Here is a 226,053-nt window from a genome sequence, read left to right as displayed (position 1 = left end):
TTGGGCGGTTGGTGCGTCGCCACAAACTCGGGGACTTGATCATTCTTACGGATGATGCTTCGCAGGGATTCGTGGCGGAGCTGCATCTCAATACAAGTGTCATTCAGCGCCTCGATATTTAAATCCCCCGAGATAAGCATTGACTGACCGCCGAAATGACCAAACCCAAAAGTGAAGTATGTCTCCAGGCGGCTAAGTGGACGAATTGGCTCGCCAGGCGCGTCCACCGTGTCCTGATGCGGTCGCGTGTCTGTCACGTTGCCTCCTTTCTTGGCTATTCGCCCTGTTACGCATAGTGTTCGCACGGAACTTGGCTAATCAATCGCAAACTCGCCGGAAAGCAGCTCCACGTCCCCTGGCTCGCGGATGGCGACAGTCTGAAATTTTGCGTCCAAACGTTCCGCCAGACGGGTCAACGGTCCGCTCGGTGCTAGTTCGATGAACAGGGTGTCGGCGGTTCCTGCCGCGGCGATCGCGGCAGCGCAGAGGTCCCAACGGACCACCGAGTTGATCTGGGCGATCAACCGCTTCTTGAAGTCCGATGGACCTGCGATGATCGCTCCGTCGCTATTGCCGATCATGGGAGATGACGGAGCCGAAACCGGACAGCTATTCACTGCGTCCGCAAACGGTGATATCGCGGAATCCATCGCCGATGTGTGAAAGGCGCCCGCCACATCCAGTTTCATGACGCGCATGCCCTCGGGTGGCGCATCCGCAAAATGCTCGACAGCGTCGAGGGGTCCGGCGACGACGAACTGGTTGCAGCCATTACGGTTGGCCGTTGAGAGGCCATGTTCATGCGTCTTCGCCACAATCTCGTCATCTGACGCGCCGCCCCTTTTCGTCGGCATCACCGCGGCCATACCGGTAGCGGCGAGGGCGCATGCCGATGACATCGCACCGCCCCTCACGCCGGCCAACGTCAGGGCGGCCTCATCAGTCAGATAGCCCGCGCCCACCCCAGCAGCGAGCTCGCCCACCGAGTGGCCGGCGAACAGCGCGCTGTCTCCGGAGATATCGACTTTCTCGCGCAGCAAGCTCAGTGACAGCAGCGCCGCCGCGATGATGACAGGCTGAGCGACGGCGGTATCCCGCAAAGAGTTCTCATCTCTGCTGGCGGTCACCAAGTCGAACTTGACCGCGTCAGACCAGATAGCGATGCGATCGCGCGCAGCGGACAGGGTTAGCCAAGGATCGAGCATGCCCGGCTTCTGCACACCTTGCCCGGGGGACGTGACGATGTAGTTGTACACATTTCCTCGCTTTCCCAGTGGGGTCAGAAATTCTCCGGCAGTAGCTTTTAGCATCGTCGCCTAAATGATTGGGCTGACGTTGAACGCCCGAACGAGGCAGGCGCTTACTTCGTCGATGTGGTCTTCCAAGTAGAAATGCCCGCCGCCGCGGAATACCTGCAGATCGAAATTGCCACGTGTGTGTTCGCGCCACGAACTCACCCGCTCCTGTGGGGCCAAGACGTCGTGGTCACCGATGAGCGCGGTGATATCGCAACCGACGGTCGCGTCGGGCGGTGGGGTGTATGTCTCGCCGGCCGTGAAATCGCTTCGCAGCACCGGTAAAAGAGCGCTGAGGGCCGAGGGGTCGTTGAGGATCTCGGGCGGCAGGCCACCCAGAGCCGCTATTCTTTCGATTCCTTCGGCCTCGTTGAGTAGGCGATAACCGAGATCGACCACCTTGGACGGTGCCACTATCCCGGACACCACAAGTTTGCGAACAGGCAGCCTCTGCGCCACCTCGAACGCTATATGGCCACCGAGGCTGTGACCGAACAGTACGTCTTGCTTATCGCTAGCGGGTAGGGCCGATGCGATGCCTTCTGCGAGCAGGGGCACTGACTCTATCGGCCGCTCGCGCAATCTATTTCCCCGTCCCGGGTATTGCACGGCGAGCACTTCGGTGTCGACGGGCAGCATCTTCGCCAAACGCCTGAAGTAACTGGCGGAACCGCCTGCATGGGGGAAACAGATCACCCGCGTCGCACCGCTCCCGTCGCGGAGCCTGCGCAGCCAAGGATTGCCAGGCAGTAACTCATCGGTCCTGCGCACCTGTCCTCCTTAGTCTGTCGAGGCGTCCGTCTGTGATGAAACCCAGCGGATGCTGTGTGAGAAATTGTGATGCGTTCGCGCTCTTCGGCTTTGATCGCTATTTCATCTTGTATCCGCCGTCGATATGCAGAACCTCGCCCGTGATGTAGGTGTTGTGGGGGCTCGCGAGGTACAAGACGGCGTTGGCAACTACTTCCGGCTTTGCAAAGTCTTTGGCCAGTATCTGGGCCTTCAAGCGTTCGAAGGTGGCAGGGACATGAGTACGCGTAATCTCCGCCATGTCGGTGTAGATGACACCTGGCGCCACCGCGTTCGAGATGATGTTTCGCGACGCGAACTCAACGGCTATGGCTTTGGTGAACGACTCCAAGCCACCTTTGGTTGCGGCATAACTAGATTGGCCGCTATCGGGCTTGCCGGCGGCCACGGATGAAATATTGATGATTCGTCCGTATCGCTGGCCCAGCATGTGCGCGACGACAGCTTTCGTCATCCGGATGGGGCCCAGGAGGTTGGTCGCCACCGTCTCCTCGAGATAATCCGGGGCGATGTCAAGGAGCAGTCCGGCTCCGTGGGTGCCCGCGTTGTTCACAAGGACGTCGATCCGGCCGAATTCGGCGTGCACGGTATCCGCTAGCAGCTCGGGTACTGCCGGATCGGCTATGTCGCCCTGGCAGAGGAGGACCCTTCTACCCAACGCGGATATTTTTTCGGCGACCTCTTCTGCTGCCGGTTTCGAGTTTCCGTAGTGCACTGCGATATCCGCCCCATGTTCGGCAAGCGCCAATGCGATGGAACGTCCGATTCCGCGTGAGGCCCCGGTGACAAGTGCAACCTGACCTTCAAACTCTTTGCCGCTCAAAGACACGTTTCTCCCTGTTTGTGATGCTCAAGTGGTCCTGATGTTCACGCCGCGCCCGCTGTGTCTGGACGTTTGGCCAGTACCGCACTGGAGATTCCGTTGAAGTTGGTATAGGTGCCCAGAACTGAGTCGATCCGCTGCTTTCGGGGTCCGCCCCGTACGAACTCGAGCTGATCAGACAGCGGATCTCCGAGATGGGCGATTGCCGGCAGAGTATTTTCGGTGAAAATTTGCCCAGCGAGTGCCAGATCGACCAGCGGGCCGGCCGCACCTGGTGTACCGGTTATCGGCCGAACGGTCGATACGGGTATGCCACTGCCCTTGAACAAGGTGGTGAGCAGTTCGATCTCGGTGGTGTCGTAGCCGGGGGCCGCCTTGCCGTCGGCCAGCACCGCACCGAGTTGCTCTGTGCCAATCCCGTTCTGGTGCAGCATGCCTTCATAACGGCCAGCGACGTGTGCAGGCCCGGCGCCGCGGCTGCCCGAAACGACAACCGTGTCACATAATTCGACCAGCGGTGTGGCACCGCGCGCGGTCGCGTCTCGCGAGCGTTCCAACACCAGCGCTACCGCGCCCTCACTCAGGATCGTTCCGTCTTGCGCACTATCGAAACTCCGCAGCTGGCCGTCGCCGCCAGCGTCTTTACTGAGATGGCCCAGGCGGTAATGCCCGGCCAGCGTGAGTGGTTCGTTGTAGCTGCCTGCACCCACCACCAACGCGATATCGCAATGCCCGTTACGCAGACTGAACTTGGCTCGTTGCAGCGCGGTGACTGCCGCAGATTCGCCCTGGACCAGCGCTGCGCAATCCCCGCGGAGCTCATGGACGATGCTTACCAGCGCGAGCGTGTTGTTGTTAAGGGCATGAATGATGGTGAACGGATCAAGCCCTCCGTTCATGAGTAGCTCGTTTGTCACTGCGCCGAAATCGATTTCGCGGCCCTCACCCAGTTGTGTCAGTCCTCGCGCGAAGGTTCCGATGCTAGGTGTAGTGGAATTGTCTTGTGCGACAAATAGTCCGCGTCGATGATCATCGATGGTCGCCCAGCCTGGTCCAGCCTCGGTGATCGCATCTTGAGCTGCCAATACCGCGTTGAAGGTGTACGGGGTGCCGTACTTCCGCTGTCTGTGTGGCACCGCTTCCCGGCTTTGCTCCACGACCTCGGCCGGTACATGGCCGAAATGCGTGATCCGGCGCGTGGAGACCAGCGGATCGAGGTACGGCGAAATAGCCGGTTTTCCGTCAGTCCAGGCATCCCACAGGGGCGTGATGTGACGACCCGTCGGCAGTACCACGCCGGTTCCCGTCACGACTATTGATTGATCTGAATGTTCAGTTGTCATAACGGCGTACCACCAGAGCAGCGTTGAGCCCACCGAACCCGAGCGAGTTGTTGATTGCCACCTCGACATCGGCCTTGCGGGCCTGACCCGGCACATAATCAAGGTCACAGGCCGGGTCGGGGTTCTCCAGGTTGAGCGTCGGCGGGATGATTCCGTCGCGCAGCGACAGCACCGTCGATATCAGCTGCTGGGCGCCCGCCGCGGCGAGCATGTGGCCCAGCATCGTCTTGATAGAGCTGACCATGAGCGAGCGGTAATGCTCACCGGAGCGGAACACTTCCTTGATCGCCGCCGTCTCGGCCGCGTCGCTCAGCGGAGTGGATGTACCGTGTGCACTTACATAACCCACCTCGGACGGGGCGACTCCAGCATCGGCGAGGGCACGCTGCATCGCCAAAACCGACCCGCCTCCTTGCGGGTGCGGTGCGGTGACCTGATATGCGTCCAGCGAGCTGCCGAACCCCGCCACCTCGCCGTACACGTGCGCACCGCGCGCCAGTGCCGACGACTCGCTCTCCAAGAGCACCATTGCTGCCCCCTCGGCGGTGACCATCCCACTGCGGTCGCGGTCAAACGCCCGACATAGCCGGTCGCCGTAGAGTTTTGATGTTGATGGGGCGCCGAGCAGGTACAGACTCGTCATTATCGGCAGATTCAGTGGGCTAACCGCTCCCCCGGCGATAACGGCATCCGTTTCCCCGCGCCGGATCATCCGGAAGCCGTGCCCGAGTGCGTGTGTTGCTCCGGCGCACGCCGTATTGAGGTTCAGCGTGGGACCAGCTAGGCCAGAGCGCGTGGCGATTTCGGTCGCCAAGGCATCGCCGGTGGCCAACGGCGCGTGCGACCGGTCAAGGCCGATCTGTTGTTCGTGTACGCGTTTCCAGTCCACGACGCCATCGACATACGCACTCAACAACTCTCCCGATTCACGTTCTGGCATCTCCGAGGCGATCGAAACACCGACGCGGCCCAGTGCCTCAGCGTTCGTCACACCGGCGTCCTCCAGTGCTTGCTGCGCGGCCGCGAGGCCAAACCGGGTGCGCCTCTCCATCGGCGCACCGAAATCGGGAAACAACGCGGTAAACGCTTGGTCGTCTACCGGTGCCGCATAGCCGACGGGGAAGTTCGGAACATCGGGCGGCGACCATGCCTGTATTGCCGAACGCCCGTTTACCAATCCATCCCACATGGACTGCCAGTTCATGCCAAGGCCACAGACCACGCCAAGGCCCGTCACCAATACACGATTGCCGTGCCGGGGCCGGTTCACATCGCTCATCGCGCCACCTTCTCCACTACGACAGCGCAAACCTGTCCTTGGACACCGCAACTGAGCACCACAACCGCCTGATTGTTCGACAGTGATTCTTCGGCCACGGCATCGTCGCCGTTTCCGTTCGCCGGGAGCAGCCGCAACCCGCGAAGCAGTCCGTGCCGGGCCAACAACACGTGCACCAAGGGCTGTGCCGGTCCGGTAACTCCGATAGCCTGCTCCGCGGAGAACACCGGCGCCTGATCGTTGAACACGCCACTAATCGCGGCATGCTGAGCGTGAGCCACCTCGTCTGTCCATGGGCTGTCGGCCAGTATCCAGCCCACGTCCTCAACCGATAATTCGGCCATGCGCAACGCATTTCGCAGCGTCTCCGCAAGCACCTCGGGGCGATTCTGACTGGTAGCGAACCCGCGGCTGTAGCCCGTAAGTACAACATCGCTGGACTGCCCGACGCTAAAGAATGCCGCCGCTTCGCCGGGGATCGCTCCGTTCCAGTCCAGATCGTCGTATTGCAATGCCAACCAAGGGGATATAGACGGGCTTACCGCGCCGACCAACGCAGTCTCACAGTCGCCTTCCGCAACTGCGAGTGCACCTTCGATCAGCGCCTGCATGCCTGCGTCGGAGAAGGGCGAATACACCGACGTGGGGCCGGTCAACCCAAACAGGATTGCGATATGGCCAGCCACCGTGTTGTTCGAATCTGTTAGCGCGAAGAACGGTGGAATATCTCGAAGATACAGCTCGGCGATCTTCTCGGGGTCTTGCGCCACCTCGCCAAGGTCAGGCGTATCACATTGCGGCAGTAGCGGACTGAGAACCATAGGTAGGCCGAGATAGGCGCCCCACTCAGGGCGGCCAACATCCGAGATGCCCTTCAGTGACAGTTGGGCCCCATACATCGCCAAGCGAGTTTGTTTCACCGTCGTGCGCAGTGCTTTTCGGTGGATACCAAGCGTGGATGCATCTGGATCGGGAACGGCGAAGACTTCAGGAATCTCGGACCACGGTCCGAACATGAATTCGTTTGGGACAGTGCTCTTTTTTCCTATTCGCAGTGCTTCCCATACGGCCTCCACGCCGAGCCCGGTTGCGGAATACAAGCCTGGATTACACAGTCCTACCGCCAACCGCTGATTCATCGAGTGTCACGCTTCCTTTGCCAGGATTAGTGTGCAGTTCATGCCGCCAAAGCCGAAGGAGTTGGAGAGCACGGTGTCGAATTCACAGTGCCGGGCCTTGGTGACTACGTCGAGCCCTTTGGTGACATCGTCCGGCTCACTGAAATTCAGCGTGGGCGGAATAACCTGTTCACGCAAGCTCATCGCAGACAGCACGGCTTCGATCGCGCCGCTTGCCGCAAATCCATGACCGAGCGAGGACTTGGTGCTGGTCAACGGAATTGAGGCTGCGTCGGCACCGAACACCAAGTGCAGAGCTGCAGCTTCGCACTCGTCGTTGGCTTGCGTACCCGTCCCGTGAGCGTTCACATGATGTATGTCTGACGGACTCAGACCGGCATCAGCGATCGCGGCACGCATACATGCCGCGTATGTCGCACCGTCCCGCTCGCTTGAGGTTATCCGTACTGCTTCGGCGGTGCCCGTGTAGCCGGCGACTCTTGCCAGCGCCTGTGCACCACGCGCTTCGGCGTGCGAGCGTCGTTCCAGCACAAGGAATGCGGCGCCGTCGGCGATGACGAAACCGTTGCGAGCCTTATCGAATGGCCTGCTTATCTCGGCGCTTGGTTTGTCACCAGTGGGGGCGAGCGCGCCGAGCGCAGCGAAAGCCGTGACGATGCTGTAGGTAGTCAGTCGCTCTGCGCCACCGACCAGCGCCACATCCAATTCGCCGGAGCGAATATGCCGGTAGCCGCTGCCGATCGCCACACCGCCCGCAGCACACGCCTCCGCATGAGTCACCAGTGGTCCACCGAGGCCGAAATACTCGGCCAGAGAGGCGGTCAGCGTATCCGGAAGAAACTGCAGAAGATCATCCGGAAGATCCGATACGGCCTCGCGATGGTCCAGGTAGGCGTCGAGGTCGAACGTGCCGGCTTGCCGGTCATAGAGCCGAGACAGATCCGCGAGTGTGTCCGGCGCGAACGCGAGCTTGTTGCACGCGGCAAACACACCGACCCGGTCGCTGCCCGCAAGGTTAGGCAGGCCACTGCGCTTCCAAGCCTCCACTGCCGCATGCCATCCGATTACACCAGCTGCACCAACCCGAGCCGCCTGCTCCGGCAAGGCACTCGCCAGCTTGCGCACGGTTTCCTCATCTACGTGCCCGGAAACCGACGCGGGCAACTCAGCATCGCGATGGTCCTGGTGCTGCCGGATGAAGGAGGCACCGTCGTTCAACTGCCAAAATAGCTCCTCGGGATCGGTAACCGTACCCGCGACAAGTCCAATCCCTGTGATGACTACATCGTCGTCATCAGGTGACTGTTTCTGTAGCTCCATCTGCGAAGATGCTTTAGCTAAAGGCGCTATGCGACAGCCGAATTGGCCTGAGTAAGTGCTTCCCGCACATCGGCGACCAGAAGTTCATCGCCGGTGACCGGACCAGCCGAAGGGTTGAGGAGGCGATGCGCAATCGACGCCCAATGGGCGGTCGTTGTCGCCCCCGAAACCTCGTGCGGCCAAGCACCGGCCTGGAAGTCGTCGCCCGTGTAGCCGAACGCCGATTGATACAACGCGCCTTCAGCCAGTTTGGTGATCCGACCTTCTGCGTCGTAGACGCGGTCCTTGCCTCCAAGCTCATCAGCGAGAGCGCTGAGAACATTGCTGCGCGGGAAGGTAACGCGGAACTTCGACTCCAGATTGCGCCGGAGTTCTACGATGTCGAGTGACTCTACGCCCTGGTCAGCCATCGGCGCCGTCGTGACTTCCTCGGTCTCGATGCCGAGCACCTCGGCCAATTCCTCACGCACAATGGTGTGAACCTGGTCGTAGCTAAGCAGATTGCTCATGGGTATCAGAGTGCCTTTCATCTTTGCCGTCTGGTTCGCTCAAGGCGAGCCGAAAATGGCTCTGCCAGTTGGCGATAGATTCGAACTTCGATCAGGTGACAACGTTGGCACTTGGCGATCACTCGCCGTGAACCTGATAGCAGAAACGATAAGACTGGGCGATAGGGTTCGCAACTGGTAGACGAAGTCTGTCATCTATAAGTTGATTATCCAGGCGCGATCAGACGCGCGACGGTCAGGCGGACTTGGCCCACCGCCCGAATGGGACACTCCCGCAATAGGATTATGGCGCCGAAGTCGTCTGTGAGCGCGCCGAGCACCGGAAAATTACGTCCGGGAGTGAGGTGGCGCACAGCTAAACCACGGATGCGCGCCCGGTCACAGAAGGCATCAAGGCCGCCTCCAACACCCCAATACCGACTCCCGCCGACAAATCGCACCACCTGGTGACAGGAGGAACCACGGCAGTACAAGGGATGGGAGAGCCAATGGCCCCTACTAGCGTCAGACGACGGCTAGCCAGGCGGCCAATGCCTCGCCCATGGCGTGCGGGTCGGCGAGCGCGGCGGCTTACTTGCGTCGAGCGGCGACGCACTCGGCGCGGGCCTGTTGGTGGCTTTCGTGATCGGGGGCGGGCGTCCCGGCAGCCTGGGCAACGGGGGCTGCCGCACGATCCGCACGTGCTCGCCCCCGATCTCACCCCGCTGAAAGGCCGCAGCGGTGCGGGGCAACACGGGCGCCAACACCTCACCGGTCACCGCCCGTCGGGTTGCCAACCGATCAGCATCAGCGATCCGGCGCCGCCCCCTTACTGACATGCAACCGCCCAGACAAAACATCGGCATGCGAGGTACCACCGAGTTCAACCGGCGAGGCTTGGGTGATCACCGCGGGCGCCAACCCCAGCCCAGCAGCGCAAAGCCGACGCTGCACCACTCTGACCGGGCCAACACCGCCAACGCCTCGGAAGCGCTCAACGCATCGATCGCATCAGCACAGAAGGCATCAACCGCAGCCCCCAACACCCCAATCGAATACATGTTCGGACGCTAATCCCGCCCATCGGCACCCAGCCATGCCCTGAAACAGCTGTGACAGAAGTGAATTGATCTGCCGACCCGCTACGGTGTGCTCATGTCGTGTGTCTTCTGCGCCATTGTCGCCGGCGAGTCGCCATCATTCCGTGTGTACGAGGACGAGACGACGCTCGCCTTCCTCGATATCCGCCCCATCACCCGCGGACACACCCTGGTGATCCCGAAGGCCCACGCACAGGACCTCACGGATCTGAAGCCCGATGACGCCGCCGCCATCATGACGGTGGCCCAGCGCATCGCCAACGCCATGCGCGATTCGGAGCTGCAGAGCGATGGCACCAACCTGGTGCTCAACGACGGCCGCGTCGCATTCCAGACGGTCATGCACGCGCACCTACACGTGGTGCCGCGACGCGGAGGCGACAAACTTGCCTTCGCAAAGGGATTCATGGTTCGTCGCGATCCCAACCTGGAAGCGACCGCCCAGATCATCCGCGCAGCGGTGCAGGCCAACTAGCCAAGAAATTCGCTCGACCGCCCGCACAGCTCGCTGCTACGTTTTTCCGCGACATGTCCTCTCCGACGGCGGATTCGCCGACAATCGATCAGGTGAATCGCCGGCCGGTACTCCTGCTGCTCTTCGCATCCGTTGTGGCCGCCATCGGCAACGGTGTGTCGATCGTGGCGATCCCCTGGCTGGTGCTGCAGCGCACCGGCTCGGCCGCGGATGCCGCGATCGTCGCCGCCGCCGGCACCCTGCCCCTGGTCTTCTCCACCCTGATCTCGGGGACCGCGGTCGACTTCTTCGGGCGCCGCAAGATGTCGATCATCTCCGACGTTCTCTCGCTGTTATCCGTCTCTGCCATACCGATTCTGGCGATGACGACCGGGCTGAGCGTGCCGCTGCTCGCGGGCCTCGCCGCACTCGGCGCCATCTTCGACCCCGCCGGGATCACCGCACGCGAATCAATGCTGCCTGCGGCGGCGAAGGCTGCCGGCTGGTCCCTCGACCGGATGAACAGCATGTACGAAGCGGTGTTCAACGTCGCCTACATCGTGGGACCAGGTCTAGGAGGTCTGCTGATCGCCTCCATCGGCGGTGTCAACACCATGTGGGCCACCGCTGCGACGTTCGTCGTGTCGGTAGTGGCCATCACCTTCCTCAAGGTCGACGGCAGCGGGAAACCGGCCGCCGAAACCAAGCCCACCGGTGTCGTCAGCGGTGTCGTCGAGGGATTGAAGTTCGTCTGGAATGTCAAGATCCTGCGCACCCTGGCGCTCATCGACATGGCCATCACGGCGCTGTACCTGCCGATCGAAAGTGTATTGCTGCCCAAGCACTTCAGCGACGCCGGAACACCTCAGCAGCTCGGCTGGATACTCATGGCCATCTCGGTCGGCGGACTGCTCGGCGCCCTCGGGTACGCCACCATGGTGCGCTACGTCCAACGCCGCACCATCATGCTGTGCGCCACCTTCACCGCCGGCATCACCACGCTGGGTATGTCGCTCCTGCCGCCCATCGCGGTGCTGCTGGTACTGGGCGCATGCCTGGGCTTCATCTACGGACCGGTGGCGCCGATCGCCAACTACGTGATGCAGACCCGCTCCCCCGAACACTTGCGCGGCCGGGTGGTGGGCGTCATGACCTCCACCGCGTACTGCGCCGGGCCGCTCGGATTCATGCTCGCCGGCCCGATCGCCGACAAGTTCGGCGTCGCCTCGACCTTGACGATCATCGGCATACCCATGATCCTCATCGCCGTCGCCAGCACGCAAATGCCCGTCTTGCGGGAGTTGGACCGGGGCGAACAGCGGCCCCACAACGATCCCACTCGGTAGGGTCGGCTTCGTGGCTGATTTCGAGAGAAGAACTGCACTGATCACCGGCGGCGCACGCGGCATGGGGCGTTCGCACGCACTGGCGCTGGCCGAGGCGGGCGCTGATATCGCGATCTGTGACCGCTGCGAGAACAGCGACGTCGTGGGGTATCCGCTGGCAACCGAGGACGACCTGGCCGAGACGGTCGCGATGGTCGAAAAGACCGGGCGGCAGTGCATCTCAGCCAAACTTGATGTGAAGGACCGAGCGGCGCTGGAGGCGTTCGTCACCGAGACCGAGGAGTCACTCGGCGGAATCGATATCGCGATCACCAACGCTGGTATCAGCACCATCGCACTGCTGCCCGACGTCGAGTCGGCCCAATGGGACGAGGTTATCGGCACCAATCTCACCGGAACCTTTAACACCATCGCGGCCGTGGCACCCGGCATGATCAAGCGGAACTACGGCCGGATCGTCACGGTCTCCTCGATGCTCGGCCACAGCGCAACGTGGGCGCAGGCCTCGTACGTGTCGTCGAAGTGGGGCGTCATCGGACTGACCAAGGTCGCCGCGCATGACCTCGTCGGCTACGGCATCACCGTCAACGCCGTCGCACCGGGCAACATCGAAACCCCGATGACACAAAACGATTTCGTCTTCGGCATGATGCGGCCCGATCTTGAGAAGCCGACCCTCAAGGACGTCGAGTCCGTCTTCGCATCGCTGCACCTGCAGTACGCCCCCTTCCTCAAAGCCGAGGAAGTCACCCGCGCCGTGTTGTTCCTGGCTCACGAAGCCAGCTCGCACATCACCGGGACGGTGCTGCCGATCGACGCCGGCGCGACAGCGCGAATGATATGAGCCAGACCGCCCTCGACGAGCTCGCAACCACCCTCGGCGAGGGTGCGGTCATCACCGATCCGGATATCACCGCCTCCTATCGACAGGACCGCGCCTTCGATCCTGACGCCGGAACGCCCTTGGCGGTGGTACGTCCCAGCAGCACTGAGCAGGTCTCCGCGACCCTGAAATGGGCCAGCACCCATCACATCCCCGTCGTGCCCCGCGGTGCGGGCACTGGACTATCCGGGGGGTCGACCGCCCAGGACGGCGCTATCGTGCTGTCGACCGAACGGATGCGCGCCATCACGATCGACACCACCACGCGTGTCGCGATCGCCCAGCCCGGCGCCCTCAACGCGGAAGTAAAGGCCAGCGCCGCCGAACACGGTCTCTGGTACCCGCCGGACCCATCGTCGTTCGAGATCTGCAGCATCGGCGGCAACATCGCGACCAACGCCGGTGGGCTGTGCTGCGTCAAGTACGGCGTCACCACCGACTACGTGCTGGGCATGCACGTCGTCCTGGCCGACGGCACAATCCTGAGACTGGGCGGGCCGCGACTGAAAGATGTTGCTGGACTGAGCCTTACAAAGCTCTTCGTGGGCAGCGAGGGGTCCCTGGGGGTCATCACCGAGGTCACGCTGCGGCTACTGCCCCCACAACCGCCGCCGTGCACCGTGGTGGCGACGTTCAATTCGGTAACCGAGGCGGCCGATGCGGTACTGGCCATTACCGCACAGATCCGGCCTTCAATGCTGGAGTTCATGGACTCGGTGGCGATCAACGCGGTTGAGGACAAATTGAAGATGGGGCTGGACCGCGAGGCCGCCGCCATGCTCGTCGCCCGCTCGGATGAACGCGGTCGAACGTCGGCAGAGGATGCGGACCTTATCGCACGGATCTTTACCGATCATCATGCTGCCGAGGTCTTTTCCACCGATGACCAGGAGGAGGGCGAGGCCTTCGTCGCGGCACGAAGGTTCGCGATCCCTGCGGTGGAAGCAAAGGGGCCGCTGCTACTGGAAGACGTGGGCGTTCCACTCCCCAAGCTCGCCGAGCTGGTGAAAGGAGTGGAAGCCATCGCGACACAACACCGGTTGCTCATCTCGGTGATCGCACACGCCGGTGACGGCAACACCCATCCACTGATCGTGCACAACCCCAACGACCCCGATGAGTCGCAGCGCGCCCATGCCGCGTTCGGCGCGATCATGAATCTGGCGATCTCTTTGGGAGGCACCATCACCGGCGAGCACGGGGTGGGCCGCCTCAAGAAGCCATGGTTGGGCGGCCAGGTCGGCCCGGAGGTGCTGGAGGTCAATCGCCGAATCAAACAGGCTCTCGACCCGGCGGGCATCCTCAACCCAGGGACGCTCGTCTAGCTTCGCCAAAGAGCCTTGACACCCTGGGCCATATGCCTTACACATAAGACATGTCACTTGATGTGTCTCACGCAGTTGTGCCGCGCTACATCCCCGGAGCCTCCGACAACTGGACCGATCCCTGGCCGATGTACGAAGCCCTGCGCGACCACGATCCGGTACACCACGTGGTGCCCGAGCATGCCCCCGCCGATGACTATTACGTGCTCACCCGGCATGCCGATGTCTACGAGGCCGCTCGCGATTGGGAGACGTTCTCCTCGGCACGGGGTCTGACCGTCATGTACGGCGACCTGGAGAAGACCGGCATGGGCGATAACCCGCCCATGGTCATGCAGGACCCGCCCACGCATACCACTTTCCGCAAGCTCGTCTCCCGCGGATTCACACCGCGCCAAGTCGTCGCCGTGGAACCCAAGGTGCGCGAGTTCGTGGTGGAATGCCTTGAGCGCCTCAAGGAACGCGGCGAGGGCGATATCGTCGTAGAGCTGTTCAAACCGTTGCCCTCGATGGTTGTCGCGCACTACCTCGGGGTGCCCGAAGAGGACCGCGCACAGTTCGACGCCTGGACCGATGGCATCGTCGCGGCGGCATCCGGCGGCGCCATCGACATCGAGGCCATGCAGGGCGAGGTCGCTCAGACCATCGGTGAACTGATGATGTACTTCACCGGGCTGATTGAACGACGACGTGCCGAACCCGAGGACGACACCGTGTCGCACCTGGTCGCGGCGGGCGTCGGTGCGGACGGAGATATCAGCGGGACGCTCCAGATCCTCGGTTTCGCATTCACCATGGTGACGGGCGGTAACGATACGACCACCGGAATGCTGGGCGGTGCAATACAACTGCTGCATAAATATCCCGAACAGCGGCGAATGCTGATCGAGGATCCATCGCGCATTCCGGGAGCGGTCGAGGAATTCCTGCGCCTGACATCTCCGGTGCAGGGGCTCGCGCGCACCGCGACCCGCGATGTCACCATCGGTGATACCACCATTCCGGCGGGGCGGCGTGCGCTGCTGCTCTACGGCAGCGCCAATCGCGATGAGCGCGAATACGGAGATGATGCAGGCGAACTGAATGTCCTGCGGAACCCGGGCAAGCTACTTACCTTCAGTCACGGGAATCACCACTGCCTGGGAGCCGCCGCGGCGCGCATGCAATCGCGGGTGGCTCTTGAGGAACTACTCACCCGCATACCGGATTTCGAGGTCGACATGGACGGAGTCACCTGGGCGGACGGCTCGTATGTGCGAAGGCCCCTGACGGTCCCCATCCGCGTGCGATGATCTTGCGATGAGCCGCGTGCGCGAAGAGCGTGAACCAGCGTGAGCTGGTTGGCCGACACCCGAACATCGGTAGCCGCGGAGAAGATTCTCGACGCAGCTGCCGAGCTGTTCGTGCGCGACGGGGTCGCCGCCGTCGGCATGAATGAAATCGCCAAGGCCGCCGGCTGTTCCCGCGCGACGCTGTACCGGTACTTCGAGAACCGCGAGGCGCTGCACATCGCCTACGTGCACCGCGAGGCACGAACCATCACCGGACAGGTCACCACAGCGGTCGCCGGAATCGACGATCCGACGGAACGTCTGGTGAGTGCCGTACTCACCAGCCTGCGAGTGGTGCGCGAAAACCCGGCGCTATCGGCCTGGTTCCGTCCCGGCGAGTATGTCGGCGGATCACTCGCCTTACATTCGGAAGTTCTGAACGCCATGGTGTCGGCGTTCGTCGACGGCACAGTCGCGGACCCCGAATCCCACCTGCGGGCAAAATGGTATGTCCGGGTGATCATCTCGCTGCTGTCCTACCCGGAGGACAACCCCGACGACGAGCGCACTCTGATCACGGAGTTCGTTGCACCAATGATCTCCGCAGACGTGAACCCCACGCCAGCAGCATCTGCGCAGCCCGGTGAATCAGCCACGACGCAGGCACGCTGAACACCATCGTCACCAAGAAAACGATGACCACCGACCCGGTGTAGACGTGGTAGTGCAGTAGGTCGACCATCACGATCTCCATCAGGATCATGTGGATCAGGAACAGCTCGTAAGAGATCTCCCCCAGCCACACCATGGGCCGCGACGAGAGAAACCTGACATACCAGCCGTTGTCACCCAACCCGGCGGGCGCGACCAGCAATGTGGCAATCACCACGTAGAAGATCGATTTGGTCAGCGCTTGCGGCAGTGCCCACGGCGAGGTGGTCGGGTCTCCGGCTATCCGCGTGGACACGATGAGGTAGCAGATGATCGCGAGCGGCACAGTCACCAACGCGTAGCACCGCACACCCATCACGGCGAGAACGGACAGAATCATGCCGCCCACGAACCATGAAAGGTAGGCCGGAAGCCATAGCTTCGCACCGTCCGGAAGGGCACTGACTGTGTACACCAGCGTCATCCATGCCGGTGTCACCAGGACCAGACCACCCAGACCGACCAGCAGGCGCACCGGATGCCACTGGCCCCCACAGAGTCTCTTGATCAGCAGCCACGCCAAGAAGGGCAACGCGACGTAGAACGCCGCCTCGACGGCAAGGCTCCAGATCTGGGTCATGCCTTGATGGATATAGCGATACCCGTAATTGGAGGTGTAAATCTGGGTGAGCGTGAGGTTTCGCAGTAAGCCCAGCCAGGTGTGTCCGGGGTTCGGATACTGATCCCGGATGTGATACCAGGTATACGCGATCGCCACCAGAATCCAGTACGCCGGCATGATGCGCCGAAACCTGTGCCAGGCATAGCGTTTCACCGAAGGTGAGGCAGTACCGTCAGCAGCGGCCCGCACCCAGGGCAGGAACAGCAAGAACCCGGACAGAACGAAGAAAATCGGGACACCGATCTCCAAACGAGCCTGCATCAGGTGCAGATAGGCCCGCCATGGAGAGACGCCGTCGACGACGTAGTTCCCGGTGCTGTAGGCCGCGTGGGTGGCCACCACGAGGGTCGCGGCCACCGCCCGGATACCCGTGAGCGCAGCGACGCGTCCGGGACCATGGACGACGGGGGCACTGTCAGTCGCGGGGACCGCCGTCATGGTTTCTTGGGGGACCGCTTGGGACGCTTCGCCTCCGACCGTTTGTGGTCCGTGTGCTTGTGGTCTGGGCGCTTGCGATCCGCGAACTTGCGCGCCGGGCGCGCACCATCGGGCCCACCCGCGGGGCGCAGTTCGATGAGTACACCGGAGATCCGGGTGTTCTCCAGCGCTTTCAATGTCTTGGGCGACAGCTTGGCGGGCAGCTCCACAAGTGAGTGATCCGGGCGGATGGTGATGTGCCCGAAGTCGCTGCGATGCAGACCGCCTTCGTTCGCGATCGCGCCCACGATGGCGCCCGGCATCACCTTGTGCCGCTTGCCGACAGCAATGCGATACGTCGCCAAGCCGGGAGTCTGCGTGCGCGGTTCGCGGGGCCCGCGCTCGGGGCGTTCCCCACGCTCGTGGCGAGGATCGCGAGGCGGATCGGGCTTCAGCAGGAACTGCTCGCCGTCGCGCGACAGTACCGCCAGCGCTGCCGCGATATCGGCCACCGGCACATTGTTATCGCGTTCGTAGTCCTCGACGAGCCGGCGGAACAGTTCGATTTCCGGTGCCGCGAGCGCAGCGGTGATGGCATCGCGGAACTTCGTCACTCGCTGGGCATTGACATCGTCGACCGACGGCAGCGGCTCCTCGGCAAGCCGGGCACCGGTGGCCTTCTCGATGGCCTTGAGTAGGTGCCGCTCACGCGGAGAGACGAACAACACCGCGGTACCCGAGCGGCCCGCGCGACCCGTGCGGCCGATGCGGTGCACATACGACTCCGTGTCGTGCGGAATGTCGTAGTTGAGGACGTGGGAGATGCGTTCGACGTCCAGACCGCGGGCGGCAACATCGGTGGCCACGAGGATGTCGATGGTCCCGCTCTTGAGCGCGTTGATGGTCCGCTCACGTTGCGACTGGTTGATATCGCCGTTGATCGCCGCCGCGGCGAATCCGCGTGCCTTGAGCTTTTCGGCCACCTCCTCGGTGGCCTGTTTGGTCCTGACGAACACGATCATCGCCTCGAACGTCTCGACCTCGAGGATCCGGGTGAGCGCGTCCATCTTGCGGGGGCCGGCCACCTGGATGAAGCGCTGAGTGATGTTCTCGGCCGTGGACGTCTTTGCCTCGACCTTGATCTCCACCGGGTCGTGCAGGTACTTCTTGGTGAGCCGGCGGATGGTGGTGGGCATGGTGGCCGAGAACAGCGCCACCTGCTTGTACTCGGGAGTATCGGCCAGGATGCGTTCGACATCCTCGGCGAAGCCCATGGTGAGCATCTCGTCGGCCTCGTCCAGCACCAGATAGTCCAGATGCGACAGATCCAACGTGCCGCGCTCGAGGTGATCGATGACACGCCCCGGTGTCCCGACCACAACCTGAGCCCCCCGCTTGAGGCCCGACAGCTGCACCACATACGACTGACCGCCATAGATCGGCAGCACATTCAGCTTGGGCATATGGGCGCCGTACCGGCCGAACGCCTCGGCGACCTGCAACGCCAGCTCACGTGTGGGCGCCAGCACCAAGGCCTGGGTGTTCTTCGAGGTCAGATCGATTTTAGAGAGGATGGGGATGGCGAACGCCGCCGTCTTCCCCGTACCGGTCTGCGCCAGGCCCACCACATCCGAACCTGCCAACAACGGCGGGATGGTGGCGGCCTGAATCGCCGACGGTGTTTCGTACCCCACGTCGGACACCGCACGCAGCACCTCGGGGGCGATCTGTAGGTCCGCGAAGGTGACGGCGTCATCCGCGCGTGGTGCACTCGATTCGCCGGTGTCGGGCGTGGGGATATCTGTAGAGGTCATGGCGTCAAGAAGTCTAGGCGCTATAGCGCTCAACTCCCGCCTCCGTGGCATCTTCGGTAAATGTCGGTAGTGTGCGGGGCCGTGCGAAGGATGGATTTGGTGGCCGCGCTGACCGTGCTGCCGGCTGTGCTCGCCCTTGCCTGCGCGTGCACCGGCGGCGACAGCACGGTATCCAAGACGCCAACCAACACCATTGCCTCACCGTCGCCGACACCCTCTTCTCCCGGCACCGCGGGCCCCACGTCCAAGCCCAAACCCCCGCCGTCGACCAACGACGACTGCACGGTGAACCTGAAGGACCCGGCCATCGCGGCGGCTATCGCACTCTTACCCCCGGGACCCAATAGCGCCGCCACGTGGAATCCGGTACCGGTAGCGGGCAACTACAGCAAGTGCGCTCCCCTGTCGGCGATCATCGTCACCACCGACAGCGGAGCCACCCACGCTGCCGATTCCGCCACCCGTGCAGTGTTCTTCCATCTGGGTGGTGTGATCTCCCATGGTGTCCCCGACACCTACGGTTACAACGCCATCGACCTGTCGGCGAGCACCCTGGACACGGTGGTGCTCAATTTCTCCAACGGCATTCCCGGTCTCGAAAGTGTGGTGTCGTTCCGCTGGAATGGATCTGGCGTGGAAAAGGTGCAACAGGCCGGACAGTAGCCGCGATCCGTCGGTGCCAGCACCTACAGTGATCGGGTGTTCGTCCTCGACGGCCGGGTCGTCTACAGCGCTTCGGATCTTGCCTCCGCCGCCCGCTGTGAATACGCCCTGCTGCGGGTGTTCGATGCCAAACTCGGATGGGGCCCTACGCCCCCACGTGACGATGAACTACTGGCGCGCACCGCGACTTTGGGCGACGCTCACGAAGCCCACCACCTTGCCGAATTGCAGAAACGCTTCGGCTCCGGGGTGGCCAGCATTCCCTTTCCTCCCACATTCACACTCGACGGGCTGAATGCTGCGGCGGCTGCGACCAAACGGGCCTTCGACGACGGGCACCCGGTGGTGTACCAGGCCGCCATGTTCGACGGCCGGTTCCTCGGGTTCGCGGACTTCGTGGTTCGGGAGAGTCAGACATACCGTGTCTGCGATACCAAACTTGCCCGCAGCGCCAAGGTGACGGCATTGCTGCAGTTGGCGGCCTACGCCGACAGCCTGATGGCGACGGATGTGCCGGTGTCGCCGGAGGTACGGTTGATTTTGGGTGATCGTTCGACCGTCGACTATCCAGTCGCCGATCTGGTTGGCGTGTATCGCCAACGACGAATCCAGTTGCAGGACTTGCTTGATCGCCATTTGGCGGGAGGCGCTGCGGTGCAGTGGTCAGATGCGCACGTGCGCGCCTGCTTCCGTTGTCCCGCGTGCGAGCCGGAAGTCGATCGCACCGACGACTTGTTACTTGTCGCGGGCATGCGGATCAGTCAGCGTGCCGCACTGTTGGAGGCCGGAGTCGGCACCGTCGCAGAACTGTCCGCACGTGTCGAGCCGGTACCCGATCTGTCGGCGCGCAGTCTGCAACAGTTGGTGGCACAGTCTCAGTTGCAGGTGCGCCAACGCGAGAGTGGTACACCACAATTCGAGGTGGCCGACCCGATTCCGCTGGGTACGATGCCGGCACCCAACCCTGGCGACATCTTTTTCGACTTCGAGGGCGATCCACTCTGGACGGCAGACGGCGTGCAATGGGGGCTGGAATACCTCTTTGGCGTGCTTGAGTACGACCGATCCGGAAATGAGAAGTTCCGGCCTATTTGGGCCCACGATCGCCACAGCGAGCGCAAAGCCCTGACCACCTTCCTGGACCTGGTAGCCAAACGTCGCCGCCGATATCCAGGCATGCACGTCTACCACTACGCGGCGTATGAGAAGACCGCGCTGCTGCGCCTTGCGGGGCGGTACGGCGTCGGCGAGGAGCAGATCGACGATCTCCTGCGCGACAACGTGTTGGTCGACCTCTATCCCGTGGTGCGCAAAAGCATTCGCTCCGGATCCAGCGGTTATGGGCTCAAGGCGCTGGAGCCGCTGTTCATCGAATCCGGAAAACGCTCCGGTGATGTCACCACCGCAGTCGACTCGATCAACGAATACGCACGCTACTGCGCGCTGCGCGACAGCGGCGACCCCGCGGCGCAAGAGGTGTTGGATTCCATCGCCGAGTACAACCGGTATGACTGCGCCTCCACGCGCAAGCTCCGAGACTGGCTACTGGTACGAGCATTCGAGCACGGCATTACCCACTTGTCGTCTCCTGCCGCTATCGGCGAAAAGGATGAGCCGCAGCCCGATGAGGTCGGCGGGGCGTTGGCCGCGTTCGTCGGCGATGCCGACCCCACCGACCGGCGCGCCGATCAAACGGCGGCGGCCATGCTTTCGGCGGCGCGCGGATATCACACCCGTGAGCGAAAACCATTCTGGTGGAGCCACTTCGATAGGTTGAACAACCCCGTCGACGAATGGGCCGACACGGCGGGAGTCTTCATCGTCGAGGGCGCGGAGCTGATCGAGGACTGGCATAAATCAGGTAGCCAGCGCAAGCTCCGGCGACACGTGAGGCTGACGGGCGACCTCGCTGGCGGCGTCCTCGACGACAGCGTCTACGCGCTTTACGAGCCGCCCGCTCCCGCGGGGCTCGGCGACGGGGACCCCGACCGCCGGGCATCTGGTTCGGCCACCGTAGTGGAGATCACCGAATCCGGCGGCGTACCCGTGGATGTGACGATCCAGGAGCTCACGCCGAAGAACGGCGAGGTATTCGCGGAGATGCCGATGGCCCTCGCACCCGGCGCACCGGTGATGACCAAGGCACTGGAGTCCGCCATCGAGCACGTCGCTGCGGATGTTGCCCATGGCCTTCCCGATATGCCCAGCACCGCATCCATCGATATTTTGTTGCGCCGCAACCCTCGTGGTGCCCCATTGCCACCTGTCGGCAACGGCGGATACGCCGAAGCCATCGCTTCCGCGTTGCGGAATCTGGACTCGTCCTACCTTGCCGTGCACGGCCCACCGGGAACCGGTAAGACCTTCACGGCGGCGCGCGTCATCGCCGAACTAGTGACGCGGGAAGCGTGGCTTGTCGGTGTGGTGGCCCAATCCCACGCCGTTGTAGAGCACCTCCTCGATCAGATAGTCGCGGCGGGTGTGCCCCCGGAACGGGTGGCCAAGAAGGCCTCGCCCTACAGCGGCGATGCCGCGTGGACCCAGATTCGGGACAGCGACTATGCGGGGTTCATCGCATCCCACGCCGGTGAGGGCGCCGTCATCGGTGGCACCGCATGGGATTTCGCGAACACCACCCGCGTGGCCGATGGCGTGCTGCGGCTGCTGGTCATTGACGAGGCGGGCCAGTTCAGTTTGGCGAACACGCTGGCAGTCGCACGGGGAGCACAGAACCTGCTGCTGCTCGGTGATCCGCAGCAGCTGCCGCAGGTGTCGCAGGGTGTGCACCCCGAGCCGGTGGACTGCTCCGCGCTGGGCTGGCTGGTCGAGGGCCATGGCGCGCTACCCGCCGAGCGGGGGTACTTCTTGGAGCGCTCGTACCGGATGCATCCAGCACTCTGCCAACAGGTTTCACAGCTTTCGTACGATGGTGAGCTCGAGTCCGCCGCCCCGACACGCAGTTTGGCCGGGCAGCTGCCCGGGGTGCGGACGCGGCTGGTGGATCATCACGGAAACGCGACCAGCAGCCCGCAGGAAGCCGAGGCGATCGCTTCGGAGATCACTGGGCTCATCGGTTCGGAGTGGACCGATGAATCCGGGACCCGGCCATTGGCGCAGTCCGATGTGCTGGTGGTGGCTCCGTACAACGCGCAGGTGTTGACGGTGCGAGCCGCGCTGGCCGCTGCCGGATTGGACGAGGTGTTGGTGGGGACCGTGGACAAGTTCCAGGGCCGCCAAGCACCGGTGGTTTTCGTATCGATGACGGCCTCGGCCGTAGATGACGTACCGCGTGGGATGTCGTTCCTGCTGAACAGAAACCGCTTGAACGTGGCGATCAGCCGCGCGAAGTTCCAGGCGGTGATCGTCCGATCGCCGGCATTGACCGAGTATCTGCCGGCCACACCCGACGGACTGGTGGAGCTGGGGGCGTTCTTGGCGCTAAGTCCGGACCTGGCGCAGTAGCCCATGCCAGACTGAGGTCTATGTCCGCGCTCGTCGATGCCCTTGTCCAGATCGTTGGCGATCGGTATGTCAGCACCGACGCTGACGTGCTGGCGGGACGGACCATCGATCACACCGGACGCTATCGTGGTGCCGCGAGCCTGCTGATCCGCCCGGGATCCGCCACGGAAACCGGCGCAATCCTGAAGGCCTGCAAGGAGCACGGGAACCCCGTCACCACCCAGGGCGGCCGCACGTCGATGGTCGCCGGGACAGTTCCCGAGCATGACGATGTACTGCTGTCCACCGAGCGACTCACCGAGATCGGCCCCATCGACACGATCGATCGACGCGTACGCGTAGGTTCCGGCGTCACCCTGGCCGCACTGCAACAGGCCGCCGCCAAGGAGAACCTGCAATTCGGCGTCGACATCGGCTCCCGCGACTCGGCCACCCTGGGCGGCATGGCATCCACCAACGCCGGCGGCCTGCGCACGGTGCGCTATGGCAACATGCGCGAGCAAGTCATCGGCCTACAAGTTGTCCTGCCCGACGGATCAATCATGGAGCGCCACAGCGATGTTCGCGCCGACAACACCGGCTACGACCTCACCAGCCTGTTCGTCGGAGCCGAGGGCACCCTCGGCGTCATCACCGCGCTCGAACTGCGCCTGCACCCGGTACCGAAACACAGCGTTGCCGCGATCACCGGGTTCGACGATCTGGATCAGCTGGTCGAGGCGAGCCGGATTTTCCGCGACCTCAGCGGAATCGCGGCTCTGGAACTCATGGACGCCAGGTTGGGCATACCAAGCCCCGTCGCCAACCCATGGCTGCTGCTCATCGAGCTCGCCCGCGACAGCGATCCCACCGAAGACCTCGCCGAGGCGCTCGATGCCGCCGGAGTGGCGGATCAGGCCGCCGTCGGTTTGGATGCCACCTCCCGCGAACGGCTTTGGCAGGTGCGCGAATCCATCGCCGAGGAGCTCGGCGTGTACGGCCCACCCCTGAAATTCGATGTCGCGCTGCCCTTGACACATATCGGTGAGTTCGAGCAGCGCGCTACCGCTCTCATCGCCGCGACCGTACCCGATGCGATACCCGTGCTGTTCGGCCATGTCGGCGAGGGCAACTTGCACTTAAATGTGTTGCGCTGCCCCGACTCCACCGCGTTGTATCAGCCCATGATGACGCTCATCGCCGACCTGGGCGGCAATGTCAGCTCTGAGCATGGCGTCGGGACGATCAAACGTGACTATCTCGGCATGGCGCGCACACCGGGCGACATCGCCGCCATGCGCGCCGTCAAAGCAGCCTTCGATCCCACCGGATACCTGAACCCGGCGGTGCTGTTCGCCGCGCGAGCATGACACTCACCGTCGATCCCCACAGGTTCAGTCGGGACTGGTTCGCGGCGTGGAACGCGCACGACATCGACGCGGTACTCGCGCATTTCCACGACAAGGCCGTCTTTACCTCCGCCTATGGTGCCGAAATCGCCCCGGAAACCGGGGGTGTCTTTCGGGGCAAGGACGCCATTCGCGCCTACTGGGCCGATGCCCTCACCCGCAACCCTGACCTACATTTCGAACCGATCGGCACGTACGTGGGCGCGAAGGCCCTTGTTATCAACTACCGAAACCACCGGGGCGGCCTCGTCAACGAGGTCCTAATCTTCGACGGGGACAATGTGATCGAGGGGCACGGCACCTACCTTTAGGGCAACCGGCCTCATGAACAACGCCGCCAGCAGGCCGACGGCCAACGCGACGATACCCAACAGCATGGATTGCGCCATCGCCGCCGAGAACGGCGCGCGTAGCCCCGGCGGCAGCACCCCACTGGAAGCGGAATCGGCTGGCATTGAAGGGATTTCAGCAGCCAAACGTGCCGTCATCAATGCCCCCATTGCCGAACTGCCCAGCACGCCTCCGACCTGGCGCAGCGTGTTGTAGACACCGGAACCGGCCCCGGCCACCTCGGAGGGCAGATTCCGCGTCGCGGTGGTCGCCAATGGCCCCCAAATGCATGCCATGGCAGCACCGATACCCGCCGCAGGCAACATCAACTGCCACATCTGCGTCTCGGGCCGCATTAATGCCGTCCACCACAACGTGGACGCGATCATCAGCATGACACCGCCGCCGATCAGCATCGAGGGACGCACCCGGTCGACAAGCCAGCCGGTCACCGGCGCCAAGATCCCACTCACGATCGCGGTCGGTGCCTGCGTCAACGCCGCCTTAGTCGGCGAGAAACCCAGCGCCAATTGCGTGTAGAACATCATGGGCAAACCGGTGGAGATCACACAAAAGCCCATCGACGCGATACCGACACCGGCGAGCGAGAAGTTGCGGTCCGTGAACAACCGCAACGGAATCAGTGGCTCACCCCGATTCACCGACTGCCACCACACGAATACGCCCAGGACCGCCAGACCGGCGGCCATCATCCCCCACACCCCGGGCGCCCAGTGAAAGCTCTCCCCCTCCTGCAGCGCGAACACGAACGCGAACATACCCACAGCCGAGAGCGCCATGCCCAGTAGATCCAGCCGATGCGGATGCGTCGCCATGCGCGGAATGTAGATGGCGCCCAGGATCATTCCCAGCACACCCACCGGAACGTTGACATAGAAGATCCACTGCCAACCCCACCCGTCGACCAACAGGCCACCGGCAACCGGGCCCACCAGAGTCGCGATCCCGGCCACCGCCCCCCACACCCCCATTGCGGTTCCGCGCCGCTGTGGGGGAAACACTCGCTGCACCACCGTCAGTGTCTGCGGCGTCAACATCGCCGCGCCGAACCCCTGCACTACCCGGGCAGCGATAAGCCATCCGATCGATCCGGCGAGCCCGCACCACAAGGAGGCGGCGGTGAAAACCGCCAACCCCGCCAAGTACATGGACTTCGGGCCGAACTGATCCCCGAGCCGCCCGGTGATCAGCAGCGGCACCGCGTAACCCAGCAGATAGGCACTGGTGACCCACACCGTTGCCGAGTAGTCGGCACTGAAAGCGGCCTTGATGGCGGGATTGGCGACCGACACGATGGTCGAGTCGAGCAGGATCATGAACAGTCCGAAAAGCACCACCCACAACGTCGTCCACGGTCGCGGATAGTCCTGGCGTACAGCTCCGGAATCCAGTTGCCGCTCAGGTGGTGGCACGGCTTCTCACGGCGGCCAACCCCGCCAGGGCCAGCACAACGCCGACCATCATGACAACGGCCACCGCGAGTGCGTTATTGCCCAACGCGCCAACCAGCGGTGCGATCACGGCTCCGACACCGAACTGCGCGGCGCCCAGCACCGCCGCCGAGGTACCGGCCGCCTCACCGTGGCGAGACAACGCCAGGGCAGGCGCGTTGGGAATGACGAATCCCATGAACGCCATCAATGTCCACACCGGAGCCACGAAGCCGACGAGCCCACCGACCCCGAGCCCAGCCAGCACCAGCAGTACCGCGGCCGGAATCAGAGCCAGCGACAGGCACCACTGCACGATCTGCTGGGGTTCGAACCGTTTGAGCAACACCACATTCAGCTGTGAGGCCGCGACAAACGCAACGGCGCCGGCACCGAACGCGATCGCGAACACCTGCTGATTCATGCCGTACTGGCCCTGCAGCACAAACGATGCACCCGAGATGTAAGCGAACAGGCCTGATAGCGACAGTCCGGCGACGAGCGCCAGAACCACGAACACCTTGTCACGCAGAAGATCGCGATAGGTCCGCAAGATTGCCTTCACCTGCAATGGACGCCGGGCGGCCGGCGGCAGCGTCTCGGGCAGCGCCAGGACCGCGAGGATCAGCAGCAGCACTCCCAGAAATGACAGTGCCGCGAACACGTGCTGCCATGACCCGTGCACCAGCACTGCCGCCCCCAGCGATGGGGCGAGGATCGGCGCGATACCGATCACCAGCGTGAGTCGGGAGATCACGGTGGCGGCCGCCTTGTCGGTGTAGAGGTCGCGCACCACGGCCATCGCCACGACCATCGCCGCCGCGGCACCCACGCCCTCGATCGCCCGCAGCACACCCAGCACCACGATGTTCGGAGCCACCGTGATAGCCAGCGACGCCAAGATATGCAGGGTCGCCCCGGCGATCAGCGGCAGACGCCGCCCCAGCGAATCCGATAACGGACCCACGAGGAGCTGTCCCAGTCCCAATCCCAGCAGCGTCCCCGTCAGGGTCAGCTGCGTCAGGGTCGAGTTGACGTGCAGATCCGTCCCGATGTCGGGCAGTGCCGGGAGGTACATGTCGATGGTGAGCGGCCCCAGTGCAACCATCGCACCCAACACGGTGATAAGCCACGCCCTGCCCAACCGGGTGGTGGGGGGCGATACGGAATCGACCGGTGTCGGAGCGTCCGTGGTCGTCTCACTCCGGGCAGCTGTCATCTCAGTGGTCAGCGCTCGCACGCCGCAAAACCTTCCGTTTCCTCAACAAATGTGAGTTGCATCTCACCGATTCCATGCCCAGGGACAGTGTGGTGAGTCGCCCCCGGTACCAGTCCTGCACCATATCCCCATCGACGTCGCCGAACCTCTGGCGCGACCCGAATAAGTCAATCAACGCCGCCGACTTTGCTCGCCGCTATCCGAATCCGTCTCGCGACCTACCGATCCACTACCGCACCCTCGGTGGGCAAAAGCGCTGGATGAGGTCAAGCAGTCATCTGAAACACACCCGATGAACCCCGGAGTAGGAACGAAAAGCACTCGCCATTCGTCTTCATTACTGTGAAGACAAAATCTTCGCTCACAATCAGTGGACCCATCCAGCCCACCGCACTGAAGGAACACACGCCGATGAGCACTCGCTTCACCGAACCGCAGCGGCAGCTCGCCCTGGGAGGCAAGGGTAAAGAAACCAAAGTCGGAGCCTCCGGCAAGGTGCTCTCGCTGATCCTGGACCAGAGCACCAAAGTTCAGGAACCCGCGGTCCGCGCGTATGTCCAGAAACTACGAGCCTCCCACCCGGGCGCAGCACCCGGCGACGTCATCACCATGTTGGAGAAGCGCTATCTGGCGACGGTGATGGGCAGTGGCGCAGCAGTCGGCGCCGCCGCCGCCTTCCCCGGAGTAGGCACTCTGGCGGCGTTGTCGGCCACCGCCGGAGAGGCAGTGCTGTTCCTGGAGGCGACGTCCCTGTTCACCCTCGCACTGGCGGCGGTCCACGACATCGAGGTCGCCAAGATCGAACATCGGCACACGCTGGTGCTCGCTGTCCTGCTCGGCGAGGACGGTGAGACGACCGTCTCGGACGTGCTGGGCAAGGAACGCACCGTCGGCGGCGGCTGGCTGGCCGAGGCGACCTCGACGCTGCCGGTACCCGCGCTCAGTCATCTCAACGCCACCCTGCTCAAGCGGTTCACCAAGAAATTCGCGGTGAAACGCGGGGCCATGGCGTTCGGCAAGCTGTTGCCGGCCGGAATCGGCGCCGTCATCGGCGCTGGTGGCAACCGGTTCATCGGCAAGCGGATCATTACCAACGCACGTAATGCCTTTGGTCCGCCACCGACCGTGTGGCCGGTGCAACTGCGTCTGGTCGCGCCCAAGACCTAGTAACCGGAAGGGTTGGCTGTTCACGGTCCAGCCACCCTTCGGCCATCAGCGGCGCCGATGATGTCGCCTCTGTCATATCACCGTGACACCTCACCCCTTTTGGCGACGCGTTAGCCTGGTAGCGGTCGCTGAACGGACTGAATATCGAACGAGACGGAGCGAGGCGAAGACTGCCGTGAACGGTTCAAATCCCCAATTCGGGCAGAACGAATGGCTGGTCGAAGAGATGTACCAGCGATTCAAGGAAGACCCGTCCTCGGTGGACTCCAGCTGGCACGAGTTTCTTGCCGACTATGTGGCCGAGCCCGCCACCGATGTCTCCAACGGCCAATCCGCCGCACCCGCACCCGCCCCCGCACCACCGGCGACCCCCGCGCCCGCGGCACCGGCCGCGCCCGCACCGAAGCCGGCCGCTTCCCCAGCCGCACCCAAGCCGGCCGCAGCTGCCGCCCCGGCGCCGAAGCCTGCCGCCGCTCCTATCCCGTCCGCCGAAGGTGACGAGACGCAGGTGCTGCGCGGTGCCGCCGCAGCCGTCGTGAAAAACATGTCGGCCTCCCTGGAGATCCCGACCGCCACGAGCGTCCGGGCCGTCCCGGCCAAGCTGATGATCGACAACCGCATCGTCATCAACAATCACCTCAAGCGCACCCGCGGCGGCAAGATCTCCTTCACCCATCTGCTGGGTTACGCCATCGTCCAGGCCGTCAAGGACTTCCCGAACATGAACCGGCATTTCGCCGAAGTGGACGGTAAGCCGGTCGCCATCACCCCCGCACACGTGAACCTGGGCCTGGCCATCGACCTACCCGGCAAGGACGGCAACCGCACCCTGGTGGTGGCGGCCATCAAGGGTTGCGAGGAAATGGCTTTCGGCCAGTTCATCAACGCCTACGAGGACATCGTGCGTCGGGCCAGGGACGGCAAGCTCACCGCCGAGGACTTCTCCGGGGTCACCATCTCGCTGACCAATCCGGGCACTATTGGCACCGTGCACTCGGTGCCGCGGCTCATGCGCGGACAGGGCGCCATCATCGGCGCCGGTGCGCTCGAATACCCCGCGGAGTTCCAAGGCACCAGCGAGGAGCGCATCTCCGATCTGGGCATCGGCAAGCACATGACGCTGACGTCCACCTACGATCACCGCATCATCCAGGGCGCCGAGTCCGGCGACTTCCTGCGCACGGTGCACCAGCTACTGCTGTCCGACGACTTCTTCGATGACATCTTCCGTGAGTTGGGCATCCCGTACGAGCCGGTGCGCTGGCGCGTCGACAACCCCGACTCCGTCGTCGACAAGAACGCCCGAGTCCTGGAACTGATTGCGGCATACCGCAACCGGGGCCACCTGATGGCAGATACCGATCCGCTGCGTCTGGACAAGACCCGTTTCCGCAGCCACCCCGATTTGGACGTGCTCAGCCACGGGCTGACCCTGTGGGACCTGGACCGCGAGTTCAAGGTCTCGGGATTCAAGGGCCAGGAGTACATGAAGCTGCGCGACGTGCTGTCGGTGCTGCGCGACGCGTACTGCCGGCACGCCGCGGTGGAGTACACCCACATCCTGGAGCCCGAGCAGCAGAAGTGGCTGCAGGAGCGCATCGAGGTCAAGCACGACAAGCCGACCGTCGCCGAGCAGAAGTACATCCTCTCCAAGCTCAACGCGGCCGAGGCATTCGAGACCTTCCTGGCCACCAAATACGTTGGGCAGAAGCGTTTCTCACTGGAAGGCGCTGAGGGCGTCATCCCCATGATGGACGCCGTCATCGATCAAAGCGCCGAACACAGCCTCGACGAAGTGGTCATCGGTATGCCGCACCGCGGCAGGCTGAACGTGCTGGCCAACATCGTCGGGAAGCCGTACTCGCAGATCTTCACCGAGTTCGAGGGCAACCTGAACCCGGCGTTGGCCCACGGCTCCGGTGACGTCAAGTACCACCTGGGCGCCTCCGGCACCTACATCCAGATGTTCGGTGACAACGACATCGAGGTGTCACTGACGGCCAATCCCTCGCACCTTGAGGCGGTCGACCCGGTACTGGAGGGCCTGGTTCGCGCCAAGCAGGATCTCCTCGACGTCGGCACCGATGGTGGCCGCTTCACCGTGGTGCCGTTGATGTTGCACGGTGACGCCGCATTCGCCGGACAGGGTGTGGTCGCGGAAACCCTGAACCTGGCCAACCTGCCCGGCTACCGCACCGGCGGCACCATTCACATCGTGGTGAACAACCAGATCGGTTTCACCACCGCGCCGGAGCATTCCCGCTCCACCGAGTACTGCACCGATATCGCGAAGATGATCGGCGCCCCGATCTTCCACGTGAACGGGGACGACCCCGAGGCCTGCGTCTGGGTCTCACGCCTGGCCGTCGACTTCCGGCAGAAGTTCAACAAGGACGTCGTCATCGACCTCGTCTGCTACCGCCGGCGCGGTCACAACGAGGGCGACGATCCCTCGATGACCAACCCGCAGATGTACGAGGTCATCGACACCAAGCGCGGTGTGCGTAAGACCTACACCGAATCCCTCATCGGCCGCGGCGACATCTCGATGAAGGAGGCCGAGGACGCCCTCCGGGACTACCAAGGTCAGCTTGAGCGGGTGTTCAACGAAGTCCGCGACCTGGAGAAGTACCAGCAGCGGCCCAGCGAGTCCGTGGAAGAAGACCAGCAGCTCCCGCAGAAGCTGGTCACCGCCGTCGACAAGGCACTGCTGCAACGCATCGGTGACGCCTTCCTGGCGGTACCCGAGGACTTCAGCGTGCACCCGCGCGTCAAGCCCGTGCTGGAAAAGCGTCGCGAGATGGCCTACGAAGGCAAGGTCGACTGGGCCTTCGGCGAGCTCCTCGCATTCGGCACCCTGGTCGCCGAGGGCAAGGTAGTGCGGTTGTCCGGCCAGGACTCCAAGCGCGGCACCTTTACCCAGCGCCACGCGGTGATCATCGACCGGCACAACGGCGATGAGTTCAGCCCCTTGCAGCTGGTCAGTGTCGACGCCGAAGGTAACCCCACCGGCGGCCATCTCGTGGTGCACGACTCATCACTGTCCGAGTACGCGGCCGTCGGCTTCGAATACGGCTACTCGGTGGGCAACCCCGACGCAATGGTGTTGTGGGAAGCCCAGTTCGGCGACTTCGTCAACGGCGCGCAGTCCATCATCGACGAGTTCATCTCCTCCGGCGAGGCCAAGTGGGGACAGCTCTCCGAAGTGGTGCTGCTGCTCCCCCACGGCCACGAAGGGCAGGGTCCCGACCACACCTCGGGCCGGATCGAACGGTTCCTGCAGCTGTGCGCCGAGGGTTCGATGACGGTCGCGATGCCCTCGACACCCGCGAACTACTTCCACCTGTTGCGCCGGCACGCGCTGGACGGCATCACCCGCCCGATGGTGGTTTTCACACCGAAGTCCATGCTGCGCAACAAGGCTGCGGTCAGCGATATCAAGGACTTCACCGATCGCAAGTTCCGCTCTGTCCTCGAAGAAGCCAATTACGAGGACGGGGTCGGCGATCGGAGCAAGGTCCGCAGAATTCTGCTGACCAGCGGAAAGCTGTACTACGACCTGCTGGCACGCAAGACTGCCGACAAGCGTGACGACGTTGCGATCGTGCGCATCGAGCAGCTGTACCCCATCCCGCGTTATCGCCTGGAGGAGACTCTCAGCCGTTATCCCGATGGTGCACAGTACATCTGGGTGCAGGAAGAGCCTGCCAACCAGGGTGCGTGGCCGACCTTCGGTCTGAACCTGCCCGAGGTGGTGCCACGCCTGGCCGGTCTGACCAAGATCTCCCGCCGCGCCATGTCGGCGCCGTCGTCCGGCTCCTCGAAGGTGCACGCCGTCGAGCAGCAGGAGATCATCGACGAGGCCTTCGCCCCCACATCTGCGCAGGAGTGATTGAGCCCAAGGTCAGGCCCGCCCCTTAGGGGGCGGGCCTGATTCATTCTTGGACCTCTGTCCCGTTGCGCGCGTGTTCAATACGCTGCGCCAATGACGGCCAAGACCGCACCCGCAATCGAACCCATAACACTGCCGGTGGAGGAATGGCCACCGCTTAGCGGTAAGCCCAGGCCCTCACCCGAGGACCCGTTCTATCGCCCTCCGTCCGGCTGGGAAAACACACTGCCCGGAAGTCTGTTGCGGCGCAGGAGAGTTCGGATTGCACTGTTCGGCGTCATCCCGTTACGCCTGCAGGCCTGGCACCTGCTCTACCGCACCACAGATCTCCACGGCGCGCCCGAGACCACCGTGACGACGGTATTGGTTCCCCGCGACGCACATGAGACGTCACCGGTTCTGGCCTACCAATGCGCCATCGATGCGGTATCCCCGCGCGCATTCCCCTCCTATGGCCTGCTTCCGCATACGTTCGGGCTCAACCAGACCCAGAACGAACTGCTGTTGATGGTGGCCGCACTCGCCCGCGGCTGGGTCGTTTCGGTGAGTGATCACGAAGGGCCACAAGGACTATGGATGGTGGCCCGACAACCGGGGTATCACGTGCTGGACGGTGTGCGAGCTACCTTGAACGCCAGCGGCACACACGGCATACCGCAGCTCCCCGCCGATGCCCCCGTCGGATTCTGGGGATACTCCGGAGGCGGGACGGCAAGCACCTGGGCGGCCGAAATGGCGCCTGTCTACGCACCAGAACTCAATGTCGTCGGCGCTCTGCTCGGCGCTCCCGCCGCCCAGCCGGGCGCGCTGGTGCGCAAACACAGCGGCAGATTTGCCTCGGGACTCATCCCACCGGTGCTGGCCGCGATGATGCGGGCACACCCGGGTGCTCGCGAATTCCTCGGTGGGCATCTGAACCCGCGTGGTCGTCAGATCATCGCCAAAGCGGCCGAGGTGGGCCTGGTCGAATCGACGCTACGGTGGCCGTTCAAGAACTTCGACACGCTCGTCGATCGGCCCGTCGAGGAATTGATGAACGCCCCCGAAATCAGCACCGTCACCGAGGAAATGCGCCTGGGGCAACACACACCCAGCGCGCCGGTCTACCTGTACCACGCCGTCCGTGACCAGCTACTGCCGATCACGGCCTCCGACAAGCTGGCACAGGACTACATCGCGGGTGGCACGCATGTCACCTACCGGCGCGACCGGACCACCGAGCACATCCTGCTCGCCATACTCGGCAGCAGTGACGCCCTCGGGTGGTTGGCTGCGCGGTTAGCGGGCAGCCCCCTGCCGCCGGAATCTGACGTCCGGACCGTGCTTTCGACCTCCTTGACCCTCCGGGCCATGGGGAGCCAGCTGCGCGGGCAGTGGGGAATTCTCAAGCTTTTCCTCGGGCGCCTGTAGACGCCGCATCAGTGGCCCACCCTTTGCGGCAAGAAATTAACCAGTATGTTCATTTTAGGCAACGACATTCGCCGCCAGCAACCCTCTGGGCAGCGGTGATAGCGGTCCGTGTATCCTGAAAATGGTCTCGAGGTTGACTTCGGCCGTTTGCCTAATCGGTGATGAACCACAAGGTCAAACTGGCACCTTGGTGGGTAACCCCGATTCAATGTCGATTCGTTGCCACGAATCATTCTTGTTGAATACGCTGCGCAAATCCCCTGATTCTTCTTCGGCATCAGCACAGCCCATCGATTCACCCGGGATGACAAGAGCTAGGACAGGAGCCAGATGACAGCCGGCACTGCGCCCACGTCGGCCCCGGCGACCCAGCCCATCGAGGCCTGGCCGATGCAACTTGGCAAGCCATTACCGTCGCCGCAGGACCCGTTCTTCCGTCCGGCTGACGGCTGGGAGAAGGCCGCACCCGGAACACCCCTGCGACGCCGGCGAGTTCAGATCGGCTTCTTCGGGATCTTCCCGCTGAAGCTGCATGCCTGGCAGGTGCTCTATCGCAGCACCGACCTGCACGGTGCGCCGGAGACCACGGTGACCACGGTGCTCGTCCCCAAGAACGCGACATCGGAATCTCCGCTGCTGGCCTTTCAGAGTGCGATCGACGCCGTCACCCCCAAGAGGTTCCCCTCCTATTACCTGCAGCACCGCACCTTCGGTATCAACCAGTCGCAGAACGAGTTTCTGCTGGCGGTTGCCGCGCTACAGCGGGGGTGGATCGTCACCATCAGCGACCATGAGGGCCCGAAGGGGCTCTGGATGGCGCCCAAACAACCCGGCTACCACGTGCTGGACGCGCTGCGCGCCACCATTGCCGCATCCGGCGAGGACGGCATACCGCGCCTGACCAACCAAACACCGACCGCGGTGTGGGGGTACTCGGCCGGCGGCAACGCCACCGCGTGGGCCGCCGAACTCGCCGGTGAGTACGCGCCCGAACTCAACCTGGTCGGGGCGTTGATCGGTGCGCCCGCACCCCAACCCGGCCCCCTCATGCATCAGCTCAGCGGCCAGTACGCGTCGGGCCTCATCATCATCGTGCTGGCGGCCATGATGCGGGTAAGCCCCTCCATCCAGGAGTTTCTGCAGAAGCACCTCACCAAGAGAGGCCGCCGGATGGTCGAGAAGGCCGAGCGCCTCACCGTCATCCAGGCCCTGCTGTACTGGCCATTTCTCAACTTCAACAGGATCTTCGATCGCCCGCTCGAGGAAGTGATGGACACCCCGGAAATCGCCGCCCTCACCGACGCGATGACGCTGGGGCTGCGCACCCCCACCGCACCGATTTATCTCTATCACTCGATCCACGATGTCTTGTTGCCGGTTTCTAGCACGGACCAGCTCGCCGAGGACTACATCGCCGGTGGCGCACAGGTCACCTATCGGCGCGACCGTGCCAGCGACCGTGTCTTCCTGTTACTGTCCGGCGGCCATGACGCGCTTGGCTGGCTTGATGAACGCATGCGCGGCAAGACATTACCCACACGACCCGACGTCCGGACCGTATTGTCGACGGTCCTGTCGCCTCGCGCGGTGATCATGTACCTCCGGCAGATCGTGGCAGTCGTGAAGCTACTTGCCGGACGACTGTGACGGCATACCGCCGGCGGTTCTGACCGCCAGCAGGGCCGCCGCCAATGTCCGTGCGGCCGAGGGCTGCGCGGGGTCCAGGCCGGTGAGTTCGGCGACCCGGCGCAATCGGTAGTCGAGGGTATTCGGATGCACGTGCAGCGATTTGGCCGCGAGCTGCCGTCCATGCTCGTGTTGCAGATACGCACTGAGTGCTTGCTGTAAATGTGGGTGGGACGCGAGTGGCTGGATGGTGGCGGCAAGTAGGTCTCGGGCTCTACCCGGGCGGGTGATCTGGTACTCCAGCAGCAGATCGGAGAGCCGGTACGCACTCGGTGCTCGGCCGAGCCGTAATGCGAGTAAAGCCAATTCGCGTGCTTCATCCGCGGCGGCGGCAATCTCACCGGGCTCGGTCGCATGGGAAACTCCGAGCGTGACCGGTCCCCCGGCCACCTCGGAGAACAACGGCAGCAGTGACTCCACCGCGCCCACCGCAGGCAGCAAGATGGTGCCGCCGCGGCCGTCTAAGGAGGTAAGCACGGGCTCGCGTGCGTGCTCGTCGACGATGTCCTGCACCAAATGCGCCCGTCTGCGCGCCACGACGGTGTTGGCTGCGGGTTCGGGCATGTACAGGAACAGCACGTTGTACGACAGTGCGAGCGTGACACTGGCGCGTTCGGCGGCATCGGTCCACGGCGCCCCCTTGACCAAAGCATCGAAGAGATCGCGCCGGGCCTCGGTCGTCGCACTGTAAAGACCTTGGCGCTCTTCGAGGTACGCGGCGGTGACGGCTGGAAGCATCAACTGCAGATATCGCTGCACCTGCATGCTGATGGCCAGCACCTGGTCGAACTCGTCAGGGGTTGCCAACTCCCGGAGTGTCTCTATGCCGACCCGAGCGGCGACGTTGTAGACGGCCAGGATCGCCGGTAGCGGTATGTCCTCCTGCGCGCGCCGGGACGCAGCCAGGATCGACACCGCGAATTCGTCTTCGGTGGGCGCCCGTGATTCCAGCATCACCCGGGAGAAGATTCGGAAGTGCTGCTTGGTGAACTCGGTGATCTCACCGTCGAGAACCTCGCGCGGCAGCATTCCGTAGTACGGCACCTCGGAAGCGAAGCAGTCCACCGCGCGGCGCGCCGTTTCCGGCAGCCGACGCATGAACCGATCACTGAGTGACGCCGTCATCAGCGGACTCCAACCTTCTCCCACTGCATCGTGGAATACCCGTATCCCTCACCGATCACATCCGTGAGACCCTTGCGCACCCTACCGTCCTGTACCCAAGTTGGGAGGTTTGCTCGAAGGTTCATCGCACCGGTTCGCCGGTTATTGGGGCCGGTCATAGCTTTCGGGCGTGGGCCTCGTATCTTTCACAAAGATCAGGACGAGTCCACGACTTTCCCGGGGCGCCGATCCTACGTTTCAACGATGACTGCCATCGCCCCACGGCGTTCGCTTAACAATCTGGTTACGCGGTACTGGACCCTGATGTCGAAGGTGTACAACTTCCCGCTTGTGCAACGCCACATCTACAGCCCGGCACAAAACGACACCATTAAGCAATTACGCGCGCACGACGCTCGGCGAATCGCCGATATTGCCTGTGGTACTGGCATATTGGCGTCGCGGATTCAGTCCGAGCTGCGTCAGCCCTCTGTTTTCGGGGTCGATATGTCCGACGGCATGCTCGCCAAGGCGAGAGCACGGTCCGCCGAGGTCCAGTGGAGGAAGGCCCCCGCGGAACAACTCCCGTTCGAGGACGGCATTCTCGACGCGGTCGTCACAACGTCGGCATTCCATTTCTTCGATTAGCCCGCCGCGCTGGCGGAGTTCCATCGCGTACTCGCCCCCGGCGGCATGGTCTCGGTCGCCACGATCTGCCCGAGGGAGCGCCGCTGGATGCGGCGCGGAACCGGAGAACGTGGACCTGCGCACTTCCCCACGGCCGGGGAAATGGAGCGGCTGTTCTCGCGTGCCGGGTTCGATGTCGTCGTGCATCGCCCGGTGGAGCGCCCGTTCACGCCACCGCTGGTGTCGGTCGACTGGATCTGCGTTGGCCTCAAGGCCTGAGCCTCACCTACCCGGCACCCGACCGCGCCGCGCCACCATCCATTACCCTCACTGATTGACGTCAGCGTCACAACGTAAATCTGTCAGGAGTAATCATGGATGGCTTCAGCGGCAAGGTGGCCGTGGTGACCGGTGCGGGTTCGGGAATCGGACGTGCACTGGCGGTGGAACTCGCGCGCTCGGGCGCCAAGGTAGCCATCAGCGATATCGACAACGAGGGCCTCGCCGAGACCGAACGTCAGATCAAGGCCCTGGGCGCGGAGGTTCGCGCTGATCGGCTGAACGTCGCCGAGCGCGAAGCCTTCCTGCTCTACGCCGACGTCGTCAAGGAGCACTTCGGCAAGGTCAACCAGATCTACAACAACGCCGGCATCGACTTCCACGGGGACCTGGAAGTCAGCGAATTCAAGGACATCGAGCGAATCATCGACGTCGACTACTGGGGCGTGGTCAACGGCACCAAGGCCTTCCTGCCACACCTGATCGCCTCCGGCGACGGCCATGTCGTCAACGTCTCCAGCATCTTCGGCATCATGGGGGCTCCCGGCCAAAGCGCTTACAACGCAGCCAAATTCGCGGTGCGCGGCTTCACCGAATCACTGCGCCAGGAGATGATCACCGGCAAGAAGCCGGTCGCGGTCACCTGCGTACACCCCGGCGGCGTCAAGACCAACGTGGCCCGCAACGCCACAATGGCCGAGGGCTATGACCACGCGCAGTTCGCGAAGTTGTTCGATCGGGTCGCACGCACCAGTCCGCAGGCCGCGGCCCGCATCATCCTCACCGCAGTCCGTAAAAAGAAGCCGCGCGTACTCGTTGGCCCCGACGCCAAGGTGATCGACTTCCTGGTTCGGCTGACCGGCGCGCGCTACCAGGATCTGTTCGTTCTCGTCGAGCGATTCCTGATGCCCAAACGTTCCCACTGACCCATTACCCTGACTATTTGACAGTCGTCTAACAAGGAGACATCTATGGAAGGCTTCAGCGGCAAGGTGGCCGTGGTGACCGGTGCGGGTTCGGGAATCGGACGTGCACTGGCGGTGGAACTCGCGCGCTCGGGCGCCAAGGTGGCCATCAGCGATGTCGATGCCGAAGGCCTCGCAGAGACCGAACGCCAGGTCAAGGCCCTGGGCGCGGAGGTTCGCGCCGATCGCCTCAATGTCGTTGAGCGCGAAGCCTTCCTGCTCTACGCCGACGCCATCAAGGAGCACTTCGGCAAGGTCAACCAGATCTACAACAACGCCGGCATCGCCTACCAGGGCGAGGTGGAAGAAAGCCAGTTCAAAGACATCGAGCGGATCATCGACGTCGACTTCTGGGGCGTGGTCAACGGCACCAAGGCCTTCCTGCCACACCTGATCGCCTCCGGCGACGGTCACGTCGTCAACGTCTCCAGCCTGTTCGGCGTGCTGTCCATGCCAGGCCAAAGTGCTTACAACTCAGCCAAGTTCGCGGTGCGCGGCTTCACCGAATCACTGCGCCAGGAGATGATCATCGGCAAGAAGCCGGTCGCGGTCACCTGTGTGCACCCCGGTGGCATCAAGACCGCCATCGCACGCAACTCCACCACCGCGGAGGGTTACGACCAGCAGGCGATGGCCGCGATGTTCGACAAGTACCTCGCGAACACCAGCCCCGAGGCCGCGGCCCGCATCATCCTGACCGCCGTCCGCAAGAAGAAGCCACGGGTGCTCGTCGGGCCCGATGCCAAGATCCTTGACCTGGTCGTTCGCGTGACCGGCTCCCGCTACCAGGACATCTTCTCGCTGGTGACGGGCTTCATCATGCCCAAGCCCGGGAAGTAACGACCCGAGTCGATCATCCGTGTCGCGCTAGCGCGCCGCGCGGATGATCGACGGCAAGAAGGTGCCGATGATGGTCTGGTCAAAGACCATCGTCGTCGGCAGCCTGTTGTGCACGATGGCAACCGAGATCTTGCGCTTCTGATCGGCCCAGCCGAAGGAGCCACCCGCGCCAATATGCCCGAAGCCGCCACCTATCACCGGCGCCACCAGGGAGTGATACCCGCGGTGCCAGCCCATCGGTATCCCGAGCGTGTGGTCTATCTGGTAGCTGTTCTTACGTCCGAGACCCTTGGTGACATCGGGCGAGAGCAATCGCGTTCCGTCAACGCTGCCGTCGCCCGCCAGGGCCGCGTAAAGCTTGGCCAACGCGGGTGCGGTACAGCAGGCACTGCCGGCACCGCACCGCAGATCCATCACGGGAGCACTCGCATGCCCGTCGTCGGCAAGCAGCATCTCGGCGCCCGGCTGGTACAGCGTGGAGGCCGCGCCCTTGGCCCCGGGCATCCTGTCGAGCATCCCCATGACCGGCGGAGCCGTCCGACGGATAAAGCCGGACCGCGCGACCCTGTCCAAATGCGGTGTGAGCGCAGCTGATTCGGAGGGCGCACCTTTGGGCGGCCTACCCATGTGGATACCGTCGACCCCTAGCGGCTCGGCCAGTTCGGTGCGGTACAGCTCCTCGAGGTCCTTACCGGTGACGGCCTTGGCGAGCCGTCCCATGAGCCAGCCGATGGACAACGCATGGTAGGCGGGCTTGCCGAAATATCTGTCGACGGGCGCTGCGGCCAACCGGTCGGCCATCAGATCCGGGTCGAACATCTCCTCGTAGTTGTGCGCAATACCCGTCAGCCGCGACAACCCTGCCGTATGCGACAGGATTTCGTCGACCGTGATCACACCCTTACCGTGGGCGGCGAACTCGGGCCAGTACCGGGCGACCGGGGCGTTGTACTCAAGCAGTCCGCGGTCCACCAGCTTGTGGATGATCGTGGCGGTAACCCCCTTGGACGCCGAGAAGATCACCGGCGCCGTATCACGCGTCCAGACCTGCCCCTTCTGCGCCTGACCGGCCCACAGATCCAGTACGGGCTCGCCGTCCACGTACACACAGATCGCGCCACCGCCCACGCGGTACCGGGTGAAGGCAAGCGAGAAAACGCGCACCACCCCTCGGAACTCGGGGCGCGCCCAGCCGTTCACCCCCGGCGGCAGCTCCACACCGCGTTCCAGCGGCGGATAGGCGAAGGGGGCGGGTAGCGGTGATTCCGGGACCGCGTCATCGAGGCCGTGAGGTTGTGCCATAAGTAACAGTGAGTACCAGGTACTTGGCGTCAAGACAAGGGTGATGAATCAGATGTCAGGACAGATACCCAATCGACCCGCGACGATTGGGGGCACTTCACGATGTCAGCCGACGGCCTTGACGATCTGCGGCCACAAGAACGCAAACGAGATCTGGTCGAGAGCCATGGTCAGCGGCAGCCGGTTATGCGCAAGGCCCACAGCGATCTTGCGCTTAGGGTCGGCCCATCCCATCGAGCCGCCGAGCCCGATGTGGCCGAAGCCGCCGCGGAATCCATTCATAGGCAGCGACATGTATCCCAGGTGCATGCCCATGGGGAACACGATGGTGCGGTCGATGCTCAGATTGATCCTACGAGCAAGCCCGGCAACAGTTTCCGGGGAAAGGAAATCGCGGCCCTCGACAGTGCCACCGCCCGCCAGGGCGGCGTACATCTTGGCGAGCGCCGGTGCCGTCGCGACCGCGTTGGCCGCCGGTGCCTGCATGTCGTACAGCGCTGAACTCAGGGTGCCGTCATCGGCGAGGATCCGCTCCATTCCGGGCTCGTACATCGTGCCGATCGCACCCTCGAAACCGGGAAGACGATCGATGGCACGGATGACTGTCGGCAGCACCCGGCCCACCACGGGCCGGGTCGCCACCGGATCCAGGAATGGGTACATCGAGGCGGCCTTGGTCGACGAGGTCCGTGGCGGACGTCCGAGGTGTATCCCCTCGACTCCGAGCGGCTCGGCGATCTCGGTACGAAACAGCTCACGCATGTCCTTGCCGGTGACCGACCGGGCCAGGCCCGCAAGCAGCCACCCGAAGGTGAGTGCGTGATACGCGCGTTTGCCGTAGAACTTGTCGACCGGCGCCGCGGCCAGACGCTGTTCCATGAGCTCGTGGTCGGTGACTTCCTCTGCATGGCGCGCGATCCCGTCCAACCGGGACAGTCCGGCGCGGTGATCGAGAACCTGACGCACGGTGATCGACGACTTACCGTTGGCTCCGAACTCCGGCCAGTAACGCGCAACCGGGGCGTCATAGGCGAGTAGGCCCCGGTCGACCAGACGGTGAATGACGGTGGCCGCGATACCCTTCGACGCCGAGAACACGAGCGCTCCGGTGTCACGTGTCCAGCCCTGCCCGGCAGCAGCCGCACCGGCCCAGATGTCCAATGCCGGTTCACCGTCGACGTAGACGCAGAGGCCACCGCCGCCGAGGCGATACTTGGTGAACATCCACTCGAAGGTTCGGACCACGGAGGCCAGCTCGGGCCGCGCCCAGCCCTCCACGCCGTTCGGGAGCCGCAATCCGGGCAGGTCGCCCGGGTACAGCTCAGTGCCACGTACGGGTGCTGTGGCCGCAACATTGGGGCCCAGAGGGATCGCCATAATGAACATTTAGGTACCACGTGTCAAATAACCGGGTCAAGTCACAATCTGATTGCCGACGGCGTCACCCCAGGTCAGCGAGCTTGGGCTGCGGGCCCCTCACTGACAGCAATTCTCAGCCTTCCGCAACCGCCGGGGCCGCGGACTCGAATCGATAGTCGTCGAGGTTGAATGTGCGACTGCGCCAGGCGGATTCCAACGTCGTGGTCGGACGCAACGGCGCATCGCCATTTTTGTCGAAGTAGTAACTGTTGGAATGCGCGCAGCTGTCTTGCCAAAAGATCTGACGGCGTCTGCGCCTGAGCATTTCCGCGAAGAAACGGTCATTGGCGCGTTGGGTGACTTCGACATAGTTCGCGTCGAGCTTGCGTGCGCGCAACAGACAGCGAGCGATATGGGTGGATTGTGCTTCGATCAGCGCGAAATACGATGACCCGTTGTAGCCGTACGGCCCCATGATCGAGAAATGGTTGGGGAATCCGGGCACACTCACCCCCTCATAGGCATGGAGGCGGTGCGTATCCCAGTAGGCCTGCTGGGTAATACCGTCACGTCCGGTCAGGTCGTAGGTCGGCATATTGCCCGGGTCCATCACCTTGAAACCGGTCGCGAGGATGAGCACATCCAGTTCATGCTCTGCACCACCGGATACATGGACCGTGTGGGCGCCGACCCGGACAATGGGGCCAGTTTCGAGCGTGACGTTGTCGCGGTTGAAAGTCGCGAGATACCCGTTGTGAAAACTTGGCCGCTTGCAACCCAATCCATACCGCGGCGTGAGCTTGTCACGGGTTTCCGGGTCCCGAACCTGGCTATGCAGAAACCTGCGCGCTAGGGATTCCACGACGGGCGACATACCGGGTATTGCCCCGTGATAGTGCGCTGGGATCGGAAAAGTGGCTTCCACGAATGCCTGACTCGCCAGCCTGGTGGCTTGTAAGCCGCCGGGTAGACGGGTGATCAATCGAGATATGCTGCCGCGCAACGAGAAATCGGGCTTGGGCAGGCACCAAATGGGGGTTCTCTGAAACACGGTGAGATGCTCTACTTCGGGAGCGATAGCGGGGATTATCTGAACCGCCGAGGCACCGGTTCCTATGATGCCCACCCGCTTTCCGGCCAGGTTCTGGGTGTGGTCCCAACGGGCGGTATGCATTGTCTGGCCCTCGAAGTCCTCGATGCCGTCGATCTCCGGATACACCGGGCGAGTGAGTACGCCGCACGCGTTGATGAGAAACCGTGCAGTCAACTGTTCTCCTGTGGCGGTGCTGACAGTCCACAGGCACTCCTGTTCGTCGAACACCGCGCCGGTGACCGTGGTGTTGAACCGAATCTTTTCGGCCAGTACGTATTTCTTGACACAGTGCTCGGCATACGCCTTCAGCTCGCGGCCGGGCGCGTAGCTACGTGACCAATCACGTTGCTTCTCGAAGGAGAACTGGTAGCTGAACGACGGGATGTCGACCGCGATGCCCGGGTAGGTGTTCCAATGCCATGTTCCACCGACGCCGTCGGCCTCATCGATCAGTAGAACATCTCGGAACCCGTTGTTTTGCAGTGCTATTGCTGTTCCTATACCCGAGAAACCGGCACCGATGATGATAATGAGGTGATCGGGTCGCGGGCGCTTTGCCGCCGGCTGAGCCGATGACCGGGTGGTGGTGGCCAAACCATCGTTGTCGACAGCGGTTGTCATGAAGGCTCCAGTTCTCGAGTGAGTCATACGCGGGCAAGTAGGTTGCCGACCGAAGCCGGCAGAGCACGGAGTGCGTGGTAGGCGAGCCGTGATTCCACGCCCACGGGAACAAGTGCCAAGTTGTGCCGGGCGGCACGAGCAATGGCTTTGGCCACCGCATCTGGGGGGTGCCCGAGTTTGAATCCCTTTTCCATCAGCTCCTTTTCAGCACCGATGGCGCCGCGTAGGCGGGTGTGCTCCAGAATGGGCGTTTTGATTACGCCCGGACAGATAACGCTGACTCCCACACCACGCCCCGCCCAGTCCGCCCGCAGGCATCGGGAAAACATGATGACCGCAGCCTTGGACGCGCAATACGACGCCATCCGCCGCGTCGGGATATAGCCGGCCCCGGAGGCCACATTGACCACGTGACCGCTCCCACGCGCCACCATGTCGGGTCCAAACGCCCTACAGCCATGCGCAACCCCGTCGTAATTGATGGACCGTAGCCAGATCCAGTCTTCATGTGTGGTTTCCAGAAAGTCACCCCCCACACCCACGCCCGCGTTGTTAACGAGGATGTCAACGGGACCGTGTTCGGCCTTGATACGGGCGGAGGCTTCCTCGACCGACGCCAAATCCGCCACATCGCAGGCATATCCGAATACCCGGCCACCACCATGCCGAGCGGCGCCCGCGGCAGCCTGCAGGGCGTCCTCGTTGATATCCAGGCCGATCACCTCGGTGCCCGCGCGTGCGTAATGTTGCACGGTGGCAGTGCCGATACCACTAGCGGCACCGGTTATCACGACGCGTTGCGGAATCTTCATGCCACGTGTCTCCGCCGGGCGATGGCCTGTAGGCCATGGCGCGGGCGCAACGTCAGGGTGCCTTCCGGATCGACGGGATGGCCCGGCTTCAGATCAAACACGAAGTGCTGACTCAAGATCGCCGTCACCAACACCGACTCCATCGTTGCGAAACTCTGGCCGATGCATATGCGTTTACCGCCCCCAAAGGGCATATACGCACTACGGGGCCGATCCTTGCCCTCACCTGGCAAGAATCGCGACGGGTCGAACTCGTCTGGGTCGGCCCACCACCGCTCGTCATGGTGCACCAGATGCCCGGGCATAATTATTGTGGTGCCCTTTCGAATTCGATGACCACCGATAACGTCGTCCTTCACTGCCACCCGCGGAACAATCCACGCCGGACTGTAGTAACGCATCGCCTCCAAGAAACATGCAGTCGTCCACGGCAACTTCGACAGGTCATCTGCTCCCGGAGTTCGCCCCTGCAGAACCTGATCGATCTCGGCAAGCATCCGATCGCGGGCGTTGGTATTCAATGCCAGCAAGTACCACATCCAAGACAGCGCATTGGCCGTCGTCTCGTGTCCCGCCAACATGAACGTTATTGACTCATCACGGACTCGCTTGTCCGACAAAGGCTTACCGTCCTCAGCCTCAGTCGTGAGCATGTAATTCAAAAGGTCAACCCCATCGATGGGATTAGCCTTGCGATCGCGCACCAAGTCCCAGACCGCCTTGTCCAGTGTTTTCGCGACCACCTGCACGTGCCTGAACGGCCAAGGGAGCGGTACCGGCAAGAACGCTCCCCGCATCACCGTACGGAACAACCATCGAGGCGGCTCTGCAATGAGGAACAGCCGCAAAAACTTGACACCGAACCGCAGACCTGCGGTCACTTTGTCTGACATCGCATCGGAGATAGCACCGAATTGCCTACCGAATAAAGCGTTTCCCACGATGTTGAGCGTGAGTCGCACCATTGCATCCGATAGGCTCATTTCGATGGGTCCGTCACCCTGCGAATCAATTTCAGCCACCATCTCCTCGATCGGCTCAATCATCAGGTCGACCAGACCATTTAGCCTGCGTTTAGCGAACATCGGATTAAGCAGCGTTCGATGCCACTGCCAGGACTCTTCCTCGTCTGTAAAAAGATTCAGGCCGAGCAGGGCACGCAGTAACTCAAACTCGAACGACTTGTGGTAGTTAAGCCTCCCGGCGTGAAAGACGTGATCGATGTAGTCGGGATGGGTTAGGCCGACGAAGTTCCTATTTCCGCAACGCCATCGGGTGATGTCACGTCCCGCGATCCGACGAACCAAGCCTTGGTCGGGATCCAGTCCATACCGCGCCACCTCGAATGTCATCAGCAGACCGTTGAGTCGGGTTGCCGGCGCGCCCGAGACAAGCAGTGGCTTGTCGCCCTTCACCACCCCGGTCTCCACAGTGCGAACCGCTGCAGACGTCATTGTCTCCACCTCTCCGATATGCCAGACCCGAGATCCCAGATCATCTGATCTCACATGAGATCATTTACATTAGAGCGTCTATCGTCAAAGTTTTCAAGGAATCGCCGAGATTTGCGATCATCGACAGATGCGCCGCACGTCCGACCTCTACGGCGGTCAAACGCACGCCGAACGACGCCAAGAGCGCCGTTCACGGTTCGTCCGCGCCGCCTTGGACATCTGGCGCGAGTCCGGCTGGGCAGCGGTGACGATGCGCAAAGTCTGTGCGCACACCACCCTGAACACCCGATATTTCTACGAGGACTTCTCCGATAGAGACGAGCTGCTGGTCGCGGTGTGGGAGGGCATCCGATCCGAACTGCTCGCCGCCGTTGTGGAGGTTCTTGTTGGAGATCCCGCTCGTCCACCCCTGGAGACCCTCAATCGGGCGCTGCACGTTCTCGTCACATGGGTCGCGGATGACTTCCCCCGTGCACAAGTACTGCTGGGCAACCACACGGGATGTCCCGCACTCGAGAAGAAGAGACAAGCATCGCAGCGGGAGCTGGTTGAACTCATGATCGACACCGGCCGTCCATATCTGCGCCCAGACGCCGACGCCGACGCATTCCGCGTCGACGTCACCATCGGCCTCAACGGTTTCACCGGCATGATGAGCGAATGGCACTCGGGTGCAATCATTCTCACCGAAACACAGGTCATAGATCACGTAACGAGGCTCGCCACTGTTATCGCGAGCCAGCACATCACCGCCAGCTAGCGCAGCAGAATCTGGTGATCGTTAAGCCAGGTGTCCACTACTCGCTGTGGATCCGCACCGCCGGATACCTCGCGGGTCATCGCCGCCAGGTCACCGGTGGTCAGCTCGCCGGCGACCTTATTGAGCGACAAAACCTGCGGTTCGGACAGTTCATTGCGCCGGTACAGCGGAACGACGTTGTTGGCCGGCAGCCAGTTTTTTTCGTCGTCCACCAGGGTGACCCCATTGACCGGAAGGGCCGGGCTGGCGGTGGATGTCCAGGCCACCGCCACCTCTGTACGCTTGAGCGCCGCGAAAAGCTCACCAGTACTGGGGAATTGACGCGGATAACCCGTCGAGCAAGAACCTATGCGCGCGACGGGAACGGGCCCCGGCCCCACCTGCCCGGCACGCGCCAGTTCATCGCAATGCCGCGCGAGCCCGGCAAGCGTGGGTTTAGCCGACACACTCGTTGTACCGGACGGAACCGCAATGGCCGGGCGATCCTCTGCCGTCCCATAGTCGGCGGCCGCGACACCTGCGGGCAGCGCGGCGATCATGGCCTTATACGTGACTTCCTCGTCTCCGCTGGCCCGCTGCTGTGGCGCGAACTGCAGCAGCAGCCGCCCAGTGAACCCGGGTGCGACGCTCGCGATACCGGTATCCAGTTCGGCTACCGGATCGGGACTCTCACGCACCTTGGTATCGATACCGGTCGCCTTCACCACTGCGGCATAGATGTGCGCAAGCACCCGATACTGCGGGTCATTCGTGGTCACCACCGTCAAATACGGTGCGGGACCATGATTGTCCGAACACGCGGCGAGTACGGACACTGCAGCCAGCAGCCCCGCTATGCACGCGCGAACCTTGAACATCGACGACTAGAGGGCTAGTCGCTCTCGTGCGCGACAGCCTGAACCGCGGCCGCCACGGCGGGTCCGACACGCGGATCGAGCGGACTCGGCACAATCTTGTTCGGCGCCAGGTCAGGTTCGACGACCGAGAAGATTGCCTCGGCCGCAGCCACTTTCATCCGCTCGGTGATCTTGGTGGCCTCGGCGTCCAATGCCCCACGGAACACACCGGGGAAGGCCAGCACGTTGTTGATCTGGTTCGGGAAGTCGCTGCGCCCGGTCGCGACAATCGCGGCGTACTTGGCGGCCACATGCGGGTGAATCTCGGGGTCGGGATTGGAGCACGCGAAGACGATGCTCTCGTCTGCCATGGTCGCGATCAGCGACTCGTCGACCTTTCCTGCCGAAACACCCAGAAACACATCGGCACCCGCGAGCGCCTCGGCCTGTCCGCCGGTGAGACCGCGCGGGTTGGTGCGTGCGGCAAGGTCTGCCTTGAACTCGTTGAGGTCATCGCGGCTGGAATGCACAATGCCCTTCGAGTCCAGCACCGTCACGTCGGTAATGCCGTCGGCCAGCAGGATGTTGGCGCATGCGACGCCGGCCGCGCCCGCACCGGAGATCACCACCTTGAGCGACTTCTGATCGCGGCCCAACACCCGCGATGCTCCCATGAGCGCCGCCAACACCACGATGGCTGTGCCGTGCTGGTCATCGTGCATCACCGGACAGTCCAGCGCCTCGATCACGCGACGCTCGATTTCAAAACAGCGGGGCGCCGAGATGTCCTCCAGATTGACCGCACCAAAGGTGGGGCGCAGCCTGATCAGCGTCTCGACGATCTCGTCGGGATCCTTGGTGTCGAGCACGATCGGGATGGAGTTGAGCCCGGCGAAGGTCTTGAACAACGCGCTCTTGCCCTCCATGACGGGCAGCGACGCCGAAGGACCAATATCACCGAGGCCGAGCACCGCGCTGCCGTCGCTGACCACCGCGACCAGGCGATGGGCCCAGGTGTACTTCTTGGCCAGGCTGGCGTCGGCGGCAATGGCCCGCGATACCTGCGCAACACCCGGGGTGTAGGCGATCGACAGTGCGCGCTGTGTGTCCAGCGGCGACTTGAGCTCTACCGACAGCTTCCCGTCGATATGTGCTTCGAAAATCTCTTCATCTGTCACGACAACGTCGGATGCGGTCACAGCGGTGAGACTACTGGCCCCCTCGAAAGTCACTCCTGGCGACTCTGGAACTGTGAGCGGCCCGTTACGCGCCTGCCACGAATCCGCGCACCGACTCGGCGATCATCTGCACCGCGATGGCAGCCAGTAACAAGCCTGCGACCCGGGCCAAGAGCATGATCCCGCCCTCCCGCAGCACCCTGATCAGCACCGTCGAGAACCTCAGCGTCAGATACAGCACCACGTGCACGCACAGGATCGCGGCGGCGATAGCCAGATAGGTGCCCACCTGCCCCTGCGCCTGACGGACCGCGATGATGGTCGCCGCGATGGCTCCCGGCCCCGCCATCAGCGGGGTGCCCAGCGGGACAAGCGCCACGTTGACCCCGCTGTCTGCGTTCTGGCTGGTGGCGCCGCCCATCAACAGAGATAGGCCCGTGATGAGCAGCAGCAGGCCGCCGGCGCCCTGCAGCGCGGGCACACCTATATGTAGATAGGTCAGGATCGCCTGGCCGCCGATCGCGAACATCGAGATGACGGTCAACGAGACCGCCGGCGCCTGCCAGGCGGCACGATGTCGTTCGGCGGCGGGCTGTCGGCCCGTCAGCGACAAAAACACCGGTACCGCACCCGGGGGATCCATGATGACGACCAGGGTGATGAACACTGAGGTGAACACCGCAATATCGAATGTCACGATTTCAGTGTCCCAGGCGGTCCCACAGGCTCGCGGGTTACCATCTCGCGGAACGGTTCCGCAGAACGATTGGTTGCGAGCAGGGAGCCCACATCATGGCGCGATTTCCGTCGGTCAATCCGTCGTCGTTGCGTTCACCTATCCGCGGCCGTGAACCCGAGACCGATGCCAAACGCATCCCGGTCCCTCTCGCCCGCGCCATTGTCGACTGTGGCGTATACGTCGACGGGGTCCGGCTGCCGGGCAAGTACACGCCCACCGCCGCGCTGGAGAAGGTGCGCTCGCTGGACCGCGGGTTCGTGTGGGTGGGGCTGCACGAACCCGACGAACATCAGATGGAGGCGGTCGCCCAGCCGTTCGGACTACACCGGCTGGCCGTCGAGGATGCCGTGCACGCGCACAACCGTCCGAAGCTCGAGCGGTACGACGACACCTTGTTCTTGATTCTCAAGACCGTGAATTACGTTGAACACGAATCTATCTCCTCGGCCCGCGAGATCGTGGAGACCGGCGAGATCATGATTTTCGTCGGCGGCGACTTCGTGGTGACGGTGCGCCACGGCGACCACAGCGGGTTGGCGAAGGTGCGCGCCCAGATGGATTCCGATCCCGACCACATGCGGTTGGGCCCGTATGCCGTCATGCACGCCATCGCCGATCGCGTGGTCGACTCGTACATGGAGGTCTCCGACCTTGTCGAGACCGATATCGATGCGATGGAGCAGAACGTCTTCTCGCCCCGATCGAGCACCGATATCGAGCACATCTACATGCTCAAGCGTGAAGTGGTGGAGTTGCGCCGCGCGATCAGCCCGCTGACGGGAGCACTCAGCAAGCTCACCCAAGACCACAACGACCTGATCACCAAGGAAGTCCGGCGGTACCTGCGTGACGTGCTCGATCATCAGAGCCACGCCGCCGATCAGATCGGGAGCTACGACGAGATGCTCACCTCCCTGGTGAATGCGGCCCTGGGCAAGGTGGCCATGCAACAGAACACCGACATGCGCAAGATCAGCGCGTGGGTGGGCATCGCCGCGTTTCCGACCATGCTCGCCGGCATCTACGGCATGAACTTCGAGCACATGCCCGAACTGGCCGAGCCGGCCGCCTACCCAATCGTGCTGCTCGTCATGGTCGTCGTGTGCACGCTGCTGTACCGGAACTTCCGAAAGAACGGGTGGCTGTAGCGCGCTAGCTCGGCTGCGCGTGGGCGCGCGACGGGTCCTTCACATCGATATCGGCCTGCAGCCAGGCGTCCCTCAGCGCATCGGCTCCCTTGAGCCGTACCCAAGCCGCTTCGCTGGCCGTGATGGGCACCGCCACCAGAAAACGCACCGGCGAGAGCGGTTCGGGCAACAGCAGATCCGGGATATCGCCGGTCTGCAGCAATACCGCCGTGTACGCCTGCCGTGCCGGATCGTCCCAGAGTGGCTGGCCCAGATCGACGAGCGCGTCCTCGGTAAGCACCAGCCCCTCCACCGCCGGCGAGGCGGCCAGCACCGCAAGAGATCGAGCCAGGCCGGGAAAGACGTTGCCGCGCAGACTGATCAGCACTTCGGCGCGCGGACCCAGCTCCTCTGAAGTCAGCATCTCCCCCGGGTCGGCCATGGGATAGCGCGAAGCTCCCACCGAGACGAAATGCGATACCTCGGCGTTATCGGGACCATAGCGCAGCAGCTCATAGGGCTCAGCTCCGAGAAAGGTCACCGAGGCCGAATCCGGCTCGCCCGCACCGATACCCGTGAAGTGATCGGCCAGATGGGCGCGTACGTGACGGACGATCTCGTCCGAACTCATCCCCGGGCCGGTCACTGCCTGGCAGTGTCATTGCCGGGCAGTGAAAGGTTCTCCCCGGATGCGGCATCGAATATCACCAGCTTGCCGGTGTCGATGATCAGCTCGACGGGCTGACCCTCCACAACCTTGGATGCCGCGGAAAGCCTTGCCACAAATTCGTTTTCGTCTGCCCCAGCCACCCCGGCCTCCTGCGCGAGTTCGGCCAGCTCGTCCGAATGAGCCGCACCGCCTTCGGTGGTGAAGTGCACGTACTTGTCCGAGCCCAGCGACTCCACCATGTCGGCATTCACCGTGAGCGTCAGTCCGGTGATCCGCTTGTAGGTGTCGACCAACGCGGCGTCCTCGAACTGCTCGGGCCGAATCCCCACGATCACGTCGCTGCCCAAAACACCGGCCTTCTTGGCAGAAACGTTGGCGTAGACGCTCGCCTCGAGTGTCACCTCGCCGAACGGCAGCTGCACTCCGATATCGGTAAGCCTCGCCGGGAAGAAGTTCATGGCCGGGGATCCGATGAAACCGGCGACGAACAGGTTGGCCGGGGTGTCGTAAAGCTCCTGGGGAGCACCGACCTGCTGCACCTTTCCGGCGCGCAGGACCACCACCCGATCACCGAGCGTCATCGCCTCAGTCTGGTCATGCGTGACGTAGACGGTGGTGGTGCCCAACCGCTTTTGCAGCCGCGCTATCTCGGTACGCATCTGCACCCGCAGCTTGGCATCCAGATTGGACAACGGCTCGTCCATGAGAAATGCCTTCGGACTGCGAACGATCGCCCGGCCCATCGCCACTCGTTGCCGCTGTCCGCCGGAGAGGTTGGCGGGCTTGCGATCCAGATAGTCGGTCAGATCCAGGATCTTCGCGGCCTCTTCGACCTTTGCGTTCACGTCGGCCTTGCTCATCTTGGTCAGGGTCAACGGGAAGGCAATGTTCTGGCGCACAGTCATATGCGGATACAACGCGTACGACTGAAACACCATGGCGATATCGCGATCCTTGGGCGCCTTCTCGTTGACCCGCTCACCGGCAATCGTGAGCTCGCCCGAGGAGATGTCCTCGAGTCCGGCGATCATGTTCAACGTCGTGGACTTACCGCACCCCGAGGGCCCGACCAGGATGATGAACTCGCCGTCGGCGATATTCAGGCTGACGTCCTGTACCGCCGCGGAGCCGTCCGCGTACGTCTTGGACACCTGGTCCAGCACAATCTCAGCCATCGCTAACCCTTCACTGCACCGGAGGTCAGTCCGGCAACGATCCGTCGTTGGAATATGAGCACGAAGATGATGATCGGCACCGTGATGACGATGGCACCCGCGGCAATCGATCCGGTGGGCTCCTCGAATTGCGAACTACCGGTGAAGTTCGCGATGGCGACCGGGGCCGTGATGGATCGGTCCGTGGCTGTCAGCGAGATCGCCAGCAGTAGGTCGTTCCAGGCGAAGATGAACACCAGGATCGCGGACGTGACAATGCCCGGCGTGGCCAACGGTGCGATGACCTTCCAGAAAGCCTGTGCCGGTGTGGCCCCATCCATCTTGGCGGCCTTCTCCAATTCCCAAGGGATCTCGCGGAAGAACGCCGACAGTGTGTAGATGGCCAGGGGTAACGCGAAGGTGATGTACGGGATGATCAGTCCCGGCCAGGTGTCGAACAGGCCGACCGAGCGCTCGATGTTGAAGATCGGCGTCACCAGCGAGATCTGCGGGAACATCGCGATGAGCAGGGCCGCGCCGACGAGGGCCTTCTTCCCTGGAAAGTCCAGTCGCGCCACCGCGTACGCGGCCATGGTGCCCACGCTGACGGCGATCAGTGTCGCGATGAGCCCAATGCCGATGGAGTTCACCAGTGCCGAGGTGAACACGTTTCCGCTGAAGATGCTGCGGTAGTTATCAAGCGTCACAGGCCATGGGAAGAACTTGCCATCCTTGACCGTCGCGGTGGGTTTGAGTGACAGGCTCAGCACCCACAGCACCGGTACCAGCGCGTAGCACAGCACCAACACATCGGCGATCACCCAACCCGCGGCGCGCGAGGGCGCGGTGCGGCTCATCGTCTTGCCCCTTCGTCATCGGCCGTCGGGGCCGCGGCACCGAAAACCTTGATGAAGATGAACGCGATGATGGCCACACACAGGAAGATCAGGACACTGATCGCCGAACCAAGACCGACGTTGAAGGCCTTGAACAAGTTGTCGTACCCCAGGATCGACACCGACCCCGTGTTGTTGCTGCCGCCGGTGAGCACGTAGATGTTGTCGAAAATCCGGAAGGCATCCAAAGTTCGGAACAGCAACGCCACGAGAATCGCTGGTTTCATGATCGGGATGGTGACGCGGATCAGTCTGCTCCAGCCGTTGGCACCGTCAACCTGAGCGGCCTTCAACAAGTCGTCGGGGACTAGCGCCAGGCCGGCCAGCAACAGCAGAGCCATGAACGGCGTGGTCTTCCACACCTCCGCCAAGATCACCACCGCCAGCGATGGAATCTGTTGTGTCAGTGGCGCACTACCCGACGGAAGAAGATTCGCCAGATATCCCGTACCCGGAGTCCACGCGTAGTACCAGCTGTAAGACGCTGCGACGGTGACGATTCCGTAGGGAATCAGCACGGCAGTGCGCACCAGGCCCTTCCCGAAGATCGTTCGATGCATCACCAGCGCGAGGGTCAGGCCGAGTACTAGCTCGATGACCACCGAAATCACCGTGATCGCAAGCGTGACCACCAGGGCGCTCCACCAATATCTGTCGGTCAGCACCGTGACGTAGTTGTCGAACCACACCAATTTGCGGTCCTGCGGGCTGGCCAGGCTGTACTTCTGCAGGCTGAGCCAGATGGCATAGCAGATGGGGTATGCGGTAACCGCGAGCATGAGAAGCGCTGCCGGTGCGATGAGTAGGAGACCGAGACGCCGCTCGGCCTTCTTCCCCGCCGAGGCCCCTTTGACACCCGAACTGGTCATGGGATCAGCCCCCGTCCGTCCACGGCCTTCTGTACCTGATCGGTGAGCAGATCGGCGGTGCGCTCGGGATCGATTCCGGTGATCGGCGCCAGCGCAGCCGAGACTCGCGTCGAGATGGCTTGGTAGTACGGGGAGGCCGGACGCACCGCGGCATTGGCGAGCTGCTCTCGGATGATCGCGTACGCGGGGTACTTGGCCTGGAATTCGGGATCGTCATAGAGAGAGGCGTCCACCGCGGGCAGGCCGCCCTCGATTGCCGTCGCCTTCTGGTTCTCGCGGCTTCGCAGGCAGTTCAACGCCTCGAAGGCCTGTGCCTTGTAGCGCGTTGTTTTGGCAACCGCGATGTTCAGCCCACCGATGGTGACCCTGGCGGGCTGCCCCGCGACCGCCGACGGGAAGGGTGCGAAACCAAGTGCCGCACTGGCTGCCTCGTACGCGGCCGTGAACTGCTCGTCGTTCGGTTCGAAGCGTCCCGCACCGGCGATCGCACTGGTCAGGTCAGGGCGCCGATCCAGACGGAGGAACGGAACTCCACCCTTGATCGCGTTCTCCATCATGCTGGCCATCACGAACGGCCAATTGATCTCAAAGGCGGCCTTACCTTGCTCAAAGGCCAAACGCGCTGTGCCCTCATCGGTCTGGGTAATCGAGGGGTCGGCACCGTCGGCCGTCGCGATCGATTTGATGATCCGCAGGGCGGTGACCGTGGCGGCGCGATGCTCCGGGGTATCGGTCAAGGTGACTCGCTTGCCGTCATCGCCCAGCACCGAGCCGCCGGCACTGACCAGCAGGGTGTTGAACAACACCACCAGGCCCTCGTACTGCTTGCCCTGCAACGCAATCCAGCTAGGTCCGCCAGATCGCGCGAAGCCCTCGGCTTCCTGCACCGTCTGATCCCACGTCTCGGGTGGTTCCGGAACCAAGTCCTTGCGGTACCAGAGCAGTTGAGTGTTGGTACTCAACGGGGCGGCGTACAGCTTGTCCTTCCAGCGGGCGCTGGCCAGCGGACCTGCGAGAGTGTCGCGCTGGGCGTTGGCATCGGTGACACCCGCCGGATCGTCCGAAAGCGGTAGCGCCCAACCCGCTTCGGCGAACTCCGCGGTCCACACCACGTCCATGCCCATCAGGTCGAGGGTGCGGTCGTTACCGGTCAATCGGCGAGCCAGCTGCAGCCGTTGCTCATCGGCGCGCTTCGGAAGGCTCACCTGCCGGATGGTGAACCGCCCACCCAGTTCCTTATTGCATCGTTGCGCAGCAGCCGTGAAGGTCGCGGCCTCACTGGCCGGGGTGTAGAAGCGGATGACGATGCCGTCGTCGGAGCGGGCGCATCCCGTCAGCGAAGCCAGCGTCAGGCACGTGACGCCCAGCGCCACACCCTTCCGTCGGAACCATCCGGCCGACGACTCCAACACGACCGCCTCCTGGTCCGTTGACGCGTCTCGGCACCTCCGTGTGCCGGTACGGCGGGCACACCCGTCCCGCGCGGCAACCGTAGAGCTAAAACCAGGTGACATGCAACATGTTCGGTGCGCGCGTCCCACTATCGGGGGCGCGGGCAACGCCGCAGGCCAACGCCATACGGCTCACAGCCGAGCAGGCTCAGATAGCTAGTTTGGCCAACATGTCACGCGCGGCTTCTGCCTGCGCCGGCTCACACAGCACGTCATAGCGACCCGCGACAAGCTGCATGGTTGATGCGAAATCCCTTGTGCCCCTCGTCATCGCATAGGGCACCGCGGCGGTGACCAATCCGAACACCAATCCAACGGTAAGTCCCACGACGAGTGAGCCGGCCAGATTGGTGCTGAACATCCCCAGCACCAGGCCGATGAACAGGCCCAGCCACGCTCCGCTGAGCATGCCCCCGCCGAGCACCTTGGGCCATGACAATCGGCCGGTCACCCGTTCGACCTGCATCAAGTTCACGCCGACGATGGTGACGTTCTCGACCGGGAATTGCTGATCGGACAAGTAGTCAACAGCGCGCTGAGCCTCCGCGTACGTCGGGTACGAACCGATGGGCCAACCTTGCGGTGGCGTCGGCAAAGACAGGGACGAAGACAACGGGGAACGCGGTGACGTCGAGCGCTGTGGCTGCCCGGGTGTGAGCGGTTGTCCCACGAGTTCGATCCTCCTGCAGAAGTCGGTGATGCACGGTAGCGCGCTAGCTAGCACCCATTTAACGCCCGACCGCACCAGATGGTGCCCCTTTGACCGCGACCTGCGACTTTCCGCCCGCAGCGCGGCCAGAAACGCCCTCGATACGCTAGGTTTGCGCCATGACTACCCCGGGCAACGAACCCTCCGGCACCGGCCCCGACGCCTCGTCCGGATACGAGTATCCGTCCCTGGAACAGTCCGCGCCGCCGGCCGATGCCGCTTCATCGGCCAGCCAGGTGCCTCCGAGCATTCCCCCGGCGTGGGAGACGCCCGGACCTCCCCCGTCCTACCCCGCCTATCCGACCACTCCTCCCGCCTATCCCACGGGTGTCCCGCCGTATCCGACGGCACCGCCGGCCTATCCGCAATATGGCCAGACGTATCCGCCGTATCAGTCGGGACAGCCGGGCCCATACCCGCCGCCGGGCTATCCCACTGCCGGTGGTTATCCCGGGTATCCGGCACCCGGATACGCCGACCCGTACGGATACGGTGCCTACGGGCAGACCGGTGGCGGCACCAACCCGCTGGCCATCGGTTCGTTGATCGCGTCGATCGTCGGCGTCTTCTGCGGCATCGGATCGATTGCCGGAGTCATCATGGGCTTCATCGCGCTCAACCAGCTCAAGACCTCGCCGCAGGACGGCAAGGGCGTCGCCATCGCCGGGATCATCATCGGTGCTGCGGTGATCGTGTTCTGGGTGCTGATCATGATCATCGGCGTCGCTTCGGGCGGCAGTTCCAGTTCGTACTAGCCCGCCGGGGGCTCGAACGGGGGCGCCTGCCGCGCCATACCCGCGGCGCGTCCTTTGCCGGCGATCACCAGGGCCATCTTGCGGCTGGCCTCGTCGATCATCTCGTCCCCGAGCATCACCGCGCCACGTGCGCCGCCTGCCACCGAGGTGTGCCACTCGTAGGCGTCCAGGATGAGTTCGGCCCTGTCGTAGTCCTCCTGGCGCGGGCTGAAGATCTCGTTGCCGGCCTCGACCTGCGCGGGGTGCAGCACCCACTTCCCGTCAAAGCCCAGCGCGGCCGAACGACCGGCCGCAACCCGGAAGGCATCGACGTCGCGCACCTTGAGATAGGGGCCGTCAATGGCGTCGATGCCATGGGTGCGCGCGGCAACCAGGATGGTCATCAGCACATGGTGATAGGCCTCGCCGTCATAGCCCGGAGGCTGCTCCCCGACAACCAGAGTGCGCATGCCGAGACTGGCCATGAAGTCCGCGGGGCCGAAGACCAACGACTGCACCCGCGGGCTCGCCGATGCGATCGCATCGATGTTGGTGAGGCCTTCGGCATTCTCGATTTGCGCCTGGATCCCGATCGCACCCACCTCAAGACCCCGTGAACGCTCAACCTGGGTCAGCAGCAGATCCAGCGCCGTCACATGCGATGCGTCCACCACCTTGGGCAGCAGAATGTTGTCGATGTTGCCGCCGGCTCGCGTGACAACCTCCACCACATCCGCATAGGTCCACTCGGTGGTCCAGTCATTGACGCGCACCGATCGCAGCTGGCCGGACCATCCCGGCGCATTGAGGGCATCGACAATGCGCTGACGCGCCTCCACCTTGGCCGGTGCCGCGACGGCATCCTCAAGGTCGAGGAAAACCTCATCTGCGGGAAGGGTTTTCGCCTTGTCGATCATCTTCTGGCTGCTGCCCGGAACGGCCAGAGTGGTGCGGCGCGGACGGTAGGTGGGAGCTGTCACAACTAGCCAGCGTAAAGCGCCGCATTATGCGGTGGCGCGCCTCCCGTACCGCTCCTTGGCTTCGGCGGGAGTGACGGTGACCGCACGCGCGGGTGTCTTGCCCGCGTGGAAGTCCCGCAGGGTCGTTGCCGTCATCGGCAGCTTGGCGAATCGCGCGATGGAGTCTTCCACCGCGGGAACGCTGGCGATCGACATGGCTGCCGATACCAACGGCCGGTACGCGGCGTCAACGATTCCCGGCTGATCAAATTGCCCCAGCTCCCGCATCCACCGTGGCAGGGTCGCGATGGTCGCCGGGGCCATCATCCGACTGACTGCCCAGAACCGCAGATTGCTGCCCGACCGCGGGGTGCGCAGCAGGTAGTGCATCGCGTGCTGTGCCCGCTCAGAGGTACACAGGGCGGGACGCATCTGGGCGAAGTACTGACGCACCTCGTCACGGGACCGGGGAACGTCGGCCGGATTGACGGTCTGCAGCTCGGCGGCGATCACGCACTCGGACCAGTAGCGGTCCTCCTCGGCCTGGCTCAGCGGCCCGGGACCGAACATCTCGTAGCACTTGAGCACCGAATGCCAGCCGGTGACGTGGATCCAGAGCTGCGAGGCCGGATCATTGGCGCTGTATCGCTTGCCGGTCACCGGGTCGGTGCCTTTGGAGCGAGCGTGAACCTTCTGCAGGTGCTCAGAGGCCTCAACCGCGGTACGCGAATCGGCGGTCGCGACGATGAGGAAGTAGGCGAGGGTTCCATCCATCCGCCCTCGCGGATCCCGATAAATGCCCGCCGAATCGGCCACGGCGGCAGCCAGATGGGGCTCGAAGTGCTCGAGCACCACCGAGCGCTGAAACCCGATAAGTGCGGTGGGGCTGGTCCACACCTTCCACGTCGGTGAGTCCGGTCCGAAGAATCCGTAATCCTCGCGGGGACGATCGGAGCCAAGCTCCCAGCGGACGGCGACATCTGGTGAAGCGGTCATACTGCAACGCTATCAATTGATTACTTTTACGTCCAGACACTGACTGTAAGTCAGATAAACCGCGGTCTATGCGGCCCGAGATAGCCACTCGCCCATTTTTGCTTCGGGCGCCCGCCGAACTCGCCATGGCCAGGGGAGATTCGTCGAGGATCCGAAATTCGCTGGGGTTTGCCCATTTTGCAACCGGACCGACATCTCGCCGGTATGGTTGCTCCGGTTCACATCGGTCACATCCGTCACGACTGCATACGTCAGAATGGGTGCCGGCAGATTGGGACCACAGCGAATAAGCAAGGGCCCGAGAGATAGGGGCGCAGTGGAGCTTCCGGGTTGGGTTGCGTCGTCGGTCAAGCATGCCCGTGATGCGGTGCTCCGCGTCGCAGGCGCCCCAGTGCCCTGGCTCCGAGTGGGCGGACTGAGCGCCCTGGTGGTCGTTGGCTCTGCCGTGGCGGCCAGTGGTGCGCAAGTCAGCGGGCAGGCCGTCGTACCCGTTCCGGTCCCACTGGCCTCCGCCGTCGCCGAGCAGGCGGAAATGGGCCCGCTGAATCTGGTGACCGTGATGCGCCCACCGACGCAGTACCGTGTCGCGCCGAGCGCCGCGATCGCGCCGCCGCCACCGGGAATCGTGATGGCCCCCGGGGGACTTGGTATCCCGAAGATCGCATTGGACGCCTACCAAAACGCCGAACGGATGATGGCCAAGGCCGCGCCCGGTTGCGGCGTCAGCTGGAACCTGCTGGCGGGCATCGGCCGCATCGAATCAGGGCATGCCAACAACGGCGCCACCGATATCAAAGGCCGTGTGGTGCGTCCCATCTATGGCCCGAGCCTGGATGGCAGTCTTCCGGGCAACGAAGTCATCGTCGACCATGAGCAGAGCCGCACCCAAGGTGCACAGGTGTACGTCCGGGCCATGGGCCCCATGCAGTTCCTGCCGAGCACATGGAACCACTACGCCTCCGACGGTGACGGCGACGGAAAGGCCGATCCACAGAACGTCTTCGACGCGAGCCTGGCCGCCGCCCGCTATTTATGCAGCGGCGGATTGAATTTGCGGGATCGCTCGCAGGTGATGTCGTCCATCCTGCGCTACAACAATTCGGTGGCCTATGCACAGAACGTGCTCGCCTGGGCCGCTGGTTACGCCACCGGGGTCATTCCGCTCAACCTGCCACCGCTGACCGCCGCCGATGTCGCACCCGAGCGCAAGGCTCACCTGGGCGGCGGCGAGTCACGTGGGCTTGGGCCCGGCTCGGCGACCGACGTCGCCGGACTCTCCCCCAATGACCCGCTGGCCCAGCTGCCGATCCTCACCCCGCTGACACCGGACCGGGTCGGCGTCGTGGGCCCACCCGCCGCCGGCACGCCGGCGCCCGAGGCCCCGCAGGCACCGTGCGTGTTCTTCTGCGCACCACCGCCGCCGGCCGAGCCCTTCAACCCGTTCGCACCGCCGCCGGCTGAACCCTTCAACCCGTTCGCACCGGCCCCACAGCCGTTCAACCCGTTCGCTCCACCTCCGCCGCCAGTGGAGCTCGGGCCGGCCCCCGGACCAGCACCGGGACCGGCAGCGCCAAAGCCGTAAACCGCACGCCCTAGACTCGGGTAGTGACATCCGAGCTCACCACGGCCGTGCGCAGTGCACTCGCCGGGGTTATCGATCCCGAACTTCGCCGCCCCATCACTGAATTGGGGATGGTCAAGGACATCACCTTCGACGACGCCCACAACGTCGAGATCGGGATCTACCTCACCACCTCCGGATGCCCGAAGAAGGCGGAGATCGCCGAACGAGTAACCCAGGCCGCCGCCGACGTCGAAGGCGTAGGCACCGTGCGCGTGCTGCTGGATGTGATGAACGACGAGCAGCGCACCGAGTTGCGCAAGCAGTTGCGTGGCGATAGCGCCGAGCCCGTCATTCCCTTCGCCCAGCCCGGATCGCTTACCCGGGTGTACGCGGTGGCATCGGGAAAGGGCGGCGTCGGAAAGTCCAGTGTGACCGTCAACCTCGCGGCGGCAATGGCAGCCAAGGGGCTCTCGGTCGGGCTGCTCGACGCCGATATCTATGGCCATTCGGTACCGCGCATGATGGGCACCTCGGATCGCCCCACTCAGGTCGAACGGATGATCCTGCCGCCGGTCGCCCACGACGTGAAGGTCATCTCCATCGCCCAGTTCACTCAGGGCAACACCCCGGTGGTGTGGCGCGGGCCGATGCTGCATCGTGCCCTGCAGCAGTTCCTGGCCGACGTCTTCTGGGGAGACCTTGACGTGCTGCTGCTGGATCTGCCGCCGGGTACCGGCGACGTGGCGATCTCGGTGGCGCAGCTCATTCCCGGTGCCGAGATTCTGGTGGTCACCACGCCGCAGCAGGCCGCCGCCGAGGTGGCCGAGCGCGCGGGAGCGATCGCGACCCAGACGCGTCAGCGCATCGTCGGCGTCGTGGAGAACATGTCCTGGCTGGTGCTGCCCGACGGCACCCGTATGGAGGTGTTCGGATCCGGCGGCGGCGACACCGTCGCCGAAAGCCTGACCAGGGTGGTCGGCACGAAAGTGCCACTGCTCGGCCAGATTCCGCTCGACCCAGCGGTACGTGAGGGCGGCGACGACGGGCTGCCCATCGTGCTCAGTCAGCCGGATTCGGCAGCGGGCCAGGCACTTCGGGCGGTCGCCGACAAGCTCTCGACACGTAGCCGCGGACTGGCGGGCATGTCGCTGAACATCGACACCGCCCGCCGCAACTAGGTCGCGTCGGCGTCGTAGCGGGTAGGGCCGGGCTCCCCGGGCTTGGTGAGATCAGGGTTGGCCACGGGCGTCGGGGCCGGCTCCGAGACCGCCTTCTTCACGTCTTCAAGCGGCTTGGTCAACGAATCGAGCACCGAATCATCGCCGTCCAGAAGATGTTTGGTAATGACGGCACGTGGCGTCATACCGCGCAGCTTCTGCAGCTCGGCGAGCGGCTTGCGCACGTCATCGAACTCCGGCCCAAGCTCCTCACGCAGCGAGGCCGTCGCGCCACTGGCGTAGTCACGGACCTTGCGCAGCGACTCGGTGGTCCACTGGATCGCCCCCGGCAACCGCTCGGGACCAAGCACCACGAGCCCCACGACCAGCAGGACTAACAGCTCCCCCCAGCCGACACTGCCGAACATCAGGAACCGTCGGGGCCGGGAGTAACTTTGAGCTCGACGGGACGGCCCTGACGCAGCACCGTAATGGTGGCTTCCTGTCCAATCTTCAGCTGCCGCACCGCGACCACGAACTCATCGGCGTCGGCCACCGTCCGGTCACCCACCTTGACCACGACATCGTTCTCCAGCATGCCGCCCTTTTCGGCGGGGCTGCCGGCCTTGACGTTGGCCACCTCGGCGCCGGTAGCCGTCGCATTGCTCACCGTGCGGCTGCTGATGCCCAGCGTCGCGTGCACGATCTTGCCGTCGCGGATAAGCGACTGCGCGACCTCGGCAGCCTCGTTGATCGGGATGGCGAATCCGAGACCACTCGAGCTGTCGCTCAACGACTTTCCGGCCGTGTTGATCCCGATCACCTGGGACTTCATGTCAATGAGCGGACCACCGGAGTTTCCGTGGTTGATAGCGGCATCGGTCTGAAGCGCATCGATCACCGTGTCGGTATCGCTTCCCTCACCCGAGAGCGGCACCGGACGGTGCAGCGCGCTGATGATGCCGCTGGTGACCGTGCTGCGCAGACCCAGCGGTGAACCGAAGGCAATGACCTCGGCACCGACGGCGACCTTGTCCGAGTCGCCCAGGCGCGCCACGGTCAGGTTGTCGACGTTGTCCACCTTCAGCACCGCAATGTCGGTCTTGGGGTCACGACCCACAAGGTTGGCGGGCACCTTCTTGCTGTCGTTGAAGATGACTTCGATCTTGAACTTGCCGGGATTCTTCGCGGCATCGGAGATCACGTGATTGTTGGTGATGACATAGCCCTTGGGATCGATGACGACCCCCGAACCCTGCGCTACCTCATCGTCAGAGCTGGCCTCAATGGTCACCACCGCGCTTTTGACGGCGTTGGCGACCGCCGTGAAGCGTGACTCATCGGGCTGGGTGCTGTCGTCGGTGGTCAAGGTGACCTTCGAGGTGGTGAAAGCCTGCACCACCTCGGCCGTCTTGCGGCCCACAATGCCGCCGACCAGGCCGATCAGCAGCGCGATCGCCGCAAGGACGGCGAGCGCCGGGATGGAAACCCGGCCGCCGAAAAGGACCTCACGGACGCCCAGCTTCGGGGCGGGCGTGCCGTCGAGCGCGACGGGTGCCTTGGTGACCGCGGGCCTGCCCAACTGCACCTGCGCGGTCGGGTCGCGCCACGGATCCTCCGCGGCATCCGGACCCTCGTCGACGGCGTTGAGCTTGCCGGCATCGGCGGGATGACGTTGCAAGGAAGTCGTGGCGTTATCGGGCCGTCCGAAAGCCTGAGCCAGCACGGGGTCGGGCGGACCCACGCGCGGTGTGTACTCCCCCTGGTCTCGGTACTTGTCCGCCCCCTGGAACGAACCGGATACCCCCGAAGGACGGCCGAAAGCCCGCTGCGAAGCCGGATCGACGGGCGGCCGGTCAACCGGGCGCGGCGCCAACCGGGGGGCGGTGTCCTGATGTGCGGTCACCGGCCCACCCTACCGGCGCTTACGACGACGACGCACCTCATCACTGGCTAACGCGGGCGGCAAGTCGCCCTCATGTGAAGACGGTGAAGGCGGTGCGGCCTCATGCGGGATGTGCGGAATCTGACTGAGCAACCCGAGCAACGAAACCGGCACCCGGATGCCCCCGGAATCACGCAGTGCGCTGCGCGCTTGGCGCTGTGCGTCGATCTCCAGCGCGCATTCGGCGCACATCGACAGGTGGTGCGCCGCTCGCAGGTGCGCGCTCATCCGGAGCTCGCCATCCACGAACGCGGCTATCGCCTCTGTGGACAGATGCTCGGTCGATCCGAACTGGCGCGGGGCACCCACCGGCGCCTCGCTCTGCGAGGCGAATGGGGACGGCAGCCGGGAGAACGACGAGAAACTCGAGAACGCTCGCCGGAACGAGCCGCTATCCACCACGGCGACGCTCCCTTCGGTCCGGTAGGGCCGGCGGACTCGTGCCGACCTAACTCGAAGATAGCGCGCGAATGTACTCATTGCGTACCAACCTGCACCAATGGTGTTGCGCGCTACTCGGCAGCCGCGAGCGCGGACGCCGACGAGTGCGCAGCCAGATACTCGCGGATGGCCTGGCGACCGCGGTGGATGCGGCTGCGGACGGTGCCGAGTTTCACATCCAGGGTGGCGCCGATTTCCTCGTAGGACAGACCTTCGATGTCACACAGCACCACGGCGGCACGGAACTCCGGTGCCAGCGAGTCCAGCGCGGCTTGCAGATCGGCGCCCAGCTGGGCGTCGTGGTAGATCTGCTCGGGATCTGGGTCGGTCGCCGGGACGCGGTCGTAATCCTCGGGCAGCGCCTCCATGCGAATGCGGCCACGGCGGCGGACCATGTCGAGGAACAGGTTGGTGGTGATGCGGTGCAGCCAGCCCTCGAAGGTGCCGGGCTGGTAGTTCTGCAGCGAGCGGAAGACCCTGATGAAGGTTTCCTGAGTCAGGTCCTCAGCGTCTTGCGGGTTGCCCGACAGGCGGTAGGCCAGGCGGTACACGCGGTCGGCATGCTCACGAACCAGCTCGTCCCAAGACGGCATGGCTGCCTGGTCTCCGGTGGCATCGAACACTGCGGTCCCGGATAGTTCGGCGGGATCGATGGCCTCGACGAAGTCGGTGTATTCGGCCGACTCGCTGATACGCGTAAGCGAAATCGCGTGTTCCTCCTGTTCGGTTGTGGCGGCCTCACCCCCAATGGGGAAGCTGTCAGCCTGCTCAACCCGGATGCCACGGGTGTTATTCCCAGATAGGCGGGGGGCACTCGGGCTCTCGTTCAGGATGGATCGCGACATGTGAATGACCTTCTATCACCGAGGTGTGGGCCACTTATGAGCTAACTTAACTCTTCCTGAGAATGCGGTCTCGATCCGATCTCGCCGGGGGATCCGGGACAAGAAACCCGTCACATCCTCGATGAGTTCGGCGTGTCGCGGGACAGATCCCCTCCCGCTCGACAGGATCGAATCGTGACCAGCAGCGCAGATCGATCCCGCGTCGAGGCGATGGTCAGCCACGCCGAGGGCGCCATCTCCGAAGACGACATTGTCGCCGCCGCCCGGGAACGCGCCGTCGACCTGGGCGCGGGCCCGGTAACGCCCGCTGTCGGCGCCCTTCTCAGTGTCTTCGCACGCCTTTCCGGCGGCAAGGCCGTCGTCGAGGTCGGCACGGGTGCGGGCGTCAGCGGCCTGTGGCTGCTCTCCGGAATGCGCGAGGACGGCGTGCTGACCACCATCGATCTGGAGCCCGAGCACCAGCGCAGTGCCAAACAGGCGTTTTCCGAGGCGGCCATCGCTCCGTCGCGCACCCGGCTGATCGGTGGGCGCGCCCAGGAGGTCTTGCCACGGCTGGCCGACGAGTCGTACGACCTGCTTGTCATTGATGCCGCACCGGCCGATCAACCCGAGTTCCTGGCCGGTGGGATTCGACTGCTGCGCCCGGGCGGCGCAGTAGTGATCCACGGGGTATCCGCCGGCGGACGCGCGGGTGACCCCGCCGCCAACGATCCCGATGTGGTCGGAGTTCGCGAGGCCGCGCGCATCATCGCCGATGATGGCCGGTTCACCGCGGTGCTGATCCCGCTGGGAGACGGCCTGCTCGCCGCCACTCGCGACTGACGCGGAAACCGTAGTTTCGGCGACACCTTTCGCCTCGTTTTCGTCAAAACCTTCATCTGACGCGGGCCGGATCCTTGACGTCAGACTGAACGTGTGTTTAACGTACTAAACATGCGTTCAGCCGATGACCTCACCGCAGCCGCCCGCATCCGGGATGCCGCCATCAAGTTGTGGGGCGAGCAGGGACTGAACACCAGCGTGCGAGCGATCGCCGAAGCCGCGGGAGTGAGCCCCGCACTGGTTATCCATCACTACGGATCCAAGGACGGGCTCCGCCAGGCGGTAGACGAATACCTGTTGGAGTACATCCGCTCGGAGAAATCGCGCACGCTGACCTCCAACGACCCCAAGGTCTGGCTCGACGCCATCGACGAGATCGAGACGTTCGCTCCGATGGTCAGGTACCTGCTGCTCAGTGTGCAATCGGGTGGAGAGCCCGGCCGCGCATTTCTTCAGCACTCCATCGAGAACGCCGAGGCATATCTGGACGACGGAGTCCGCGCGGGCACGGTCAAGCCGAGCCGTAATCCCAAGGGCAGGGCGCTGTGGCTCTCCCTGAACGGCGTGGGCGCGCTATCGATCTACGTACAGATGTACCCCGAGGACGACCTGGGCACGATCTTGCGCCGCTACTCCGATGAGCTGATCTTCCCTGCCATCGAGGTCTACACCGAAGGCCTGATGACCGACTCCACCATGCTCGATGCGTTTGCAGCACAACAGGAAAACTCTCGCAACGGAGGAGACTCGAAGTGATGTATACCAACCTCGCGGTCGAAATACGCGGCCTCTCGAAGTCATTCGGGAAGACCAAGGCGCTCGACGGGCTCGATCTTTCGGTCGCCCACGGCGAGGTGGCGGGCTTCCTCGGCCCCAACGGCGCGGGAAAGTCCACCACCATTCGGGTACTTCTGGGCCTGCTGCGCGCCGACTCCGGCACGGTGCAGCTCCTTGACGGCGACCCGTGGGTCAACGCCGTCGATCTCCATCGGCTCATCGCCTACGTGCCCGGGGACGTCACGCTGTGGCCCAACCTCACCGGCGGGCAGGCAATTGACTTCCTCACCAGAATGCGTGGCACCGAACATATTTCACTACCGAGGCGCAACGAGCTCATCGAGCGTTTCGAACTCGACCCCACCAAGAAGGCACGCACCTATTCCAAGGGCAACCGTCAGAAGGTGGCGCTCATCGCGGCGTTCTGCTCCGACGCCGAACTGTTCATACTCGACGAGCCGACGTCCGGCCTGGATCCGCTGATGGAGACGGTCTTCCAGGAGTGCGTGGCCGAAGTGGCCACGCGAGGCTGTGCGGTGTTGCTGTCGAGCCACATCCTGGCCGAGGTGGAGAAGCTGTGCCACCGCGTGACCATTGTCCGCGCCGGACGCGCGGTCCTATCCGGCTCCCTGGCCGAGCTGCGCCATGTCATGCGGACCTCCGTGACGGTACGCACACTGGCGAATCCCTCTGGACTCAAATCGATTCCACAGCTGCGCGACCTCACGATCGGCGGCAACCGGGCCTCCTTCACGGTGGATCGCAGCGATCTGGACCGCACCATGGAACAGCTGGCAAGCCTCGGGATCGTCGACCTCACCGTGACACCGGCATCACTTGAAGAGCTCTTCATGCGCGAGTATCAGGGCGTACCGCGATGACCACCGACTTCGCAACGCTCCCCATGCGCCAGCCGATTTCGGGCGGCACCCCGAAACAGCCGTTGACCGGAACAGGCACCCTGATCCTGTTGGCGCTACGCCGCGACAGGTTCCGGATCTGCATGTGGGTCGGCTGGCTGACGCTGCTGATGACCTATACCCCACTGGCGTTCGCGTCGATGTATCCGACGTCCGCCGACCGCATGGCCCGGGTCACCATGATGAAGACCCCTGCCGGAATCATCATGGGCGGGCCAAACTTTGGCATCAACGAAACCGATATCGGCGTCATGGTGGCGAACGAACTGATGACCGTCATGATCGCCGCCGCCGCCATCATGTCCATCCTGACGGTCATCCGGCATACCCGCGCCGAAGAGGAATCCGGTGGTGCTGAACTGGTCATGTCGGCGGTCGTCGGCCACCAGGCACGCACCTACGCGGCGCTCATCGTGGTGGGGCTGATGAACGCCGTTCTGGCCCTGGCCATGACGATCGCGTTGTCCGCCGCGGGATTCGATGTCGCCGACAGTCTCGGAATCAGTCTCGGAATCACCGGAGCCTCCATGGTTTTCGCCGGTATCGCGGCGGTCACCTCCCAACTGTGGCGCACCTCCCGAGCCGCCACCGGTGTCGCGATGGCCTCCCTGGCGGCAGCCGTCGTGATCCGCGGACTCGGCGACATCATCGACAACAAGGGCAGCGCACTGAGTTGGTTCTCGCCCCTGGCGTGGGCCCAGCAGATGCGACCATTCGTCGATCTGCGTTGGTGGCCCCTCCTCCTGCTGATCGGCACCACCGTGGCCCTGATGCTCGCCGCGCACGCGCTCGAAGGACACCGCCAATACGACGCGGGGGTGCTGCCCTCGCGTGGCGAGGACGCCAATGCCCCCGAGATCAGGTCGGTCTTCGGGCTTAACCTGCAGCTGCAACGCGGGCTGCTCACCGGATGGGGAGCCGGAATCTTCCTGAGCGGTATGGCCTTCGGGTCGATGGCCAAGAGCCTGCGGGATTCGATCGACACCAACCCACTGTTGAGCCGGGCATTCCAGGCCCACGGCCTGGACAGCATCTTCGCCACCTTCAATCAGGTGCTCGCCATCGCGGTCACCGCGTACGTGGTGTCGGCGATCATAAGGCTCGCCAAGGATGAACAGAGCGGCATCGCCGAAGCCGTACTGGCGCGTGCCGTATCGCGCTGGAACTGGCTGCTGTCCGCGGTCGCGGTGACGCTGGTGGGCAGTGCGATTCTGATGCTGATCGCCGGCCTGGGCAGTGGACTGGGCGCGGCGAGCACGTTGCACAATCCGGATTTGGTGTGGCGTCTCACGCTCGCCGCATTGGCACAGATTCCCGCCCTGCTGGTGATCGCCGGAATCGCCGCCCTATCAGTTACACTGCGGCACAGCTGGATTGGCTGGCTCGTGGTGGCATTTTCCGTGGGCATGCTGTACGCAGGCATCTTGCAGCTGCCGTCCTGGATCGTGAAGTTCTCACCGGTGATGCGGGTCAGCGCGCCGGTGGAGTATCCGTGGTTGACCATGTTCGTCCTCATTGTCATCGGCGCCGGGCTCACCGCAGCCGCGGGCGAGTTCTACCGCCGTCGTGACGCCCTCTGAGAAAGGAAGATCATGAAAACTGGTGTACAAGCTCTTGTCTCGGGAATCATCGCCCTCGCAGTCTTCGGCGCGGCACTGTTCTGGCCCGCGGGAACGTTCGACTACTGGCAGGCCTGGGTGTTTCTGGCGATCTTCGCGATCAGCTCCACGATTTCCTCGGTCTACTTGGCCAGGACGAATCCCGAGGTGCTGCGACGTCGTATGCGCGGTGGACCCATCGCGGAGACACGCTTGATACAGAAGCTCGCGGTCACGGTGCTGTTGAGTTCCTTCCTGGCCCTCGTCGTCGTCAGCGCCTTCGATCACCGGTTCGGCTGGTCTCATGTACCGACCTGGCTGGTCATCGTCGGAGAGGCACTGGTCATCGTCGGCTTGGGTGCCGCCACGCTGGTCGTGGCCCAGAACCACTATGCGGGAGCGAGTATCACCGTCGAGTCCGGGCAGACCGTCACCTCAACCGGTCTGTACGGACTGGTGCGCCACCCGATGTACACGGGCTCACTGGTGATGATGGTGGGCATACCGTTGGCGCTGGGTTCGTTCTGGGGCCTGCTCGCGGCGATCCCCGCATTCGGCTCACTGGTGGTGCGGATTATCGACGAAGAGAAGATGCTGCGCCACGACCTCCCCGGCTACGACGAATACACCGAGAAGGTCCGCAGCCGTCTTGTGCCCCTGGTGTGGTGAGTGGCTAGATCCAGACGCCCTTGCCGACCGCGACCACGCCGCCCGCGCTGACGTTGAAACGCTCGCGATCGCGCTCGATATCGACACCAACCTGTTCTCCGACACCGACAACCACGTTCTTGTCCAGAATCGCGTGCCGCACCACCGCTCCACGGCCCACCCGCACACCGGGCATCAGCACGCTACCCTCCACCACTGCGCCGTCGTCGACGACGACATTCGAGGACAGCACCGAGTTACGCACGGAACCCGCCGAGATGATGCTGCCGGCACCCACCACCGATTCCTGCGCGGAACCGCCGTTGACGAACTTGGCAGGCGCGAGGTTCTCCGACTCGCCACGGATGGGCCAGCGCCGGTTGTACAGATTGAACACCGGGTGCACCGAAACCAGATCCATGTGCGCGTCATAGAACGCGTCGAGGGTTCCGACGTCGCGCCAGTACGCGTGATCGCGCTCGGTGGCGCCGGGCACCAGGTTGGTGTTGAAGTCATAGACAGCGGCCCGCCCGTCGGCCACCAGCCGGGGAATGATGTCACCGCCCATGTCGTGGTCGGAATGGTCGTCATCGGCGTCGGCACGAATGACGTCGATCAATTCCTTGGTGGTGAAGATGTAGTTGCCCATCGAGAAGAATGCCGCGTCGGGATCATCCGGTGTGCCCGGAGGATCCGCGGGCTTCTCGACGAACTCACGGATACGGCCGGTGTCGTCGGCGTCGATACAACCGAAGGCGCTCGCCTCGCTGCGGGGCACCCGGATACCCGCCACGGTCACTCCGGCACCGCTGTCGATGTGGAAGTCGAGCATCTGCTCGGGATCCATTCGGTACACGTGGTCGGCGCCGAACACCACGATGTACTCGGGATCCTCGTCGAAGATCAGGTTGAGTGACTGATGGATGGCATCGGCGCTCCCGGTGTACCAGCGCGGACCGAGGCGCTGCTGGGCAGGGACAGGGGTGATGTACTCCCCGGCCAGGCCCGAGAGCCGCCAGTTCTGCGAGATGTGCCGGTCCAGCGAGTGCGATTTGTATTGGGTCAGAACGCAAATACGCAAGAACCGCGCGTTGACCAGGTTGCTCAGCACGAAATCGATGAGGCGATAGGCACCGCCGAAGGGCACCGCCGGTTTCGCGCGGTCGGCGGTCAGTGGGTAGAGCCGCTTGCCCTCACCGCCGGCAAGCACGATCCCCAGAACGTGTGGCGATGCCCTCATAGCAATCAACCTATCGGCACTCGGCAGAAGCGGCCAGCTGTACACCCCCGGCGGGCCTGCGGTCGTCGGGGCCACCTACTACGGTCGTGGCTATGACGGAGGGTCTTCACGCGCGCGGCTCATCCCCGACGCGGGTGGCAATGATGACGCGGGAGTACCCACCCGAGGTCTACGGCGGTGCCGGTGTCCACGTCACTGAACTGGTGGCTCAGCTGCGCACTCTGTGCGATGTCGAGGTGCACTGCATGGGCGCACCCCGCGACGGTGCCTTCGTGCACCGGCCCGACCCCGCACTGGACGGCGCCAACCCCACCTTGACCACGTTGTCGGCCGATCTGGTGATGGCCGCCGCGGTGGCCGGTGCGTCGGTGGCTCATTCACACACCTGGTACACGGGCCTGGCCGGACACCTGGCCAAGCTGCTGCATGGCATCCCACACGTTTTGACCGCACATTCCCTGGAGCCCCGTCGCCCGTGGAAGGCCGAACAGCTCGGCGGCGGGTACCGGGTGTCCTCGTGGGTGGAACACACGGCGATACACGCCGCTGACGCCGTCATCGCGGTCAGCAGCGGGATGCGCGAAGACATCATGGCGACCTACCCCGATTTGGACCCGAGCCGGATCCATGTGGTGCGCAACGGAATCGACACCACCACGTGGCATCCGGTTGATCCAGTCGAGGCGATCACCCGACCGGGGTCGGTCCTCGCCGAGCTGGGCGTGGATCTGGATCGCCCGATTGCCGTGTTCGTCGGGCGGATCACCCGGCAAAAAGGTCTCGCGCACCTGGTGGCCGCGGCACACCATTTCTCCCCCGAGGTGCAGCTGATCTTGTGTGCCGGCGAGCCGGACACTCCCGAGATCGCCGAGCAGATCACCGGTGCCGTCACCGAGCTAGCCGCGGTACGTCCCGGAGTGCACTGGATACGTGAATTCCTCCCCATCCCCAAGCTGCGGGAAATACTTTCCGCGGCAACGGTGTTTGTATGCCCGTCGATCTACGAACCGCTGGGCATCGTCAATCTTGAGGCGATGGCGTGTGGCACAGCGGTCGTGGCATCGCGTGTCGGTGGCATACCCGAGGTGGTTGCCGACGGTGTCACCGAAACACTGGTGGCGTACGAGAGCAGCGAAGCCGCGGCTTTCGAGTCAGGGCTCGCCGACGCGGTCAACGCATTAGTCGCGGACCCGGCTCGCGCCACCGAATTTGGGAATGCCGGTAGGGCGCGATGTATCGAAGAGTTCTCGTGGGCGCATATCGCGGAAATGACGCTGCAGATCTATCAAGAAGTCTGCGGCTAACGCCCGAGGCAAGGCCTAGCTGGTGACGTTCTTGAGTTCGTCGCCGAGTGCGGCAGCCTCATCGGGGGTCAGCTCGACCACCAGGCGACCGCCACCTTCCAGTGGCACGCGCATAACGATCCCACGCCCCTCTTTCGTAGCCTCGAGAGGACCGTCGCCGGTTCGGGGCTTCATGGCCGCCATCGTGTGCTCCCTCCAAATTCCAGCCAAGGGTGTTCGGCATCTCCGACCATTGTTCCCTATCTGAGCTGCCGTTTCACTGGACCATTCTTCCCTATCGCGGACATCTGGGGACAGCAGACCCTCAACTGGACCTTCCGGAGGGGGCGGTTTCGGCTCGCGGAACCCAACAGGAACGCACATGATCGTCGACCATCCCGGTGGCCTGCATCAGGGCATATGCCGTGGTAGGGCCTACAAAACGGAACCCCCGGCGTTTGAGTTCTTTGGCCATCGCAATGCTCTCATCGGTCACTGCGGGCACGTCGGAAAGACGCTGCGGCCGGGCGCGGCGTTTCGGCGCAAACGACCACAACAGGTCTGAAAGATCGGTGTCCAAATCGAGGACGACGCGGGCATTGGATATGGCCGACTCGATCTTGGCGCGGTTCCGCACGATGTCGGCATCGGCCATCAGCCGCGCCACGTCCTTGTCGCCGTACCGGGCAACCTTCTCCGGTGTGAAGCCGTCGAACGCACGACGGAACCCCTCACGTTTGCGCAAGATGGTGATCCACGCCAGCCCGCTCTGGAAGGCCTCCAAGCACAGCCGCTCGAACAAGGCGTCGCGCCCGTACAGCGGGCGTCCCCACTCATTGTCGTGATAGTCGGCGTACAACGTCGACCCGGGCGGATCGGCGGCCCAGGAGCAGCGGGAGGGCTCCTTATTCGGCATTGGCTTCGATGCCGGCCCGGGCGCCCTGCGCCTCGTCGAGCTCGGCGCGCAGCTCGTCGATTTGGCGGGCAAGCCGGTCCAGCACCCAATCAACCTCGCTGGCTTTGTACCCGCGGAAGACCAATGAGAACTTGACGGCGTCTACATCGGCACCGGCCACATCCTCGGCGGGCAGGACTGTCGCGGTGGTGCCCTTGGGGAGCGCCGGCAACTCCTCCCCGCGGCCGAACAGTATCGAGCCCAGCACGAACAGCACGGCGGCCACCGCGACGAGAACCAGCAGATATGTCAGTGCGAACGTCACGACACTGATCTTGCCAGCGAGGTGTGACATCGCGACCTACCGTGGGGCCATGACCTCCTGGCAAGAGTTCACCCAGCAGGCGCCGTCGATCTCCGATGTGTTCGCGCGCCGACACCACGCGACGCGCAATCTGTGTTTTCTCTCGACGCTGCGCCGCAGTGGCGCCCCACGGATCAGCCCGATGGAACCCCGCATCTTCGAGGGCAGGCTGATCGTCGGCGGTATGCCCGCCACCGCCAAGCTCGCGGACCTTGCCCGCGACCCTCGCTTCGAGCTGCACACGGCCACCACCGATACCCGCATCAGCCAGGGTGACGCCAAGGTCTGGGGCACCGTGCACGACGAGCAGGATCTCGACCTGCACGCCGCGTTCGCCGAGCATCTCTACGCCACAATCGGATTCGATCTGCGCGGCCGCCGGTTCGCGCCGTTCTACGTCGCAGACATCGAGGGAGCCTCGGCCGTCCGACTCGACGACGACCACATGATCGTCACTGTCTGGTCGCCCACCAAAGGTGAGCGCGAGATCCCGAAGACCTGAGGCTCAGCGCAGGGTGTTCATCGGCGGGCGGTCCTCCAGCGACACCGTGGAGCTGCGCGGGGTGAACCCGTCACCGTCGGCGAAGAACTGGGTGATACCCACCCCTGAGTCCGGAATCCCGCACCGCGACAGCATGCTGGCCATCACCTGACGACTCATCACCCCGAGCTCGACCAGCGGCCGGTTGCGATGGCTGCGCACGCCCAGGTTCACCTGGGCGATGGCATTGAGTCCGAGTCGGTCGTACGTGTCGATCAGTAGGCCGATCTCGACGCCGTATCCGGGCGCGAAGGGCACCGAGGACAGCAGCTCCCGAGTGCCGGCGTACTCACCGCCCAGCGGCTGCACCACACAGCTCAGTTCGGGCCGGAGAGCGGCAAGCATGGGCCGGGCCACCAGTTCGGTCACCCGCCCACCACCGTTGGCGTCCTCGGACCCGCTGACCTTGAGCGGACGCCGATAGAAGCCCTTGACCAGGTGGACACCCTGACCTAACAACAGCGGGCCGAGCAGGTGCGGCACGAACATCGGATCGGGATCGATCAGATCGGAGTCGACGAAGGCGATCACGTCGCCGGTGGTCGCGGCCACCGACCGCCACAGCACTTCGCCCTTGCCCGGGTTGGGCGGCACCTCAGGCAGCGCCTGTTCGCGACTGACCACGCGCGCACCCGCGGCCACGGCCCGGATCGCGGTGTCATCGGTGGAGCCCGAGTCGAGCACGATCAGCTCGTCTACCAGACCGCCCAGCAGCGGGCTGATGGTGTCGACGACCGCGGCGACCGTCTCCTGCTCATTGAGCGCGGGCAGGACCACCGAAACGGTGCGGCCCTTCTTCGCGGCGATGAGCTGCTCGACGGTCCAATCGGGCCGGTTCCAACTGTGCGTTTCCAGCCAGCTCGGATCGATACCAACTGCTCCGTCTAGTTGATGGGTCATGCCAACCCCCTCACTGTTCGCGCCGGTGGGCGGGTTCCGACGATGGAGCCCACCATTTCCAGCGTGCGGCGTGTGGGCCCGACTTCGTGCACCCGGAACATGCGGGCACCGGCCGCCGCCGCCAGCGCGGTAGCGGCGAGAGTGCCTTCGAGTCGTTCCGTCAGTCCCACACCAAGAGTCTCCCCGATGAAATCCTTGTTGCTCAATGCCATCAGCACCGGCCACCCGGTATTAACGAGATCGTTTACGTGGCGCAACAAAGCGAGCCCGTGGAAGGTGTTTTTGCCGAAGTCATGCGTCGGATCGATCAGAATCGAGTCCTTCGACACCCCGAGAGCCACCGCGCGTTCGGCGGCCGCGGTCACCTCGGAGATGACGGCATGGACCACACCGTTCACCTCGGTCCCGTAGTTCACCCGATAGGGCCGGGTGCGCGGCACCGCGCCACCGGTATGTGAGCAAACCAGTCCGGCGCCATGGGCGGCAGCCACTGCGGGTAGCTCGGGGTCGGCGCCGGCCCAGGTGTCGTTGATGAGGTCGGCGCCTGCCGCGCAGGCCTTCTCCGCGACCTCGGTGCGCCAGGTGTCGATGCTGATCAGCAGGTCAGGATGGGCACTGCGCACCCATTCGATGAACGGCACCACCCGTGCGATCTCGGCCTCGGCATCGACGGTCTCGCCAGGGCCGGCCTTGACGCCACCGATGTCCACCACATCGGCGCCGTCGGCCACCGCTTTACGCACAGCGACCTGTGCGGCCTCGTCGGTGAAGGTGGCACCCCGGTCGTAGAAGGAGTCCGGCGTGCGGTTGACGATCGCCATGATGAGGGCACGATCGGTGCGGACCGGCCGTCCACAAAACGTCTCATGCACGCCCTCATTGTGCAGGCCAGGGCCTCTGCGGCTGCACCGAGTGGGAAACGTGGGCGAGATTCCCCCCGGTTTCCCGCCCGGGTTTCACACTCGGCGAGCGAAATGACTTGCGTGCCTGAGCAGTATGGGCACATGGGCGCAAAGCGATTCCTGGTCACTGGATCCTCGGGCCATCTGGGGGAGGCACTGGTCCGCACCCTGCGCCGGGGCGGGGCCGACATCGTCGGCATCGACATCGCGGCCGGCCCAGTCACGGACATCGTCGGGTCGATCGCCGACCGCGCGGTTGTCACCGAGGCGATGGCCGGGGTGACGTCGGTGCTGCACACCGCAACCCTGCACAAACCGCATGTGGGTTCGCATACGCGGGCCGACTTCGTCGAGACCAACATCGAGGGCACACTCGCGCTCTTGGAAGAGTCCGTCGCCGTGGGCGTGACCGGATTTGTCTACACGAGCACCACCAGTGCATTCGGACACGCGCTGGTAGGAACCCAGGAGGCCGCCTGGATCACCGAGGACGTGGCGTCGGTGCCCAAGAACATCTATGGCGCCACCAAGACCGCCGCGGAAGACATCGCGCATGTGGTGCATCAGGGCTGCGGCTTGCCGATCATCGTGCTGCGCACTTCGCGATTCTTCCCCGAGCAGGACGACAACGATGCGGTCCGGGCCCGCTACTCCGATGCGAACGTGAAGGCCAACGAATACCTCTATCGCCGGGTGGATCTGGCCGACGTCGTCGAGGCGCACCTACTGGCGGCCGAACGCGCCCCCGACATCGGCTGGGCCAAGTACGTGGTCTCGGCGACCACGCCCTTCTCCCGCACCGATATCGCGCCGCTGCGCATCGACGCAACGGCGGTGGTGGCTCATCGCTTCCCCGAGCAGCCCAATCTGTATGCGGCGCACGGCTGGTCGATGTTCCCGACGATCGACCGGGTCTACGTCAACACTAGGGCTCGGACCGAACTGGGCTGGACGCCTCGCTACGACTATCGCCACATCCTCGATTGCCTTGCCGCAGAGGAGGATTTTCGCAGTCCCTTGGCTCGCGAGATCGGCGCCAAGGGCTACCACGACGAACCGACAGGTGTGTACACCGCGGGCTAGCCCGCTGCTGAGATCTCCACGTAGCGACGCAGGAAGGCGGTCTCGTCGAGCCGTTTGCGCCGCATCCAGCTGGTCACCTCGGCATTGCATTTACTCGCATTGCAGGACGGGCAGGCCGGCACCACGTTGGACAGCGTGTACCGGCCACCGCGGGAGATCGCCTGCACACAGTCGCGTTGCAGCGCTGTGCCGGTCGCTCCGCAATAGGCGCAGCCACCCCAGGCCTCCACGAGCGTCAGCCACTGCTCGTCGGTGAGGTCGTTGTCGGCAAGCTTCACCCGACGTTGACGGCGCCGCGAGGCGCGTACTCGTCGACTGACTCCCACGGTGGAACAGTAACCCGCCGAAGGGCTATGCCTTGGGACGCTGGCCGCCCGCGACCTCGCCTGCGTAGTCCGGATAGAACGGCACATAACCCTCGGCGCGCCCGGCGAGCACGTACAGCGGATCGGTCACGGCCTCCCCGTATGCCTGTTCGCGCAGCTCCACCTTGCGGCTCTTGAAGGTGGTGGTGTGCTCCAGGGTGTCGACGATCCTGACGAAAAGTGGCAGCGCGTAGGCAGGCAGGTACTGATACACGATGTCGCTCAATGCCTTTGGATCGAACTCGGCGCCGTCGTGCAGCTTGATGGCGGCCATCCCGGCGCGGCCGTCGGTACCCGGTACCTCGACGCCGAACACCGTGGCCTCCTCGATGGCATCGGCGTGGTGGAGGGCGCCTTCCACCTCGGTGGTCGCGACATTCTCACCCTTCCACCGGAAGGTATCGCCGAGTCGGTCACCGAAGGCCGCGTGTCCCCAGCCCAGGTTGCGCATCAGATCGCCTGTGTTGAACCAGGTGTCGCCCTTCTTGAAGGCGTCACGCACCAGCTTCTTCTCCGAGGCCGTCGGATCGGTGTACCCGTCGAACGGCGCCAGGCTGGTGACCTTGCTGATCAGCAGACCCGCCTCGCCCGCACCGACCTTCGTCAGGTGGCCCTTCGAGTTGCGGAGCGGCTCTCCGGTCTCGATGTCGTACTTGACGTAGGCGATGGGCATCGGGCAGATACCGACGGTGCGGTCGATGTTGAGCGCGTTGACGAACGCGGTGTTGGACTCGCTGGCCGAGTAGAACTCGCAGACCCGCTTGATGCCGAAACGGTGGGTGAACTCGCCCCACAGCTCGGGCCGGAGCCCGTTACCGATGATGACGCGCACCTTGTGCTGGCGATCGGTGGGCTTGGGCGGCTGGTTGAGCAGGTAACGGCACAGCTCGCCGATGTAGATGAAAGCGGTTGCGCGGCTGGCGATGACCTCGTCCCAGAAACGCGACACCGAGAACGACTTGCCGATCGCCAGCGTGGCGCCGGCGTTGATGGTGGTCGATACGGCGAGGGTCAGCGCGTTGTTGTGGTACAGCGGCAGACAGCTGTACAGCACGTCGCTGGGACGCAGCCGCAATGCCATGTCGCCGACTCCGGACATACCGCGCAGCCACCGATAGTGCGTCATCACACTGGCTTTGGGCAGGCCGGTGGTTCCGGAGGTGAAGATGTAGAACGCCCGGTCCTTGGTCATCACCGCGTCGGTGGCGGCGGGATTGGTGGTGGGCGCGAGCACCGAGGCCCGGTCCAGCTCGTCGCCGGTGAGCAGGGAGATGACGTTGGCGCCGGATTCGTTGATCGGCTCGACGAAGTCGGCCTCGCTGATCAGCAGTTTGGAGTCGAGCAGTCCGATGCTGTGCGCCAGCACGTGTCCGCGCTGGTTGTAGTTGAGCATTCCGGCGATGGCACCGAGCTTCACGGTGGCGAGCATCAGCAGCACGGTCTGCGGCGAGTTGCGCAGCATGATGCCGACGACGTCACCGCGACCCACGCCGTGCGAGGCCAGCGTGGCGGCGTACCGGTTGGCGGTGGCGTTCGCCTGCGCGTAGGTGATGTCGGTGCCCTCGAACCGCAGGAAGACGCGGTCGGCGTGCTTGGCGGCGCGTTCGGCGAAGAGCGCCCCGATCGACCAACGGCCCTTGGGGTTGGACTTGATACCGCTGATGATGCCGCGCGCCAGAATCGGCAGGTCCCAGGCCATGCCCGGCAGCTGCGCCAATACCTCGGTCAGGTGAACCCGATCCCGGGGATTCGACGGAATGGCGCTGCTTGCGGACATCTAGTTCTCCCTGTTCCTTACCGCCCAGTAGGCAATGGCTCACCGCATTGTTGACGAACGACCCAGCCCCGTCAATCCGTTGGCCTGCACGCGTCGAGTGCGGCGGCGATATCGGTGTGCACCAGTAGCCTGTCCCGCGCGTGTGCGGCCACGTAACCCTTGTCCTGGAGTTCATCGAGCCAGCGCAGCAGCCCGGTGTAGTGACCGTCGGGGTCCAGCAACACCACTGGCTTCTGGTGTAACCCCAGATAGCCGGCGGTCCAGGTCTCGAAAACCTCTTCCAGCGTGCCGATCCCGCCGGGCAGGGTGATGAAGGCGTCGGATCGGTCCTCCATGATCTGCTTGCGTTCGCGCATGGTGGTGGTGACGACGAGCTCATCGGCGTCGGTATCGGCGACCTCTCGATGTACGAGTGTCTTGGGAATGACCCCGATGGTGCGTCCACCGGCGGCTCGCGCCGCCTGTGCCACGGCGCCCATGGCCGAGACGTTGCCGCCCCCGGACACCAGCGTCCAGCCGCGTTCGGCGATGGCGGTGCCCAGACGAGTGGCTAGATCCAGCAGTTCGGGGTGGCGGGGGCCCGACGCGCAGTACACACAGACCGACAAACTCATCGGTGACTCCCCTTCCCGTTGACCGCCTCGGCCTGCACGATGGCCGCCACCGCTTCGTCGATGCTGTCGGTGACCGAGAGCAGTGCGATGTCCTGCTCACCGATCTTGCCCGCGGGCAGCATCGTCCCGCGGATCCAATCGAGCAGGCCCGACCAGTACTCGGTGCCCAGCAGGATGATCGGGAACCGCGTGACCTTGCGGGTCTGCACCAGGGTGAGCGCCTCGAAGAGTTCGTCGAGGGTGCCGAATCCACCGGGCAGACAGACGAAGGCCTGTGCGTACTTGACGAACATGGTCTTGCGGACGAAGAAATAGCGGAAGTTGATGCCCAGGTCCACCCATTCGTTGAGGCCCTGCTCGAACGGCAGCTCGATGCCCAGGCCCACCGAGTAGCCGCCCGATTCGCTCGCACCACGGTTCGCGGCCTCCATGGCGCCCGGTCCGCCACCGGTGATGACGGCATACCCCGCCTTGACCAGGGCAACACCCAGCTCCCGCCCGAGCTGATATTCGGGTGAGTCCTGCTTCGTTCTGGCCGAGCCGAAAACCGTTACCGCTTTAGGGGTTTCCGCGAGCGCATCGAAGCCCTCCACGAACTCGCCCTGAATGCGCAGCACCCGCCACGGATCGGTGTGCGTCCAGGTGGTGGTGTCGCGGGTGTCCAGCAGACGTTGGTCGGCGGTGGTGTTCTCACACCGATCACGACGCAGCTGAACCGGTCCATGCAGTTGGGGTTCGGTACTTTCTGGCACGCTGCCAGCCTAGGGGCCGCGGGCAAATCAATTCCCGCGGGACAACTCACCCAGTAGCGCCAGCGTGCGGGCCTCGTCTTCCGGTCCACCCAACTCGGTGTGGCTTGCGAACACTTCGGTGGCTCCCGCATCGAAGTATCGCCGCAGCTCGCCAGCCACATGCTCCTCGTCGCCGATGATCGCCAGCTCCCCGGTGTGCCGAACCCCCTCGGCATCAAGCACTTTCCGATATGACGGGATGTTCTCGTAGAACGCCATGTCCTCGATGGCAAGCGCCCGGACCCGTGCCGGATCGGAGGTAACCACGACGGCGACACCGGCGATGACACGCGGGCGTGGCCGCCCGGCCTGCTCGGCGGCCGCATCGATGACGGGAACGATCTGCCGGCTGAGCGCTCGCGGTCCGGCGTGCAGCGGAATCGTGCCGTCGGCCAGCTCGCCGGTGGCCCGCAGCGCCTGTGGGGCCATGGCCGCGACCAACACGGGGATGTTCTCGCCGCCTGGCTGCGCGGTGGTGAATTTCGGTGCGACCGTGAGGGTCTCGCCGTGAAAGTCGGCGGTTCCGGTGTCGAGCAGCTGGCGGAGTGTGGTGAGGTATTCGCGGAGGCGGCGTATCGGCTTGTCCACGTGCAGGCCATAGCTCGGCCCCTCGATTACCGGCGCGCCGAGCCCCAGCCCGAGCTGAAATCTCCCGTGGCTGGCGGCCTGGGCTGTCTGTGCGGCCGCCGATACCTCGATGGGGTGACGCGGATTGATGGGGATCACCGAAACCCCCACAGTGCTCAGCTTTTCCGGGGGTATCGCCTGCCCGATCACCGCGGCCACGGTGATCGCGTCATAGTGATACATCTGCCCCAGCCACAGCGTCCCGACGCCGGCATCGGTGACTTTGCGCCCGTGCGCGATGAACGCCTCGACCAGGTTGGTGTCGGTCTGAACACTGAGAGGTCGGCCGATCGCCACTCCGAGTTTCACGTCTCGGCCAACCCCGCGCGTTCAGGTGGCTATTCCCCGCAGAATCAGCGCGATGATTTCCCACGCAGCTGGATTCCGATAAAATCGCACCTTGTGTTGATTAGCCGCCATCTCACCGGAGTGATGTCGTTGAGCGGCGGGCAACGCATCGACCGCCACTGGCACGAGGTGCATCAAATTGTGTATCCCGCCTCCGGTGTCATCGCGGTGACGACGGACGACGGCACCTGGATCGCACCCCCGAATCGCGCGCTGTGGATACCCGCCGGTGCTGGTCACGAACATCGCTTTTACGGCCCCACCGAGTTTCATTCCGTGGCCTTCGATCCGGAGAAGTACCCGGTAGAACTGAAAGCTCCGACCGTCATCGCGGTGTCCCCGCTGCTGCGGGAGCTGATCATCACGTGTTCGGTTCCCTGTGACCTACCCCAGGAGGAGGTCACGCGGATGGAGGTCGTTCTCATCGACCAGCTGCGGCGCAGTCCGGAGCAGGCGCTGAAGTTGCCCATCCCGCGTGATCAGCGGTTGGCCGAGGCGTGTGCGCTGGTGGAGGACGATCTGACGCAGGTGTGGACCGTGGCCGAACTGGGGCGACGGGTAGGTGCCAGTGAGCGCACGCTGACCCGGTTGTTCCGCACCGACATGGGCATGACGTACCCGCAGTGGCGCACGCAGATCCGTCTTCATCACGCGTTGCGACTGCTCGCGGAGGGGCGGCCCGTCACCTACGTGGCGCATCAGTGTGGTTGGGCCACACCGAGTGCGTTCATCGACGTGTACCGGCGCATCCTCGGCCAGACACCGGGAACGTACGCCGCACCGGTCACGCGCTGAGGTAGCGCCGCAGTACCGCGGCCACGTCGGTGATCTGCTGTACCGGCACGTGTTCACCTCGGGTATGCGCCAGGTTGGGGTCACCCGGCCCATAGTTGACCGCGGCGATCCCTCGTGCCGCGAACCGGGACACATCGGTCCAGCCGTACTTTGCGCGCACCACTCCCCCAGCCGCACCGATCAATTCGGCGGCGGCCGGGCGGTCCAGGCCGGGCAGGGCCCCGGCGGCGGCGTCGGTCAGTTCGATGTCGACGTCGAGTCCGTCGAAGACCTCCCGCACGTGGACGAGCGCCTGATCGGGGCTGCGGTCGGGGGCGAACCGGAAATTGACGGTGACGGCGGCCGCGTCTGGGATGACGTTCCCGGCAACTCCGCCATCGATCCGCACCGCGGACAGCCCCTCCCGATACTCGCAGCCGTCGATGTCGACGACGCGCGCCCGATATGCGGCGAGCCGGTCCAGGACGGCGCCGAGCTTGTGAATGGCGTTGTCCCCCAGCCAGGATCGCGCCGAATGCGCGCGGGTACCGGCGGCCCGGATCACCACGCGCAATGTGCCCTGGCAACCCGCCTCGATGAGACCGGCGGTGGGTTCGCCGAGGATCGCAAGGTCGGCATCGAGCCACTCGGGTAGTTCGCGTTCGATACGCCCCAGCCCGTTGGCCGAGGACTCGATCTCCTCGCAGTCGTAGAACACCAAGGTCAGGTCGACACGGGGTGTCACGGTGGCGGCTAAGTGCAGGAAGACCGCATCACCGGATTTCATGTCCACGGTGCCGCACCCGAACAAGATGTCGCCGTCCTCGTTCCGTTCCCAGCGGCTCGGTACGTTGTCGGCGGCGGGCACGGTGTCGAGGTGTCCGGCCAGCATCACCCGGGTGTTGTGACCGTAATCGGTGCGGGCCAGCACCGCGTCGCCGTTGCGTATGACCTCGAATCCGGTCGTCTGTTCCCGCAGCGCAACCTCGACGGCGTCAGCGATCTGCGCTTCGTGCCGAGACTCACTGGGGATGTCTACCAGGGCAGCCGTCAGGGTTATCGGGTCACCAGCGAGTTCAAGCGCCACCGATTCAGGCTAGCGTGTACCCCGTGAGCGGAGCAGTAGCACTTGGCCTGGCGACCATCGCGGCGGACGGATCGGTACTGGACACCTGGTTCCCGGCGCCCGAGTTGACCGACGCACCCGGCACTCCGGGTACCGAGCGAATCGACGCAGCAGGCGCGCCTGCAGAACTGGCAGCGCTGGTTGGGCCCGATGCGGACCGTGGCGTGGAGAAGGTGTTGGTACGTACCACCATTGGCTCGCTCGCCGATAAGCCTGCCGACGCCTATGACGCCTACCTGCGCCTGCATCTGTTGTCGCACCGGCTGGTCCCACCGCACGGTGCCAGCATGGACGGGCTCTTCGGTGTGCTCACCAACGTGGTGTGGACGAACTTCGGCCCGTGTGCCGTCGAGGGTTTCGAGACGGTGCGCGCGAAGCTGCGTGCGCGCGGCGTGGTGACAGTGTTCGGGGTCGACAAGTTCCCGCGCATGGTCGACTACGTGGTGCCCACCGGCGTGCGTATCGCCGATGCTGACCGGGTGCGGCTGGGTGCGCACTTGGCCTCCGGGACGACCGTCATGCACGAAGGATTTGTGAACTTCAACGCGGGCACTCTGGGCGCGTCGATGGTGGAGGGCCGCATCTCGGCCGGTGTCGTGGTGGGTGACGGATCCGATGTCGGTGGCGGCGCGTCCATCATGGGCACCCTGTCCGGCGGCGGCAGCCAGGTGATCTCGGTGGGCCAGCGCTCGCTGTTGGGCGCCAACTCTGGTGTGGGCATCAGTCTGGGCGACGACTGCATCGTCGAGGCCGGGCTCTACGTCACCGCCGGCACCAAGGTCGCCACCCCCGACGGCAAGACCATCAAGGCACTGGAACTGTCTGGCACCAACAATCTGCTGTTCCGGCGCAACTCACAGACCGGTGCGGTTGAGGTGGTGTCGCGTGATGGCGGCGCGTTCGAGCTGAACGCGGCGCTGCACGCCAACTAGTTGGGGCGCCCGCCGTACAGATCGCGCAACAGCGCGATCTCCGCGCCGTGGTGCAGCAATTCGCGATTGATGTGCAGTGCCAGCGTCAGAAACGGCTTGTCGGCCCATGGGCCTTCGGCCGGTCCGACCGGTAGCGCCATGGCCGCGTTGTCCTTGCCGCGCACTCCGTCGAGCCATGCGGCATACAACACATCAAGACGCTGCAGAGCCTCGGCCGCGGTGACCGGATAGTCGTAGGTCAGATAATCGATGGCCGGTCCTGCCCAACTCTCGGGGAAATGACTGGTGACACGTGCCCCGAGTACGCCCACGAGAATATGACCGAGCCGCCAGGCGATGGTGGTCACCGGCGCGGGTTCGGGCGCTGGAGCAGCGAATTCGATCACATAGTCGCCTGATCCACCCTGCAGCGGAGTCGTCGCGGTGCCCCGTGGCCGCAGACTCCAGCAGCCCTGCACCGGTTCCCAGAAATACTCGTCGTCGGTGAGACCGTCGAAGCGGGGACGCAGCTGGGAGGTCCAGTGCCAGTTGATCTGGTCGACGATCTCCGCGGTCACGTCCATGTGATCAGCTCCTTCTTCAGGACCTTCCCCATGGCATTCCGGGGTAACGCGTCCACCCGACGGACCTCGCGAGGACGCTTGTGCACCGAGAGTTGTTGTGCCACGAAGCCAATGACGTCATCCTCCACCACATCACCGACAACGTAGGCGACGATGCGTTGCCCTAGGTCGTCATCGGGAACTCCCACCACCGCGACCTCCACGATCCCGGGATGACCCAGGAGTACGGTTTCGATTTCACCGGCACCTATGCGATAGCCACCCGATTTGATCAGATCGACCGATTCGCGTCCGACGATCCGGTGCATTCCGTCGGCGTCGACGACGGCGACGTCTCCGGTGCGATACCAGCCGTCTTCGGTGAGTACCTCGGCGGTCTTTTCCGGCAGGTTGAGATAGCCGCTGAACAGTGTGGGCCCCTGAACCTGCAGCTGGCCAACGGTTTCCCCGTCATGAGGGGCCGCACCGCCATCCTCGGCCAGCAGGCGGGTCTGCACCCCTGTCAAGGGGTGACCGACCCAACCTGCGCGCCGCTCTCCGTCGGCACGCGTGGACAGCGTGATGACGGTCTCCGTAGCGCCGTAGCGTTCGATCGGGGCATGTCCGGTGAGCGCGCGTAGCTCGTCAAAAACGGGCACCGGCAGTGGCGCACTCCCCGACACCAGCAGCCGCGCCGAAGACAGTGCACGAGCGCAGGATTGGTCGGCCGCCACCCGCGACCAGACCGTCGGCACACCGAAGTACAACGTGCCGGGGGTAGCGGCGTACGCCTCGGGCGTCGGTTTGACGGTGTGTACAAACCGATTTCCCACACGCAACGATCCGAGCAGGCCGAGTACCAGCCCGTGCACGTGAAAGAGCGGAAGCCCATGTACCAGAACATCGTCGGGTGTCCACGCCCATGCATCAGCCAGCCCGTCCAGGCTGGCCGCCAACGCACGCCGACTCAGCTGCACGCCTTTCGGCGCGCCGGTTGTCCCCGAGGTGTACACGATGAGTGCGGTCGACTCGGGGCGAGGTTCGGAGTATTGATGCCAGGAACGCGCGTGGCGGCGCACCGGCACGTGCGGCAATCCCTCTGGCTCCGCCGGTGTTTCACCTAGCCATGCGATGGCCCCGCTATCGGCCAGGATGTGGCGGCGTTCGGCCACCCCGACGTCTGCCGGCACCGGCACGATGGGGACTCCGGCAATGAGTCCGGCGATGACGGACAGCACCGTGTCGATACTCGGACGAGCCAGCACCGCGATCGGACCCGAGGCGCCGCCGATGCGTTCGGCTGCTGCCGTCGCCGCACCTACCAGGTCGGCGCGACCCCAGCTGTCCTCACCGATACGAACCGCGTCCGCGAGATCGGGCGACTTGGGGTGAAGGGACGTCAGCAGCATGAGGCCAGCCTAGGACGCGACCCCTCTGCAGGGCCTGTGAGACATGCCTAGCCCCCGGAGAGCAGCGCGCGCAGGAAGAAGGTCATGTTGGCGGGCCGCTCGGCGATGCGCCGCACAAAGTACCCGTACCACTCCTCACCGAACGGCACATACACCCGCATGTGGTGCCCCTCACCTGAGAGGCGGCGCTGTTCGGCATCGCGAATCCCGTACAGCATCTGGTATTCGTAATCGCCTGGTCCCCTGCCTGTCTCGCGCGCCATCAGGTTGGCCGCATCGATGATGGCGGGATCGTGCGAGGCCACCATCGGGTAGCCGTCACCCTCCATCAGGACGCGCAGACAACGCAGGTACGCGACATCAACATCCTCGGGATCGCGATGCGCAACGGATTCTGGCTCGTCATAGGCCCCCTTGCACAATCGAATGCGCGAGCCCGCACCGGAGAGATCGACGCAATCGGCATACGTACGTTTCAGATAGGACTGCAGCACGGTACCCAGCCACGGGAAGTCGGTGCGCAGTTCACGCACGATACCCAGGGTCGAATCGGTAGTGGTGTGATCCTCGGCATCGACGGTGACCCATACCCCGGCCTGATCGGCCTTGGCACACAACAGCTGCGCGTTTTCCAGGGCTATCTGTTCGCCACCATGCGGCAACGCCTGACCCAGCGCGGAAAGTTTTAGAGAAATCTCCAGCGGGCGCACACCGGTATGCACGGTGTCGCTGCGTTGCGCCAGAGCATCTAGCAGCGAGAGGTATGCCGACACCGTTCGGGTGGCCTGCTCAATATCGGTGGTGTCCTCGCCCAGGTAATCGATCGAGATGAACCGCCCCGAGTCCAGCAGTGCGGTACCCGCCGCAAGAACATCGTCCTCGGATTCACCGGGGACGAATCGGCGCACTACCTGCCGCGTCAACGGCATGCGTTCGGCGGCGTGCCGAAGCCGCGCAGACCTACTGGCCGCCAGGATGGCGGGTCTGGCGGTTTTGCCGAACCACTCAGCCATCCTCACGCTCCATGTGGGGGTATCCGTATTCGGTTGGAGCGTCGAATGTTTCCTTGATGGATCGCGGCAGCAGCCAGCGCTGCAGATTCAGCGGCGACCCGGCCTTATCGTTGGTACCCGATGCCCTGCCGCCACCGAAGGGCTGCTGGCCGACGACGGCGCCGGTGGGCTTGTCGTTGATGTAGAAGTTACCGGCCGCGAAGCGAAGCCGGTCACTGGCCGCCTGGACCGCTTGGCGGTCGTCGGCGATGACCGCGCCGGTGAGCGCGTATCGGGAACCGGTATCGACGATGTCGAGGATGCGCTCGTAGTCGTCGTCGGGGTAGACGTGTACCGCCAGGATCGGGCCGAAGTACTCGGTGGAAAACGCCTCGTCGGTCGGGTCGTCCGAGAGCAACACCGTGGGACGAATGAAATATCCTTCGCTGTCGTCGTATTCGCCTCCCGCCGCGATCGTCACCCCGGCACTCTTGGCGCGATCGATGGCGGCGGCGTTGCGCTTGAACGACTTCTCGTCGATGACGGCACCGCCGAAGTTGGCGAGGTCGGTGACGTCCCCGTAGGTCAACGCGGAGGTGGCATCGAGGAGCTCGTCGCCCATCTGGTCCCACACCGAGCGGGCCACGAAGGCGCGAGAGGCTGCCGAGCACTTCTGTCCCTGATAGTCGAAGGCACCGCGAATAAGCGCGGTACGCAACACGTCTGGACGAGCTGAGGTGTGCGCGACGACGAAGTCCTTGCCACCTGTCTCACCGACGAGCCGAGGATAGGTGTGGTACCTGTCGATGTTGGTACCGACCTCACGCCACAGGTGCTGGAACGTCCGGGTGGAGCCGGTGAAATGGATACCCGCCAGACGCGGATCGGCGAGCGTCACATCCGATACCGCGATACCGTCCCCGTTGAGCAGATTGATGACACCGGGCGGCAGCCCGGCGGCTTCGAGGAGCTCCAGGGTGAAGTGCGCGGCGAAGGCCTGGGTGACGGACGGCTTCCACACCACCGTGTTACCCAAAAGCGCTGGGGCCGTTGGAAGATTTCCAGCGATAGCGGTGAAGTTGAAGGGAGTGATGGCGTAGACGAAGCCCTCCAGGGGGCGATACTCCATCCGATTCCACGCGCCACCGCCGCTGCTGGGCTGTTCCGCGAGGATATGTCGCGCGAACTGCACGTTGAACCGCCAGAAGTCGGCCAGCTCGCAGGCTGCATCGATCTCGGCCTGATAGGCGGTTTTCGACTGCCCCAGCATGGTGGCGGCATTCAAGGTGGCCCGCCACGGACCAGACAGCAGATCGGCGGCTCGCAGGAAGACGGCCGCCCTGTCATCGAATGACAGTGCCGCCCAATCATTCTTCGCAGCGACTGCGGCCTCGACCGCGTCGCCGGCTTCGGCATGACCTGCGTTGGTGACGGTCCCCAGCACGGCACGGTGGTTGTGTGGCTGCACCACATCGATGCGTTCGCCCTCACTCATTCGGCGAACGCCACCGATTACATGCGGCAGATCGATGGGCGAGGCACTCAGCTCACCCAATGCCGTCGTCAATCGGTCGCGTTCGGGAGTGTTAGGGGCGTACGTGAGCACCGGCTCGTTGACGGGCGCCGGCACGTTGGTGATGGCATCCATCCACTAAGCATCGTCCTGTTCCCCCATAGCTGTCGAGGAATCTGGACAATGCGCAACGAAACCTCAGGTAACACCGAAATCCGGCGGGACGTTACGTGTGGTAGTTCGGGTCTTCGACGGTCAGTCGGCCAGGCGCGCGATCGCGGCGTCGATCCGCTCATCGGTCGCGGTGAGGGCCACCCGCACATGTTCCTTGCCGCGGGGGCCGTAGAACCGTCCCGGCGCCACCAGAATCCCGCGCTGGGCCAGGTACGCCAGCGCGTCGTCACAGGAATCACCCCGCGTCGACCACAGATACAAGCCGGCCTCGGAGTGGTCGATCCGGAATCCGTTGCCGATCAACGCCTTCGAAAGCTTGTCGCGGCGAATCTGGTAGCGGGCGCGCTGATCACGCTGATGCTCGTCCTCGTTCAGCGCCGCGGTCATCGCCGCCTGCACCGGCCCCGGCACCATCATCCCGGCATGCTTGCGCACCGCAAGCAACTCGCCGACCACCGATGCGTCGCCCAGCACGAATCCGGCCCGGTAGCCCGCCAGCGATGAGGTCTTGGATAGCGAGTGCACGGCCAACAATCCGGTGGTGTCACCATCGCAGACCCGTGCATCGAGAACCGAGACCGGCTCGGCGTCCCATCCGAGGCCGAGGTAGCACTCATCGGACACCACGAGGGCGCCGCGCTCACGCGCCCACTCGACAACCTTGCGCAGATGCTCCACCGGCAGCACCGCGCCGGTGGGATTGCTGGGCGAGTTGAGGTAGATCAGGGCGGGATGCTGCGGACCCAGTTGAGTCAACGAGTCCGCGCGGACCGTGGGCACACCGGCCAGCCGGGCGCCCACTTCATAGGTGGGATACGCCAACTCGGGGATGACGATCAGGTCGTCGCTGCCCAGCCCGAGTAGGGTCGGCAGCCACGCGATGAGTTCCTTGGTGCCGATGACCGGCAGCACGGCGTCGTCGGCCAGCGGCACCACGCCGTATCGCCGCGATACCGCGTCGCGGATTGCCTGGCGCAACGCCGGCGTACCGGCGGTCGCCGGATATCCGGGAAGGTCGCTGGCCGCGGCCAATGCGTCGCGGATGACCGGGGCCACACTGTCCACGGGGGTGCCGACGGAAAGGTCGACAATCCCTTCGGGGTGCGCCGCAGCGGTCGCCTTCGCAGCGGCGATGGTGTCCCATGGAAACTCCGGAAGCCGGGACGAGACAGACGAGACCCGCAGACGGGACTCAGACGACGAGTTCAGTGTCCCTCACCCATGGGCGGGAGTTCCTTGACTGACGGCGGGTCGTAATCGGTCTTGCCCACCTTCGCGGCACCACCGGGCGAGCCCAGGTCTACGAAGAAATCGGCGTTGCCCTGGATATAGCCCGTCCACTGATCCGGCACATCGTCCTCATAGAAGATGGCCTCCACGGGGCACACCGGTTCGCAAGCACCGCAGTCGACACATTCGTCGGGGTGGATATAGAGCATGCGCCCACCCTCGTAGATGCAGTCGACGGGGCATTCCTCAATGCATGCCTTATCCATAACGTCGACGCACGGTTCCGCGATCGTGTAGGTCACGAAGGTTTCCTCATTTCCTGCGCTGATGTCCAGTTCATGCGTTGCGGCAAGTATCCCGGTCCATAGATGTGCCCCGCGACACAGGCTGACCTAACTCGCCAAGGCGATCTAGCCGTATCCGCCGGTTACAGGTACTTAGCTTAACGTTTAACTTGACTCGCCGCCAGCAGCCACGCTCAGCCCCCCGGGTCACAGACGCGTGCCGTGCCACATGCCCCCGCCGATCGTGCCCATGCGTCACGCACGGTTCGGGTGAATCACGGTCGACGACGTAGTCCGTGCCGGTGCATACGCGACCGGCCGCCGGCCAGGCCTGTCCTCGCCCACGATGATGGCATCACCTGAGCAAACCGGTTCGCAAGCAACACAATCCGCGTATTCACCGGAGCGGATGCGGCGAGCCTGCGCACCCTTGTCGACGTAGTCGGCGGCATATCCCCCGGTGCATGTTTGATCCGCCGCGCCCGCACACGGCTCGGCGATCGCCTCCCTCACCGACAACCTCTCGAAGCGCCGCACCCAGCGTCATGCTTCAGACCGTCACCGTTACCGACCGCGCCACTTAACTGGCCAGTTGTATGCAGACTGTTGCACTGCAACAAGTTGCATAGGGGTCAGGTTTCGTGTCAGCATGCTGCCGTGGCACTCACCCACGCGATCCTGTTGTCCCTGGCCGAGCAGAACGGGTCAGGTTACGAGCTCACGAGCCGATTCGACCGGTCGATCGGCTACTTCTACAGCGCCACCCACCAGCAGATCTATCGCACGCTGCGCCGCATGGAGGACGACAGCTGGCTGCGCTGCACTGTCGTCGACCAAGAAGGACGGCCCGCGAAGAAGGTCTACGACGTCGCCGAGCTCGGCTATCGCGAGTTGTCCCGGTGGGTCAACAGCTCCGAGGGCACCGACATGCGCGATCTGGCCCTCAAGGTTCGCGCGGGCACCTACGGCGACATCGACATGGTGGTCGAACACATCCGCGTGCAACGCGACACGCACCTCGTCATGCTCGACAACTACCGCGAAATGGAAAAACGCCAGTTTCCCGCTCCGGACCAGCTCACCGGCGCGGCCCTGCACCAATATCTCGTCCTACGCGGCGGTGTCCGCATGGAAGAGGGATTCACCGATTGGTGCGACGAAATGATCACTTCCTTGTCCACAGCCCGGACTGAAAGCGAGAATCATGAGTAATGCATATCCAACCCTGTTATCCCCCTTGGACCTTGGCTTCACAACGCTGAAGAACCGAGTCGTCATGGGCTCCATGCACGCGGGACTTGAGGACTTCCCCTGGGACACGCCTGCCCTGGCGGCCTACTTCGCCGAGCGCGCCAAGGGCGGTGTCGGCATGATCATCACCGGCGGATACGCCATCAACCGTGCCGCCTGGCTCAAGCCGCTGGCCGGAAAGCTCACCACTTCCCTTGAGGCATACCGGCATCGCATTGTCACGAACGCGGTGCACAAGAACGGCGGCAAGATCATCGTCCAGCTCCTGCATGCGGGTCGCTACGGATATCACCCATTCTCGGTGAGCGCGTCGAGCAAGAAGTCCCCCATCACGCCGTTCAAGCCACGCAAGCTCAGCACCAAGGGTGTCTGGCAGACGATCGAAGACTGGGCACACAGCGCCAAGATGGCCAAGAAGGCCGGTTACGACGGCGTCGAAATCATGGGTAGCGAAGGCTATTTCATCAACCAGTTCCTCGCGCCCTACACCAACGATCGCACCGACGAGTTCGGCGGCAGCCCGAAAAACCGGCGCAGACTCGCCGTCGAGGTGGTCAAGGCCGTCCGCAAAGCGGTCGGACCGGAGTTCATCATCTGCTATCGGCTGTCCATGGCCGACTATGTGCCCGATGGCCAGACCTGGGATGAGATCGTGGCGCTGGCCAAGGAGATCGAGGCTGCCGGTGCGACGATCATCAACACCGGCATCGGCTGGCATGAGGCGCGGGTGCCCACCATCGTCACTTCGGTGCCACAGAACGCGTTCGTGGATCTTTCCAACAAGATCGCTCAAGAGGTTCACATCCCGGTAATGGCATCCAACCGGATCAACATGCCGCAGTCCGCCGAGCAGATCCTCAACGACGGCCAGGTGCAGTTGATTTCGATGGCCAGGCCGCTGCTGGCCGACCCCGATTGGGTCAAGAAGGCCTCGGCCGATCACGCCGATGAGATCAACACCTGCATCGCCTGCAATCAGGCCTGCCTGGATCACTCGTTTGTGAACAAGAAGGCTAGCTGCCTGCTGAACCCGCGTGCCGGTAACGAGACGACGCTCAAGCTGCTGCCGACCCGGCACGCCAAGAAGATCGCCGTCGTCGGCGCGGGCCCGGCCGGGCTGGCGGCCGCAGTCACCGCGGCCGGACGCGGACACAAGGTGGTGCTGTTCGAGGCCAACTCCGAGATCGGCGGCCAGTTCGATATGGCCCGTAAGATTCCCGGCAAGGAAGAGTTCAACGAGACCATCCGCTACTACACGACGATGCTCAAGAAGTACGGCGTCACAGTGCTTTTGAATAAGAAGGTGGATGCGCAGGAGCTGATCGCCGGCAAGTTCGACGACGTCATCCTGGCCACCGGGGTCAAGCCCCGGGTTCCGGCCATCCCCGGCATCGACCACCCGATGGTGCTCTCTTACCCGGAGGTCATCAAGCAGATCAAGCCCGTCGGTAAGCGTGTGGCGGTGGTCGGCGCCGGCGGTATCGGCTTCGATGTGTCCGAATTCCTGACGATCGATGAGTCACCGACGCTGAACCTCAAGGAGTGGCGGGCCGAGTGGGGCATCTCCGAGGAGCACGACTCCCGCGGTTCGCTCACGAAACCCATTCCTGCTCCGGCGGTTCGCGAGGTCTACCTGTGCCAGCGCAAGAAGGGATCGCTGGGCAAGGGGCTAGGCAAGACCACCGGCTGGGTGCACCGCGCATCGCTCAAGGCCAAGAAGGTGACCGAGCTGGCAGGGGTCAACTACGAGCGGATCGACGATGCCGGGCTGCACATCAGTTTCGGTGAGGAACGCAAAGATCCACGGGTGCTCGAGGTCGACAACGTGGTGATCTGCGCGGGCCAGGAATCGGTGCGCGACCTCGACGATGTGTTGAAGGAAGCCGGGGTCGAAGCCCACGTGATCGGCGGCGCTGCGCTGGCCGGCGAGCTGGACGCCAAGCGTGCGATCAAGCAGGGCACCGAGCTGGCCGCGAAGCTGTAGTCCCCCCAAACCGCCGACGGGCCTACCGATATCCGTTGCACCAGCGGTGCGGATGCATCTGGCGGCACGCCCTCCAGATGTCGTTCGGGTCCGTTGTGGTGGTACTCGGTGGCGCGTCGGTTGTGGGCGTGATCGCCGGTGCTGGGAGGTAGGCGGTCGCGGTCACCGTTTCGGTGACCGTCTCCGTCGACGAGGGTGGCGGGGACGGCGACGGGGATGACGACACCGGCGCGGACGTCGAGGGTGCCGTCACCGACGTGATGGGGACAAGTGGTGGCACCGTTGTCTTTTGGGGAACGAGAAGCAGAAACCCGAGAGCGATGATCGCCAGCACACCCGCCGTCGCGGCTGCCGCAACGATCCAGACCTGACGGGACGTGCCCCGCGACGGCGGGGTTACCGGCAGCAATTGCGTGGGCTCGTCCCCACCGTCGCTCCAGGCGCGCACGGTGTCTTCGTAGGACGGCATTCGTCGGCACCTCCGTGACTGTCATCGCTCGATCTGTTACCGAGCCGATGGCGCCGGATGCCGCCACGCTAATGAGCGATTCTGAGGTGCCGCTGGGATGCAGCTGCCAAATACTTGGACGATACGCAGGGGTCAGCGCGTCGCTGTGCCGGTCGGACTCTCCAGCTTCCCGTCTCCGACTCCGACACCCGGCTTCACCCCACCCGGCACCCCGGCACCATCCACTACTCCGGCCGAAATCCTGGGCCCCCGCGCGGGGCCCGACATCAGCACCGGCAGCTGAGTACCGCGCGAGGGACGCAGCGCGGGCAGCTGACCGGGCACGAAGACCGGGTTATAGGGCGCCGGAATAGGTGGCGGCGGGGCCGCGGCGACAGGCGAGGCAAGGCCGAGGCCGATTGCCGCCACAACCGTTGCTACCCAAAATGTTCGGATCATGGTGCCACTCCTTCACTCATGCCGCGTGGGTCCTCCAGCTGTCCGGCGGTCATCCCGGCGCCGATTCGGGCGGTGTATCCGGAGTCGACACCGGCGGAGATCCGGGTGCCGCGCGGCGTTGCCGGAGACAGCCCAAACGGTGGTTGCGCCGCAGTCGCCGCATAGTTGGGTGTCCCACCGGGCACGGCCACGGGCACCGCAGGCATGGGGTTCACCGGCGGCGGGTCCGCCATCACCGGCGGCGCCCACAACACGGACGCTAATACCGCTGTGGCACAGACGAATTTCATCATCAGATCTTGATCGGATCGCCGTAGATTGCGAACTCGGTGTGACCGGTCTCGGTCGACGCCCGCAGCGAGGCGAAGGAGCGGATCGTCACGTCACCACCACAGGCATCTGCCTTCACATGCACGTTGTCTAAATCGAGCGCGCCCGTACCGCCGTGGGAGAGAACCATATTGGCCATCGGGAGATTCACGATGACACCCGGCTGCACGACGGTTTGAACAAAACCGCTGACTCCCGCGCTGCCTCCTACTCCCACCGACGGTGTGGGTGCCACGCCAAGGCTCACCGACGGTGCGATACCCGCCGATCCACCAAGCTGCAAGCCCGAGGACACATCCGACTGGCAACCGAGCTGATATCCGATGACGAAGAGGCTGTCGGTAATGGGGTTGGTGCCACCGGACGCCGTCGCGGTGCCCGACAAAGTGATGAATGCCTCGCGCGAGTTGGTTGCGGCGGCCAGGTTGGGAACCACGTTCACCCGTTCATTGTCGAGTCTGATCTGCAGTTGCCAGCCATCCCGGGTTGTCCGCGAATATGACTGCGGGGCCATCTCTCTCGGCTCCGCACTGGCCGGTACCGCAACCACGAACCCAAGCATGGCAACGATGAAGCTTGTCGCTACGAGTCGGGTAATCACGCACATCACGATGCCCAAACTGGCCACCGGAGTTAACCCACCGCGATCCAGTCAGTCAGGTGCGCGCAGAGACCGTCAACTTAGCGGTATCCGTCGCATTCGCGCCGCGGGTGCAGTTCGTGACACAACCGGCCCTCTTCCGGACGTGTCGGCACCACTTCTGTCGGCGTCACCTCTGTTGGTGCGACCGGCGCGGGCGTCTCCACCACCACGGTGGTTTCGATAACGGTGGTAACCACCGTCTCCTTCGGCGGCGCGACGGGCACCGAACTACTTGGCACACGCGGATGTTCGGTCGTGGACGTCACCGGGGCCGGAGCCACCGGCTCCTCGGCCTTATCCACCTCCAGCAGGGCCAAAACCAACGCCGCCACAATGGCGAGGGCCGCCGCCGCGCAGACGATCCACACCCAGCGCCATGAGCGATTGCCCACGGAAATCTCGGAGTCATCCGCCTCGGAGTACGCAGCGGCAGGCGGATTCAACGGCCGCTGGGTAGTCGGCGGCATCGACTCCTCGTCGGGCGGGAATTCGGTCATCAGGGCACGAGGCTACCGCCATCATCGGCAGCCCACTGCCGAAATCTCGATCGGCGGCACATCTAGATCTATCTCGCCGAAAGTGAAGCTGTGGCGGAGATTCTCGGAAAATCCCGCCATGGCTTCACGCGGCGGACGGCCGCCGCGCGTAAGTGGTGGTGCGTTCCACCGCCGGGCGTCCGATGCCGTCGGCGATTTCTTCCAGCTCGGCGATGGTCTTGGCGGATCCGTGTTCAGACCCGGCCATCCGGGAGATGGTCTCCTCCATGAGGGTGCCGCCCAGATCGTTGGCACCGCCTTCGAGCATCATCCGTGTGCCCTCGATACCCAGCTTGACCCAGCTGGTCTGGATGTTGTGGATACGCCCGTGCAGCATGATGCGCGCCAGTGCGTGCACCGCCCGGTTGTCGCGGTTGGTGGGCCCGGGCCGTGCGGCGCCCGCCAGGTACAGCGGTGCGCTCTGATGCACAAACGGCAGCGGTACGAACTCGGTGAATCCGCCTGTGCGGTCCTGGATTCCGGAGAGAACCCGAAGATGTGACACCCAGTGCTTGGGCGTATCTACGTGCCCGTACATCATGGTGGAGCTGGACCGCAGCCCCACCTCATGTGCGGTACTGATGACATCGATCCATTCCGACGCGGGCAGCTTGCCCTTGGTCAGCACCCACCGAACCTCGTCGTCGAGGATTTCGGCGGCGGTGCCCGGAATGGTGTCCAGACCTGCGGCGCGCAGTTCGGTCAACCACTCACGAACGCTCTGGCCGCCCTTGGACGCACCGTTGACGATCTCCATCGGGCTGAAGGCGTGCACGTGCATGCTGGGCACCCGCTTCTTGACCGCGCGCACCAGATCGGCGTACCCGGTGACGGGCAACTCTGGGTCGATACCGCCCTGCATGCAGACCTCGGTGGCACCGGCGACGTACGCCTCCCAGGCGCGGTCTCCGACCTCCTCGGCCGAGAGCGAGAAGGCGTCGGCATCGCCCTTGCGCTGCGCGAAGGCGCAGAAACGGCAGCCGGTGTAGCAGATGTTGGTGAAGTTGATGTTCCTATTCACCACATATGTGACGTCGTCGCCGACCACGTCCGCACGGATCGAATCAGCCAGTGCGGCAACAGCATCCATAGCCGGACCCTCTGCGGTCGCCAGCGCCAGGTACTCGTCATCGCTGCAGCCGGCCGGATCTCTCTCTGCAGAGCGCAGCGCCGCCAACACGTCGCCGCTCACCTTTTCCGGTGCCCGCGCGTTCAGTTCACGAACATGTTCACGGATGGATTCCCAGTCCCCGAAGGCACTCGCCAGATCGCTACGGGTGTCGGTGTTGCGGCCCTCCGAATCGATGGCCGCGTGCAGGTCTACCCGGCCCGTCGACTCCCAGGTCTCGTCGGGCTCCTGCCACGGCAATCCTGTCGGCGAGATATCCAGGGCATACCCGGTTTCCGGGTCCGCCAGGGCCTCCACGTGTCCACGTACCCGCGGGTCGATCCATGCCGCCCCGGCCTGCACGTACTGCGGGTGCGCGGTGAGCCGCTGCACCAGGTCGTATCCGGCCTCGGCGGTTACATCGGCCAGATCGTCCACTGCGGGCCAGGGACGTTCGGGGTTGACGTGGTCGGGCGTGAGCGGCGAGACACCGCCCCAGTCGTCCACGCCCGCCGCGATAAGCGCGAGGCATTCGCTGCGGGACACCAGGTTTGGCGGCGACTGCACCCGCATCTTCGGGCCGAGGACCAGCCTGGTCACGGCGATGGTGGCCAGGAAGTCGTCGATATCAGCGTCGGGAGTCGACTTCATCGCGGTGTCCGGCTTGGCCCGGAAGTTCTGCACAAGCACTTCCTGCACGTGACCGAACTCCTTGTGCACCTTCCGGATCGCGTGAATGGTCTCGGCCCGTTCGGTCAAGTTCTCCCCGATGCCCACCAGCAGCCCGGTGGTGAACGGGATGGACAGCCGACCGGCGTCAGTCAGCGTCCGCAGCCGCACCGCGGGGTCCTTGTCGGGGCTGCCATAGTGCGCCTCGCCCCGCGTCTCGAACAGCCGGCGCGACGTGGTTTCCAGCATCATCCCCATCGAAGGCGCCACCGGCTTGAGCCGTGCCAGCTCGGACCAGGTCATCACGCCCGGGTTCAGGTGCGGCAGCAGTCCCGTCTCCTCCAGCACCCGGATCGACATGGCCCGCACGTAATCGAGCGTGGTGTCATATCCACGCTCATCGAGCCACTGCTTGGCCTCGGGCCAACGGTCCTCGGGCCGATCGCCCAGCGTGAACAAGGCCTCTTTGCAACCCAATTCAGCGCCGCGACGGGCAATGTCCAAGATCTCGTCGGGCTCCAGGTACATGCCCTGGCCCTGCGCGCGCAGCTTGCCCGGAACCGTCACGAACGTGCAGTAATGGCACTTGTCCCGGCACAGATGGGTAACCGGAATGAAGACCTTGCGCGAATAGGAGACCGGCAGACGCCCGGCCGCGCCGCGACGCCCGGCGGACTCCAGCCCGGCATCGCGCACGCGCGACGCACTGGCCATCAAGTCGACCAGATCGTCTCCCCGCGCGGTCAGCGCAAGCGCGGCCTCATCGACGTTCAGCGTCACGCCATCGCGGGCGCGGCGCAGCACCCGCCTCAGCGCGGGCGATGAGCCACCTGCGCGTGCGGCATCCGGAACAGAAGATGCCGCCTTCGGCGCGGGAAAGGCGGGATTCGGCAGCGGCGTTACGTCGTCGGGCACGTTTGTACAACCGTCGGTCACCCCCAGATCATCCGCCCGTACCAAAAGCCCCACCACTCGGGGGTTCATCAACGGGACCACGCTGCGAAAACACCCGGGATGGCTAGGCTGATCTTCGTGAGTCTTACGAGAACGCTCAAGCAGAAACTTCCGTTTCTGCGGTATTCGTTTCTGCGTGCGGTGTTCGGCGGGCTGAACGTCATGCGCACTGGTCAGATGGGCGATGGCCGCGAGGAGGCCACTGCCGAGCACGTCATCGCGACCGCCCCGGCGGGAGATGTCGACGCCGCGATCGACGCCATCGACAACTTCGCGTATGACCAATCGATTCTGATGAATGTCGGCGACGAAAAGGGGCAGCTGCTCGATGCGGCCGTCAAACGCGCCAATCCCAAGATCGCCCTCGAATTGGGCGCGTACTGCGGCTACAGCGGGCTGCGGATCGCGCGTGCGGCTCCCGGCGCCAAGTTCTTCTCCATCGAGAAGTCGGGGGCCAACGCCTCGGTGGCCCGTCGGGTCTGGGCACACGCCGGGCTGGCCGACCGCACCACCTGCCTCACCGGCACGGCCGACGACGGCACCACCCTGGACACACTGACCAAGGACTACGGATTCACCGAGGGGTGCCTGGACTTCGTGTTCATCGACCACTGGAAGGACGTCTACCTCGACGACCTGCAGCGGCTGATGGAACGGGGCTGGCTGCATCCGGGCACGATCGTGGTGGCCGACAACGTTGGCTTCCCCGGCTCCCCCAAGTACCGCGCGTACATGAAGGAGCAGCAGGGCAAGCGCTGGCAGACCATCGAGCACGAGACCCATGTCGAGTACCAGACATTGGTGAAGGACCTGGTCCTCGAGTCGGAGTACTTGGGCTAGGAGTTCGCCCGGCGTAGGACATACGCCGCGGGCAGCACGCCGAACGCCAACAGCAGCACGGGCCCGAACCCGCTGAAAACCACGTCACCGCCGGGCCCGCCGAACAACAGCAGCGTCGTGGTCGCCACGAAAGCCCACAAAGGTGCCCCCGACCGTCGCGTCGACGGCGCCCATTGCAGCGCGCACCACACCAGCACCACGTTCAGGACTGCGCTGATGACCAGGCCCAGCGGCACAAGAACCCCGCCAAAGCGCGTGTTGAGCAGGGCAGCGCCGAAAATGGCACTGATGACGCCGTCAACAATGAGCGCGGTCAATACGAACGCGCGCAGATAAACGTTCAGGCGTCTAAATCGGGACGGAGTCGAGCTGGGCCACGAGTGAGCCGACGACCCATTGGAAGTTATCCAGCCGGTCTTGCCAATGCTGCTGGTTGGGGTCCAGGTCCGGATCAGGTGGCATGGATCGAGCTTACAACTCCACGCCGGCGAACAGATCTGATTCCCATCCGGTGTCGACACCGGCCACACCACGCACCAGCACAAAATGCTCGATGTCCGCGAGGGGTAACGCGATCAGGTTCGACAGCGCCAGCGAGGTCCCGTCCTCGGAGACGGTCAGCTGGGTGGCATGCGCGCACAGTGCCGCGGCCTTGGCGTCGCGATAGGCCGAGACGTCGATGGCGGCGCTGATCTGCTCGTCGGCATAAGTGGGTATGACGTCGACGGGGGCCGGCTCACATCCCGGAGGCAGCTGCTTCATCGCGGCGAGCCCCGCGCTCAGCGCACTGGTGGCGATGACGGTCCAGTACAGCTTGGCCACCTTCCAGGAGGCCTGCTCAACCGCGGCGGTGGTCACCGTGTGAGCCTGGATGTGGTCGGGATGCCCATATCCCCCGAAGGGGTCGTAGGTGATGACGACGTGCGGGCGGTGCTCGTCGATCAACCGCGTCAGTTCCGCGACGGCATCGTCGATGTCGGCGCCAGCGAATGCCCGCGGATGCAGTGGCCCGGTGTCGGCCATGCCGGAGTCACGCCAGTGCCCGGCACCACCAAGAAAAACGGGCTGCTCGACCCCGAGGTGCTTCAGCGCGGCAGACAATTCCGCGATGCGGTACCCGCCGAGTTGATCGGCGTGGTCCACGGCGAGCTGTGCCCAGCGGTCGCCGATCACCTCGCCTTCCTCACCGAGAGTGCAGGTGACAACCTTGACGTCGGCGCCTTCGGCGGCATACCGCGCGATGGTTCCGCCGGTCGTCAGGGACTCATCGTCGGGGTGCGCGTGCACGAGCATCAGACGGCGGGTCATGGGCGGGTCTTCTTCCACTCTCCTGCCGTGGCCACGATTCCCACCGGAACCGCACCGGTCAGCTCGACGTTCTGCACGCTGGGCCCGGCCGCGGCGATGGTGGTGTCCTGCATGATCGGCAACACCGTTGCCATCTTCCACAATTGCGGCTCGGCCTGATCGACGACCTTGCCCACATCGGCCTGCCCGGTGAGCGCGGCGTCGATGCTGGCCTGCAGGCCCTCATCGCACAACCCGGTGAGATTGCTCGGGGCGCGAACGGATTCTTCCCGCGCTGGCGGCGCCGGCGTATTGCTCGCCGGTGGCGGGGGCGGTGTCGTGGTGCGGGTCTCGGGCAGCTTGCTCGATTGCAGCGCCGGGCAGCCGTAGCGGGAGGCCAGCACGGTGGCCAGGTCTCCGCCCGACTGGTGCCAGCCGACGATGGCGTCGACGCGGCCGTCCGGAATCGCCTGGCCGTACAGCGTGGGCGGGTCGAGGGCCAGGACGCTGGCCCGCACTCCGGCATTGCGCAGTTGATCGGCGGCGGTGTTGGCGACGGCGACCGACGTCGGATCGTTGGCAGCGGCACCGATCACCAGGCTCAGCGGCTCGCCGTCCCGGGTGATCTGTGGCGGACCTGCCGGGGCGCCGGGTGCCGGCGGTACCTCGACGGCTTCATATCCGGCCTCTTTGAGTAACGCCAGGGCCGCGTCGCGGGTGAGAGCAGTGGGCGCGGTGGGCTTGTATCCGGGGTCCGAGGGGGAACGCACCTGTGCCGCCGCCAGGGTGACGGCGTTGTCGTTGCCGGCAGCCACCGCGGCCAGCAGCCCGACATCCAGCAGTCCGAGCAGCCCGCGGCGCACCTTGGCATCGGTGAGCGTGGGCTGTCCGGCGCGCAAGGTCAGCTGCAAGGTGCGCGGCGCGACGATGCGCGCGGTGCGCACGCCAGGAATGTTGGACAGCTGAGCGAAGGTCACCGCACTGCCGTGCACCTGGGCTACCTGGGTGTCCCCGTTACGGATCGAGTCGGCCAGCACCGTGGGCGCGCCTGCACGCCGGAACAGGATTTCGTCGGGAACCGCGGGTTTGGCCCAGTACCGGTCGTTACGGGCGAGCAGGATCTCGTCGCGCTGGGGGTCGATCGCGTCGACCCGGAAGCGTCCCCCGGACGCGGGCATCGACTTGATCAGCCCGGAGGCGAACCCGCCCGGAATGTCCTTCACGATGTGCGCGGGCAGCAGATCGGTGAACAGCTCGCGCCAGGCCGGGTATTTGTGGTCGAAGGTGACGACCACACGCTTGCCGCCGTCACGTGACTGCACGTCGGTGATGTTTCCGTAGCCCGCCGGGTCGACGGTCCCGGGCTGAACGAGCATCTGTTGCCACAGGTAGGAGAAATCGTCGGCACCGATGGGTGCGTTATCGGTCCACTGCGCCTCGGGACGGATCGTGTAGGTGACCGTGAAGGGTTCCTGGCTGGTCTCTTCGGCCGATACCAGCAGCGTCGGGTCCAGCTCCCAGCGTGAGCCGGTGGTGGTCGTCGAGTCGGGCACCGGGCGGAACGCACTGGGCAGCACCAGCGAGCTGATCGCGGAGTTCACCGGTGACTGATCCGACAGCAGGTGCGGATTGAATCCGGCGCCGATCGAATCGATACCCACCACGATCTGCTCTTTTTTGGGCGGCGGCGGTGTCGTGGAATTGGTGGTTTCGCTGCCTTGCACGGCCGGTGGCGCACTGACGGAGCACCCCGCGAGCAGCACCACACCGAGTACTGCGCACAGTCGCAGGCGCGGTGACTCGATCGGCATGAGGACCAACCTTATCGGTGGGGTGGCGCGTGGCGCCCGCGGCAACCGGTCAGGGGGTCACGATCGCAAAGTTGGGATCGGGCTGATCGAGCACGGCGACCAGCCGCGCGAATCCGGTCACGTCGCCGTCCACGGTGATCTCGCCCGAAGCGACAAGCTGCGCCGGGTCCGTGCCATCCAGCAGAACCTTGATGAGGATCGGCCGGGTAAGAGTGAAGGTCACATCGGGCTCACTGATGTCCGCGGGCCGGTCATAGTGCACCAGCACGCCGTTGCGCAGCTCCACGCGGTGCACCCGATCCTCATCGGTGAAACGCCAATCGCTGACGAAGTGTTCATCCCAGGCCTTCGGGCCGTTGATGCGCAGCGAGAGCGCGTCGAAGACCTGATCCACCGTCAGCGCCGCCACCACCGAGGGCGAACCGACTGTGATGGGAGTTCCGACGTTGCCATGAGACAGTTCGTAGGCGCCCATCAGGTAGAAATTACGCCAGGTGGCGTTCTCCGATCCGTAACCCAGTTGCTGAAAACAGCTGGCCTGCAACGCCTTGGCCGCTTCGTTGGCCGGATCGGCGAAGATCACATAGTTGACCACCTGGGCCACCCATCGATAGTCGCCCTCCTCAAAGGCGATGCGCGCCTTACGTAGTACCTCCTCGGCGCCACCCATGAACTCGACGTGCCGCTGCGCGTTCGCGACCGGTGGATGCTCCCAGAGGTGCGCCGGATTGCCGTCGAACCAGCCCATGTAGCGCTGGTAGATCGCCTTGACGTTGTGGCTGACCGACCCGTAGTAGCCGCGCGCATGCCACGCGTTGGCAAGGGCCGGGGGAAGCTGCAGCGACTCGGCGATCTCGGAGCCCACCAGTCCTTGGTTGAGCTGGCGCAGCGTCTGATCGTGCAGGTAGGCATACAAATCTCGCTGCAAGGCAAGGTATTCCACCAGAAGTTCGGTCCCCCAGGTGGGCCAATGGTGCGAGGCGAACACCACATCGGAAGCACGCGCGTACAGGTTGATGGCCTCGGTGATGTAGCGCGCCCACACGTGCGGATCACGGACCAGTGCGCCGCGCAGGGTCAGCAGATTGTGCAGGGTGTGCGTGGCGTTCTCGGCCATACAGAGCGCGCGGCGCTGCGGGAAGTGGAAATTCATCTCCGCGGGCGCCTCGGTGCCCGGAGTGAGCTGGAAGACCATGCGCACTCCGTCAATGGTCTCTTCCTGCCCGGTATGGGTGATGTCGAGAGTCGGCGGAATCAGCGTGACGGTGCCGATGGAATTGGTTTGGCCCAGGCCGGAGCCCACCTGCCCCAGCGGCCCCCTCGGCAGCACGGCACCGTACATGTACACGGCCCGGCGCGTCATCGCGGTTCCCGCATACACGTTCTCGGCCACCGCATGTTCCAGGAATCCCGCCGGGGCCAGGACTGGGCAGTGACCCGCCGCGACATCCTCCGCGCTCACCACCCCCAGCGCGCCCCCGAAATGGTCGGCGTGGGAATGGGTGTAGATCAGCCCGGTCACCGGGCGATCGCCCCGATGACTCCGGTAGAGCGCCAATGCGGCAGCGGCGGTTTCCGCGGACACCAGCGGGTCGATCACGATGACCCCGCGCTCCCCCTCGACGAGCGTCATGTTGGAGATGTCCAGGCCGCGTACTTGGTAGATGCCCTCGGTGACGAGGTACAGCCCCTGCCTGATGTTCAGGCCACACTGCCGCCACAGGCTCGGGTGCACCGATGCCGGGCAGCTGTCACGCAAGAAGCCGTAGGAGTCGTTGTCCCACACTGTTTTTCCGGAAGCATCGGTGACGATGCCGGGTTCCAGGGCCGCGATGAATCCCCTGTCGGCGTCGTCCTGGTCCGCGGTGTTGGCGAACGGAAGTTCCTGCGCCGCCGCCACGTTCTGTTCGATGATGCGCGATGTGGGCTGGGTCTGCTCCATATCGCGATAGTACCCACAGGCCCCTTCGAGCGATCGCGAAAGCCGTTATCCCTCAAACGAGTTCATTGAGCCAGGGCAACCGCCGTTACCAAAGTCAGTCGAGGTCGACCCGGACGGTCAATAGTTCGGTGCCCACGGCACGGACCACTGCGCTATTGGCCGTCGGCAGCTGCTGCAGCCGCGCGCGGGCGTCATCCTCGGGAAGCAGGTGCGCGGTGCCGGTGCGCCATTGGTCGCGGATTCGCAGCCGCACCGCCGGGTTGGCCTTGATGTTGCGCACATAGTCGGAGTGATCGCCATGTTCGGAGACCAACCAGAATTGGTCACCGACGAGGCGCCCGCCGATCGCGGTGTGCCGCGGCTGTCCGGATTTGCGGCCTGTGGTCTCCAGCATCACGACCGGCAGTTTTCGTCCCACCGGGTTGACGAGATACCGCTGTGCGTTGTGAACCACGAGGCGCTTGATGGAGTTGAAATCAACCACGCCATGCAGTCTGCTCCCATTCCGGCGGCGATGCGAGACAGCGAGCCTCAAAGCTCCTTGAGGCGAGCTTTGAGCAGGCAGAACTCATTGCCTTCGGGGTCGGCCAAGACATGCCATTGCTCCTGGCCGGTCTGACCGATGTCGGCCGGACGTGCGCCGAGCTTCAGGAGGCGTTCGAGCTCGGCGTCCTGATCGCGGTCGATGGGGTTGACGTCGATATGCAGCCGCGATTTCCCGGAGCGCGGCTCAGCGCTGAAACTCAGGAACAGCGTCGGCTGCGGGCCGCCGAACCCCTCGCGGGGTCCGATTTCCAGCGAGCCGTCTTCCTCACGACTCAGCACGACGAAGTCCAGAACCTCGCACCAGAACCGTGCCAGCGCCTCCGGGTCGCGACAATCGAGCACGAGCTCGCTGATACGACAGGCCATCGGCCAAACCTAGCTGTTGTTGGCGGCTGCCTTCGCGCGTGAGCGATTGCGCGCCCGGGTGTTGGCATCCAGGTCAACCTTGCGCACGCGCACGATTTCCGGGGTCACCTCGACACATTCGTCGGCCGCGCAGAACTCCATGGCCTGCTCGAGGTCGAGCTCGATGGGCCGTGCCAGGGTCTCCATGACATCGGCGGTCGACGAGCGCATGTTCGTCAGCTTCTTCTCGCGGGTGACGTTGACGTCAAGATCCTCGGCACGCGGGTTGATCCCGACGACCTGGCCCTCGTAGGTGTCTTCACCGGGCTCCACGAAGAACTGCCCGCGGTCGGCGAGCTGGATCATCGCGAATGGGGTGATGCTGCCGGTCCGGTCGGACACGAGCGATCCGGTGTGCCGCGCGCGGATCTCGCCCGCCCACGGGCGGTAACCCTCGAAGACGGCGTTCGCGATGCCGGTGCCGCGGGTCAGCGTCAGGAAGTCGGTGCGGAATCCGATGAGGCCACGCGACGGCACGATGAAGTCCATGCGGACCCATCCCGCGGCATGGTTGGCCATCTCCTCCATGCGGCCCTTGCGGGCGGCCATCAGCTGGGTGATGGCACCCACGAATTCCTCGGGACAGTCGATGGTCATGGCCTCGAACGGCTCGTGCAGCTTGCCGTCGATCTGCCGGGTGACCACCTGAGGCTTGCCGACGGTCAGTTCGAAGCCCTCACGGCGCATCTGTTCGACGAGGATGGCCAGCGCCAGCTCCCCACGGCCCTGCACCTCCCAGGCGTCCGGACGGCCGATGTCGACGACCTTGATGGACACGTTGCCGACGAGCTCCGAGTCCAGCCGCGACTTGACCATGCGTGCGGTCAGCTTGTGCCCCGACACCTTGCCGGCCAGCGGCGAGCTGTTGGTGCCGATGGTCACCGAGATGGCGGGCTCATCGACGGTGATGCGCGGCAGCGCGTGCGCGTGATCGGGGTCGGCGAGCGTGTCGCCGATCATGATCTCCGACATACCCGCGACGGCGACGATGTCACCGGCGACCGCCTCTTCGGTGGGGCTGCGGTCGACACCCTCGGTGGCGAGCAGCTCGGTGATCTTCGCGTTGGTGATGACGGGGTGGCCATCTACTTCGCGCATCCAGGCGATCTGCTGACCCTTGCGGATCCGTCCGTTGTAGATGCGGATCAGCGCGAGCCGGCCCAGGAACGCCGAAGCATCCAGGTTGGTGACGAGGGCCTGCAGCGGCGCCTCGGGGTCACCCTTGGGCGGCGGGATGTGCTCGAGCAGGACGTCGAAGAGCGGGTCGAGGTTCTCGCCGTCCGGGTTCTCCCCGTTCGGGGGCTCGGTGGTGCTGGCGATCCCGGCGCGGCCCGATGCGTACAGCGTGGGCAGATCGAGCGCCTTCTCCGCGGCCGCCTGTGCTTCCTCATCGAGGTCAGAGGCCACATCGAGCAGCAGGTCGTGGCTCTCCTCGACCACCTCGGCGATGCGCGCATCGGGGCGGTCGGTCTTGTTGACGACGAGGATCACCGGCAGGTGCGCGGAAAGCGCCTTGCGCAGCACGAACCGGGTCTGTGGGAGGGGCCCCTCGGAGGCGTCCACCAGCAGCAGCACTCCGTCGACCATCGACAGGCCGCGCTCCACCTCGCCGCCGAAGTCGGCGTGGCCGGGGGTGTCGATGACGTTGATGACCGTCATGGAGCCATCCGCATGGTGCCGGTGCACCGCGGTGTTCTTGGCCAGGATGGTGATGCCCTTTTCCTTCTCCAGATCACCGGAGTCCATCAGGCGCTCGACGGCGTCATCACCTCGGTGCGTGAGCGCACCCGATTGTTTGAGCATCGCGTCGACCAGGGTTGTCTTGCCGTGGTCGACGTGCGCAACAATGGCTACGTTCCGGAAACTGTGGGTCACGTCTGCCAATTCTGGCAGTGAGGACCCCTGTTCACGAAACTGGCGTTATCACGTGTGACGCCCGACATAGACACAAACACAGCCCAAGACACATTTAGACCCAGAAGTAGGACCCTCAGTGAAGGCCAGCAAGGTCGCACGACTCAAGCCCAAGAAGAAGTGCTGTAAGAGCAAACCACGCTGTATGAAGTGCCCTCTTGTGGTGCACAAGATGCAGAAAGCCGAGCAGCACGGGCTCTCCGACAAGGAGCTCAAGAAGGTGCTACACCGGGCGCGGGCCCACTAGCGCCGCCCGCAGCGCGGGGATCCATCCCGCGTCCGCGGCGACCCACTCCACCGTGTCGAGTTCGTCGGCGGTGACCCAGCGCAGGGCCAGATGCTCATGCGGGTGCGGGATGCCGCCATCGTACAAGCGTGCGCGATAGGCACGCAGCACCAGATTCCCGACGACGACGTCCTCGCCGACGCGGGTGTCAACCTCGACCTCGATCCCGAGTTCCTCGCGTAGCTCCCGGGCAAGTGCCTGCGGCTCCGATTCGCCCTCGGCGACCTTGCCGCCCGGGAGCTCCCACTGCCCGGCCAACTCGGCAGGTTTGGACCGCTGCGCGATAAGCAGCTTGTCGCCATCGATCACCGCACCCGCGACCACTATCGCCATGGTGGTCGACGCTATACGTTGAGTTGATGGCCCTGCTCACCGATGACCAGATCAACGCAGCGCTCGCCGAGCTTCCCGGGTGGACCCGCGAGGGCGACTCCCTGCGCCGCACGGTCAAGTTCGACGCCTTTCTCGACGGAATCGACGCGGTACGCCGCATCGCCGAGCACGCGGAAGCCGCCGATCATCATCCCGATATCGATATCCGATGGCGCACCGTGACATTCGTGCTGTCCACGCATTCCGAAGGTGGCATCACCGACAAGGATCTGGCACTGGCCGAAACCATCGACTCACAGACCGGCCGCTAGGTCCATGCCACATCGGCTCTGCCCGCGTCTATGCGACAAAACGTGTTACCGGCTCTGCACTGCCCTAGTTGTCGCATAGACGCGGGCAACAGGGCAGTGGATGCCGAAGAACTCGGGCGCTGCGGACTTTTACAAGATCGCGGTGACGTTGCCGTGTCGCATGACCCGGTCCTCGCAGTGCCAGGCAACCGCACGCGACAGCACCAGGCGTTCCACATCGGAACCGAGCCGCACCAGGTCTTCGACGGTGTGCGTGTGGTCGACCCGGATCACGTCCTGCTCGATGATCGGCCCCTCGTCCAGCTCCGCTGTCACGTAATGCGCTGTGGCGCCGATCATTTTCACGCCACGTTCCCGTGCACGGCGATACGGCATGGCGCCGGTGAACGCGGGGAGAAATGAATGGTGGATGTTGATCAGCGGGCAACTGATCTCGTTGAGAAATTCCGGCGACAGGATCTGCATGTATCGAGCCAGGACCACCAGGTCGACGTTTCCCTGCAGCAGGTCCAGCTGCTTGCGTTCGGCTTCGGCGCGGTTCTCTCGAGTTGCCGGGATATGCACGAAGGGCAGCCCAAACGAGCGCACCTGATCGGCAAGATCGGGGTGGTTGGAGATCACCATCACGATCGACATGTCGAGCTCGCCGCGACGGTTACGCCACAACAGGTCCAGCAGGCAGTGATCTGTACGCGACACCATGATCGCGACTCTCTTGGGCTTGGCGGCCTCACTGAATCGGTACTGGATGTCGAATTCTTCAGCGATGGAAGCGAATCGCTTCTCCATGTCTTCGCGCGCGGCGCTGAGCCCGGAACGGTGAAAGACGGTGCGCTGCATGAACCAGCCACCCTGCGGTTCCGTCGAGTACTGCGCCAGCGAGATGATGCTCGCGCCGGCCTCGGCCAGGAACGCGCTGACGGCGGCGACCACGCCGATCCGGTCGGGGCATTGCAGCAGCAGCCTGCCGATGTCCTTGGAGTGGAAGGCATCCGACGAGCCCGTGGGGTGGGCCCCTTGGGGAGATATGGGAAACATGCCCTACCCCACCTTCAGTCCGTGCATGCGCGCCAAGAACTTCAGGAATAGCCGGGCGGGCAGTAGCCGTTGCGCGGCCATGATGAGCGGGGCGTTACTGCCCTTGGCGTACAAAGGCTTCGGGTTCGGATTCAGCGCCACGTCCACAACCAGGCGGGCCAGGTCATCGGTGGCCATGCCGTGCTGTTCCCGCGCGGCCATGGCCGCGTCGACCGTCTGGAACGCTTCGCGGTAGGCGGATCCCCCGGCCACGATGCGATTGCGCCGCGTCTCGATCCCCGTGGCGATGACGCCGGGTTCCACGGTGCTTACCGTTATCCCGAACGGCGCGACCTCGTACCGCAGGCAGTCGGCCACGGTGTGCAATGCCGATTTAGCCGAGCTGTAGGTCGACCGAAAGGGCACGTGCAAGGTGCCTGCCATCGACCCCACCATCACGATGGCGCCGCGGCGCCGTTCCCGCATCCCGGGTAGCACCGCTTTGGTAAGCGCCACGGGCCCAAAAACATTGGTGGTATACAGCTTCTCGAAGTCATCGATGGAGATGTCTTCCAGCGCGCCGATCTGACTTTCTCCGGCGTTGTTGACCAGGATGTCCACCTCGCCCGCCTGCGCGACACATTCGGCGATGCTGGCCTTGTCGGTTTGGTCCAGCCGCAGATACTGCACCCCGGCGATGCGGTCGGTGATGGTGTCCGGATTACGGCTGGTACCGAAGACGCGGTGCCCGCGCTCGACGAAGATCCGGGCCGCGCTCGCGCCAATCCCGCTGGAAGCACCGGTGACCAGGACGGTCCAATGTTCAGACATGGCCGCAACGCTAGCCGGTGGGCGAAACTTCCCGATTCCAAGCCCGTGACCTGATCCCCGTCACCGCCATCCAGGTCAACGTCGCCATTGCCGCCACAATGTCCACCAGCCCGGCCCATGCCAACGGCCAGGGCCGGTCGATGCGCCAGATGTCCGGTTGGGCGAAACTGAGCAGCCAGGGCACCCCGACCAGTAACAGCACCAGCCATCCGTACCCAAAGATCTTCGCGCCCAGTTTTTCTCGCCAGGGCCCGTGGAGTAGCCACACCATGAACGGAACCATCCACACCCAATGGTGGGTCCACGAGATGGGCGAGATGAGCAGACCGAGCATCTGCACCACGCAGATCCGCCCCAGCCTGTCGTCCACGGCCCGCCAGGCGAAAAAGGCCAGCACCGCTGTCACCAGGTATGCCACCAGCACCAGTGCTCCCGAGCCCGCGTCGTGGCCGAGAATCCTGGAGATCCCGCCCCGCCAGGACTGGTTGAACACGGTGGCGATCGGCCCGATCCGGTCCGGCTTACCCAACAGATCGGTGAAGTAGTAGCGCCCCTGCTCCCCGACGATCGCGATGCCCACCAGCACGGTGAGCACAAAGACCACCGCGGCCCAGATGGCGGTCGCCCAGCGGCGCGCACCCAGGAAGTAGAGGCCGGAGACCAAAGGAGTCAGCTTCACCCCGCCGGCCAGTCCCACCAGCGTTCCGGAGATCCACCAACGCGACGACGTCACCGCCAGCAAGATCAGCAGCATCAACAACACATTGATCTGCCCGTAGTCCAGGGTCGAACGCACCGGTTCGGTCCACATGGTCACGGCCGTCCACACGGCGGCTCCGCGGGCGTCGTCGAATCCGAGTAACCGCTGACTCAGCCGGACCACCGCGTACAGCGCGGCGATGGTGCCCAGGATCCAGCACAGTCCGAGCAGAGTGAACGGAATCAGGTGCAGCGGCCAGAACACGACGGCCGCAAAGGGCGGATAGGTGAAGGGCAGCGGAAAGTCCGGCGTCTTGTCCGGGTAGGTGAACTCGTAAAGATTGCCGTGACCCAATGTGGCAGGACCGCTGACGTACACATGCAGGTCCACAAGGTCGGCACCGTGCGGCGTTAGGTACGCCCAGGCGAGGCGCACCGCGACACTCAGCGCCAACAGCCACGGACCCCATTCGCGGACACGCCGCCACGCCGACGCGCCGCGTGTCGAAACCTGGGGCTCGGCATTCGCCCTGGTCGGCTCTGTTCTCATCGGGGCTTCGATAACCTCGCTCACTCGTTTTGGTAACGGTTCCATCTACGCCACACGCGTCACTTGAGTAACACGCGTAACGGATTACCTTGGCGTTTAACACCAGTAATCACGTCTAGCGAAACAGCATTGGAGTTCAATATGTCACGGATCACCAACGTCTTCATGGGCGCGTCGATCGCGGCCTTCGCGTCGGCCGGCCTGGCGCTGGGCCTGGCGTCGACCGCCAGCGCTGACCCCATCCCCGCCCCGGGGCCGAACCCGACCAACCCCGCCGCGATCCTGGGCCAGGCCGCTTCGGGCTTCGGTAACGCACCCGCCGCCGCTCCGGTGGCTCCCGCGGCACCCGCCGCGATTGCCGCACCGGCCGCACCGGCGCTGCCTGCCGTCGCTCCCGCGGCACCGGCTGCTCAGGTTCCGGGCCTGGCTCCCGCCGCGCCGGCCGCTCAGGTTCCGGGGCTGGCCCCCGCCGCACCTGCGCTGCCTCCGGCTGCCGCTCAGGCACTGACCCCGGCGGCCGCCCAGGCGCTGTCCCCCGCATCGGTTCCCGCAACCAGCAGCGTGCCCGGCGTTTCGCAGATCCCCGGTGCAGACGGTGTCACCCAGACCGTTGATCTGTGGGCCACCAACCTGCCCAAGCTGCTGCCTGCCGGAGTGCAGCAGACGCTGATTCCGCCGGCCCTGGTCAACGGAATCCCGGCAGCCGCAGCGGCTCCCGTCGCCGGGCTGCCCGCCGCCACCGCTCCCGGTGTTGGGGTGGTCCCGTCGGCACCGCTGTTCGCGGCGCTGCCGTAGTTCACGACACAAGCGAGGCGGTCAGGGCTTTATGCCTTGGCCGCCTTTGCTTTTGCCGCAGCCTTCATTTCCTTCTTATGGGCGCGCACCAGCCCGAGCGACTCGCCATCGACGACGTCCGCAACCGACAGGTGGGTGTCTTTCTCACCGTAATTTCCGGCGGCCTTGCGCCAATCCTTGGGCTGAACCCCGTACTGCTTGCCCAGCAGCGCCACAAAGATCTTGGCCTTCTGCTCACCGAAACCAGGCAGCGCCTTGAGCCGCTTGAGCAGCTCGGCGCCGTTCGGATCGCCGCTCTTCCAGATGTTCTCGGCGCGGCCGTCGTACTCATCGACGATCTCCTGCGCGAGCACCTGGACACGCTTGGCCATCGAGCCGGGGAATCGATGGATCGCGGGCCGTTCGGAACAGAGGGCCACAAATTTGTCGGGGTCGTACTCCGCAATCTGGTGCGCGTCGATACCGCCGATCCGGTCGGCGATCTTCTTCGGCCCGGCGAACGCGACCTCCATAGGAATCTGTTGATCGAGGAGCATGGCGATCAGAAGCGCTAGCGGATTCTCCTCCAGCAACTCATCGGCGGCCGGGTCTTGCGCAAGCTGCAATTTCGCCAATGTGACATTCCTTCCTTCTGAACTTTGACAACGCCAGCGGTGCTACGCTACGGCAACTTGGGCGACCAAGATCACAGTGTTCGGGGAGGCTGCCGCTGTCAGGCCAATTGGACGTTGATCTAGAGGCGTTGCGCAAGCTGTCGCCGGAATTACGAGAACAGGCCCACAAACTGTGCAGCCGGGCCGACAACCCCACGAGGGTCGAAGCGGGGGATGCTCCATCGCTGACTGCCGTCAGACGACTGGTCACCGAAGTCATCCCCGAGCTACAGCGCATGTTCGCGGCGCGCTGCGTCAACATGGCCGACTTGTCCGAGCAAGCACAGACCCGGTTCGGGGATACCGAAGAGTACGTGCGCCAGACCATCCTTTCGGCCGCGTCTCTGTCGAGGCCGCGATGAAGTCGGATTACTCGGCCCGAAGGTTGTTGACCAACCATCCCGAACAGTCGATCGTGCCGTTGCGCCTGGCGATGCTGACCGCCACCGAGCTGCAACATCGCGCCCAGGACTACAAGCATTCGGTCGATATGCCCGGAGGCCTTCCGTGGGACGGCGAAACCGCGCGCGCGATCCAGGACACGGCGGCCAGTGACGAGAAGACGATCTACCTGGCCACCCAGGTGCTGCTCGATGACGCCCCGAAGGCCTTGGTCACCCTGGAGTTCCAGTCGATCGAGTACCGCCGCGAGGCTGTCGACCTGTACAACGAGGCCAGCGACCATGGCTACACCGTGGCCGAGGACCTCACCGTCAGCTGGATCATGCAGCCCGACGCCAGCGCGGAGGTCATCGAGAAGGCGAATCAAAGCGCCGCCAAGTTCACGCGGATGATGCGCAAGGCCTACGACAAGTGGTGGGCCGCCGAACTGGAAGCCCAGCAGCAGATCGACGCCATCTGCGATGAATTGTCGGCCTCGTTCAACCCCTTCTGCGGACTGACTCCCGCACAGGGAAATCGGGACGGGGAGCATTTTCAGGCGGACAGCCAGCGCGATCAGAACGTGCTGAGCAGGGTAAACGCCGCGTCACTCTTGGATGATCGGCAGCTCAAGGATCTCGCCGCGGGTAAGAGCGTCACCATCCCGTCTAACCAACTGCAGTACCTGTACGAGTTCGCGCAGTCATTCGATGGGAAGTCCGCCACCGAGATCGCCGCGATCAAAGCAGCGCTGCCCGAGGAATCCCGCGACGCGATGACGCGGGCATTCGACCTGGTCTCCAACAATCAGGTCAAGTCCGGCGTGCCCTTCACCGATGGCGCCCTGAAAAACTTCATCCCCGACGTCGGCTCCGAGCCGCGCCTGCCCGATGGCATCGTCAGCGAAACAATCCACCTGCCTCCGGTTGAGCCCACCGACGCCGAGAAATTCTTGCGCGCGGTCAACCAGCAATACGGGGATGAGTCGGTACACCGGACCGTGTGAGCCACCGCTCCTACAGCCCCTCAGGTGAACACCTGACAAACCAGCGCCAGAAACCCCGCCGCTGTGACTCAGCTCTCATTACGCTCTCCCAGCACCCTTACAGGTACCCATAAGGAGCCAGCGTTGACCGCGATCGATCCGACCGAGCTCTCCACCGAACGAGCCCTGGAAATCCAGAGCAGCCCTGAGTTTCAGGAACTTCGGAAGACATTGCGCCGCTTCATTTTTCCCATGACGGCATTCTTTCTCGCATGGTACGGCCTGTACCTGGTGCTGGGCGCGTTCGCCCATGACTTCATGGCGATCAAACTCGTCGGCAACATCAACGTGGGACTCGTGCTGGGCCTTGGCCAGTTCCTCACGACCTTCGTCATCACCGGCCTCTATGTCAGATTCGCCAACCGCGAGCTGGATCCGAAGGCCGCAGCCATCCGCGCCGAGGTGGAACAGGCATGAGCACCATGTCGACGCTGGCGGCCGAAACCGTCGGCAATCCGGCCACCAACATCGCGATCTTCACCGTCTTCGTCGCCGTCACCCTCTACCTCGTCATCCGGGCCAGCGGTAGCAACAAGACCGCAGAGGGCTTCTTCACCGGCGGCCGCGCCTTCTCCGGCCCACAGAACGGCATCGCCATCGCCGGCGACTACCTTTCCGCCGCAAGCTTTCTCGGAATCGCCGGGGCCATCGCGGTGTACGGCTATGACGGCTTCCTGTATTCCATCGGGTTCCTGGTGGCGTGGCTGGTGGCCCTGCTTCTCGTGGCCGAATTACTGCGCAACACAGGCAAATTCACCATGGCCGATGTGCTGAGCTTCCGGCTTAGGCAGCGCCCGGTGCGCCTGGCGGCGGCCACGTCCACCCTGACGGTGTCACTGTTCTACCTACTCGCGCAGATGGCGGGCGCCGGAGGCCTGGTGGCACTTCTGCTCAACATTCACAGTCGATGGGGCCAATCGATTGTGATCGGCGTGGTTGGCGTGCTCATGATCGTCTACGTCCTGGTGGGCGGAATGAAGGGCACCACCTGGGTGCAGATCATCAAGGCGGTCTTGCTGATCAGCGGCGCCGCACTCATGACGGCCGCGGTATTCGCCAAGTTCGGTTTCAACTTCTCCGACATCCTCGGCGCGGCGCAGCACGCCGTCTCCGACAGCCACACCAAAGGTGTTGCGTCCCGCGATGTTCTGGCGCCGGGCGCCCAGTACGGCGGCTCGTTGACATCGAAGATCAACTTCCTGTCGCTCGGACTCGCGCTGGTCCTGGGCACCGCCGGTCTCCCCCACGTCTTGATGCGCTTCTACACCGTCCCCACCGCCAAGGAGGCACGGCGTTCGGTGGTGTGGGCGATCGGACTGATTGGCGCCTTCTACCTGTTCACCCTGGCTCTGGGATACGGCGCCGCGGCACTCGTCGGACCCGATCGCATCCTGGCGGCAGCGGGCGGGCAGAACTCGGCCGCACCGCTGTTGGCCTTCGAACTCGGCGGCGTAATCCTGTTGGCGGTTATCTCGGCGGTGGCCTTCGCCACGATTCTCGCGGTGGTCGCCGGGCTGACCATCACCGCATCGGCCTCCTTCGCACATGACATCTACGCCTCGGTCATCAAGGGCCACAACGTCTCTGAAACAGAGCAGGTCCGGGTGTCGCGGATCACCGCAGTGGTGCTGGGTGTCATCGCGATCGGGCTCGGCATCCTGGCCAACGGGCAGAACGTCGCGTTCCTGGTGGCGCTGGCCTTCGCGGTCGCGGCGGCTGCCAATCTGCCGACCATCGTGTACTCGCTGTACTGGGCGCGGTTCAATACCCGCGGCGCGCTGTGGAGCATGTACGGCGGCCTGATCTGCACCATCGTGCTCATTGTCTTCTCCCCTGCCGTCTCTGGAGCCAAGACCGCGATGATCCCCGGGGCCGACTTCGCCTGGTTCCCGCTCGCCAACCCGGGCATCGTGTCGATTCCGCTGGCCTTCCTGCTGGGCATCATCGGGACGCTCACCTCCAACGACAAGGGCGATCCCGGGTTGAACGCCGAGATGGAGGTGCGCTCCCTGACAGGCATCGGCGCGGAAAAGGCGATTGCCCATTAATCGCGGCGGAATGAGACGACCCCCTCCCGACTTACAGTGAGTTGTGATTGCTCGCTTGCCTCGCTCAGCCGCGTTCATCCTGCTGGCGTTCAGCTTCTCGGCAGTCATGATCGGCACCACAATGCCCACTCCCATGTACGCGTTGTACTCACAGCAGATGCATTTCTCCGTGCTCACCACCACGGTCGTCTACGCCACCTATGCCGCAGGCGTGCTGTTCGCACTGCTGATGTTCGGCGGCTGGTCTGATGTTCTCGGCCGTCGTCCGCTGTTGCTGACCGGTGCAGGATTCGCCATCCTCAGCTCGGTCATCTTCCTGTTCGTCGACTCGGTTCCGCTGCTGCTGATCGCACGCATCGTCTCGGGACTGTCCGCAGGATTTTTCACCGGTGCCGCTACCGTCGCCGTCATCGAGGCGGCACCCGAGCAATGGCGAGGACGGGCCGCCGCCGTGGCCACCGTCGCCAATACCGGCGGCCTTGGACTGGGCCCCTTGGTGGCCGGTGTTCTCGTTCAATACGCGCCCTGGCCCACACATCTGGCCTTCATCGTTCATATCGGACTTGTGTCGATCGCCGTGGTCGCCCTGCTGCTGGCACCCGAGACCGCACCGAGGCACGGAAAACTTGGTGTGCAACGCCTTTCGCTGCCTCCCGAGGTCCGGGTGACATTCGCGGCAGCGGCGACGGCCGGATTCGCGGGATTCGCGGCGCTCGGATCCTTCACGGCAGTGGCACCCGGGTTCCTGTCCGGGGTACTCGATATCGACAACCACGCGGTGGCCGGGGCAAGTGTCTTCCTGACCTTCGGATCTTCTTGTGTGGCACAGATTCTCGTCCGGCAGGTACCGGCCGCCAAGGCGCTTATCCTTGGCTGCGCAATCCTGCTGACCGGGATGCTGCTCGTCGTGGTGGCCCTGCATACCTCCTCACTGCCCTGGTACCTGGCCAGCGCTGTCGTGGTGGGCATCGGACAGGGCATCAGCTTCAGCCGCGGACTCGCCTCCATCGCCGACCGGACCCCCGAGGACAACCGCGCCGAGGTGACTTCCAGCTACTTCGTGGTGGCCTATGTGGGAATCGCCCTACCGGTCATCGGCGAGGGCCTGGCCGCTCAAGCGTGGGGACTGCGCACCGCGGGCGTCACGTTCGCACTCGCCGTGGCCGCCCTGGCCGCGTTGTGTCTGATCGCCGTCATCTGGCAAGAACGCCCGCGCCGAGTGAAACCAGTCGCACCGGTGAGCACCGGCTAATCAAGATCTGTTGCCGCCATACCCCATGACCACAGCTGTACTGCCGAAAAGGTTGGTAGCACAGCACAGTTCGCACACCCTCGGCTAGACACTCGGATCAGAAACCGTTCATCCGATAGGGGTTGTCCGGGCTGTGGATCGGCGCTAAGTTGTCGGCGACCCCCGCCTACTTCGGGGTCGTTACCGGTCTTTTCAGAAGGAGTCGATGGGTCGTGCCTGAAGTCGTGCCGGATGACGGCGAAGCCCCAGTCATTGTCAGCCTCGTCGATGCGGCGGTGCACATGTACGCCTCCGCCATCGACACCCTGCCCGAACCCAGCGACGCCGAGTACGGCGAACGCGTCGCCGTCGTGCTGAGTGGACTGCGCAAGCTTGAGGGCGCGATCTCGAAGGCCGCCGGCCGCAGCCGCGTGACGCCCTCGGTGATCGTCGCGCTGAGCGGGGTGCGCCATCGCTACGACGATCTGATGAAGGATGCGGCCAACAGCCCCAGCGCGACGCTGGGCCAGCGTCTGTACACCGCACGTCGGCGCGCCCGGCTCACCGCACAGGAAACCGCGAATGGCGCAGGGCTCAAGGTCGGCTTCCTGACAGCGGTCGAATCCGAGGAGCAGGTCACCGAGGACGAGGCCGCCAAGATCAAGGACCTCATCGCCGCGCTCGGCGGCTAGTCCTACTCGGCGGGCCCAGGGGAAACTACCTAGCGAGATCGCGTAGCGACGCGCTGTGTCGGCGATCGGCGCTCGGCGACGCTAGGTGCATGACGATGACTCTGGGCCTGCCCACCGCCGATGAGGTGGGCGCCGCCACGGCGGCAACGCGCGACCGCGCACTTGACGTGATCCGGATCGTGTCGCTGGTCGGCGTGGTCCTGGGGCACACCGTCATGGCGGTGAGCGCCATCGACAACGGCGTGTTGCTGTGGGGCAACCTGCTCAACGGCCGCCCCGTTTTCCAGGCACTCACCTGGGTTTTTCAAATCATGCCGCTGTTCTTCTTCGCCGGGGTAGCCGCGAGCGTGGGCTCCTGGAAGCCCGGTACCAGCTGGGGATCCTGGCTCATGCATCGCTGCACCCGCCTGTACCGCCCGGTGTTCTACTACCTGGGCTTCTGGGCGGCGGCGCTGATCATTCTTCGGCAGATCCTGCCGCTGCACGTGTACGAGCCGGTGGCTGGGGTGAGCACCCAGCTCCTGTGGTTCCTGGGCGCCTACGTGCTGGTACTGGCGGCGGTTCCGTTGCTTGCCCGCATCACGACCACGCGGAGCATGCTCGGCGCACTGGCGGGGATCTACCTGGGTATCGCGGCAGTTGACGTGCTGCGGCTGGGGCTGGGGGCTCCCGCCGGCATCGGATACGTGAACTTCGTGGTGTGGCTGCTGCCGGCGGTTTTAGGCGTGGGGTACCGCCGGCAGCTGATCACCCAGAAGGCGGCGTTGATGCTCGCCGCAACTGTCTTCGCGATCAACATCGCGCTGGTGACGTTCGGCCCGTACACCATCAGCCTGGTCGGGGTGGCCGGCCAGAAGGTGCCGAACATGATCCCGCCGTCGCTGGTGTTGGCCGGGCACGCGATCGTCCTGTCGGCGTTGGCCATCGCGGCGATGCCTGCCATCAATCGATGGGCTCAGCGCCCACGGGTCTGGTGGGCGGTGGCCATCGGCAACTCGGGCGCGATGACGCTGTACCTCTGGCACATGCCCGCACTGCTGGGCATGCACCTGGTGTTCGATTTCCTGGGATTCCCCCGATACGACACCACGGCAACGAATTTCGTCTTCTTGTCAGTGCTTCAGGTGGTGACGATGAGCATCCTGGTGACGGGCCTCTTCCTGGCCCTGCGACCGCTGGAGAACAACCCCTTGCCCGGCTGGGACGGCGGCTACGTCGCGCATCCCGGTGTGCGAAGCGCGGCCGTCGGGATAGCGCTGATGGCTGCCGGCGGGTTCACCTTGGCTTCAGTGGTGTGGGGGCTCAAGGGCTTTGGCCTCGTGTGCTGGGTGGTGGTACTGGCCGGGCTGATCATCGCCCGGTCGCTGGCCAGCCAGAGACGAGAGGCTTAACCGCTCTTACGGCGGAATTCGCGATGCGAGCCGGCCCGGCCATGTGCGTGGGTCGGCTTGCTTGCGGTGTCCTTGTGGTCGGCGGCGGCGTTGGCCTTGTTGTTCTTGCGGTCAATGGCCTCGCGAAACTTGCGCTTGGCATCATCCGCGGCCGAGTCTCCGCTCGCCTTCGATTCGGTCATACCGGTCAGCCTAACCAAGGGGCAGTCCTATCGTCGCCCCATTTCATTAGCATCAACTTCATGACCGAGTCTGATGCTCTTCGCCCACGTGGCTCATCGAGGATCAGCGGAGACAGCCTGGAGGGCGTCTCGGCTACCACCCTGTGGACTCTGCACAATCGCGGAACCGAAGCCAAGCGGCCGGACGGTGTGATCAAGGATCCGCTGGCCGCTGAACTCTTCGATGCCATCGAGTACGACTACCGCAAGTTCGGACGCCCGTCACAGTCGCACGGGCTGCGGGCACTGGCGTTCGACACGCAGGCACGTGTGTATCTCGCGACGCATCCCCGGGCAGCGATCGTCGCACTCGCCGAGGGCCTGCAGACCAGCTTCTGGCGCCTCGGCGGTGCGGAATCCACAGCCCAATTCACTTGGTATTCAGTCGATCTGCCACCAGTGATGGAACTGCGCAAGGAACTACTGCCCGAGAACCAGCGGATCGTCGGGCTGGCGCAGTCGGCCCTGGACTTGAGTTGGATGGATCGGGTCGACGCCTCAGAGGGCGCGTTCATCACGGCCGAGGGCCTACTCATGTACCTGCAGCCGGAGGAGTCCCTCGGGCTGATCGAGGCCTGCGCCAAGCGTTTTCCCGGTGGCCAGATGATGTTCGACAGCATCCCGCACTGGTTCAGCAGGCGCACCCTGCAGGGACTCAAGTTGTCGGATCGCTACGTGGCCCCGCCCATGCCGTTCGCACTGACACCCGACGAAGGCGAGGCACTCACCTCAGTTCCGGGAGTGGTGGCCGCCGTCGACATACCGCTGCAGCCCGGCCGCGGCCTCTGGAAATTCGTCAACTCCAAGCGCCTTGATCGCGGATTTCTGCGTCGGACACGCCCCTCCATGACGCTGCTGCAGTTCGGATAAGTGTGCCCACCCGGTGGAACCACAACATCCATTACCAGCGCGAGGTACTGCGCAGGGTTCCCGCCGGCGCCACTGATGTGCTCGACGTCGGATGCGGCACCGGGATGCTGACACGTGAACTGGCTCCGCTAGCGCAGCGGGCGGTAGGGATTGATTCCGACGATCTGAGCCTGCGGATCGCCCGCACGGAAACATCGGCGCCCAACGTCGAATACATCCACGCCGATTTCGTCCAGCATCCTTTTCCTGCTGGATCTTTCGATCTCATCGCCGCCATCGCCTCACTGCATCACATGGACGTCGAGCGTGGCTTACGGCGGATGTCGGACCTGTTGAAGCCTGGCGGCAGGATCGTCGTCGTCGGCTTCGCCGCCAGTCACTCGTTGACCGACCTTTGGTACAACAGCCTCGGCTTCTGGACGCACCGCTACTACCGCTTCCGGCACGGCTGGTGGGAGCATCCCTCGCCGATTATCTGTGAGGGCCTGGACAGCCACGACGAGGTGCGACGCATCGCCCAGCGCGTTCTTCCCGGCGCCCGGCTACAGCGCCTCGTGCTGTGGCGTCACCTGCTTACCTGGGAGAAGCCATCATGACCAGATACGCCGCCCTGCTGCGCGGAGTGAACGTTGGTGGCATCACGATGAAGATGGCCGATGTCCGGGATGCCCTTACCGCTGACGGATTTACTGGTGTGACAACGATTCTCGCGAGCGGCAATGTGTTGTTGGATGCCACCGAGCCTGCGGCCGCGGTGAAGGAAAGACTGCAGCAGGTACTCGGTGATCGCTTCGGCTACGAAGCCTGGGTGCTGGTATATGACCTGGATACCGTCGGCCGCATCATCGACGCGTTCCCCTGGGAGCCTGATATCGACGACGTGCACTCCTACGTGATGTTCTGCAGCGACCCCGCCGTGCTCACCGAACTGGCGGCCCTCGGCGGCGAGCTCGATGACAGCGAACGCATCGCCGCCGGTGACGGCGTGCTGTATTGGCAGGTGCCCAAGTCACAGACCCTGGCCAGCCCCGTCGGTAAGACGATGGGCAAGAAGCGGTACAAGTCGACGACGACCACCCGCAACCTGCGGACGTTGCACAAACTCGTTCGCTAGTACTGTGGCTGGCATGGCTGCCATTGATGCCCGCCACCTCGACGGGGTGTCGGAGACCGCGCTTATCACGCTGAATCAGCGGGCCACCGAAGCGAACCGGCCCGACGGCGTTCTTGAGGACCCGATGGCTATCGTGCTGCGCGACAGCCTCGACTACGACTACCACCACTTTGGCCGCACCCACCAGGGAATCGCGCTGCGGGCGTTGACCTTTGACAACGTCTCCAACGACTATCTCGCGGCTCACCCGCGTGCCACGGTGGTGGCGCTGGCCGAGGGTCTGCAGACCAGTTTCTGGCGCATCGACAACGGCGAGTTGAACTGGTTGTCGGTCGACCTGGAACCCATCGTGCGGTTGCGCCAGCAGTTGCTTCCGCCCTCTGATCGGCTCCGCTACATCGCGCAGTCCGCACTCGAGCACTCCTGGATGGACCAGGTCGACGACTCCAACGGCGTCCTGATCACCGCCGAGGGACTGTTTATGTACCTGGAGCGCGATGTGGTGTTCGACCTCATCGCCGCCTGCGCTAAGCGCTTTCCCGGCGGGTGGATGGTCTTCGACACCATCCCCTGGTTGATGAGCGTCTACTCGCAGCGGCGCGGTTGGAAGCTCAGCGAGCACTACACGGTGCCGCCCATGCCGTTCTCCTTCACCGCCCACCAGTACGGGCAGCTGCGGGCCCTTGACGGTGTGCGCACGGTGCGTGAGGTGCGGATGCCTCCCGGACGCGGAAACTTCCTACGACTGGCCACGCCTCTGTTTTACGACCTGCCGTTCTCTGACCGGATCAGGCCGGCGATGACGGTCGTCGAATTCGGTTGATCCGCAGGCGCTACCGGAACCTCGCCGCTACGCGGGTTTGACCGCGCGGCCGATCACGATCGACGAGGACGGCATCGGGATCCCGAATATCTTGAGCCAATCGTCGCGCCGGCCCTCGATCTGAAATCCGGCCCGCTCGATCGCGGCCAGTGTGTCGCGGTGGGTGTGGCAGTTACCGAACAAGCGGGGCCAGAATGTCGCGTCGACCGCGCGCTGGGCCACTCCGAGCGCACCCCCGTGCGCGACGTGCTCGAAGAAACGCACTTCGCCGCCGGGCTTGAGTACTTCGAATGCCTGCGCGGCGGCACGATCGGGGTCGCTGACCGAACACAACACCAGCGAGCACACCACCGCATCGAATCGGTCCTCACCGGTGACGGTGAGATCCTCGAACACTCCGGCGGTCACCGTCACCGGGATCGCCGCGGCTGCGGCCGCGTCCTCGGCCTGCGGACGCAGCCTGGATTCGGGCTCCAGGGCCGTTACCGAAGTCACCGTGTTCGGGTAGAGCGAGAAGTTCGAGCCAGTGCCCGCACCCACCTCCAGGACACGTCCGGTCAGGCCCCGCAAATTCTCGGCGCGCAGCTCTTTGATCTCTGGAGGTTCACGCCGTGCGATGGCGGACCACGTTGCCGAGAAGAACCGGTTATCGAAGCTGACGGGCGTCGTCATGCCTCCAACCTAACCCCGCTGATGCAAACAGCACACGAACTCTGGAACACTGGACCCATGGCACAGATCACGTTGCGCGGAAACCCCATCAACACGGTCGGCGAGCTTCCCGCTGTCGGCTCTCCTGCCCCGGCATTTGAGCTGGTAGGCGCCGATCTCGGCCCTGTGACCAGCGATCAGTACCGGGATAAGCCGGTGATCCTCAACATCTTTCCTTCGATCGACACCCCCGTCTGCCAGACCAGCGTGCGGACCTTCAATCAGCGTGCCGCCGAAGCAGGCGCGCCGGTGCTGTGCGTGTCCAAGGACCTGCCGTTTGCCCAGAAGCGTTTCTGCGGCGCAGAGGGCATCGAGAACGTGGGCACCGCCTCGGCGTTCCGCAGCGCGTTCGGTGAGGACTTCGGCATCACCATCGCCGACGGTCCGATGACGGGGCTGCTGGGCCGCGCGATCGTCGTGATCGGCGCCGACGGCAATGTCGCCTACACCGAGCTGGTGCCCGAGATCGCTCAGGAGCCCGACTACGACGCGGTGCTCGGGGCACTGTCCTAAACCGGTGTCCAGCGCACCATTCGCCGACGAGCTGCTGGCGACCGTTCAGGCGTCGCCCGCAGCTGTCGGTGCACACGACAAGGACACCTGGGTCGGCCTCTTCGCCACCTACGGCCAGGTCAATGACCCAGTGGGTTCGCGGCCCCATATCGGTGAGGCCGCGATCAGCAAGTTCTACGACACCTTCATCGCGCCCAACACCATCGTGTTCGAGGTCGAAAACGATGTGGTTGCCGGGATGTCGGTACTGCGCGATCTGACCATTCACACCACGATGTCGACCGGCGTCACCATGCACATCCCGATGCACCTGCGTTATGACGTGGTGGAGGACGGGCCGGCCGCATCGCTCAAGATCGATCGGTTGTTCGCGTTCTGGGAATTGCGCGCCATGATCGGCCAACTGTTGGGCGCCGGTAGCGACGGTCTACTGGCGAGCGCAAAGCTGGGACCGCAGCTGCTGAAGAACCAGGGACTCAACGGGGTGCTGGGGTTCATGCGCGGCCTCAAGGGCGTTCGTGAGACAGGCAAGCAGCGCGTGCAGGAACTGGCGGGCGCCTTGGCTGCCCGGGACGTCCCGACGGTCACCCGGCTGCTCTCCCCCGACGCCTCCCTCTCCCTGGACGGGGTTGCCGAGGCATCGCTGGCCGAGTTCGTCTCGGCAACAAGCTCATTGACCGTTAACAAGCTATTGGCCGCAGGCTCCTCGGTGTCGGCCACCGTGCATCTGGGTGATCGGCGCGGAGTCGGGCTCTTCGAGTTCTCCAACAACTCGGCGGCACCGGGCACATTGGCGTCGGTGCGGCTCTACCTCTGACGCGGCAGCACTGCGGTCAGATCGACATCACTGACCGCCTGTCCCAGGCACGCTGCGCGTAAGGCGTTGTCGGCGAACAGTTCCGCATCACCCCACGGCAGATACGGTTTGGTGACCAGCATCGAGGCCACTCCATGCGCCGCGGACCACAGCTGCAGACCCATTGCGACAGTGTCGCCGTCAGGGTAGAAGCCTTCTGCCACGAGTTCTTGAACCCCCTTGTGCAAGTGCGCAAATGCCGCACTTACCAGCGTTTCGTCCAGTTCGCTGTCATCGCGGGGCGGCGCGGAGGTCGCCAGCCGGTACATCAGCGGGGTCGCGACGGCGAAGCGCACGTAGGCCATGCCTTGCGCGTGCAGGCGCTCCAGCGTGGTCTGCTGATCAACGGCCGCGGCCACCATCTCATCGTCCAGCCGCTGGTAGTACTGCCCGCACACCGCGTCCATCAGTTCGTCCTTGTCTGCGAAATGCAGATAGATCGACGGTGGGGTCACACCGATCTTGCGGGCCACCTCACGGATCGACGGCGCGCGCAGCTCCTTGGCCTCCAGGACAAGTTCTATTGCGGCGTCGATGATTTCGTCGCGCAGTTGGTCTCCTTCCCCGCGCGACGAACGCTGACGCTTAGTCACTGAATCCGATTCGGTCATGGAGTTTGACCAATGGTTTAGGTGCCCACCAGTTGTAGCGCCCAAGCATTCGCATGAACGAGGGCACCAGCAGCATCCGGATGATGGTGGCGTCGACCACGATTGCGATGGTCAATCCGGTGCCGAACATGCGCATGAAGGACACCTGCGCCGCTATCAGAGCGGCAAAGGCGATGGTCATGATCATCGCCGCGGCGGTGACGACCCGCCCGGTGCGGGCCACACCGAGCGCCACGGCTTCGTCGTTGTCGGCGCGGGTGCGTCCGGATGCCATCCAGTACTCACGGATCCGGGAGATGAGGAACACCTCGTAGTCCATCGACAGCCCAAACGCGATACAGAACAACAGCATCGGCATGGTGGCGACGATCGTTCCGGTGACCTCGGTCCCGAATCCGCCCAGGTGCCCCTCTTGGAAAATCCAGATCAGCGCGCCAAAGGTTGCCGTCAGGGACAACACGTTGAGCACGAGTGCCTTCAGGGGCAGTACCACCGAGCCGGTCAACAGGAACAGCAGCGCAAAGGTGACGATCGCGATGATGGCCAGCACCAAGGGCAGCTTGTCCACGATGCCGTCGACGGCGTCACGGTCCAGTTGCGCTCCCCCGCCGATCTTTACCGTGGTATCGCCCGGGCCGGGTAGGGCATGGATGGCGTCGAGCTGACGCTCGGCATCGGCCGTGTAGGGCTTGGCACCCGTCTGCACCGTGAAAAGTGCTGTCCCATCTTTGATCCCGGTTGCACCGGAGGGCGGGCCGACCTTCATGCCCCGGATGAAGGCGCCGGTGGGTGCGGCCACCTCCTTGACGTCCTCGATCTTCGACAGGTCCGTCGCGTACTGATCGATTACCGACGGCGGCACCGCCCCGATGCCCTCGGCGATGACGGACAGGTTGGTGGAGCTGTTGTTGTTGAAGTTCCGGCGCATCTCGTTGCCGACCTGGTGCACCGAGGCCGACGCGGGCAGCACCCGGTCGTCCGGGAACCCGAACTTGCCGTCAAGGAATGGCAGGCCGAGAACCACCAATGCCGTGACGATCACGACGGCGATCGGAACCGCACGGGCCATAACGTGTTTGGTGTTCCGGTACCAGAACGTCTCGGTGACGTCCTTGGCGACAGGTTCTGGCCTGCCCAGGATCTTGCGGATGAGACGGCGCACGTCGAGGGCATCGATCCGGTCGCCGAGCAGCGTGACCACTGCTGGCACGATGACCAGTGCCGCGATGGCTCCGACGAAGACCACGGCGACACCCGCGTAGCCGAATGACTTGAGGAAGTACATCGGGAACAAGATCAGCGCCACCAGCGCGAGAGCGACCGTCAGCGCCGAGAACAGCACGGTGCGCCCCGCCGTGGTCATGGTGAGCACCAGCGCCTCATCGCGCGGCTTACCGGCGTTCACCTCTTCGCGATAGCGGCTGATGATCAACAGCGAGTAGTCGATAGCAAGCGCCAATCCCATTGCGACGGCGAGGTTCAACGCGAACACCGATACATCGGTGACGTACGTCAGGCCCCGCAGGATCGACATCGCCCCCACGATCGAGAACACCCCGACCACCAGGGGCAGTAGCGCCGCGTAGAGGCCACCGAAGATCCAGACCAGCACCACGAAGCTGATCGGAATCGCGATCGATTCCATGACCAGCAGGTCCTTCTCGGACTGCGTGACGATCTGGTTGTAGAGGGTGGCGACTCCTCCGGCCTTGATCGAGACGCCATCGCGATCGACGGCGAGCGACTTGATGAGAGTCGCCGCGTGCTTTTGCGCGTCGTTCTCGCCACCGGTCAGTCCAGCGACGATCAACCCCGACTTGCCGTCCGTGCCGAAGAGATCCTCGGCGACGGGCGGCGGCGCCGTCCACGCCGAGGTCAGGTTGAGCACGTCGCCGGATTCCTTGAGCTGGCGCTCCAGATCGCTTGCGACGGAGCGCATCTGCGGGCTCTTCACACCCTGCGCGCTAGTGAGCATGAAGACCAAGGACTGGTCGCTGATGCCGAATTTATCCGTGAGAACCCGTGTCACATGGGCAGACTCGGAATTGGGGTCCTGCTGCCCGCCCGCGGCGAGATGCTTGGTGACCGGTACGCCGAAGATGGCGGCCGCTATGGCGATAAGTAGTGCCGCACCGAGTACGAGGCGAGGCGCCGCGATAACCGATCGAGCCAAACGTTCCAGCATCGCAACGCCTTCCTCCAGAGAATAACGGCGTTAAGTTATCAGCGATAAGTTAGGCGGTCAAGGTTCCGGGCGTCCCCGCCGACTGCATACCGCACGCAGGCCTTTCGGGCGTTTCACCTGCGTACGGTATGCGCTCGGCGAAGGATGGGTAGGGGCGCCTTCCGCTCACGCGCGGCTCCCCCGAAAAACATGGAACCAAATCGGGCCTTGCCCCGTCGGATCTCTATATAGGGGCATGTATGCCACAAACGAGGAGAGTCAGACATGTCGAGCGTTTCGGGTTCATCGGGTGACTACCTACATCTGGACCCGGACGAACTACAGATTCACGCAGACCAACTCCTTACGCACGCCTCCGATCTGAAGGACGCACACGATGCCGCCCATCGGGCATTGACCGATGCACAGGCAGGCTTCGGATCGGGGCGCGCATCCAAGGCGCTGAGTAGCAAGATTTCCGATTGGGAGAAGGAGACTGCTGACCACCACGCGGAGCTCAGCAGTCACGGCGAGAACCACAAGGCGTCCGCGGCTAAATTCGTGACCCGGGATGAGATCAATCGGGCGGGTATCGAGCAAGCGGGACCAAGCAGCACTGTCTGAGGGGGAGTAACTAATGGGGATGACGCTCGACGAATTGCAGCACTGGCCACCACAGATAAAGGCACTCGCGGATGCCGCATCTAAACGGGGTGATGCCAGTCAGCAGGCCGCGGACAAGGTACAGGCCATCATCGACATGTCGACCTGGAAGGGTGACGCCGGCGACGCCGCGAGGGACGCGATGAAGCGCTCGGCCGCCCGCTTCGAGAACTCCGGGTTTGAGGCGATGTATGTGGCGATGCATGCCAACAAGGCCTATGGAGAGTCGCAAGCGCTGGCCGACGACATCGGCTCCTTCTTGGCATACGCTGCCGCTCCTCCGAAGGTGGACATCGATCCCAAGACCAACGCGGTGACACCCCCGGACATCACTGGTTTGAACAAAGACCAATTACAGAAGGTCATCGACAAACTGAAGGAACTTCACCAGCGGGTGACGGGCCTCGTTGCGCGCGGCGAAATGTTGGACGACTCATTGGCTCGCGTACTCGACGAGGGCACCGGCGGTCACACCATGGCCGAGAAACAAATCGCCGAAGGGAGCCCCGAACAAGCCGAACGCGATGTCCACGACGTTCTCGCCGGTACCGCCACGGAAGAGCAGAAGGCACGCGTCCAGGCGGCATCGATCCTGAGCCCCGAGCAGATCGCGGATCGTGATGCGGGTAGGCCGGTGCAGTTGACGCGTTCGCAGCAGCAGGTATTGGGGCAGCTACAGGCGCAGATGAATGGGATGTCCGTAGAGGACATTCACCGGGCCGAGCGACGCTTGGGCAACAACAAGAGCATCGTCGGTAACGCGCTGCAGATGATGGGCTCGAATCAGTACGGCTACGCAAAGACCGAATTACGCCCCGGCGCACAGGGTTCCACCACCGAACTCACGACTGGAGGGTATGACAAGCTGCCCACCTCGGTACAGAACGCGTTGAATGACAAGTCACCTGGATACAACTACGTCCCGCTCGAACACGGCCAGGGGCGCGGGGTAGTCACCGAGGGGTCAGTGCTCGGCAATCTGGACAGGTTGTCGGACGTCATTAAGGACGGAGACAGCGGTTTCCAGCACGGCACCGAACTGGACCAGAAACTGATGCAACGCGGCGCCGACATCCTGCATTTCGAGAACGAAAACAAGAGCGCACACTTAGGTCCCGCAGACTCGACGATTCAGAACATCTTCTCGGCGGCTGGCCGCGATCACATTGTCGATCACAACATGATGGTCAGCCCTGACGGCAAACGTAACGATCAGTTCCTGGGTGATCTGACACACCATCAGTTCCCTGATGGTGGCACCGCCGCGGGCAGCCTGATGAGCTGGACCCACGACTCTGCTCATGTAGGACCAGGGGTTTCGCTGGAACAAGCACGCATGTCAGGCGAGACAGCCCGTGCATACTCGAGCTACGTAATGGACCACCCTGAGCTGAACTCGCTGCCCTCCTCAGACGACCAAGGATTCGGCAACAGAGGAGTCAAGACATTCGGAGAACTCAGCCCTGGTCTTGCGCGTGGCATGGCCGACGGCTTGGTGCCGTATGCGGGAATAATCGCCGGTGGCGACCACAAAATACTTGGTGACACACCAGGTTTCGACGATGTTCCGGGGGGCGACCAAAAGTTCGACTCCCAAACTGCCGTTGATGACGGCACGATGCCCAGGGCTAAAGCGCTATTCAGGGTGCTCGACACTGACACGGAAGCGGCCAAAACGCTGGGTAGTGCGCTGTACGGCGATTCAATTCTCGCAACCAACCACTACGCCGAGGAAGTCAAAAAACACGGAGTCGGACCGGCCGGCGACCTGGACCAAGCTGGCCGGTTCCGCGGCCTGGCGGATGCGGGATTGGCGGCGGCACAAGACGTGAAACATTACGACGCATCCGTCACTGCGGAGCAGAAAGCCAAAGATCTTCAGCAGATGAAAGAAGCGGCGTATGGCGCCATAACTAAGATCCTGCCGGTTCCCGCGGACCTGTCTCCAGGATTCGGAATCATGACCGACGCACTCAAATCGACCATAGTCGGACCTGCTCCCGATCCCAGTCAGCTCACGACCAGCATCGTCCCCGATCTAAGCGAAGCGAGAGCTCAACAACAACTCGTCAGCGCCTATGTCGCTACGGGGGTGCTCCGAACAGATCAGGTCCCTTCAGATCTACTTATACCCGCTGGTCCGGAAAACCCAGGTGCCATGAAAATTGGCACCTTGGAGGAAGTGAGGAGCATGAAACTTCCTGACGGCACATATCCACACGCTGGACTGCGCGCCGACGACTACCACACCATGGTGGACCGAGCAATCCAACAGGTACCACCAGACGCCCGCAGATGGACGACGATTCAAGACGCGTACAACAGCGCCGCTAAGGACATAAACGCCAAGCCCGCAGGGCCGAAGGGTAGCTAATTGAACCTCATCCAAGTTCCGCGAGGGCCAGTGTTGCGAACATGCACGTTGACCTTTGTCATAGCCTTGGTGTTAGCGGGATGCACGCCCCACCGCGATGACGCCAACACCACGCTTAACGGCCCGAGTCAGCCACCAATACCGTTCACCGGACTGACGCAGGACATGCGAATCCGGTGGAGCGCGGAACCAGGTATTGACCTGCTGACCGGCCCCGCCGTCATCATTCGCGCCTACCGCGAGTCGTACATACTTGGCGGACTGATGGCCAGCCCCAGCTATTACTACCCGGGCTTCGAACGTGCCGTCCCCCCAAACAATCCCGGTTCCAATATGGCGGTTCGCCCACTGATTGCTGGCGATGCAGAGCTAGCGAGCAGTGGGTTCCAGACCACGGCACCCGTCGTTGGCACCTGGAGACAACACCTACTGGCTCTGACTGGCGATCCTTCGTCCGGCTACACCGCAATCGTCTGCGATTGGAGCTACGCCACCGCAGTTCAACAATCCGACAACCAGTATCGCTATCCACACCGGCTGCCCCCCGAACCGTTCGATACTGCTACACCAGTAACAGGCACTCTGCCCGTACGAATCACCCTCACACCGCCTCCATCGGCGGAAGCAGGTCACACAGCTATACGCCAACGCGGCGACGCTCCTAGTCCTGCGGCGGACGTTTTCGGCGGGTGGAAGATTCGCAGCGCGATTCACCTACCAACGGAGTTCTACCCAGACGAGCCCAACGACTGGCCGAAAGCACAGTACGGCCGTGATCAGCTCGCCTGCCGTGACAAAGCCCCAGACTCCTACGAAAAGCGCAAGGTCTACCTCACCGGCGAACATCCCAGATCCGACTACCCGACTCTGCCTGCCGACCCCGGCTGGCCAACGGCAGGCACCTGACCACCCGAGTTCCTCGTCATCCGAAAAAACATGGAACCAAATCGGGCCAGCTGACGTCAGAGGTATATGTAGGACAAACATGTCTGCTTGACCAGCGAGGGGAGCCGTCCATGCCCGGAGAATCAGGGCTCGATATGAACGAACTGCACCTGGCTCCCGGCGCCGCGACGAAGGTGTCGCAGGAGTTCAGCGGCGCCGTGGACAAGCTGGAGAGTCTTCGACTGACTGCGGCAGCATTCAACGCGGACGTAGGTATGGGTAGTTGCGCAGAGGGCACGTCGTGGAACGATGCTCTAACTGAGTTGGTAACCGGCCCCTCCGAATCGGTCGTCTCGGTCATTGAAGCGCATATCAAAACAGTGAAGACCTGGGCAGAGTGGGCCAAGGTCGCTCAAAACGAGTACGACAACATGGAGCATCGAAACGCCGAATCATTCGAGCAGCTCAGGGGCGACACCATCGACAACAACGGCCTGGGCGTCTACCCGCCGCCCACCACGAGCTGACGAGTCAGGAAGACTCAAGCGCATGAGATGGATCGCCGTGGTTACCGCTTCGACTGCACTTATTGCGGGATGTACGCATGACAGCATCCAGGGGTCACCGACCTCCGGATCGACTTCGTCTCCGATGTCCTCCGCCAGCTCCTCCGCCGCTGCCACAACCACGCAGACAAGCGGTGATCCGGTCAAGGGGACCACTTTCGATGGCTGTGCCGCAGTGACAAGTGACGAGCTAAACAGCTGGGAAGTCGATCCTGCCAGCAAGCAGGATGCTCACACTATCGCTTTTGGTCAGAATGTTCGCGGTTGTATGTGGGTTGGCCCAAAGTGGGGCATCAAGATCTACGCGGTCGATGCCAACTTGGATCAGCTTGGGCAACCGCAAAAGCGATTCGATCGGCAAGAGCGAGTACAGGTTGGTTCGCGGTCGGGTTGGCTGGTTCACACTACGAGCGCCATAAGTTGTTCGATCGCCATCCCTTCTCAGCAAGGTGTCGCGTCCGTGCAAGTGGACTTGAAGACCGATCTCACCGAGCAACGCTACGACCAATGCCCCTTGGCCCTGCAGATCATGAAGCAGATCGAGCCGAAAATACCTTAGAGCCAATAGTTTTCAGGAGGAGAAGACATGGGGAAGAAGCAAATCCAGAAGGAGCACTGGGAAGGCCACGACCACCAGTCGATCTACAACGCTGCCCAGGCATTCCAGACCGGTAACCCCCAAGCTGCCAAGGAATCGATCAACAGCATCGCGGAGCAGCTGGGCGACATCATGCACACGCTCGGCGGCAAGGTGCAGGGCATGCTGGTCGAGGACTGGCGCGGCGCGGCCGCGAAATCCTTGCAAACCAACATGTCCGAGTATTTCCGGGCCTCAGAGCGAGGCATCATCAGTATCCGGCACGTCGCCGACAAGATGCCGCCACTAGGTGATGCGATGAGTGCCGCCAAGTCGAGTATCGAGCCGCCGATGTCCGATGCAGAGGTCGCGCAGAAGAAGAAGTCCGGATCGTCGGATGCCGCAATACAACAGCTGAAGAACCAGGAACAGTTCTTCGCGCGCCTTCAGATGGTTGGCTTGTTCAGCGAGCCCGTGGTTCGCGAGGGCGACAACGTCACCGACGTCCAGCCACCGAAGGGCAACAACCCCGGCAACATCACGCTTCAGCAGCCCACCAACGGAACCGAAACCGGTACCGGCGGTGGAGGTGGCGGTGGTCAGAACGGCGGCGGTGGCGGCCAAAACCCAAGCTCCTCAAACAATCTCGCCAACAGCCTCGCCGATAAGAACACCAAGCCTGCCTTCAGCGACGGCTCGGGTAACCAGAGCGGACAAGGCCAGGGCTCGGGTTCAGGCGGCGGCAGTGGCGCGGGCGGTGGCAGCCCCCAAAGCGGCTCCGGCGGTTCGGGCAGTGGCCTGGGCAATGCACTCAGTGGCCTCGCGGGCGGCCTAGGCAAGGACGGCTCCGGCCTGGCACCCGGCAACACGACCGCGGCAGGGTTCGGCTCTCCCTCGGGCTCCGGCTCAGGCTCGGGTACCGGAACCCTCGGCGGCCCAGGAGCATTGCGCGGTGGCGCAGGCGTTCCCGGCCCGGGCGGCGCCGGAACCAACGCCGCCGGCATCGGCGGTGCCGGAGTCCGTGGTGGCGCAATGGGTATGGGCGGCATGGGCATGGCCCCCATGGGCGGCGCCCACGGCCGCGGCGGCAAGGGCGAAGACGACGACGAACACCAGACCCCGGAGTTCCTCATCAACTGGGACAACGGCAACGAGCTGTTCGGCGATCTGCCCAAGGCATCCCCCGGCGTCATCGGCGACTGGAGCGAGCACGAACGTGCCGAGAAGCAACGCCGCGAGTCGGAGAAACGCCGCTACAAGTCCATGGGCTGGAACGTCGACTTCGGAGACGACGACTAAGACCCGGACTGCGCTGCGGCCACCGCCTCCTTGGCGACGGCAACATCGAGCTTGCGCATGGTCATCATGGCCTGCATCGCCGCGTTACCGGTCACCGGATCGGAGTGGAAAATCAGGTCGATCAGCTCGCGCGAGACCACCTGCCAGGAGACCCCGAATTTGTCCTTGAGCCAACCGCATTGGGACTCTTCTCCCCCGTCTGCCGTCAGCGCCTCCCAGTAGCGATCGACCTCGTCTTGAGACCCGCAGTCGATCTGAAACGAGATCGCCTCATCGAACGTGAACTGGGGTCCACCGTTGAGCGCGGTGTACCGCTGCCCGTCGAGCTCGAATTCGACGGTGAGCACCGTGCCCTCCGGCATGGGAGTGTTCGGCCCGTAGTGAGTGACCTCGAGAATCCGGGAGTTCGGAAACACGGACACATAGAAGGTGGCGGCCTCTTCGGCGCGGGTGTCGAACCAGAGGCATGGAGTAATCGTCGGCATATCTGTATCGACCCGCGCCGACGAGAAAACTCATCGCAACCAGGCAGATACCTGGGTGAGCGCGTCGGCCAGCAGGTCCTCATAGTGATCGGCATCGGGCATCACCGCCGCACTGGTGTGCACGCTCACCGTCACGGTGTCGCCGATGCCGTGCACCCCATGAGTCAATCCCATCACCGGCGACAACGCCGGGAATCCGGCGGTGAACACCACCCGCCCACCGCCCAACGTCAGATCGGCGGCACCGCGCACCACGCTCGACACCACGGTGTTACCCGCGACGGTGGGCGGCATCAGATCGGTGTTGAAGGCGTTGACACCCGCCCACATCATCGGCGCGGGCAGCGCCGCACCTCCGGCACGTTGCGCAACCAGCACCGGGTGCACGGCGCGACGGCGCCTGCTCTCGATACCGTCCGCGATCTTCCGGGCCCGGGCGCGTCGATCCGTTTCACCCCAGCACAGGTCGACGCCAATATTGCGGAAATTATTGCGCGCCAAAGATTCACCAGTCGCCGCGACGGTTACCTCCGCGCCAAGCCGCTCGGGAACCCACTGGCCGTGGTCACGCAGATACCGCGGCAACGCGATGCCGATCGCAGTGAGGACCGCGACGGTCACGCTGACGTCGTCGGCGCGAAGCTCATCGCGTGGCCGCACGATCATCCGGATCTCCCGACGCTCATCGGGCCGCGCATTCAGTGAAATCAGTGGGAATCCCTGCGGTTCCGGCTCCAACTCACCCGCAGCGACAAGCTCCTGCTGGCGACGGTAAGCCCGATAGCCATCGCGGCTCGCACTCAGTAGCCGACCCAGCTTCACCGGAAAGCCTGCCAGCCCGCGCAGTGCGGCATACCCGGGTACTTCCGGCAGCGGCCCGACCTCCGCCGCCTCATCGCCGAACAATGCCCGTGCGGCCGCGGTGGCCCGCTGACCATCAGCCAATGCGTGCGATACCTGCAGTACCGCGACGAGTGCCGGACTCGATGCCAGCGGAGCGCCGTGTACCTCAGGGAAAAGGTGAAGATGCCAAGGGCTTTCGCGGATGTCGACGGTGCTCGTGAGTAGCGCAGCGATCGCGGATCGGCACTGCGTCCAGCCGGAATCCGGCAGCGTGTGCACCGTCAGGGGCACCTCGGATTCGTCACGCGGGGCCCAGTACGGGTAGTCGAGGTGTCCGGCGACGTCGACCGCTCGCACCCGCAGATCCGCGATGCGCGACGCGCGCTCGGCGAACGTCTCCCGCAGGGCGGCGACATCCTGCGTCGGCGAATCGAAGCAGAACAGCAGGAACTGATCGTTCGGGATTCTGTTCGACATCCAGTACATCTGGGCATCGCGGGGTGCCATCTGTTCGACGGATGAGCCGCCTACTTGTAGGTGCGCCACTGGTCCCATAGCTGTTGCCACGGCGCAATTCTGCCGTAGTAGCGGTAGACCTGTGTCTCGTCCTCACCGGGGGCGTGCAGCAGCTCGACTCGCTGTACCCCGCGGAACCCTTGGGCAAGTGCGGGATCCGGGGCATCCACGCCGATGTACATCATGTCCGTCATGGATTCCGGCGGCGCCCCGAAGTAGTAGTACCCGCGGTGGAAGCTGTAGGCACGGGACACTCCCTCACGTCCGGCTTCGACGTCATAGGCGGCGGCCATGGGATAGATCTGCAGCACCAGAGCCGTACGGTCGCGTACCTCGGGCGGCATCGAATCGTAGGTGTCGCGCGCCACCTGGCGCAGGCCCTCCGTGGAGTGATCGCCGCTGGCAAGCATGGTGGGCCCCATCTCGCCCGCCCAGGAAAACCAGCGTGCGGCAGCGGTTTCGGACACGATGGGCAGCCTGACGATCGCCATGGTCACCGATGCGGCCGTCACCACACCGACAAGCCCGTAAACCACGCCCCGAACAGCGGCCCGGGAAGGGCGCCAGCGGGAAAGCCCCACCGCGCCCGCGGCGATCAGCAAGGCGTACAGCCCCATGGCGTAATAGGCACGTCCATGAGAGGCGAACATGAACGCTCCCACCAGCACGGCGGCCACGCCCAGGTATCGGTAGGCGCGAAGTGACGGCGCTGCCAACAGCGCCACAACCCCGGCCAGCAGCAACACCAGTCCGATGAACACCGAACCGACGAGCATGCCCGCCAACAACGCCGCCCCGCGTTCGGACTCCGCGGCCACGATCCCGGCCATCCGCAGGTATGGCCAGCCGTGGGCGGCCTGCCAGATGAGGGTCGGGATGGTGGCCACGACGGTGAAACCCGCCCCGATCCACAATTGCCGACGGCGCAGCAGCACCCGCGGGCCGAGGACCGCCGCGCTCGCCAGCACCGCAAGCCACAGTGCCGGGATCAGGAATTTGGTCTGCATGCTGATCGCGGTGACGATTCCCGCCCACAGCAGCAGTCGATCGTCGGGCAGTCGTTCCCGGAGACTGCGGGTCCAGCGCACCAGTAACCAGCACACCACCGACCACAGCGCCGGATCGATAGCCGGTGTCTGCAGCCAGTGGGCCAGGATCTGGAACATCGCGGTGGCGTATGCGATGGCCGAGAGGGACTGCGTGAGGCGGCCGCCGCCGAGTTCAGCGGCGATCAGCCCACACATCAATGTGCCGAGTGCCACCGCAGCCGTCGCCGCCAGGCGCAGCACCCAGAGGGACCCGGGCGCGATGTTGTCGGCGATGCCCGCGATGAAGGGCACCAACGGGGGCTGGTCAAAGTATCCCCACGACAAATGGTCGCGGCCCGCGACGACGAAGTAGGCCTCGTCGAAGAAGTACCCGTACCCCCTGCTGGCCCACCCGAATACGAGAGCGGTGATCGTGGTGATCGCGGTCAGCTCGGCGCGCGCCACCCGTACGGACGGTATGCCGGGGATGTCGTTGCCGTCGTCATACCGGGAATGGACCGCCGCCATAGCGAATTCACCATAGCCCCCATGCCATAGACTTCCGGCGTGCCGAGCACCAAACAGTACAGCGATCCGTTGACCCGCAACGATATTGGACTCCTGGTCCTGCGTGTCGCGGTAGGAGTGACGCTGTGCTGGAGCGGGCTGAACATCGTGTTCGCCTCCGAGCAGTTCGCACAACTGGGCTCAGCGCCGATCCTCGCGCACCCCGATACGGCGGCTCGTGTGCTCGCGGGCATCTACAGCATCGGGGGCGCCATGCTGGTCGCCGGACTTCTCACTCCCGTGGGCGCCAGCGCCGTGCTGGGTTCGATGCTTTACGTCGCAACCCAGACCTATGTGGCGCGAAACGACCTGGTGCAATCGGGCCCGGCCGTGCAGTTTCCCCTTGTGCTGGGCGCGGCGGCCATGGCGCTGCTGCTGCTGGGCCCGGGACGCATCTCTGTGGACGGGCGATTTGGCCGCGACGAGTGGCCTTCCGCGGTCTCATCGGTGCTGCTCATCGCCGGAATCGGGGGCGCGATCGCCGCATGGGTGCTCGTTAAGGGCACCAACCCGTTTTCTTAAGAGTTCAGCAAGGCTGCTCATGGTCTATGACCTGGGCCGATGTCTGTAGCGAAAATTGCCAGACTTTTCCGATTCGTGACTCAATGATTTCTTAATAGTGACACCTACTGTTCAGTACATGACGAACGAGGAATTCGGTGCCACGGTCATCGAGATCGACTTCGAAGCCATCTACAGCGGCGAGATGCTGGTTGAGGGCGACAACTCGGAGCAGACCGATGAGTGGTTCCCGCTAGCCGTATAACGGCAGGTAGGCGAACCCCATAGGGGGGACGCATCGGCGAGGCGCGTAGCGCATCGCATGCCGGGCCAAGTCCCGGATGTTTCTCACTCATCCATTCAGTTCTAGAGCGAGGGCAGTCACACCGGCTGCCCTCGCTTTTTTATTGAGGATTAAGACCGTGTGGGCTACTCAAGCTCTTCGGCGAGTTCCATCCACTGCACCTCGGCCGCGTTCTTCTCGGCGACGACGGCATTGAGTTCGGCGGTCAGTGTCACCACCCGGTCCGGGTCGGTGGCATGTTCGGCGAGCCGCTCATGCAACACAGCCTCGCGCTCCCCCAGCTTGGCAACGAACCGTTCGAGTCGTCCGAGCTCTTTTTGTGCGGCCCGCAACGCCGCGCCATCGCGGCCACGATCGGGTGCCGGTTTTGTGGGCGCCGCAGTGGGTTGGACGTGCCGGCGCAGATACTCCTCGATGCCACCGGGCAGATTGGTCAGCTTGCCGTCACCGAACAGCGCCCACGTCGAGTCACAGACCCGCTCGATGAGATACCGGTCGTGGCTGACCACAACCAGGGTGCCCGCCCAGCCGTCCAGCAGATCCTCCACCTGCTGCAGGGTTTCGATGTCCAGGTCGTTGGTGGGCTCGTCGAGAAGAAGCACGTTCGGCTCGGCCATCAGCACACGAGTCAGCTGCAGCCGGCGACGCTCTCCACCGGAAAGGTCGGCGACCGGCGTGCGTTGACGTGCCGGGCTGAACCCGAGCATCTCGGCAACCTGCGAGGCGGAAAGCTCCTTGTCGCCCAACGTGATCCGCAACGCGATCGACTCGATCGCATCGAGCACCCGGATGTCGCCGGGCAGGTCGTCGAGCTCCTGGCGTAGCCAGCCGATGCTGACCGTCTTGCCTTCCTTGCGGTGTCCGGCGGCCAACGGCACCGCACCGGCAAGCACCCGCAGCAGGGTCGTCTTTCCGGATCCGTTGACGCCCACCAGGCCAATGCGCTCGCCCGGGGCCAGGCGCCAGGTCAGATCGCGCACCAGTTCCTCACCGGCGGGTGTCGTCACCGTCGCGTCCTCAAGTTCGATGACGATACGGCCCAGGCGGCGACGCGCAAATGCGCTCAGCGCCACCGAGTCTCGCGGCGGCGGCACATCGGCGATCAGGGCCTCGGCCGCCTCGATCCGGTATCGGGGCTTGGACGTACGCGCGGGTGGACCGCGCCGCAACCAGGCCAGCTCCTTGCGTGCGAGATTGCGGCGGCGCGCCTCCGCGGCGTCGGCCTGCCGCCCCCGTTCGGCACGGGCGAACGTCCAGTCGGCATAACCGCCTTCATACGATTCGACGCTGCCGTCGACAACCTCCCAGGTGCGGGTGGCCACGGTGTCCAGGAACCACCGATCGTGGGTCACGACCACCAGCGCGGTGCGCCGCGCCAGCAGATGCTCGGCGAGCCACTGGACGCCTTCGACGTCCAGGTGGTTCGTCGGCTCGTCGAGAATGAGCAGGTCCAGATCGCGTACAAGTGCGGCGGCGAGCCCCACGCGCCGCCGCTGGCCTCCGGACAGCTCATCCACGCGTCGATCCAGGCCGAGGGCCGCTACTCCAAGCCCTTCGAGGATTGAACGGATGCGCGCATCCCCGGCCCATTCGTGTTCGGCGACACCCAGGGGCGCGATCACGACATCGAAGACCGTCGCGCCTTCAAGATCGTCGCGCTGGGTGACGACGGCTTGGCGCAGGTCACCGGTCCGGCTCACTCTGCCCTGATCCGCCGGCTCGACACCGGCGAGCACCTCCAGCAGCGTGGTCTTGCCGCCACCGTTAAGGCCCACCACCCCGATGCGGTCTCCCGCTTGCACCCCCAGGCTGACGTTCGAGAGCAGCGGCTTGACGCCGTATGACTTCGAAACACTCTCGAGGTTGACGAGGTTGATGGGTTTAGCGGGGCTGGTCATGGCCTCCACAAACTACTCAGGCATTGGCAGGCTGCGCCACTTCCCTGCCCTGGTCCAGCAGACCTGCCCGCCGCAACGCGAACAGCGCCGCGGCACACACCAGCCCGATCGCGGTCAGCGACACCCATAACAAGGCCGGCTTACCGTGCTGCTGGGTGTAGCCGAATATCGAGCCGGTCAGCAGGTTCCCGGCCAAGATGCCGACTCCGACAATCGTGTTGTACAGGCCGTAGTGGGTGGCCACCAACCTGTTGCGCGCCAACCTGACCACGGTGTCCATCTCGAAGGGGAATGTCGCGATGGTGCCCACGGCCAGCAGGGCCGCCGCCAGCAGCAGCGCACCGATGGCAGCGAGTTGCCCCGCCGACGCCGCTGTGGGTAGCAGCATCAGCGGCACAAAGGCTGCCGCGATGACCAGCATTCCGAACACCAGGCTGCGGCTGGGGCCGAATCGCGCGGAAAGCCACCCGGTGAGTCGCACCTGCCCGGCGATAGCGACCAATCCGGACACCACGAAGATGCTTGTCACCAAAACCGTTTCGGACTTCTTGTCGCCGGTCAGCAGGGCCGCCTGGAACGGCAGCGCAAGGTAGACCTGGAACGTCAGCACGTAGGACCCGATCATGGCGCCGGAGAACAGCAGGAAGGCCCTGTTGGACACCACCGAACGCCAGTTGGCGAGCACCGGCTGGCGTTCCGCCTCCTGCTCGGCGCGGTTCGGCGGCAGGGCCATCAACTGGATCACCGTCAGGATCGCGAAGACCGCTGCGGCCACGGCGCAGGTGATCCGGAAGTCCCATGCCGTCAATGCGAGTCCAACGATCGGCCCGAACAGGATTCCCGCCTGGTAGAAGACGTTGAAGACGGCGAAGGCCTCCACTCGACGCTCTCCGGAATCTGCTGCCAGGTAAGCGCGCACCGCTGGGTTGAACAGAGCACCCGCGAAACCCGTTGCCGCCGAGGCGATCAGTATCGCCGGCAGGGAGCCGACGAAGGCCAACATCAGGAATCCACCGGTACGCAATAGACATCCCGCCACGATCAGTGGCTTGTATCCAAACCTGTCGGCCAGGGTGCCGCCGACCAGAAACATGCCCTGCTGAGAGAAGTTTCGGACCCCCAGCACCAGCCCCACCATCCATGCGGCCAAGCCCAACGGCCCGGCCAGGTATCCGGCGAGGTAGGGCATCAGCATGTAGAAGCCGACGTTGATGGCGAACTGATTCACCATCAGGATCTGGCTGGGCCGGTCGAAAGACCGGAACTGGCGGAAGGTTTCGATCACGCCATTCTCCCGATGGGGTCGATCACGCGGGTCAGCCTGGTCCATCGGTCCACTACCCGATCCGACGGATCGTCGATCACGTCGGGATCCTGCGCCGGTGGACGGTCCAACAGATCGTGGCTGCGGCAGTAATCGTCATCGTAGATGGTGCCGTGGTAGCGCATCGGACCGTCGGGGAAGATTGCCGCGACACGCGATCCGGGAGCCGATGTCCGCGCCACCCACCCCGCGACCAATGCCACCGCACCGACACTCCACCCGCCGCTGGCGTGGTACGCAGCGGCCAGCGTCCGGGCCGCCCAGACGGCCTCATTCGGTGCCACCCAATGCGCTTCGTCAAATGCGGTGTAGTCGACATTGCCCGGATAGATGCTCGACCCGAGGCCGCGCATCAGACGTGAGCTGGCAGGCTGCCCGAAAATCGTGGAGCCGATGGTGTCGACCCCTACCAGTCGCAGGTTCGGATTATGTTCCCGCAGTACACGTCCCACACCCGAGGAATGCCCGCCGGTTCCCACCGAGCAGACCAGGGTATCCACCGTTCCCAGCTGGTCGATCAGTTCTTCCGCGAGCCCGCGGTAGGCATCGACATTGTCGGGGTTCTGGTACTGATCGGGGCACCACGAATCCGTTTCGGCGGCAAGTATTTCTGCGACACGATCCTTACGCGCCTGCTGCCATCCTCCGATCGGATGTGGTTCTGTGACGATCTCGACCCGAGCGCCGTAGGCGGTCAACATGCTGCGCACGATGGGCTCCAGGCCCGGGTCGGTGACGAGGGTGACCGGGTGCCGGTAGATGATTCCGGCCAGGGCCAGTCCCAGCCCCAGCGTCCCGCTGGTTGATTCGACGATCATGGCACCGGGCTTGAGTTCTCCGCGCGCCCTGGCCTGTTCGATCATGTGTAGTGCAGGCCGGTCTTTCATGCCGTTGGGGTTATGACCTTCGAGCTTGGCCCAGAAGCCGGTGCCCGGTGTCGCGAACGGCTCCGATACCCACAGCACCGGGGTGTTGCCTACCAGCGTGTTGGGGTCGTGGAACTTAGGTCCTAGGTGTGTGCAGCTACGACGAGATGACAGAGCAATGCTGTTGTTCATTGAGAATCCCTGCGTGGGGGCCGCACGGCGCGGCCGGGAAGCTGATGACGGCGTGCGGGCATGGCGGAACTCCGCTTTGCCCGAGGGGTCGATCAGCGCCGAATGACGCAGAGTTTGGTGAGGATGTCGCGGCCCGTTCGGGCCCCGTGATAACCGATAGCACGTGGTGGACCGCGCGAGAGTTGGGCAGCCGCGGGCTGGAACACCAGCATGGCGAGAGCAAACGCGGCCAGTACGAAGAGAATCCGCAGTGGATTGAAACCCCGGGCCAGTGCGACCAGCCCGTCCGCGGTCTGACATGCCATCTCGTGGACCGCGTTGTCGAGGTGCGCATGGGTAGCCGATGGACCGTGCCCCTGGAGTGCGGCGTGCGTCGCCTTATGGTGCGGCGCCTCACCGCCGCCATGACCGACGGAGACACAGTGCAAGATCGGCAGGGTCGCGACCGTTGCGACGAGGACCGCGACCAGCCACAGCCGCCCACGGCGACTCGTGCGGCGCGCTTCGGTCAGCATGACGCGAGGTTAGCACGATTTAACATACCCTCATGGGGTATGTGACCTGATCGCTATCTAACTGTGGTCAGCACTCAACGCTGACATGCATGACCCGGTAGTCGAGTACCTGGACCAGCGGACTGGTGGGATCGGCCACACGGATGCGCTGCCAGCGGTACTCCGACCGCCCCTCACGCACGGAGGTCGCAACGCATTCGGTCAGCGGTGCGCTGCCGCGCCGATTGATGACGACCCTGTCTCCCCGGGCCTTCAGGGACGTGATGACAACGTCGGCGTTCCCATGGTTCTTGGGACCGGCGTCGGCACGCGGAGTGCCAACAGCCATGAGTGCACCAGCAACAGCCGCGGCCACACAGAGGCCGCCGAGGCGGTGGAAGATAAGGCGTCCGTACATAACGATTCCCAACGTCTGCGCCACTTCGGTGTGGCGAGTCTTCACTGACAGCCGTATGCGGCAGAAGGACATATCCGCCGCAAGGGATTCATCAGCGTCGACTCACACAAATCTGATGCAGACGGGCCCTGCCACCCACGACCGCGACACACGCACGACGGCGAGGAGGCGCGCGTGTGACCACCACCCGCAAAGGGAGTAGCGAGACAGCCAGCGTCACGACCAGCGCCGCCGCCCATAGCATTCGGAATGCGTTACCGGATCGGACTTTTCCGGCGATCACATCAAAGATCTGGCTGGTGAAATCCTGGGAGGCCCTGCCGATGTGTTGGCCCACACCCGCAGCAGTATCGGACGCAGAAGCAACGAGGTGATGCGAGACGACCGGGAGTGCCGCATCGGCCATCACCGTGCAATGCAGCACTGGCAGTGCGGCGATCACGCCTGCGACGAGCACGGCGATCCATCGCGATCGCGACGGCCCCCTGTTTTTCAGCACGTCGCCGCGACCAGCACGCGGGCACCCGATACGACGCGGACCCGCCACACCGGTTGCAGTTCCCCACTGGACGGCAACACACACCGACCGTAGCACGCGATTCGCTTTAAATACCCCTACGGGGTATACATAACATCATGACAACGGGCAATTCACCACTGCTTGGCCGCCGCGATCTCCTCCGTCTGGGCATGACGGTGGCCGCAGCCGGGTTTCTCGCGTCCTGCACCAGGGGCCCCTCCGGAACCGCGACACCACAACGTGTTAACCCTGATTCGGCCCGGGTGGCCGCAGTGGAAGCGGCCCGGCGACCCCAGGGGGCTGCGGTCAGACAGTTCGCTCTGAACGCTGGCCCCACTCAGCTCGACCTCGCCGGAACCCAGGTGCAAACATGGGCATACGGTGGGCGGGTACCCGGCCAGGAGATCCGCGTTCGCAAGGGTGAAGTCCTGCGTGTGCAAACTACTAACAACCTCCCGGCGCCCACCACCGTGCACTGGCACGGGCTCGCCCTGCGCAACGACATGGACGGCGTGCCCGGCCTCACCCAGCCGGAAATACCGCCCACCGGAGTGTTCGACTACGAGTTCGCGGTGCCCCACGCGGGGACGTACTGGTTCCATCCCCACGTCGGTACGCAAATCGATCGCGGACTGTACGCGCCGCTGATCATCGAGGACCCCGACGAGCGCACCGGATACGACGAGGAGTTGGTGGTGGCGCTCGATGACTGGATCGACGGCACCGGTACCGATCCCGACCAAGTGCTCGAAGGATTGCGCGCCAAGGGCATGCCCCCGATGGATCATTCGATGATGGGAGGCATGGGATCGGACCCAACGACGCCGCTGGGTGTGGACGCCGGCGATGTGAAGTACCCCCACTATCTGATCAACGGGCGGGTGGCTGCCGATCCGCAGACCACCACCTATCGCTCCGGACAGCGGGTGCGGTTGCGCATCGTCAACGCCGGCGGCGACACGGCGTTCCGGGTCAGCATTCCCGGCGTGCCGATGACAGTCACCCACACCGACGGCTTCCCGGTGCAGCCCTACAAGGCCGACACCGTTCTGGTGACCATGGGCGAGCGGGTCGATGCCGTCGTCACCATCCCGGGTTCGTCGGTGCCGCTCGTGGCGGTGCCGGAGGGGAAAGATGGCTTTGCCCAACTGATTCTGCGTTCGGGCGATACCCCGGTGCGCGGGCGCGCCGAAGATGCCGCGATGCTGATGAAGTCCCAGGTGCCACTGGACACCGCGACGCTCAGCGCTACCCCCGAGGTTCAACTGAGCCAGCGCAACGCGGACGTCATTCACGATGTCCGGTTGGCCGGACCCGTCGGCAAGTACACCTGGACAATCAACGGCAAGACCTACGACCCGCGCGACGGACTGCCCGTACGTGAGGGTCAACGGACACGGCTACGTTTCGTCAACGACTCGATGATGTTCCACCCCATGCATCTCCACGGGCACACCTTCTCGGTCCGCGATGCGAAGGGGACGTACCGCGCCCGCAAAGATACGGTCCTCGTCGCCCCCATGAAGACCGTCGAAGTGGACTTCGATGCCGACAATCCCGGGCAGTGGCTTACCCACTGTCACAACATCTATCACGGCGAAGCCGGAATGATGGCGGTCGTGTCCTACGTGCAGGACTAACGCGCGGCCTATTCTCTGCAGCACATGCATTGCGACCTTCACGGAGAGCAAGGTTGCTACCCTCGCAGAGAGATATACAACCGCGTGAAGGGAGTTCCGGTGGCAAGTGAAGGCGCAGTTCGCCCCGAGGACGTTCTGTCCGACGCCGACAACTCAACCACCGTCGATGGAATCAGCGTACGGAAGGGCACAGTCGCGGCATTCATCGCGAATGCCAAACTCTTAGAGACCACTCCCGAATCAGATCCACGGCGCGCGGCCATCGAAAGCGAACTCCGAAACCTAGCGCCGGCCGTGCGTGCAGTCGGTCTCCTCGACGTATTCACACCGCGCTCGGTATTCATCACTTCGATCCTGAACGAGGCGGCAGCGGATTAGGCGAACGCGGCGGATCGAAACTGCCCGTGCGCACATGTCGACGACGAGTCATACCCCGAACTTGGCGCGCGCCCCGTCGGTGACCGGGGTGAACAGATTAACGAGATTCCCGTCGGGATCCCGGAACAGCACGGCACGGTTCCCCCACGGCATCGTTGTCGGTTGGGTGACCACATCGGCGAGTTGCTCGCGAAGCCGGGCGAATTCGGCGTCGACGTCATCCACGATGAATTCGAGAATGGCTGTGCGATTCGCGGCCGGCTCGGCAGATCCCTGCCCGAACAGCGGGACGGTTTTCTCGCTGCCGATCGCCAGCGTGCCGACCGACGTCGGAATCTCTGCGAAAAGCTCATTCCCCCAGACGGCCACTGCTTCGGTGACCATCTCGTAGAACGTGACCAACCGATCGACGTCGGCTGTGATGATTCGTGTCGAAACGAATCTCATTGGTAGACCTCCTGGGGATGCCGCCGAGGATCGGCGGACTGCGCGGTGAGCCAGATGCTAGGCGCGCACCCCGACAAGTCCGGGAAACTGGAACCATCTGATCGAAAGAAAGGCCTCTATGAACGACGTGGATCTACGCGGTGCGCTCGAAGCCCACTGGGCAGCCTCCGACGCAGACGACTTCGATGCAGAACATCGGGTCTATCGAGACGATGCGGTTCTCGAATACCCGCAGTCTGGTGAGCGAATTCGTGGCCGCGCCAACATTCAAGCCTCGCGCAAAGCTCAGCCGAACAAGAAACGGTTCACCGTGCGACGGATTACCGGTGGTGGTGATCTATGGGTCAGCGAGCTCGTCGCAACGTACGACGCACAGCCCTTTCACGTTGTGAGCGTCATGGAGTTCGAAGACGGTGAGGTGATCCGCGAAACGCAGTATTTCGGCGAACCCTTCGAACCCGGCCCCTCGCGCGCTCAATGGGTTGAACCCATCGGGTGATCAGACGTTGAAAAGGAATTCGACTACGTCGCGGTGCGGCGAGATCTGTCAACTCGAACGGTTACGCCGTTCACCGACGAGGTAGCGTTCGCCGTGCCTGCCAGACAAGGCCCGGTACGCTACTAGCGAGGTCTGGCCGACTGCCCGCGAAGCCGCTGAGCGCACGATAGAACGACCAAACCTGGCGCGGAGTAGGAATTTTCGGCATCCACGCCAACTCCCAATGAATACCGTTGATTGGGTCGTCGAAGAACACGGCGTAATAGCCCGGCCAGTACTGCGGATACGTCTTAGGCTCGTCAGTAACCTCGATACCCCGCGGGATCAAGAACTCGCGGTAAAAGCGATCGACCTCTTTCCTGCTGCGGGCCCACAGCGCAACGTGATTGACGCCCACGGCCTGTTCGGCATGGGTCAGCTTTCCTCCGGTCCGGGCCGGCTGCACACCGATGTAGCTGTGGAGATTGAAATGCTGAGTCATGTAGTAAATCGACTGGTACTCCATGTTCAACGATGAAAAGCTGCTATACCCCAGCCAGCCGAACAAGGCGTCATAGAAGGCGATGGAAGCGTCATACTCCAGTACCGCGAACTCAACGTGACTTACACCGCGCCACCGCATTCTGCCCCCTACGAATCGTCTACTACACAGTGCAGTAGGACTGACCATGACAGTGAAGCACTCACCGTGTCGCAGGGCTACGGTTTCTGCTGATCAGACGTTGAAGCGGAACTCCACTACGTCGCCGTCGACCATGACGTAGTCCTTGCCTTCCATCCGGACCTTCCCGGCAGCCTTCGCCGCGGCCATCGAACCGGCTTCGACGAGGTCCTCGTAGGACACCACCTCGGCCTTGATGAAGCCTTTCTCGAAGTCGGTATGGATGACCCCGGCCGCCTTGGGCGCGGTGTCTCCTTGATGAATCGTCCACGCCCGGGCCTCTTTTGGCCCCGCGGTCAGGTAGGTCTGCAGCTTGAGCGTGTGGAAACCCGCATGCGCCAACGCATCCAGGCCCCGTTCGCTCTGCCCGATGGACTCCAGCAGCTCGGCGGCGGACTCCTCGTCCAGCTCCTGCAACTCGGACTCGATCTTCGCGTCCAGGAACACCGCATCGGCGGGGGCCACCAGCTCCCGCAGCTGAGCGACCCGCGCCTCGTCGCCGAGCACCGACTCGTCGGCGTTGAACACGTACAGGAAGGGCTTGGTGGTCATCAGGTTCAGCTCGCGCACCACCGACCAGTCCTGCCCGGTCGAGAACAGGGTCTTGCCGCTGTCGAGAACCTCTTGAGCGGCCTTGGCGGCATCGGCGAGCGGCTGACGGTCCTTCTTGGTCTTAGCTTCCTTCTCCAGCCGCGGCACCGCCTTCTCCAGCGTCTGCATGTCGGCGAGAATCAGCTCGGTCTCGATCACCTCGATGTCGGCGGCCGGATCGACGCGGCCATCGACGTGCACGACGTCGTCATCGGCGAACACCCGCACCACCTGACAGATGGCATCGCATTCGCGGATGTTGGCCAGAAACTTGTTCCCCAGCCCGGCCCCCTCGGAGGCACCCTTGACGATTCCGGCGATGTCCACGAACGTCACGGTCGCGGGCAGGGTCCGCGCCGAGCCGAAAACCTCCGCCAGCTTGTCCAGGCGCGGGTCCGGCAGCGGCACCACGCCCTCGTTCGGTTCGATGGTCGCAAACGGGTAGTTGGCCGCCAGTACGTTGTTGCGCGTTAACGCGTTGAACAGCGTCGACTTTCCGACGTTCGGCAGACCAACGATTCCCAAGTTCAGGCTCACGAGATGGTGAGTCTACGGACCCCGGCAGATAAGAATGCTCAGGTGACCTTTTCCACCAAGCGGATCTACGAGACTCCCGACCCCTCGGACGGTTATCGCGTGCTGGTCGACCGGCTGTGGCCGCGGGGCGTGAGCAAGGCTGCCGCGCAGGTCGACCTCTGGTTCAAGGACATCGCACCGAGCCCCGACCTGCGGGTCCGCTGGCACCACGCCCCCGCTGAGGAGTGGGGCACCTACGCCGACGAGTACCGCGCCGAGCTGGCTACCAACCCGGCGGTGGACACCGCCCACGAGCTCGAACGCGAACACGGCACCGTCACGCTGCTCTACGCCGCCAAGGACCCGGAGCACAATCACGCGATCGTACTGCGGGATTTCCTCAGCACTTGATGTCGACGTGCATCACGCGATGAGTCGACAGGATCGATCCACCCCAGCTAGTCCCCGGCGCATTGATCGACGCCCCCGGCGCCAACAACCTGCCGGGCCGCACGGCGGTCGCCTTGCAGTCCGCCATGGGACCACTGCCCACGCGGTTGATCACGACGACGTTCCCGCGGGCCTCCAAGTCGGCGATGACGTCGGCAGCAGGATCGCCGTCGGGACCGGCCTGCGCCGTCGGCGCGGTGAGAAGTGTCGCTGCGACCGCCAGCGCGGATACCGCAAAACGAGAAATCATGGATGCTCCTGTGTAGAACCGCGCTATCGCGGCATGACTGATACGGGGTCGGGTTAACCGACCCCCTCAGCACCGATTCACACAGCCTTTGAGTAACACCACCCGGCCTGGTTGGCCGACGATCCGTTGCAGCACAGGCGATCCCCGTGTCGCGGTGAGCAGCACGTAGCGCACTACGAACCCCAGCACCAGCAGCATCGCCCCCGCGAGAACCCCGCGGCACATCTTGGCGATCTGCACTACCTGCGCGAAGGCATCGACCTGAGGCGCGTCCGCCGGCGCCGCGCTCGTACCGTCCCGATCGACGGCGTGCGTCATGGCCGTTGCCTGGCCCATGACACTTCCCGGATTCACCCCGACGAAGCACAGCACGCCCACGACAACGGCTACCGCAATAACCCGTAGGGGGTAGTCGTATCGCCGCACGTCCGCAGCCTAACCCACGATTTGCCGGTCAGAGGAACCCCATACACCCGTTGGTTACGAAAAATTAACTTAACGCCCGCCGCCGGGCTCACTGCTCCCGTGGAATGAGCGCCCACAACACCAGGTAGGCCAGCACCTGCGGCCCGGGAAGCAGGATCGATGTGACCGTGAGCACCCGGACGATCGTGACGTCCCATCCGAAGCGCTGCGCGATTGCCGCGCACACCCCGCCGATCATCTTCCCCGCGCGGGGCCGTCGCAGTGCAGTAGTCATAAATTCACCGTAGACCGCCGAAACATCCAGGCGCATCAGGGAAGCCCCTGATCTTTCCCTGGTCTTCGCGGCTCAGCACGCCAGGTCCACGTAATAGGTTCCGTGATCCAGCACCTTCTGAGGAACCGACTTGGAACTGGCACCAACAGGACGCTCATACCGGTACACCGAGGGGCCCTGCCGCACCCGGATCACCGTGCAGTCCTCCAATGGCCAATTACCTGTCCGATTCAGGATGACGTAACTTCCTTGTTCCTCAAGAGAACTGATCACCGCCTCGGCGTCTCCATACCCTTGCGGCCCCGCATGCGCAACGGCCGCCAGCGCCACCGCCGCAACGGGGAGAACGATCACCATGGCGTCCAAAGCCGTTGCAAACCACGCTGTTTTGGTCATGCCTCGACGCTATGAATCAAGATCACGAGCCACATCAGGGATCGCCCCGATCTATCCCTGAACTTGAACAGACACTCGATGTACGACAGGGCGCCACAGCGGGGACCTAAGGTAACGCGCATGGCCACCGCCGCAGAGCCCCAGGACCTGACTCCCCCACCCGGCGTCGAACTGCTGCGGACCGACCCCGACCTTCCACCCGTCGGCGTCATCGACAACCGGGCACCCTCACCCACGTCGCGCGTGGTGCTGGTGTTGGTGGCACTACTGGGAGCCTTCGCCTGGACGATGATCGCGCTGCTGCGCGGAGAACACGTCAACGCGGTCTGGTTCGTCGTGGCCGCGATCTGCACCTACCTCATCGCCTACCGGTTCTACGCCAAGCTGATTGAACGCAAACTCGTCAGACCGCGGGATGACCGCGCCACCCCCGCCGAGACGCTCGACAACGGCAAGGACTTCGTCCCCACCGACCGGCGGGTGCTGTTCGGCCACCACTTCGCCGCCATCGCCGGAGCGGGCCCGCTGGTCGGCCCGGTACTGGCCGCGCAAATGGGGTACCTGCCCGGAATCATCTGGATTGTCGTCGGCGTCGTGCTGGCCGGGGCAGTCCAGGACTACCTGGTGCTGGTGATCTCGACCCGTCGCGGTGGTCGCAGTCTGGGCCAAATGGCCCGCGACGAGATGGGCACCGTCGGCGGTGTCGCCGCGATGGTGGCCATCTTCGTCATCATGATCATCCTGATCGCGGTGCTGGGCCTGGTCGTCGTCAACGCCCTCGGTGAAAGCCCCTGGGGCGTGTTCTCCATCGCGATGACCATCCCCATCGCGCTGTTCATGGGCGTGTATCTGCGTTACCTGCGGCCGGGCAAGGTCAGTGAGGTGACCGTCATCGGTGTCGCACTGCTGCTCGCCGCGATCATCTCCGGTCGCTGGGTCGCCGAATCGGGATGGGGCGAAACACTGTTCAGCCTCGACAAAACCACCATTGCCTGGCTGATGATGTTCTACGGGTTCGCCGCCTCGGTGCTGCCGGTGTGGCTGCTGCTCGCTCCCCGCGACTACCTGTCGACCTTCATGAAGGTCGGGACCATCGCGATGCTGGCCCTGGGCATCCTGATCGCCCGGCCGGTGGCGCAACTGCCCGCGGTCAGCGAGTTCGCCTTCAACACTTCGGGCCCGGCCTTCGCCGGATCGCTGTTCCCGTTCCTGTTCATCACCATCGCCTGCGGGGCGCTCTCGGGCTTTCATTCACTGATCGCCTCGGGAACCACACCCAAGCTGCTGGAGAAGGAGAGCCAGGCCCGCTTCATCGGGTACGGGGGCATGCTCACCGAGTCCTTCGTGGCCGTCATGGCGTTGGTCACCGCGGCGATCCTCAACCAGCACTTGTACTTTGCGATCAACGCACCCACCGCGGCCACGGGCGGTACCGCCGAAACCGCGGCCGCCTACGTCAACGCACTGCCGATCGGCGGTCCGGACATCACCGGTGCACAGCTGACCCAAACAGCCAAGGACATCGGCGAGACCTCGATCGTCTCGCGCACCGGCGGCGCCCCCACCCTGGCCATCGGGATCTCACATGTCATGTCGGATGTATTCGGCGGCAGCGGTTTCAAGGCGTTCTGGTACCACTTCGCGATCATGTTCGAGGCGCTGTTCATCCTCACCACCGTCGACGCCGGCACCCGGGTTGCCCGGTTCATGCTGTCGGATTCCCTGGGGAACCTGGGCGGGCCGCTGCGCCGCTTCAAGGACGCCTCCTGGCGGCCCGGGGCGTGGATCTGCTCGGCGATCGTCGTCGGCGGCTGGGGCTCGATCCTGCTCATGGGCGTCACCGATCCCCTCGGCGGTATCAACACCCTGTTCCCGTTGTTCGGCATCGCCAACCAGCTGTTGGCTGCGATCGCCTTGACGGTGGTGCTGACGGTCGTCGTCAAACAGCGGCTCTACACGTGGGCCTGGATTCCCGCTGTCCCACTGGCCTGGGACCTCATTGTCACCATGACCGCGTCCTGGCAGAAGATCTTCTCGTCTGATCCCGCGGTGGGCTACTGGAAGCAGCACCAGCTGTACGCGGCGGCACGCGACGCGGGTTTGACGACGTTCAAGACCGCCAAGACGCCCGAGGCCATCGATGCCGTGATCCGAAACACGTTTGTGCAGGGGACGCTGTCGATTGTCTTCGCCTCGTTGGTGTTGGTGGTCGTCGCGGCCGCCGCCTGGACGTGTCTGCGCGCGGTGCGGGCCGGAGGTCTGCCAACCACCGAAGACGACGATGTTCCGTCCCGGCTTTTCGCACCCAGCGGCTTCCTGCCCACCGATGTGGAGAAGGAAGTCGAGAAGCAATGGGCAGCACGCGAACTCGCCGGGACCCGGACATGAAGCTGATCAAGGGGCTGGTGTGGTGGTTCACCTCGGTCATGGGCGATCACGACTACCAGCGATATGTCGAGCACCTACGGCGCCGCCATCCGGGCGCTCCGGTGCCCACCGAAGCCGAATTTTGGCGCTCGCGGTACGCCGATGCGGACGCGAATCCGTCGGCGCGGTGCTGCTGACACAAGCACGCTGACGGGCACCGTTACCGAACATCCGGCTCGGCACCGGTACCTTTCAACATGTGACAGGTCAACGCGCCCGCTCATCGGTGGAAGCCGATCACCGGTCTGCGCACCCCGATATCCCGGGTGTGCCGTGGTGGGGCGCAATCCTGATCGCGGTCGCTGGCACCGCGCTCGGTTTCGCAATTGACGCGATGGCCAATGGTGAGAAGCTGACCGGCGCGTTCGCCGGCTGCTACGCGGCGGGATGCGTCCTAGCGGTTTTCGCGGTGCGGTATTCATCGATCTTCACCGCCGTCGTGCAGCCGCCGCTGATCCTGTTCGCGAGCATCCCGATGGCCTACATGATCATGTCGAAGGGACCCGCCGATGGCATCAGGAACATGGCCATCACCACCGGGTACCCGCTGATCGAACGCTTCCCGCTGATGATCAGCACCGCGTTGGGCGTGCTGATCATCGGAGTGGTGCGCTGGTACTGGGGGATCTTCACCAGTAAGCCCGCCAAAGAAAAAACGGCCAAGCCCAAGGCCGCGAAGACCACAAAGGCCACCAAGCCGAGGACGTCCTCACGGACCCGGGTACAGGCGCTGGTGGATGCCGACGCCGACACCACGGGCAGGAGCGCGGGAACAACCACGCGGACCCGACGGCCCCGCCCCGACGAGGCCGTCGCCCGGACACGCCACGGACGGCACGAATCCGGCACACGTCGCCGTCCGGCACCCGATTCCGAACCCGTCTCGCGGCGGGCATCGGCGGTCGGCACCCCGTGGGAAGACGAGCGCCCGATGCGGACCGAACGCCGTCCCGCGCGACGGGCTCGCGACGAGTACGACGACTACGGGTATGAACCGCGGCCCCGCTACCGGGAGCCCCGCGCAGAACCCGCGCGTGAGCCGCACCGCCCCGCCGTCAGGTACAGAGATGAGCGTCCACCGGCTCCTCCACGGCGCCGTCCGGATCGATACGACGACGCCTGGGACTACGACCGCTAGCGCGAACTAGTGTCGCGCGGCCCGCAGTTCACGCGGCAGCGAGAACACCAATGTTTCATTGGCCGTGGTGACCGGCTGCACCTGCCCGTATCCGTGCTCAGCGAGCCGCTCCAACACCCCGCGCACCAACACCTCCGGCACCGAAGCACCCGACGTGACGCCGACCGTTGTCACGCCCTCAAGCCAGGCCGGGTCGATGTCCTCGGCGTAGTCGACCAGGTAGGAAGCGTTGGAGCCGGCACCGAGGGCGACCTCGACCAACCGCACCGAGTTCGATGAGTTGCGCGAGCCGACGACGATCACCAACTCACATTCGGGGGCCATCGCCTTCACCGCGACCTGACGGTTCTGGGTGGCGTAGCAGATATCGTCGCTAGGCGGGTCCTGCAGCGTCGGGAAGCGCTCGCGCAGGCGCTGCACGGTCTCCATGGTCTCGTCGACGCTCAGCGTCGTCTGGGACAGCCAGATGACCTTCTTCTCGTCACGCACGGTGACCTTGTCCACCGAGCTGGGGCCGTCGACCAGCTGCACGTGATCGGGAGCCTCACCGGCGGTACCGATGACTTCCTCATGGCCCTCGTGACCGATCAGCAGGATGTCGAAGTCGTCGCGGGCGAACCGCTTGGCCTCCTGATGCACCTTGGTGACCAGCGGGCAGGTGGCATCGATGGTCTTCAGGTTCCGCGCGGCCGCGTCCTGGTGCACGGTCGGCGCAACACCGTGCGCGGAGAACACGACGATCGCGCCCTCGGGCACCTCGTCGGTCTCATCGACGAAGATCGCACCCGCCTTGGCCAGCGTGTCCACCACATATCGGTTGTGCACGATCTCGTGCCGCACGTAGACGGGGGCGCCGTGCTTCTCCAGCGCCCGCTCCACGGTCTCCACCGCACGATCGACACCAGCGCAGTAGCCGCGCGGCTCAGCCAGCAGCACGCGCTTGCTCGTCGCCGGGCCGACGACGGTGCTCACCATCCCCGGAGTGCCCATATCGACTGCAGCCATAGTCACCAGCTTACGGCCCAGCCTTTCGCTGCACGACCGACGTAAGGCAAGCTTGGACCTATGATTCGTCCTCCGTTCGGCGTCCGGTTGCTTCTTGGGGTCGCCGCCACCGTTCTTGAAGAGACCCGCAAGCTGCCGCAGGCGGTGCTGACCTATCCCATGACGGCCGCCAGCCAGACCGTGCAGAACTTCATGCGGTTCCAGCAGACAGTCACGGAATTGGCCATCAAGGGCGACGAGACCTGGGAAAACATCTTCCCGCCCACCGAGGAGCAGCCCGAGTGGGCCACCTTCGATGAGGACATCGACGAACTCGATGCACCCGACCCCGACGAGACGCAGGCCAACGCCGTCTACGAGGACGCGGCCGAGCGGATGACCCAGGGACGGTTTGCGCTGTACTCCTCGGAACCCACGACGCCATCGGATTCCGAGCCCGAGGCAGCCGCACCGGCCCCCGAGGCCGCGCCGGTAGCCGCGAAGGCCGCACCGCGTAAGGCGCCGGCGAAGAAGGCAGCCGCCAAGAAGGCCCCCGCCAAAAAGGCAGCGCCTGCGGCCCCCGCCGAACCGGCGGATCCGAACGCTCCCGATGTCGTCGTCGAGCTCGGCTATCACGACCTGACACTGGCGCAGCTGCGGGCGCGGCTGCAGTCGCTGTCCGTGAGCGAGCTCGAAGAGCTGCTGACCTACGAAGACGCGCACAAGGCCCGCGCGCCGTATCAGACCTTGCTCGCGAACAGGATCACCCGCGCCGCTGCCCGTGGCTGATCCGGGGACAAGCCCCGAAAACCCGTGGCCGGTCCGCGCTGTTGCGACCCGGGTGGCCAAGTGGATCGACCGCCTGGGCCAGGTGTGGGTGGAAGGTCAGCTGACACAGATCGATGTCCGGCCCGGCAGCAAGACGGTGTTCATGGTGCTGCGCGACCCGGCCGCCGATATGTCGCTGACCGTGACGTGCCCGCCCGACATGGTGCGCAACGCCCCGGTGAAGCTGACCGAAGGCACCCAGGTGGTGGTGTGCGGTAAACCCACCTTCTACACGGTGCGCGGATCGTTTTCTTTGCGGCTCAGCGAGATCCGTGCGGTAGGTATCGGTGAGCTGCTGGCCCGGATCGAGCGGCTGCGTCAGTTGCTGGCCGCCGAGGGACTGTTCGACGCGCGACTCAAGCGCCCGGTCCCGTTCCTGCCGTCCCGCATCGGCCTGATCACCGGCCGGGCCAGCGCCGCCGAGCACGACGTGACCTCGGTGGCCTTGTCGCGTTGGCCCGCAGTGCAATTCACGGTCCGCAACACTCCCGTGCAGGGCCCGCACGCGGTCGCCGAGATCGTTGCCGCGCTACAGGCGCTGGATGCCGACCCCGGGGTGGACGTGATCGTGCTGGCCCGTGGCGGTGGCAGCGTGGAGGACCTGCTGCCGTTCTCCGATGAGACCCTGTGCCGCGCGATTTCGGCATGCCGCACCCCGGTAGTCAGCGCCGTTGGGCATGAGCCGGACAACCCGCTCTCCGATCTGGTGGCGGACCTGCGCGCGGCCACACCCACCGACGCGGCCAAGAAACTGGTGCCCGACGCGGCGGCCGAACAGGCGTTGATTCTGGACCTGCGACGGCGTTCGGCTCAGGCATTGCGCAACTGGGTGCAACGCGAGCAGCGCGGGCTGGACCAGGTACGCAGCCGGCCGGTGCTGGCCGATCCGCTCCGGATGGTCACCGTGCGCCAGGATGAAATCGCCGTCGCGCGAACGGCATTGCGCCGCGATATGAAGCGGCTGGTGGAATCCGAATCGCAACGGGTAGGCCACTTATCGGCGCAGCTGGCCACGCTGGGACCCGCCGCTACCCTGGCCCGTGGGTACTCAGTGGTGCAACGGGTACGCGACGATGGCACGGTGGAGGTGCTGCGGACGGTGACCGATGCACCCGCAGGGGCATCGCTGCGTGTGCGCGTTTCCGATGGTGCCGTGACCGCAACCGTGACAGGAGAATCGTCATGACCAATCCCGCCGAACTCGGTTACGAGCAGGCGCGCGCCGAGCTCATCGAGGTCGTGCAGCAGCTCGAACAGGGCGGGCTGGATCTGGACACCTCGCTGGCGCTCTGGGAACGCGGTGAGGCACTGGCCAAACGCTGCGAGGAGCACCTGGCAGGCGCACGCAAGCGCATCGAGGACGCGCTGGACTCCGATTAGTGTCAAGACATGTCTGACACGATGCAACCTTGTGGTCTGGACGATATCGACACCCCTTTCCTGGCCGTCGATCTGGCGGTGATGGACCGCAACATCGCACGGCTGGCGGGTCGCCTCCGCGGCACCGGGGTCCAGCTGCGGCCACATGCCAAGAGCCACAAGTGTGTTGAGATAGCACAGCGCCAGATCGACAGTGGAGCCATTGGTCTTACCGTCGCCACGATCGGTGAGGCCGAGGTCTTCGCGGACGCGGGATTCACCGATCTGTTCATCGCCTACCCGCTGTGGCTAACTCCGCAGAAGGCGGACCGGATACGGAAGGTGACCGCCCGCGCGCAACTGCGCGTGGGGGTGGATTCCCTCGCGGGTGCCCAGCAGTTGGCCGAGTATCTCGCCGATGTACCCATCACCGTCGTCATCGAGGTCGACTCCGGCCATCACCGCACCGGGGTCGTTCCGGCCGAGGCCGGTGACGTTGCGGCGGCAGCGCGCGCTGCCGGACTGAATGTCGTGGGTGTCTTCACATTTCCGGGCCACGGCTACACACCCGGCCACCGCGCAGAGGTCGCCGCTCAGGAATCTCACGCACTTGGGGCGGCCGCCGACAGCCTGCGCGCACAGGGGATCGAGCCGTCCGTGATCAGCGGCGGCTCCACCCCCACCGTCGAAGCCGCCGACAACACGGTGCTGACCGAGGTACGACCGGGTGTCTACCCGTTCAACGATGCCCAGCAGTTCGAGTTGGAGGTCTGCACGCTCGACGACATCGCCCTCAGTGCCGTCACCACAGTGGTGCACACCCGCGACCGGACCGCCGTCGTGGATGCGGGCAGCAAGATCCTGGGCGCCGACCGGCCGGGCTGGGCCACCGGTTTCGGACGGGTAATCAGCGAACCGGATGCGCGCATCGTCGCGCTGTCCGAGCACCACGCAACCATCGAGTTCCCCGGGGCGGCACCGGCTGCGGGCACCCGTCTGCGCATCGCGCCGAACCATCTGTGCAATGCGGTGAACCTGGTCGACACGCTAGTGGTGGATGCCTCGGGCGGCCCGCGCCGCTGGGCGGTGGCAGCACGAGGCGCCAACACCTAGATGCGCGCCCCTAGCGCGGCAGCGGCTTAGCGGTTTGCACCGCGCGCGCGACGGTCCGGAAGTCTTCGGTGTTTCCGGACCCGGTGAGGGCGACGGTCACCGAGTTGTCCAGCCGGGTCGCCCACAGCGGCTCCGTGCCCTCGCCACCCTCGTAGGCCACCCAGCTCACGCCGTCGACATTCTCCGGCCCGCGGGGCACCAGCCCACTGTCGAGCTTCGGGACCAGCTTCTCCTCGGGGGCACCGCTTTGCACCACCGCCATGTAGGTACCGGTCGGGCTCAGGTAGCCCACCTTGGACAGCGGCATCCCCTCGACGCTGTCGCGCCCACCGGAGTTGGCCCGCCAACCCGCGGGCAGCGACGGCTCCCGGACCGGGAACGGAAACTGCCGGGCATCGGCCTGCAGCGCGGCGTGCGCGTCATACGAGGGCGGCTCACCGACCGTCGGCCCATTCGGCGTGAAGGAACACATCCCCAGCAGTCCGGCCAGCACGATGCACGCGACTACCAGCGGAGCCATCGACCAGAACATGTCCCGGCCGTCCTGAAACAACCGCGGCTTGGCCGGACGGGGTGCGGGCACGGCGATGCGATCGTCGGGTCCGGAATCTTGGTCCGGATCGGGTGCGCCTCCCACGCCCCCATCCTTGCAGGCGCGCATGAAACAATCACAACCCATGAGCCCGTCGCGCAGAGAAGCCCCGGACCGCAACCTGGCGTTAGAGCTGGTCAGAGTGACCGAGGCGGGTGCCATGGCCGCAGGTCGATGGGTCGGCCGCGGTGAGAAGGAGAAGGGTGACGGCGCCGCCGTCGACGCCATGCGTGAGCTGGTCAACTCGGTTTCCATGCGCGGCGTGGTAGTCATCGGCGAGGGCGAGAAGGACAACGCCCCGATGCTCTACAACGGCGAGGAAGTCGGCAACGGCGACGGCCCGGACTGCGATTTCGCGGTGGACCCGGTGGACGGAACCACCCTGATGAGCAAGGGCATGCCGAACGCCATCTCGGTGCTCGCAGTGTCCGAGCGCGGCGCGATGTTCGACCCGTCGGCCGTCTTCTACATGGAGAAGATCGCTGTCGGCCCCGACGCCGCCGATGTCATCGACATCACAGCCCCCGTTTCGGAGAACATCAAGCGCGTCGCCAAGGTCCGCAACTGTTCGGTCTCCGACATCACCGTCTGCATCCTGGACCGCCCCCGCCACGGCGAGCTGATCCAGAACGTCCGCGAGACCGGCGCCCGCATCCGCCTCATTTCCGACGGCGACGTGGCCGGTGCCATCTCGACGGCCCGCCCCAACTCCGGCACCGACATGCTGCTGGGTATCGGTGGCACGCCCGAGGGCATCATCGCCGCGGCCGCCATGCGTTGCATGGGCGGTGCCATCCACGGCAAGCTCGCCCCGCGCGATGACGAGGAACGCCAGAAAGCCATCGACGCCGGGTACGACTTGGATCAGATCCTGACCACCGAGGACCTGGTTTCCGGCGAAAACGTCTTCTTCTGCGCAACCGGCGTCACCGACGGCGATCTGCTGCAGGGTGTCCGGTACTTCGGCGGCGGCTGCACCACGCAGTCGATCGTGATGCGCTCCAAGTCCGGCACCGTCCGGATGATCGAGGCGTACCACCGCCTCACCAAGCTCCGCGAGTACTCCGCGGTCGACTTCACCGGCGACGACGGCGCCACCCACCCCCTCCCCTAATTCCATCATCGACGACGAGAAGGAAGACCATTGTCTGAACAGCAGTACCGCATCGAGCACGACACCATGGGCGAGGTCCGGGTGCCCGTGGAAGCACTGTGGCGCGCGCAGACTCAGCGCGCCGTCGAGAACTTCCCCATCTCGGGGCGCGGCCTGGAGCGCACCCAGATCCGTGCGCTCGGCCTCCTCAAGGGCGCCTGCGCGCAGGTGAACAAGGACCTGGGTCTGCTGGACCCGGCCAAGGCTGACGCCATCATCGCCGCCGCCGCCGAGATCGCCGACGGCAAGCACGACGACCAGTTCCCCATCGACGTGTTCCAGACCGGCTCGGGCACCAGCTCGAACATGAACGCCAACGAGGTGATCGCCTCGATCGCCGCCAACAGCGGCGTGACGGTGCACCCGAATGACGACGTGAACATGTCGCAGTCCTCCAACGACACCTTCCCGACGGCCACGCACCTGGCCGCGACGGAAGCCGCTGTGCGCGACCTGATTCCCGCGCTGGACTACCTGCAGCAGGCGCTGGCCACCAAGGCCAAGGCCTGGAAGACCGTGGTCAAGTCCGGCCGCACCCACCTGATGGATGCGGTGCCGGTGACCCTGGGCCAGGAATTCGGCGGCTACGCCCGCCAGATCGAGGCCGGCGCGGAGCGCGTGAAGGCGACGCTCCCCCGTCTCGGTGAGCTGCCCATCGGCGGTACCGCCGTCGGCACCGGCCTCAACGCCCCCGACGGCTTCGGCGCCAAGGTCGTCGAGGAACTCAAGAAGTCGACGGGCCTGTCGGAGCTGAAGACCGCCGCCGACTCGTTCGAGGCGCAGGCCGCTCGTGACGGACTGGTCGAGGCGTCAGGCGCGCTGAAGACCATCGCCGCGTCATTGACCAAGATTGCCAACGACATTCGGTGGATGGGCTCCGGGCCGCTGACCGGCCTGGGCGAGATCCAGCTCCCCGACCTGCAGCCCGGCAGCTCGATCATGCCCGGCAAGGTCAACCCGGTGCTGCCCGAGGCCGTGACCCAGGTGGCCGCACAGGTCATCGGCAACGACGCCGCCATCACCGTCGGCGGACTGTCCGGTGCCTTTGAACTCAACGTGTACATCCCCGTGATGGCGCGCAACCTGCTGGAGTCGTTCACGTTGCTGGCCAACGTGTCTCGCCTCTTCGTCGACAAGTGCGTGGACGGCCTGGTGGCCAACGAGGAGCACCTGAAGACGCTGGCGGAGTCCTCCCCGTCGATTGTCACCCCGCTGAACTCGGCCATCGGCTACGAAGAGGCGGCGGCCGTCGCGAAGGAAGCACTCAAGGAGCGCAAGACCATTCGCCAGACCGTCATCGATCGCGGCCTCATCGGCGACAAGCTGAGCATCGAGGAACTGGACAAGCGCCTGGACGTGCTCGCCATGGCGAAGGTCAAAGATTAATTAAGGCTCGGTTCGTCCATCTGGTCCTCGTCATCGCCGGTATCTACCAGGCGGTGACGGGGACCTGGGCGATTGTGGCCCCCGAATCGTTCTTCGACACGCTCGGTGCGTTCGGCGTGCGAAACGACCACTACCTGTTCGACTTCGGGTCCTTCGCGATCCCGGTAGGGCTGGCGCTGCTGGCCGCGGTGAAGTGGCCGTCGTGGCGGGTCCCCGCGCTGGCCATTGCCACCGGCCACTGGGTGCTGCACACCGTGAGCCATCTGGTGGATACCAACCATCACCAGGGCCAGACCCTGGGACTGTTCGAAGGACTCGGCCTGTTGGTGACGGCGGTGCTCATGGCACTGGCGCTGTGGTTCGCGGCATCCGGGGAATCCCGGGCAGATTAGCGCGGCCTCGATATCGTGACCGTGGACACCGCCTCCTTGGCGACATCGGCGGCGGTGAACGCCAACGGGCGCAGCTGTTCGGCACTGAATGCCTGCGCGCCCGCGTAGTACGCGGGGTTCCTGGAGTCATCCGGGTTGCCGTAGACCAGAAGGCCTTTCGCATCCGGCCCGTCGGGACCGTATTGCAGCGCCATGATGAAGCTGTCGCCCTCCTGGATGGGGTACCCGTTGAGTACCCCCGAAGGGCCGGGGATGGCGCGCAGCTCCGTGCCGGGTTGCAGGCGTTCACCGGGACTGGGTTGCGGCTCGGAGCTGGTGCCCCAGGAGCAGCAATCCACGATGTTGGCGGCGCCTTCGATGTCGGTTCCACCACCGATCGGCAGCAGCCGTCCGGTATGCACCTCGCGTTGCAGGTCCCCCAAGGGCGCATCGACCGGAATGCCGGCGCGCTGCAACAGCCGCACGGCGGCCGCCAGTTCGGTGAGCCAGGGTCCAACGTCGGTGACCGGAACCGCTGGCGAGCCAATGGGATTGGACGGATTGAACCCGTCGGCGAAAAGCCTGCCGCGGTCCTTTCGCTCCTCAGGGGTGAAGCGGGAGAGCCATTCGCGGAACACGGCGGCACCGCGCGCGGTCTTGGTGAATCTGCCATCCCAGGCGGCCAGCGCCGAGCATGCCGGGGCCAGGTCCACACCGTCGACAACCTTGGTCGCCGTGCAAGCCCGTACCAGCGGTATACGCAGCTGATCGGCCAGGATCGCGCGATCGGAGAACAACGCGGCGCCCACATCGTCAATCGTCCACCTGCCGCTGTTCTCGGCGAGGAGGCGCGCGTTGGTCTTGGTGCGGGGCGTCAGCATCCACCCCTCGCCGCCCTGCTGTGGCTGATAGCCGGTGAGCAGCTGATCCGGATGAGCAAGCCACATACTGTCATTGGCGTTGAAGACGTAGTCTCGCCGCTCGAGCTGGGGCATGTGGTCGTACCCGATAAGCCCGGGCGCCGCGGCGTTGTCATCGTCGGCCCAGTCGAAAAGCGACCGGGAGCCATTCAGCACCACCATGCCCGCGGAGCGATACGCATCCCTGATCAGTCCCGGCTTTTCGCGATCCACCGCCCATGCGGCGAGCGCCTCCCTGGACAGGTTGGGGGTGGCGGAGCTGTCGACAATCCAGGCACGTCCGTCGGCGCTCGTCGAGACGGTATTCATCCATGGCACTCCGCGATTGGCCCGGAAAACATCCTGGAAATCGTCCATGGATTTCGCGGTGGCCATGCCCAGATACTGGGTCAGCGTGGTGTTGGTATCGGCGTTGGCATCGGCCATCGCGATGGCCTGCGCCCGCGTCCAGCCCACGGTGTCCACGTCGGCTACCGGTCCGTGTTTGGTGGAGTAGAGGGTGCGGCTCATCGGCGAGATGCCTTGTTCGCCGGCCACTTCGATGGTGATGGGGTCGGCCGTCATCACCTGGCGCTGTCCGTCCACGTAGTACGCGGTGGGGTCGGACGGATCCAGGTCGTAGCGATACAGCGCGAAACGGCGCCCGGCTGCCACGGTGGCCGTCCAGGCCACCGCATCGGTGAATCCGAGTTGCACCAACGGCATTCCGGACAATCCGACGCCGTAGACGTTGAGTTGTCCGGGGATGCTCTGATGCGCCTCCCACAGACGGTTCTCGCCCGTCCAGGGGTAATGCGGGTTCGCCAGTAGTAAGCCACCGCCGGTGCTGGAGCGTTCCGACCCCAACGCCCATCCGTTGCTTCCCATCCGTGGTGGGGCGGGCAGCGCACCCGGGTGCGGCGCCGACGTGCCTGAAGGCGGCTGTGCCCTACCGATTTCGGTGATCATGGAGATGCTGGACACCGTCATCACGACATCGGAGAAATGCGCGTACAAGTCCTGCGCCGTGATCGGGCCGACCCAACCCGCACCGTCGCACCAGCCACCGTTCACGCCGTTGAGCGACAGGGACTCGTTGAATCCGGCGACGTATCCGTCGACGAGCTCACCCACTCTGGCCGGCTGATCGGCCCAGCGTTTGGGCGCGTTCTCCCACAGCTTCAGGTGGCGGTAACCGAAGTCCATATCGATGTTCCGATTGCCGGCACCCGGCCCCAGCCACTTGCTGCGCTCGCCGCGGACCTTGATGATCTGATCGATCAGTGTGCAGGCGCGATCCTCCGCGAACGCATACCCGGTGCCGTAACCCAGTGAGCCCCAATCATCCGCGCTGACATGCGGGACACCGCGTTCGTCTCGGCTGATCGTCGCAACGTAACGCTGAGGAGCGGGAAGTACGACGCTGGCGGGTCCGACAAGCAATGCCGTGATCAACGCCAAGGCGACGAGTCGCACCACTACTGCCCGACGGCCGGTCCACCCGCACCCTGGTTGGGCAGGTCGGTGATGGGGATGTTCGTCGCGGGCAGCGGCGACGGAGTGTTCGGCAGCGGCGGAATCTCCGACTCCGGAATATCTTTCAGCAGGTTCACAGGTGGCCCGTTATCGCGGCTGCCGTAACTGCTACCGGGTTCACGCGGGCCGAGCAGCTTCGTGACGGTGACCGCGTGGTATCCGTTGGCCCTGAGCACCGGGAGAAACTGCTCAACCAGATCCACTGTGCTGGAGTAGGTGTCGTGGAACAGCACCACAGATCCCGGCTTGATCTGCGACATCAGGATGGCCCGGGTGGCGTCGGTGTTCGAATCGTTGGCCCAGTCGAACGGGATCACATCCCAGTTGATATCGGCCAGCCCCTGTTTCTTGGCCTCGGCCAGCACCTGGTCGTTGATCAGGCCACCGGCGGTTCGGAACAGCTTGGGGCGCTTGCCCGTGGCCGCTTCGATCGCATCACTGGCCTTACTCAGCTGGCTCGCGATCGCCTCCGGCGGGATCGTCGTCATGTTGGGGTGTTCCCAGGTATGGCTGCCGAGTTCCATCCCGGCATCCACCACTCGTTTGGCGCCCGCCGGGTCGCGCTGAACCTTGTTGCCGATTTCGAAGAAGGTCGAGTGCGCGCCGTTGGCTCGCAGGACCTCCAACAGCCGGTCGGTGAACGGGCTGGGCCCGTCATCGAATGTCAGCGCGACACACTTCTCGCGTTGGCAGTCCACCGGCTCGGCGAGGGCGCGCTGCTTGTCGGTGACGACGATCGCGGCCGCGATCAAACTTCCCACAGCGGCCGCGACCATCGTCCACCGAAAGACATCACGCTTGGATAGCACGCCCCACAGCGTAACCGTCAGTTCAGGAAGAGAGCCCGGGGCCGAACTCCTCCAGCATCTCCGTGACCAGCGCCGCGATGGGTGACCGCTCGCTGCGTACCAGTGTGACGTGCGCGAACAGCGGATGTCCCTTGAGCTTCTCGATCACCGCGGCGACACCGTCGTGACGACCGACACGCAGGTTGTCACGCTGCGCGACGTCGTGGGTGAGCACCACCCGAGAGCCGGTGCCCAACCGCGACAGCACGGTCAGCAGCACGTTGCGCTCCAGGGACTGCGCCTCGTCGACGATCACAAAGGAGTCATGCAGGGACCGTCCGCGGATGTGCGTGAGTGGGAGCACCTCGAGCATGCCGCGCGACAGCACTTCTTCGATGACTGCCGGCGACGCCAGACCTTCGAGGGTGTCGAAGACGGCCTGCGCCCACGGGCCCATCTTCTCGCTCTCGCTGCCCGGCAGATAGCCCAACTCCTGACCGCCTACCGCGTACAGCGGCCGAAACACCACGACCTTGCGGTGACTGCGGCGCTCCAGCACCGCTTCCAGTCCGGCACACAGCGCCAGCGCCGATTTACCGGTGCCTGCCTTGCCGCCCAGGGAAACGATGCCTACCGACTCATCGAGCAGGATGTCCAGTGCCACACGCTGTTCCGCGGAGCGACCACGCAGTCCGAAGACCTCACGGTCACCGCGAACCAACTGCACCCGCTTCTCCGCGTTGACTCGGCCAAGAGCGCTCGAGGTGCCGCCGAGTAACCGAACTCCGGTGTGGCACGGGAGATCTCGCGCCGCCTCCAGATCGGCCTCGCCCGCCTCGAAGAGCGAGTCGATGACCTCGGCAGTGGTGTCCAGTTCGGTCATGCCCGTCCAGCCCGAGTTCACCACGTCCTGGGCCCGGTACTCGTCGGCGGCCAAGCCCACCGCACCGGCCTTGACGCGCAGCGGGATGTCCTTGCTCACCAACGTAACCAGCTTGCCCTCGGCGGCGAGGTTGAGTGCGCACGCCAGAATCCGAGAGTCGTTGGAGTCGGTGCGGAAGCCCACGGGCAGCACCGAGGGATCGGTGTGATTCAGCTCGACGTGCAGCGAACCACCCTGTGTCCCTACAGGAATGGACTGATCAAGGCGGCCATACTCCAACCGCAGATCATCGAGCATCCGCAACGCAGTGCGGGCGAACCAACCCAACTCGTGATGGTGACGCTTGCCTTCCAGCTCGCTGATCACCACCAACGGGATCACTACCTCGTGTTCGGCGAATCGGTTTGTGGCCCAAGGGTCGGACAACAACACCGAGGTGTCGAGCACATAGGTACGGATTGTCCCAGGGTTCTTTGAAGCAGTCACCGAGCGCTCCTGACATCCGTGCGGCACCACACGCGATCTGTCGTGGACGCGGTCGGTACCGTGTGTGGACGCCTCGTGAGACCGTCCACATCAGGACCGGGGCCGGTCCTGTCGTTTTCGCCACGATCAGTACCTCCCGGATAGCAAAGCATGTCGCTAGCCATCGCTTTTGACGCTACTCGCACCTACGCGCAGATGCCGCGCACCGAATCGAGCGTGTTGACTAACTCCGGGTTAACGCACATTTCGCGCGAGTGTCGAGTTGTCACACAGAAAACGCGAGTGTCCCCCGCCATCGGTCGACACTCGGCGAGCGATCAGAGCCGCTCGGTGACGCCCCACTTGTCGGTGAGTTCGCGGACCACATCCTGCACGGTGACCGCGTCGATGATTCCGGCCTCGGCCACCGAGGCGACCTTGTCCTCATAGCCATCGATATCGGCCCCGATAACCTTCAGTTCCGCGGCGCGCGCCTTGATGGCGGCAATGGTGTCCTCGGGGTAAAGACGCAGGCATTCGAGCACGATGTTGCTGTAGATCTGCTCGTGACGACGCTCGTCCTTCTCGATGTTCGCGAGCAGGCCCTTGAGCACCACATCGTCAGCCTGCGCGGCCAGGTTCTGAACGAACACCGCGTGCATCTGCTCGAAGAACGCGTTGAACACCAGCGTCTCGATCTGGTTGTACGAGTCGGCCCGGTAGCCCTTCATGACGTGAGCCAGCCGGGTGTCCTCGTCGCCGTTGGGGTCGGCGTTACGGGTCACCACGAGGTACTCGCGCAGCGCGATGGCGTGCAGGTTCTCCTCGGCGGTCCAGCGGCCGATGAAGTCGGCCCACGGGATGATCTCCAGCGAGAAGTGCTCGACCATCTCGCGGTGGTAGCCGGCCAGGTTGTCCTTGGTGATCAGCAGGATCTGGATGGCGTCGACGACGGCCTTGGGCAGCTTGACATCAGAGGGCTCCCAGTCGCGTCCGCCCAGGAAGGCGAAGTTCTCGCCCTCGTCGTAGGGGACGTGCTCATGGGCGTACCAAAGCTCCGCGGTATCGCGGTGGCGATCGATGTTCTCGGCGACGACATCCGTCAGCTCAAGAGTCAACGCATTGGGTACAGGTTTCTGTGCCATGCGGTAACGGTAACCGGACGAATCAGAAATGGGAAATCGCCGCGCGGCCCTTCGCGCGGAGACACTTAGTACCGCAAAACCCCAGTAAGGGCGGGTACTAAGCGTCCGCTCGTGGTGACTAAAGACCCTAGAGAGTGAGTCCCGGATACAGGGGGTTGGCGGCCAGCAATTCGGCCGAAGCGGCCTTCACGCGATCCGCGACACCATCGGCAAGGGTGTACTTCGCCTTCGAGGTGCCATCGGCCTCGGTGTTGGACAGCACGTCGACCACAAGCTCGGCGACCTTGTCGAACTCGTCGGCGTCGAAACCGCGGCTGGTGAGCGCCGGGGTGCCGAACCGGATGCCGCTGGTGTACCAGGCGCCATTGGGGTCTGCCGGGATGGCGTTGCGGTTGGTGACGACGCCGGCGTCGAGCAGGGCCGACTCGGCCTGCCGCCCGGTGAGCCCGAAGGACTGCACATCGAGCAGCACCAGGTGGTTGTCGGTTCCGCCGGTGACCAGGCGTGCGCCCCGCTTCAGGAAACCCTCGGCCAGTGACTTGGCGTTGTCCGCGACGCGCTGTGCGTACGCCTGAAACGAGGGCTGGCGCGCCTCGGCCAGGGCGACGGCCTTGGCGGCCATCACGTGCGAGAGCGGTCCGCCCAGCACCATCGGGCAGCCCTTGTCCACGGCATCGGAGTACTCGGCGGTGGCCAGCACCAGGCCGCCCCGGGGTCCACGCAACGACTTGTGGGTCGTGGTCGTGGTGATGTGGGCGTGCGGCACCGGGTCCTCGTCGCCGGTGAACACCTTTCCGGCGACCAGGCCGGCGAAGTGCGCCATATCGACGAACAGGGTGGCGCCCACCTCGTCGGCGATCTCACGCAGCTTGGCGAAGTTCACCCGGCGCGGGTAGGCGGAGTAGCCACCCACCAGCACCAGCGGCTTGAACTCGCGTGCCGCCGCGGCCAGTGCGTCGTAGTCCAGCAGGCCGGTTTCGGGATCGGTGCCGTAGCTGCGCTGGTGGAACATCTTGCCCGAGATGTTCGGGCGGAAGCCGTGGGTCAGGTGGCCACCGGTGTCCAGTGACATACCCATCAGGCGCTGGTTGCCGTACTGGTGGCGCAGCTCCTCCCAATCGGTCTCGGAGAGGTCGTTGACATTGCGCACCCCCTTCTCGGCCAGCGCGGGGGCCTCGACGCGTGTCGCGAGGATCGCCCAGTAGGCGACGAGGTTGGCATCGATACCCGAGTGCGGCTGCGCGTAGGCATACGGCGCCCCGAACAGCTCGCGGGCGTGCTCGGCCGCCAGTGCCTCGACGGTGTCGACGTTCTGGCAACCGGCATAGAAGCGGTGGCCGATGGTGCCCTCGGCGTACTTGTCAGACAGCCAGGTACCCATGGTCAGCAGCACGGCCGGCGAGGCGTAGTTCTCGCTGGCGATCAGCTTGAGCGAATCGCGTTGGTCAGCAAGCTCTTTACGGGTCGCATCCGCGATCCGCGGCTCGATGGTCGCGATGACTTCCAGGGCCGATCGGTAGGCGGCGCTGGCGGTCTCGGCGTACTGCGCGCCCTGCGCGATATCACTGGATGCTGAGGTCGTCATGGCCATCAGCCTAGTCGGCGGCTATGTCAGCGTGGACGCCACCAGGGGCTCGTCGAGCAGCCGCCCGAAGCGGGTCGTGAGGGACTGTTCCGGGGGGCGACGATCCAGCCATCCCTTCAACAATTGATAGCCCTCGACGTAGGTGGAGATGTACGCCCGCCACAACGGCGAGGACAGGAATTTGAGCATGTGCCGGGCACGCTCGTCGGAGACCAGCAGCCAGCGTTTCAGGAATGCGATGACGTCCTCGACGTCACGGTGCTCGTCATGCAGCATCAGGGCCGCGTCTTGGCGGACGTTGATCAGTCCGGCCCGCGCCCGCCCGACGGCCTGAGCCTGTTCGCCGTCGAAACGCAGCCCGAGGTCGGCGTAGATCTCCTGTGCCCACGGCCCCCAGTCGTCACCGACGGCCGCGTACAGGGCGAGGTCGGCGAGCCCCTCCGCCATCAGGCACTGCGGTGTGTTGACCAGGAAGATGGTCTGCTCCTGCTGGTCCCCCAGGTGCACCAGACCCGCCTCCTTGCGGCAGTGCTCGGTGTGGTGCCCGGGATAGGACTCGTGGGCGATCAGGGCCGGCACATTGGTCAGATATTGCTTGAGATCGGAGTTGATGGCGACTGTCGAGCGGTAATTGCCCTCGTAATAGTTGAACCCCGACCAGGGCTTGTCGCTGACGATCTCGTAGGTGATCGTCTCGGTGTCGGGCAGCGGAAACTCCGCGCGCACCCGGTCGCGCAGCGCACTGGAGAACGCGTCGACGCATTCCTGCAGGCGGTTCGGGTCGATTTCCTGGGACCGATCATAGGCGGTTTTCCGTTCCAGCAGCGAACCGCCCTCCGGCAGAACACTTTCCAGCGCCTCATGCGCTTCCTGGTAGCGCTCTTCATCGCCCTTCGCGATGCGCACGTCGAAGTAGTCATGCACTTCGTCGACAAATCCGATGTTCTCGCCCGCGAACTTGCGGCCGGCACAGGCCAACGCCTTCAAGTGCGTGTCGATGAAGGCCTTGCGCGCGGCATCGAGGTCACTTGCGGTCAGCTCGGCCTGCAGGGCCACGGCCTGGCGGGCCAGGTCTGCCGGATCGGGGATGGGCTCGTTCTCGACACGCTGCCGCAGCGCCGGATCACCGGTGAAGGAGTCGACGTATCCACTCTCAATACGGTCAAATCGCAGCCCGAGCAGCAGGTATTCGTTGACGAGGCTGTTCTCCGACCGGCCGTTATCGCCCATGTCACACAACCCTAGTGCCGCGTTTACGGAGGGTTACTGCCAGACTTGCATCCATGCCGCGGCTGAGCGAGCCGAGCCCCTACGTGGAGTTCGACCGGAAACAGTGGCGCGCGCTGCGCAAGTCCACGCCGCTGGTCCTCACCGAGGAAGAGCTCTTCGGCCTGCGTGGCCTGGGCGAGCAGATCGATCTGACCGAGGTCGCCGAGGTCTACCTGCCACTGGCTCGCCTCATCCACCTTCAGGTGGCCGCCCGCCAGCGGCTCTTCGCCGCCACCGCCACCTTCCTGGGGGACCAACACCCGGACCGTCTTGTCCCCTTCGTCATCGGCGTCGCGGGCAGCGTCGCGGTCGGCAAGTCGACGACGGCCCGCGTGCTGCAGGCATTGCTGGCGCGATGGGACCACCATCCCCGCGTGGACCTGGTGACCACCGACGGATTCCTCTACCCCAATGCCGAACTGTCCCGACGGAACATCATGCACCGCAAAGGTTTTCCCGAGAGTTACAACAGACGCGGGCTGCTGCGATTCGTCACCGAGGTCAAATCGGGGGCCCATGAGGTCACCGCCCCCGTGTACTCACACCTGCTGTACGACATCATCAAGAACGAGAAACACGTTGTGCAGCAACCCGATATCCTGATTCTCGAAGGCTTGAACGTACTACAAACCGGCCCCACCCTGATGGTCTCGGATCTGTTCGATTTCTCGATCTATGTGGACGCCCGCATCGAAGACATCGAACAGTGGTACATCTCCCGGTTCCTGGCCATGCGCTCCACGTCCTTCGCAAATCCGTCATCACATTTCCATCACTACGCCAAGCTGTCCGATAAACAGGCAACCCTTGCCGCACAGGAGATTTGGCACTCGATCAACCTGCCTAACCTGCTGGAGAACATCCTGCCGACGCGGCCACGGGCGACGCTGGTGCTCCGCAAAGATGCCGACCATTCGATCAACCGGCTGCGCCTGCGCAAGCTATAGATCGGCTTGCATGAAGTAGACCGAATGGTATATTCGGCGCATGATCAACGACGTGGTTGAAACCTGGCACGGCATCATTTCCGGCGCGAATCCGGAAGCGCTCAACGACCTGCTGGCCGAGGACGCGGCCTTCTACTCCCCCGTGGTCTTCACCCCGCAGCAGGGCAAGCAGATCACCGCCATGTACTTGTTGGCCGCCTTCGCCACCCTTGCCGGACCCGAGAACAACTTCCACTACACCAAGGAAATCCTGGACGGCAACACCGCGGCACTCGAGTTCGAGGCGACCGTGGACGGCAAGTACATCAACGGAATCGACATCATCACCTGCAACGACGCCGGAAAGATCGTGGAGTTCAAGGTCATGATCCGCCCGCTGCAGGCCATCAATCTGCTGCACGAGAAGATGCGCGCCGCGTTAGCCCAAGCGCAAGGCTGATTTCACCCCACAGCTCACGACCAACCAGTAGGTTGACCGCCATGGACTATGACTACGACGTAGTCGTCATCGGGTCCGGTTTCGGTGGGAGCGTTGCGGCCCTCCGCCTCACCGAAAAGGGCTACCGAGTCGGCATACTAGATATGGGAAAACGCTGGAAACGCGAGGATTTTCCCCCGAACAACTGGCACGTTCGCAAGGCGATGTGGGCACCGGCGCTCGGGTGCTTCGGACCGCAGCGGCTTACCGTGCTGGGCAAGACCTTCATCGCCAGCGCGGTGGGTGTGGGCGGTGGATCGCTGATCTACGGCAACACGCTGTATGAACCGCTGGAGCAGTTCTACACCGATAAGCAGTGGGCGCATATCACCGACTGGAAGTCCGAACTGGCGCCCTACTACGACCAGGCCAGCCGGATGCTCGGAGTTGCGCAGACTCCGCACACCACCCCACCCGATGAGGTGCTGCTCGCCGTCGCCAAGGACCTGGGCGTCGAAGACACCTACCACCCCACCAATGTCGGTGTGTTCTTCGGCGATGAGCCGGGCAAGACTGTGCCGGATCCGTTCTTCGGCGGCGCCGGCCCCGAACGCTCCGGCTGCATCGGCTGCGCTGCCTGTATGACCGGCTGCAAGCACAATGCCAAGAACACCACCGAGACCAACTACCTGTATCTCGCCGAACACGCTGGCGCAGAAATACATCCGCTTACCGAGGTGCTCGACGTGCGGCCCCTGCAGGATCGTGAGGGCTATGCGATCAGCACCAAACAAACCGGGCGGCTGATACGCAAGAAGAAGCGCACGTTCACCGCACAGCATGTGGTGTTCTCGGCGGCATCGCTGGGCACCCAGCGGCTGCTGCACAAGTTCAAGGATTCAGGGTCGCTGCCCAACCTGTCCGATCGCCTGGGCGAACAGACACGCACCAACTCCGAATCGGTGCCCATCGTCTATTCCCCCACCCGCGATGACTTCTCGCAGGGCGTCGCCATTACCTCGTCGATCCACCCCGAGCCCAATACCCATGTCGAGGTGGTCCGATACGGGGAAGGCTCGACCTTCCTGAGCATGTTGGGCACCAACATGGTTGACGGCGGCCCGTGGCGTTTCGCGCGCACCTGGCTGGCCAACGTGCGGCACCCCGCGATGGTGTTCCGATCGATGTTCCCCTACCGCGCCGCGCAGCACTCGATCATCGTGCTGGTGATGCAGTCGTTGGACAACTCGCTGACCACTTATCTCAAGCGCGGACTGTTCGGCAAGAAGATGACCACCAAACAGGGCTCCGGAGAACCGAACCCGGATTGGATCCCGGTCGCGCACGATGTCGCACGACGGATGGCCGACAAGGTCGACGGATACGCGGGCAGCACCCACCTGGATTCGATGAACATCCCGCTGACGGCACATTTCATCGGCGGCTGTCCCATCGGTGATTCTCCCGAGACCGGCGTGATCGACCCGTACCAACGGGTCTACGGATATCCCGGGCTGTATGTCTCCGACGGTTCGGCGATCTCGGCCAACCTGGGAGTGAACCCGTCATTCACCATCACCGCCCAAGCCGAACGCGCAATGGCGTTCTGGCCCAACAAGGGTGAGCTCGATCCACGGCCGGCGCTGGGCTCGCCCTACAAGCGCGTCTTCCCGGTGCAGCCCAACCGTCCGACGGTTCCCGAGTCCGCACCCGGCGCGCTGCGCTTGCCGCTGACCCCGGTCTAAAACATGAAGGTGCCGGGCCATCCACTGGATGGCCCGGCACCGGCTCGCCTTCAGAATGAGGCGAGCATGTGGGCGGCTACGCCGAGCGCAGGCGCCGTAGTCCCAGGAATTGGATGTCCGCCATGACGGCGGTGTAGATGCCGAACGCGATGGAAAGCGTCACCCCGGCGGTCGTCAGCGGTACCCATTTCATGACACCTGCTGCCACATAGAGGACGGTGGCCAGCAAGTTGCCGGCGATATAGACGGCGCCGATGGTTCCGAGCCTGGACCTGTCAGCCCGGCTCAGCACGAAGGCCAGTACCCCGTATCCGATAAGCGCGGCGGCATGCGCCACCTGAAATCCCAGCGAGGGACCAAGCGGCTCGACAAGCCATTTCGCGGCGATCAGCAGGACGACAGCAACCGAACCGGTAGCAATGCCGTCGAGGCCGATTCCGAATCGCAGGAGCGAGTCGGGTTGGGCGAATCGTGTGCGAAGCACCGAGGCGTTCTCTGAAGCTATGGACATTGGGGACTCCTTGTGTGAAAGCTCCGGGTGAAAGCTGACACCACTGACATTCCTCGGGATGCACTGCCATCTCGACATTCGGCACTGCCAATCCCTGCCAATTCGCCGCGCGGTATGCCATCATCTAAGGATGACAACAGCGGATGTCATCTCTACCGCACCCGGTGCACAGCTCGACCGTCATTCACTTTTATGGCGCTGGGCTGGCGATATGCGCATCGCCTTCACCGGCGGCACGGCCGGGCTCCTGCAAACGATGGACCCCGCCATCGGTTACGCGCTGATCGAGCACTCGAATTTCTTCGCAGACCCCGTTGACAGGGTGTTCCGCTCGCTGCCACCGATCCTGGGCACCGTGTACGACGATCCCGCCGCCGGTACCGGGGTGAAGGTGCGGGACTTTCACCGCGATATCAAGGGAATCCAGCCCGACGGCGTCCGGTATCACGCACTGAACCCGACAACGTTCTGGTGGGCGCATGCCACGTTCCAGGTGATGGTCGAACAAACCATCGACAGGTACTCCCGCCATCGACTGTCCGACGCCGAACGTGAGCAGCTCTACCAGGAGGGTGTCGAGTGGTATCGCCGGTACGCGATGAGCGAGCAACCGCTGCCACCGAATAGGGCGGCTTTCCAACAGGAATGGGACCGGTACTGCGACGAGGTGCTCACCCCCAATCCTGCCGCTGATTACCTGATGAAAGTCATCGAGGGACGCGCCGTCCCCGATATGAGCAAGTCCCCCTACCTACCGGTGGCGCCCTATTTGAAGCCGGCCGCACGACTTGCGTTGCCGACCACACCGATGCGGATGGCGTTGGCACCTCCGCTGCGGCTGACTATCTATGGCGGCTTGCCACCCCAGGTGCGCAAGCGTTTTGGGATTCGATGGAACCTGGCCGACGAGGCCGCCTACCGCACACTGTGCCGTGCCGTGCCGCTGGCGTGGCCCTTCATTCCGACATCGTGGAGGTGGCATCCGGGCAGCCACGCCGGATGGCGTCGGGAACGGGGACGGCTACCGCGGAACTGGTGACGAACCGTTGGTGCGAACGCCGTTGGGCACCGGAACGGTCTGTGCGCGCAGATCCGCGGCAATGAGTTTGGCCGCGGCGTTCTGCCAGTTGTGCAGCGAACGCTGCGGCACCTCGGTGACCAGCCACTGCCACGCCTGACGCGATACCGGGTCCAGTCCTGCCGCCGTCGCGCCCTGCGCATATGCCCGCACACCCATGACGTACGGGAAGTACAGGGCGTTGTAATACCGCCATTGGTCGGTGGTGCCGAAGTCCCCGTCGTCCCGGGGTTTGAGCCGCGAGATGGATTCGGCCAGCACGGCTCTGAGTTCATTGGCACGCTCGACGGGCTGGTCGGAAGCGCCGCGATCGGTAAGTCGCTCATCGATCGCGGGCAGTGACGTCAGCGGGCTGGCGACGAGTTTGGCCAGGTCGCCGTAGTGGCTCAGGGCCCGGCGAGTCAGACGGGTGAACGTCTCGTCATCGACGCCGTCGATGGGCGACGCCGATTTCAGTGGCAATGCCGCCTCGGTATTACGCAGCTCGGAACGCTCGTGGCGCAGCTGCGGGGAACGCGAGAAGGCCAGGCGGTCAAGGAAGTCGGCGAAGGGGCCCGACTGCACCTGAATGCAGATGGCCAAGCCCACGCTGGTGAACAGCAGGACCACCAGCGCAACCGACTGCCCGACAACGGCGATACCGATCATCGCCTGGGCCCCGAACAACGCCCCGACAAGGATCGAGGCCACAAAGGAACGCAGCATGTCGCCGCGCAACGCCTGTCCTTCGTCGAAGGCGTCCCAGAGCGCCACACCCAGACCGAGTAGCACCAGGTCGAAGCCGGTCGACGCCAACGCCAGCCAGCTCGGAAGGATGCCGAGCGGAATGATCAGCTGCGCATCGCCAAGGGTGAAGAACATGGTGGCGACCAGGACGACACCCCGCGCCGAACCGGGTATCGAGGCACGGCGGCGGAACAACAAGATGGCCGCACCGATGGCGGCGGTCCCGTTGGCACAGAACATGATCCAGTGCCCCAGCTGAGCCGGACCGGCGATGGTGCCGGCCAATGACGCGCCCACGAGCAGCGCGATGGCCAGGACCGCACCGGGTACGGCCATCGCGGCGCGATCACGCCACCGGTCACCGGTGTTGGTGAGTTCCAGCAGCACCAGCAGCCAGGAGACGCTCGGAATGATCGCGGTGAACACTTCGATGCGGCCCAGGAGTTCGGCATCGGAGCCGGGGGTGACCCGGATGGCGTCGAGTGCGACGACTACGGAGTAGCCGATCAGCCCGATGGCGGCGAGGACGAGGACGGGCTTGCGGGGATTACGCGCGAGCAGATACAGACCCAGCCACCAGCTGAGTCCGAAAACCAGTGCCGACATCGCCACCATTAGTAACAGTGTGACAGGTGACCGGTTGACGAGTCACGCCCGTCTATCCGGCAGGGAAGAAGTGGCCTATAAGGCCAATCGGCTACCGCACGAGGCGGTGCCCAGCCAAGTGTGCGGATTGCGGTCCCAGCACCACCCGAGTTTGGGACGCCGATCGGATATCCAGATCGCAGGCACCCGCTGTCCTTTTCCCCGCGAGGCCGCCAGCGAGAAACACTTGTTCTTGCGCAACATGTCCGGGCGCAACAGCACCATGGCGATGCCCTCCTCGATGGTGAGCGGGGTGCGTCCACGCGCGGTGATCGTCTGCAAGGCTGCCTCCGGTGTCACGTCGCAGAACTCGCTGCCGGTGTCGACATCGGTCAGCAGGTAAGCCTGATCCGGGATCTCCACAATCGGCCGGTACACGTCCACATCGCCGTCGTCCATCACATGAAAGCCCTTGCGCCCATTGAGGCTCATCAACGGCGCGGTCTGCTCATAGCTGGCCCCGGTGGCAATGAGAATGAACGGGATGTGATCGCCGGGGTCGACCGCTGACTGCGGGAGGTCAGCGACTCGGATTCCAAGCTGACTGGCACGGTCACCGACCGGGTACCCCAGTTCGGTCAGGCGGGAAAGCTGGCGGTCGAATTCATCCTGGGCAGCGGGCTTTGACCGTCAACGCAGCGTTCGGTCGGCAAGTTCCCGCGCGCGAGCCGCTCAGGCTGCACGGGTGATATCGCGCCACAGCTCCCGTTGCACGCGATGCGGGTCCATGTCGATACGCCGATGCTGGTCGAACACCATGACCGCGTGCTCAGGCTCTGTGTAGGCCGGCCATTCGACGCCCGGGACGCCTGTTCGTGCGAACGCGAGCCATCGGCTCTGGATGTCCTCGGTCAACGCCAGCGCCTCGGGCATATCGCGTTTCCCTGCCAACGCGGGCCAGTGCTTGAAAAGACCAAACACCGCGAACAACTCCGTCGCGTGCGCGGCTCCCGGTCCGAAACGCCGCAGCGGCCGCGGCGCATAGTCGTACCGGTAAAAGTAGACCGACGCATGCTGGCTGTGCGCCCGAGCCACCCGCCAGGCCTCCGAGCCGAACATCGCATCCCCCATCAGACGCACCAGCGCAGCCTTGGACGGATAACCCTCGTAGGAATCGATCACCCGTTTCGCGGCCTCGGGTCGCAGTGCGTCGAGTGTGCCCGCGACAGCACGGGCGTCGAACCGGGACACCGACATCACTCGGGTCAGCAGTCGGTTGAACAACCGAACCTCTTCCGCGTTGTATCCGATGATGAGGGGGACCCGTTGCGCCTCCCCGCGTTCCATCATCGCGATCGGATCATCGGGCACAACCTCCCCGTCGATGCTGGGGCCCACGCCTAGCGAGAAGGCCGACTCACGGGTTTTCGCGGTGAGCAGCCGATGTGTCGCCCTGACGAGATCGCGCGGCCCGGCATTGATGACCGCCTCGGCGGCATTACGGACATCGACACCGAGATACCCGACGAGCCGGCGCGCATTGGCGGCCGCCTCATCACGGGTATGGATCATTCCGCTGGCCGTGCTCTGGCAGATCGCGCGCTGGAACAACCCGGCCGCCGCCGGAACAGCCAACAACATCTGGACGCAATGCGCCCCCGCGCTTTCGCCGAAGATGGTGACATTGCCCGGATCTCCGCCGAAGGCCGCTATGTTGTCGCGCACCCACTGCAGCGCCAGCACCAGGTCGCGTAAGTACAGATTGCTGTCGATGGTGTGCCGATCATCCGATAGGGACGACAGATCGATCGCGCCGTAGGCACCGACGCGATAGTTCACCGAGACGAAGACACAGCCGCGCCGCGCAAGGTCGGCGCCGTCATACAAGGCCAGCGCGGAACTCCCCAAAACATAGGCGCCACCGTGGATGTAGAACATCACCGGCAGAGCCTCCGAGGAAGGATCGTCCGGCATCGTCACGTTCACCGTCAGACAATCCTCGCTGACCGCCTGGAACCTGTTGAGCGAAAGCGGCACATAGATACGTTTCTGCGGTGACGCCGATTTCCAGGAATCGCAGGGCAACACCCCAGCCCAGGGCTTCGCGGGCACCGGGCTGCGCAGACGCAGCGCGCCCACCGGTGGCTCGGCGTACGGTATGGCCCGAAAGCGGCGCACGCCTTGATCGTGGAATCCCTCCACCACACCATTGGCGGTCTGCACCCGCACCGGAACCCGGGCAACGGATTTCGATCCCTTTGTCATCGGCGTCTCAGACCACGGTCAGCGGCAGCGACTTGCGCGGCTCGAAGACGAACCGCGATCCCCCACTGACATTGGCGATCATGACCTCGGGCAGCTGCTTGTCCTCGCCCTCATGCTCGACGAACGAGGCCACCCAATCCTGCGCGTCTCCCGAAATCTCCACGCCAATATGCGGATCGACCGCCGTCGCGATGGCCTGAAGCGGGCGCGTCTCGGCGGGACCACACAGCGAGATCCAGGCGTGGTCCTCGTGTGCGGGTGACTCCCACACATGGAGCTGACCGCCGGAAATTTCGGCGTTCACATAGCCGAGCGGACTCAACAGCGGGTGCACCTGAAGTACCCGCAGGACACCCTCGATCCCGTCGGGAAACTGCAACGCATGTTTGATCCGCGCCGCGGCGACACCCGCCAGCCCGATCAACTGCTGGGTGCATACGGTGCGGGCCAGCTCCGCATCGGCCGCCCGCTTACACACCGCGATGGAGAACCCCAGGAACAGCAGATGCATCTGCAGGCAGATCTCGTCGGCTATCCGCACCAGTGCCGAATGTGAGAACGCACCGAAGTCCAAGTCCGACAACAGCGGTCCGGCGTAGTCGGAGGCTCCCACATCTCCGGAATCGATTCCGCGCAATTCCCACCCGGCGGCGACCGATGCACCGACAACATCCAGGGCCGGGATTCCGGACACCGCCGGATACGACTCGTCGATAGTCACCGTCCACGCACAGTGCGGATGCCTGTCGGCGGGTGTACGCGGCGGCCGGTGGATCGGGCGAACCTGCGCATGCGGATTGGTGGCGAAGGCCGTCGCATCGAAGGTGGGGTCTTCGATGTCGTGACACATACCCGTCACGTAGTCGGGTCCCAGCGGTTCGACGTCGAGCAGCGCACCGCAGTGGTCGAGATGAAACTCTCCGTGCCACTTGTCGTGCACGGTGTACCGGAAGTCCATGAACTGGGGCGGCGCGCCGATGTCGAGCTGCATACCTTTGAAGATGGTGATCACGTCGTCGCCCTCGAACCGCAGCGCCTTCTGCATGCGCCGGGTATAGATCGGACTGGATGACGCCCATTCCTCAATGGCGACCTGCAGCATCTCTTCTCTGCCGAAATGCTGTATGCAATAGGCCATTCCAGAGCGGTCGATCAGCTGACCAATGAGCAGCAGCTCGGGAACCAGGACCGCCAACTGATCCCGGGACAACTCCGAGAATCGGCTAGTCACCGGAGGATTCCGCGTCTTTCTTGGCGCGTTTGGCGATGGCCATCTCGACATGCTTGTTGACCCGTTGCCCCAGCGGCCACCCGACGTAGTGGGTGATGAACAGCGCGACCTCGCGCAGCTCGGCATCGGTGAGTTCACCGTTGGCCAGGGCGGCCCCTGTTTGGATCTCCAGGATCTCGTCCAGCCCCAGGGCGCTTACCGCACCCAGGAGCAGCAGCCGGCGATCACGCATCGACAGCTCCGGGCGATCCCAAATGGTGCCGAAAAGATGCTCGGCGGTGTACTTGAAGTAGTCGCCGGGTAGGTCAGGCATGTCCCAGCCGTAGACCTCTTTCATCTTATCCAGGCCCCTGCGGCGCAGCTCATCCATTACTTGCCCCTTCCTCGTGTGGCACACCAAGACTCGCGGCCAGTCGCTCGCGGGCCAACGCGGCCAGCGGCAGCTGGACGGACTGCACTTCGCCGAGCGCCAGTGCCAGGCTCAGGTCTTTTTCACCGAGACCGCGCACATGCGTGAAGATGGGGTGCCAGAAGCTGTCCGATGTCACCGGTTCGGTGGTATCGCGCAACATGATGGCGCCCGGCCCACCGGTGATGGCGTCCGTATGGCGCACCACCTTGCCCAGATCGGTGATGTTCAGGCCACAACTTTCGGCCAGGCGCTGCGCCTCCCCGGCCGCGGTGAAGGCAACGAAATGTAGAAGGTTGCGCGCCAGCTTCATCCGGGTACCCGCACCCGGGGCACCGGCATGAATCACCAGCGACGCCCACTTCGAGAAGGGCTCCTTGACCCGCGCGAACGTCGCGTCGTCGGCGCCGACCATGGTGGCCAGCTCACCCTTGTGGGCACCGGGGGCGCCACCGCTCACCGGTGCGTCGATGACGTGAATCCGTTGTGGCGCGAGTTCTTTGGCGAGCTGCACCGCTGTCGCGTCACTGATGGTGGAGTGGATGGCGATGATGGTGCCGGGCTTGACCTTGGGCGCGAGTTCTCCGATCACCTCACGTACCTGTGCGTCGTCCAGCACCGTGACGCTGATGAGGTCGGCCCCGGCGATATCGGCCAGGCTGTCCGCAGCGCGCGCGCCGGCCTCGACAAGCGGCGCCATGGTCTCGGCCCGCAGATCGAAGACCGTCAGGCCGCCGGGCCAGTCGACAAGCCGCTGGGCCATGGGCGCACCCATGTTGCCCAGACCGATGTACCCGAGGGAGAGAGCAGACTGCGTCATGACCGGATGATCTGTCCGCCGTCGACGTTGAACACCTGGCCGGTGATCCAGGAAGCCTTGTCCGACAGCAGGAAAAGGCACATGCCCACCATGTCGTCGACGGTGCCCATGCGGCTCAGCGGGATGTTCTTGACGAGCTCGCTGCGGAACTGTTCGGGCACCGTGCCGCGGGTAGCCTCGGTATCGGTGGGCCCCGGCGCGATGGCGTTGATACGGATCTTCTGGCCGCCCAGCTCGCGAGAGAGCTGCTGCGTCAGACCGTTGATGCCCACCTTGGCCAGCCCATAGAACCCTGAGTACAGCCATGCAGCCGTGGATGATTGGTTCACGATGGCGCCGCCGCCACGCTTGGCGATGTGCTTGTACACCGCCCGGGTACACACCAGCGCGCCATCCTGATTGACGCTCATGAACTTCTTGTAGTAGTCCCACGGCACCGACAGCAGCAGGTCCAGCTTCATGCCGCCGTAGATGGCGGCGTTGTTCACCAGGTAGTCGATACCGCCGAACTCGGCGACCGCCTTGTCCGCCATGGCTATTGCCGAATCAGGGTCGGAAACATCGACGCTCGCGAAGATCGCTTTGCCGCCGTCGGCCACGATCTGCTTGGCGACGTCCTCTCCCAACTCGGCATTGATATCGGCGACCACGACCGCCGCCCCCTGGCTGGCCAGCGCGTGCGCGTACGCTTCGCCGATGCCCTGTGCGGCTCCGGTGACGATGGCGACCTTGCCCTCGAACTCTCCCATGAGATCTCCTCTATTTCACAGCCGTTGCAATGACTTTGGTTTCCAGGTATTCCTCGAAACCGGCGACACCCATTTCCCTGCCGTTACCTGACTGCTTGTAGCCGCCGAAGGGCGCGTCGGCGGAATACCAGACGCCGCCGTTGACGTTCACCGTTCCCACCCGCAGCCGGGATGCCACTCGCGCCGCACGCTCATCGTCTCCGCTGAACACCGTCCCGGACAGTCCGTACGGTGAATCGTTGGCGATCCGCACCGCGTCGCCGTCGCCGTCATGGGCGATGACCACGAGCACCGGGCCGAAGATCTCCTCCCGTGCCACACGGGCATCGTTGGTCAGTCCGGTGACGACGGTGGGTTCGATGAAGAATCCGCGGTCTCGTCCCTCTGGCCGTCCGCCTCCGCAGGCGAATGAACCACCCTCGGCAACAGCAAGATCCAGGTATGACTGGACCCGGTCGCGCTGGCGGGCCGAGATCACCGGGCCACAGATCGTTCCCGGTTTGGTGGGATCCCCCGGCTTGAGCGAGCCCATCGTGGCAGCAGCCGCCTGCACCGCCTCGTCGTATCGAGCGCGCGGTACGACAAGCCTGGTGGTGATGGCACATCCCTGGCCCGCATGCATCGCCGTGGTGAACGCGGAGACCGAGCAGGCCGCGGCGAGATCGGCGTCATCGAGCACGATGAACGCCGACTTGCCACCGAGTTCCAGGAACACCTTCTTGACGGTGGCGGCGGCGTCGGTCATGACGGTGCGCCCGGTCGCGGTGGAACCGGTGAACGACACCATGTCCACCCGGGGATCCGTCGACAGCTGCGCACCGATGCGGTGGTCGCTGGAGGTGACGACATTGACGACGCCCGGCGGAAAATCGGTGTGCTCGGCGATGATTCGGCCCAGCACCGCCGCGCACCAGGGGGTATCCGGAGCAGGCTTGAGTATCAGGGTGTTGCCGGCGGCCAGCGCCGGACCCACCTTGGCGAGGTTGATCTGATGCGGGAAGTTCCACGGCGTGACCGCGCCGACCACGCCAACGGCCTCACGCACGAGAGTTCGTTGAGTCTTGATGCCCATCGGTGAGGCAACACCGAGATCAGTGTTCCAGTCGAAGGATTCCGCGGTATCGGCGGCGAAGCGCAGATCGTCCACCGGTCCCTCCAGCTGCGCGCCGGCGGTCAGCATCCGAGGCGCCCCCACCTCGGCGATGGTCAGGTCGCGCAGCTCCTCGATATGAGCCCTCATGCCATCCCGGAGCTGCCGCAGGCATCGCACACGCAGCTCCACATTGCGTGACCAATCGGTGTCGTCGAACGCGCGGCGCGCTGCCTCGATGGCACGGCTCATGTCATCGACATCGGCATCGGCCGCGGTTCCGAGCACCTCCTCGGTGGCCGGGTTCACCGTAGGGAACCGTCCGGCACCGCCGGGAATCAACTTTCCGTCGATGAACAGATCACTGTCGCCATCGGCCAGAAGCGCCATGTCACCTCATTCCAAGAATCTGGACACATGTCCATTCCTTACTGGTGAACCATAACCACCCGAATCAAGCCATGGCAAGAGTGCATGCGGTTACTGCTCAAAAACTAGTGTTGGACAGTATTTTTCATGAACCGTATTGCCCAGGTACCGCGCACACGCTAATCTGGACACGTGTCCAGTGAAGCTGTGGTGACCTTGACAAGCGACTCGCCGCGAAACCGGCGACAGGAAGAGACGATCCGCAAGATCGTCACCGCAGGCCGGGAGATGCTCGGCGAGACGACGTACGCGGATATGACCATCCGCGGCGTGGCCGCGCGCGCGAAGGTGGCCCCCGCGACCGCGTACACCTATTTCTCCTCCAAGAGCCATCTGGTGGCCGAGATCTACCTCGACCTCATCCACGAAGCGCCCTACTTCACCGACGTCAACGACGGCCAGACCGCCCGGGTCACCAAAACGCTGCGCAGCCTGGCATTGGTGGTCGCCGACGAGCCCGAAATCGCAACGGGGTGCACGACCGCGCTGCTGAGCAACAACGACGAGGCCGTGCGTGCCGTCCGCGACAAGATCGGGCTGGAAATCCATCGCAGGATCCGCTCAGCAATGGGACCCGATGCCGATCCGCGCGTGGTGTCGGCCCTCGAAATGACCTTCTTCGGTGCCCTCATGCACGCGGGCAGCGGCACCTTCACCTATCACGAGATCGCCGACAAGCTGACCTTCGTGGTGGGCCTCATGCTGGGAGGCAACGAATGACGGCCGCCTCGATGTCCTCTGTGGTTTTCGATCCGTACGACTACGACTTTCACGAGGACCCATACCCGTACTACCGGCGCCTACGCGACGAGGCACCGCTGTACCGCAACGACGACCTGAACTTCTGGGCACTCTCGCGTCATCAGGATGTGCTGCAGGGCTTCAGGAACAGCGAGGCACTGTCCAACTCCAACGGTGTCTCGATGGACAAGGCCTCCTTCGGGCCACACGCCAAACTGGTGATGTCGTTCCTGGCGATGGATGACCCCGAGCATCTTCGGCTTCGCACACTGGTGTCGAAGGGGTTCACTCCCAGGCGAATCCGTGAGCTTGAAGGACGGGTCGTCGCACTCGCTCGCACGCACCTGGACAAAGCCCTGCAGTCGGAAAGCTTCGATTTCGTCGCCGACTATGCCGGCAAGCTGCCCATGGACGTCATCTCGGAGCTGATGGGTGTGCCCGAGCCCGACCGTACCCGCATCCGGGAGTTAGCCGACGGAGTGATGCACCGCGAGGATGGCCTCGCCGACGTGCCGCCCGAGGCCATCCAGGCCTCCTTCGACCTGATGACTTACTACATCGACATGGTCAAAGAGCGTCGTCGGCGCCCAACAGAGGATCTGACTTCCGCTCTCCTGCAGGCGGAAATCGACGGCGACCGCCTCACTGACGAAGAAGTGCTCGCCTTCCTGTTCCTCATGGTGATCGCCGGCAACGAGACGACCACCAAGCTGCTCGCCAACGCCGTGTACTGGGGCCACCGCAACCCCGACCAGCTTGCCGCCGTCCACGCCGATCACGAGCTCATACCGTTATGGGTGGAGGAGTCACTGCGGTACGACACCTCAAGCCAGATCCTCGCGCGCACCGTGGCAACGGATATGACCTTCTACGACACCACAGTTTCCGCCGGTGACATCCTGCTGTTACTGCCCGGCTCGGCCAACCGCGACGACCGGGTGTTCGAGAACGCCGACGAGTACCGCATCGGGCGAGAGATTGGCGCCAAGCTCGTGAGCTTTGGTAGCGGTGCACATTTCTGCCTCGGTGCGCATCTGGCACGGATGGAGGCCAAGGTGGCGCTGACCGAGCTCTTCACCCGGATTCGCCGTTACGAGATTGATGAAAGCGCTTCCGTTCGTGTGCATTCCAGCAATGTCCGCGGGTTCGCGTATCTGCCCATCACCGTGGAGGTCTGTTGATGCCCCGTTTTGAGCCCCACCCACGCCGACGTCCGTCGATCATCGCCGGAGCTTCCTCAGGTATCGGCGCGGCGACGGCAATCGAGCTCGCGGGCCGTGGATTTCCGGTGGCGCTCGGCGCCCGCCGCGTCGACAAGCTGACCGAACTCGTCGAGAAGATCCAGGCCGACGGCGGAGAGGCGGTCGCCTTCCCTCTGGACGTCACCGACGCGGACTCGGTGAAGTCCTTTGTTGCGCAGAGCATCGATGCACTGGGCGAGATCGACCTGCTGGTGTCGGGTGCCGGCGACATGTACCCGGGGCGGGTCCATGAAATGAGCGCCGACACCTTCGCCGCGCAGATTCAGGTGCATCTGTTGGGTGCCAATCGGCTCGCCACCGCGATCGTGCCCGACATGGTGGCTCGGCGGCGCGGCGATGTGGTCTTCATCGGATCCGATGTCGCACTGCACCAGCGCCCCCACATGGGCGCCTACGGAGCGGCCAAGGCGGCCCTGCTCGCCATGGTGAACACCATGCGCATGGAGTTGGAGGGCACCGGCGTCAGGGCCTCGATCGTGCACCCCGGGCCGACCTTGACCTCGATGGGCTGGCAGCTCTCCGCCGAGCAGGTCGGCCCCATGCTGGAGGACTGGAAGACGTGGGGACAAGCGCGGCACTCCTACTTCCTGCGCCCCTCGGACATCGCACGCGCGGTCACCTTCGTCGCCGAAACACCCAGGGGCGCACACATCGCAGAGATGGAGGTGCAGCCGGAGGCACCTCTCACAGATGCACCCGCCGACAAACAGAAACTCGAGCTTGGTGAGGAAGGAATGCCATCATGACCACTCCCACCGTTCCGCGGGTCTCCGGTGGTGAGGACCAGTACGGCCACCTCGAGGAATTCCGCACCGACCCCATCGCACTGATGCGGCGCATCCGGGAGGAATGCGGGAACGTCGGCACCTTCCAGCTTGCCGACAAACAGGTCGTGTTTCTCTCCGGCGCCGAGGCCAACGAATTCTTCTTCCGCTCCAGCGACGACGATTTGGATCAGGCCGAGGCGTACCCGTTCATGACGCCGATCTTCGGCAAGGGCGTGGTGTTCGATGCCGATCCCGAACGCCGCAAGGAGATGCTGCACAACGCGGCGCTGCGCGGCGAACAGATGAAGGGCCACGCGGCCACCATCGAAAACGAAGTCCGGCAGATGATCTCGCAATGGGGTGAGAGAGGTGAGATCGACCTTCTCGAGTTCTTCGCCGAGCTGACCATCTACACCTCTTCGGCGTGCCTGATCGGCAAGAAGTTTCGCGATGAACTCGACGGCCGGTTCGCCCACCTTTACCACCAGCTTGAGCAGGGCACCGACCCGCTGTGCTACGTGGACCCGTACCTGGAGATCGAGAGCTTTCGGCAGCGCGATGCCGCACGAAAGGGCTTGGTGGCGCTGGTTCAGGAGATCATGAACAACCGGATTACCAACCCGCCCACCGACAAGAGCCAGCGCGACATGCTCGACGTGCTGATCATGATCAAGGACGAGGATGGCAATCCCCGCTTCACCGCCGACGAGATCACCGGCATGTTCATCTCCATGATGTTCGCCGGGCACCACACCAGCTCGGGAACAGCCTCCTGGGTTCTTATCGAACTACTCCGGCACCCCGATATCCAAACGCAGGTCATCGACGAGCTGAACGAGCTGTACGCCGACGGCAGCGAGGTGAGTTTCCATGCGCTGCGCCAGATCCCGAAGCTGGAGAATGTACTCAAGGAGACCCTGCGGCTGCACCCGCCCTTGATCGTCCTGATGCGGGTCGCCAAGGGCGAATTCGAAGTGGGTGGTTTTCCCATTCATAACGGCGACATGGTGGCGGCCTCCCCCGCTGTCTCGAACCGCATCGCCGAAGACTTCCCCGACCCGGACGGATTCGTGCCCGACCGATACGAGAAGCCGCGCCAGGAAGACATCGTGAACCGCTGGACCTGGATACCGTTCGGCGCGGGCCGGCACCGCTGCGTGGGCGCCGCGTTCGCCACTATGCAGATCAAAGCCATCTTCTCGGTGTTGTTGCGTGAGTACCAGTTCGAGATGGCCCAGCCCGCCGACTCGTACCACAACGATCACTCCAAGATGGTGGTGCAGCTGGCGCAGCCCGCCAGGGTTCGTTACCGGCGCCGAGGGGCCTGAGGAAATGCCTTTCAGGATCGAGGTGGACAGGGACCTGTGTCAGGGGCACGCGATGTGCGAACTGGAGGCTCCCGATTACTTCCGCGTCCCCAAGCGCGGCACCGTGGAGATCCTGAATCACGAACCGCCCGAGGACGCCCGCGACGAGATCGAACGCGCTGTCGAGGAATGCCCGGCCCGAGCTTTGTTCATCACAGAGAAGAATTAGGAGCGTCAACGATGCCGCAATTCCCCCGCCAAGAACTCGACGATGTCGTCGCGGACTGGCTACAGGCCAATCTGGATGCCGAGAAGGCCGGCGACTGGAAACCCCTGGCTCGCTTCTACACCGACGACGCCACCTACGGCTGGAACATCGGCCCCAAGGAAGACGTGATGTGCGTCGGCATCGACGAGATACGGGATATCGCCCTCGGCCAGGAGATGGAGGGCCTGGACGGGTGGACGTATCCGTATCAGAAGGTGATCGTCGACGACAAGCAGGGCGAGGTCATCGGATTCTGGAAGCAGATCGCCACGGACTCCGACGGCGGTGAGTCCGAGATCTATGGCATCGGGGGCAGCTGGTTCCGGTATGCCGGTAATGGCCAATGGAATTGGCAACGTGACTTCTTCGATTTCGGCCACGTGTCCGCCCTGTACATGGACCTCATCAAGGCGGGCAAGCTCAGCGAGGGCATGCAGAAGCGCATTCAGCGCGGCCTGTCGGGCGAGAAGGTGCCGGGCTACTACCCACTCGGCAAGACCCCGGTCCCCCTCTGGTGAACGGCGGGCTTCCCCACCCACCGCGCCGAGTGTCGAGTTTCTGCGAAGAAGCGCGGGTAGCGGGCGCAAGAAGTCGACACTCGGCCCGATACGGAGGTGTATGGCAATGAAAAGCAGCGCGGAGCTTGGTCTTCCGGAAGGATTCGATTTCACCGATCCTGGGCTGTACGGGGAACGGATGCCACATGCGGAGTTCGCGACCCTGCGCCGGGAGGCACCCGTCTGGTGGAACCCGCAGCCGCGCACGGTGGGCGGATTCGCCGACGACGGGTATTGGGTGATTTCCAAACATCGTGACGTGCGGCAGGTTTCACTACACACAGACATCTTCTCGTCGGGCCGCAAGGGCGCCATCCCCCGTCTCGAGGACCACATCAGCCCCGAGGAGTTCCAGGCCACGCTGTCTGTCCTCATCAACAAGGACGCTCCCGAACACACCCAGCTCCGCGGGCTGGTGTCGCGCATGTTCACCCCACGCTCGATCGCGGCTTTGCGCATCACCCTGGAGGAGCGGGCGGAACGCATCGTACGGGCCGCCATCGAGGGTGGACACGGCGAATTCGTGCGCGAGGTGGCCAGTGAGTTACCCATGCAGGCCATCGCCGAATTGATCGGCGTCCCAGAGGAAGACCGCGTCAAGCTCTTCGAATGGAGCAACCAGATGACGGGATACGACGAGGCCGATGTCGAGATCGATCCCCGTATCGGTGCCGCCCAGATCCTCGGATACTCCTATCAGCTCGCCGAACAACGCCGGGACTGTCCGGGCAATGATGTGGTTTCCCGCCTGCTGACCGGGACGGTGGACGGCGAGCAGCTCACCCCCGAGCAGTTCGGGTTCTTCGTGGTGATGCTGTCGGTTGCGGGCAACGAAACCACCCGTAACGCAACCACCATGGGCATGATGGCTTTCCTGGAACACCCCGATCAGTGGGAACTGTTCAAACGGGACAGGCCTGCCTGTGCCGTCGACGAGATCGTCCGATACACCTCCCCGCTGATCTCGCAACAGCGCACCGCGTTGCAGGACACCACGATCGGTGGAGTTCCCATCAAGGCCGGTGAGCGAGTGGTCATGCTCTACCCGTCGGCCAACTTCGACGAGGAGGTGTTCGAAAACCCGCACAGCTTCGACATCACCCGTGATCCCAATCCGCATCTGGGCTTCGGCGGCACGGGAGCCCACTACTGCCTCGGCGCCAACCTGGCCAAGGTTGAGCTGGAGATCATCTTCAACAAGATCGCCGATCGAATGCCTGACATCTCGCGGATCGGGGACGCTCCGCGGTTTCATTCGGGCTGGATCAACGGCATCAAGAAGTTCGACACAGCCTACTGCCCGGTCGCGCACTGATGTCCTGATGGCCAATTGTGTTGTCGTCGGCGGTAGCCGCGGAATCGGCCGGGCGGTGGCCCGGCTCCTGGGTGAACTCGGCGCGAATGTGGTTGTCAACGGCCGATATTCCGACGCCGTCGAGGAGACGGTCGCCGCGATCACGTCAGCCGGGGGCGCAGCGGTCGCTTTCGTGGGGTCGCCCGATAACGAACAGACGGCCACGGATCTGATCGACACCTGCCGCACCGAGTTCGGCGGCCTCGACGCGTTGATCAACTGCGCGGGCATACCGGAGCCGGCCGGGTCGTCCATCCTGACCATCACCCCCGAGGACTTCCACCGGCTGATCGACGCGCATCTGGGCACGGTGTTCCACACCTGCCGCGTCGCCGCGCCGCTCATGGCCGCCCAGCGGCACGGAGCCATCGTCAATACCGGATCGACTGCCGCCCTGGGCATCTACGGCGGCACCGGATATCCGGCGGGCAAAGCGGCCGTCCATGGACTCACCCTGGCCATCGCCGCCGAGCTCAAGCAAAGCGGTGTGCGCGCCAATGTGATCTGCCCGGGTGCACGCACCCGGCTCTCGGAGGGCGGGGAGTACATCGCCCACCTGCGGGATCTGTATGCCCGCGGACTGCTCGACGAGATGACCCTGCAGGCATCGCTCGAACCCGCACCGCCGGAATGCGTGGCACCGCTGTACGCCTACCTCGCCGGGGATCTCTCCGCCCGCATCACCGGCCAGATATTCATCGCGGCAGGCGGTTTCATCGGACGCTTCAAACGACAGGTCCCGACGCCGCTGGGATACCGCGAGGCCCCGGTATGGACCGTCGGCGAGATCGACGAGCTGATGGGCCGCCGTTAACTACTGGCCGAACCGCCGGTTTCTCGCGGCGTAGTCACGCAGCGCGCGCAGGAAATCCACCCGCCGGAACTCGGGCCAGTAGGCGTCGGTGAACCACATCTCGGAGTACGCGCTCTGCCAAAGCAGGAATCCCGACAACCGCTGCTCTCCTGATGTCCGGATCACCAGATCCGGGTCCGGCTGTCCCGAGGTGTACAGGTTCTCCGAGATGGCGTCGACGGTCACCGCCTGCACCAACTGCTCGGCGGTGGCGCCGTTGGCCAGCTCCTTGTTCAGCAGGGTGCGCACCGCATCGGTGATCTCCTGCCTGCCCCCGTAGCCGACCGCCACATTCACATGGAAGGCCGCATCCGCGGGCGCCGATTTCACGGCCTGACGCATCCGCTCAGCCACCTCGTCGGGCAGCAGATCGAGATCTCCCACACTGCGCACGCTCCACTTGTTCTGCGGGGCACACAGCTCTTCGACGACATCGGTGATGATCTCCAACAGCTCGCCGAGCTGATCGGGATCACGGGTGAGGTTCTCGGCCGACAACAGGTACACGGTGGCCATCTCGACGCCCGCGTCCTGGCACCAGCCGAGCATCTCGCCGATCTTGCGGGCGCCCATCCGGTATCCGTGGCTGACGTCGGTGTACCCCGCCGACCGGGCCCAGCGGCGGTTTCCGTCGCACAGGACGGCGATGTGCCGTGGTTTCGCCGACTTGGCCAGCTCCTGGCGGAGCCGCATTTCGTAGAGCTTGTACAGCGGTTCCTTGAGTGTCGGCGGGATGATCTCCACGTATCCAGCCTAGCGAGCCCGCCGCACGCCGGAGCAGCAGATATCGATCTGCACACAACATTCACAAACTGGGTTTGGGTACGGAAGGGATACTGTGACGCATGCAGACCGATGAGTCTCCTGCACCCGAAGCGCCGACCTCCGAGCTCTCGCTCCCGATGGCAGCGCTTGTCGGCGGTATCGAGACCCTGCCGATCAAACCCAAGGCACGCGGCTGGATCCATTTCTATGCCTGCGTGATCGCCATCGTCACGGGAATCGTGCTGGTCTCGGTCGCCTGGTCGGTGCGCTCACCGCAAGCCGGACTGGCCACCGCCATCTACAGCCTGACGGTGCTGGGCGTCTTCGGGGTGAGCGCCGCCTATCACCGGGTGAACTGGAAATCCCAGACCACCCGCACCTGGATGAAGCGGCTCGATCACTCGATGATCTTCGTCTTCATCGCGGGCAGCTACACACCCTTTGCCATGCTCGCGATGCCGCCCTCGGAAGGCAACCTGGTGCTCGCCATCGTGTGGGGTGGCGCGCTCGCCGGTGTGATTTTGAAGATGTGCTGGCCGACGGCTCCGCGGTGGGTGGGAGTGCCGCTGTACCTGCTGCTCGGTTGGGTGGCGGTCGGCTTCTTCCCCACGCTGCTGAATGGCGCCGGGGTGCCCGCGGTGGTGCTGCTGATCGTCGGCGGCGCCCTGTACAGCATCGGCGCGATCCTGTACGCCGCGAAATGGCCCAACCCGTGGCCGCTGCACTTCGGCCACCACGAGTTCTTCCACGCGGCGACGGTCATCGCCGCGACATGCCACTACATCGCGGTCTGGTTCGCCGTCTTCTCGTAGCGGCTCCCCGGGAGGGTTAGAGCTGCTTGATGTCGTCCTGGGTCCAGAAGGCCCGCATCGAGCTGATCTTGCCCTCGTCGTTGAAGGTCATCACGTCGATCGGTGCGATGACCATGCCACCGTTCTCGTGCTTGATGGTCAGCTCGAAGTGGAACGCGGCCTCGTTGTTCGTGGCCCGCACCAGCTTGAGGTCGCCATGACGGTCCAGCGGCTCGATGGCGGCGTAGAAGCCCTGGATCGCCTCACGGCCCTTGAGCACATCGGCGCCCAGCGGATCCTCGACGGTCGCATCATCGGCGTAGAGGTCGGCGATCTGCGCCGCGGTGCCGGTGGTGAGCAGATCGCAATAGCTCTGGACGACAGCGAGAACTTGTTCGCGGGTAACGGTCATGCCCCGGACGCTACCTACCCAACGCGGCGTCTAATTGTTGGGTCCCGGTGACCGGGAGATCGCAGACGGTACCCCGGCACACGTAAGCGGCTTCGACATCGCCCACCGGCCCCCTATCGCGTAGCAGCTCGCTCGAATCCTTGACCCCGCCAACCACAATCGCGCCCCCAGGCGCCGAGAGCCGGGCCTGCCGCAGCAGTGGTGAGTTCTCCGGGTCGCAGGCCACCGCCACCTGGATCGGGCCCCGGACCGCGGCTTCGGCCACCGCCAGCCAATGACCGGCCGATCGCGGGGCACGCGCCAGCGCCATGGACGCCGCCGACAACGAGGCGTGCGCGGCTTCCCGGTAACGCGAGTCCTCCAGGAGGTAACCGCCGGTGAGCAGCGCCTCGGTCACCGAGGACGCCCCTGATGGGGTCGCGCCGTCCAGGGGATCGCTGGGCCGCAGCACCAGCTGCTCGGCATCGTCGGCGATGTCGAACCATGCACCGGGCGATTCCGGATCGGCGAAATGATCGAGCGCGGTGTCGAGCAGCGCGGTAGCGGCCTCCCGCCAACGCCATTGACCGGTCACCTGATACAGCGACAGCAGGCCTGTTGCGAGGGTGCCGTAGTCCTCCAGCACACCGTCCCCGTCGGAGACCTGCCCACCCAGACTCGCACGGCGCAAACGCCCCTCGCGCAGATGCAGCTCCAGCAGCCTGGCGGCGCAACCCGCGGCCGCATCCAACAGATCGTCGCGATCCAGGGCGATCGAGGCTTCGACGAGCGCGGTGATGGTCAGCCCGTTCCAGGCGGTGACGGCCTTGTCGTCACGGCCCGGCTGCACTCGCTGCAACCTCGCCGCCAGTAAGGCTGTGCGCACGTTCTGCCACCGGTCAACGTCATCGGGATCCTGCAGAAGCTGCAGCACCGAGCTGCCGTGCTCGAAGGTGCCCGCCGCCGTCACCTCGAAAAGCGTTGCCGCCCAATCGCCGTCCTCTGCACCCAACACCTCGGCGAGTTGTTCGGGCGTCCACACATAGGTGGAACCCTCGGAGCCGGCGGCGTCGGCGTCCAGCGATGAGACGAACAGGTCGCCCACCCGTAGCTCGTGCAGCAGGAAATCGGCCGTCTCGGAGGCGATGCGCCGCGCCAGGGCATCGCCGGTGCGGCGAGCCCAGTGCGCGTAGACCCGCAGCAGCAGCGCGTTGTCGTACAGCATCTTCTCGAAGTGCGGCACCACCCAGGCCGCGTCCACGCTGTACCGCGCAAAGCCGCCGGCCAGTTGGTCGTAGATACCGCCACGCGCCATCGCTGTGGCGGTGCGTGCCACCACCCCGAGCACCGCCGCGTCTGCCGTGCGTTCGTATCCGCGCAGCAACGCCTCCAGCAGAGCCGATGGCGGAAACTTCGGCGCCCCGCCGAATCCTCCGAAGCGCATGTCTTCCGCGGGCAGAATCGCCGCGATCGCGGTATCGCACAGCGCGACATCCACACCGGGCCCGGCGGGCAGGCGGCCCGACATCGCCTGCAGCTGGCCGGTGATGCTGGAGGCCGCCTCTTCCACCTCGTCGCGGCGCTGCTCCCAGGTCTCACGAACCGCCGAAAGTAACTGCAGAAAACCCTGTTTCGGGTAGTACGTGCCGGTATAGAAGGGCCGCCCGTCCGGGGTGAGGAAACACGTCATCGGCCAGCCGCCCTGACCGTTCATCGCGACGGTGGCGTTCATGTAGACGGCGTCCAAATCGGGACGCTCCTCGCGGTCAACCTTGATGTTGACGAAACCGGCGTTCATGACGGCAGCCACCTCGTCGTCCTCGAAGGACTCGTGGGCCATCACATGACACCAATGGCAGGCTGCGTACCCGATCGACAACAGGATGGGCACATCGCGAGACTGCGCTTCCTGCAATGCCTCTGGCGTCCACTGCTGCCAGTGCACAGGATTGTCGACGTGCTGGCGCAGGTATGGGCTGGTCGCCTCGCCGAGCCGGTTAACGGTCATCGCCCCGCTGATCGGCGGAGCCCGAAGGCTTTTCGGGTTCATCGGCGGCTCCGACCGTGCCGTCGTCGACGGCCTGATCAGGCTCGGGATGCTCGGGATCAAACGTCTCCGGCAGCTTGCGCAGATGCGCGTTCATCGACCGAATCAGGAAGAAGGTGCCCACCAGCAGCAGCACCACCACCGTCAATCCGAACGGACCCGCCTTACCGAAATCTGGCCCGATGTTGGTCGGGCTCTTCTCGTCGGCGAGCACCAGCACAGCATCCATCAACATCATTTGGCCTCAACTCCTGCGAACAAGTCGTCCTCGGGGGTGCTCGTTGGCACGCGTGATTTCGCGAGCTCGAAATCCTCGGTGGGCCACAGCCGACGCTCGAACTCACGCGGGACCGCGAAAAAGCTACTGTCCGGCGGAATTTGAGACGCATGCGCGCGTAGCGCGGCATCCCTGGCGTCGAAGAAGTCGGCGCAGGGCACCCGAGTGGTCACCCGGCGATCCAAGACGTCGTCATCGGCCGGCCAGCGCTCAAGCCATTCGTCGAACGGCCCCTTGTATCCGTGCTTCTTGCACTCGTCGTTGAGTAACTGCATGCGGGCCCGCATGAATCCATGGTTGTAGTAGATCTTGCTGACGGTCCACGGCTCGCCGGCCTCGGGGAACTGCTCCGGGTCCGCAGCGGCCTCGAAGGCGGCCATCGACACCTCGTGGCACCGGATGTGATCCGGGTGCGGGTAGCCGCCATTCTCGTCGTAGGTCGTCATGACATGTGGCCGGAACTCCCGGATCACCGCGACCAGCTTGGCGATCGGCTCCTCGATGGGCACCAATGCAAACGAATCCGAGGGCAGCGGGGGCAGCGGGTCGCCCTGCGGAAGGCCCGAGTCGACATACCCCAGCCAGCGGTGTTGCACACCCAGCTCGGCCGCCGCCTTGGCCATCTCCTCGCGACGGATGGTTCCGATGTTCGCGGCCACCTCGGGGCGGTCCATCGCCGGGTTGAGGATGTCGCCGCGCTCGCCGCCCGTCAGCGTCACCACGATGACGTCGTTGCCCTCGGCCGCGTACCGCGCCGTGGTCGCGGCACCCTTGCTGGCCTCGTCATCGGGGTGGGCGTGCACCGCCATCAATCGCCATCCGGTCACCCGTGCGCCCGCCTCTTTCTGTCAGCCGTCACTGCTCTCGCGCCCCCATCGTTTCATCCCGGGTATACCCGTCATACCGTTGACCCGTGCAGCGACCAGAGGACCGTTACGGCACCAAGCCCGCCAAGCCCAACCGCGGCCGCTGGATCGCGGTCGGGCTGACCGCGTTGGTGATCGTGGCCGGAGTCGCGATCGCCGCGATCGGATATGCCCGATTGGGCCCCGGAGACGTCAAGGGCGAACTTTCCGCCTACAAGCTCGTGGACTCGTCCACGGTATCGGTCACGGCCTCGGTGGAACGGAAAGATCCGTCGCGGCCGGCGGTCTGCATCTTGCGGGCACGGTCCATCGACGGGAACGAGACCGGACGACGCGAGGTGCTGGTGCCGCCGTCGTCACAGCGATCGGTGCCGGTCACAGCCCTAGTGAAGACCACTCATCCTCCGGTGACCGGAGACGTCTACGGCTGCAGTCTTGCGGTTCCGCCGTATCTGGTCGCATCCTGACGCCGATTTCCTGACGATCGGCGTCATCGGACCACGCTGGGGGCCGACAGACACACGTCGGCAACGTTCACATCGGGCAAACCTCGTCCAAAAATAGGCTGAACATCACAGCGACAGTGGTATGCTGGGCGGATACACGGATCCCTGCTGGGACCGTGTATTGCTGCATTTTGGACAGTCAAACCCGCAGCAATGCACCCGACCCGGCACCCGATAGATGAGCGCCAGTGGACGTTGCTGGCCTGAGACAAGGAGTACCTGCACCATGACCGACACCCAGGTGACCTGGCTGACCCAGGAGTCACATGATCGGCTCAAGGCGGAACTCGACCAACTGATCGCCAACCGCCCCGTCATCGCCGCCGAGATCAACGAGCGCCGCGAAGAGGGAGACCTGCGCGAGAACGGCGGCTACCACGCCGCACGCGAAGAGCAGGGCCAGCAGGAAGCGCGCATCCGTCAGCTGCAAGAGCTGCTCAACAACGCCAAGGTCGGTGAGGTCCCGACGCAGTCCGGTATCGCGCTGCCCGGTTCGGTCGTCAAGGTCTACTACGACGGAGACAAGGACGACACCGAGACCTTCCTCATCGCCACCCGCCAGGAGGGCGTCAAGGACGGCAAGCTCGAGGTGTACTCCCCCAGCTCACCGCTGGGTGGTGCACTCATCGACGCCAAGGTCGGCGAGACCCGCACCTACACCGTGCCCAATGGCGCCGAGGTCAAGGTGACGCTCGTCAGCGCCGAGCCCTACCACGACTGATTCTTTCCCCTAGTTCGTCGAGCGAGCGCGAGCCTCACGCGGAAATCTGACCCGAAATCCGCGTGAGGCTCGCGCTCGTTGTGGACTTAGCGGCTACCGCTCTTCCTCGACGGTCAGCCCGGCCGCGACGATGGCGTCGAGAACGGCCTGACGGTGTTCTGGGCCCCTGGTTTCGACGGTCGCCAGCACATCCACCTCACCGAGACGCAGACGCTCGCTATTACGCCAGTGGGTCACGTCGACGACGCTGGCCCCTGACCCCCGGAACACGTCGAGAAGACCCGACAGACCACCCGGCGCGTCCGCGACGGTCACACGCACCGTCAGATAACGTCCGGCCGCCCGCAGACCGTGGGTGATGACGTGGGTGAGCAGCAGCGGATCGATGTTTCCGCCCGAGAGCACCGCGCATACCGGGCCGCGCAGGTCCAGCTCCTCGGCGGACAACGTGAGCAGTGCCGCCACCGCGGCCGCGCCGGCCGGCTCCACCACCAGCTTGGCCCGCTCCAGGCACAGCAGCAGCCCGCGTGAGAGCGCCTCCTCACTGACCGTGACCACGTCGTCGACCAGCGCGGCCACATGCTCGAACGGCACCGCCCCTGGCTTGCCTACCGCGATGCCGTCCGCCATGGTCTCCATGGATTCCAGCGCCACCGGATGCCCGGCTTGCAGCGACACCGGCCAGGCGGCCGCACCCGCGGCCTGTACCGCGATGATCCGCACCTCGGGCCGGGCCGCTTTGACCACCGCGGCGATACCCGCGACCAGCCCGCCGCCGCCCGCGGGCACCACGATGGTGCCCACATCCGGAAGCTGCTCCAGAATCTCCAGCCCAACGGTGGCCTGCCCGGCCACGACGTCCCGATGGTCGAAGGGGTGGATGAGTACCGCACCGGTCTCCGCCGCGAACTCCGTCGCGGCCAACAGCGCCTCGTCGATGGTCGTGCCGGTGAGGTGCACCGTGGCGCCGTAGGCGCGGGTGGCGACGATCTTGGGCAGCGCGGCCCCTACCGGCATGAACACCGTGGACGGGATGCCAAGCGTGGTCGCGGCCCAGGCCACACCCTGGGCGTGGTTACCCGCGCTGGCGGCCACCACACCGTTCACCCGCTGGTCGTCGGGCAGCAGGCTGATCCGGTTGTAGGCGCCACGCGGTTTGAAAGATCCTGTGCGTTGCAGGTTTTCGCATTTGAGCCGTACCTCGTGACCGCAGCGTTCACTGAGCGCCCGAAAAGCCACCACCGGTGTGCGCCGCATCACAGGAGCGAGACGCTCAGCCACCTCCTGGATCTCCTGGACCGTCACCAACCCTGTTGCTCCCGCTGCCTGGATGCCCATGCCACGCATCATGTCACCAGTTCTGCCGCTATTGTCCCCTCATGCCACAGATTGCGGAGGACCTCCTGCTTCTGTTGCTGAACAATGCCTCCGGACGGCCGCTGCTGGACAAGGATCGGCGTACGCAGGCGCTCGCCGCCGCGATCATTCTGGATCTTGCTCTGGCACAACGCGTCCGGCCGGCCACCCACGGTGAACCGGGGAAGGCCGGCGATCTGCTGGTGCTACAGGCGCCCGATATCGGGGATCCCGTGCTCGACAGGGCGGTGCACCGGCTGCGACGACGGCCGATGAGCCCGACCGAGGCGATCACCAAGGTTGGTCGCGGCGTCAACTCCCAGATGCTGCACAGGCTGGAGATCACCGGGGATATCCACACGGTTCGCATGGGCAGCCGGCTCTTCCCGGAGAAGTACTGGCCGGTGACCAACAACGAGCGTGCGAACGCGGTGCGACAGGGCGTCACGGATGTGTTGTTCCACTATGCCCCGCCCGCTCCCAGCACGGCCGCGATCATCGCAGTACTGCACGGGGTCAACGGATTCGACGCGATACTGAGCCTGGATCCCGTCGGCAAGCAGCAGGTGTCCCGGTGGTCGCAGACCATCGCCGACGGCGGCTGGGCGGCCCAGGTTCGTGACAATCGCGGCCCGGCGGTCAATCTCGCCGTGACCGGCGCGGTGATCTCCGCGGCCCTGCACTCGATGAACTAGACGCGACGCGCCTAGCGCAAGGCTTGTTCGAGATCTCCGATCAAGTCGCCGACCTCTTCGATACCCACGGACAACCGCACCAAGTCCTCGGGTACCTCCAGCAGCGATCCGGCGGTCGACGCGTGCGTCATCGCGCCCGGATGCTCGATCAGCGACTCCACGCCGCCCAAGGATTCAGCGAGAATGAAAAGCTCTGTTCGCGAGCACAAATCGAGCGCGGCCTGACGTCCTCCGGCGAGGCGCACGCTGATCATGCCGCCGAATCCGCGCATCTGCTTGGCCGCCACCGCATGTCCGGGATGACGGTCCAGGCCCGGGTAGATGGTGTTGGCGACCGCGGGGTGCCCCGCCAAGAACTCGGCGACCGTCTGAGCATTCTCACTGTGCCGCTGCATGCGCAACGCCAATGTCTTGATACCCCGATAGGTGAGGTAGGCATCGAACGGGCCCGGTACAGCGCCCGACCCGTTCTGCAGGAAGGCGAACGCGGTATCCAATTCCTCGTCGTTGGTGAGCAGGGCGCCGCCCACCACATCGGAGTGTCCGCCAATGTATTTGGTGGTGGAATGCAACGCGATATCGGCACCCAGATTCAGCGGCTGCTGCAGCGCGGGCGATGCGAAGGTGTTGTCCACCAAGAGCTTCACGGAATACTCGGCAGCCACCTGGGCCACGGCCGCGATATCGGCGATGCTCAGCAGCGGATTGGTGGGTGTCTCCAGCCAGATCAGCTTGGTCTGGGGGGTGATGGCGGTGCGAATGGCGTCGACATCGGCCACCGGAACAGGTGTGTGGCTAATTCCCCACTGCGAGAACACCTTGTCGATCAGCCGGAAGGTGCCGCCATAGGCGTCGTTGGGGATGATCAGGTGATCGCCGGGGCGCAACAACGCGCGCAGCACGCAGTCGGTGGCCGCCATACCCGATGCGAACGCCCTGCCGAAGTGGGCGTCCTCCAATGCGGCCAGCGAGGCTTCAAGAACCGCTCGAGTGGGGTTGCCGGTACGCGCGTACTCGAATCCACCGCGCAGCTGGCCGACGCCATCCTGGGCGAAGGTCGAGCTGGCATAGATCGGCACGTTGACCGCACCGGTCTGCGGATCGGCATGGAAACCGCCATGGATGGCCCGTGTGGAAAACCCTTGCCACCGAGACGCGTCGGCGGCGCTGCGCTGCTCACTCATCGGGTCCGAGCCTATACGGACCGCGTGACGTGAGACAGCCCAACGCCGCCGAACGGGTTACTTCTACTTGGGAACGACTACGGTCTTCACTAGCATGTCGGCGATCGTCTGCCGTTTGGCCGTGAACAACGGCAGCAGGAAGCCGATGTAACAGATGACCGCGTCCAAGAAGTGCGCGATCTGACGGACGACGGACATGCCGAATCCGATCGGCTGGCCGGTCGCCTCACCCAGTACCCGGATACCGAGCAGGCCCTTGCCGATGCTCGATCCGGTGGTGCCCTGCTTCAGGCCCCAGTTCCACACCGCGAACGCGATCGCCGCGAGGGTGAACAGAATGTAGGCGGCCCAGCCCACGCCGGTGTACTCCGGCTGGCAGCTGATGTAGCTCATTCCGCCGGTCATGGGGTCGCCGTAGGAGTCGCTGATGCAATCAGCGGTCGTAGCGGTTCCGCCCGCGATTCCGCCGCCGATACCGCTCAGCAGAGCCACCGGAATGACGTCGATGATGTAGGCACCGACACGCCGGAGCCAGATTTCGAAATTGCCGCCCGGTAGACCTGGTGCACCGGCTGCCGGCGGAGGCGGCGGGTAACCGCCCGGATCCTGCGGCAAGGGTGGTGGAACTTCAGTCACGGTTGTCCTCCAGTTCGTATGGCACGCATGAGCGTCGAGCAACAGAGGACATTACGCTTTCAGCGTTTCCACAGGTTGGCTTCTGCGAAACGATTTGGGACCAAATTCAGTGCCGCACGCCTCTACCGGAGGATACGAATCCGAGCAGGTCATGGCGGGTAATGACACCGACGGGCTTGCCCTCGTCGATAACCATCACCGCGTCGGTGTCGCGCAACATGGACCCCGCGGTGCTCAGCGGTTCGCCGGCACCCACCAGTGGCAACGGCGGACTCATGTGCTGGGACACGGCATCGGCCAGTTGCGCCCGGCCCTCGAATACCGCTGACAGCAGCTCCCTTTCGGACACCGACCCGGCGACCTCGCCGGCCATGACGGGCGGCTCGGCGCCGACGACAGGCATCTGCGACACCCCGTACTCACGCAAGATCTCGATGGCATCGCGCACCGTCTCCGACGGGTGGGTGTGCACCAAATCCGGTAGCGCACCGGACTTTCCACGCAACACATCGCCGACGGTGGGCTCGGACTTGCTGCCGTCGAGGCGGCTGCGCAGGAAGCCGTAGGAGGACATCCAGGAGTCGTTGAACACCTTGGACAGGTACCCGCGGCCACCGTCCGGCAACAGCACCACGATCACGGCGTCGGGTCCGGCCTTCTCGGCCAGTCGAATTGCCGCCACCACGGCCATGCCGCAGGATCCGCCGACCAGCAACCCTTCTTCGCGCGCGAGCCGTCGTGTCATCTCGAACGAGTCGGCGTCGGATACCGCGATGACCTCATCGACCACGCTCGGGTCGTAGGCGGTGGGCCAAAAGTCCTCTCCCACACCCTCGACGAGGTACGGGCGGCCCGTCCCTCCGGAGTACACGGACCCCTCCGGATCCGCACCGACGACCTTCACCGCGCCTCCCGAGACCTCCTTGAGGTATCGGCCCGCACCGGTAATGGTCCCTCCGGTTCCCACTCCGGCGACGAAATGGGTGATCTTGCCGTCGGTGTCGGCCCAGATCTCCGGTCCGGTGGTCTCGTAGTGGCTGGCCGGTCCGTTCGGATTGGAGTATTGGTCGGGCTTCCAGGCGCCCTCGATCTCACGCACCAGACGGTCCGAAACGTTGTAGTAGCTGTCCGGGTGCTCCGGTGGTACGGCCGTGGGGCACACCACGACCTCGGCCCCGTAGGCCCGCAACACATTCCGCTTGTCTTCGCTGACCTTGTCGGGGCACACGAACACGCAGTGATAGCCCTTGCGCTGGGCCACCAGTGCCAGTCCGACGCCGGTGTTGCCCGATGTGGGTTCGACGATGGTGCCACCGGGCTTGAGCAGGCCCGCTTCCTCGGCCGCCTCGATCATCTTGACGGCGATGCGGTCCTTGGAGCTACCGCCGGGATTCAGGTACTCGATCTTGGCCGCCACAACCGCGCCACCCGCGGGCACCACCGAGTTGAGCTGGACAAGGGGGGTGTTACCGATCAGATCGGAGACATGCTGGGCAATGCGCATACCGGTAACGCTATTAGACCGGCGGCCGGCCCGCGCACAGGGGAGCTGACGGAGCGATCAAACCGCCGCGGGTGCGACGAACTCGGCCGAGGAAGTCTCGGGCACGGCGTCGCGGATGTACTGGCCGATCTGCGCCAGGGACCTCTTGGCCTCGGGCACGACCTTGGTCGCCACCTGGAAGACGTGCATCTGACCGGGCCAGACCTTGATCTCCACCGGCACACCCTGCTCGGCGAGGCGCTGCCCCAGCAGGCGCGCGTCGTACAACAGCACCTCCGAGCCGGAGCAATGCACCAGAGTCTGCGGCATCCGGCCGTCGACCTTGTCGATGATCTCCTGGGGCGGAACGCCACCTCCGGCCTTGGTAAGGATCTTCTGCAGCGCCTCAAAACAGTTGGGCGGCAGCATGACATCGGTCTTGGCGTTCTCATGCGCGACCTTGGGCGCCGGATCCAGCTCGATCAGTGGCGAGATGAGGGCCAGCGCGGCCGGGACCTCACCGTCCTCTGCGAGCAGCCGCTGGGCCACCGCCACCGAGAGAAAACCGCCGGCAGAATCGCCCGCGAATACGATCTGTTCCGGCGCGTAGCCCTGCCCGCGCAGCCAGCGGTACCCGTCCAGGCAGTCGTCGACCGCCTGGTCCAGGGAGGCCTTGGGCGGCATCCGGTAGTCGACCAGCAGACACGGTGCGTCCGCGTGCTGGGAGATGGTGGACACCAAGGCGCTGTGGGTGTTTGGACCGCCCACGATGAAGGCGCCGCCGTGCAGGTACAAGACCACGCGTCCGGTGCCGTCCACCGGACCGACACCCTGGGCGCGAATCAACCGCGCATTGGTGTTCGGCAGCGTCACCGTCGCCTTGACCGTGCCGCGCGGGGGAACCAGGAAGCGGCCCAGCTCTTCGAGCAGCCCAAACGGGTACGGGAGCGTAGGGGCGTGGCTGCCGATCTGCAGCACCGTGCGCACCGTCATTCGGACACCGAATCCGAGGACTCGTGCGGCCAGACTGGCCGCGTCCTCGATCACTTCGGCTGCGGCGCCATCGCTCATCGGAAAGGCGCGTACCAGCGTGTTCAGGGAAGATCCCATCGACCCTGCAGGCCCGTATTCGGGGGCGCGCTTCGGTGCGGTCATCTGTTCAGGCTCCTTTGCCTAGCCAGTGTCCTGTGACGCTTCAGACTGCTAGCTGCCAGCTAGCGTCCGATGGACTATACCTATCAACAGGCAACGAACCGCTTTCGATACCGCATCGTCCACGCCTCATTTCGCGTGATGCTGGTCAGAGGACTGGCGCGGTGTGTCGCCTTCCGTGAAAATAGCCACCGTGAGCATCCTCGCCACACGCAGACGGACGATCTGGGCAGCCCTGAGCACCGGGGCCGCGGGCGCGGCGATGGGTACCGGGCTCTGGGGGGCGTACAGCTTCCTGAACGCGCAGGCCAGGCAGGTTCGCCTGGTGATCCCGAAGACTCACGACGCTCCCCCGGTTGCGGACGGCATTTACGTACAGGGCGGCGGCCCGGTGACCAGGTACAGCCGGGGCGTGGAATTCGACCTGCACCTGGCGATTTTCGGAGACTCCACCGCCACCGGATACGGCTGCCACGTCCCCGACGAGGTACCGGGAGTGCTGCTGGCCCGCGGTTTGGCCGAAGAGTCCGGGAAGCGAATCCGGCTGTCCACCAAGGCGATATCGGGCGCAACGTCCAAGGGGCTGGCCGCCCAGATCGACGCCATGTCGATCATCGGCCCGCCGCCGGATCTCGCCGTGATCATGATCGGCGCGAACGACGTGACCTCGCTCAACGCGGTGCGCGCCTCCGCGCAGCGACTGGGCGACGCGATCCGGCGACTGCGCACGGCCGGCTCGGCCGTGGTGGTGGGCACCTGCCCCGATTTCGGGGTGATCACCGCCATACCGCAGCCGTTGCGCGCGGTGGTGCGCTCTCGCGGGCTACGCCTGGCCCATTTCCAGGCGGCAGCGGTGCGAGCCTCCGGCGGGGTGCCGGTTCCGCTTGCCGATCTGCTGTCACCGGAGTTTCTGCAGGCACCGGAAGAGATGTTCGCCGACGACCACTACCACCCCTCGGCAGCCGGATATGCACTGGCAGCACGCCTACTGCTACCGGCTGTCGCGCACGCCCTCGGCGAGTGGACGGGCGGCCCCATCCCCGATTTGCCCTGGGTGTCCGCTGCCGCGGAATCGCAGACCATGAGTGCCCGGATACGCGTTCTGGGACGGATCTGGCGGCGCAGCGCCGCGGAGCTCGGGGTGGCGGTCAACCAGCATTCCGAACCGGAAGCGGTAAACGTCTGACGTTGACGGTAGACCGATCGGTATACTAGCTTCGAATCATGGGAACTCATGTCGGCGACAATCGTCGTACTGGCTGGCGACTCGGCGATATCTACTCACCGCTGGTGCCGTTTGTGCTGCGCACCACCGGCCTCGTCTTCGTGGCGTTCTTCCTGATCACAGTGCCCGTGGCCAACACATCACTGGCGAACGAGCACCACTCGACGATCGGGAAACTGGGCGCCTGGGGCGCGGGTGGCGGATTCGAGTACGTGGTCATGATCGCGGCGCTCAACATCGGGCTTGGAATCTGTCTAGCCGTGGCGGCGGGCGATCCCGTCAAGTACCGCGCGGCCGTCGATGTGTTCCTCGTGTGCGAGTCATTGCACATGCTGTCGATGGCGATCATGGCTCTCGCGCCGACGCATCACATGCATCTGATCGGCGATGTGCCGCTGGGCATCGGCGGCGTTGCCCTGGTCGCGCTCGTCTGGCTACCGGTGCGTGCTCAGGCATATGCCCGCTAGCACAGCCATGCGCGTCGCCCGACGCATGTCATCGGCCGCATACCTGCCTACCGCCCGGGCCGACGACCTGCCCGCCGTGTCCCTGCATTAGATTCCAGGGGAGTAGAACCAGTACTAATTCCCCTATATTCAGGAGTTTTCATGCCCGAAGCCGTGATCGTTTCCCTCGCTCGCTCCCCGATCGGGCGCGCAGGCAAGGGCTCGTTGGTGAGCATGCGGCCGGATGACCTGGCCGCGCAGATGGTGCGCGCCGCGCTCGACAAGGTGCCCGCACTGGATCCCAAGGACATCGACGACCTGATGCTGGGCTGCGGTCAGCCCGGTGGCGAGGCCGGTTTCAACATCGGTCGCGCCGTAGCGGTGCAGTTGGGCTACGACTTCCTGCCCGGTACCACGGTCAACCGCTACTGCTCGTCCTCGCTGCAGACCACCCGTATGGCATTGCATGCCATCAAGGCCGGTGAAGGCCACGCCTTCATTTCTGCTGGCGTGGAGACGGTTTCACGTTTCCCGAAGGGCACCTCCGACGGCTGGCCGGACAGCCACAACCCGCTGTACGCCGATGCCGAGGCTCGCACCGCCACTGCCGCGCAGGGTGCCACCGAATGGCATGACCCGCGTAACGACAGCCTGACCCCCGATGTCTACATCGCGATGGGCCAGACCGCCGAGAACGTGGCGCTGCACACCGGCATCAGCCGCGAGGACCAGGACCACTGGGGCGTGCGCAGCCAGAACCGGGCCGAAAAGGCCATCGCCGACGGCTTTTTCGAGCGTGAGATCACCCCGGTGACCCTGGCCGACGGCACCGTGGTGTCCAAGGACGACGGCCCGCGTGCCGGCACCACCTACGAGGCGATCAGCCAGCTGAAGCCGGTCTTCCGCCCCAACGGCACCATCACCGCCGGTAACGCCTGCCCGCTCAACGACGGCGCGGCCGCGCTGGTCATCCTGAGCGACACGCGCGCCAAGGAGCTGGGCCTGACCCCGCTGGCTCGCGTCGTGTCCACCGGTGTGTCCGGCCTGTCCCCGGAGATCATGGGCCTGGGCCCGATCGAGGCCACCAAGCGTGCACTGGCGAACGCCGGCAAGACGATTGGCGATATCGACCTGTTCGAGATCAACGAGGCGTTCGCGGTGCAGGTGCTGGGCTCGGCTCGTGAGCTCGGTATCGACGAGGACAAGCTCAACGTCTCCGGCGGTGCCATCGCCCTGGGACACCCCTTCGGTATGACCGGTGCGCGCATCACCGCCACCCTGCTCAACAACCTGACCACCTACGACAAGACCTTCGGTGTCGAGACCATGTGTGTCGGCGGCGGCCAGGGTATGGCGATGGTCATCGAGCGCCTCGCCTAGTTCGTTCACACCGAGACCGAGGTTGTGGTGGGTTCGTCTCAGACATTCCCGCCACAACCTCGGTCTCGTTGCTACTAAAGTTCAGTCGCGATGACCACTATCGGAACTCCCCTGTCACCGCGCGCGACGCGGGTCATGCTGCTCGGCGCCGGCGAGCTCGGCCGTGAGGTGCTGATCGCCCTGCAACGCCTGGGCGTCGAGACCATTGCCGTCGACCGCTACGAGAACGCCCCCGGGCACCAGATCGCTCACCACGCGCGCGTCATCTCGATGACCGACCCCGAGCAGCTGCGCACCCTGATCGAGGCGGAGAAGCCCGATCTGGTGGTCCCCGAGATCGAGGCGATCGCCACCGCCACCCTGGAAGCCCTGGAGGCCGAGGGCACGGTACGGGTAATCCCCACCGCCCGCGCTGCCCGGCTCACCATGGACCGCGAGGGCATCCGGCGCCTGGCCGCCGAGACACTCGGATTACCCACCAGCCCTTACCAATTCTGCGACTCACTGGCCGAGCTGCAGGCCGCGATCGACGGCGGTATCGGGTACCCGTGCGTCGTCAAGCCGCTGATGAGCAGCTCCGGCAAGGGGCAGAGCAAGCTCGACGGACCGGCCGATGTCGAGAAGGCCTGGGATTACGCGATGGCGGGCAGCCGGGTAACCAACAACCGCGTGATCGTCGAGGGATTCGTCGACTTCGATTATGAGATCACGCAGTTGACGGTCAGGGCGCTGGGAGACAGCGGAGAGATCGAGACCAGCTTCTGCGCGCCGATCGGGCACCGGCAGGCCAACGGTGACTACGTCGAGAGCTGGCAGCCGCACCCCATGTCGGATGAAGCCCTGCGGAGTGCACAGCACATCGCACGTGCTGTCACCGAAAACCTGGGTGGGCAGGGAATTTTCGGCGTCGAACTGTTCGTCAAGGGCGACCAGGTGTACTTCAGCGAAGTGAGCCCCCGCCCGCACGACACGGGCATGGTCACCATGATCACGCAGTGGCAGAACGAGTTCGAACTGCACGCGCGCGCCATCCTCGGGCTTCCCGTCGACACGTCGTTGAAGACCCCGGGTGCCAGCGCGGTGATCTATGGCGGGGTCGACGCGGAAGGTGTCGTGTTCGATGGGCTCGAGGCCGCCCTGGCCGTGCCGCGCACCGATCTGCGGTTGTTCGGGAAGCCGGAGAGTTTCGTCACCCGCCGTATGGGAGTGGCCCTGGCCTACGACCCGGACGTGGAGACCGCGCGGCGCAATGCCGCCGAGGCCGCGGGCAGGGTCCGCGTTTCTCAGTGACATGAAAAAGGGCGCCCCGCGAACGGGGCGCCCTTTTGTTGTCGACAACTAGTCGTTCTGGAAGTAGCTCAGCAGTCGCAGGATCTCGACGTACAGCCAGACCAGGGTGACGGCCAGCCCCAGGGCGATACCCCAGGCGGCCTTCTCAGGCGCACCGGCGCGCACCAGCTGATCGGCCGCGTCGAAGTCGACCAGGAAGCTGAACGCGGCAATGCCGATGCAGACCAGCGAGAAGATGATCGCGATCGGGCCACCGCTGCGCAGACCCATGTCGATACCGAAGAAGCCGAGCACCAGGTTGCCCAGCGCCAGCACCAGCACACCGACCAGGCCGGCCAGCAGCATCCGCTGGAACTTGGGCGTCACGCGAATGGCGCCGGAGCGGTACACGAACAACATGCCGATGAACACACCGACGGTGCCGAGGACTGCCTGACCGATCAGCGCACCCGCGCTGGCCCCTCCGACACCCACGCTGGCCGGGATGACAAACGAAATGGCACCCACGAAGAGGCCCTCGAGCGCCGCGTAGCTCAGCACGATCGCCGGGTTGTCCTGCTTACGCCCGAAGCTGGCGATCATCACCATGATGAAACCGCCGATGCCACCGACCGCGAGGAACGGCAGCGCCAGCCCGGTGTTGGAGCTGATCAAGAAGAACGCGGCCGCGGCGACGGCGACGATCACGCCGAGGGTGATACCGGTCTTGGTCACCACATCGTCGATGGTCAGTGGCCGGGATACGCCGGCCTGTGCCTCCGGGTACGCGGTGTAGGGGTCCTGCCGCAGCTGCTGGGCCGCCATGGCACCGGCACCTGCAGCGCCCGACCCGAACTGCGCATAGCCGCCACCCTCTTTTCCGGGCAGCGACCGAAGAATGGGATTGCTGGTGGTTCGCACCGTCGTGATCCTCTCCTGGAAGTGCGGTGCCGCGATATGCGGCCTCCGCGGATGACGTCAAACAAGTCAACTGGACGTTTAACGAGCAGGCAAGTGCAAGAGTTCCATGCTTACGCCACAGGTTCCCGAACTGTCCGGCCACGTCGTGGCCTCACAGTACCGCTCGCGGCCTGCCGCTGTGGCAAATCCCTGTGAGATCCCTGTGAACAACAGGATTTTTAGCTGGAAGTCCTACTAGACATTACATGGATGTCCAACTAGATTCAGAAGTGCCGACCTCCCGGATATCCAACCGTTTCCCAAGGGGCTACACCATGAGTTCGTTACCGCAACTGTCACATTTCGTCGCCGGTAAGCACGTCCCCGGCACCTCCGGCCGCTATGCCGACGTCTACGACCCGACGTTGGGCAAGCCGGTACGGCAGGTGCCGTTGGCAGACGTTTCCGAAGTCGAGGCGGCCATCACGAACGCCGCCGAAGCTCAGCCCGGCTGGGCCGCCCGCAACCCTCAGCAACGCGCTCGTGTGCTCGCCAAGTTCGTCGACCTGGTTCGCGCGGAGATCGACGACCTGGCCACCATGCTGTCTCAGGAGCACGGCAAGACACACGCCGACGCCAAGGGCGATATCGAACGCGGGCTCGAGGTCTGCGAATTCGCCACCGGCATCCCCCACCTCATCAAGGGCGAGTACACCAGCGGCGCGGGCACGGGTATCGACGTGTACTCCATCCGCCAGCCCCTGGGCGTGGTCGCGGGCATCACCCCGTTCAACTTCCCCGCCATGATTCCGCTCTGGAAGGCCGGGCCCGCACTGGCGTGTGGAAACGCCTTCGTGCTCAAGCCCTCCGAACGCGACCCGTCGGTGCCGCTGCGCCTTGCCGAGCTGTTCCTCGAAGCAGGACTGCCGGCCGGCGTCTTCAACGTCGTCAACGGTGACAAGACCGCCGTCGACGCGCTGCTGCACGATCCGCGCATCGCCGCCGTCGGCTTCGTCGGATCGACCCCGATCGCGCAGTACATCTACGAGACCGCCACCGCGAACGGCAAACGCGCCCAATGCTTTGGCGGCGCCAAGAACCACATGATCATCATGCCGGACGCCGATATCGACCAGGCCATTGATGCGCTCATCGGTGCGGGATACGGCTCGGCCGGCGAGCGCTGTATGGCGATCTCGGTCGCGGTACCTGTCGGTGAGTCCACCGCCGAACGGCTCGTCGACGGCCTGACCAAGCGCGCCCGCGAGCTGGTGGTCGGACCGTCCCTGGACGAAGGCGTCGACTTCGGCCCGCTGGTGGGCGCTGACGCCCTCAAGAGGGTGCGCGACTACATCGATATCGGCATCGCCGAGGGAGCCGAGCTGGTCCTGGACGGCCGCGATCTGACCGTGTCCGGACATGAGGATGGATTCTTCATCGGCGCATCACTTTTTGACCACGTGACACCCGACATGCGTATCTACAAAGAAGAGATCTTCGGGCCGGTGGTATCGGTGGTGCGCGCCAAGGATTACGACGAGGCCGTGCGCCTGCCGTCCGAGCATGAGTTCGGTAATGGTGTCGCGATCTTCACCCGCGACGGCGACACCGCACGCGACTTCTGCGCCAAGGTCAACACCGGAATGGTGGGCGTGAATGTGCCGATTCCGGTTCCGGTGGCGTACCACACGTTTGGTGGCTGGAAGCGATCCGGATTCGGCGACCTCAACCAGCACGGGCCCGACTCGATCCGGTTCTACACCAAGACCAAGACGGTGACCCAGCGTTGGCCCTCGGGCACCAAGGAAGGCGCTTCCTTCGTCATTCCCACCATGGACTGAGTGGACTGTCCATGTTCAATCTCACCGACGAGCAGCGCGAAATCTGGAATACAGCACGGGAATTCGCCGACATCCACATCGCGCCGCACGCCCTGGAATGGGACCGCGACAAGTACTTCCCGGTCGAGGTGTTCCCGAAGGCCGCGGCACTGGGCATGGGTGGCATCTACATCAACCCCGATGTCGGGGGCTCCGGGCTCACCCGCCTGGATGCCTCGTTGATCTTCGAGGCGATGGCCACCGGGTGCTCCGCCGTCTCGGCGTTCATCTCCATCCACAACATGGCCGCCTGGATGATCGACGAGTTCGGCGACGAGGAGCAGCGCCAACGATGGCTGCCCTCGATGTGCACCATGGAGACGATCGGGGCCTATTGCCTTACCGAGCCCGAATGCGGCAGCGACGCATCGGCCTTGCGAACCAGCGCGGTTCGCGACGGTGACGAGTACGTGCTCAACGGGGTCAAACAGTTCATCTCGGGCGCGGGAGCGGCGGATCTCTACGTGGTGATGGCGCGCACCGGTGGCCCCGGCCCACGGGGCATCTCGACCATCGTGGTGCCCAAGGACGCGCCGGGACTGTCCTTCGGGCCGCCCGAACGCAAGATGGGCTGGCACGCCCAGCCCACCGCGCAGGTCGTCTTCGAGGATGTCCGGGTGCCGGTGGGCAACCGGATCGGTGAGGAAGGCATCGGATTCACCATCGCGATGCGCGGCCTCAACGGCGGACGGCTCAACATCGCGTCCTGCTCACTCGGGGGTGCCCGATCCGCACTGGAGAAGGTCATCGAGTACCTGCGCACCCGCAAGGCATTCGGTGACGAGCTGATCAAGTTCCAGGCGCTGCAGTTCAGGCTGGCGGATATGGCCACCGAGCTGGAATCCGCCCGCACCATGGTCTGGCGTGCGGCCTCGGCGGTGCACGAGGGCGATCCGCGTGCGGCCGAGCTGTGTGCCATGGCCAAACGCATCGCCACTGACGTAGGTTTCACGGTGGCCAACGAGGCGTTGCAGCTACACGGCGGCTACGGCTACCTGGCCGAGTACGGCATCGAGAAGATCGTCCGCGACCTACGGGTGCACCAGATTCTGGAAGGAACCAACGAGATCATGCGAGTCATCGTGTCCCGCAAGCTTATCCAGGAAGGGCTTCCGGCGTGACGGATCAGATCCAGACGCGGGTCGAAAAGGGCGTCGGTCTGCTGACGCTCAACCGCCCCAAGGCCATCAACTCACTGACCAACGACATGATCACCGCGATGTCGGTGGCCCTGTCCGAGTGGGAGGCCGACGACGACATCCGCGCCGTGGTGCTCGCCGGCGCCGGGGAACGTGGCCTGTGTGCCGGGGGCGATGTGGTGGAGATCCACGACAGCGCCAAGATCGACGGCGTGGTGGCCCGCCGCTTCTTCCGCGAGGAGTACCAACTCAACGCGCAGGTCGGCCGGTTCCCGAAACCGTATGTGGCGCTGATGGATGGCATCGTGATGGGTGGCGGCGTCGGAGTGGCCGGACATGCCAACACCCGCATCGTCACCGACACCTCCAAGGTCGGCATGCCCGAGGTGGGCATCGGATTCATCCCGGATGTGGGCGGAACCTATCTGCTTTCCCGCGCCCCGGGACAGCTGGGACTGCACGCCGCACTGACCGGCGCCCCCTTCTCCGGTGCCGACGCCATCGCGCTGGGATTCGCCGACCATTACGTGCCCCATGACCGGCTTGAGAAGTTCGTCAAGGCCATCATCGACAGCGATATCGCCACCGCACTCACAGTGCACGGTGCCATCGCTCCGTCGAGTGACCTTTTGGCCCAACGCAGTTGGATCGACGAGTGCTACGCCGCAGACACCGTCGCCGATATCGTGGCCGCACTGCAGGCCTACGGCGACGAACGTGCCCACGCGGCCGCCGATCAGATCCTGACCCGCTCCCCCATCGCCTTGTCGGTAACGCTCGCAGCAGTGCGGCGGGCACGCGAACTGCCCTCGCTGGAAGCAGTTCTCACGCAGGAGTACCGGGTGTCCAGCCAGTCGGTGAGCTCCCACGACCTGGTCGAGGGCATCAGGGCGCAGCTGGTCGACAAGGACCGCAACCCGCAGTGGAATCCGAAGACACTCGCCGAGGTCACCGCGGCCGATGTCGAGGCCTTCTTCCAGCCGGTCAACGACGATCTGGAGTGGTCGTGACGAACATTGCCTTTATCGGCTTGGGCCACATGGGGTTACCGATGGCGGTCAACCTCACGAAGGCCGGGCACACCGTGACCGCCTTCGACCTGTCCGAGCAGGCACGTGCTGCCGCCACCGAGGCCGGCGTGCCGCTGGCGGAATCGGGCGCGGCAGCAGCGGCGGCCGCCGACGTGGTGATCACCATGTTGCCCAAGGGTGAGCATGTGCTCGCCGCGTACCAGGAACTGCTGCCCGCAGCGCGTCCGGGCACGCTGTTCATCGACTCCTCCACCGTCGATGTGGCCGACGCCCGCGCCGCACATGATGCGGCGACGGCGGCGGGGCATCGCTTCGCCGACGCACCGGTTTCCGGCGGTGTGCCCGGGGCCACCGCGGCGACGTTGACGTTCATGGTGGGCGGCGATGATGCGGTCTTCGCCGACGCAGAACCGATTCTGGGGGCCATGGGCAAGCGCATCGTGCACTGCGGCAGTCCCGGTGTGGGGCAGGCCGCGAAGATCTGCAACAACATGATCCTCGGGGTGTCGATGATCGCGATCAGCGAGGCGTTCGCACTGGGCGAGAAGCTCGGTCTGAGCCATCAGGCGCTTTTCGATGTCGCCGCCAACGCCTCGGGCCAGTGCTGGGCTCTGACGTCGAACTGTCCGGTGCCCGGCCCGGTGCCCGCCAGCCCCGCCAATCGCGACTACACACCCGGCTTTGCGGTCGCGCTGATGGCCAAGGACCTGGGGCTGGCCGCCAATGCGGTGCGCACCAACGGCGTTGATGCACAGCTCGGTCTCGCGGCCGCCCACATCTACGACGACTTCAATACCTCGGGCGGCTCGGGCCTAGACTTCTCGGCGATCTTCACGCGAATTCAAGGAGCGTCATGACTTTCGAAACCATCCTCACCGAGCGGATCGACCGCGTCGCTGTCATCACCCTGAACCGGCCCAAAGCGCTCAACGCGCTGAACTCACAGGTGATGAATGAGGTCACCACCGCCGCAGCGGAATTCGACGCCGATCAGGGCATCGGGGCGATCATCATCACCGGTAGCGAGAAGGCGTTCGCGGCGGGTGCCGATATCAAGGAGATGGCCGACCAGTCGTTCAGCGATATGTTCGGCTCCGACTTCTTCGCCGCCTGGGGCAAGTTGGGTGCGATACGGACTCCGACGATCGCCGCGGTGAGCGGATACGCCCTCGGCGGTGGCTGTGAGCTGGCCATGATGTGCGACCTGATCATCGCCGCCGAGAACGCCAAGTTCGGGCAGCCCGAGATCAAGCTGGGCGTGCTGCCCGGCATGGGCGGGTCGCAGCGGCTCACCCGTGCCATCGGCAAGGCGAAGGCCATGGACATGATCCTCACCGGGCGCAACATGGATGCCGCCGAGGCCGAGCGCAGTGGTCTGGTGTCACGCGTGGTCGCCACCGAGAGCCTGCTCGACGAGGCCAAGGCCGTCGCGAAGACCATCTCCGAGATGTCCCTATCGGCCTCGATGATGGCCAAGGAAGCCGTCAACCGGGCCTTCGAGTCCAGCCTCGCCGAGGGATTGCTGTTCGAGCGCAGGCTCTTCCACTCGGCATTCGGCACCGCCGACCAGTCAGAGGGCATGGCCGCGTTCGTCGAGAAGCGCCCCGCCAACTTCAGTCACCGGTAAAGATTCGCCGGAACCATGACTCTGCCGTTCGATCCCGTCGACGATGCCCATCGCCATTGGGTCGAGAACGGCTGGGGTGAGGTCGCCGACGGGATGGCCGCCGTCACGTCGGTGATGCGTGCGCACCAGATCATGCTGGCGCGGGTCGAAGATGTGTTGCGCCCGCACGGTTTGACCTTTTCGCGTTACGAGCTGCTGATGCTGCTCTCGTTCAGCCGGGCGGGCTCCATGCCGATGGCCAAAGCCAGTGCGCGGCTTCAGGTTCACCCCACCTCGGTAACCAACACGGTGGACCGGCTGGAGGAGGCGGGGCTGGTGCGCCGGGTGCCCAACCCCGCCGACGGCCGCGGCACGCTGGTGGAGATCACCGATGCCGGCCGCGATCTTGGTTCAGTGGCGACCACCGACCTGAACGCCAAGGTGTTCGCACAGATCGGGCTGTCACCCTCACGCACCCGCACACTGGTGTCGGTGCTCACGCACCTGCGGCGCGACGCGGGCGACTTCGGCTAAAGCCAGACGTCCTGGACCTCGCGCACGTGGTGCCCGCCTAGATCAGGATGCCCTTGTCCTTGAGGGCCTTGTATCCGCCGATGACGTCGGTAGCCCGGTACAGGCCGATCTCCTGCAGCGAGGCCGCGGCCAGGCTGGAGGTGTAGCCCTCCTGGCACAGGATGACCCACTCGATGTCGTGATTGCCCGCCTCAGGAATGCGGGCGTCGCTCTCGGGGTCCAGCCGCCATTCCAGGACGTTGCGCTCGATGACGAAGGCGTTGACCACTTCGCCCTCTTGCGCGCGTTGTGCGGCCGGGCGAATGTCGACCAGGAACGCGCCGCGGCCCAGCGCGGTGGGAACCTCGTCGGCAGGCAGGCGCCGCAGCCGGCCACGCGCGGTGGCCAGCAGATCGTGCACCGTCATGCCGCCGGTCCTTCGGGCTCGTCGGTGAGGATGGTGCGGCTGCGCCGCAACGTCTTGGCCTGGGTCACTTCGTAATACGACATCGCAGTCAGCGGCGGCGAGTACGCGTGCACGCTCAACGTAGGTCCGGTGGCGATGCGCACGGGAGCCTCAGGTGCGCGCATCACATCGTGCACCCAGCCCAGCGGGAATCCCGCTTGATCGCCCGCGTCGAGCCGGCGGCGCACCAGTTGGCTTCCGTCCCAGCGATACTCATGCAGCGAGCCGTTGAGCACGGTCAGCGCGCCGAGCGAGCCGCAGTGGTCGTGCAACTCGGTGGACTTGTCGGGCACCCAGCTGATCAGCCAGACATCGAGCTCGTCGTCGGCGTGAATACGGGTGGCCCAGCGCTCGTCGACCGGAAGGCCGCCCTCGGGCAGCAGATGGTCGAAGCGACCGTGCAGGGCGTCGTCGGCGCCCTCATCGGTGATGCGGAGCAGATCCGGCAGGCGCAGGCGGGTGGGCGAGGATCCGGCGGAGACAGGGCGGCGCAGATCCAGGACAGATGCAGTGGTCATGAAGGCTCAAATCGATGGCAGGGGCAGGGATGGTGGCGGCTAGCCGCAACACCACCCCTGAAAACCCCTGTGTCCCATCACAGCTGAAATGGTACCGGCGTTTTCCTGCGCTTTTGCCCCCAGGGCAAAAGCTCTGAGTGAGTAAATGTTGCCGCTGGTAGGCACTTGCTACTTTGGAGTGGTGACCGTCCCAATCCGCATCGCCGCGACCCTGATGGCCCTCTGTGTCCCGTTGATCGGTGCGGCATGCACGTCGAAATCCGACGAGAAGGCGGCTCCCAACCCGGCCGGCGCCTCCACCACCCCGATCGAGGCACCGGCGGCACAGCCTCCGGCCTCCGGCTCGGGGATGTCGCCAGCGGGCGTCACAACGTCCGTGGACGCCGCACCCAGTTCCCTGGAAGAGGAGTACTACCAGGCCTGCCGTGCGGCCGCCGACTGGATGACCGGGAAGCAGGATGGCCCCACCCAGCTCGTGGAGGGCTATCTGCAGTCCATCCAGACCACTGGGAACGTCGGCCCCGGGACATTTCACAAGTCCTGGCACGAGCTGCCCGCGGACCGGCAAGCTGCGGTGATCGTGGCGACGAACGCCGCCGCCGCGCAACAGTGCTAAGAACTGCCCGATAGGGCCCCTATCGATACCCCTTGCGATTCAACAATATTCGGAGAAATCCGACGCGATCGCAACACTCAGCAAACATCGAGTAATGCACGTAACCTCACCTTGGATGAAGCTGTACACGGTGTTAGCATGCTCCGGTCAGTGCTCATGGGGTCACGGATGCAATGAATGTGTCCACTCACCGAACGGACGGTAACGACGTTGGCAAATTCAGATCAGCTTCCCCCGAAGCCCACGCTGGTTCATTGGACGATCGTCGGAGCGGCGGTTGTCGCAACCATCGTCGCGGCGGTTGTCGGCTTCACGGCGGGCGACACCGAACTCGTCCGATTCGTCCAGGGCATCGTCACACCGCTGCTTGCCCTCGTCTCCGGGATCTTGATTGCCGATCTGTATCACCGCATTCAGCAGAGCAACAAGCTTGATCGCAATGTCGGGCAGTCGGCGTACGCCACGATGGTGACCCTGCAAGGCATGATCGACGTGGACAAGCACCTTGCGACCGCATCGAACGACCTCAACGAGGGCAACAAGCAGTCCGCCTCCAGCGCGCTGAACCTCGCGCTGACCATCAGCCGCCTGACTTTGCGCCACGCCTTCCAGGCCCTGCGCGAGTCGGAGAACGTCTCAAGCGCCGCGGTGGCCAAGGCCAAGACCGATTTCGCGACGGCCGAGACCGCCGGGCAGCCGGAGCGGCAAAAGATCGAGACCGCGTCGCGCCCCAACAACTACACCGTCGGCGTGGGCAATGCCTGAAGAGACGAAACCAGCGGAGCAATCGGCTGGTGAACTGGAGCCGGAGCCCGTTGACCCGATCATCGGGAAGGTCGCCGATATCGTCGACCGCTACTCGGTGCTGGTCAACAAGGGCGACGAGGCCGGTGTCGAGGTCGGGATGATCTTCTCGGTCATCGGGGCCACCGGGACCGCGGTACGCGACCCGGAAACCGGCGATGACCTGGGCACCCTGCCCATCGAAAAGGCGCGCATCCGGGTCACCGAGGTGTACTCGAAGTTTTGCCAGGCCGAGACCTACCGCATCACCGAACCCGCAGTCGCCGGTCTGATCAGCGACATCCTGCAGGAACAGTGGCCGGGGACCACCGATGAGTTCGGCCGTGAGCAGTTCCAGCTCAACGTCGTGCCCACCCCCACGGTTCCGGATGCGACCGAGGTACACATCGTCGTCGGCGACTACGTCTGCGAGCTGACACCGGTTTCGTAGTTTTTCGCGTAATTTCGGTGCATTTTCGTGCGTTCAACGCGCCTTTTTCCACCGAAATCGCCCGATGACCAATTGGTGAACATCGAAAAACTCACCTATTGGTCCGGTTTACATTGTTACGTTCGGTTCATGGATACCAATCTGATGAAACGAGCAGCAGGCGCGGTTTCCATCGTCGCCATGTCAGCAGCAGTCGTCGTCGCGTGTTCTCAAGATGACAAAAACGCCGCCAAGGAGTCGCTGTCGAGCGCGACCAGTGCGGCATCCTCGGCCATCAGCGCTGGTGGTAGCGCCGCATCGAGTGCCGCTTCGTCGGCCAGCAGTGCGGTGTCCTCCGTCGTGGCCGGGGCTCCCTCCACCGTCAATGTGCCGGGTGTCGGCGATGTGACGCTGGAGCCGCCGGTTGCCGAGGCGTACACCAAGGCCGGTGGAGAAGCCAAGCTCGGCTTGCCGACCGGGCAGCCCGAGAAGGTGGGCGACGGCACGGTGCAGGCCTTCGCCAAGGGCACGATCTTCAGCTCGCCGTCCACCGGTGCGCATCTGGTTCAGGGCGAAATCCTGAAGGTGTACACCGAGCAGGGCGGCGCGGGCGGCACGCTCGGCTTCCCCACCGCCGACGAGGCGGAGACGGCCGGCGGACCCGATGTCGCCAAGGGCGGCTGGATCGGCGAATTCCAGAAGGGCACCATCACCTGGCTGAACCAGGGCGACGGGACCTTCAAGGAGACCGTCACCCCGAAGTAGCGATTGGCTGCCGCGGCAGGCGCTGAGCGGTTAGCGCCTGTCGCGGAACCAGTGCGGGTTTTCTGCCGGTGACCATCCCGGCAAGGTGAGATCAGGCCATGGCGGCCGGCGGATCAGGGCTGTCAGTCCCAATACCGCCGCGACCATTCCGGTGAGTATGCCCAGGGTCGAGGCCCGATCGGCGTTAAAAGCAGGCTGCCATTGAGCATTCCCGTCCTTGACGACGAAGACTCCTAATGGTCTCGCACGCGTTTCCAGGGCTTCACCGTCGGCGCCGCGGCCCCGGCTGCGCACCTTGGCAACCGTGATGACCAGGGTGCCGTCGGCTGTCGTGTACGGCTCGCCGTACACGATGGACTTGCCGCCGTCGGTGACGAGCCCTTCAAATGAGGTTGGCAATCGCATGCCTCATTGTCATCGCTCGGCGCCCCAATGGCGAGAGCTTCTTTTCAGGCTTCCGCACCCGAGAACAACAGCAGGTTCCCGTCGGGGTCTTTCACGATGAAGGTGACGCTGCCCCACTCCTCGGTCTGCAGGGGCTGATGGAAGGCCACACCCGCCGCCTGGTACTCGTCATGCAAGGGGCCCAGCTTGTAGGTCGTGAGTATGGCGGAAAGCGGATCATGTTCCGTGGCAAGGAAATTGCCGTCATAGACCGGGCCAACGACCTTGCGTAGGTTCAGGCTCCCCCCTCCCCGGCGCACCTGGCCGTAGAACGGCGGCTCGCCGTAGGTGAAGGCCACCTCGAATCCGAGCGTGTCGACGTAGAAGCCGATGGCGCGTTCGAAGTCGGTGACGAACAGTTGTGGTTCGGCAGCGACAATCTCGGAGGAACCCATAGTCAAAACGCTACCGCCGCGGTGGCCCCTATGTGGGACTATCTGTGGGTGGAGCCGGACGGTGACCCCGAAGCCCGAATCCGAGAGCTGGAACGCTCCCTGAACGAGACCGCGCGGACCTCGGAACTGGGTGTCACGAAACCGAACCCGTATCCGTACCCGCCGACGGCGTCGAGCCCGTATCCACCCCCGCCGGTCTACGGAACGCCCTATCCGCCCCGGCCGCCTGTCCGCAGATTTCGCCGGCGATTGATCGTCTTCTTCGCCCTGATCACGGCCGGAGTTGCCGGATTGGTCTTCTACGCCGCCAAACCCACACTGCCCCAGCATGTGCGCACGGGTCCGACATCCTCACTGCCCGTCAGGTCAACTCTCGTGCCACCTGCCACGCGTACCCGCGCGACTCCTTCGTCGACCGCGCCCGCGGGTCCCACCTTCGTGCCCGCGGGTGCGACCTTCAGCGTCTCCGGTACGCATAAGCAGGTCGCGGTCAACTGCGACGGCTGTCTGGTCAACGTCAGCGGAGTGTCCAATACCGTTGAAATCATGGGCAATTGCGACACCCTGACGGTGTCCGGTGTCGAGAACGCGGTGCACCTGGAAACAGCCCGCAAGATCGGCGTCTCGGGCTTCGACAACAAGGTCACCTATTACTCCGGGGAACCGGAAGTCTCCAAGTCCGGTAACAACAACACCGTCGAGCAGGGTTGAGCTCAGCTGACCGGTGAGCGGCCATTCGACGCACGCTCAGCAGCCGCCAACAGGTCATCCCGGAACTGCGGGTGGGCGATGGATGCCAGCGCCTCTCCGCGCTCACGGACCGTTCTGCCTTCCAGCTCTGCGGCGCCGTACTCGGTGATGATCACGTCGACCTGGTGACGTGGCGTGGTGATGACGGCACCCGGACCGAACCACGGCACGATGCGTGACTGCAGCACACCATCCTTTTCAAAGGTTGAGGGCAGGCAGATCAGTGAACGGTCCGACAGCTCCAGCCCGGCCCCGGCCACGAAGTCCTCGGCGCCACCGATCCCGCTGAACTGCCCTCCGTTGATGGTGTCGGCGACAACCTGCCCCTGGATGTCGATTGAGAGCGCACCGTTGATCGAGATCATGTCGTTGTTGGCGCCGATAACCTCTGGCGCGTTGACAATCTCGACCGGCAGGAACGCGACATCGGAGTTGTTGTCCAGCCACTCGTACAGCTGCGGTGATCCGAAGGCGAAGGTCGTCACGCTGACGCCGCCGTACTGTCCCTTGCCGGTGTTGGTGACCTTGCCGGCGCGGTGTAGTCGCATACAGCCGTCGGTAAACATCTCGCTGTGCAGGCCGTAGCCCCCGCCGTCACCTTCGGCCAACAAAGCCGCAATCTGGTTGGGAATGGCGCCGATTCCGGTTTGCAGTGTCGCTCCCGGACCGATGAAGCCCACCGCGTACTGCGCGATCGCCCGATCGATATCCGACGGCTCCGCATCACCCCCGGGCAGCGCCAGTGGTGCATCCGTCGAGCGCACCAAGATGTCGATCTCGTCGATATGCAGCGCGTGGCGATGATCCTCCCCAAACCCGTAGGTGCGCGGATATCCTTCCGAGACTTCGGCAATGAGCAGTCGCTCCGGATCGGCGCCCGCGCGGTGCAACTCGCCAATGGTCCCGCCCGCGTGTAGCGACAGGGAACACCAGCCGTCGGCATCCGGTGGCGCCGCGACGGTCGTCATCACCCGCGGCGACTGGCGCTCAAGTAATGGCCCGAACCGGCGGAAGTCCGCGGCGGCGAATTCGATATCGGCACCCATGTCCCGCAGCGCACGTTCGAGCGGGCCGAAAAAGCCCGACAGGTAGTGCACACCCGGCCGCGAGAACAGCTCGGTGCCGACCGCCAGCAGCGCACCGTACACCCGCAGATCTGTCCAGTCCGTGCGCACGCCGAGAGCGCGCAGGAAGGCCGGTGGCTGGCCGGGGCCCAGAGGGATTCCCAGCGTATCGGCGGGGTTCAACAGTGCAGCGGCCTGTTCGGCGGTGAGCTCCTGCGGCATGGCACCCATCTTGCATGAACCAGTGGCCGGTGCTCGACCAATGGGTTGCGGGGCTCACCGAAGAACCTCGCATAAGCCCATATGTGGCGAGAGCGCCGGGAGTAGGCTCCGCATATCCCGACCGCGCCTCCGCGCGCCGGGTAACCCGGTCTCACGGGAGGCCACCTTGAGACAACTGGACAACGCCGATACGCCCCAGCGCGAACTGGCCATCGAACTGCGCAATGTAGTGCGCCAGTACAGGGTTGGCGGGCAGACGGTGCGCGCGCTCAACGAGATCAGCCTGCGATTGTCCGGCGGCCAGTTCGTCTCGATCGTCGGTCCGTCGGGGGCCGGGAAAAGCACACTGCTACATCTGCTCGGGGCGTTGGACTCCCCCGACTCGGGATCGATCACCTTCGACGGTGAGGAGATCGGCAGGCTCCGCGACGAGCAACAGTCGGAGTTCCGTCACCATCGGGTCGGGTTCGTCTTTCAGTTCTTCAACCTGCTGCCCACGCTCTCGGCGTGGGAGAACGTGGCGGTGCCCAGGCTGCTCGACGGCGTCCGCCTCGGCAAGGTCAAAGCGGAGGCGGTTCGGCTGCTGGACCGGGTCGGCCTCGGTAAGCGGACCGAACACCGCCCGGCCGAACTGTCCGGCGGCGAGATGCAACGCGTCGCGGTGGCACGGGCCATGATGATGGACCCACCGCTGATCCTTGCCGACGAACCGACCGGAAACCTGGATTCCCATACGGGCACCGCCATCCTGGCGCTGCTCGCCGAGGTCGCCCACGAGGAGGGCTCCGGCCGTCTGGTGGTGATGGTCACCCACAACGCCGACGCCGCCGCGGCAACCGATCGGGTCATCACGCTGCAGGACGGTCGGCTCGGTTCCGACGAGATGTCGGTGGCGCCAGGGTGAGTGGCCGCGGACGCGAGGAGCAGCACGGCCCCGGAGCCACCATCGCCGCCGCAGCGAGCCGGCTACGTGTGTTCAGCCTGCGCGAATTGACTGTGCATCGTCGCCGCACAGTCGCCTCGGTTGCCGTAATGGCGGTTTCCGCAATGTATCTCGTGGCGATATTCGGAATCTTCGGGTCGATCACCGGATCGGTCAACCGGCTGGCGGACGGAGTCGCCGGAGTCGCCGCACTCGAGGTATCGGGTATCACCGATGCGGGGTTCCCCGAGGCGGTGCTGGCCGATGTCGCCAAGGTTCCCGGAGTCGCGGCTGCGGCACCGATGATCCGGATGTCCGCGCCCACCGATACCGAACCGGTTCTGCTGTTCGGCGCCGATGACCGCAGCGCCGCGCTGGAAGGTGCCTTGAAAGATGCTGTCGGCGTGAAGGTTGACGCACCGTCGCGGACGGCCGCCGGTGTCCAGATCGGGCCGTCCGTCGGCCATACGAGGGGCGATACGTTCCGGCTCGGCTCGGGTTCGGTCACCGTGGCCGAGGTGCTCCAGGGCAAGCAACTCGCGGATCTCAACGGCGGGCACTATGTGCTCGCCCCACTGCCGTTGGCGCAGGAGGTCACCGGGCGGCAAGGTCAGCTCGATTCGATTCTGGTCACCACAACACCGGGCGCGAATCTAGCCACCGTTCGGGACGGGGTCACCGCCGCCGTGAACGGCCGGGCGATCGTCGCTGATCCGAGCCTGCGGGCGGTGCGGGCTGGCGACGGCGTCAAGCTCATGAACTACATGGCCCTGATGGGCGCGGCGGTCGCGTTGGTGGTCGGCGCGTTCCTGATCTACACGACGATGACCATGGCGATCGCCCAACGCCGCCCGGTCATCTCGATGCTGCGCGCCATCGGCGGGCGCCGCGTCACGATCATTCGCGACATGCTCGCCGAGGCCGCGATCCTCGGGCTGATCGGCGGCGCCATCGGCTCGGCTCTCGGAATTCTGCTGGGCCGAAAGGCGATTGGCCGTTTGCCGCCGACGGTAACCCAAGGGCTCGAAGCCCGCATCGAGTACTGGTTGCCCGACTACGCGATCCCGGCTGCCGTCGCCGCGACGGTACTGACCAGTGTGGCCGCGTCTGCGATGGCCGCCCGGCAGGTGTACAAGGTGTCACCGATCGAGGCGCTGGCACCCGTCGGGGTTTCCGTGGCCGACAACGTGCCGCGTTGGCTGCGTGTCGCCAGCGGAGTCGTGGCGGCGGCGGTGTTGGCAGCATCGATGCTGACCGTGCTCTACCAACCGGGGTCGCTCGCCTTCGTCGCGATCGCAGCACTGTTCGTCGCCGAGATCGCGCTGGGTTTCGCGCTGGCCGGACTCATCGTCGGTGCGACAGCCACCGTGGCCCGAGTGTTCGGTTCACCCGGGGCGCTGGCGGCGCCGACGGTCCAGCGCGCACCGCGGCGGGTGTGGGCCACGGTCATGACCGTGCTGATCGCCGTAGTCACCACCGTGGTGATCACCGGGACGAACAACGACATGATCCGATCCGCACGCGCCATCTTCGCGCCGGTCGCCGATGTCGATGTCTGGGTGAGCGCGAACTCACCCGACCGCTACCCCACTGACGTTCTGCCACAGGGTCTTACCGAGAAGGTGGCGGCGGTGCCGGGTGTCGCGAACGTCGTCGAAGGTGCCTCCGGATTTGCCGTCATCGGCGGCACCCGCGTGATGCTCGACGGGTTCTCCCCTGGCACACGCGATCCGCTTTTCCGTGCGCTCGACGATCGGGTACGTCAGGACGTACTCGCCGGCCGGGGCGTGGTGCTCTCACAGAACCTGGGCAAGACTCTCGACGTCCGGGTGGGCGACGAGCTGGAGCTGCAAACGCCCCACGGTCCACAGCGCACGCCCGTGCTGGCACTGGTTCCCTATTTCTCGACGGTCATCGGCACCGTCGGAATGAGCCTGGAACGCATGCGGGCATGGTTTGACCGCCCGGGCACGACGACACTGCAAGTCACCGCCGTCGAGAGCACAGATCCGGGACGGCTACTGGCCGCCGTACGCGGTGCGGTGCCCGCACCGAACTATGTGTACGACGGCCGCGCCGCGTTGGCCGGTCTGGAAGCCCCGCTACACCAAAGCATGCTGATCGCTAACGCCGTGTGGATCATCGTGGTGTTCGTCGCCGCGGTCGCACTGCTCAACACACTGACGCTCTCGGTGCTCGAACGTCGCCGGGAGATCGGTGTGCTGCGGGCGATGGGATCGAGCCGCCGATACACGTTGGGCATGGTTCTTGCCGAGGCCGCGGCCATTGGGGCCGTGGGCGGTGTCGCGGGGCTGCTGATTGGTGTCATTGATCAGTGGCTGTTCAGCCTCGTCAGCGGCAGCGTCATGAACTTCGACGTCACCTTCCGGCCGAGCCCGATGGCGGTGGCCTTCACCGTGGGCGCGCTGGCGATCAGCCTGCTGGGCTCGGTCCCACCCGCACGCCGCGCCGCTCGGCTCAACATCATCGAGGCCATCAGCGTCGAATAACGATGTCGAATAGCGCTATTCGACTACGGTGGCGACGCCTTGCAGGTGAGGCGTGCACGGCGGCGGCACCAGGGTTCTTCGAACACTGCGCAGGCCGCTGGTATCGAATCCGGCCGCGGCAATCGCTTCGACGGTCCGGCGGTTGGGCTCGCACCCGGAGGCAAGCCACGACCATGGCTTGGCGATCAGATCCTGGAACCGCCCCATCACGCCGTCCCCACGGACATGCTCAAGAACCACCAACCGGCCTCCCGGGGCGAGCACCCGCCGGATCTCGCCGAGGGTTGCCGCCACATCGTCGACCGAGCACAACACCAGCCCGACATGTACCGAGTCGAAACTGTTGTCCGGGAAGGGTATCGCCTCCCCGACCCCCTCCACGATGTCGACCTCCACGCCACAGCGGCGTGCCAGGGCGCCAGCCATCCGACGCATAGCCGCCTCCGGTTCGACCGCCGCGACCGATGTCACCGCGGGCGGCAGAAACATGAGGTCGGTTCCCGGGCCGAGGCCCACGACGAGCAACCGGCCGGTCGCAAGACTCATCGCCGCCCGCCGGTATCGGCGATAGAACAGCCGGTCGAATATCGGCATACCGAGCCCATATATATACGGGAACAACGGATTACGTTGCTTCACGTGCCACCACCGCCCAAGTCCATCCGGAATGGCGGGTATTCGTCGCACATCAACGACACGTACGCGGCCACCCGGTAACGCCACCGCACGATTCCCATGAGGAGGTCGAACATGCCTTGCGACACCGTGCCTCTCACCAACAACCGCACCGCGGAAATGACGGCCAGCACCTGCAGCAGTGGCTCCATGGCCCAGCAGATGATGATCTGCGGCAGTGCCAGCAATACCTTCACCAGCACTGCCCAATGGGTGAGGTGCTCTGGATAGTCGACATCGAGTTCGCCGGGATAGTCGGGCCGCGCGGCGAGCGTGAAAGGCGGATACCTATCGGTGCTGTTCATCGGAAACCGGTAGTTCATCACCCGCCAGGACCACCGCAGCACTCCGACGTTGACGTCGAAGATGATTCGCGGATATCGGCCGGTGAACAAGATCGCGATACCGGCGACGACGGTCAGCACCGGATACATCAGATACAGGAAGATCAAGATGGGGTAGTGCGGCACGGCCAACACGCACCATTTGACGAGAAAGAGCCAGCGCGAGGGCGCGTCGATCGCGCCTCGCACACGGACGGCGTCGGACATCACGGACGGCAGGCGGTGTCGGCGGCATGGTCCCGGCTGATGTCAGCGGCCATCCGGCGATGACTCACCGACTGCAGGAACGTCGCCAGTGCCCACGTCATGAAACGGTCCGAGACCATCGCCGCCGTTCTCAGCACGGCCTCACCGTGCGAAACCTGAAGCGAGGCAACCCGGGACACGGCGGCGGCGCGGCGGCGCCGGGTCTTCTCATACCAGCGCAGCGCCTCGGGCAGATCGGTGTTATTGCCGCGCTGGAACTCCGAAACCGCCCTACACAACACCATCGTGTCGAGCAGTGCCTGGTTGGCGCCCTGCGCAAGCGTGGGCGGCATGGTGTGGGCCGCATCGCCGAGCAGCGTCAGCACTCCATGGCCCGGCCGGGGAATCGGATGGCGGAAATGCGGATAGGGCGAATGGGCCAGATCATCATTGGTGAGCGTGGCGAGTACGCGATCGACGGGCCC

General features: G+C 64.5%; 233 protein-coding genes and 1 pseudogene (2 of these 234 cut by a window edge). 106 read left to right on the top strand and 128 right to left on the bottom strand.

The genetic code is table 11. From position 1 onward, the window contains the following. The 11 genes from BB28_RS24455 to BB28_RS25785 all read right to left on the bottom strand — a co-directional run. A protein-coding gene (locus tag BB28_RS24455) for a phthiocerol/phthiodiolone dimycocerosyl transferase family protein (RefSeq protein ID WP_075874216.1) crosses the window boundary here: on the bottom strand, positions 1-257 show its beginning. It extends 1,033 nt beyond the left edge of the window; 257 of the gene's 1,290 nt are visible here — the first part of the coding sequence; the start codon lies at positions 255-257; its stop codon lies beyond the left edge, outside the window. Positions 258-314: 57 nt separating this feature from the next. Continuing rightward, the gene (locus tag BB28_RS06800; protein ID WP_030094858.1) at positions 315-1,256 is read right to left on the bottom strand and encodes an ACP S-malonyltransferase; all 942 of its coding nucleotides are present in this window, start codon (positions 1,254-1,256) and stop codon (positions 315-317) included. Positions 1,257-1,316: 60 nt separating this feature from the next. Beyond that, complete coding sequence (locus tag BB28_RS06795) at positions 1,317-2,066, bottom strand: thioesterase II family protein (protein ID WP_046252946.1); 750 nt, start codon at positions 2,064-2,066, stop codon at positions 1,317-1,319. Between the two features lie 97 nt (positions 2,067-2,163). Then, positions 2,164-2,934, bottom strand: coding sequence for an SDR family NAD(P)-dependent oxidoreductase (locus BB28_RS06790; protein ID WP_030094856.1), 771 nt, complete (start codon positions 2,932-2,934; stop codon positions 2,164-2,166). Between the two features lie 38 nt (positions 2,935-2,972). Beyond that, complete coding sequence (locus BB28_RS06785) at positions 2,973-4,238, bottom strand: beta-ketoacyl synthase N-terminal-like domain-containing protein (RefSeq protein ID WP_030094855.1); 1,266 nt, start codon at positions 4,236-4,238, stop codon at positions 2,973-2,975. Positions 4,239-4,260: 22 nt separating this feature from the next. Beyond that, positions 4,261-5,550: a beta-ketoacyl-[acyl-carrier-protein] synthase family protein gene (locus tag BB28_RS06780; protein WP_046252945.1), complete on the bottom strand. Its 1,290-nt coding sequence runs from the start codon at positions 5,548-5,550 to the stop codon at positions 4,261-4,263. Further along, positions 5,547-6,689, bottom strand: coding sequence for a beta-ketoacyl synthase N-terminal-like domain-containing protein (locus BB28_RS06775; RefSeq protein ID WP_030094853.1), 1,143 nt, complete (start codon positions 6,687-6,689; stop codon positions 5,547-5,549). Before BB28_RS06775 ends, BB28_RS06780 begins: the two co-directional genes overlap by 4 nt. Before the next feature lie 6 nt (positions 6,690-6,695). Next, on the bottom strand, positions 6,696-8,009 hold the full coding sequence (locus tag BB28_RS06770; RefSeq protein ID WP_046252944.1) for a beta-ketoacyl-[acyl-carrier-protein] synthase family protein: 1,314 nt from the start codon (positions 8,007-8,009) through the stop codon (positions 6,696-6,698). Positions 8,010-8,035: 26 nt separating this feature from the next. Further along, positions 8,036-8,539, bottom strand: coding sequence for a phosphopantetheine-binding protein (locus tag BB28_RS06765; protein ID WP_046252943.1), 504 nt, complete (start codon positions 8,537-8,539; stop codon positions 8,036-8,038). A 494-nt stretch (positions 8,540-9,033) separates the two neighbouring features. Further along, a complete protein-coding gene (locus tag BB28_RS25790; protein WP_263854196.1) occupies positions 9,034-9,336 on the bottom strand; it encodes a DUF222 domain-containing protein in 303 nt (100 codons plus the stop codon). 66 nt (positions 9,337-9,402) lie between these two features. Next, complete coding sequence (locus tag BB28_RS25785; protein WP_165690398.1) at positions 9,403-9,558, bottom strand: hypothetical protein; 156 nt, start codon at positions 9,556-9,558, stop codon at positions 9,403-9,405. 94 nt (positions 9,559-9,652) lie between these two features. Here BB28_RS25785 and BB28_RS06755 point away from each other — a divergent pair, with 94 nt between their 5' ends. The 6 genes from BB28_RS06755 to BB28_RS06730 are packed head-to-tail and all read left to right on the top strand — an operon-like array spanning position 9,653 to position 15,548. Next, on the top strand, positions 9,653-10,072 hold the full coding sequence (locus tag BB28_RS06755; RefSeq protein WP_046252941.1) for an HIT family protein: 420 nt from the start codon (positions 9,653-9,655) through the stop codon (positions 10,070-10,072). Positions 10,073-10,125: 53 nt separating this feature from the next. Next, positions 10,126-11,397, top strand: a complete 1,272-nt coding sequence (locus BB28_RS06750) for an MFS transporter (protein WP_030094849.1) — start codon at positions 10,126-10,128, stop codon at positions 11,395-11,397. A gap of 10 nt (positions 11,398-11,407) precedes the next feature. Further along, the gene (locus BB28_RS06745; RefSeq protein WP_046252940.1) at positions 11,408-12,241 is read left to right on the top strand and encodes a mycofactocin-coupled SDR family oxidoreductase; all 834 of its coding nucleotides are present in this window, start codon (positions 11,408-11,410) and stop codon (positions 12,239-12,241) included. Next, complete coding sequence (locus BB28_RS06740) at positions 12,238-13,605, top strand: FAD-binding oxidoreductase (protein ID WP_046252939.1); 1,368 nt, start codon at positions 12,238-12,240, stop codon at positions 13,603-13,605. The genes BB28_RS06745 and BB28_RS06740 overlap by 4 nt, the downstream gene beginning before the upstream one ends. Before the next feature lie 50 nt (positions 13,606-13,655). Beyond that, a complete protein-coding gene (locus tag BB28_RS06735; protein ID WP_046252938.1) occupies positions 13,656-14,897 on the top strand; it encodes a cytochrome P450 in 1,242 nt (413 codons plus the stop codon). Positions 14,898-14,936: 39 nt separating this feature from the next. Next, entirely contained in the window at positions 14,937-15,548 is a 612-nt protein-coding gene (locus BB28_RS06730; protein ID WP_046252937.1) for a TetR/AcrR family transcriptional regulator, read from the top strand. On the opposite strand, the gene BB28_RS06725 is transcribed toward BB28_RS06730, so the two are convergent. Continuing rightward, positions 15,451-16,647 carry an acyltransferase family protein gene (locus tag BB28_RS06725; protein ID WP_046252936.1) on the bottom strand — a complete coding sequence of 399 codons (1,197 nt, stop codon included), beginning with the start codon at positions 16,645-16,647 and terminating at the stop codon, positions 15,451-15,453. The genes BB28_RS06730 and BB28_RS06725 overlap by 98 nt on opposite strands. Beyond that, a complete protein-coding gene (locus BB28_RS06720) occupies positions 16,644-18,440 on the bottom strand; it encodes a DEAD/DEAH box helicase (protein WP_030094843.1) in 1,797 nt (598 codons plus the stop codon). The genes BB28_RS06725 and BB28_RS06720 overlap by 4 nt, the downstream gene beginning before the upstream one ends. 90 nt (positions 18,441-18,530) lie before the next feature. Between BB28_RS06720 and BB28_RS06715 the strand changes: the two genes are divergently transcribed. From BB28_RS06715 to BB28_RS06700, 4 genes are read left to right on the top strand one after another with little or no spacing between them, the layout of a single operon-like run. Further along, positions 18,531-19,103 (top strand): LppP/LprE family lipoprotein, encoded by a 573-nt coding sequence (locus BB28_RS06715; protein ID WP_030094842.1) that lies wholly within the window; start codon positions 18,531-18,533, stop codon positions 19,101-19,103. Between the two features lie 36 nt (positions 19,104-19,139). Next, positions 19,140-22,565: a TM0106 family RecB-like putative nuclease gene (locus BB28_RS06710; protein ID WP_046252935.1), complete on the top strand. Its 3,426-nt coding sequence runs from the start codon at positions 19,140-19,142 to the stop codon at positions 22,563-22,565. Positions 22,566-22,585: 20 nt separating this feature from the next. Beyond that, positions 22,586-23,914, top strand: a complete 1,329-nt coding sequence (locus BB28_RS06705) for an FAD-binding oxidoreductase (protein WP_046252934.1) — start codon at positions 22,586-22,588, stop codon at positions 23,912-23,914. Continuing rightward, complete coding sequence (locus BB28_RS06700) at positions 23,911-24,264, top strand: nuclear transport factor 2 family protein (protein WP_046252933.1); 354 nt, start codon at positions 23,911-23,913, stop codon at positions 24,262-24,264. The genes BB28_RS06705 and BB28_RS06700 overlap by 4 nt, the downstream gene beginning before the upstream one ends. Here the strand turns inward: BB28_RS06700 and BB28_RS06695 are convergent. Both BB28_RS06695 and BB28_RS06690 read right to left on the bottom strand, forming a co-directional pair. Next, positions 24,214-25,716 carry a DHA2 family efflux MFS transporter permease subunit gene (locus BB28_RS06695; protein ID WP_191985250.1) on the bottom strand — a complete coding sequence of 501 codons (1,503 nt, stop codon included), beginning with the start codon at positions 25,714-25,716 and terminating at the stop codon, positions 24,214-24,216. The two genes, BB28_RS06700 and BB28_RS06695, sit on opposite strands and share 51 nt — an antisense overlap. Next, positions 25,703-26,974, bottom strand: a complete 1,272-nt coding sequence (locus BB28_RS06690) for a Bcr/CflA family efflux MFS transporter (protein WP_030094837.1) — start codon at positions 26,972-26,974, stop codon at positions 25,703-25,705. Before BB28_RS06690 ends, BB28_RS06695 begins: the two co-directional genes overlap by 14 nt. A 390-nt stretch (positions 26,975-27,364) precedes the next feature. On the opposite strand from BB28_RS06690, the gene BB28_RS06685 reads away from it, so the two are divergent. The 4 genes from BB28_RS06685 to BB28_RS06670 all read left to right on the top strand — a co-directional run bounded on the left by BB28_RS06685 (position 27,365) and on the right by BB28_RS06670 (position 35,069). Continuing rightward, the gene (locus tag BB28_RS06685) at positions 27,365-28,120 is read left to right on the top strand and encodes a hypothetical protein (protein WP_046255601.1); all 756 of its coding nucleotides are present in this window, start codon (positions 27,365-27,367) and stop codon (positions 28,118-28,120) included. Positions 28,121-28,295: 175 nt separating this feature from the next. Continuing rightward, positions 28,296-32,012 (top strand): multifunctional oxoglutarate decarboxylase/oxoglutarate dehydrogenase thiamine pyrophosphate-binding subunit/dihydrolipoyllysine-residue succinyltransferase subunit, encoded by a 3,717-nt coding sequence (locus BB28_RS06680; RefSeq protein WP_075874218.1) that lies wholly within the window; start codon positions 28,296-28,298, stop codon positions 32,010-32,012. Positions 32,013-32,105: 93 nt separating this feature from the next. Then, on the top strand, positions 32,106-33,422 hold the full coding sequence (locus tag BB28_RS06675) for a lipase family protein (protein ID WP_046252931.1): 1,317 nt from the start codon (positions 32,106-32,108) through the stop codon (positions 33,420-33,422). Positions 33,423-33,752: 330 nt separating this feature from the next. Next, complete coding sequence (locus BB28_RS06670; protein ID WP_046252930.1) at positions 33,753-35,069, top strand: lipase family protein; 1,317 nt, start codon at positions 33,753-33,755, stop codon at positions 35,067-35,069. Here the strand turns inward: BB28_RS06670 and BB28_RS06665 are convergent. Next, positions 35,049-36,233, bottom strand: a complete 1,185-nt coding sequence (locus BB28_RS06665) for a PucR family transcriptional regulator (protein ID WP_046255600.1) — start codon at positions 36,231-36,233, stop codon at positions 35,049-35,051. The two genes, BB28_RS06670 and BB28_RS06665, sit on opposite strands and share 21 nt — an antisense overlap. A 243-nt stretch (positions 36,234-36,476) precedes the next feature. Here BB28_RS06665 and BB28_RS06660 point away from each other — a divergent pair. The 3 genes and pseudogenes from BB28_RS06660 (at position 36,477) to BB28_RS06650 (ending at position 38,923) form a co-directional block, all read left to right on the top strand. Further along, positions 36,477-37,118: pseudogene (locus BB28_RS06660) on the top strand (class I SAM-dependent methyltransferase). Between the two features lie 95 nt (positions 37,119-37,213). Beyond that, complete coding sequence (locus BB28_RS06655) at positions 37,214-38,044, top strand: SDR family NAD(P)-dependent oxidoreductase (protein ID WP_046252929.1); 831 nt, start codon at positions 37,214-37,216, stop codon at positions 38,042-38,044. A gap of 45 nt (positions 38,045-38,089) precedes the next feature. Further along, positions 38,090-38,923 carry an SDR family NAD(P)-dependent oxidoreductase gene (locus BB28_RS06650; protein ID WP_046252928.1) on the top strand — a complete coding sequence of 278 codons (834 nt, stop codon included), beginning with the start codon at positions 38,090-38,092 and terminating at the stop codon, positions 38,921-38,923. 27 nt (positions 38,924-38,950) lie between these two features. On the opposite strand, the gene BB28_RS06645 is transcribed toward BB28_RS06650, so the two are convergent. The 5 genes from BB28_RS06645 to BB28_RS06625 form a co-directional block, all read right to left on the bottom strand. Further along, positions 38,951-40,225: a serine hydrolase domain-containing protein gene (locus tag BB28_RS06645; protein ID WP_046252927.1), complete on the bottom strand. Its 1,275-nt coding sequence runs from the start codon at positions 40,223-40,225 to the stop codon at positions 38,951-38,953. 105 nt (positions 40,226-40,330) lie between these two features. Beyond that, complete coding sequence (locus BB28_RS06640; RefSeq protein ID WP_046255599.1) at positions 40,331-41,602, bottom strand: serine hydrolase domain-containing protein; 1,272 nt, start codon at positions 41,600-41,602, stop codon at positions 40,331-40,333. 115 nt (positions 41,603-41,717) lie between these two features. Further along, complete coding sequence (locus BB28_RS06635) at positions 41,718-43,298, bottom strand: flavin-containing monooxygenase (protein ID WP_081252220.1); 1,581 nt, start codon at positions 43,296-43,298, stop codon at positions 41,718-41,720. A gap of 23 nt (positions 43,299-43,321) precedes the next feature. Beyond that, a complete protein-coding gene (locus tag BB28_RS06630) occupies positions 43,322-44,110 on the bottom strand; it encodes an SDR family NAD(P)-dependent oxidoreductase (RefSeq protein WP_046252926.1) in 789 nt (262 codons plus the stop codon). Next, positions 44,107-45,564: a cytochrome P450 gene (locus BB28_RS06625; RefSeq protein WP_078343073.1), complete on the bottom strand. Its 1,458-nt coding sequence runs from the start codon at positions 45,562-45,564 to the stop codon at positions 44,107-44,109. The genes BB28_RS06630 and BB28_RS06625 overlap by 4 nt, the downstream gene beginning before the upstream one ends. A 127-nt stretch (positions 45,565-45,691) precedes the next feature. On the opposite strand from BB28_RS06625, the gene BB28_RS06620 reads away from it, so the two are divergent. Then, on the top strand, positions 45,692-46,324 hold the full coding sequence (locus BB28_RS06620; RefSeq protein ID WP_046252925.1) for a TetR/AcrR family transcriptional regulator: 633 nt from the start codon (positions 45,692-45,694) through the stop codon (positions 46,322-46,324). Here BB28_RS06620 and BB28_RS06615 read toward each other — a convergent pair. The 3 genes from BB28_RS06615 to BB28_RS06605 form a co-directional block, all read right to left on the bottom strand. Beyond that, on the bottom strand, positions 46,321-47,085 hold the full coding sequence (locus BB28_RS06615; protein WP_225422003.1) for a glycine betaine ABC transporter substrate-binding protein: 765 nt from the start codon (positions 47,083-47,085) through the stop codon (positions 46,321-46,323). The two genes, BB28_RS06620 and BB28_RS06615, sit on opposite strands and share 4 nt — an antisense overlap. A 110-nt stretch (positions 47,086-47,195) precedes the next feature. After that, positions 47,196-48,359 (bottom strand): NAD(P)-dependent malic enzyme, encoded by a 1,164-nt coding sequence (locus tag BB28_RS06610; RefSeq protein WP_044104280.1) that lies wholly within the window; start codon positions 48,357-48,359, stop codon positions 47,196-47,198. 64 nt (positions 48,360-48,423) lie between these two features. Next, positions 48,424-49,035, bottom strand: a complete 612-nt coding sequence (locus BB28_RS06605; RefSeq protein ID WP_030094820.1) for a MarC family protein — start codon at positions 49,033-49,035, stop codon at positions 48,424-48,426. A gap of 95 nt (positions 49,036-49,130) precedes the next feature. Here BB28_RS06605 and corA point away from each other — a divergent pair, with 95 nt between their 5' ends. After that, the gene (corA, locus tag BB28_RS06600; protein ID WP_030094819.1) at positions 49,131-50,225 is read left to right on the top strand and encodes a magnesium/cobalt transporter CorA; all 1,095 of its coding nucleotides are present in this window, start codon (positions 49,131-49,133) and stop codon (positions 50,223-50,225) included. Positions 50,226-50,229: 4 nt separating this feature from the next. On the opposite strand, the gene BB28_RS06595 is transcribed toward corA, so the two are convergent. From BB28_RS06595 to BB28_RS06570, 6 genes are all read right to left on the bottom strand, one after another. Continuing rightward, positions 50,230-50,835, bottom strand: a complete 606-nt coding sequence (locus tag BB28_RS06595; RefSeq protein ID WP_046252923.1) for a suppressor of fused domain protein — start codon at positions 50,833-50,835, stop codon at positions 50,230-50,232. Between the two features lie 11 nt (positions 50,836-50,846). After that, entirely contained in the window at positions 50,847-52,049 is a 1,203-nt protein-coding gene (locus tag BB28_RS06590; RefSeq protein WP_046252922.1) for an ABC transporter ATP-binding protein, read from the bottom strand. A gap of 2 nt (positions 52,050-52,051) precedes the next feature. Then, a complete protein-coding gene (locus tag BB28_RS06585) occupies positions 52,052-52,885 on the bottom strand; it encodes a carbohydrate ABC transporter permease (protein ID WP_046252921.1) in 834 nt (277 codons plus the stop codon). Next, complete coding sequence (locus tag BB28_RS06580; RefSeq protein ID WP_046252920.1) at positions 52,882-53,793, bottom strand: carbohydrate ABC transporter permease; 912 nt, start codon at positions 53,791-53,793, stop codon at positions 52,882-52,884. Before BB28_RS06580 ends, BB28_RS06585 begins: the two co-directional genes overlap by 4 nt. After that, entirely contained in the window at positions 53,790-55,205 is a 1,416-nt protein-coding gene (locus BB28_RS06575) for an ABC transporter substrate-binding protein (protein WP_046252919.1), read from the bottom strand. Before BB28_RS06575 ends, BB28_RS06580 begins: the two co-directional genes overlap by 4 nt. A gap of 187 nt (positions 55,206-55,392) precedes the next feature. Next, positions 55,393-55,914, bottom strand: a complete 522-nt coding sequence (locus BB28_RS06570) for a YflT domain-containing protein (RefSeq protein WP_030094813.1) — start codon at positions 55,912-55,914, stop codon at positions 55,393-55,395. A gap of 158 nt (positions 55,915-56,072) precedes the next feature. Here BB28_RS06570 and BB28_RS06565 point away from each other — a divergent pair, with 158 nt between their 5' ends. Then, complete coding sequence (locus BB28_RS06565) at positions 56,073-56,708, top strand: DUF4190 domain-containing protein (protein WP_046252918.1); 636 nt, start codon at positions 56,073-56,075, stop codon at positions 56,706-56,708. Here BB28_RS06565 and BB28_RS06560 read toward each other — a convergent pair. Then, a complete protein-coding gene (locus BB28_RS06560; RefSeq protein ID WP_046252917.1) occupies positions 56,705-57,667 on the bottom strand; it encodes an HpcH/HpaI aldolase/citrate lyase family protein in 963 nt (320 codons plus the stop codon). The genes BB28_RS06565 and BB28_RS06560 overlap by 4 nt on opposite strands. Before the next feature lie 24 nt (positions 57,668-57,691). Then, on the bottom strand, positions 57,692-58,642 hold the full coding sequence (locus tag BB28_RS06555; protein WP_046252916.1) for an oxygenase MpaB family protein: 951 nt from the start codon (positions 58,640-58,642) through the stop codon (positions 57,692-57,694). A gap of 316 nt (positions 58,643-58,958) precedes the next feature. Here BB28_RS06555 and BB28_RS06550 point away from each other — a divergent pair, with 316 nt between their 5' ends. Together BB28_RS06550 and BB28_RS06545 are read left to right on the top strand one after the other, a co-directional pair. Continuing rightward, entirely contained in the window at positions 58,959-60,224 is a 1,266-nt protein-coding gene (locus tag BB28_RS06550) for a lytic transglycosylase domain-containing protein (RefSeq protein ID WP_046252915.1), read from the top strand. Between the two features lie 23 nt (positions 60,225-60,247). Further along, the gene (locus BB28_RS06545; protein ID WP_109550627.1) at positions 60,248-61,384 is read left to right on the top strand and encodes an Mrp/NBP35 family ATP-binding protein; all 1,137 of its coding nucleotides are present in this window, start codon (positions 60,248-60,250) and stop codon (positions 61,382-61,384) included. Here the strand turns inward: BB28_RS06545 and tatB are convergent. From tatB to sigE, 4 genes are all read right to left on the bottom strand, one after another. Continuing rightward, on the bottom strand, positions 61,381-61,791 hold the full coding sequence (tatB, locus tag BB28_RS06540; RefSeq protein WP_030094807.1) for a Sec-independent protein translocase protein TatB: 411 nt from the start codon (positions 61,789-61,791) through the stop codon (positions 61,381-61,383). The genes BB28_RS06545 and tatB overlap by 4 nt on opposite strands. Further along, positions 61,791-63,269: a serine protease HtrA gene (htrA, locus tag BB28_RS06535; RefSeq protein WP_046252914.1), complete on the bottom strand. Its 1,479-nt coding sequence runs from the start codon at positions 63,267-63,269 to the stop codon at positions 61,791-61,793. Before htrA ends, tatB begins: the two co-directional genes overlap by 1 nt. Positions 63,270-63,278: 9 nt before the next feature. After that, positions 63,279-63,710 (bottom strand): anti-sigma E factor RseA, encoded by a 432-nt coding sequence (gene rseA / locus BB28_RS06530; RefSeq protein ID WP_109365309.1) that lies wholly within the window; start codon positions 63,708-63,710, stop codon positions 63,279-63,281. A 110-nt stretch (positions 63,711-63,820) separates the two neighbouring features. Then, complete coding sequence (sigE, locus tag BB28_RS06525) at positions 63,821-64,594, bottom strand: RNA polymerase sigma factor SigE (protein WP_046252913.1); 774 nt, start codon at positions 64,592-64,594, stop codon at positions 63,821-63,823. A 174-nt stretch (positions 64,595-64,768) separates the two neighbouring features. On the opposite strand from sigE, the gene BB28_RS06520 reads away from it, so the two are divergent. The 5 genes from BB28_RS06520 to BB28_RS06500 all read left to right on the top strand — a co-directional run bounded on the left by BB28_RS06520 (position 64,769) and on the right by BB28_RS06500 (position 69,380). Beyond that, on the top strand, positions 64,769-65,416 hold the full coding sequence (locus tag BB28_RS06520; RefSeq protein ID WP_070925942.1) for an O-methyltransferase: 648 nt from the start codon (positions 64,769-64,771) through the stop codon (positions 65,414-65,416). Between the two features lie 111 nt (positions 65,417-65,527). After that, positions 65,528-66,172, top strand: coding sequence for a TetR/AcrR family transcriptional regulator (locus BB28_RS06515; RefSeq protein ID WP_046252912.1), 645 nt, complete (start codon positions 65,528-65,530; stop codon positions 66,170-66,172). Beyond that, positions 66,169-67,074, top strand: a complete 906-nt coding sequence (locus BB28_RS06510; protein WP_075874219.1) for an ABC transporter ATP-binding protein — start codon at positions 66,169-66,171, stop codon at positions 67,072-67,074. Before BB28_RS06515 ends, BB28_RS06510 begins: the two co-directional genes overlap by 4 nt. Beyond that, positions 67,071-68,693, top strand: coding sequence for an ABC transporter permease (locus BB28_RS06505; RefSeq protein WP_075874220.1), 1,623 nt, complete (start codon positions 67,071-67,073; stop codon positions 68,691-68,693). The genes BB28_RS06510 and BB28_RS06505 overlap by 4 nt, the downstream gene beginning before the upstream one ends. Before the next feature lie 12 nt (positions 68,694-68,705). Next, positions 68,706-69,380: a methyltransferase family protein gene (locus BB28_RS06500; protein ID WP_046252910.1), complete on the top strand. Its 675-nt coding sequence runs from the start codon at positions 68,706-68,708 to the stop codon at positions 69,378-69,380. A gap of 4 nt (positions 69,381-69,384) precedes the next feature. On the opposite strand, the gene glgC is transcribed toward BB28_RS06500, so the two are convergent. Further along, positions 69,385-70,599 carry a glucose-1-phosphate adenylyltransferase gene (gene glgC / locus BB28_RS06495; RefSeq protein ID WP_046252909.1) on the bottom strand — a complete coding sequence of 405 codons (1,215 nt, stop codon included), beginning with the start codon at positions 70,597-70,599 and terminating at the stop codon, positions 69,385-69,387. Positions 70,600-70,691: 92 nt separating this feature from the next. On the opposite strand from glgC, the gene glgA reads away from it, so the two are divergent. Next, the gene (glgA, locus tag BB28_RS06490) at positions 70,692-71,903 is read left to right on the top strand and encodes a glycogen synthase (RefSeq protein WP_109550628.1); all 1,212 of its coding nucleotides are present in this window, start codon (positions 70,692-70,694) and stop codon (positions 71,901-71,903) included. A 15-nt stretch (positions 71,904-71,918) separates the two neighbouring features. On the opposite strand, the gene BB28_RS24445 is transcribed toward glgA, so the two are convergent. From BB28_RS24445 to BB28_RS06480, 3 genes are all read right to left on the bottom strand, one after another. Further along, complete coding sequence (locus tag BB28_RS24445; RefSeq protein ID WP_005059648.1) at positions 71,919-72,086, bottom strand: DUF3117 domain-containing protein; 168 nt, start codon at positions 72,084-72,086, stop codon at positions 71,919-71,921. Positions 72,087-72,207: 121 nt separating this feature from the next. Further along, positions 72,208-72,798 carry a DNA-3-methyladenine glycosylase I gene (locus BB28_RS06485; protein WP_046252908.1) on the bottom strand — a complete coding sequence of 197 codons (591 nt, stop codon included), beginning with the start codon at positions 72,796-72,798 and terminating at the stop codon, positions 72,208-72,210. Beyond that, positions 72,788-73,102, bottom strand: coding sequence for a DivIVA domain-containing protein (locus tag BB28_RS06480; RefSeq protein WP_109550651.1), 315 nt, complete (start codon positions 73,100-73,102; stop codon positions 72,788-72,790). Before BB28_RS06480 ends, BB28_RS06485 begins: the two co-directional genes overlap by 11 nt. Positions 73,103-73,151: 49 nt before the next feature. Between BB28_RS06480 and BB28_RS06475 the strand changes: the two genes are divergently transcribed. After that, positions 73,152-73,643, top strand: coding sequence for a pyridoxamine 5'-phosphate oxidase family protein (locus BB28_RS06475; RefSeq protein ID WP_046252906.1), 492 nt, complete (start codon positions 73,152-73,154; stop codon positions 73,641-73,643). Between the two features lie 3 nt (positions 73,644-73,646). Here the strand turns inward: BB28_RS06475 and BB28_RS06470 are convergent, their stop codons facing one another. Together BB28_RS06470 and folP are read right to left on the bottom strand one after the other, a co-directional pair. Next, complete coding sequence (locus BB28_RS06470; protein WP_046252905.1) at positions 73,647-74,582, bottom strand: glucosyl-3-phosphoglycerate synthase; 936 nt, start codon at positions 74,580-74,582, stop codon at positions 73,647-73,649. Then, complete coding sequence (gene folP / locus BB28_RS06465) at positions 74,579-75,454, bottom strand: dihydropteroate synthase (RefSeq protein WP_075874221.1); 876 nt, start codon at positions 75,452-75,454, stop codon at positions 74,579-74,581. The genes BB28_RS06470 and folP overlap by 4 nt, the downstream gene beginning before the upstream one ends. A gap of 132 nt (positions 75,455-75,586) precedes the next feature. Between folP and BB28_RS06460 the strand changes: the two genes are divergently transcribed. Continuing rightward, entirely contained in the window at positions 75,587-76,567 is a 981-nt protein-coding gene (locus BB28_RS06460) for an NAD-dependent epimerase/dehydratase family protein (protein ID WP_046252904.1), read from the top strand. Here BB28_RS06460 and BB28_RS06455 read toward each other — a convergent pair. From BB28_RS06455 to BB28_RS06435, 5 genes are all read right to left on the bottom strand, one after another. After that, entirely contained in the window at positions 76,564-76,893 is a 330-nt protein-coding gene (locus BB28_RS06455; protein WP_046252903.1) for an HNH endonuclease, read from the bottom strand. The two genes, BB28_RS06460 and BB28_RS06455, sit on opposite strands and share 4 nt — an antisense overlap. A gap of 25 nt (positions 76,894-76,918) precedes the next feature. After that, positions 76,919-78,709, bottom strand: a complete 1,791-nt coding sequence (fadD6, locus tag BB28_RS06450) for a long-chain-acyl-CoA synthetase FadD6 (RefSeq protein ID WP_046252902.1) — start codon at positions 78,707-78,709, stop codon at positions 76,919-76,921. Between the two features lie 71 nt (positions 78,710-78,780). Further along, a complete protein-coding gene (locus tag BB28_RS06445; protein WP_046252901.1) occupies positions 78,781-79,323 on the bottom strand; it encodes an LOG family protein in 543 nt (180 codons plus the stop codon). Continuing rightward, positions 79,320-80,075, bottom strand: a complete 756-nt coding sequence (locus BB28_RS06440) for an LOG family protein (RefSeq protein WP_046252900.1) — start codon at positions 80,073-80,075, stop codon at positions 79,320-79,322. Before BB28_RS06440 ends, BB28_RS06445 begins: the two co-directional genes overlap by 4 nt. 27 nt (positions 80,076-80,102) lie before the next feature. Beyond that, positions 80,103-81,050, bottom strand: coding sequence for a TIGR03564 family F420-dependent LLM class oxidoreductase (locus tag BB28_RS06435; RefSeq protein ID WP_081252218.1), 948 nt, complete (start codon positions 81,048-81,050; stop codon positions 80,103-80,105). Between the two features lie 93 nt (positions 81,051-81,143). Here BB28_RS06435 and BB28_RS06430 point away from each other — a divergent pair, with 93 nt between their 5' ends. Continuing rightward, entirely contained in the window at positions 81,144-81,884 is a 741-nt protein-coding gene (locus BB28_RS06430) for an AraC family transcriptional regulator (RefSeq protein WP_064393428.1), read from the top strand. On the opposite strand, the gene dapE is transcribed toward BB28_RS06430, so the two are convergent. Further along, a complete protein-coding gene (gene dapE / locus BB28_RS06425) occupies positions 81,874-82,950 on the bottom strand; it encodes a succinyl-diaminopimelate desuccinylase (protein WP_046252898.1) in 1,077 nt (358 codons plus the stop codon). The two genes, BB28_RS06430 and dapE, sit on opposite strands and share 11 nt — an antisense overlap. A gap of 23 nt (positions 82,951-82,973) precedes the next feature. Here dapE and dapD point away from each other — a divergent pair, with 23 nt between their 5' ends. Beyond that, positions 82,974-83,921: a 2,3,4,5-tetrahydropyridine-2,6-dicarboxylate N-succinyltransferase gene (gene dapD, locus BB28_RS06420; protein WP_046255591.1), complete on the top strand. Its 948-nt coding sequence runs from the start codon at positions 82,974-82,976 to the stop codon at positions 83,919-83,921. Here dapD and BB28_RS06415 read toward each other — a convergent pair. The 6 genes from BB28_RS06415 to fdxA form a co-directional block, all read right to left on the bottom strand. Beyond that, on the bottom strand, positions 83,918-84,484 hold the full coding sequence (locus tag BB28_RS06415) for a DinB family protein (RefSeq protein WP_046252897.1): 567 nt from the start codon (positions 84,482-84,484) through the stop codon (positions 83,918-83,920). The genes dapD and BB28_RS06415 overlap by 4 nt on opposite strands. Continuing rightward, entirely contained in the window at positions 84,475-85,872 is a 1,398-nt protein-coding gene (locus BB28_RS06410) for an acyl-CoA synthetase (protein ID WP_046252896.1), read from the bottom strand. The genes BB28_RS06415 and BB28_RS06410 overlap by 10 nt, the downstream gene beginning before the upstream one ends. A 47-nt stretch (positions 85,873-85,919) precedes the next feature. Next, positions 85,920-86,885, bottom strand: coding sequence for a proline dehydrogenase family protein (locus BB28_RS06405; RefSeq protein ID WP_046252895.1), 966 nt, complete (start codon positions 86,883-86,885; stop codon positions 85,920-85,922). Next, the gene (gene pruA / locus BB28_RS06400) at positions 86,878-88,512 is read right to left on the bottom strand and encodes an L-glutamate gamma-semialdehyde dehydrogenase (RefSeq protein WP_046252894.1); all 1,635 of its coding nucleotides are present in this window, start codon (positions 88,510-88,512) and stop codon (positions 86,878-86,880) included. Before pruA ends, BB28_RS06405 begins: the two co-directional genes overlap by 8 nt. A gap of 120 nt (positions 88,513-88,632) precedes the next feature. Further along, positions 88,633-89,736, bottom strand: a complete 1,104-nt coding sequence (gene dapC, locus BB28_RS06395; protein ID WP_046252893.1) for a succinyldiaminopimelate transaminase — start codon at positions 89,734-89,736, stop codon at positions 88,633-88,635. A gap of 20 nt (positions 89,737-89,756) precedes the next feature. Beyond that, entirely contained in the window at positions 89,757-90,083 is a 327-nt protein-coding gene (gene fdxA / locus BB28_RS06390; protein ID WP_030094777.1) for a ferredoxin, read from the bottom strand. 639 nt (positions 90,084-90,722) lie between these two features. Here fdxA and BB28_RS06380 point away from each other — a divergent pair. After that, on the top strand, positions 90,723-91,277 hold the full coding sequence (locus tag BB28_RS06380; protein WP_030094776.1) for a PadR family transcriptional regulator: 555 nt from the start codon (positions 90,723-90,725) through the stop codon (positions 91,275-91,277). Then, entirely contained in the window at positions 91,270-93,300 is a 2,031-nt protein-coding gene (locus BB28_RS06375) for an NADPH-dependent 2,4-dienoyl-CoA reductase (RefSeq protein ID WP_046252891.1), read from the top strand. Before BB28_RS06380 ends, BB28_RS06375 begins: the two co-directional genes overlap by 8 nt. 22 nt (positions 93,301-93,322) lie before the next feature. Here BB28_RS06375 and BB28_RS06370 read toward each other — a convergent pair whose 3' ends face one another. The 6 genes from BB28_RS06370 to BB28_RS06345 all read right to left on the bottom strand — a co-directional run bounded on the left by BB28_RS06370 (position 93,323) and on the right by BB28_RS06345 (position 98,408). After that, positions 93,323-93,769: a hypothetical protein gene (locus BB28_RS06370; protein ID WP_046252890.1), complete on the bottom strand. Its 447-nt coding sequence runs from the start codon at positions 93,767-93,769 to the stop codon at positions 93,323-93,325. 132 nt (positions 93,770-93,901) lie between these two features. Beyond that, complete coding sequence (locus tag BB28_RS06365; RefSeq protein WP_046252889.1) at positions 93,902-94,207, bottom strand: hypothetical protein; 306 nt, start codon at positions 94,205-94,207, stop codon at positions 93,902-93,904. Continuing rightward, the gene (locus BB28_RS06360; RefSeq protein WP_046252888.1) at positions 94,204-94,500 is read right to left on the bottom strand and encodes a hypothetical protein; all 297 of its coding nucleotides are present in this window, start codon (positions 94,498-94,500) and stop codon (positions 94,204-94,206) included. Before BB28_RS06360 ends, BB28_RS06365 begins: the two co-directional genes overlap by 4 nt. Then, complete coding sequence (locus tag BB28_RS06355; RefSeq protein WP_046255590.1) at positions 94,500-95,138, bottom strand: MspA family porin; 639 nt, start codon at positions 95,136-95,138, stop codon at positions 94,500-94,502. Before BB28_RS06355 ends, BB28_RS06360 begins: the two co-directional genes overlap by 1 nt. Before the next feature lie 80 nt (positions 95,139-95,218). Then, on the bottom strand, positions 95,219-95,677 hold the full coding sequence (locus tag BB28_RS06350; RefSeq protein ID WP_046252887.1) for a hypothetical protein: 459 nt from the start codon (positions 95,675-95,677) through the stop codon (positions 95,219-95,221). A gap of 124 nt (positions 95,678-95,801) precedes the next feature. Next, entirely contained in the window at positions 95,802-98,408 is a 2,607-nt protein-coding gene (locus BB28_RS06345; protein WP_191985249.1) for a bifunctional FO biosynthesis protein CofGH, read from the bottom strand. 117 nt (positions 98,409-98,525) lie between these two features. On the opposite strand from BB28_RS06345, the gene BB28_RS06340 reads away from it, so the two are divergent. Next, on the top strand, positions 98,526-99,287 hold the full coding sequence (locus BB28_RS06340) for an O-methyltransferase (RefSeq protein ID WP_046255588.1): 762 nt from the start codon (positions 98,526-98,528) through the stop codon (positions 99,285-99,287). On the opposite strand, the gene BB28_RS06335 is transcribed toward BB28_RS06340, so the two are convergent. From BB28_RS06335 to BB28_RS06300, 8 genes are all read right to left on the bottom strand, one after another. Continuing rightward, complete coding sequence (locus BB28_RS06335; protein WP_046255587.1) at positions 99,284-99,619, bottom strand: hypothetical protein; 336 nt, start codon at positions 99,617-99,619, stop codon at positions 99,284-99,286. The genes BB28_RS06340 and BB28_RS06335 overlap by 4 nt on opposite strands. Before the next feature lie 139 nt (positions 99,620-99,758). Next, entirely contained in the window at positions 99,759-100,580 is an 822-nt protein-coding gene (gene mshB, locus BB28_RS06330) for an N-acetyl-1-D-myo-inositol-2-amino-2-deoxy-alpha-D-glucopyranoside deacetylase (protein WP_046255586.1), read from the bottom strand. Between the two features lie 11 nt (positions 100,581-100,591). Beyond that, positions 100,592-102,385 (bottom strand): ABC transporter family substrate-binding protein, encoded by a 1,794-nt coding sequence (locus tag BB28_RS06325; RefSeq protein WP_030094765.1) that lies wholly within the window; start codon positions 102,383-102,385, stop codon positions 100,592-100,594. Between the two features lie 49 nt (positions 102,386-102,434). After that, on the bottom strand, positions 102,435-104,327 hold the full coding sequence (locus tag BB28_RS06320) for an alkyl/aryl-sulfatase (protein ID WP_046252886.1): 1,893 nt from the start codon (positions 104,325-104,327) through the stop codon (positions 102,435-102,437). A 94-nt stretch (positions 104,328-104,421) separates the two neighbouring features. Further along, entirely contained in the window at positions 104,422-104,811 is a 390-nt protein-coding gene (locus BB28_RS06315) for a nitroreductase family deazaflavin-dependent oxidoreductase (protein ID WP_030094763.1), read from the bottom strand. A 47-nt stretch (positions 104,812-104,858) separates the two neighbouring features. Continuing rightward, positions 104,859-105,239, bottom strand: a complete 381-nt coding sequence (locus BB28_RS06310; protein WP_046252885.1) for a VOC family protein — start codon at positions 105,237-105,239, stop codon at positions 104,859-104,861. Positions 105,240-105,248: 9 nt separating this feature from the next. Beyond that, positions 105,249-107,153 (bottom strand): translational GTPase TypA, encoded by a 1,905-nt coding sequence (gene typA, locus BB28_RS06305; RefSeq protein WP_046252884.1) that lies wholly within the window; start codon positions 107,151-107,153, stop codon positions 105,249-105,251. A gap of 262 nt (positions 107,154-107,415) precedes the next feature. Further along, positions 107,416-107,811, bottom strand: coding sequence for a (deoxy)nucleoside triphosphate pyrophosphohydrolase (locus tag BB28_RS06300; protein ID WP_046252883.1), 396 nt, complete (start codon positions 107,809-107,811; stop codon positions 107,416-107,418). Positions 107,812-107,837: 26 nt separating this feature from the next. Between BB28_RS06300 and BB28_RS06295 the strand changes: the two genes are divergently transcribed. Further along, positions 107,838-108,122, top strand: a complete 285-nt coding sequence (locus BB28_RS06295; protein ID WP_046252882.1) for a 4a-hydroxytetrahydrobiopterin dehydratase — start codon at positions 107,838-107,840, stop codon at positions 108,120-108,122. A gap of 129 nt (positions 108,123-108,251) precedes the next feature. Here the strand turns inward: BB28_RS06295 and purU are convergent, their stop codons facing one another. The 3 genes from purU to BB28_RS06280 are packed head-to-tail and all read right to left on the bottom strand — an operon-like array spanning position 108,252 to position 111,264. After that, entirely contained in the window at positions 108,252-109,151 is a 900-nt protein-coding gene (gene purU, locus BB28_RS06290; protein WP_070952308.1) for a formyltetrahydrofolate deformylase, read from the bottom strand. Positions 109,152-109,163: 12 nt separating this feature from the next. Beyond that, positions 109,164-109,970 carry an SDR family oxidoreductase gene (locus BB28_RS06285; protein ID WP_046252880.1) on the bottom strand — a complete coding sequence of 269 codons (807 nt, stop codon included), beginning with the start codon at positions 109,968-109,970 and terminating at the stop codon, positions 109,164-109,166. Positions 109,971-109,980: 10 nt separating this feature from the next. Then, positions 109,981-111,264, bottom strand: coding sequence for a mannosyltransferase (locus BB28_RS06280; RefSeq protein ID WP_419894511.1), 1,284 nt, complete (start codon positions 111,262-111,264; stop codon positions 109,981-109,983). A 96-nt stretch (positions 111,265-111,360) separates the two neighbouring features. Here BB28_RS06280 and BB28_RS06275 point away from each other — a divergent pair, with 96 nt between their 5' ends. Next, positions 111,361-112,014: a hypothetical protein gene (locus BB28_RS06275; protein ID WP_046252878.1), complete on the top strand. Its 654-nt coding sequence runs from the start codon at positions 111,361-111,363 to the stop codon at positions 112,012-112,014. Between the two features lie 29 nt (positions 112,015-112,043). On the opposite strand, the gene BB28_RS06270 is transcribed toward BB28_RS06275, so the two are convergent. Further along, positions 112,044-112,619, bottom strand: coding sequence for an HhH-GPD-type base excision DNA repair protein (locus BB28_RS06270; RefSeq protein ID WP_191985263.1), 576 nt, complete (start codon positions 112,617-112,619; stop codon positions 112,044-112,046). 116 nt (positions 112,620-112,735) lie between these two features. Here BB28_RS06270 and BB28_RS06265 point away from each other — a divergent pair, with 116 nt between their 5' ends. The 7 genes from BB28_RS06265 to BB28_RS06235 all read left to right on the top strand — a co-directional run bounded on the left by BB28_RS06265 (position 112,736) and on the right by BB28_RS06235 (position 119,455). Continuing rightward, positions 112,736-113,029: a hypothetical protein gene (locus BB28_RS06265; protein ID WP_046252876.1), complete on the top strand. Its 294-nt coding sequence runs from the start codon at positions 112,736-112,738 to the stop codon at positions 113,027-113,029. Continuing rightward, the gene (locus BB28_RS06260; protein ID WP_046252875.1) at positions 113,026-114,054 is read left to right on the top strand and encodes a TPR repeat domain-containing protein; all 1,029 of its coding nucleotides are present in this window, start codon (positions 113,026-113,028) and stop codon (positions 114,052-114,054) included. Before BB28_RS06265 ends, BB28_RS06260 begins: the two co-directional genes overlap by 4 nt. Before the next feature lie 132 nt (positions 114,055-114,186). Further along, positions 114,187-114,510, top strand: a complete 324-nt coding sequence (locus BB28_RS06255) for a DUF485 domain-containing protein (protein ID WP_046255585.1) — start codon at positions 114,187-114,189, stop codon at positions 114,508-114,510. 5 nt (positions 114,511-114,515) lie between these two features. Continuing rightward, positions 114,516-116,141, top strand: coding sequence for a solute symporter family protein (locus BB28_RS06250; RefSeq protein WP_046255584.1), 1,626 nt, complete (start codon positions 114,516-114,518; stop codon positions 116,139-116,141). A gap of 43 nt (positions 116,142-116,184) precedes the next feature. Then, positions 116,185-117,393, top strand: a complete 1,209-nt coding sequence (locus tag BB28_RS06245) for an MFS transporter (RefSeq protein ID WP_046252874.1) — start codon at positions 116,185-116,187, stop codon at positions 117,391-117,393. Positions 117,394-117,674: 281 nt separating this feature from the next. Next, entirely contained in the window at positions 117,675-118,064 is a 390-nt protein-coding gene (locus BB28_RS06240) for a hypothetical protein (protein WP_030094748.1), read from the top strand. 89 nt (positions 118,065-118,153) lie between these two features. Continuing rightward, positions 118,154-119,455 carry an acyltransferase family protein gene (locus BB28_RS06235; protein ID WP_046252873.1) on the top strand — a complete coding sequence of 434 codons (1,302 nt, stop codon included), beginning with the start codon at positions 118,154-118,156 and terminating at the stop codon, positions 119,453-119,455. On the opposite strand, the gene BB28_RS06230 is transcribed toward BB28_RS06235, so the two are convergent. Then, positions 119,452-119,637: a DUF5302 domain-containing protein gene (locus BB28_RS06230; RefSeq protein ID WP_046252872.1), complete on the bottom strand. Its 186-nt coding sequence runs from the start codon at positions 119,635-119,637 to the stop codon at positions 119,452-119,454. The genes BB28_RS06235 and BB28_RS06230 overlap by 4 nt on opposite strands. Positions 119,638-119,697: 60 nt before the next feature. Between BB28_RS06230 and BB28_RS06225 the strand changes: the two genes are divergently transcribed. Genes BB28_RS06225 through BB28_RS06210 form a run of 4 tightly spaced genes read left to right on the top strand, consistent with a single transcriptional unit; the run spans position 119,698 to position 122,483 of the window. Then, complete coding sequence (locus tag BB28_RS06225) at positions 119,698-120,546, top strand: class I SAM-dependent methyltransferase (RefSeq protein ID WP_046252871.1); 849 nt, start codon at positions 119,698-119,700, stop codon at positions 120,544-120,546. Between the two features lie 2 nt (positions 120,547-120,548). Next, positions 120,549-121,142 carry a class I SAM-dependent methyltransferase gene (locus tag BB28_RS06220; RefSeq protein WP_046252870.1) on the top strand — a complete coding sequence of 198 codons (594 nt, stop codon included), beginning with the start codon at positions 120,549-120,551 and terminating at the stop codon, positions 121,140-121,142. Beyond that, positions 121,139-121,660, top strand: coding sequence for a DUF1697 domain-containing protein (locus BB28_RS06215; protein WP_046252869.1), 522 nt, complete (start codon positions 121,139-121,141; stop codon positions 121,658-121,660). Before BB28_RS06220 ends, BB28_RS06215 begins: the two co-directional genes overlap by 4 nt. Positions 121,661-121,673: 13 nt before the next feature. Further along, positions 121,674-122,483, top strand: a complete 810-nt coding sequence (locus BB28_RS06210; RefSeq protein WP_046252868.1) for a class I SAM-dependent methyltransferase — start codon at positions 121,674-121,676, stop codon at positions 122,481-122,483. Positions 122,484-122,510: 27 nt separating this feature from the next. On the opposite strand, the gene BB28_RS06205 is transcribed toward BB28_RS06210, so the two are convergent. Beyond that, a complete protein-coding gene (locus tag BB28_RS06205) occupies positions 122,511-123,155 on the bottom strand; it encodes a class I SAM-dependent methyltransferase (protein ID WP_046252867.1) in 645 nt (214 codons plus the stop codon). Positions 123,156-123,212: 57 nt separating this feature from the next. Between BB28_RS06205 and tpx the strand changes: the two genes are divergently transcribed. Both tpx and BB28_RS06195 read left to right on the top strand, forming a co-directional pair. Beyond that, positions 123,213-123,707, top strand: a complete 495-nt coding sequence (tpx, locus tag BB28_RS06200) for a thiol peroxidase (protein WP_030094739.1) — start codon at positions 123,213-123,215, stop codon at positions 123,705-123,707. A 4-nt stretch (positions 123,708-123,711) separates the two neighbouring features. Continuing rightward, positions 123,712-124,524, top strand: coding sequence for a nuclear transport factor 2 family protein (locus BB28_RS06195; RefSeq protein WP_046252865.1), 813 nt, complete (start codon positions 123,712-123,714; stop codon positions 124,522-124,524). Here the strand turns inward: BB28_RS06195 and BB28_RS06190 are convergent. Both BB28_RS06190 and BB28_RS06185 read right to left on the bottom strand, forming a co-directional pair. After that, positions 124,515-125,156 carry a TetR/AcrR family transcriptional regulator gene (locus tag BB28_RS06190; RefSeq protein WP_046252864.1) on the bottom strand — a complete coding sequence of 214 codons (642 nt, stop codon included), beginning with the start codon at positions 125,154-125,156 and terminating at the stop codon, positions 124,515-124,517. The two genes, BB28_RS06195 and BB28_RS06190, sit on opposite strands and share 10 nt — an antisense overlap. After that, a complete protein-coding gene (locus tag BB28_RS06185; RefSeq protein WP_046252863.1) occupies positions 125,149-127,359 on the bottom strand; it encodes an MMPL family transporter in 2,211 nt (736 codons plus the stop codon). Before BB28_RS06185 ends, BB28_RS06190 begins: the two co-directional genes overlap by 8 nt. A gap of 264 nt (positions 127,360-127,623) precedes the next feature. Here BB28_RS06185 and BB28_RS06180 point away from each other — a divergent pair, with 264 nt between their 5' ends. The 6 genes from BB28_RS06180 to BB28_RS06155 all read left to right on the top strand — a co-directional run bounded on the left by BB28_RS06180 (position 127,624) and on the right by BB28_RS06155 (position 133,702). Further along, positions 127,624-127,962 carry a WXG100 family type VII secretion target gene (locus BB28_RS06180; protein WP_046252862.1) on the top strand — a complete coding sequence of 113 codons (339 nt, stop codon included), beginning with the start codon at positions 127,624-127,626 and terminating at the stop codon, positions 127,960-127,962. Between the two features lie 13 nt (positions 127,963-127,975). Next, positions 127,976-130,375 carry a TPR repeat domain-containing protein gene (locus tag BB28_RS06175; protein ID WP_046252861.1) on the top strand — a complete coding sequence of 800 codons (2,400 nt, stop codon included), beginning with the start codon at positions 127,976-127,978 and terminating at the stop codon, positions 130,373-130,375. Between the two features lie 30 nt (positions 130,376-130,405). After that, complete coding sequence (locus BB28_RS06170; protein ID WP_052740123.1) at positions 130,406-131,281, top strand: hypothetical protein; 876 nt, start codon at positions 130,406-130,408, stop codon at positions 131,279-131,281. Between the two features lie 110 nt (positions 131,282-131,391). Beyond that, positions 131,392-131,787: a hypothetical protein gene (locus BB28_RS06165; RefSeq protein WP_046252860.1), complete on the top strand. Its 396-nt coding sequence runs from the start codon at positions 131,392-131,394 to the stop codon at positions 131,785-131,787. 22 nt (positions 131,788-131,809) lie between these two features. After that, on the top strand, positions 131,810-132,385 hold the full coding sequence (locus BB28_RS06160; protein ID WP_075874224.1) for a DUF3558 family protein: 576 nt from the start codon (positions 131,810-131,812) through the stop codon (positions 132,383-132,385). 27 nt (positions 132,386-132,412) lie between these two features. Further along, positions 132,413-133,702 carry a hypothetical protein gene (locus tag BB28_RS06155; RefSeq protein ID WP_046252858.1) on the top strand — a complete coding sequence of 430 codons (1,290 nt, stop codon included), beginning with the start codon at positions 132,413-132,415 and terminating at the stop codon, positions 133,700-133,702. Here the strand turns inward: BB28_RS06155 and BB28_RS06150 are convergent. From BB28_RS06150 to BB28_RS06140, 3 genes are read right to left on the bottom strand one after another with little or no spacing between them, the layout of a single operon-like run. Beyond that, positions 133,699-134,187 (bottom strand): VOC family protein, encoded by a 489-nt coding sequence (locus BB28_RS06150; protein ID WP_046252857.1) that lies wholly within the window; start codon positions 134,185-134,187, stop codon positions 133,699-133,701. The genes BB28_RS06155 and BB28_RS06150 overlap by 4 nt on opposite strands. Positions 134,188-134,217: 30 nt before the next feature. Beyond that, positions 134,218-135,585, bottom strand: coding sequence for a WS/DGAT domain-containing protein (locus BB28_RS06145; RefSeq protein ID WP_052740121.1), 1,368 nt, complete (start codon positions 135,583-135,585; stop codon positions 134,218-134,220). Continuing rightward, positions 135,558-137,102 (bottom strand): ArnT family glycosyltransferase, encoded by a 1,545-nt coding sequence (locus tag BB28_RS06140; protein WP_046252855.1) that lies wholly within the window; start codon positions 137,100-137,102, stop codon positions 135,558-135,560. Before BB28_RS06140 ends, BB28_RS06145 begins: the two co-directional genes overlap by 28 nt. 39 nt (positions 137,103-137,141) lie before the next feature. Between BB28_RS06140 and BB28_RS06135 the strand changes: the two genes are divergently transcribed. Next, entirely contained in the window at positions 137,142-137,663 is a 522-nt protein-coding gene (locus BB28_RS06135) for a DoxX family protein (protein ID WP_046252854.1), read from the top strand. A 118-nt stretch (positions 137,664-137,781) separates the two neighbouring features. After that, complete coding sequence (locus BB28_RS25620) at positions 137,782-137,907, top strand: hypothetical protein (RefSeq protein ID WP_044104255.1); 126 nt, start codon at positions 137,782-137,784, stop codon at positions 137,905-137,907. Positions 137,908-138,071: 164 nt separating this feature from the next. Here BB28_RS25620 and BB28_RS06130 read toward each other — a convergent pair whose 3' ends face one another. The 6 genes from BB28_RS06130 to lpqS (BB28_RS06105) all read right to left on the bottom strand — a co-directional run bounded on the left by BB28_RS06130 (position 138,072) and on the right by lpqS (BB28_RS06105) (position 143,595). Beyond that, entirely contained in the window at positions 138,072-139,853 is a 1,782-nt protein-coding gene (locus BB28_RS06130; protein ID WP_081252217.1) for an ABC-F family ATP-binding cassette domain-containing protein, read from the bottom strand. Between the two features lie 7 nt (positions 139,854-139,860). Beyond that, the gene (locus tag BB28_RS06125) at positions 139,861-141,174 is read right to left on the bottom strand and encodes an MDR family MFS transporter (protein WP_046252852.1); all 1,314 of its coding nucleotides are present in this window, start codon (positions 141,172-141,174) and stop codon (positions 139,861-139,863) included. Beyond that, positions 141,126-142,151, bottom strand: coding sequence for a PLP-dependent cysteine synthase family protein (locus tag BB28_RS06120; RefSeq protein WP_046255582.1), 1,026 nt, complete (start codon positions 142,149-142,151; stop codon positions 141,126-141,128). Before BB28_RS06120 ends, BB28_RS06125 begins: the two co-directional genes overlap by 49 nt. Positions 142,152-142,318: 167 nt before the next feature. Further along, the gene (gene lpqS / locus BB28_RS06115; protein ID WP_109550634.1) at positions 142,319-142,741 is read right to left on the bottom strand and encodes a putative copper homeostasis (lipo)protein LpqS; all 423 of its coding nucleotides are present in this window, start codon (positions 142,739-142,741) and stop codon (positions 142,319-142,321) included. 67 nt (positions 142,742-142,808) lie between these two features. Beyond that, a complete protein-coding gene (locus BB28_RS06110; RefSeq protein ID WP_131727323.1) occupies positions 142,809-143,069 on the bottom strand; it encodes a hypothetical protein in 261 nt (86 codons plus the stop codon). Between the two features lie 160 nt (positions 143,070-143,229). Then, positions 143,230-143,595 (bottom strand): putative copper homeostasis (lipo)protein LpqS, encoded by a 366-nt coding sequence (gene lpqS, locus BB28_RS06105; RefSeq protein WP_046252851.1) that lies wholly within the window; start codon positions 143,593-143,595, stop codon positions 143,230-143,232. Between the two features lie 179 nt (positions 143,596-143,774). Between lpqS (BB28_RS06105) and BB28_RS06100 the strand changes: the two genes are divergently transcribed. Together BB28_RS06100 and BB28_RS06095 are read left to right on the top strand one after the other, a co-directional pair. Further along, entirely contained in the window at positions 143,775-145,298 is a 1,524-nt protein-coding gene (locus BB28_RS06100) for a multicopper oxidase family protein (RefSeq protein ID WP_046252850.1), read from the top strand. 99 nt (positions 145,299-145,397) lie between these two features. Beyond that, on the top strand, positions 145,398-145,676 hold the full coding sequence (locus BB28_RS06095; RefSeq protein WP_046255579.1) for a hypothetical protein: 279 nt from the start codon (positions 145,398-145,400) through the stop codon (positions 145,674-145,676). 48 nt (positions 145,677-145,724) lie between these two features. Here the strand turns inward: BB28_RS06095 and BB28_RS06090 are convergent, their stop codons facing one another. Further along, positions 145,725-146,123, bottom strand: a complete 399-nt coding sequence (locus tag BB28_RS06090; protein WP_046252849.1) for a VOC family protein — start codon at positions 146,121-146,123, stop codon at positions 145,725-145,727. Positions 146,124-146,241: 118 nt separating this feature from the next. Here BB28_RS06090 and BB28_RS06085 point away from each other — a divergent pair, with 118 nt between their 5' ends. Further along, positions 146,242-146,622 (top strand): nuclear transport factor 2 family protein, encoded by a 381-nt coding sequence (locus BB28_RS06085; protein ID WP_046252848.1) that lies wholly within the window; start codon positions 146,242-146,244, stop codon positions 146,620-146,622. Positions 146,623-146,692: 70 nt separating this feature from the next. Here BB28_RS06085 and BB28_RS06080 read toward each other — a convergent pair whose 3' ends face one another. Next, positions 146,693-147,244, bottom strand: a complete 552-nt coding sequence (locus tag BB28_RS06080; protein ID WP_046252847.1) for a VOC family protein — start codon at positions 147,242-147,244, stop codon at positions 146,693-146,695. 93 nt (positions 147,245-147,337) lie between these two features. Next, complete coding sequence (ychF, locus tag BB28_RS06075) at positions 147,338-148,411, bottom strand: redox-regulated ATPase YchF (RefSeq protein WP_046252846.1); 1,074 nt, start codon at positions 148,409-148,411, stop codon at positions 147,338-147,340. 3 nt (positions 148,412-148,414) lie between these two features. On the opposite strand from ychF, the gene BB28_RS06070 reads away from it, so the two are divergent. Then, entirely contained in the window at positions 148,415-148,801 is a 387-nt protein-coding gene (locus BB28_RS06070) for a DUF488 domain-containing protein (protein WP_046252845.1), read from the top strand. Here BB28_RS06070 and BB28_RS06065 read toward each other — a convergent pair. From BB28_RS06065 to BB28_RS06050, 4 genes are all read right to left on the bottom strand, one after another. Next, positions 148,791-149,090 (bottom strand): hypothetical protein, encoded by a 300-nt coding sequence (locus BB28_RS06065; protein WP_046252844.1) that lies wholly within the window; start codon positions 149,088-149,090, stop codon positions 148,791-148,793. The genes BB28_RS06070 and BB28_RS06065 overlap by 11 nt on opposite strands. Before the next feature lie 66 nt (positions 149,091-149,156). Beyond that, entirely contained in the window at positions 149,157-149,426 is a 270-nt protein-coding gene (locus tag BB28_RS06060) for a hypothetical protein (RefSeq protein WP_046255578.1), read from the bottom strand. 178 nt (positions 149,427-149,604) lie between these two features. After that, positions 149,605-149,826 carry a PspC domain-containing protein gene (locus BB28_RS06055; RefSeq protein WP_046252843.1) on the bottom strand — a complete coding sequence of 74 codons (222 nt, stop codon included), beginning with the start codon at positions 149,824-149,826 and terminating at the stop codon, positions 149,605-149,607. Between the two features lie 36 nt (positions 149,827-149,862). Then, positions 149,863-150,186: a hypothetical protein gene (locus BB28_RS06050; RefSeq protein ID WP_046252842.1), complete on the bottom strand. Its 324-nt coding sequence runs from the start codon at positions 150,184-150,186 to the stop codon at positions 149,863-149,865. A 120-nt stretch (positions 150,187-150,306) separates the two neighbouring features. On the opposite strand from BB28_RS06050, the gene BB28_RS06045 reads away from it, so the two are divergent. The 3 genes from BB28_RS06045 (at position 150,307) to BB28_RS06035 (ending at position 153,751) form a co-directional block, all read left to right on the top strand. Then, positions 150,307-152,574, top strand: a complete 2,268-nt coding sequence (locus BB28_RS06045; protein WP_046252841.1) for a carbon starvation CstA family protein — start codon at positions 150,307-150,309, stop codon at positions 152,572-152,574. Continuing rightward, the gene (locus BB28_RS06040) at positions 152,571-152,750 is read left to right on the top strand and encodes a YbdD/YjiX family protein (RefSeq protein ID WP_046252840.1); all 180 of its coding nucleotides are present in this window, start codon (positions 152,571-152,573) and stop codon (positions 152,748-152,750) included. Before BB28_RS06045 ends, BB28_RS06040 begins: the two co-directional genes overlap by 4 nt. Positions 152,751-152,812: 62 nt before the next feature. After that, positions 152,813-153,751, top strand: coding sequence for a DUF6542 domain-containing protein (locus BB28_RS06035; protein WP_046252839.1), 939 nt, complete (start codon positions 152,813-152,815; stop codon positions 153,749-153,751). Positions 153,752-153,757: 6 nt separating this feature from the next. On the opposite strand, the gene BB28_RS06030 is transcribed toward BB28_RS06035, so the two are convergent. Then, positions 153,758-154,756, bottom strand: a complete 999-nt coding sequence (locus tag BB28_RS06030; RefSeq protein WP_046252838.1) for a 4-hydroxy-3-methylbut-2-enyl diphosphate reductase — start codon at positions 154,754-154,756, stop codon at positions 153,758-153,760. Between the two features lie 60 nt (positions 154,757-154,816). On the opposite strand from BB28_RS06030, the gene BB28_RS06025 reads away from it, so the two are divergent. From BB28_RS06025 to BB28_RS06010, 4 genes are read left to right on the top strand one after another with little or no spacing between them, the layout of a single operon-like run. After that, positions 154,817-155,524, top strand: coding sequence for a lipid droplet-associated protein (locus BB28_RS06025; protein WP_046252837.1), 708 nt, complete (start codon positions 154,817-154,819; stop codon positions 155,522-155,524). Next, a complete protein-coding gene (xseA, locus tag BB28_RS06020; protein WP_046252836.1) occupies positions 155,517-156,749 on the top strand; it encodes an exodeoxyribonuclease VII large subunit in 1,233 nt (410 codons plus the stop codon). The genes BB28_RS06025 and xseA overlap by 8 nt, the downstream gene beginning before the upstream one ends. Continuing rightward, the gene (locus BB28_RS06015; protein ID WP_046252835.1) at positions 156,746-156,943 is read left to right on the top strand and encodes an exodeoxyribonuclease VII small subunit; all 198 of its coding nucleotides are present in this window, start codon (positions 156,746-156,748) and stop codon (positions 156,941-156,943) included. The genes xseA and BB28_RS06015 overlap by 4 nt, the downstream gene beginning before the upstream one ends. Positions 156,944-156,952: 9 nt before the next feature. Continuing rightward, the gene (locus tag BB28_RS06010) at positions 156,953-158,035 is read left to right on the top strand and encodes a D-TA family PLP-dependent enzyme (protein ID WP_046252834.1); all 1,083 of its coding nucleotides are present in this window, start codon (positions 156,953-156,955) and stop codon (positions 158,033-158,035) included. Between the two features lie 10 nt (positions 158,036-158,045). Here BB28_RS06010 and BB28_RS06005 read toward each other — a convergent pair whose 3' ends face one another. Further along, positions 158,046-158,618 (bottom strand): DUF4245 domain-containing protein, encoded by a 573-nt coding sequence (locus BB28_RS06005; protein ID WP_046255577.1) that lies wholly within the window; start codon positions 158,616-158,618, stop codon positions 158,046-158,048. Positions 158,619-158,712: 94 nt separating this feature from the next. Here BB28_RS06005 and glpX point away from each other — a divergent pair, with 94 nt between their 5' ends. From glpX to BB28_RS05990, 3 genes are read left to right on the top strand one after another with little or no spacing between them, the layout of a single operon-like run. Next, positions 158,713-159,741, top strand: coding sequence for a class II fructose-bisphosphatase (glpX, locus tag BB28_RS06000; protein ID WP_046255576.1), 1,029 nt, complete (start codon positions 158,713-158,715; stop codon positions 159,739-159,741). Between the two features lie 30 nt (positions 159,742-159,771). Then, positions 159,772-161,166, top strand: coding sequence for a class II fumarate hydratase (locus BB28_RS05995; RefSeq protein ID WP_075874225.1), 1,395 nt, complete (start codon positions 159,772-159,774; stop codon positions 161,164-161,166). A gap of 53 nt (positions 161,167-161,219) precedes the next feature. Beyond that, positions 161,220-161,558 (top strand): hypothetical protein, encoded by a 339-nt coding sequence (locus BB28_RS05990; RefSeq protein ID WP_225422002.1) that lies wholly within the window; start codon positions 161,220-161,222, stop codon positions 161,556-161,558. On the opposite strand, the gene BB28_RS05985 is transcribed toward BB28_RS05990, so the two are convergent. The 6 genes from BB28_RS05985 to BB28_RS05960 all read right to left on the bottom strand — a co-directional run bounded on the left by BB28_RS05985 (position 161,555) and on the right by BB28_RS05960 (position 170,068). Next, on the bottom strand, positions 161,555-163,912 hold the full coding sequence (locus BB28_RS05985; RefSeq protein WP_052740367.1) for a penicillin acylase family protein: 2,358 nt from the start codon (positions 163,910-163,912) through the stop codon (positions 161,555-161,557). The two genes, BB28_RS05990 and BB28_RS05985, sit on opposite strands and share 4 nt — an antisense overlap. Positions 163,913-163,914: 2 nt before the next feature. Continuing rightward, the gene (locus BB28_RS05980) at positions 163,915-164,781 is read right to left on the bottom strand and encodes a polysaccharide deacetylase family protein (protein WP_109550637.1); all 867 of its coding nucleotides are present in this window, start codon (positions 164,779-164,781) and stop codon (positions 163,915-163,917) included. 22 nt (positions 164,782-164,803) lie between these two features. Beyond that, the gene (locus BB28_RS05975) at positions 164,804-166,159 is read right to left on the bottom strand and encodes a PhoH family protein (protein ID WP_191985248.1); all 1,356 of its coding nucleotides are present in this window, start codon (positions 166,157-166,159) and stop codon (positions 164,804-164,806) included. Between the two features lie 287 nt (positions 166,160-166,446). Further along, entirely contained in the window at positions 166,447-167,253 is an 807-nt protein-coding gene (locus BB28_RS05970) for an acyl-ACP desaturase (RefSeq protein ID WP_046252831.1), read from the bottom strand. 127 nt (positions 167,254-167,380) lie between these two features. Then, positions 167,381-168,838: a glycine hydroxymethyltransferase gene (locus BB28_RS05965; protein ID WP_109535956.1), complete on the bottom strand. Its 1,458-nt coding sequence runs from the start codon at positions 168,836-168,838 to the stop codon at positions 167,381-167,383. A 21-nt stretch (positions 168,839-168,859) separates the two neighbouring features. Continuing rightward, positions 168,860-170,068: a hypothetical protein gene (locus BB28_RS05960; RefSeq protein ID WP_046252829.1), complete on the bottom strand. Its 1,209-nt coding sequence runs from the start codon at positions 170,066-170,068 to the stop codon at positions 168,860-168,862. A 53-nt stretch (positions 170,069-170,121) separates the two neighbouring features. Here BB28_RS05960 and coaA point away from each other — a divergent pair, with 53 nt between their 5' ends. From coaA to BB28_RS05945, 3 genes are read left to right on the top strand one after another with little or no spacing between them, the layout of a single operon-like run. Next, the gene (gene coaA / locus BB28_RS05955; RefSeq protein WP_030094690.1) at positions 170,122-171,054 is read left to right on the top strand and encodes a type I pantothenate kinase; all 933 of its coding nucleotides are present in this window, start codon (positions 170,122-170,124) and stop codon (positions 171,052-171,054) included. Between the two features lie 40 nt (positions 171,055-171,094). Continuing rightward, a complete protein-coding gene (locus BB28_RS05950) occupies positions 171,095-171,493 on the top strand; it encodes a nuclear transport factor 2 family protein (RefSeq protein WP_046252828.1) in 399 nt (132 codons plus the stop codon). A gap of 41 nt (positions 171,494-171,534) precedes the next feature. Continuing rightward, positions 171,535-173,217: a GMC oxidoreductase gene (locus BB28_RS05945; RefSeq protein WP_046252827.1), complete on the top strand. Its 1,683-nt coding sequence runs from the start codon at positions 171,535-171,537 to the stop codon at positions 173,215-173,217. Positions 173,218-173,293: 76 nt separating this feature from the next. Here BB28_RS05945 and BB28_RS05940 read toward each other — a convergent pair whose 3' ends face one another. After that, positions 173,294-173,728 carry a hypothetical protein gene (locus BB28_RS05940; protein WP_046252826.1) on the bottom strand — a complete coding sequence of 145 codons (435 nt, stop codon included), beginning with the start codon at positions 173,726-173,728 and terminating at the stop codon, positions 173,294-173,296. 130 nt (positions 173,729-173,858) lie between these two features. On the opposite strand from BB28_RS05940, the gene BB28_RS05935 reads away from it, so the two are divergent. Next, positions 173,859-174,767, top strand: coding sequence for an oxygenase MpaB family protein (locus BB28_RS05935; RefSeq protein WP_046252825.1), 909 nt, complete (start codon positions 173,859-173,861; stop codon positions 174,765-174,767). Here BB28_RS05935 and BB28_RS05930 read toward each other — a convergent pair. The 8 genes from BB28_RS05930 to BB28_RS05895 form a co-directional block, all read right to left on the bottom strand. Then, on the bottom strand, positions 174,750-176,147 hold the full coding sequence (locus BB28_RS05930; RefSeq protein WP_046252824.1) for a hypothetical protein: 1,398 nt from the start codon (positions 176,145-176,147) through the stop codon (positions 174,750-174,752). The two genes, BB28_RS05935 and BB28_RS05930, sit on opposite strands and share 18 nt — an antisense overlap. A 66-nt stretch (positions 176,148-176,213) precedes the next feature. Continuing rightward, positions 176,214-176,759, bottom strand: coding sequence for a DUF5701 family protein (locus BB28_RS05925; RefSeq protein ID WP_046252823.1), 546 nt, complete (start codon positions 176,757-176,759; stop codon positions 176,214-176,216). Positions 176,760-176,849: 90 nt separating this feature from the next. After that, entirely contained in the window at positions 176,850-178,382 is a 1,533-nt protein-coding gene (locus tag BB28_RS05920) for a carboxylesterase/lipase family protein (protein WP_046252822.1), read from the bottom strand. Positions 178,383-178,389: 7 nt separating this feature from the next. After that, positions 178,390-179,613: a hypothetical protein gene (locus BB28_RS05915; RefSeq protein ID WP_081252215.1), complete on the bottom strand. Its 1,224-nt coding sequence runs from the start codon at positions 179,611-179,613 to the stop codon at positions 178,390-178,392. Continuing rightward, the gene (locus BB28_RS05910) at positions 179,606-179,983 is read right to left on the bottom strand and encodes a carboxymuconolactone decarboxylase family protein (protein WP_046252821.1); all 378 of its coding nucleotides are present in this window, start codon (positions 179,981-179,983) and stop codon (positions 179,606-179,608) included. Before BB28_RS05910 ends, BB28_RS05915 begins: the two co-directional genes overlap by 8 nt. After that, entirely contained in the window at positions 179,976-180,842 is an 867-nt protein-coding gene (locus BB28_RS05905) for an NAD(P)-dependent oxidoreductase (protein WP_046252820.1), read from the bottom strand. The genes BB28_RS05910 and BB28_RS05905 overlap by 8 nt, the downstream gene beginning before the upstream one ends. After that, positions 180,839-181,591, bottom strand: coding sequence for an SDR family oxidoreductase (locus tag BB28_RS05900; RefSeq protein ID WP_046252819.1), 753 nt, complete (start codon positions 181,589-181,591; stop codon positions 180,839-180,841). The genes BB28_RS05905 and BB28_RS05900 overlap by 4 nt, the downstream gene beginning before the upstream one ends. A gap of 10 nt (positions 181,592-181,601) precedes the next feature. Next, positions 181,602-183,071 (bottom strand): aldehyde dehydrogenase, encoded by a 1,470-nt coding sequence (locus BB28_RS05895; protein ID WP_046252818.1) that lies wholly within the window; start codon positions 183,069-183,071, stop codon positions 181,602-181,604. Positions 183,072-183,242: 171 nt separating this feature from the next. Between BB28_RS05895 and BB28_RS05890 the strand changes: the two genes are divergently transcribed. From BB28_RS05890 to BB28_RS05855, 8 genes are all read left to right on the top strand, one after another. Continuing rightward, positions 183,243-183,830, top strand: coding sequence for a TetR/AcrR family transcriptional regulator (locus BB28_RS05890; protein ID WP_046252817.1), 588 nt, complete (start codon positions 183,243-183,245; stop codon positions 183,828-183,830). Then, on the top strand, positions 183,827-185,032 hold the full coding sequence (locus BB28_RS05885; protein WP_046252816.1) for a cytochrome P450: 1,206 nt from the start codon (positions 183,827-183,829) through the stop codon (positions 185,030-185,032). Before BB28_RS05890 ends, BB28_RS05885 begins: the two co-directional genes overlap by 4 nt. After that, positions 185,032-185,859 carry an SDR family oxidoreductase gene (locus tag BB28_RS05880; protein WP_046252815.1) on the top strand — a complete coding sequence of 276 codons (828 nt, stop codon included), beginning with the start codon at positions 185,032-185,034 and terminating at the stop codon, positions 185,857-185,859. The genes BB28_RS05885 and BB28_RS05880 overlap by 1 nt, the downstream gene beginning before the upstream one ends. Further along, positions 185,856-187,208, top strand: coding sequence for a cytochrome P450 (locus BB28_RS05875; protein ID WP_046252814.1), 1,353 nt, complete (start codon positions 185,856-185,858; stop codon positions 187,206-187,208). Before BB28_RS05880 ends, BB28_RS05875 begins: the two co-directional genes overlap by 4 nt. A gap of 4 nt (positions 187,209-187,212) precedes the next feature. Continuing rightward, positions 187,213-187,416 carry a ferredoxin gene (locus tag BB28_RS05870; protein ID WP_046252813.1) on the top strand — a complete coding sequence of 68 codons (204 nt, stop codon included), beginning with the start codon at positions 187,213-187,215 and terminating at the stop codon, positions 187,414-187,416. Positions 187,417-187,427: 11 nt separating this feature from the next. Further along, positions 187,428-187,973: a Cif family virulence factor gene (locus BB28_RS05865; RefSeq protein WP_046252812.1), complete on the top strand. Its 546-nt coding sequence runs from the start codon at positions 187,428-187,430 to the stop codon at positions 187,971-187,973. Positions 187,974-188,079: 106 nt separating this feature from the next. After that, the gene (locus BB28_RS05860) at positions 188,080-189,327 is read left to right on the top strand and encodes a cytochrome P450 (protein WP_046252811.1); all 1,248 of its coding nucleotides are present in this window, start codon (positions 188,080-188,082) and stop codon (positions 189,325-189,327) included. Positions 189,328-189,334: 7 nt separating this feature from the next. After that, the gene (locus BB28_RS05855; RefSeq protein ID WP_046252810.1) at positions 189,335-190,180 is read left to right on the top strand and encodes an SDR family NAD(P)-dependent oxidoreductase; all 846 of its coding nucleotides are present in this window, start codon (positions 189,335-189,337) and stop codon (positions 190,178-190,180) included. Here BB28_RS05855 and BB28_RS05850 read toward each other — a convergent pair whose 3' ends face one another. Then, on the bottom strand, positions 190,181-190,963 hold the full coding sequence (locus BB28_RS05850) for a (2Z,6E)-farnesyl diphosphate synthase (protein WP_030094662.1): 783 nt from the start codon (positions 190,961-190,963) through the stop codon (positions 190,181-190,183). 101 nt (positions 190,964-191,064) lie between these two features. Between BB28_RS05850 and trhA the strand changes: the two genes are divergently transcribed. Next, positions 191,065-191,796: a PAQR family membrane homeostasis protein TrhA gene (trhA, locus tag BB28_RS05845; protein WP_046252809.1), complete on the top strand. Its 732-nt coding sequence runs from the start codon at positions 191,065-191,067 to the stop codon at positions 191,794-191,796. A gap of 16 nt (positions 191,797-191,812) precedes the next feature. Here the strand turns inward: trhA and BB28_RS05840 are convergent, their stop codons facing one another. The 4 genes from BB28_RS05840 to mca are packed head-to-tail and all read right to left on the bottom strand — an operon-like array spanning position 191,813 to position 195,317. After that, entirely contained in the window at positions 191,813-192,187 is a 375-nt protein-coding gene (locus BB28_RS05840; RefSeq protein ID WP_030094660.1) for a nuclear transport factor 2 family protein, read from the bottom strand. Between the two features lie 10 nt (positions 192,188-192,197). Continuing rightward, the gene (locus BB28_RS05835; RefSeq protein ID WP_075874226.1) at positions 192,198-194,174 is read right to left on the bottom strand and encodes a thioredoxin domain-containing protein; all 1,977 of its coding nucleotides are present in this window, start codon (positions 194,172-194,174) and stop codon (positions 192,198-192,200) included. After that, positions 194,164-194,451: a hypothetical protein gene (locus tag BB28_RS05830; protein ID WP_046252808.1), complete on the bottom strand. Its 288-nt coding sequence runs from the start codon at positions 194,449-194,451 to the stop codon at positions 194,164-194,166. The genes BB28_RS05835 and BB28_RS05830 overlap by 11 nt, the downstream gene beginning before the upstream one ends. Then, positions 194,448-195,317, bottom strand: a complete 870-nt coding sequence (gene mca / locus BB28_RS05825; RefSeq protein ID WP_046252807.1) for a mycothiol conjugate amidase Mca — start codon at positions 195,315-195,317, stop codon at positions 194,448-194,450. The genes BB28_RS05830 and mca overlap by 4 nt, the downstream gene beginning before the upstream one ends. 86 nt (positions 195,318-195,403) lie before the next feature. Between mca and BB28_RS05820 the strand changes: the two genes are divergently transcribed. Further along, entirely contained in the window at positions 195,404-195,823 is a 420-nt protein-coding gene (locus BB28_RS05820) for a DUF4307 domain-containing protein (protein ID WP_030094656.1), read from the top strand. A gap of 265 nt (positions 195,824-196,088) precedes the next feature. Further along, positions 196,089-196,583 carry a transcription elongation factor GreA gene (greA, locus tag BB28_RS05815; protein WP_046252806.1) on the top strand — a complete coding sequence of 165 codons (495 nt, stop codon included), beginning with the start codon at positions 196,089-196,091 and terminating at the stop codon, positions 196,581-196,583. A gap of 93 nt (positions 196,584-196,676) precedes the next feature. Here greA and ilvA read toward each other — a convergent pair whose 3' ends face one another. Continuing rightward, positions 196,677-197,825, bottom strand: a complete 1,149-nt coding sequence (gene ilvA / locus BB28_RS05810; protein WP_234801018.1) for a threonine ammonia-lyase — start codon at positions 197,823-197,825, stop codon at positions 196,677-196,679. On the opposite strand from ilvA, the gene BB28_RS25495 reads away from it, so the two are divergent. Next, positions 197,787-198,002 carry a hypothetical protein gene (locus BB28_RS25495; RefSeq protein WP_225422000.1) on the top strand — a complete coding sequence of 72 codons (216 nt, stop codon included), beginning with the start codon at positions 197,787-197,789 and terminating at the stop codon, positions 198,000-198,002. The two genes, ilvA and BB28_RS25495, sit on opposite strands and share 39 nt — an antisense overlap. After that, positions 197,963-198,634 (top strand): GOLPH3/VPS74 family protein, encoded by a 672-nt coding sequence (locus BB28_RS05805; RefSeq protein ID WP_030094652.1) that lies wholly within the window; start codon positions 197,963-197,965, stop codon positions 198,632-198,634. The genes BB28_RS25495 and BB28_RS05805 overlap by 40 nt, the downstream gene beginning before the upstream one ends. Positions 198,635-198,645: 11 nt before the next feature. On the opposite strand, the gene BB28_RS05800 is transcribed toward BB28_RS05805, so the two are convergent. The 4 genes from BB28_RS05800 to BB28_RS05785 form a co-directional block, all read right to left on the bottom strand. Beyond that, positions 198,646-199,818, bottom strand: coding sequence for a cystathionine gamma-synthase (locus tag BB28_RS05800; protein WP_046252805.1), 1,173 nt, complete (start codon positions 199,816-199,818; stop codon positions 198,646-198,648). A 63-nt stretch (positions 199,819-199,881) separates the two neighbouring features. Beyond that, entirely contained in the window at positions 199,882-200,454 is a 573-nt protein-coding gene (locus BB28_RS05795) for an RDD family protein (RefSeq protein ID WP_046252804.1), read from the bottom strand. Positions 200,455-200,560: 106 nt separating this feature from the next. After that, complete coding sequence (locus BB28_RS05790; protein WP_046252803.1) at positions 200,561-201,958, bottom strand: cystathionine beta-synthase; 1,398 nt, start codon at positions 201,956-201,958, stop codon at positions 200,561-200,563. Between the two features lie 57 nt (positions 201,959-202,015). Beyond that, on the bottom strand, positions 202,016-203,092 hold the full coding sequence (locus tag BB28_RS05785; protein WP_046252802.1) for an alpha/beta hydrolase: 1,077 nt from the start codon (positions 203,090-203,092) through the stop codon (positions 202,016-202,018). A gap of 190 nt (positions 203,093-203,282) precedes the next feature. On the opposite strand from BB28_RS05785, the gene BB28_RS05780 reads away from it, so the two are divergent. The 4 genes from BB28_RS05780 (at position 203,283) to purT (ending at position 207,430) form a co-directional block, all read left to right on the top strand. Then, the gene (locus BB28_RS05780; RefSeq protein ID WP_046252801.1) at positions 203,283-204,275 is read left to right on the top strand and encodes an SGNH/GDSL hydrolase family protein; all 993 of its coding nucleotides are present in this window, start codon (positions 203,283-203,285) and stop codon (positions 204,273-204,275) included. Between the two features lie 38 nt (positions 204,276-204,313). Continuing rightward, the gene (locus tag BB28_RS05775; RefSeq protein WP_052740116.1) at positions 204,314-204,781 is read left to right on the top strand and encodes a hypothetical protein; all 468 of its coding nucleotides are present in this window, start codon (positions 204,314-204,316) and stop codon (positions 204,779-204,781) included. A 141-nt stretch (positions 204,782-204,922) separates the two neighbouring features. Continuing rightward, complete coding sequence (locus BB28_RS05770; protein ID WP_046252800.1) at positions 204,923-206,140, top strand: acetyl-CoA C-acetyltransferase; 1,218 nt, start codon at positions 204,923-204,925, stop codon at positions 206,138-206,140. Between the two features lie 90 nt (positions 206,141-206,230). Continuing rightward, positions 206,231-207,430, top strand: a complete 1,200-nt coding sequence (gene purT, locus BB28_RS05765) for a formate-dependent phosphoribosylglycinamide formyltransferase (protein WP_046252799.1) — start codon at positions 206,231-206,233, stop codon at positions 207,428-207,430. A gap of 48 nt (positions 207,431-207,478) precedes the next feature. On the opposite strand, the gene BB28_RS05760 is transcribed toward purT, so the two are convergent. Then, complete coding sequence (locus tag BB28_RS05760; protein WP_046252798.1) at positions 207,479-208,330, bottom strand: Bax inhibitor-1/YccA family protein; 852 nt, start codon at positions 208,328-208,330, stop codon at positions 207,479-207,481. A 314-nt stretch (positions 208,331-208,644) separates the two neighbouring features. Between BB28_RS05760 and BB28_RS05755 the strand changes: the two genes are divergently transcribed. The 6 genes from BB28_RS05755 to BB28_RS05730 are packed head-to-tail and all read left to right on the top strand — an operon-like array spanning position 208,645 to position 214,499. Beyond that, positions 208,645-210,150, top strand: coding sequence for a CoA-acylating methylmalonate-semialdehyde dehydrogenase (locus BB28_RS05755; protein ID WP_046252797.1), 1,506 nt, complete (start codon positions 208,645-208,647; stop codon positions 210,148-210,150). A gap of 11 nt (positions 210,151-210,161) precedes the next feature. Further along, a complete protein-coding gene (locus BB28_RS05750) occupies positions 210,162-211,310 on the top strand; it encodes an isobutyryl-CoA dehydrogenase (RefSeq protein ID WP_046252796.1) in 1,149 nt (382 codons plus the stop codon). Continuing rightward, positions 211,307-212,338 carry an enoyl-CoA hydratase/isomerase family protein gene (locus BB28_RS05745; RefSeq protein WP_046252795.1) on the top strand — a complete coding sequence of 344 codons (1,032 nt, stop codon included), beginning with the start codon at positions 211,307-211,309 and terminating at the stop codon, positions 212,336-212,338. The genes BB28_RS05750 and BB28_RS05745 overlap by 4 nt, the downstream gene beginning before the upstream one ends. Then, positions 212,335-213,216 (top strand): 3-hydroxyisobutyrate dehydrogenase, encoded by an 882-nt coding sequence (gene mmsB, locus BB28_RS05740; protein ID WP_046255568.1) that lies wholly within the window; start codon positions 212,335-212,337, stop codon positions 213,214-213,216. Before BB28_RS05745 ends, mmsB begins: the two co-directional genes overlap by 4 nt. Next, positions 213,213-213,986, top strand: a complete 774-nt coding sequence (locus BB28_RS05735; RefSeq protein ID WP_046252794.1) for an enoyl-CoA hydratase — start codon at positions 213,213-213,215, stop codon at positions 213,984-213,986. Before mmsB ends, BB28_RS05735 begins: the two co-directional genes overlap by 4 nt. A gap of 15 nt (positions 213,987-214,001) precedes the next feature. Then, a complete protein-coding gene (locus BB28_RS05730; RefSeq protein ID WP_030094637.1) occupies positions 214,002-214,499 on the top strand; it encodes a MarR family winged helix-turn-helix transcriptional regulator in 498 nt (165 codons plus the stop codon). Positions 214,500-214,536: 37 nt separating this feature from the next. Here the strand turns inward: BB28_RS05730 and BB28_RS05725 are convergent, their stop codons facing one another. Then, positions 214,537-214,905, bottom strand: coding sequence for a rhodanese-like domain-containing protein (locus BB28_RS05725; RefSeq protein WP_046252793.1), 369 nt, complete (start codon positions 214,903-214,905; stop codon positions 214,537-214,539). Continuing rightward, positions 214,902-215,462, bottom strand: a complete 561-nt coding sequence (locus BB28_RS05720) for a cysteine dioxygenase (RefSeq protein WP_046252792.1) — start codon at positions 215,460-215,462, stop codon at positions 214,902-214,904. The genes BB28_RS05725 and BB28_RS05720 overlap by 4 nt, the downstream gene beginning before the upstream one ends. A gap of 145 nt (positions 215,463-215,607) precedes the next feature. Here BB28_RS05720 and BB28_RS24970 point away from each other — a divergent pair, with 145 nt between their 5' ends. The 4 genes from BB28_RS24970 (at position 215,608) to BB28_RS25695 (ending at position 218,056) form a co-directional block, all read left to right on the top strand. Beyond that, complete coding sequence (locus tag BB28_RS24970) at positions 215,608-216,078, top strand: lipoprotein LpqV (RefSeq protein ID WP_109550640.1); 471 nt, start codon at positions 215,608-215,610, stop codon at positions 216,076-216,078. Positions 216,079-216,255: 177 nt separating this feature from the next. After that, positions 216,256-216,843 carry a hypothetical protein gene (locus BB28_RS05710; RefSeq protein WP_030094633.1) on the top strand — a complete coding sequence of 196 codons (588 nt, stop codon included), beginning with the start codon at positions 216,256-216,258 and terminating at the stop codon, positions 216,841-216,843. Next, the gene (locus tag BB28_RS05705) at positions 216,836-217,312 is read left to right on the top strand and encodes a hypothetical protein (RefSeq protein ID WP_030094632.1); all 477 of its coding nucleotides are present in this window, start codon (positions 216,836-216,838) and stop codon (positions 217,310-217,312) included. The genes BB28_RS05710 and BB28_RS05705 overlap by 8 nt, the downstream gene beginning before the upstream one ends. A gap of 129 nt (positions 217,313-217,441) precedes the next feature. Continuing rightward, positions 217,442-218,056: an LGFP repeat-containing protein gene (locus BB28_RS25695; RefSeq protein ID WP_101312662.1), complete on the top strand. Its 615-nt coding sequence runs from the start codon at positions 217,442-217,444 to the stop codon at positions 218,054-218,056. Between the two features lie 30 nt (positions 218,057-218,086). Here BB28_RS25695 and BB28_RS05695 read toward each other — a convergent pair whose 3' ends face one another. Together BB28_RS05695 and BB28_RS05690 are read right to left on the bottom strand one after the other, a co-directional pair. Then, entirely contained in the window at positions 218,087-218,461 is a 375-nt protein-coding gene (locus BB28_RS05695; protein WP_046252791.1) for a hypothetical protein, read from the bottom strand. Positions 218,462-218,505: 44 nt separating this feature from the next. After that, positions 218,506-218,895, bottom strand: a complete 390-nt coding sequence (locus BB28_RS05690; protein WP_052740114.1) for a VOC family protein — start codon at positions 218,893-218,895, stop codon at positions 218,506-218,508. A gap of 30 nt (positions 218,896-218,925) precedes the next feature. On the opposite strand from BB28_RS05690, the gene BB28_RS24960 reads away from it, so the two are divergent. Next, on the top strand, positions 218,926-219,606 hold the full coding sequence (locus BB28_RS24960; RefSeq protein ID WP_075874228.1) for a DUF3060 domain-containing protein: 681 nt from the start codon (positions 218,926-218,928) through the stop codon (positions 219,604-219,606). A 2-nt stretch (positions 219,607-219,608) separates the two neighbouring features. Here the strand turns inward: BB28_RS24960 and BB28_RS05680 are convergent, their stop codons facing one another. Continuing rightward, positions 219,609-220,931, bottom strand: coding sequence for an acetyl-CoA hydrolase/transferase family protein (locus BB28_RS05680; RefSeq protein WP_046255564.1), 1,323 nt, complete (start codon positions 220,929-220,931; stop codon positions 219,609-219,611). A 205-nt stretch (positions 220,932-221,136) separates the two neighbouring features. On the opposite strand from BB28_RS05680, the gene BB28_RS05675 reads away from it, so the two are divergent. Together BB28_RS05675 and BB28_RS05670 are read left to right on the top strand one after the other, a co-directional pair. Beyond that, positions 221,137-221,835, top strand: a complete 699-nt coding sequence (locus BB28_RS05675; protein ID WP_046255563.1) for an ABC transporter ATP-binding protein — start codon at positions 221,137-221,139, stop codon at positions 221,833-221,835. A 128-nt stretch (positions 221,836-221,963) separates the two neighbouring features. Further along, positions 221,964-224,363 (top strand): FtsX-like permease family protein, encoded by a 2,400-nt coding sequence (locus BB28_RS05670; RefSeq protein ID WP_225422037.1) that lies wholly within the window; start codon positions 221,964-221,966, stop codon positions 224,361-224,363. A 15-nt stretch (positions 224,364-224,378) separates the two neighbouring features. On the opposite strand, the gene BB28_RS05665 is transcribed toward BB28_RS05670, so the two are convergent. The 3 genes in view from BB28_RS05665 to BB28_RS05655 are tightly spaced (at most 17 nt apart) and all read right to left on the bottom strand, a layout consistent with a single transcriptional unit that may run on beyond the window. Next, positions 224,379-225,002, bottom strand: coding sequence for a class I SAM-dependent methyltransferase (locus tag BB28_RS05665; protein WP_052740112.1), 624 nt, complete (start codon positions 225,000-225,002; stop codon positions 224,379-224,381). Then, positions 224,999-225,571 (bottom strand): DUF4389 domain-containing protein, encoded by a 573-nt coding sequence (locus BB28_RS05660; RefSeq protein ID WP_046255561.1) that lies wholly within the window; start codon positions 225,569-225,571, stop codon positions 224,999-225,001. The genes BB28_RS05665 and BB28_RS05660 overlap by 4 nt, the downstream gene beginning before the upstream one ends. A 17-nt stretch (positions 225,572-225,588) precedes the next feature. After that, positions 225,589-226,053 carry the final stretch of an FAD-dependent oxidoreductase gene (locus tag BB28_RS05655; protein ID WP_046252788.1) on the bottom strand. It continues 741 nt past the right edge of the window, so the window shows 465 of its 1,206 coding nt (coding positions 742-1,206); its start codon lies beyond the right edge, outside the window — the gene reads right to left on this strand; its stop codon occupies positions 225,589-225,591.

It is taken from the genome of Mycobacteroides chelonae CCUG 47445, assembly GCF_001632805.1.
In the GTDB taxonomy this organism is placed as follows: Bacteria; Actinomycetota; Actinomycetes; order Mycobacteriales; family Mycobacteriaceae; genus Mycobacterium; species Mycobacterium chelonae.
The sequence above is the reverse complement of the archived record's forward strand: the minus strand, read 5'-3'. Positions and strand labels throughout refer to the sequence as shown.

What these genes read in the sequence shown, in the direction of transcription:
- BB28_RS06780 (WP_046252945.1), bottom strand. Translation starts at nt 5,550, where the DNA reads ATGAGCGATGTGAACCGGCCCCGGCACGGCAATCGTGTATTGGTGACG.
- BB28_RS06775 (WP_030094853.1), bottom strand. Translation starts at nt 6,689, where the DNA reads ATGAATCAGCGGTTGGCGGTAGGACTGTGTAATCCAGGCTTGTATTCC.
- BB28_RS06770 (WP_046252944.1), bottom strand. Translation starts at nt 8,009, where the DNA reads ATGGAGCTACAGAAACAGTCACCTGATGACGACGATGTAGTCATCACA.
- BB28_RS06765 (WP_046252943.1), bottom strand. Translation starts at nt 8,539, where the DNA reads ATGAAAGGCACTCTGATACCCATGAGCAATCTGCTTAGCTACGACCAG.
- BB28_RS25790 (WP_263854196.1), bottom strand. Translation starts at nt 9,336, where the DNA reads ATGTCAGTAAGGGGGCGGCGCCGGATCGCTGATGCTGATCGGTTGGCA.
- BB28_RS25785 (WP_165690398.1), bottom strand. Translation starts at nt 9,558, where the DNA reads ATGTATTCGATTGGGGTGTTGGGGGCTGCGGTTGATGCCTTCTGTGCT.
- BB28_RS06755 (WP_046252941.1), top strand. Translation starts at nt 9,653, where the DNA reads ATGTCGTGTGTCTTCTGCGCCATTGTCGCCGGCGAGTCGCCATCATTC.
- BB28_RS06750 (WP_030094849.1), top strand. Translation starts at nt 10,126, where the DNA reads ATGTCCTCTCCGACGGCGGATTCGCCGACAATCGATCAGGTGAATCGC.
- BB28_RS06740 (WP_046252939.1), top strand. Translation starts at nt 12,238, where the DNA reads ATGAGCCAGACCGCCCTCGACGAGCTCGCAACCACCCTCGGCGAGGGT.
- BB28_RS06735 (WP_046252938.1), top strand. Translation starts at nt 13,656, where the DNA reads ATGTCACTTGATGTGTCTCACGCAGTTGTGCCGCGCTACATCCCCGGA.
- BB28_RS06725 (WP_046252936.1), bottom strand. Translation starts at nt 16,647, where the DNA reads ATGACGGCGGTCCCCGCGACTGACAGTGCCCCCGTCGTCCATGGTCCC.
- BB28_RS06720 (WP_030094843.1), bottom strand. Translation starts at nt 18,440, where the DNA reads ATGACCTCTACAGATATCCCCACGCCCGACACCGGCGAATCGAGTGCA.
- BB28_RS06715 (WP_030094842.1), top strand. Translation starts at nt 18,531, where the DNA reads ATGGATTTGGTGGCCGCGCTGACCGTGCTGCCGGCTGTGCTCGCCCTT.
- BB28_RS06705 (WP_046252934.1), top strand. Translation starts at nt 22,586, where the DNA reads ATGTCCGCGCTCGTCGATGCCCTTGTCCAGATCGTTGGCGATCGGTAT.
- BB28_RS06700 (WP_046252933.1), top strand. Translation starts at nt 23,911, where the DNA reads ATGACACTCACCGTCGATCCCCACAGGTTCAGTCGGGACTGGTTCGCG.
- BB28_RS06685 (WP_046255601.1), top strand. Translation starts at nt 27,365, where the DNA reads ATGAGCACTCGCTTCACCGAACCGCAGCGGCAGCTCGCCCTGGGAGGC.
- BB28_RS06675 (WP_046252931.1), top strand. Translation starts at nt 32,106, where the DNA reads ATGACGGCCAAGACCGCACCCGCAATCGAACCCATAACACTGCCGGTG.
- BB28_RS06670 (WP_046252930.1), top strand. Translation starts at nt 33,753, where the DNA reads ATGACAGCCGGCACTGCGCCCACGTCGGCCCCGGCGACCCAGCCCATC.
- BB28_RS06665 (WP_046255600.1), bottom strand. Translation starts at nt 36,233, where the DNA reads ATGACGGCGTCACTCAGTGATCGGTTCATGCGTCGGCTGCCGGAAACG.
- BB28_RS06655 (WP_046252929.1), top strand. Translation starts at nt 37,214, where the DNA reads ATGGATGGCTTCAGCGGCAAGGTGGCCGTGGTGACCGGTGCGGGTTCG.
- BB28_RS06650 (WP_046252928.1), top strand. Translation starts at nt 38,090, where the DNA reads ATGGAAGGCTTCAGCGGCAAGGTGGCCGTGGTGACCGGTGCGGGTTCG.
- BB28_RS06645 (WP_046252927.1), bottom strand. Translation starts at nt 40,225, where the DNA reads ATGGCACAACCTCACGGCCTCGATGACGCGGTCCCGGAATCACCGCTA.
- BB28_RS06640 (WP_046255599.1), bottom strand. Translation starts at nt 41,602, where the DNA reads ATGGCGATCCCTCTGGGCCCCAATGTTGCGGCCACAGCACCCGTACGT.
- BB28_RS06635 (WP_081252220.1), bottom strand. Translation starts at nt 43,298, where the DNA reads ATGACAACCGCTGTCGACAACGATGGTTTGGCCACCACCACCCGGTCA.
- BB28_RS06630 (WP_046252926.1), bottom strand. Translation starts at nt 44,110, where the DNA reads ATGAAGATTCCGCAACGCGTCGTGATAACCGGTGCCGCTAGTGGTATC.
- BB28_RS06625 (WP_078343073.1), bottom strand. Translation starts at nt 45,564, where the DNA reads ATGACGTCTGCAGCGGTTCGCACTGTGGAGACCGGGGTGGTGAAGGGC.
- BB28_RS06620 (WP_046252925.1), top strand. Translation starts at nt 45,692, where the DNA reads ATGCGCCGCACGTCCGACCTCTACGGCGGTCAAACGCACGCCGAACGA.
- corA (WP_030094819.1), top strand. Translation starts at nt 49,131, where the DNA reads ATGGCGCGATTTCCGTCGGTCAATCCGTCGTCGTTGCGTTCACCTATC.
- BB28_RS06595 (WP_046252923.1), bottom strand. Translation starts at nt 50,835, where the DNA reads ATGAGTTCGGACGAGATCGTCCGTCACGTACGCGCCCATCTGGCCGAT.
- BB28_RS06590 (WP_046252922.1), bottom strand. Translation starts at nt 52,049, where the DNA reads ATGGCTGAGATTGTGCTGGACCAGGTGTCCAAGACGTACGCGGACGGC.
- BB28_RS06585 (WP_046252921.1), bottom strand. Translation starts at nt 52,885, where the DNA reads ATGAGCCGCACCGCGCCCTCGCGCGCCGCGGGTTGGGTGATCGCCGAT.
- BB28_RS06580 (WP_046252920.1), bottom strand. Translation starts at nt 53,793, where the DNA reads ATGACCAGTTCGGGTGTCAAAGGGGCCTCGGCGGGGAAGAAGGCCGAG.
- BB28_RS06565 (WP_046252918.1), top strand. Translation starts at nt 56,073, where the DNA reads ATGACTACCCCGGGCAACGAACCCTCCGGCACCGGCCCCGACGCCTCG.
- BB28_RS06555 (WP_046252916.1), bottom strand. Translation starts at nt 58,642, where the DNA reads ATGACCGCTTCACCAGATGTCGCCGTCCGCTGGGAGCTTGGCTCCGAT.
- tatB (WP_030094807.1), bottom strand. Translation starts at nt 61,791, where the DNA reads ATGTTCGGCAGTGTCGGCTGGGGGGAGCTGTTAGTCCTGCTGGTCGTG.
- sigE (WP_046252913.1), bottom strand. Translation starts at nt 64,594, where the DNA reads ATGTCGCGATCCATCCTGAACGAGAGCCCGAGTGCCCCCCGCCTATCT.
- BB28_RS06515 (WP_046252912.1), top strand. Translation starts at nt 65,528, where the DNA reads ATGCGTTCAGCCGATGACCTCACCGCAGCCGCCCGCATCCGGGATGCC.
- BB28_RS06505 (WP_075874220.1), top strand. Translation starts at nt 67,071, where the DNA reads ATGACCACCGACTTCGCAACGCTCCCCATGCGCCAGCCGATTTCGGGC.
- BB28_RS06500 (WP_046252910.1), top strand. Translation starts at nt 68,706, where the DNA reads ATGAAAACTGGTGTACAAGCTCTTGTCTCGGGAATCATCGCCCTCGCA.
- glgC (WP_046252909.1), bottom strand. Translation starts at nt 70,599, where the DNA reads ATGAGGGCATCGCCACACGTTCTGGGGATCGTGCTTGCCGGCGGTGAG.
- glgA (WP_109550628.1), top strand. Translation starts at nt 70,692, where the DNA reads ATGACGGAGGGTCTTCACGCGCGCGGCTCATCCCCGACGCGGGTGGCA.
- BB28_RS24445 (WP_005059648.1), bottom strand. Translation starts at nt 72,086, where the DNA reads ATGGCGGCCATGAAGCCCCGAACCGGCGACGGTCCTCTCGAGGCTACG.
- BB28_RS06485 (WP_046252908.1), bottom strand. Translation starts at nt 72,798, where the DNA reads ATGCCGAATAAGGAGCCCTCCCGCTGCTCCTGGGCCGCCGATCCGCCC.
- BB28_RS06475 (WP_046252906.1), top strand. Translation starts at nt 73,152, where the DNA reads ATGACCTCCTGGCAAGAGTTCACCCAGCAGGCGCCGTCGATCTCCGAT.
- BB28_RS06470 (WP_046252905.1), bottom strand. Translation starts at nt 74,582, where the DNA reads ATGACCCATCAACTAGACGGAGCAGTTGGTATCGATCCGAGCTGGCTG.
- BB28_RS06460 (WP_046252904.1), top strand. Translation starts at nt 75,587, where the DNA reads ATGGGCGCAAAGCGATTCCTGGTCACTGGATCCTCGGGCCATCTGGGG.
- fadD6 (WP_046252902.1), bottom strand. Translation starts at nt 78,709, where the DNA reads ATGTCCGCAAGCAGCGCCATTCCGTCGAATCCCCGGGATCGGGTTCAC.
- BB28_RS06445 (WP_046252901.1), bottom strand. Translation starts at nt 79,323, where the DNA reads ATGAGTTTGTCGGTCTGTGTGTACTGCGCGTCGGGCCCCCGCCACCCC.
- BB28_RS06415 (WP_046252897.1), bottom strand. Translation starts at nt 84,484, where the DNA reads ATGGACGTGACCGCGGAGATCGTCGACCAGATCAACTGGCACTGGACC.
- BB28_RS06410 (WP_046252896.1), bottom strand. Translation starts at nt 85,872, where the DNA reads ATGCTGCTGACGTCCCTTCACCCCAAGTCGCCCGATCTCGCGGACGCG.
- BB28_RS06405 (WP_046252895.1), bottom strand. Translation starts at nt 86,885, where the DNA reads ATGGCTGAGTGGTTCGGCAAAACCGCCAGACCCGCCATCCTGGCGGCC.
- pruA (WP_046252894.1), bottom strand. Translation starts at nt 88,512, where the DNA reads ATGGATGCCATCACCAACGTGCCGGCGCCCGTCAACGAGCCGGTGCTC.
- BB28_RS06375 (WP_046252891.1), top strand. Translation starts at nt 91,270, where the DNA reads ATGAGTAATGCATATCCAACCCTGTTATCCCCCTTGGACCTTGGCTTC.
- BB28_RS06370 (WP_046252890.1), bottom strand. Translation starts at nt 93,769, where the DNA reads ATGCCGTCCTACGAAGACACCGTGCGCGCCTGGAGCGACGGTGGGGAC.
- BB28_RS06365 (WP_046252889.1), bottom strand. Translation starts at nt 94,207, where the DNA reads ATGATCCGAACATTTTGGGTAGCAACGGTTGTGGCGGCAATCGGCCTC.
- BB28_RS06360 (WP_046252888.1), bottom strand. Translation starts at nt 94,500, where the DNA reads ATGATGAAATTCGTCTGTGCCACAGCGGTATTAGCGTCCGTGTTGTGG.
- BB28_RS06350 (WP_046252887.1), bottom strand. Translation starts at nt 95,677, where the DNA reads ATGACCGAATTCCCGCCCGACGAGGAGTCGATGCCGCCGACTACCCAG.
- mshB (WP_046255586.1), bottom strand. Translation starts at nt 100,580, where the DNA reads ATGCTCGTGCACGCGCACCCCGACGATGAGTCCCTGACGACCGGCGGA.
- BB28_RS06325 (WP_030094765.1), bottom strand. Translation starts at nt 102,385, where the DNA reads ATGCCGATCGAGTCACCGCGCCTGCGACTGTGCGCAGTACTCGGTGTG.
- BB28_RS06320 (WP_046252886.1), bottom strand. Translation starts at nt 104,327, where the DNA reads ATGGAGCAGACCCAGCCCACATCGCGCATCATCGAACAGAACGTGGCG.
- BB28_RS06310 (WP_046252885.1), bottom strand. Translation starts at nt 105,239, where the DNA reads ATGGCCTGTCGTATCAGCGAGCTCGTGCTCGATTGTCGCGACCCGGAG.
- BB28_RS06300 (WP_046252883.1), bottom strand. Translation starts at nt 107,811, where the DNA reads ATGGCGATAGTGGTCGCGGGTGCGGTGATCGATGGCGACAAGCTGCTT.
- BB28_RS06295 (WP_046252882.1), top strand. Translation starts at nt 107,838, where the DNA reads ATGGCCCTGCTCACCGATGACCAGATCAACGCAGCGCTCGCCGAGCTT.
- BB28_RS06285 (WP_046252880.1), bottom strand. Translation starts at nt 109,970, where the DNA reads ATGTCTGAACATTGGACCGTCCTGGTCACCGGTGCTTCCAGCGGGATT.
- BB28_RS06280 (WP_419894511.1), bottom strand. Translation starts at nt 111,264, where the DNA reads ATGGAACCGTTACCAAAACGAGTGAGCGAGGTTATCGAAGCCCCGATG.
- BB28_RS06275 (WP_046252878.1), top strand. Translation starts at nt 111,361, where the DNA reads ATGTCACGGATCACCAACGTCTTCATGGGCGCGTCGATCGCGGCCTTC.
- BB28_RS06260 (WP_046252875.1), top strand. Translation starts at nt 113,026, where the DNA reads ATGAAGTCGGATTACTCGGCCCGAAGGTTGTTGACCAACCATCCCGAA.
- BB28_RS06250 (WP_046255584.1), top strand. Translation starts at nt 114,516, where the DNA reads ATGTCGACGCTGGCGGCCGAAACCGTCGGCAATCCGGCCACCAACATC.
- BB28_RS06240 (WP_030094748.1), top strand. Translation starts at nt 117,675, where the DNA reads ATGTACGCCTCCGCCATCGACACCCTGCCCGAACCCAGCGACGCCGAG.
- BB28_RS06235 (WP_046252873.1), top strand. Translation starts at nt 118,154, where the DNA reads ATGACGATGACTCTGGGCCTGCCCACCGCCGATGAGGTGGGCGCCGCC.
- BB28_RS06230 (WP_046252872.1), bottom strand. Translation starts at nt 119,637, where the DNA reads ATGACCGAATCGAAGGCGAGCGGAGACTCGGCCGCGGATGATGCCAAG.
- BB28_RS06225 (WP_046252871.1), top strand. Translation starts at nt 119,698, where the DNA reads ATGACCGAGTCTGATGCTCTTCGCCCACGTGGCTCATCGAGGATCAGC.
- BB28_RS06215 (WP_046252869.1), top strand. Translation starts at nt 121,139, where the DNA reads ATGACCAGATACGCCGCCCTGCTGCGCGGAGTGAACGTTGGTGGCATC.
- BB28_RS06210 (WP_046252868.1), top strand. Translation starts at nt 121,674, where the DNA reads ATGGCTGCCATTGATGCCCGCCACCTCGACGGGGTGTCGGAGACCGCG.
- BB28_RS06205 (WP_046252867.1), bottom strand. Translation starts at nt 123,155, where the DNA reads ATGACGACGCCCGTCAGCTTCGATAACCGGTTCTTCTCGGCAACGTGG.
- tpx (WP_030094739.1), top strand. Translation starts at nt 123,213, where the DNA reads ATGGCACAGATCACGTTGCGCGGAAACCCCATCAACACGGTCGGCGAG.
- BB28_RS06185 (WP_046252863.1), bottom strand. Translation starts at nt 127,359, where the DNA reads ATGCTGGAACGTTTGGCTCGATCGGTTATCGCGGCGCCTCGCCTCGTA.
- BB28_RS06180 (WP_046252862.1), top strand. Translation starts at nt 127,624, where the DNA reads ATGTCGAGCGTTTCGGGTTCATCGGGTGACTACCTACATCTGGACCCG.
- BB28_RS06175 (WP_046252861.1), top strand. Translation starts at nt 127,976, where the DNA reads ATGGGGATGACGCTCGACGAATTGCAGCACTGGCCACCACAGATAAAG.
- BB28_RS06165 (WP_046252860.1), top strand. Translation starts at nt 131,392, where the DNA reads ATGCCCGGAGAATCAGGGCTCGATATGAACGAACTGCACCTGGCTCCC.
- BB28_RS06160 (WP_075874224.1), top strand. Translation starts at nt 131,810, where the DNA reads ATGAGATGGATCGCCGTGGTTACCGCTTCGACTGCACTTATTGCGGGA.
- BB28_RS06155 (WP_046252858.1), top strand. Translation starts at nt 132,413, where the DNA reads ATGGGGAAGAAGCAAATCCAGAAGGAGCACTGGGAAGGCCACGACCAC.
- BB28_RS06150 (WP_046252857.1), bottom strand. Translation starts at nt 134,187, where the DNA reads ATGCCGACGATTACTCCATGCCTCTGGTTCGACACCCGCGCCGAAGAG.
- BB28_RS06145 (WP_052740121.1), bottom strand. Translation starts at nt 135,585, where the DNA reads ATGGGACCAGTGGCGCACCTACAAGTAGGCGGCTCATCCGTCGAACAG.
- BB28_RS06140 (WP_046252855.1), bottom strand. Translation starts at nt 137,102, where the DNA reads ATGGCGGCGGTCCATTCCCGGTATGACGACGGCAACGACATCCCCGGC.
- BB28_RS25620 (WP_044104255.1), top strand. Translation starts at nt 137,782, where the DNA reads ATGACGAACGAGGAATTCGGTGCCACGGTCATCGAGATCGACTTCGAA.
- BB28_RS06125 (WP_046252852.1), bottom strand. Translation starts at nt 141,174, where the DNA reads ATGGACCAGGCTGACCCGCGTGATCGACCCCATCGGGAGAATGGCGTG.
- lpqS (WP_109550634.1), bottom strand. Translation starts at nt 142,741, where the DNA reads ATGCTGACCGAAGCGCGCCGCACGAGTCGCCGTGGGCGGCTGTGGCTG.
- BB28_RS06110 (WP_131727323.1), bottom strand. Translation starts at nt 143,069, where the DNA reads ATGGCTGTTGGCACTCCGCGTGCCGACGCCGGTCCCAAGAACCATGGG.
- BB28_RS06100 (WP_046252850.1), top strand. Translation starts at nt 143,775, where the DNA reads ATGACAACGGGCAATTCACCACTGCTTGGCCGCCGCGATCTCCTCCGT.
- BB28_RS06090 (WP_046252849.1), bottom strand. Translation starts at nt 146,123, where the DNA reads ATGAGATTCGTTTCGACACGAATCATCACAGCCGACGTCGATCGGTTG.
- BB28_RS06085 (WP_046252848.1), top strand. Translation starts at nt 146,242, where the DNA reads ATGAACGACGTGGATCTACGCGGTGCGCTCGAAGCCCACTGGGCAGCC.
- BB28_RS06080 (WP_046252847.1), bottom strand. Translation starts at nt 147,244, where the DNA reads ATGCGGTGGCGCGGTGTAAGTCACGTTGAGTTCGCGGTACTGGAGTAT.
- BB28_RS06070 (WP_046252845.1), top strand. Translation starts at nt 148,415, where the DNA reads ATGGTGAGTCTACGGACCCCGGCAGATAAGAATGCTCAGGTGACCTTT.
- BB28_RS06065 (WP_046252844.1), bottom strand. Translation starts at nt 149,090, where the DNA reads ATGATTTCTCGTTTTGCGGTATCCGCGCTGGCGGTCGCAGCGACACTT.
- BB28_RS06060 (WP_046255578.1), bottom strand. Translation starts at nt 149,426, where the DNA reads ATGGGCCAGGCAACGGCCATGACGCACGCCGTCGATCGGGACGGTACG.
- BB28_RS06055 (WP_046252843.1), bottom strand. Translation starts at nt 149,826, where the DNA reads ATGCGCCTGGATGTTTCGGCGGTCTACGGTGAATTTATGACTACTGCA.
- BB28_RS06050 (WP_046252842.1), bottom strand. Translation starts at nt 150,186, where the DNA reads ATGACCAAAACAGCGTGGTTTGCAACGGCTTTGGACGCCATGGTGATC.
- BB28_RS06045 (WP_046252841.1), top strand. Translation starts at nt 150,307, where the DNA reads ATGGCCACCGCCGCAGAGCCCCAGGACCTGACTCCCCCACCCGGCGTC.
- BB28_RS06040 (WP_046252840.1), top strand. Translation starts at nt 152,571, where the DNA reads ATGAAGCTGATCAAGGGGCTGGTGTGGTGGTTCACCTCGGTCATGGGC.
- BB28_RS06030 (WP_046252838.1), bottom strand. Translation starts at nt 154,756, where the DNA reads ATGGCTGCAGTCGATATGGGCACTCCGGGGATGGTGAGCACCGTCGTC.
- BB28_RS06025 (WP_046252837.1), top strand. Translation starts at nt 154,817, where the DNA reads ATGATTCGTCCTCCGTTCGGCGTCCGGTTGCTTCTTGGGGTCGCCGCC.
- BB28_RS06015 (WP_046252835.1), top strand. Translation starts at nt 156,746, where the DNA reads ATGACCAATCCCGCCGAACTCGGTTACGAGCAGGCGCGCGCCGAGCTC.
- BB28_RS06010 (WP_046252834.1), top strand. Translation starts at nt 156,953, where the DNA reads ATGTCTGACACGATGCAACCTTGTGGTCTGGACGATATCGACACCCCT.
- glpX (WP_046255576.1), top strand. Translation starts at nt 158,713, where the DNA reads ATGAGCCCGTCGCGCAGAGAAGCCCCGGACCGCAACCTGGCGTTAGAG.
- BB28_RS05970 (WP_046252831.1), bottom strand. Translation starts at nt 167,253, where the DNA reads ATGGCACAGAAACCTGTACCCAATGCGTTGACTCTTGAGCTGACGGAT.
- BB28_RS05965 (WP_109535956.1), bottom strand. Translation starts at nt 168,838, where the DNA reads ATGACGACCTCAGCATCCAGTGATATCGCGCAGGGCGCGCAGTACGCC.
- BB28_RS05960 (WP_046252829.1), bottom strand. Translation starts at nt 170,068, where the DNA reads ATGGGCGATAACGGCCGGTCGGAGAACAGCCTCGTCAACGAATACCTG.
- coaA (WP_030094690.1), top strand. Translation starts at nt 170,122, where the DNA reads ATGCCGCGGCTGAGCGAGCCGAGCCCCTACGTGGAGTTCGACCGGAAA.
- BB28_RS05950 (WP_046252828.1), top strand. Translation starts at nt 171,095, where the DNA reads ATGATCAACGACGTGGTTGAAACCTGGCACGGCATCATTTCCGGCGCG.
- BB28_RS05945 (WP_046252827.1), top strand. Translation starts at nt 171,535, where the DNA reads ATGGACTATGACTACGACGTAGTCGTCATCGGGTCCGGTTTCGGTGGG.
- BB28_RS05940 (WP_046252826.1), bottom strand. Translation starts at nt 173,728, where the DNA reads ATGTCCATAGCTTCAGAGAACGCCTCGGTGCTTCGCACACGATTCGCC.
- BB28_RS05935 (WP_046252825.1), top strand. Translation starts at nt 173,859, where the DNA reads ATGACAACAGCGGATGTCATCTCTACCGCACCCGGTGCACAGCTCGAC.
- BB28_RS05930 (WP_046252824.1), bottom strand. Translation starts at nt 176,147, where the DNA reads ATGGTGGCGATGTCGGCACTGGTTTTCGGACTCAGCTGGTGGCTGGGT.
- BB28_RS05920 (WP_046252822.1), bottom strand. Translation starts at nt 178,382, where the DNA reads ATGACAAAGGGATCGAAATCCGTTGCCCGGGTTCCGGTGCGGGTGCAG.
- BB28_RS05910 (WP_046252821.1), bottom strand. Translation starts at nt 179,983, where the DNA reads ATGGATGAGCTGCGCCGCAGGGGCCTGGATAAGATGAAAGAGGTCTAC.
- BB28_RS05905 (WP_046252820.1), bottom strand. Translation starts at nt 180,842, where the DNA reads ATGACGCAGTCTGCTCTCTCCCTCGGGTACATCGGTCTGGGCAACATG.
- BB28_RS05900 (WP_046252819.1), bottom strand. Translation starts at nt 181,591, where the DNA reads ATGGGAGAGTTCGAGGGCAAGGTCGCCATCGTCACCGGAGCCGCACAG.
- BB28_RS05895 (WP_046252818.1), bottom strand. Translation starts at nt 183,071, where the DNA reads ATGGCGCTTCTGGCCGATGGCGACAGTGATCTGTTCATCGACGGAAAG.
- BB28_RS05885 (WP_046252816.1), top strand. Translation starts at nt 183,827, where the DNA reads ATGACGGCCGCCTCGATGTCCTCTGTGGTTTTCGATCCGTACGACTAC.
- BB28_RS05880 (WP_046252815.1), top strand. Translation starts at nt 185,032, where the DNA reads ATGCCCCGTTTTGAGCCCCACCCACGCCGACGTCCGTCGATCATCGCC.
- BB28_RS05875 (WP_046252814.1), top strand. Translation starts at nt 185,856, where the DNA reads ATGACCACTCCCACCGTTCCGCGGGTCTCCGGTGGTGAGGACCAGTAC.
- BB28_RS05870 (WP_046252813.1), top strand. Translation starts at nt 187,213, where the DNA reads ATGCCTTTCAGGATCGAGGTGGACAGGGACCTGTGTCAGGGGCACGCG.
- BB28_RS05865 (WP_046252812.1), top strand. Translation starts at nt 187,428, where the DNA reads ATGCCGCAATTCCCCCGCCAAGAACTCGACGATGTCGTCGCGGACTGG.
- BB28_RS05860 (WP_046252811.1), top strand. Translation starts at nt 188,080, where the DNA reads ATGAAAAGCAGCGCGGAGCTTGGTCTTCCGGAAGGATTCGATTTCACC.
- BB28_RS05855 (WP_046252810.1), top strand. Translation starts at nt 189,335, where the DNA reads ATGGCCAATTGTGTTGTCGTCGGCGGTAGCCGCGGAATCGGCCGGGCG.
- trhA (WP_046252809.1), top strand. Translation starts at nt 191,065, where the DNA reads ATGCAGACCGATGAGTCTCCTGCACCCGAAGCGCCGACCTCCGAGCTC.
- BB28_RS05840 (WP_030094660.1), bottom strand. Translation starts at nt 192,187, where the DNA reads ATGACCGTTACCCGCGAACAAGTTCTCGCTGTCGTCCAGAGCTATTGC.
- BB28_RS05835 (WP_075874226.1), bottom strand. Translation starts at nt 194,174, where the DNA reads ATGACCGTTAACCGGCTCGGCGAGGCGACCAGCCCATACCTGCGCCAG.
- BB28_RS05830 (WP_046252808.1), bottom strand. Translation starts at nt 194,451, where the DNA reads ATGATGTTGATGGATGCTGTGCTGGTGCTCGCCGACGAGAAGAGCCCG.
- greA (WP_046252806.1), top strand. Translation starts at nt 196,089, where the DNA reads ATGACCGACACCCAGGTGACCTGGCTGACCCAGGAGTCACATGATCGG.
- BB28_RS05805 (WP_030094652.1), top strand. Translation starts at nt 197,963, where the DNA reads ATGCCACAGATTGCGGAGGACCTCCTGCTTCTGTTGCTGAACAATGCC.
- BB28_RS05800 (WP_046252805.1), bottom strand. Translation starts at nt 199,818, where the DNA reads ATGAGTGAGCAGCGCAGCGCCGCCGACGCGTCTCGGTGGCAAGGGTTT.
- BB28_RS05790 (WP_046252803.1), bottom strand. Translation starts at nt 201,958, where the DNA reads ATGCGCATTGCCCAGCATGTCTCCGATCTGATCGGTAACACCCCCCTT.
- BB28_RS05785 (WP_046252802.1), bottom strand. Translation starts at nt 203,092, where the DNA reads ATGACCGCACCGAAGCGCGCCCCCGAATACGGGCCTGCAGGGTCGATG.
- BB28_RS05775 (WP_052740116.1), top strand. Translation starts at nt 204,314, where the DNA reads ATGGGAACTCATGTCGGCGACAATCGTCGTACTGGCTGGCGACTCGGC.
- BB28_RS05770 (WP_046252800.1), top strand. Translation starts at nt 204,923, where the DNA reads ATGCCCGAAGCCGTGATCGTTTCCCTCGCTCGCTCCCCGATCGGGCGC.
- purT (WP_046252799.1), top strand. Translation starts at nt 206,231, where the DNA reads ATGACCACTATCGGAACTCCCCTGTCACCGCGCGCGACGCGGGTCATG.
- BB28_RS05755 (WP_046252797.1), top strand. Translation starts at nt 208,645, where the DNA reads ATGAGTTCGTTACCGCAACTGTCACATTTCGTCGCCGGTAAGCACGTC.
- BB28_RS05750 (WP_046252796.1), top strand. Translation starts at nt 210,162, where the DNA reads ATGTTCAATCTCACCGACGAGCAGCGCGAAATCTGGAATACAGCACGG.
- BB28_RS05735 (WP_046252794.1), top strand. Translation starts at nt 213,213, where the DNA reads ATGACTTTCGAAACCATCCTCACCGAGCGGATCGACCGCGTCGCTGTC.
- BB28_RS05730 (WP_030094637.1), top strand. Translation starts at nt 214,002, where the DNA reads ATGACTCTGCCGTTCGATCCCGTCGACGATGCCCATCGCCATTGGGTC.
- BB28_RS05725 (WP_046252793.1), bottom strand. Translation starts at nt 214,905, where the DNA reads ATGACGGTGCACGATCTGCTGGCCACCGCGCGTGGCCGGCTGCGGCGC.
- BB28_RS05720 (WP_046252792.1), bottom strand. Translation starts at nt 215,462, where the DNA reads ATGACCACTGCATCTGTCCTGGATCTGCGCCGCCCTGTCTCCGCCGGA.
- BB28_RS24970 (WP_109550640.1), top strand. Translation starts at nt 215,608, where the DNA reads ATGTTGCCGCTGGTAGGCACTTGCTACTTTGGAGTGGTGACCGTCCCA.
- BB28_RS05710 (WP_030094633.1), top strand. Translation starts at nt 216,256, where the DNA reads ATGTGTCCACTCACCGAACGGACGGTAACGACGTTGGCAAATTCAGAT.
- BB28_RS05705 (WP_030094632.1), top strand. Translation starts at nt 216,836, where the DNA reads ATGCCTGAAGAGACGAAACCAGCGGAGCAATCGGCTGGTGAACTGGAG.
- BB28_RS25695 (WP_101312662.1), top strand. Translation starts at nt 217,442, where the DNA reads ATGGATACCAATCTGATGAAACGAGCAGCAGGCGCGGTTTCCATCGTC.
- BB28_RS05695 (WP_046252791.1), bottom strand. Translation starts at nt 218,461, where the DNA reads ATGCGATTGCCAACCTCATTTGAAGGGCTCGTCACCGACGGCGGCAAG.
- BB28_RS05690 (WP_052740114.1), bottom strand. Translation starts at nt 218,895, where the DNA reads ATGGGTTCCTCCGAGATTGTCGCTGCCGAACCACAACTGTTCGTCACC.
- BB28_RS24960 (WP_075874228.1), top strand. Translation starts at nt 218,926, where the DNA reads ATGTGGGACTATCTGTGGGTGGAGCCGGACGGTGACCCCGAAGCCCGA.
- BB28_RS05680 (WP_046255564.1), bottom strand. Translation starts at nt 220,931, where the DNA reads ATGCCGCAGGAGCTCACCGCCGAACAGGCCGCTGCACTGTTGAACCCC.
- BB28_RS05670 (WP_225422037.1), top strand. Translation starts at nt 221,964, where the DNA reads ATGGCGGTTTCCGCAATGTATCTCGTGGCGATATTCGGAATCTTCGGG.